Raw genomic sequence first — 226,210 nt, forward strand, 5'->3', positions numbered from 1 at the left:
AAACGCCCGGTTACATTCCGAACCCGGAAGCTAAGCCTTACAGCGCCGATGGTACTGCAGGGGGGACCCTGTGGGAGAGTAGGACGCCGCCGAACTCCCTTTAAAGCTCCGGTTCTTGGGCATCACAGCCCGAGAGCCGGAGCTTTTTTGCGTTGAGGTAAGGTCAGGGGGCATCGTTGGCTCGTTTCCCCAGGAGGCACCCGGGTGGAGGTTCAGGAGACTCGCGTCCAGACGGACCGTGTGCTCACCATCCCGAACATCCTCAGCATGGCGCGGCTCGTCGGCGTGCCCCTCTTCCTGTGGCTGATCCTGCGACCTGAGTTCGGTGGTCCCCAGAGTGACGGCTGGGCCCTCCTCGTGCTGGCCCTGAGCGGCGTCAGCGACTACCTGGACGGCAAGCTCGCGCGGCGCTGGAACCAGATCAGCAGCCTCGGCCGGCTTCTCGACCCCGCGGCCGACCGGCTCTACATTCTCTCGACATTGGTCGGCCTCACCTGGCGCGAGATTCTGCCCCTGTGGTTGACCGCCGTACTTCTGGCGCGGGAGCTGGTTCTGCTGGTGATGGTGGGCATCCTCCGCCGGCACGGCTATCCGCCGCCGCAGGTGAACTTCCTGGGCAAGGCCGCGACCTTCAACCTGATGTACGCCTTCCCCCTGCTCCTGCTCAGTGACGGAAGTGGTTGGATCTCGTCACTGGCTGCTATTTTCGGATGGGCGTTCGCCGGATGGGGTACAACCCTCTATTGGTGGGCAGGAGTCCTCTACGTGGTACAAGTCCGCCGCCTGGTCCGTGCGGACGCCATGACCGATTGAACTCGCGGATTCCCTCCGCCCAGCGCGGTGCGATGGCCCGTGGTCGAAAAGTGCGGGAGAATCCTCGCGGGGGAAGTCGGCTGGATCGCCGTCTCTTCGAGGAGGACGCCCCCGACATGAAGGCCGTCGTGATGGCCGGAGGCGAAGGCACGCGCCTTCGTCCCATGACCTCAAGCATGCCCAAGCCGCTCCTGCCCGTGGCCAACCGCCCGATCATGGAGCACGTTCTGCGGCTGCTCAAAAGGCATGGGCTCAACGAAACAGTCGTGACTGTCCAGTTCCTGGCCTCACTGGTCAAGAACTACTTCGGTGACGGCGAAGAGCTCGGAATGGAGCTCACCTATGCCAATGAGGAGAAGCCACTCGGTACCGCCGGAAGCGTCAAGAACGCGGAAGAGGCGCTGAAGGACGATGCCTTCCTCGTCATCTCCGGCGACGCGCTGACCGATTTCGACCTCACCGAGCTGATCAATTTCCACAAGGAGAAGGGCGCGCTCGTCACGGTCTGTCTGACCCGTGTGCCCAATCCCTTGGAGTTCGGCATCACCATCGTCGACGAAGAAGGCAAGGTGGAACGCTTCCTCGAGAAGCCCACCTGGGGCCAGGTCTTCTCCGACACGGTGAACACCGGCATTTACGTGATGGAGCCCGAGGTCTTCGACTACGTCGAGGCCGACGTACCCGTCGACTGGTCCGGCGACGTCTTCCCGCAGCTGATGAAGGAAGGCAAGCCCATCTACGGCTATGTGGCCGAGGGCTACTGGGAGGACGTCGGCACGCACGAGAGCTACGTGAAGGCGCAGGCCGACGTGCTCGAGGGCAAGGTCGACGTCGACATCGACGGATTCGAGATCTCGCCCGGTGTGTGGGTGGCCGAGGGTGCCGAGGTGCACCCCGACGCCGTTCTGCGCGGGCCCGTCTACATCGGTGACTACGCCAAGGTCGAGGCCGGGGCCGAAATCCGTGAGCACACCGTCGTGGGCTCCAACGTGGTCGTCAAGAGCGGTGCCTTCCTGCACAAGGCCGTCGTTCACGACAACGTGTACGTGGGTCCCCACAGCAATCTGCGCGGCTGCGTGGTCGGCAAGAACACCGACATCATGCGCGCGGCGCGGATCGAGGACGGGGCGGTCATCGGTGATGAGTGCCTGATCGGCGAAGAATCGATCGTGCAGGGCAATGTGCGGGTCTACCCGTTCAAGACGATCGAAGCCGGTGCCTTCGTCAACACATCGGTGATCTGGGAGTCCAGGGGGCAGGCGCACCTTTTCGGTGCCCGCGGTGTCTCCGGAATCCTGAACGTCGAGATCACGCCGGAACTCGCGGTGCGGCTGGCGGGCGCGTACGCCACGACGCTCAAGAAGGGCTCGACCGTCACCACGGCCCGGGACCACTCGCGTGGTGCGCGTGCGCTGAAGCGGGCGGTGATCTCCGCGTTGCAGGCCAGTGCCATCGACGTACGGGACCTGGAGAACGTGCCGTTGCCCGTGGCGCGGCAGCAGACCGCGCGGGGCAGTGCCGGCGGGATCATGATCCGGACGACGCCCGGAGTGCCGGACTCCGTCGACATCATGTTCTTCGACAGCCAGGGCGCCGACCTGTCGCAGGGCAGCCAGCGGAAGCTGGACCGGGTGTTCGCACGCCAGGAGTACCGCCGTGCCTTCCCCGGGGAGATCGGTGACCTGCACTTCCCGGCGAGCGTCTTCGACTCGTACACCGGGTCGCTGCTGCGGAACGTCGACACCACCGGGATCGCGGACTCCGGGCTCAAGGTCGTCGTCGACGCGTCCAACGGAAGCGCCGGACTCGTGCTGCCGAGCCTGCTCGGCAAGCTCGGGGTCGACTCGCTGACGATCAACCCGGGTCTCGACGAGTCCAGGCCGACCGAGACGGCCGACATGCGGCGGTCGGGCATGGTGCGGCTCGGGGAGATCGTGGCGTCCTCGGGAGCGGCGTTCGGCGTGCGGTTCGACCCGGTCGGTGAGCGGCTGTCGCTCGTCGACGAGAAGGGCCGGATCATCGAGGACGACCGGGCGCTGCTGGTGATGCTGGACCTGGTCGCCGCCGAGCGGCGCAGTGGCCGGGTCGCGCTGCCGGTCACCACGACCCGGATCGCCGAGCAGGTGGCGGCGTACCACGGGACCCAGGTCGAGTGGACCACGACGTCTCCCGACGACCTCACGCGCGTGGGCGGTGAGGAAGGGACGATCTTCGGCGGTGACGGCAAGGGCGGCTTCATCGTCCCCGAGTTCAGCAGCGTGTACGACGCCACCGCGGCCTTCGTCCGGCTCATCGGGCTGGTCGCGCGGACGCAGCTCACTCTGAGCCAGATCGACGCGCGGATCCCGCGGGCCCATGTGCTGAAGCGGGACCTGGCCACTCCGTGGGCCGTGAAGGGGCTCGTCATGCGGCGGGTCGTCGAGGCGGCCGGGGACCGCTTCGTGGACACCACGGACGGCGTGCGCGTGGTGGAGACCGACGGCCGCTGGGTGATGGTGCTGCCCGACCCGGCCGAGGCCGTCACCCACCTGTGGGCCGAGGGGCCGGACGACGCCTCCGCCCAGGCCCTGCTGGACGAGTGGTCGGCGGTCGTGGACAGCGCCGGCCGGTAGCACCGCCTGCACGCGTGCGTGCCGGACAAGTGTCCCCAACGGGGCCTGTCCGGCACGCCGGTGGGGCCGTTCGGAGGTAGTGGCCGCGACGTGCGACGATGTGCGGCATGCCGCAGCAACCCCCCATTCGGAGCACACCCACGCGGCCCCGGCGCCCGGACGCGTCCATGTCGTTGATCACCAACGTCATGGACCACAGCCTCGACGACGGCTACGCCGAGGCCGCCGCGCGGAAGAAGGCCGCGGGTGACGGCGGCATGCCGAAGACCCTCCGGGCCAAGCTGGGGCTCGCGGCCGGCCTGGTGCTCGCGGCCCTGGTGGTGACCGTGGGGGCAGCTCAGGCCCGGGTCGCCGCTCCCGTCGTCGCCAAGGAGCGCGAGGAGCTGATCGACCGCATCGACCGGGAGACCGAGGCGGCGGACAAGCTCGAGGACAAGGTCGACGAGCTGCGCGAGGACGTCGGCGCACGGCAGCGCGAGGCGCTGAAGCACAGCGGCGGAAGCGCACGGTCGGAACTCGTCGGCATCCTGTCGGGGGCCGTCGCCGTGCACGGTCCCGGTGTGAAGCTCGTGGTGAACGACGCCAAGGAAGCCGGCACGGGCGGCGGCGGTGACCCGCGCGGGAGCTCCGGCTTCTCCGACACCGGCCGGGTGCGCGACCGGGACATGCAGCGCGTGGTCAACGGGCTGTGGGAGTCGGGGGCCGAGGCGATCTCCATCAACGGGCAGCGGCTGACGGCGCTGTCCGCGATCAGGGCCGCGGGAGACGCGATACTGGTCGACAACAAACCGCTGGTGCCGCCGTACACGGTGCTCGCGGTGGGGGACGGGCAGCGGCTGAGCACGCGGTTCCAGGACAGCGCCGACGGGTTGTACCTGAACGCGCTGCAGGAGAGCTACGGCATCAGGACAGGCATCTCCGTGGAGGACGACCTCCGGCTGCCTGCCGCGCCGAGCGTGACCGTACGTACAGCACAGCCGAGCACTGAGAGCGAGAAGGGCACATCGTGATCGCCGTACTGGGCCTCGTCGTGGGAGTCGTGGCCGGCCTGTTGGTCCGGCCTGAGGTTCCGGCGGTGGTCGAGCCTTACCTGCCGATCGCCGTCGTGGCGGCTCTGGACGCAGTCTTCGGGGGTCTGCGGGCCATGCTCGACGGGATCTTCGACGACAAGGTCTTCGTGGTGTCGTTCCTGTCGAACGTGGTCGTGGCCGCGCTGATCGTGTTCCTGGGTGACAAGCTGGGCGTGGGCGCCCAGCTGTCCACCGGTGTGGTGGTCGTCCTCGGCATCCGGATCTTCTCCAACGCCGCGGCGATCCGCCGGCACGTGTTCCGGGCGTGAGGCCGATGAGCGAGCACGACGAGACGCGCCCCGAGGAGCAGGGCGACCCGCGCACGGACCGCCCCGGGGAGAGCGGTGACCCCGGGAACGGGCTGCGCAGGGAGCTGCCCCAGGAGGTGTCCGCCCCGGTGCCCGCCGCGCGGGAGACCCCGAAGGCCGGACCCCGTCCCGGACCGGAGCCCGCGTCCGCGGCTGACGAGGCGGTGCCCGGGCCGCGGCTGACCGGCAGGCAGCGCCTGGTGCAGGGGCTGTGGCCGCCGCGAGTCACGCGGGCCCAACTCATCGTGGCGCTGCTGCTGTTCGGTCTCGGGTTCGGCCTGGCCGTGCAGGTGGCGTCCAACAGTGACGGCGACAGTGCCCTGCGCGGTGCGCGGCAGGAGGATCTGGTCCGCATCCTCGATGAACTGGACGACCGGACTCAGCGTCTTGAGGACGAGAAGCAGGGTCTCGAGAAGCAGCGGGACGAGCTGGAGAACAGCTCGGACCAGGCCGAGGAGGCCCGGAAGCAGACGATCGAGAAGGAGCGGCAACTCGGCATCCTGGCGGGCACGGTGGCCGCGCAGGGGCCCGGCATCACCATGGCCATCCAGGACACGAAGGGGACGGTCGAGGCGGACATGCTGCTCGACGCGATCCAGGAGCTGCGCGCGGCGGGTGCGGAGGCGATCCAGGTGAACGGCGTCCGCGTGGTCGCCGGGACGTACCTCGCGGATTCCGGCAAGGGCGTGAGCGTCGACGGGAACAAGATCAACGCGCCCTATCGTTTCAAGGTCATCGGCAAACCGCAGGACCTCGAGCCGGCGCTCAACATCCCCGGAGGCGTGGTGCAGACTCTCGAGAAGGAACAGGCCACCGTGACCGTCGAGCGATCGACCAAGATCGTCGTGGACGCCTTGCGAGCGGCGAAGCGGCCTGACTACGCTCGGTCGTCCTCGCAGTGAACCGGGGGTGCATGGGCGACGTCCGGCGAGGGCATGAGGTTGCGGGGGGTCGGCGCACCGAATGGGTGGTGCGTGGTGGAAACTGTCTGGTGCAGACGGACGTTGTCAGGATGTCCGGGTCGGCCAGAGTGTTCAGTCAGGGTTCGTCCTGCCCCACGGGCGGGTCTGTTTCGGTCAAGGGGAATCGCCCGTGAAGTTGTTTGCGAAGTTGTTCGGCAAGAGCGCGCGAGAGGGCAGCGACAGCAGTGCCACCGCCCGTCATCGCGCACAGCCTGACGCGGAAGGCCAGCGGCCGCTCTTCCGCGACCAGGTCGCTGGTCCGGGTGGTGACATCTCCCGAGGTCAGGGCGCGCCGTCGGTTGACCCTGCGCAGCCCGGCGGCATAGGTTTCGGCCAACCGTCAGCCTCAGGTGCGGGTGGAGGGTTTTCCGACCCGTATGCGTCCCACGCTCCCGGTGAGCAGCCGCGGCAGGAGGATCCGATGTCGGCCCTGGTGTGTACGAGGTGCGGTAACCGCAACGCGGAGAACAGCCGCTTCTGCTCCAACTGCGGCGCGCCGCTGCGGGCCGGGGCGACTCCGGAGCGTCCGTCCGAGACGACCTCCACGATCTCCATCTCGGGTCTCGAGGCCTACGACAGCGAGACCACCGGCCAGACGCCGATGCCGACGCTGTCTCCCGAGGCACAGGCCGCCGTGGACGCGCTTCCCCTGGGCTCCGCGCTCCTGGTCGTGCGCCGCGGGCCGAACTCGGGCAGCCGCTTCCTGCTCGACAGCGATCTGACCACGGCCGGCCGTCACCCGCAGAGCGACATCTTCCTGGACGACGTCACGGTGTCCCGGCGGCACGTGGAGTTCCGCCGCGGCCAGGACAACTCGTTCACGGTGGCCGACGTGGGCAGCCTGAACGGCACGTACGTGAACCGCGAGCGGATCGACCAGGTCGCGCTGAACAACGGCGACGAGGTGCAGATCGGCAAGTACCGGCTGGTCTTCTACGCGAGCCAGCGGGGCTACTGACCGGACTCGTCCGGGGAGCCCCAGCGAAGGTCCGTCCGTCAGGGAAGGTCCATGCTTCGAACACCGAGCGGCGGTGCCGGCCACGGCGCCGCCGCCGCGGACAGTGGGCTGATGAGCATCGGCACGGTGCTGAACGTGCTGCGCGACGAGTTTCCCGAGGTCACGATCTCCAAGATCCGTTTTTTGGAGGCGGAGGGGCTCATCGAGCCGCAGCGAACCCCCTCGGGGTACCGCAAGTTCAGCGCCCAGGACGTCGAGCGCCTCGGCCACGTCCTGCGGATGCAGAGGGACCACTATCTGCCCCTGAAGGTGATCCGCGAGCATCTGGAGGCCATGGAGCGCGGTGAGGCCGTCCAGCTGCCCGTGGTGGGACGCCAGCGCGACGGCGACGAACCCGCGCCCGAGGCTCCCGAGGGCCCCACGGCGGCCAGGATCGGACGTGAGCAGCTGCTCGCCGCCGCCGGCATCGGCGAGCAGGAGCTCAAGGAGTGGGAGTCGTACGGGCTGCTCACTCCACTGGAGGACGGGGCCTACGACGCCGAGGCCGTCACGGTGGCCTCGCTCGTCGTCGAGCTCGGGCGGTTCGGGATCGAACCGCGGCATCTGCGGGCCATGAAGGCCGCCGCCGACCGCGAGGCGGGCCTCGTGGACCAGGTGGTGGCCCCGCTCAAGCGGCACCGGAACCCGCAGACCAGGGCTCACGCGCAGGCGCGCACGAAGGAGCTGGCGGGGCTCACGGTGCGGCTGCACTCCGCGCTGGTGCAGGCCGCGCTCGGAGTGAGGCTGCCCTGAGCAGCGGGCCGCGCGAGGGCCGGATCAGGTGCCCGATCCCGGCCCGACTACCCAAACATCCCGAGCACGGCCTAGGGTTGCTGTGTGAACGAGCTCGATGTCGTAGGTGTCCGGGTCGAAATGCCCTCCAACCAACCGATCGTGCTGCTGCGTGAAGTGGGAGGCGACCGTTACCTTCCCATCTGGATCGGACCGGGGGAGGCGACGGCGATCGCCTTCGCCCAGCAGGGCATGGCCCCCGCGCGGCCGCTGACCCACGACCTGTTCAAGGACGTGCTGGAGGCCGTCGGCCAGGAGCTCACGGAAGTGCGCATCACGGACCTGCGCGAGGGCGTCTTCTACGCGGAGCTGGTCTTCGCCAGTGGGGTCGAGGTGAGTGCCCGCCCGTCCGACGCCATAGCGCTCGCGCTGCGCACCGGGACGCCGATCTACGGCAGTGACACGGTGCTCGACGACGCCGGTATCGCGATCCCGGACGAGCAGGAGGACGAGGTGGAGAAGTTCCGCGAGTTCCTCGACCAGATCTCTCCGGAGGACTTCGGCACCAGCAGCCAGTGAGCTCCGTACGCGAGGTCCGGGCGGCAGGGAGCACGAGCGGTCGTGAGGCGAAGGGGCGGCCCGGCGGACGATGTGGTCCGCGGCAGGGTCGCCCGACGCGTTGTGAGGAGTGAATTGCCCGCATGTGCCGGTGGCGAGTGAGAGCGTCACACGGTCCGCGCCGAGCGCATTCGGCTAGCCTTTCCCCGCGGTGGGGCACGGGAAACCACTCTTAGGGTGATTATCACTCGGCGTGGCGAGTGTGGCGATCGTTGACGCACCCCTGGTGACTGCCTACCGTCGAGAAGGCAGGTCAAGGACGGAGGTCGGCGTGAGAAGCAGCGGCGACGGTACGGCTGGGGGCGGCCCCGAGCGCAGTCTCAGGGCGAGCGGTCCGTACCCTTCCCCCGGCTCACGGCTCCGCGCGAGCGGGGGGTACCACCAGCCGGGCGACGCGGCCGGTCACGCTCCGCAGCGACCGACGGCCGTGCCGAGCAGCGGAGGGACGACGTCCATGGCGTCCGAGCAGATCGGCTATCGGGGTCCGACGGCCTGTGCGGCCGCCGGCATCACCTACCGGCAGCTGGACTACTGGGCCCGTACGGGGCTCGTCGAGCCGAGCGTACGCCCCGCCTACGGATCGGGGACGCAGCGGCTGTACAGCTTCCGCGACGTCGTCGTCCTGAAGATCGTCAAGCGGTTCCTGGACACCGGGGTCTCCCTGCAGAACATCCGCACGGCCGTGCAGCACCTCAGAGAACGCGGTTTCCGCGACCTGGAGCGGATGACGCTCATGAGCGACGGGGCCACGGTCTACGAGTGCACCTCGCCGGACGAGGTCCACGCGCTGCTCCAAGGCGGCCAGGGGGTCTTCGGGATCGCCGTCGGTGTGGTGTGGCGGGATGTCGAGAGCGCCCTGTCCCAGCTGCACGGGGAGCGGATCGACACCGGCGAGACGCTGGTCGGGCCCAACCCGGCGGACGAGCTGGCGCGGCGGCGGAACCGGGCCGTCTGAGCCGTTCGGGAGACGGAGTCCCCTGTGCGCGGGAGGCGGGACGTTTCCGCGCCCGCACCGCCCGGCCGCAAGCGATTGCTCCCGCCGGCCCGGCCGCGACGCGACCGGGCGGCCTGCCGGGCCGTTGTCAGTGCCGTAGGGCAGCATCGGAGGTGTGAGAACCGCGCCCACGATCCTGCATCTCGACATGGATGCCTTCTTCGCCTCGGTGGAGCAGGCGTCCAAGCCGAGTCTGCGCGGGAAGGCCGTGGTCGTGGGCGGACTCGGGCCCCGGGGGGTGGTGGCCACGGCGTCGTACGAGGCGCGGGTCTTCGGGGTGCATTCGGCGATGCCCATGGGGCAGGCCAGGCGGCTCGCGCCCAACGCCGCCTACCTCGTGCCGCGCTTCGGGCTGTACAAGGCGATCAGTGAGCGGGTCATGGAGCTGCTGAGGGCGTTGTCGCCGCTCGTGGAGCCGCTGAGCCTGGACGAGGCGTTCGTGGACCTGGAGGCGGGTGGAGTGGCCTGGGACGAGCAGTCCGCGCGGCTGGTCGGGACGCAGCTGCGCGCGGACATCCGCGCGGTCACGGGCCTCACGGGATCGGTGGGCCTCGCCGCCTCCAAGATGCTCGCGAAGATCGCCTCCGAGCAGGCCAAGCCCGACGGGCTGGTGGTGATCGAGCCGGGCACCGAGCGGGCGCTGCTCGGGCCGATGCCGGTGCGCACCCTGCCCGGAGTGGGCCCGGCGACGGGTGACCACCTGCGGCGGGCCGGGATCACCACGGTCGAGGAGATCGTCGAGGCGGGCGAGGACGAGCTGGTCCGGCTGCTGGGCAAGGCGCACGGGCACGGGCTGTACGCGATGGCCCTGGCGCGGGACGACCGGCCCGTGGTGGCGGAGCGGGAGGCGAAGTCCGTGTCCGTGGAGGACACGTACGACGTGGACATCCACGACCGGGTGCGGGTCGGCCTCGAGGTGCAGCGGCTGGCCGGCCGGTGCGTGCGGCGGCTGCGCGGGGCCGGTCTCTCCGGACGGACGATCGTGCTGAAGGTGCGGCGGTACGACTTCTCGACGCTCACCCGGTCCGAGACGCTGCGGGGACCGACGGACGACCCGGGGGTGATCGGGGAGGCGGCGGCCAGGTTGCTGGACTCGGTGGACACCACGGGCGGGGTGCGGCTGCTCGGGGTGGGGGTCAGCGGACTCGCCGACTACACGCAGGAGGACCTGTTCGCACAGGCCGCGGGGGAGCGGACGGTCGCCGAGGGGCCGGTCGAGGAGCATGCCGTGGCGCAGGACGAGGAGCAGCCGTCGCTCGCCGAGCGGCGCTGGCCCGCCGGGCACGACGTGCGGCACACCGAGTTCGGGCACGGATGGGTGCAGGGCAGCGGGCTGGGCCGGGTCACCGTGCGCTTCGAGACGCCCGGCTCGGCGCCCGGGAGGGTGCGGACCTTCCGGGTCGACGACCCCGCGCTGGAGCTGGCGGAGCCGCTGCCGCTGGTGTTACGAAGACCCGAGGGGACCGAGGGCGGATCCGCCGGCCCGGTGGCGTCGCCGTCGGGGGCGGCTTCGGTCTGGGATCAGGCCGCCGGGGATCAGGCCGTCTGCTCGTCCGAGCCCGCCAGCCTGCCGAAATCGTGGTCCGGCAGCGGGGGAGGGGCCGCGATGTCCAGGCCGTAGTGGTGGTAGAGCTGGAGTTCCTGCTCGGGGGAGAGGTGGCGGCCCACGCCGAAGTCGGGGGCGTCCTTGATCAGGGCCCGTTCGAACGGGACGTGGAGGGCGCCGTCGATCAGTTCGCTGGGCTCCAGGGGGACGAACGCGTCCCGGCTGAACAGCCCGGTCCGTATGGCCGCCCACTCCGGCTCGCCGCTGGCGTCGTCGAGGTAGACCTCGTCGATCGTGCCGATCCTGGTTCCGTTGCGGTCGAATGCCTTGCGGCCGATCAGGTTGCGCGGATCGATGTCGGTACGCACGGGACCTCCACACAGTCGCAACTCATCCGTAGGCACTACAAAACGGCACAATCGGGGAGGCGGCCACTCGAAGGTTCGTGCGTTGACCTCGCTGGTACGCTGGCAACGGCTGCTGACCCCGTGCGGGAGAGTCCTCCGAGCACCTTCGGAGGCGCCGAAGGAGCAAATCCTCCCCGGAATCTCTCAGGCACACGTACCGCACGGACGAGGTCACTCTGGAAAGAAGAGCGGGTGTCGACGGCTTCCGCTCTCACCGACGGTGAAAGCCGGAGGCCTTCGGGCGATCCGGTGAAGCTCTCAGGTTGAGATGACAGAGGGGGAGGCCGTCCGGGTACCCGCGCCGTGGTGCCCCTCGAAGGTCGTGTCAGACCAGGAGGCCTCCGCCCATGACCGCCCATCGCATTCCGCTTTCCGAGCTCGAAGAGGCAGTCCCCTTCGAGCAGCGCCACATCGGCCCCGACCACGAGGCCCGGGCCAAGATGCTCGCGCAGGTCGGCTACGGCTCGCTGGACGAGCTCACGGCCGCCGCCGTCCCGGCCGTCATCAAGAGCGCCGAGGCCCTCGACCTGCCGGGGGCCCGCAGCGAGGCCGAGGTGCTCGCCGAGCTGCGCTCGCTCGCCGACCGCAACCAGGTCCTCGGCTCCATGATCGGGCTCGGCTACTACGGCACGTTCACCCCGCCGGTCATCCTGCGCAACGTCATGGAGAACCCGGCCTGGTACACGGCGTACACGCCCTACCAGCCGGAGATCTCGCAGGGCCGGCTGGAGGCGCTGCTGAACTTCCAGACCATGGTCGCCGACCTCACCGGGCTGCCGACCTCCGGTGCCTCCCTGCTCGACGAGGGCACCGCCGCGGCCGAGGCCATGGCGCTGTCGCGGCGGATGGGCAAGAACAAGAAGGGCCTGTTCCTGGTCGACGCGGACGCGCTGCCGCAGACCATCGCCGTGATCCGGACCCGGGCCGAGCCCACCGGCGTCGAGGTCGTCGTCGCCGACCTCACCGACGGCATCCCGGCCGAGGTCGCCGAGCGCGAGATCAACGGCGTGCTGATCCAGTACCCGGGCGCCTCCGGAGCCGTACGGGACATCAAGCCCGTCATCGACCGGGCGCACGAGCTCGGGGCGGTCGTCACCGTCGCCGCCGATCTGCTCGCCCTGACGCTGCTGAAGTCGCCCGGTGAGCTCGGTGCCGACATCGCGGTCGGCACGACCCAGCGCTTCGGTGTGCCGATGGGCTTCGGCGGGCCGCACGCCGGCTACATGGCGGTCAAGGAGAAGATGGCGCGCAGCCTGCCCGGGCGGCTCGTCGGCGTCTCCGTGGACGCCGACGGGAACAAGGCCTACCGGCTCGCCCTGCAGACGCGTGAGCAGCACATCCGCCGCGAGAAGGCCACCAGCAACATCTGCACCGCGCAGGTGCTGCTCGCCGTGATGGCCGGCATGTACGCCGTCTACCACGGCCCGGACGGGCTGAAGGGCATCGCGCGGCGCACCCACCGCTACGCCACGGTGCTCGCCGCCGGGCTCGCGAACGGCGGGGTGGAGGTCGTGCACGGCTCCTTCTTCGACACCCTGACCGTGCGCGTCGCGGGCCGGGCCGCCGAGGTCGTGGCCGCCGCGCGCGACAACGGGGTCAACCTGCGCCTCGTCGACGCCGACCACGTCTCGATCGCCTGCGACGAGACCACCACCCGCGCCCAGCTGCGGGCCGTGTGGGCCGCCTTCGGTGTCGAGGGCGTCATCGAGGCGCTGGACGCGGCCACCGAGGACGGCCTGCCGGCCGGCCTGCTGCGCACCGACGACTACCTGACGCACCCGGTCTTCCACCAGCACCGCTCCGAAACGGCGATGCTGCGCTACCTGCGCCGGCTGGCCGACCGGGACTACGCGCTCGACCGCGGCATGATCCCGCTGGGCTCCTGCACCATGAAGCTCAACGCGACCACCGAGATGGAGCCGGTGACCTGGCCCGAGTTCGGGCAGCTGCACCCCTTCGCGCCCGCCGAGCAGGCCGAGGGCTACCTCACGCTCATCCACGAGCTGGAGGACCGGCTCGCCGAGGTCACCGGGTACGACAAGGTCTCCCTCCAGCCGAACGCCGGGTCCCAGGGCGAGCTGGCCGGGCTGCTCGCCGTGCGCGGGTACCACCGGGCCAACGGCGACGAGCAGCGGACCGTCTGCCTGATCCCGTCGTCCGCGCACGGCACCAATGCCGCCAGCGCGGTGATGGCGGGCATGAAGGTCGTCGTCGTGAAGACCGCCGACGACGGCGAGATCGACGTCGAGGACCTGCGGGCGAAGATCGAGCAGCACCGTGACGAGCTCGCGGTGCTGATGATCACCTACCCGTCCACGCACGGCGTGTTCGAGGAGCACGTCGCGGACATCTGCGCGCAGGTGCACGAGGCCGGCGGCCAGGTCTACGTCGACGGCGCCAACCTCAACGCCCTGGTCGGGCTCGCCAAGCCGGGGCACTTCGGCGGTGACGTCTCGCACCTGAACCTGCACAAGACCTTCTGCATCCCGCACGGCGGCGGCGGCCCGGGCGTCGGTCCGGTGGCGGTGCGCGAGCACCTCGCGCCGTACCTGCCGAACCACCCGCTGCAGCCCGAGGCGGGCCCGGAGACGGGCGTCGGCCCCATCTCGGCGGCGCCCTGGGGCTCGGCGGGCATCCTGCCGATCTCGTGGGCGTACGTCCGGCTCATGGGCGGCGAGGGGCTGAAGCGCGCCACGCAGGTGGCGGTGCTCAGCGCCAACTACGTCGCCAAGCGGCTGGAGCCGCACTACCCGGTGCTCTACACCGGCCCCGGCGGGCTCGTCGCGCACGAGTGCATCATCGACCTGCGTCCGCTGACCAAGGCGACCGGTGTGAGCGTCGACGACGTCGCCAAGCGGCTCATCGACTACGGCTTCCACGCGCCGACCATGTCGTTCCCGGTGGCCGGGACGCTGATGATCGAGCCGACCGAGTCGGAGGACCTGACCGAGCTGGACCGGTTCTGCGACGCGATGATCGCCATCCGCGCGGAGATCGAGAAGGTCGGTTCCGGCGAGTGGCCCGCCGAGGACAACCCGCTGCGGGGCGCCCCGCACACCGCCGGTGCCCTCGCCGGGGAGTGGGAGCACGCCTACAGCCGTGAGGAGGCCGTCTTCCCGGCCGGGGTCTCGACCGCCGACAAGTACTGGCCGCCGGTGCGCCGCATCGACCAGGCGTTCGGCGACCGGAACCTGGTCTGCTCGTGCCCGCCGCTGGACGCGTACGAGGACTGATCCGCCGAGTCGGTCGGGGGAGGGGCTCCGCGCCGCGGAGCCCCTCCCGTCATGCGGTGGACGCCTGGGCGGTGCCGCGGCGCCTGGGGGACCGGTCGGCCCGGGGCGGGCTGCCGACCCGGCCCGGCGTCCTCGTGGACACGGCCGGGCTCGTGACGCGCCGCGGACGCTGAGGGAGGCGTCGGCTCAGCCCACGTGCACCCTCGGCCGCCGCGCCCGGTCCGGTTCCGCCTCGCGCAGCACCTCGCGGGTCACGGGGGCGACCTCCCCCTGGCCGAACAGGAAGAAGCGCAGCAGATTGGCGAAGGGGCCGCCTTCGGTCCACTCGAAGTAGACGTGCGGGGTGCGGCCGGTCGTGTCGCGGACGTGCAGCAGAAGCGCGGCCAGCGCGTTGGGGACGGAGGAGGACTCCAGGGTCAGGACGCGGTAGCGGTGGTGCAGGACCTCGCCCCGTACGGTCAGGCCCGCCTCGAACTCGGACGGGTCGGTCACCGTGACCTCGACGAAGACGAAGTCCTCCGGCCTGGGCACGTCGTTGTCCTGCCGGATCTGCTCGATCTTGTCGCGGTACTCGGCGGCGTCCCGCCGGTCGGGCTCGTTGGCGATGAACCGCATCCGGCGACCGGCCATGTCCCACACGAAGCGTTCCGCCACGTCGTCCAGCCTCACGCTCGTCACGCGGAGCTCGAAGGCGCGGGCCAGCCGTGACAGCAGGGAGACCAGGATGATGCCGGCGATGAAGCAGGCGCCGATCTTCACGCCGTCGGGGCGCTCGATGACGTTCGCGACGGTCGTGTAGAGGAACACCGTCGCGATCCCCGCGAAGGCGATCGTCCAGTTCCGCTGTCCGGCCTTGCGGGCGGCGATGGTCACCGCGATCGCGGCGGAGCTGATAAGGACCAGCACACCGGTGGCGTAGGCGCCGCCCTGTGCGTCGACGTCGGCGTCGAAGACCCAGGTGACCAGGAAGCCGATCAGGGTGAAGACGATGACCATCGGACGGACGGCCCTGGCCCAGTGCGGGGCCATGCCGTACCGGGGGAGGTAGCGCGGCATGAGGTTGAGCAGGCCGGCCATCGCGGAGGCGCCCGCGAACCACAGGATGGTGATCGTGGAGACGTCGTAGACGGTGCCGAAGGTGTTGCCCAGGTAGTCGTGAGCCAGGAACGCCAGGGCGCGGCCGTTGGCCTGGCCGCCCGGTTCGAACTCCTTCTCCGGGATCAGCAGGGTGGTGATGAAGCTGGTCGTGATCAGGAAGACGCTCATGATGAGAGCGGCCGTGGTGAGCAGCTTCTTGGTGTCGCGGACACGGCCCGCCGGGCGCGCCTCCGTGTCGTCCAGGTCGCCCTTGACGTGCGGCATCACGGCGACGCCGGTCTCGAACCCGGACAGGCCGAGGGCCAGCTTCGGGAAGACGAGCAGGGCCAGGCCGATCATGACGAAGACGTTGCCGTGCTGGGTGGTCAGGGCGCCGGACCAGTCGGTGACCACATGGCCCGCGGTGACGACGTGGTACAGGCCGACCACCACCACGACCGCGTTCAGCGCGAGGTAGGCGCCGACCAGGACGACCGCGACGCCGATGGCCTCCAGGAAGCCCTTGAGGAACACCGCGCCCAGCAGCGCCACCAGGAGAAGGGTGATCAGCATCTGCCGGTCGTGCAGGACGCCGGTGAGGTGCGGGTTCTCCACCAGGTGGGTGGAGGCGTCGGCCGCCGAGAGCGTGATGGTGATGAGGAAGTCGGTGGCGGCGAAGCCCAGCAGGGTCAGGACGAACAGCTTGCCCTGCCAGAAGGACAGCAGCCGCTCCAGCATCGCGATCGAGCCCTCGCCGTGCGGGCTCTCCTCGGCGACCCTCCGGTAGACCGGCAGGGCGCCCGCCAGGGTGACGACGACCAGGACGATCGTCGCGATCGGGGACAGCAGCCCGGCCGCCAGGGCGGCGATGCCGGGCTGGTAGCCGAGGGTGGAGAAGTAGTCGACGCCGGTCAGGCACATCACGCGCCACCAGGACCGGCCCTGGTGGGGGGCTTCCGGTTCGGCGTCCGGGCCGGTGCGGCCGCCCATGTCGGACAGGCCCTCCAGCATCCAGGCGCGCAGGCGGCTGGGTGGAGCGGGCTCCGTACGGCCCGGCGGCTGCTCGGTGGTGGCCATCGACGTGCTCCCGATCACGGCTCAACTGTTTCCGGCCATCGCTGGACGGCCGGATCAGCGTAAGCGGAGCGTGATGCCGTGGCCCACGCATGTGGGGGCCACGCCCGTCAAGCTTCCGTCAAGACTGCGGCCGGGGACGGGTGCCCCGGCGGAAACGCCAGTTGAGGGCCGTGCGGCGCCGCCGCTGGTTGAGAGGAGAGGGGTCGTCGGGGCTCTGCGTTCGGGCCCGCGGCCGGGCACCCTGCGTGATCACCACCTTCGTAAGGTTCGTCATATCGATCGAATGTTTCGGCGGCAGCCCACGGTTCCGGTGTCGAGGAAAGATTCACCGTGTACAAGGGGTTGCCACCGTTTACCGGCTGTCTCTAGGGTGCGGCATCAACGCAGCTTTCTGGATCTCATTCGAAACTTTCGAGGAGCGCATGATGGGCGACCCGGCACTGTCCCGCCGCGGCTTCCTGGCGGCCTCCGCCGCGGCCGGTCTGGGAATGACGGCACTGACCGCATGCGGCGGGGACTCGGACGGAGGGTCGTCCGGGACGACCACGATCGAATGGTGGAACATCTCCACCACCGAACCGACCAAGAGCGTCTGGGCCGCTCTCGCGCGCAAGTTCGAGGCGCAGAACCCCAAGGTCAAGATCAAGATCGTTCAGCTGGAGAACGACGCCTACAAGTCGAAGATGACAGCTCTGACCTCCTCCGGGAAGCTGCCCGACATCTTCCACACGTGGGGCGGCGGCGTCCTGCGGCAGCAGGTCGACGCCGGGCTCGTCGAGGACCTCACGGAGCGCACCAAGCCCTGGGGCGACGCCCTGCTGCCGGTCGCCCGCGAGCCGTACCTGATCGACGACAAGGCGTACGGCATCCCGTTCGACATCGGCATGATCGGCTTCTGGTACAACAAGGCCCACTTCGAGAAGGCCGGCATCGGCGAGCCCCCGACCACCTGGAGCGGCTTCCTGGACGCCGTGCGCAAGCTCAAGGCCGCCCGGATCACGCCCCTCGCCCTGGCCGGCAAGGAGAAGTGGCCCGGCATGTACTACTGGGCATACCTGGCGATGCGCACCGCCGGCGCCGAGGCGCTGCAGAAGGCGTACGAGGACAAGGACTTCACCGGCGCGCCGTTCGTCGAGGCGGGTGAGCACCTGCAGGAACTCGTCGGTCTCCAGCCGTTCCAGAAGGGATTCCTCGGGGCCGCCTACTCCAGCCCCACCGGCCAGGCCGCCAGCGTCGGCAACGGCAAGGCGGCCATGGAACTCATGGGCCAGTGGGCGCCCGTGGTCCAGGCCGACGCGGGCAAGGGTCTCGGCAAGGATCTCGGCTTCTTCCCGTTCCCCGCGGTCGAGGGCGGCCGGGGGGCCATCACCGAGGTGTTCGGCGGAGGCGGCGGACACGCGCTGCGCCGGGACGCCCCGCAGGCCGCCGTCGACTTCCTGAAGTTCTTCGCGTCCGAGGCCACCGACCGGGAGCTGGTGAAGAAGACCGGGGTCCTGCCCGTGGTGCCGGCGGCAGAGAGCGCCATCGCCGACCCCAACATCAAGGCCGTCCAGGCCGAGCTGAAGAAGGCCACCGGCTTCCAGCTCTACCTCGACCAGGCGTACGCGCCCGCCGTCGGCCAGGAGGTCAACGACAGCGTCGCCGCGCTCATATCGGGTTCCAAATCGCCCGGGCAGGTCGCGCAGTCGATCACGAAGACCGCGAAGGAAGAGCAGTAGCCGGCGATGACGTCCACGTACCTGCCGCGCGAGCGGACCGGCCCCGACACCGGTCCGCCGCCCCCGGCCGCCGACCGGGCCCGGGGGCGAGCCCGGCGACGCGCCCTGAACTGGCTGACCGCCACCGGCTTCCAGCTGCCCGCCCTGGTGCTGTTCATCGGGCTCGTGCTGCTGCCGATGCTGTTCGCCCTGTACGCCGCCTTCTTCCGGTGGGGCGGCTTCGGCATGCCGTCCGACTACGTCGGCGGTGAGAACTTCACCCGGCTGTTCGAGGACGAGGTGTTCCTCGGCGACCTGTGGCGCTGCCTGGTGCTGGTGGTGCTCTCGCTCGCGCTGCAGCTGCCGTTCGCACTGGCCATGGCCGTACTGCTCAACCAGCGGATGCGCGGCCGGGCGGTGTACCGGATGCTGTTCTTCGCCCCGTACGTCCTGTCCGAGGCGATCACCGGCATCCTGTTCGGCATGATCTTCGCCCCGGACGACGGCTTCGCCGACCAGGTCCTCGGGCGCATCGGGCTGGAGGGGCTGGGCGGGGAGTGGTTCGCCGATCCGTCCACGGTCATGGCGACCCTGTTCCTGGTCATGATGTGGAAGTACTTCGGCTTCCACATGATGCTCTACCTGGCCGGTCTGCAGGCCGTCCCCAGGGAGCTGACCGAGGCGGCGCTCATCGACGGGGCCGGTCCGTGGCAGCGCTTCCGCAACGTGACCCTGCCCCTGCTGGCGCCCACCCTGCGCATCAGCGTGTTCCTGTCGGTCATCGGGTCGATCCAGCTGTTCGACCTGGTGTGGGTGACCACCGCCGGTGGCCCCGACCACCACTCCGAGACCATGGCCGTGACCATGTTCCAGTACGGCTTCAAGCGCTACCAGGTCGGCTACGCCAGCGCGATCAGCGTGGTCATGTTCGCCATCAGCCTCGTCTTCGCCCTCGCCTACCAGCGGTTCGTGCTCCGGCGCGACCTCGAAGGAGCCACCACCACCATGCGGGGTGACGGAAAGTGACGGTCAGTCGCAAGGCCCGCGGGGGCGGGAAGCTGTGGAGCCTGCACCTCGTCCTGGTCGTCGTCGGCGCGGTCATGGCCGTGCCGCTGCTCTACGCCGCCCTGTCCGGCTTCAAGTCGACGGACGAGCTGTCACGCAACCCGGTCGGTCTGCCCGAGTCGTGGGTGACCTCCAACTACACCGGCATCCTCGCCTCGGGGGACTTCTGGCGGCTGATCGGGAACAGCACGCTGATCGCGGTCGGTACGACCGTGCTCGTCGTCGCGGTCTCGGCGCTGTCGGCCTTCTCCTTCGCGCGGTTCGCCTTCCGCGGCCGGGAGTTGCTGTTCACGCTGTTCACCATGGGACTGATGTTCCCGTTCGCGGTCGCGGCCCTGCCGCTGTTCCTGCTGCTGCGGTCCCTCGGACTGCTCGACAACCCGCTCGGCGTGATCCTGCCGCAGGCGGCGTTCGGGCTGCCGATGACCATCATCATCCTGCGCGGCTTCTTCCGGCAGATCCCCGGCGAGCTGGAGGAGGCGGCCACGCTCGACGGGTGCAGTCCGCTCGGCTTCTTCTGGCGGGTGCTGCTGCCCATGGCCCGGCCCGCCCTCGGCACCGTCTCGGTGCTCGCCGTCGTCACCAGCTGGAACAACTTCTTCCTGCCGCTGCTGGTCTTCACCGAGTCGCAGTGGTGGACGCTGCCGATCGGCGTCCAGCAGTTCCAGGGGCAGTACTCCGCGGACTACGCCAAGGTCTTCGCCTACCTGGTCCTGGCCATGGTCCCGGCCCTCGCCTTCTACTCGGTCGCCGAGCGCCAGCTCGTCGGCGGCCTCACCGCCGGCGCCACGAAGGGCTGACGCGCCGCGGACGTACGGCTCTGCCCACCCATCCGTCGTGAGGAGTCGCACCATGCGCAAGAACCGTCTGAGACTCGCCGGTGCCGCCGCCGCGTTCCTGGTCGCGGCCGGGCTCGGGGCCGGCTCGCCCGCCCAGGCGAGTGAACGGCCGGCGAGTGACCGGCAGCCCACCCTCGCCGAGCTGGCCCAGCGCCACGGCCGCTACTTCGGCAGCGCCACCGACAACCCCGAGCTGACCGACCAGCCGTACACGGCCCTGCTCGGCAGCGAGTTCGACCAGATCACGCCCGGCAACGGCATGAAGTGGTACGCGACCGAACCCGAACAGGGCGTGTTCGACTTCTCCCAGGGCGACGAGATCGTGGACCTCGCCCGCGCCAACCGGCAGAAGGTGCGCGGTCACACCCTCGTCTGGCACAGCCAGCTGCCCGAGTGGCTCACCGGGCGGGAGTGGACGGCCCCCGAGCTGAGGGCCGTGCTGAAGAAGCACATCCAGACGGAGGTACGGCACTACCGGGGCAAGGTCTTCGCCTGGGACGTCGTCAACGAGGCGTTCAACGAGGACGGGACCTACCGCGAGTCGGTGTTCTACAAGACACTCGGCCCGGGCTACATCGCCGACGCGCTGCGCTGGGCGCACCAGGCCGATCCACGGGTGAAGCTGTACCTCAACGACTACAACATCGAGGGCATCGGCCCGAAGAGCGACGCCTACTACCGCCTGGCCAGGGAACTGAAGGCCCAGCGCGTCCCGCTGCACGGCATCGGCTTCCAGGCGCACCTGGCCCTCCAGTACGGCTATCCCACGACCCTGGAGGACAACCTGCGCCGCTTCTCGCGCCTCGGCCTCGACACCGCGCTCACCGAGGTCGACGTCCGGATGCAGTTGCCGGCGACCGAGGAGAAGCTGGCGCAGCAGGCCGAGTGGTACCGGGACCTGACCGAGGCGTGCCTGGCCGTGCGGCGGTGCGTGGGCGTCACCCTCTGGGACTACACCGACAAGTACTCGTGGATCCCCGCGTTCTTCCCGGGCGAGGGCGCGGCCCTGCCGTGGGACGAGCAGCTGCGGCCGAAGCCGGCGTACTTCGCGCTGCGAAAGGCGCTTGGGGGGAGGTAACCAGGAGGGGGCGGGGCGACCGGCGCCGTGGGCCGGTGGCCATCGGTCCGAGCGGCACCGGTGGTGATCGGCACCGCGTTCGGCGCCGGGGAGTCCCCGGGCACGGCCCGTGCCCGGGAGGTTACCGGCCCCGGTCGTGCCGTGATCGGGCTCCGCTCCGCCCCTCCGCTGAGAATGAGGGCGCGGTGCGGTGCGTTCGAGGCGCAGCTCCGTCCGTTTCGGCCACCCCCGCGGTTCGGGCCCGGTCGCGGCGGGGGTGGGTTCGTCAGGGGCGGGGTGGTGGGGCCGTGCTCGAACGGGTCACCAGGTGGGTGCCCAGCTCCACCCGGGGGGAGTCGGGGTGGTCGCCCTGGGTGAGGCGGAGCACCGTGCGTGCGGCCAGCTTGCCCATGTCGGCCAAGGGCTGGCGGACCGTCGTCAGCGGTGGGGACGACCAGCGGACTTCCGGCAGGTCGTCGAATCCGACCACGCTCATGTCCTGCGGCACCCGCAGCCCGCGCCGGCGCAGGGCCTCGATGGCGCCGAGGGCCATCTGGTCGCTGGCCGCGAACACCGCGGTCGGCGGTTCGGGCAGGTCGAGCAGGGCGTTGCAGGCGGTGAAGCCGGACTCGGGGCGGAAGTCTCCGGGGACGACGAGGGACCCGTCGGGGGCGAGGCCGGCGCCCTCCAGGGCCGCGTGGTAGCCGTCCAGCCGGGCCCGGGAGCACAGCAGCCGCGGCGGCCCCGCGATCAGGCCGATCCGGCGGTGCCCGAGGGACAGCAGGTGCTCGGTGGCGGCCAGGCCGCCCGACCAGTTCGCGGCGCCGATGGTGGGCGCGTCCAGGGCGGGGGAGCCCGCCGGGTCGACGACCACCAGCGGCACGCCGAGGATCCGCAGTTCCTCGTGGAGCGTCGGCTCCAGCGCCGAGGTGACGAGGATGACGCCGTCGGAGGCGCGGGCCCGCAGGTTGCGCATCCACTCGCGCGCGTCCCCGGACCGGCCGTGGAGGGCCGAGACCACCGTGCCCACCCCGGCCGCGTGCGCGACCTCCTCGACGCCGCGGATGATCTCCACGGCCCAAGGGCTGTCGAGACTGTTGAAGACCAGGTCGAGCAGCGCCGCCCGGGTGCCCGGCGCCGCCGGGCGCCTGCGGTAACCGTGCCGGCGCAGCAGGTCCTCGACGCGGGCCCGGGTCTGCGGGGAGACGTCGGAACGGCCGTTGACGACCCGGGACACGGTCGGTACGGACACACCGGCCCGCCGGGCGATCTCGGTGATCGTGACCCTGCCCTCGGCGTCGGCCTCACGTGCCGGCACTGCCCCCACCTCCGTCGACGGTGACCGCGGAACGTCCAGGAGTCTTCCGGAAAGCGCGCATCCCTGTGAAGCCGCGGGCGGGGAACGGGCGTCGCCGCCGGTGACGAGGAGTGACCGGGCCCGGGCACGCGTCGGGGCCGGTGCGCAGCGTCTCCTGCGGCCGGCCCCTCATGTCTGCGGGCGGGATCCCGGTCCCGCCCCGGCGTCCGCTCAGGCCGCCGTCATCACCTGGCTGCCCGCGAGCGGACGGTGCGGGGCGATGATCCTGCCGTCGGGCAGGAGCTCACCGGTGTCCTCGAAGAGCAGCACGCCGTTGCACAGCAGGCTCCAGCCCTGCTCCGGGTGGTGCGCCACGAGGCGGGCGGAGTCCCGGTCGGGGGAGTCGGCGGACGGGCACGGTGTCTGGTGCTGGCACATGGGCGGGATCTTTCGCTGCGTCGTGGTGGACGATGTGAGGGAGTTCGATGAGTCGGTCGTCGTGTCTGTTCCGCGGCTAGAAGTGTCGTTCATGGCCGCCCCCCGTTGTGATAGGTCGTCGGAACCCAGTGTTGCCCCACGGGCGTCGTTCCGCAGGGATTTCGCCGCACCGCTTCTCATAGGTTCATGACGCATCACCCGCGCGGACGGTTCATCCCAACTGGGCTGTCACTTCGGGTGGTTCGCAATGGCCGGATGGGGCTAGTCCGCTCGGGGCCGAGGGCCCCCCGGCTCGTACGAGCCATTCGGTGCTCGCACGAGCGATCGAGGGGTGGGCAGGAGCCGACCCCGCTGCCGGAATGCGGCGACGGGGTCGGTGAGGAGTTCTCCGGCGGACGTTTCAGGCGGGTGAGCCGAGCAGTCTCGTGGGAGTCGCCCGGTGGGTCAGCACCGGGAGGAGTTCGGCGACGCGGTGCGGGCGGTGGGCCGCGATGCCAGGAGGCGCGGGTGCCAGCGGGACGAGCAGGTCGGTGGCGGCGGGGTGGCCGGCGGCGCCGTCCGCGGCGCTGTCCTCGTGCAGCCAGAGCGTCAGCATGTACAGGCTGGGCACCGACAGCAGCCGGGGCTGGTACGGCTGGGACATCGCCTCGGCCTGGCGCAGGGCGCGCTCGGTGGAGGTGATGTAGGGGCCCTCGAAGAAGTGCGAGAAGGCCCAGCCGTCGGGAGTCAGCATGGTCTCCGCCGCGGCCACGGCGCGGTCGCCGCAGCGGATCAGGAAACGCCACCCGGTCAGCCGGGTGGCGGCAACGCCCTCGGCGGTGACCCGGTCGAGGACGTGGACGGGCAGGGGGAGCTCGGGAGTGGCGGGCCCCTGGCTGCGGAGCAGGGCGGGAGTTCGGGCTTCGCGGACCGCGGTGGGAGAGGAGAGCGCAGTCAGGACGGAGCGCAGTGCGGGCGCGGGAGCCGGAGGGGCATGCAGCGGCATGGTGGGTCGCCTCTCATTCAAAGGCACGGTGGCGCGAGGGCGGGGGCGGACGGCGCTGTCAGCTCACGGGGGACAGAGAGGCAGGGACCGGGGTCGTGAACGAGAGGGGGGTGGGATCCGCCGAACGTCGCGTCGGCGGCAGGGCCCCGCGACCGTGGGCGCCAACCTTCTGCCTTGTTCGCGGAGTTTATACGACACGGGTTCGGACTGTGTTTCGCCTAGCCGTTTCCGGTGAGTAGAACAAGGGTACATTCGGTCGGCGATATGCGAGAATAATCCCGATTCCAGGCGGTGGTGTGCGGCGATGACCTCGGTGAATGTCCGCGAGCCGGTCGGCCCATTCTTGTCGGCGTTTTTCACGAGTTCGCAGTACCCGAAACCTGTCCTGTGCGCCATGCCGGGTGAATGTGCCACCGGTCACAGAGGGCCAGCGTAGCGGCCGTCGAGGCCGATCGGGACGTTATCGATCGCTTTCGCTGGGCATCCTCCACCTGACCGGGACCCCGGCAGCCGGATCCCGGCCCGCATCATCCAAGGAGGGACGCTTCGATGGGGGAGAAGGTCGTGGCAGGGCGGTTCGACCTGTCCGATCGCCAGCGCTACCGCGACAAGCTCCGTCAGTGCCTGACGGGTCTGGAGCGACTCCTGGCGGAGAAGCAGTTCGATCGCCCCAAGAACCTCATGGGGCTTGAGATCGAATTGAATCTGGCGGGTGCCGACGGCATGCCGAAAATGTTGAACGGGCAAGTCCTGGAGCGGATCGCGAGTCGCGATTTCCAAACAGAACTCGCCATGTTCAACCTGGAAGTGAACATCCCTCCACACCGTCTGGGGGGTCGCGTATTCGACCGACTGGCGGAGGAACTCCGTACGTCGCTGGCGTATGCCGACCGGAAGGCCGGTGAGGTCGACGCCGGAATCGTGATGATCGGCATCCTGCCGACGCTCGACCGGGACGACCTGGTGTCGTCGAACCTCTCCGACGTCGACCGCTACACGCTCCTCAACGACCAGATCGTGGCCGCGCGGGGCGAGGAGTTCACCCTCGACATCGACGGCGTCGAGCACCTCACGTGCACCTCGAAGTCGATCGCGCCCGAGGCCGCCTGCACCTCGGTGCAACTGCACCTCCAGGTCACCCCGGCCCGGTTCGCCGACGTGTGGAACGCGGCCCAGGCGGTCGCCGCCGCGCAGATCGCGGTCGGCGCCAACTCGCCGTTCCTGTTCGGCCGAGAGCTGTGGCGCGAGTCGCGGCCCCCGCTGTTCCAGCAGTCGACCGACACCCGCCCGCCCGAGCTGCAGGCCCAGGGCGTCCGCCCGCGCACGTGGTTCGGGGAGCGCTGGGTCGACTCGGCGTACGACCTCTTCGAGGAGAACCTGCGCTACTACCCGGCGTTGCTGCCGATCTGCGACGACGAGGACCCGTTGGAGGTGATCCACCGGGGCGGCACACCGGCGCTCTCGGAACTCGTCCTGCACAACGGCACCATCTACCGCTGGAACCGCCCCGTCTACGGCGTCGCCGACGGCGTCCCGCACCTGCGCGTGGAGAACCGCGTCCTGCCCGCCGGGCCCACCGTCGTCGACGTCGTCGCCAACGCCGCCTTCTACTACGGCGTCGTCCGCGCCCTCGCCGAGGAGGCCCGGCCGGTGTGGACCCGGCTGCCCTTCGAGGCGGCCGCGGCCAACTTCGACGCGGCGTGCAAGGACGGCATCGAGGCCCGCTTCACCTGGCCCCGGCGCGGCCGGCACGGCGGGACCGCCGAGGTCGACGCGGTGAGTCTGGTCCGCGACGAGCTGCTGCCGCTCGCCGAGGCCGGGCTGGACGCCTGGGGCGTCGAGCCGGCCGACCGCGACCTGTACCTGGGCGTGATCGAGGAGCGCTGCCGGCGCCGGACGAACGGGGCGACCTGGCAGTCCGCGACCTTCCACAAGGCCCTCGACGCCGGCCTCGGCCGGGAGGAGGCGCTGGCCGCCACGACCCGGCGCTACCGCGAGCTGATGCACAAGGGGGACCCCGTGCACAGCTGGCCGGTGGGGCTGCCGGAGCCGGTCTCGCTGGGCTGAGGCCCCCGCGGGGTGAGGATCCGCTGCCGCCATACTGATCCGACAGGTCGGTGAAGTGGAGGCAGGCGTGCAGGCGGAGGCGAGCCCGGTGGACGGTTCCATTCCCCAGCAGGGGCTCTCGCGGCGGACGCTCCGCGACGAGACCCTGCTGGTCCTCGCGCTGTCGCTGGGCGCGAGCGGCGTCTCCGCGCTGATCAGCTTCATCGGGTCGGTGACCAAGCCGGGCGGCCTGAAGGACCAGGCGGCCACGATGAACGCCTCGGCCGCCCCCGGCCGCCCCTGGCTCGACCTGGCCTGGCAGCTCTTCGGGATCACCACGGCCCTGGTGCCCGTCGCGCTCGTCGCGCACTTCCTGCTGCGCGAGCGGGCGAGCCTGCGCACGATCGGCTTCGACCGCACCCGCCCCTGGCCCGACCTCGGTCGCGGGGCGGCGATCGCGGCGGTCGTCGGCAGCACCGGTATCGCCTTCTACCTGGCCGCCCGCGGGCTCGGGTTCAACCTCACCGTGGTGCCCGAGGCGCTGCCGGACGTGTGGTGGAAGTACCCCGTGCTGATCCTCTCCGCGATCCAGAACGCCGTACTGGAGGAAGTGATCGTCGTCGGCTACCTGCTGCGCCGCATGGGCCAGCTGGGCTGGACGCCGGCGGCCGCGCTGGTGGGCAGTTCCCTCCTGCGCGGCTCCTACCACCTGTACCAGGGCATCGGCGGGTTCATCGGCAACCTGGTCATGGGCGTCGTCTTCGTCCACCTCTACCGCCGCTGGGGCCGTGTCGGTCCGCTCGTGGTGGCCCACTCGCTGCTCGACATCGGGGCGTTCGTGGGCTACGCGCTGCTGGCGGGCAAGGTGGGGTGGCTGCCGACGGCGTGAGACGCGGGTGGGACAGGGACGTACGGCGGCGTACGCCCCTTCGTCCGTCTCAGGCCAGCAGCTCGCCGTCGATGACGGTGACCGCCCGCCCGGTCAGCAGGGTGCGGTCGCCGCGCAGCTCCGTGCGGACGCGCCCCGAGCGGGGCGACGCCTGGAGACCGGTGAGGCGGGTCCGGCCGAGGCGGCCGGACCAGAACGGGGCGAGCGCGGTGTGGGCGCTGCCGGTGACGGGGTCCTCGTCGATGCCGACGTTCGGGAAGAAGCAGCGCGAGACGAAGTCGTAGCCCTCGTCCGGGTCATCGGCGCGGGCCGTGGCGATGACACCGCGCTCGGAGTGGGCGGCCAGGGCCCGGAGGTCCGGGGCGAGGGCGTGCACCGTCTTCTCGTCCGCCACCTCGACCAGCAGGTCCCCGACGTGCGGGCCGGTGTCGTGGGCGGTGAGCGGCTCGGTGCCCAGTGCCCCGGCGAGGCCGGCGGGCGGGTCGACCCGGGTGAGCGGGGCCGTCGGGAAGTCCAGCGTGAGCGAGCCGTCGTCCGCCGGTGTGGCGACGAGGACGCCGCTGCGGGTGGCGAACCGCACCGGTCCGCCGTGGACACCCGTGGTGTGCAGGACGTGGGCGGTGGCCAGGGTCGCGTGGCCGCACATCGCGACCTCCGTGGCCGGCGTGAACCAGCGCAGCGCCCAGTCCGCCTCTCCGCCCGGGGGGAGGGGGTGGGCGAAGGCCGTCTCGGCGTGGTTGACCTCCTGGGCGACGCGCTGCAGCCAGGTGTCGTCCGGGAAGGTGCCCGCGCCGTCCAGGAGCAGGACGCCGGCCGGGTTGCCGGAGAAGGGGCGATCGGTGAAGGCGTCGACGATTCGGATCCGCATGTCCCGAAGCTAGGGCCTCGGTGAAGCCGCGGGCCAAGGCCAATCGGCGAGTCCTGGACCGGTCCCGGGGGCCCCGGACCCGGAACCGGGGGGCGGACCGGGTCTTGCCGTACCCCACCTACCGATATATCGTTGAAGCATCGCGACAGATCAACGATGGAATGGAGTGGTGGCGATGCGTACCCATGGATTCGAGTACGGCCACGGTCACGGCGGACCGCGGCACGGCCGGGGCGGCTTCGAGAGCCTGCGCGCGGCCTTCGGGCCGTTCGGCCCCGGCGGCCCCGGCTGGGGAGGGCCCGGTGGTCCGGGCTTCGGTCCCGGCCCCTGGGGCGGCCGGGGGCGCGGCGGCCCCAGGGGGAGGGCGCGGCGCGGTGATGTCCGGGCCTCGATCCTGGCCCTGCTGAAGGACCGGCCGATGCACGGCTACGAGATGATCCAGGAGATCGCCGAACGCAGCGGCGGCGCGTGGAAGCCGAGCCCCGGGTCGGTGTACCCCACCCTGCAGCTGCTGGAGGACGAGGGCCTGATCATCAGTGAGTCCGAGGGCGGCAAGAAGCTGTTCTCGCTCACCGAGGCCGGCCGCGCCGCCGCCGGCGAGGGCCCCGAGGCGCCCTGGGAAGAGGCCTCGCGCGGGGTCGACTGGGAAGCCCTCGGTGAGATCCGCCAGGCCGGCTTCGGTCTGATGGAGGCCTTCGGCCAGGTCTGGAAGACCGGCAGCAAGGAGCAGCGGGAGAAGGCGCTCGGCGTCATCAACGAAGCCCGCAAGAAGCTGTATCTGATCCTCGCCGACGAGGACTGAGGGGCGGCACCCTGTCGCCCACGCCCCGCGTGCCGCAGGCGCCCCCGGAGGAACGCTCCGGGGGCGCTCGTCCGTCCCGGGCCGCCGGCCGGCCGGCCCGCGCGGCGACGCGCCGGGTCGTCGGCGTCCCGCGAGGTGAACGGCCTGATGTCCTCCGTAAGGAGGAGATCGGGTCGGCCACGTCCACTTCCCGTGGGACGCGAAGATGCTTCCCGCCGAGGATGCCCCGCGTCCGCGGGACTGGTGGGGTAGGGGATGTGCAACCCCGTATCCCCCGGCAGTCGGCCCCTGAGCACGGCGTCCACCGCGCGGACGACGATGCCGGGCTCAGTGACGAGCTGGCGTCGGTGATCGGCGGCGCCCGCCGCAGGGCGGTGAGGGACGGGGACCGGCAGGTCGACACCGCCCACCTGCTCCACTCCCTGCTGGAGTCCGATCCGGAGACCCGGGCCGTCGTCGGTGACGGGCCGCAGCTGGCGCGGCTGCTCGGTTACCTCGTCCAGCGCAGCATCGGCTACGGCCTGCGCTGGCAGAGCGGCGTCGAGGACTCCGGGGCCGTCCCCGTGGCGAGCGGGAGCGCCGGCTTCTCACCGCTGGCCTCGGCCTCGATGGAGTACGCCCGCGCCCGCGCCGCCGGGCGTGGCGGACCGGCGCGCGGCACCGACCTGCTCGCGGCGATCGTCGTGGACCCGCAGACCCGCGCGGTCGAGGTGCTCGAACGGGCCGGCATCGACCCGCGCGCGGTGTCCGCCCGCCTCGACGGCTTCTCCGGTGCCACGGAGGAGTACGGCGAAGCCACCCACTGAGCGCTCCCGGGCGGTTGCGGAACGCGCGGCCGTCCAGGCAGTGAGACAGGTGCCATAGAGGGTGACGCTCCTGTCATGGCCTGTCATCATGGGCCGGTGTCTACGTCTGACAGCAGAGCGGGCGGGCGCGGCAAGGGGATGGGCCTGAGTCTGGCGCTCCTGTCCGCCGTCGCCTTCGGCGGATCCGGTGTCGCGGCCAAACCGCTGATCGAGGCGGGCCTGGACCCGCTGCACGTGGTGTGGCTGAGGGTGGCCGGGGCGGCCCTGGTGATGCTGCCGCTCGCCGTGCGCCACCGCGGGCTGCTGCGCCGCCGCCCCGGACTGCTCGCGGGCTTCGGGCTGCTCGCCGTCGCGGGGGTGCAGGCCTGCTACTTCGCGGCGCTGTCCCGTATCCCCGTGGGCGTGGCGCTGCTCATCGAGTACCTGGCGCCCGCGCTGGTGCTGGGCTGGGTGCGGTTCGTGCAGCGGCGGCCCGTGACGCGTGCCGCCGCGGTCGGCGTCGTGCTCGCCGTCGGGGGACTCGCCTGCGTGGTCGAGGTCTGGTCGGGCCTGCGCTTCGACGCCCTGGGGCTGCTGCTCGCGCTCGGCGCGGCCTGCTGCCAGGTCGGCTACTTCGTCCTGTCCGACCAGGGCAGCGACGCCGGCGACGAGGCGCCCGACCCGCTCGGCGTCATCGCCTACGGCCTGCTCGTCGGCGCCGCCGTGCTCACCGTCGTCGCCCGGCCGTGGAGCATGGACTGGCCCGTGCTGACCGGTACCGCGCGCATGGACGGCACGCCCGTCCCCGCCCTGGCCCTGCTCGCCTGGATCGTCCTCGTCGCCACGGTCGTCGCGTACGTCACCGGCGTGATCTCCGTGCGCCGGCTCTCCCCGCAGGTCGCCGGGGTCGTGGCCTGTCTGGAAGCGGTCATCGCCACGGTCCTGGCGTGGGTGCTGCTCGGCGAGCACCTGTCGGCGCCGCAACTCACCGGTGGGGTGATCGTGCTGGTGGGCGCCTTCATCGCGCAGTCCTCCACGCCCGCCAAGTCCTCCGGGCAGCCGCTGGCGAGCGGCGGCCCGGAAAAGGAATTGTCCCGGCGCGGAACCAGCGCATAAGGTGTCGATCATGCCTTCGAACGCACGCGTTCTCCCGCCTCCGGCCGCCTGAAGGCGGGCCCTCCGGAATCCGCGCCCGGCGCTCTCGCCGCCGGGCCGAACGGTGCTGCCCGCAGACGAAGTCCGCGGACCCCGCTGATCGCGTCCGATCCGGGGCCCTTCCCGAACTTCCGCGCACCGCCGCCGCCCCAGAGGCGCCGCGCGCCGTGCGCGTCTGCGGAGAGAACACGTGTCGAACACCGCCTCCGGCCTGCCCATCGGGCGAGGCCTTCTGTATCTGATCGTCGCCGGTGCCGCCTGGGGCACCGCGGGCGCGGCCGCCTCCCTGGTCTACCGGGCCAGTGACCTGGGGCCCGTCGCCCTGTCGTTCTGGCGCTGCGCCGCCGGTCTCGTGCTCCTGCTGGCCGTACGCCTGCTGCGGCCGCGCACCGCGACCGCCGCACCCGAGCCGCTTCGCCGCAGGGCCGTGCGGGCCGCTGTCACCGGGCTCGGGCTCGCGGTGTTCCAGACGGCCTACTTCGCGGCCGTCTCCGCGACGGGCCTCGCCGTCGCCACGGTCGTGACCCTGGGCGCCGGGCCCGTGCTCATCGCGCTCGGCGCGCGGCTGACCCTGGCCGAACGCCTGGGCCGGGGCGGGGTGGCCGCCGTCGCGGGGGCCCTCGCCGGGCTCGGCGTCCTGGTCCTGGGCGGCGGTGGCGCGACCGTACGCCCCGCGGGTGTGCTGCTGGCCCTGCTGTCGGCGGCCGGATACAGCGTGATGACGCTGCTCACCCGGCGGTGGGGCCGGGACGGCGCGGCCGACGCCTCCCGGACGACCGTCGAGGCGTTCGCCGTGACCAGCCTGTGCCTGCTGCCGTTCGCGCTCGCCGAAGGGCTGGTGCCGCACACCGCCGAGCCCGGGCTGCTGCTGGCCCTGCTGGGGTACGTCGCCGCCGTGCCCACCGCGCTCGCCTACGGCCTCTACTTCGCGGGCGCGGCCGTGGTCCGGTCCGCCACCGTGTCGGTGATCATGCTGCTGGAACCGGTGAGCGCGGCGGTGCTCGCCGTCGTGCTGCTCGGTGAGCGGCTGACGCCGGCGACGGTGGCCGGAACCCTGTTGCTGCTGGGATCGGTGGCGGGACTCGCCGTGGGGGAGGCGCGCACGCCGCGGGAACGGGTGGTGCTCGTCCGGCGGCGGCCGCGGCAGGCCGCCGGCCGCTCGCGCAGTTCCCTGCGCCCCTAGGGGTCACCTGCCCCGGAGGTAGTCGGGCAGCTCCGTGCCGGCGGCCAGCGCGGGGTCGGGGAGGGGGGTGCCGTAGGTCTTCCGGACCGGGACGACCCCGGCCCAGTGCGGGAGGGCGAGGTCCTCCGGCTCGTCGTTGACGCCGCCGGTGCGGAGCTTGGCGGAGACCTCGTCGAGTTCCAGGCGGAGCACGGCCGTGGCGGCGAGCTCCTTCTTGTTGGCCGGCCGGGAGTCCGCCGAGCGGCCGGGGACGACATGGTCGACCAGGGCGTCCAGGGCGCGGCGCTTCTCCTCCGGGTCCGTCACGTCCCGGGCGACGCCGTGCACCACCACGGAGCGGTAGTTGATCGAGTGGTGGAAGGCCGAGCGGGCCAGGACCAGGCCGTCGACGTGGGTGACCGTCAGACAGACCGGCAGGCCCGGGTCGGCCTGGCCGGCCGCCCGCAGCGGGCGCGAACCCGTCGAGCCGTGCACGTAGAGCAGCTCGCCGACCCGGGCGTACAGCGTGGGCAGCACGACGGGCGCGCCGTCGCGGACGAAGCCGAGGTGGCAGACGTAGGACTCGTCGAGTATCGCGTGCACCAGTTCCCGGTCGTAGGAGGCCCGGTCGGGGGACCGGGTGGGAACGGTGCGGTCGGTCGGCGGGTAGGCGGTCGCGGGCTGCGACGGCGTCCCGGTGGTCCCCTGCATGGCGCTCCTTTTGTACTAGTGCATAATGTGTTTTGTGCTAGGAGACTATCCGGTCAGTGGGCGTCGCGCGGCGGACATCTCCGCGAGTGTGGAGCGGGCGGTGGGCGCCGGTGCGCTGCGGCCGGGGCAACTGCTGCCGCCCATGCGGGAGTTGGCGGAGCGGCTGGGGGTGAATCCCAACACGGTCGCGGCCGCCTACCGGACCCTGCGGGAGCGGGGTGTCATCGAGACCGCGGGCCGGCGCGGCAGCCGGGTGCGGCCCGCGCCGGCCACGACCGGCCGGGACCACATCCGAATCGACGTCCCCGAGGGTGTGCGGGACGTGGCGAGCGGCAACCCGGACCCCGCCCTGCTGCCGCCGCTCGCCGGCGCGTTCGCGGCCGCCGCCGCCGAGGGCGACCGCGCGCCCGTGCTCTACGGGGCCGAGCCGCTGGACCCGCGGCTGGCCCGGATCACCCGTGCCGGTTTCGACGCCGACGGCGTCCCGGACGGCCCGCTCGCCGTGGTCTCCGGTGCCCTGGACGGGGTCGAGCGGGTGCTGGCGGCCCACCTCAAGCCCGGTGACACCGTCGCCGTCGAGGACCCCGGCTGGGGCCGCACCCTGGATCTCGTGCCGGCGCTCGGACTGCGGACCGTGCCCGTCGGCGTCGACGACGAGGGGCCGCGTCCGGACGACGTGCGCCGGGCACTGGAAGCGGGGGTGCGTGCCCTGATCGTCACCGACCGGGCGCAGAACCCCACCGGCGCGGCGGTGAGCGGTCCGCGCGCGCGTGCGCTGCGGTCCCTGCTCCGCGCGCACCCGGAGGTCCTGCTCGTCGAGGACGACCACGGCCACGGCATCGTCGACGTTCCCCTCCGTCCGCTGGCCGGGGCCACCCGGCACTGGGCGTTCGTCCGCTCGGCCGCCAAGGCCTACGGCCCCGATCTGCGCCTCGCCCTGCTCACCGGGGACGCCGTCACCGTCGACCGGGTCCGCGGCCGGCAGCGGCTCGGGCCCGGCTGGGTGAGCCGGTTGATGCAACGGGCCCTGGTGCGCCTCTGGGACGACGGCGCGGTCGACACGCGGGAGGTGGCGGCGGCGTACGGGCGGCGGCGGGAGGCGCTGATCGGCGCGCTCGGCCGGCGCGGTGTCGCGGCGCACGGGCGCAGCGGCATGAACGTGTGGGTGCCGGTACCGGACGAGACGGGAGCGGTCGCGCGGCTGCTGCACGCCGGCTGGGCCGTGGCGCCCGGCGCCCGCTTCCGGATGAGCGCGCCGCCCGGCATCAGGGTCACCGTCTCGACGCTCACGGAGCGGGACGCCGAGGCCCTGGCCGAGGCGATCGCCTCGGCCCTCGGTCCGGCCCCGCAGCGCAGCTACGGCTGAGGAACCGCCCGGGGCTTCGGCCGCACCTGCGTCAGCGCCGCCCCCGCCAGGACGATCACCGCCCCGACCGGGGTCGACCAGGCGAGGGACTCGCCCAGGAGCGCCACGCCCGCGGCCGTGGCGATGACGGGGACGAAGTAGGTGACCATCTGGGCGGTCGTCGGGCCGACCTCGGCGACCAGGCCGTACTGGAGGAGCACCGCGAGGCCGGTGCCCAGGGCGCCCAGGGCGGCGACGGCCAGCAGCGGCACGGCGGGCAGGCCGGCGGGCGGGGTCGTGAACAGCGGGGTGACCACGGCCAGTTGGGCCGTCGCCACCAGCAGCTGCGCGCCGGTCATGGACAGGTGCGAGTGGGCGGTGCCGGCCAGGGTGCGGCGGACGTAGATCCAGCCGACCGGGTAGCTGAGGGAACCCAGCAGGGCCAGCGACGTGCCCGTGGCGTCCAGGCCGTCGAAGCCCTGCCAGGCGCCCAGCACGGTCAGCACACCCAGGAAGCCCAGCCCGAGCCCCGCCACCCGCACCCGGGTCGGGCGGTCCTCCGACAGGGCGACCAGCGACAGGGCCATGCCCCACAGCGGCGAGGTCGCGTTGCAGATGCCCGCCAGCGTGGACGGGATCGTCAGCTCCGCGTAGGCGAACAGGGAGAACGGCAGGGCGTTGAGCAGGAACGCGGCGACCGCCAGATGACCCCAGGTGCGGGCGCCGCGCGGCAGTCGCTCGCGCCGGACCGCCATCGCGGCGGCCAGCACGGCCGTGCCGAACACCAGCCGGCCGAGCGTCACCTGGAACGGGGCGTACCCCTCGGTGCCCACCTTGATCAGGAGGAAGCTGAAGCCCCAGATCAGGGACAGGGCGGCGAACCGCAGGCGCCAGTCGAGGCGGCGGCGCGAGGGCGTGGGCGGGACGGTGGCGGCCCGGCCGGGCGAGGTGGTGACGGTGGTCATGGACACCACGATGCGAGACCGGATCTCGTAGCACAATCGAGAATTCGCACCCGGTATTGCGTAGCATTGCTTACATGTTGTCTCTGGAGCGCCTGCGCACCCTCGACGCCCTCGCCCGGCACGGCTCGGTCAGCGGTGCGGCCGAGGGCCTGCACATCACGACCTCAGCCGTCTCCCAGCAGCTGTCCAAGCTGGAGCGTGAGGTCGGTCAGCAACTCCTCGCCAGGAACGGCAGGGGCGTGCGGCTCACCGACGCGGGCCGGCTGCTCGCCGAGCACGCGGCACGGATCCTGTCCCAGGTGGAACTGGCCCAGTCCGACCTGGAGGCGCAGCGCGGGCAGGTCGTCGGCGAGCTGCGCCTGGCGGCGTTCCCGACCGCCGCCCGCGGTCTGTTCCCGCAGGCGCTGTCCGCCCTGCGCGAGCGGCACCCGGGGCTGCGGCTGCGCTCCTGCGAGCTGGAACCGGAACAGGGCATCGCCCGAGTCGTGCGCGGCGACCTGGACCTCGCCGTGGTGCTCGACTGGTACAACAAGCCGATGGCGCTGCCCGAGGGCCTGGTCAAGGCGTCGATCCTGGACGACCCGGCCGACGTGGCGATGCCGGCGGGCCATCGGCTCGCCGGGCGCGAGGAGGTGGACCTCGGCGAGTTCGCCGACGACGAGTGGATCACCTGGGGCGACGGCGAGTTCTGCCACGAGTGGCTGATGTTCACGCTCCGCTCGAAGGGCATCGAGCCCATCGTCGGCCACCGCGCGGCCGAGGCCCACACGCAGCTCGGGCTGGTCGCCGCGGGCCTCGGGGTGTGCATCGCGCCGCTGCTGGGCCGCCACCCGGTGCCCGACGGGGTGGTGACGGTCCCGGTGACCCAGCGGGTCCGGCGCCACGTGTACGTCGTCTGGCGCGCGGACGCCGACCGCCGTCCGTCGATCCGGGCCGCGGTCGAGGCCCTGCGGGCGGCGGGCCGGAGCGTCGGCTGACGCGGCCGGGGCCTACTGCCCGGCCAGCTTGCGGAAGTCCCAGGAGACGATCTTCCGCGGGGTCAGCCGCAGCCAGGCGTGCCGGCCGTCGTGCGGCATCTCCTCCAGGCCGAAGTTCTTCCGCGCGAACAGCGTCTCGGGCACGTCGAGTTCGGCCCGCAGCTCGCCCGTGCGCGGGATCTCGCCGACGAACTCGACGGTGCCCGACAACTCGGCGCCGCGCAGCTCGTCGTACTCCTCACCGGTGTCGACCACGATCGCGACGCGCGGATCGCGCCGCAGGTCGGCCCAGCGCTTGGAACGCACGACCGAGTACAGCCACATCGAGGTGCCGTCCCAGGCGAACCACAGCGTGCTCACGTGCGGGGCGCCGTCGGCCGAGACCGTGGCCACCCGGCAGGTGCGCTGCGTGGTGAGGAAATCGTCCAGCTCGCCCGGCGTCATCATGATCTTCCGGCCCCGGCGCTGCTGCGTGACGGTCATGCTCCCCCTCTTTCCTTCTCTCACGTCGTGTCAGAGGAGATCCTCTGACATCACGCCAGAAAAGCATGGGTCGTCTTCCGTCCGCGCGCAACGGTGGCTACGCTCGCCCGACCGGTCGCCGGCGACAGGGGGAAGCCGTGCCCTCGTACCAAGCGCTCAGCGAGCTCCTCGACCCACCGACCACCGCGCTGCTCACCGTCGAGTGCCAGGAAGGCGTCGTCGGACGGCACAGCGCGCTGCCCGAACTCGCCGCCGCGGCACGCTCCGGCGGGGTGCTCGGCAACATCGCCCGGCTCGTGGCCGCCGCCCACGAAGCGGGCGTCCAGGTCGTCCACGCCGTCGCCGAGCGCCGCCCCGACGGGCGCGGCGCGAGCCGCAACGCCCGCCTCTTCCGCGCCGCCGAACGGCTGCCCGTCCAGCAGCTGTCCGGCACGCCGGCGGTGCGCGTGGCCGCCCCGATCGAGGTCACCGCGCAGGACCTCGTCGTACGGCGCCTGCACGGGCTGTCGCCGCTGCAGGGCACCGACGTCGACCCACTGCTGCGCAACCTGGGGTGCCGCACGCTGGTCGTCACCGGGGTGTCGGCCAACGTGGCGGTCCCCAACGCCGTGTTCGACGCCGTGAACCGCGGCTACACCGCCGTCGTCCCGGCCGACGCCATCGCGGGAGTGCCGTCCGACTACACCCCCGCGATGATCCGCCACACCCTCGCGCTGGTCGCCACGGTCGCGACCACGGACGAGGTGCTGGCGTGCTTCACGCGTCCATGCGACGGGCTCAGGCGAGCGTGATCGAGTCCCCGTCGACGGTGATCTTCATCTCGGGCAGCGGCTTGGTCGCCGGACCGCTCTTCACACTGCCGTCGGCGATGGAGAAGTTGCTGTTGTGACAGGGGCAGTTGATGACACCGTCGGCGATGCTCTTCACCGCGCAGCCCTGATGGGTGCAGATGGCCGAGAACGCCTTGAACTCACCCGCGGTCGGCTGCGTGACGACCACCTTCCGGTCGGCGAAGACCTTGCCGCCGCCCTCGGGGATGTCCGCCGTCGACGCGAGCGCGCCGCCGCCCGCGGCGTCGCCCCCTCCGCTCGACGGGGTGCTGCCCGCCCCCTGGTCGCCCTGGGCGGTGCCGGAGGAGTCCGCGGAACCGGACGAGCCGTCGTCCGAGCCTCCGCACGCGGTCAGCGCGACGGCGAGACCCGCCGCTCCGGCCGCCGCCACGACGGTACGGCGGGCGGGACCCGATGCGGGCTGGAGCGATGCGCTGGTCATACTGGCGTTTCCCTTCGGGAGGGTTTCGAGGAACTGCCGGGAGGTACGGCCCCGGCGGACCGCCTGTTCAGACGGTGCCGAAATCCTCACCCGGCCGGAGGCAGCTGAGCATAAAACCTCGCTGTCGGTTCGCTGTCGGTTCGCCGGCTGTCTCCCGCCCGCCGCCGCGGTGCCGGTGCGGGGGCCGGCCGATGCGTCAGTAACCTGGGGCGATGCTCAAGGAAGTGATCGCGACCCGCTTCATCACGCCGCTGCGCGAGGGCGGTTCGCTGCCGGGCCTGGTCGAGGCCGACGACCTCGGGACGTACGTCCTGAAGTTCACCGGCGCGGGGCAGGGCCGCAAGACGCTCGTCGCCGAGGTGGTCTGCGGGGAACTGGCGCGCCGGCTCGGGCTGCGGGTGCCGCGCCTGGTGACCGTCGAACTCGACGCCGAGCTGGGGCTGGGCGAACCCGACGAGCAGGTGCAGAGCCTGCTGAGGTCCAGCGGCGGCACCAACCTCGGCATGGACTTCCTCTCCGGCGCGCTCGGCTTCGACCCGCTCGCCTTCCGGGTGAGCCCCGAGGAGGCCGGCCGGATCGTCTGGTTCGACGCGCTGGTCAACAACGTCGACCGGTCCTGGCGCAACCCCAACCTGCTGATGTGGCGGGGCGAACTGTGGCTCGTCGACCACGGGGCGACCGTGATCTGGCACCACAACTGGCCCGGCGCCGAAACCTCGGCGGGCCGCCCGTACGACGCCTCCGACCACGCGCTCGCCCCCTTCGCACCGGACATCCGCGCCGCGGCGGCCGAGCTGGCGCCCCGCGTCACCGAGCAACTCCTCGCCGGCGTCACGGCCTGCGTCCCGGACGCCTGGCTCGCGGACGAGCCCGGCTTCGACGCGCCGGACGACCTGCGGCGGGCCTACGCGCGACCGCTGCTCGCCCGGGCCGCCGTCATCCACGACCGCATCCAGGGGATCAAGTGAGCGACCGGCACATCATCAAGGGCGGGCCGCGCGACCGCCAGGTCTACGAGTACGCCGTCCTGCGCGTCGTGCCGCGCGTCGAACGCGGCGAGTGCATCAACGCGGGCGTCCTCGTCTACTGCCGCGCCGAGGCCTACGTCGGCGCGCGCACCCACCTGGACGAGGCCCGGCTGCTCGCCCTCGACCCGCAGGCGGACGTGGCCGGGGTCCGGGCCGCCCTGCGCGCGGTGGAGGGCGTCTGCGCGGGCGGCACCGCGGCGGGGCAGGCGGCGGCCGACGACCCCGGCCGCCGCTTCCGCTGGCTCGTCGCCCCCCGCTCCACGATCGTCCAGCCCGGCCCCGTCCACACGGGCCTGACCACGGATCCGGCGGCGGAGACGGAGCGGTTGCTGGACCTGCTGGTGCGGTAGCCGCGCGCGGGCCGGACCCGGCGGTCAGCGCCGGCGCCGGCGCCGGAGCAGGTAACCGGCCATGAGCGAGGCACCCGCTGCGAACGTCAGGCCCAGGCCGACGTCCCAGTCGCTCGGTCCCGAGGCCACCGCGCCGCCCACGCCGCCGCGCACCCCCTGGGACGGGGTGGCGGCGGGGGAGGCGCTGGGCGTCGGGGTGGTGACGCCGGGCGTGCCCGGGGCCGCGCTGGTCGGTGTGGCGGTCACGGCCGGAGACGGCCGCACGGGGGCCGTGGGGGAGATGATGCCCTGGTCGCGGCGCGGCAGCGCCTCGCAGGCGATGCCGTCGTCGGGTCCCCGGTCCTCGTCCAGTCGGTGCGGATCCGTCGGATCCGCGTCGAACACGGCCTGCGCGTCCTCCTGGAAGGCGAAATCGCGGCAGTCCCGGTCGGGCTGGGCATGAGCGGGGGCGGACAAGGGCACGATCGCGGCGATCGCGAACAGCGTGCCGATGACACCGGTGCGACGGCGCATGGTGCGCCTCCTTTCCGGCCACGAGTGGCTCGCGCTCCGACGCTAGGGCGGCGCGGACGGCGGCTGCCCGCGCTCGTGGGCCGTTCGGGTGGTCCGCGGCCCTGCGCCGGGCAGGTCGGCGCGGGTGATGGATCACATGCCGCGCCCGGCCGTTGACACCGCGTGCCAGGGCTTCTAGCGTCACACCCACTGAAGGTACTAAGCGGTCGCTCACCCGAGGAGAACGAGTCATGTCCACCACTGAGCAGCGGGTCGCCGTCGTCACCGGTGCCGCGCGCGGCATCGGCGCCGCCACCGCCGTACGACTGGCCGCCGAGGGCCGCGCGGTCGCCGTGCTCGACCTCGACGAGGCCGCCTGCAAGGACACCGTCGAGAAGATCACCGCCGCCGGGGGCAGGGCCGTCGCGGTCGGCTGCGACGTCTCCGACGAGGCACAGGTCGAGGCGGCCGTCGCACGGATCACCGAGGAGCTCGGCGCGCCGACCATCCTGGTCAACAACGCGGGCGTGCTGCGCGACAACCTGCTGTTCAAAATGAGCGTCTCCGACTGGGACACCGTCATGAACGTGCACCTGCGCGGCGCCTTCCTGATGTCCAGGGCGTGCCAGAAGCACATGGTCGACGCGGGCTTCGGCCGGATCGTCAACCTGTCCTCCTCCTCCGCGCTCGGCAACCGCGGCCAGGTCAACTACTCCGCCGCCAAGGCCGGTCTGCAGGGCTTCACCAAGACCCTCGCCAAGGAGCTCGGCAAGTTCGGCGTCACCGCCAACGCCGTCGCCCCCGGCTTCATCGCCACGGAGATGACCAAGGCCACCGCCGAGCGCGTCGGCATGGGCTTCGAGGACTTCAAGGCCGCCGCCGCCACCCAGATCCCGGTCGCCCGGGTCGGCGAGCCGGACGACATCGCCAACGCCATCGCCTTCTTCACCGGCGAGGCCGCCGGGTTCGTCTCCGGCCAGGTGCTGTACGTGGCCGGCGGACCGCTCGACTAAGGGACGGGGAACATGACTTCCGTGGAACTCTCCGGCAAGGTCGCCCTCGTCACGGGCGCCAGCCGCGGCATCGGCTACGGCGTCGCCGAGGCGCTCGTCGCGCGCGGCGACCGCGTCGTCATCACCGGCCGCAACGAGGACGCCCTCAAGGAGGCCGTCGACAGGCTCGGCGCCGACCGCGCGGTCCACGTGGCCGGCAAGGCGCACGACGAGGCCCACCAGGCCGTCGCCGTCGAGCGGGCGATGGAGGCCTTCGGCCGCGTCGACTTCCTGGTCAACAACGCCGGCACCAACCCGGTGTTCGGGCCGATGGCCGACCTCGACCTGAACGTGGCGCGCAAGGTCTTCGAGACCAACGTCGTCTCGGCGCTGGGCTTCGCCCAGAAGACCTGGCACGCCTGGCAGAAGGACAACGGCGGCGCGATCGTCAACATCGCCTCCGTCGCGGGCCTGTCGCCCTCGCCGTTCATCGGCGCGTACGGCGTCAGCAAGGCGGCGATGATCAACCTGACGGTGCAGCTCGCGCACGAGTTCGCGCCCAGGGTGCGGGTCAACGCGATCGCCCCCGCCGTGGTGAAGACCAAGTTCGCCCAGGCCCTGTACGAGGGGCGCGAGGAGGAGGCCGCCGCGGCCTACCCGCTCGGGCGGCTCGGCGTGCCCTCCGACATCGGCGGCGCGGCCGCGTTCCTCACCTCCGAGCAGTCGGACTGGGTCACCGGCCAGACGCTCGTCGTGGACGGCGGCATCTTCCTCAACGCCGGCACCGGCTGAGGCGGGCCGCCGCACCCCGGGGGCGCCCTGTGGACGGCACAGGGCGCCCCCGCCGCCGTGAATCCCCCCGCACAGGGCGATGACAACGTCGTCAGAGGTTTATCGATCAAGAGGTCAGGTCCCGGGGAGGGTCAGGGGGCGCGGCACTGCGGTATGGTCTGCCGACCCTTGGTATGGCAGATCGAGGAGCGTGCGCGTGTTCAACCGGAACCGAGGCCTGCGGCGGGTGGCGGCCATCGCGTCCCTATCGTCCCTGGTCGCCGGATGCGGCGTGCTGTCGTCCGACACCCCGGACGACGCGGGGCCGATCGTCGTCGGCACCACCAGTGCCCCCAGCACGCTCGATCCAGCCGCCTCCTGGGACAGCTCCTGGGAACTGTTCCGCAACATCTACCAGACGTTGCTGAGCTACCCCACCGGCGAGAGCGCGCCCCAGCCGGACGCCGCCGAGAAGTGCGGGTTCAGCGACGCCTCGAACCAGGTCTACCGCTGCGAGCTGCGCGAGGGCCTGAAGTTCTCCAACGGCGAGGCGCTCGACGCCCAGGCCGTGAAGCACTCGTTCGACCGGATACGCAAGATCAACGTCAACGGCGGCCCGGCCGGTCTGCTGGGCAGCCTCGAACGGGTCCAGGCACCGAACGACCGCGAGGTGGTCTTCCACCTCAACAAGCCCGACGCCACCTTCCCGTTCGTACTCGCGACGCCCGCGATGTCCATCGTCTCCCCGAAGGACTACCCGGAGAACAGCCTCCGCAAGAGCGGCGACGTCGTCGGCTCGGGGCCGTACACCCTCGACTCGTACGACGAGGGCGAGGAGGCCGTCCTCGTCAGGAACGACGCCTACCAGGGCTTCGCCGAGCGCCGGAACGACGCGGTCACCATCCGCTACTTCCAGGACTCCGGCGCCATGGTCAAGGCGCTGCGGGACAAGCAGATCGACGTGACCTACCGCGGTCTGGCCGCCGGAGACGTCGTCGACCTGCAGAGCAAGACCTCCAAGGAGGAGGAGATCCAGCTCGTCGAAGGCACCGGCACGGACATCAACTACCTGGTGTTCAACCCGAAGGACCCCTGGGCGAACAAGAAGGCCGTGCGCCAGGCCATCGCGCAGGTCGTCGACCGCGCCGCGATCGCCCACAAGGTCTACAAGGACACCGTGGACCCGCTCTACTCCATGGTCCCCAAGGGCCTCACCGGCCACACCACCGGTTTCTTCGACGACTACGGCGACCCCGACGTCGCCAAGGCCCGCAAGATCCTCACCGAGGCCGGCATCAACCAGAAGGTCCCGCTCACCTTCTGGTACACGAGCGACCGCTACGGCTCCGAGACCGCCGCCGAGTTCAAGGAACTGGAGCGGCAGCTGGAGGACTCCGGCCTGTTCTCCATCAGCCTCAAGAGCCGCCCCTGGAAGACCTACGTCGAGGGCTACCAGAAGGGCGAGTACCCGGTCTTCGGGCGCGGCTGGTTCCCCGACTTCCCGGACGCCGAGAACTTCATCGCGCCGTTCGTCGGCGAGCAGAACGCCCTGGGCACGCCCTACCCGGCGCCCGAGATCACCGGCGACCTGCTGCCCCGCTCGCGCCGCGAGAGCGACCGCGCGAACGTGGAGAAGGAGTTCGAGGAGGCCCAGCGGATCCTGGTGGACGACGCGCGGCTGCTGCCGCTGTGGCAGGGCCGGCAGTACGTGGCGGCGAGCCGGGACGTCTCGGGCGCCGAGCGGGCCCTGGACCCCTCGACGATCATGATGATGTGGGAGCTGCACCGCAAGACCGCCTGGTAGCGGTCGGGCGGCCGGCGTTCCCCGGCGCGTTGTCAGTGGTCGCCGGTAGGTTCTGAGGCCTGCAAGTGACCGCACATCGTGAGGACGTTGACGTGACCGACATCGCCATGCTGCCCGAGTCCTGGCGCGGGGTTCTGGGCGACGAGCTGCAGCAGCCCTGGTTCAAGGAGCTGACGGAGTTCGTCGAGGAGGAGCGGGCGAAGGGTCCCGTCTACCCGCCGCGCGAGGAGGTCTTCGCGGCGCTGGACGCCACGCCGTACGACCGGGTCAAGGTGCTGATCCTCGGTCAGGACCCGTACCACGGCGAGGGCCAGGGCCACGGGCTGTGCTTCTCGGTCCGCCCCGGGGTGCGGATCCCGCCGTCCCTGCGCAACATCTACAAGGAGATGCACGAGGAGCTCGGCACCCCGATCCCGGACAACGGCTACCTGATGCCGTGGGCCCGCCAGGGGGTGCTGCTGCTCAACGCGGTGCTCACGGTCCGCGGCGGCGAGGCCAACTCGCACAAGGGCCGGGGCTGGGAGAAGTTCACCGACGCCGTGATCCGCGCCGTGGCCGAGCGCCCCGACCCGGCGGTGTTCGTCCTGTGGGGGAACTACGCGCAGAAGAAGCTCCCGCTGATCGACGAGACCCGGCACGCGGTGGTCAAGGGCGCGCACCCCTCGCCCCTGTCGGCGAAGAAGTTCTTCGGCTCACGCCCGTTCACGCAGATCAACGCGGCGGTGGCGGCGCAGGGCCACGAGCCGATCGACTGGACGATCCCGGACCTGGGCTGACGACACCGGCGGCGGACCCACCGGGCTCGGACGGGGCGGCGGACCCGCGGGGCACGGACGGGGCACCGCCCCGCCGGGTTCCGACGGGGCGGTGCCCGGAGCCGCCTGAGCCGGATCGCCTCCCCGTGCGGCTAGCGTCGGGACGAACAATCCGGCGAGTGCGCGGAGGTCGTCGTGGCGGAGCGGCAGGGTCAGGCGGCGCCGGACGCCGTGCTGACGCGGATCGGGCAGGTCGTCATGCTGCACCACGCGGGGGACCGGGAGGAGGCCCGCCGCCGTCTGCTGGACCTGTGGGCGGAGGTCGGCGAGCACGGCGACCCGCTCCACCGCTGCACCCTCGCCCACTACCTGGCCGACACCCAGGACGATCCCGCGGACGAACTGGCCTGGGACCTGCGCGCGCTGACGGCGGCGGAGGAGGCCGGGCGGCGGGCACCCGGGGTGAGCGCGTTCTACCCCTCGCTGCACCTGAACCTGGCGGACGACTACGCCGGACTCGGCCGGTTCGAGGCCGCCCGCACGCACCTGCGGTGGGCCCGGGAAGCCGCCGCAGCCCTCCCCGGCGACCGCTACGGCCAGGGCGTGCGGGCGGCCATCGGACGGCTTCAGGCCCGCCTGGGAGAGGGCGGCGGCGGGGCGTGGGCGCCACCGCGGCAGCGGCCCTGAGCCGGCGGTCAACGCCCATAGGTGTCCCGGCAGATCGTCGCCTCCGGGCTGTCCGCACGCCAGCCGCCGTACCGCCGGCCCAGCGCGCACACGTCCGTGCTGTCGCGGGCCTGACCGCGAACCTCCTGCCGCACCGACTCCGCGACGTCCGGGAGGTCGGCGCGCGGCCGCCGAGGGCTGCGGCGGGCGGGCTCGGGGCGGTCCGGGCGGACGGGCCGGGTCCGCGCCGGGGGCCGGTCGGACGGCGGCCCCTGCCGCCGTGCCGTGTCCGCCGGGGGCGCGGCCGGTCCGGTCGCGGACGGTCGGGCCGTGGACGGGCCGGTTCCGGGTGTGGCCGGCGCCGGGTGGCGGGAGCCCTCCTCGATGAGCTGCAGGGCCTCGCGGGCCGGTGCCTGCACGATCTGCGTCTGCGTCCGCCCTTCGGGCTGCGGCAGCGGCGGCCGGGAGGGTGCCGCCGGGGGCCCGGGCGCGGGGGGACGCTGGACCGTCGTACAGCCGGCCAGGGCCGAGACAGCCACGGTCACCAGGAGCGTCGCTGTGGTCGTCGTTCGATGCACCCGCGCCACTCTGGTGCGTCCGGACCGCACCCGGGAGGCGGACAGACGCAGGATGCCCCGCACGGGTGATGTCCCGCCCCGTACGGAGGGTGCCGGCCCGCCGGGGCTGACGTCAGTCGCCGGTCGCGCCGTCGATGCGCTCGCGGATCAGGTCGGCGTGGCCGTTGTGCCGGGCGTACTCCTCGATCATGTGCGTGTAGAGCCACCGCAGGTTGTACCGCTCGCCGGTGCGCCGGTGCTTGCCCTCGGTGATGTCGTCCAGGCCGAAGCGGGCCGCGTTGCGGCGGGCGGCCTCGATCTCGCGCCGCCAGGTGGCGTGGGCCTCCTCCCAGGTGTCCTCCCCGGTGAGGTGGAACTCGCCGTCCGTGTCCTCGTCGCTCCAGTACAGGGGCGGTGCGTCCTCGTCGGCCAGCACCCGGCGGAACCAGCTGCGCTCCACGTCCGCCATGTGCCGGACCAGGCCCATCAGGGACAGCTCCGAAGGGGGCGCGGAGGCGGTCCTGAGCTGCTCGTCGCTCAGACCCTCGCACTTCCACGCGAGGGTCTGCCGGTGGAAGTCCAGCCACCCCTCGAGCATGGTGCGTTCGTCGGCGGTCGTGGCGGGCATGCGGCGTTCGGTCGTCATGGGGCCATCCTTTCCCGGCGCGCCGCCCCGAACCACGGGTTTTTCAGCCCCGCAGCATCCCCTCCAGCAGTTCCCGCAGGCCGGCCCGCACCTCGTCCAGACTCGGGGGCGTCGCGCCGAACGACCCCGCCACGCAGCTGAACATCAGCCCGTCCGCCCAGGCGATCAGCGACAGGGTGTGCCGCTCCGGCGCCGTCGAGCCCAGGCCGGTGACCAGGGCGGTGAGCTGGTCGCGGAAGCGGGCGCCCGTCGCGTCGAAGAAGGCCCGCAGCTCCGGGCGGCGCGTCGCCTCCAGAGCCAGTTCGTAGCGGGCCAGCGTGAGGGCGCGGTGGCCCGTCAGGGCCCGGTGGGCCGCGCGGGCCAGGGCGTCCAGCAGCGACTCGGTCCCGGCGCGGGGGTCCGGCATCTCGTGCAGCGCGAGCACCCGGGCCTCGCGCTCGGCCAGCCGCCGCACCGCCAGCTCCAGCAGGGCCTGCCGGCTCCGCGCGACGTTCGACGTGGAGCCCTGGGGCAGCCCCGCCGCCTCGTCGACCGCCCGGTGGGTCAGGCCGCGCATCCCGCGCTCGGCGAGCAGGGCGAGGGCGGCGTCGGCGACGAGGTCGGCGCGGGAGGGGCCGGTGCTGCGTACGGACATGACGGCCACGCTACCGGTTTCACTACGGCTGTAGTAACGTCATACGCCTACTACAGGTGTAGTGACCGCGAGGAGGGGCCATGGCAACGTCGAGGAGGGCCGTCGTGATCGGCGGCGGGATCGGGGGGCTGACCGCGGCGGCGGCCCTGCACGCGCGCGGCTGGCGGGTCACCGTGCTGGAGAGGGCCCGCTCGCTGGAGCCGGTCGGCGCGGCCATCTCACTCGCTCCCAACGCCCTGCGCGCGCTGGACGTCGTCGGACTCGGCGACGAGATCCGCGCCCTCGCCGCCTGGGCGGGTGACGGCGGTCTGCGCACCCCGGGCGGACGGTGGCTCGCGCGCACCTGTGCCGAGGCCGCCGCCGCGCGCTTCGGCGGACCGCTCGTACTGCTGCACCGCGCCACCCTCATCGCCGGCCTCGCCTCCCGGCTCCCGCCGGACACCGTCCGCACGGCCGCCGCGGCGGCGCTCGCCGATCCGGGCGACCCCCACCGGCCCGCCCGTGTCACCACGCCCGACGGTGAGCTGGAGGCCGACCTCGTGGTGGGCGCGGACGGCATCCACTCCGCCGTGCGCCGCGCGCTGTTCCCCCGGCACCCGGGACCCGTCTACTCCGGCTTCACCACCTGGCGGATCGTGATCCCCGTGCCCGGAGCGCGGTTCGCCTCGCACGAGACCTGGGGCCGGGGCCGCATCTGGGGCACGCACCCGCTCAAGGACGGCCGGGTCTACGCCTACGCCGCCGCCGTGACCCCGGCCGGGCAGCACGCACCGGACGACGAGAGGGCCGAACTGCTGCGCCGCTTCGGCGACTGGCACGCGCCGATCCCGGCCGTGCTCGCCGCCGCCCGCCCCGGTGACGTGCTGCGCCACGACGTGCACCACATCGCCGACCCCCTGCCCGCCCACCACCTCGGCCGGGTCGCCCTGGTCGGCGACGCCGCGCACGCCATGCCGCCGACGCTGGGCCAGGGCGGCAACCAGGCCATCGAGGACGCGGTCGTGCTGGCGCACCACTGCGACGACCTGGCCGCCTACACCGCCGCCCGGCTGCCCCGCACGACCGCCGTCGCGCGCCGGGCGGTGCGGGTCGCCCGCCTCAACCTCATGACCGGCCGCGCCGGGACCGCCGTGCGCGACACCGCCATGGCCGCGCTGTCCAGGACCGCGCCCGCCCTGTTCCTGTGCGGCTTCGACGGCATCGCCGACTGGCGGCCGCCGCGGCGCCCGTATGCTTCGCAGCAGGCCCCGGCAGGCAACCACTAGAGGAGAGCGCCACGTGAAGGTCGGCTGCATCGGACTCGGCGACATCGCGCAGAAGGCCTACCTCCCGGTCCTCGCCTTCCAGCCCGGGGTCGAGCTGCACCTGCAGACGCGCACGCCCGCCACGCTCGACAGGGTCGCGGACGGCCTCCACCTCCCGCGCGAGCGGCGGCACACCACCCTCGACTCCCTGCTGGCGGCCGGCCTCGACGCCGCCTTCGTGCACGCGCCCACGCTCGTCCACCCGGAGATCGTGACGCGGCTGCTGGAAGCGGGCGTGCCCACCTACGTCGACAAGCCGCTCGCCTACGAACTGGCCGACTCCGCGCGGCTGGTGGCGCTCGCCGAGGAGCGCGGCGTGAGCCTCGCCGTCGGCTTCAACCGGCGCCACGCCCCCGGCTACACGCAGTGCGCCGACCACCCGCGCGAGCTGATCCTGATGCAGAAGAACCGCGTCGGGCTGCCCGAGGACCCGCGCGCGATGATCCTCGACGACTTCATCCACGTCGTCGACACCCTGCGGTTCCTCGCGCCCGGCGCGATCGACGACGTGACCGTGCGCGCCCGCGTCCGGGACGGCCTGCTGCACCACGTGGTGCTCCAGCTCGCCGGGGACGGCTTCACCGCGCTCGGCGTGATGAACCGGCTCAGCGGCTCCGCCGAGGAGGTCCTGGAGGTGTCCGGGCAGGACACCAAGCGGCAGGTGGTCAACCTGGCCGAGGTGGTCGACCACAAGGGCCAGCCGACCGTGCGGCGGCGCGGGGACTGGGTGCCGGTCGCCCGGCAGCGCGGGATCGAGCAGGCGGTGCTGGCGTTCCTGGACGCGGTCCGGGCCGGCCGGGTGCTCAGCGCCCGGGACGCGCTGGAGACCCATGAGCTGTGCGAACGGGTGGTACGCGCGGTTCAGGAGCGGACCGCCTGAGCCGCAGCGTCCGTACGCCCTCGCCGGCCGCCCACGCGGCGAGGACCAGCAGGGCGGCGTGCACGGTCCAGTCGCCGTGGCGGACGTAGGGCGTGGTGCCGTGCGCGAGGGGGATGTCGTAGGCCCGCGTGGCGGAGGCGTCCGTGCCGAGCCGTGAGCCGACCCGCTCCCCGTCCGGGCCGTAGACGGCCGAGACGCCCGTGAGGGTCGCGTGCACCATGGGGCGGCCGGTCTCGGCGGCGCGCAGGGCGGCGAGGGAGGCGTGCTGCCCGGGCGCCCAGCTCTGCTGGAACGTGGACGTCGCCGACTGGCCGACGAGCACGTCGACGCCTTCCCGCGTGAGGTGGCGGGTCATGTCGGGGAAGGCCGTCTCGAAGCAGACCATCGGCCCGGCGCGCAGACCGTCGCCCACGTCCATCACGACCGGCTGGGAGCCGCGCCGCCGGTCCTCACCGGCCGCCTTGCCGACGGAGGTGGCCCAGCCGAGCAGCGAGCGGGCGGGGACGTACTCGCCGAAGGGGACCAGGCGCATCTTGTCGTAGCGCTGCCCGGTCAGGCCGTCCGGCCCGACGAGGACCGAGCTCTTGTAGATGCCGGGCTTGTCGGAACGCCGGGCGTCCACGTTGACCAGGATGTGGGCGTCCGTCGCGCGGGAGAGGTCCGCGAGGCGCCGGGCGAGGTCGGGCCGGTCGCCGAGGTCGAAGCCGACGCTGCTCTCGCCCCACACGACCAGGTCGACGCCCTGCCCGGCGAGCCGGCGGGTGAGCTGTTCCTCGCGGTCGAACCGGCGGTCACCGCTGTCCGGCCCGCCGATCACGCCCGGCTGGACGACGGCGATCCGGACCTGGCCGTCGACGGCCGGGCGGGGCGCGAAGGCCCAGGCGGCGGAGGTGGCGGCGGCCGTGGCGACGAGCCCGGCCACGGCCGGCACCCGGGCGCGCGGGAGGGCCACCAGGACGGCGACGGCGACGTTCAGGGCCACCAGGAGGAAGCTCAGCAGCCACACCCCGCCCACCGAGGCCAGCCGCAGCGCGGGCGCGACCTGCCACTGACTGCTGCCGAGCATGCCCCAGGGGCCGCCGAGCCCCTGCCAGGAGCGGACCAGCTCGACGGCCAGCCAGGCCGAGGGCAGCACCAGGAGCGCCCCCGCGACCTGGCTCCGCGAGGGGGTCCCGCCCAGCAGGCGGCGCACCAGCCAGCCCCAGGGGGCCCAGAGGGCGCCGAGCAGGGCGGCGATGACGAACGTGAACACGTGCAGGCTCGGCAGCAGCCAGTGGTGCATGGCCAGCATGAAGCCGAAACCGCCGCACCAGCCGTCGTACACCGCCCTCTTCCCGGTCGGCGCGGTGCGCAGCAGCGACAGCCACGGGACCAGCGCGACGTAGGCCCACCACCACAGGGACGGGGCGGGGAAGGCCAGGACGGGGAGGGCGCCCGCCACCGCGGCGGCGGCCGAGCGCCGCCAGGGGGAGGCGAGCCAGTGGCCGAGCGTCTTCATAGGCGCCTCCTACCCCGTGGTTCCTCCAGTGTGCGCCCCGCGGACGATCTAGGACAGAGGAGGCCGGCTCAGTTGATCACAGGTGCCGTGCGCGGCTCGGGAAGGCGCCGCCACTTCTCCCGCACGACGACCTCGCTCAGCCGCCATCCGTCGTCCGTGCGCAGCAGCGCGAAGGCGTACCGGCCGCCGCACACGAAGTCCGGCGCCGGCCCCGCGGTGGCCATGGGGTTGACGTAGTCGGCCTGGACGCGGGCCGTGTCGCCGGTGTCCCCCTCCCAGATCCCGAACCGCACGCGCCGGTTGACGATCAGGTGCTGGCGCATCGAGAACAGCCGCAGGCTCCCGGCGAGCCACCCGGCGACCGCGCCGGCCTCGCCCTCGATGCCGCCGGCCGAGCGGTAGTCCGCCCGCCCCCGGGGCGCGAACGGTCCCCGGTAGGCCTCCCAGTCGCCGTCGTCGACCGCCACCGCGTAGTCGGTGATCAGCCCGTCGACGGCCAGCCGGTCCCGCACGGCAGCGAGCTCCACACGCTGGGTCATCGGCTCAGTGTTGGGCATGCCGGCAGACGAGCCAAGAGCCGCGCGCGATATTCGGTGGCCGTGGGCGTCCGCGGCGGCGAGCCTGTCCCTCGTGAACGACCAGAACGACAACGACCTGAACGAACCGCGCCTGCGGATACGCGCCCGCCACACCGGGTCCACGATCACCGTCTACCAGGCCTACCGACCGGAGATCGGCGGGCCCGCCGCCCGCACCGGCCGCTTCCCGCCGGCCTGGAAGCGCGACCGCATGACCTGGATCAAGCCGTCGTTCCTGTGGATGATGTACCGCTGCGGGTGGGGCACCAAGGAGGGCCAGGAGACGGTCCTGGCCGTCGAGATCCGGCGGGACGGTTTCCTCTGGGCGCTGCGCCACGCCTGCCTGTCCCACCACGTGCCGGCCCTGCACGGCGACCGGGCCGCGTGGCAGCGGCAGCTGAAGCGGGCACCGGCGCGGGTGCAGTGGGATCCGGAGCGGGATCTGCGGCTGCGGCCGCTGCCGTACCGGTCGCTCCAGCTGGGGCTCCGCGGGGAGGCCGCGGCGCGGTACGCGGACGAGTGGATCGTGGGGATCGAGGACGTCACTCCGCTCGCGGCGGAGATCCACGCACGGGTGCGGGCGGGTGAACTCGGGGCCGCCGCCGCGCTGTTGCCCGACGAGCGGCCGTATCCGGTCGAGGACGGGGTGCTGGCGCGGCTGGGCGTGTGAGGGGGGTGCCGGGCGGCCTCTGCCGGGGGTGTTGCGGGCCGGAGCGGCGTACGGCGGTTGAGGAGGCCGGGCAGCGGTTGAGGAGGTCCGGGCGGCGGGTGCCGGTCAGGCCGCCTTGACGACGGCGCCGCGGATCGCGGCCGCCCACTCGACGACGAGCAGCTCGTACTCCGCGCGCTCCTCGGCCGACAGGGTGCCGCCCGTGCGCCGCCACAGCGCACGGATCTCCTCGTTGACCTCGGCAGCGGACCGCACGGAACCAGGGGTCACGAAATCGGGGGACATGCGGACAAGCCTAGGGGCAGCCACTGACAGGCCGCTACCGGACGGCTACCGGATCGCTATGCGGTTGGTCACGAGACGGGGGTCACAGGGGCCGCGTCAGTGGGCCGGCTCCCCCGCGTGCGGACTGATGGCACCCGTGCTGACCAGGGCGATGATGACGATGCCGAGCGCGATGCGGTACCAGACGAAGGGCATGAAGCTCTTGGTCGAGATGAACTTCATGAACCAGGCGATCACCGCGTACCCGACGCCGAAGGCGATCACCGTGGCGAAGATCGTGGGCCCCCACGAGACGTGGCCGCTCTCCGTCGCGTCCTTCAGCTCGAACAGGCCGGAGGCCAGCACGGCGGGGATGGCGAGCAGGAAGGAGTAGCGGGCCGCGGCCTCGCGCCTGTACCCCATGAACAGGCCGCCGCTGATGGTGGCGCCGGAGCGGGAGACGCCCGGGATCAGCGCCATGGCCTGGCACAGGCCGTAGATGAGTCCGTCGCGGACGCCCAGGTCCTCCAGGGCCTTGCGCTGCTTGGGCGCGCGGTGCCGGCCGCCGCTCTCGTCCCGCGCCGCGAGCCGGTCGGCGACACCCAGGACGATGCCCATGCCGATCAGCATCGTCGCGGTGATCCGGAGGTCGCGGAAGGGACCCTCGATCTGGTCCTTCAGCGTCACGCCGAGCACGCCGATCGGGATGGAACCGACGATCACGAGCCAGCCCATCCGCGCGTCGGGATCGCTGCGCAGCGCCTTGTTCGTGAGCGAGCGCGTCCACGTCGAGACGATCCGCCCGATGTCCTTGCGGAAGTAGATCAGGACGGCGGCCTCGGTGCCGATCTGCGTGATCGCCGTGAAGGCCGCGCCCGGGTCCTCCCAGCCCGAGAAGGCCGCCGTCAGGCGCAGGTGCGCGCTGGAGGAGACGGGCAGGAACTCGGTCAGCCCCTGGACGAGTCCGAGGATGAGTGATTCGAACCAAGACATGAGGTAGCGGAGTCCAAGTGCCGATCGTGGGACGGACGACGGGCACACCGGGCCGCCGTTGCGACGAACGGGGGATCATGTGTGCCGAGGGGGAAGCGTAGCGTCCCCGGGAGACCGTCCGGACACAGGGGTTTGCAAGCGGCCCCGCCGCGCGGCGGATCAGGCGGCCGTCGGCCCGGTCACCGTCCAGCCGGGGGCCTGCGGACGGGCCGTGAGGTCTTCGTGGCGCACCTCGTCGCCGCAGGCCCGGCAGGTGACGACCGGGGTGAGGGCCCGGCCGCAGGAGTGCTCCACGACCATCGGGCGGTCGCCGGCCGCCCGCAGATGGCGGTCGCCCCACGCCATGAGGGTCATCAGCACCGGCTCCAGCTCCAGCCCGGCCCGGGTGGGCCGGTACTCGAAGCGCTGCGGGCGCTCGCTGTAGAGGTGCTTGGCGAGGATCCCGGCGTCCACGAGCCGGCGCAGCCGGGTGGCGAGGACGTCGCGCGGAGCGCCGGTGTTGCGCACCAGCTGGTCGAACCGGCCGTTGCCCAGGCACACCTCCCGCAGCACGAGCAGCGAGTACTTCTCGCCGACCAGCGCCAGGGTGTCGGCGATGGAGCAGGGGCGCGGATCCTTGCGAGCGGCCATGCGGCTCAGTCTACGAGAGGGTTGGATTTTCCAACCCGCCGGGATACCGTGAGTTCGGATTTCCTACTCACTGGTAGTCGTGGAGGCCCGCACATGCGTGACGCAGTGATCGTCGAAGCCGTACGCACCCCGATCGGCAAGGGCAAGCCGGACGGCGCCCTCGCGCACGTCCACCCCGTGGAGCTCCTCGCCCACACCCTGCGCACCCTCGTCGAGCGGTCCGGCGTCGACCCGGAGCTGATCGACGACGTCATCGGCGGCACCGTCGACCAGGTCGGCGAGCAGGCCATGAACACCACCCGCTACGCCGTCCTGTCCGCGGGCTTCCCGGAGTCGGTGCCCGCCACCACCGTCGACCGGCAGTGCGGCTCCTCCCAGCAGGCCGTGCACTTCGCGGCGCAGGGCGTCCTCTCGGGCGCCTACGACCTCGTCGTGGCCTGCGGCGTCGAGTCGATGAGCCGGGTGCCGATGTGGTCGAACGTGCCGCCGGGCACGGACCCGTTCGGGCCCGGGGTGGCCGAGCGCTACCCCGAGGGACTCGTCCCGCAGGGCATCAGCGCCGAGCTCATCGCGGCCAAGTGGTCGATCGGCCGCGAGCAGATGGACGCCTTCGCGGTCTCCTCGCACCGCAAGGCCGCCGCGGCCTGGGAGGCGGGGTTCTTCGACGCCGAGGTGGCGCCCCTGGAGGGCCTCACGCGCGACGAGTGCGTCCGGCCGGACAGCACCCCGGAGGTCCTCGCCGGGCTCAGGCCCGCCTACCACGACCCCGGCTTCGCCGAACGGTTCCCGCAGATCGAGTGGAACGTCACGGCGGGCAACGCCAGCCCGATCAACGACGGCGCCTCGGCGGTGCTCATCACGTCCAGCGAGACGGCCGCCCGGCTCGGGCTGCGTCCGCTCGCCCGGCTGCACGGCTTCGCCGTCACCGGCTCCGACCCGCTGCTGATGCTCACCGGCGTGATCCCGGCGACCGAGAAAGTGCTGCGCAGGGTGTCGCTCACCGTCGACGACATCGACCTGTTCGAGGTCAACGAGGCGTTCTCCAGCGTCGTCCTGGCCTGGCAGCAGGAGACCGGCGCCGCCCTCGACCGGGTCAACGTGCACGGCGGCGCCATCGCGCTCGGCCACCCGCTCGGCGCGAGCGGCACCCGGCTGACGACGACCCTGGTGCACGCGATGCGGGAGCGGGGTGCCCGCTACGCGCTCCAGACCATGTGCGAGGCGGGCGGACTCGCCAACGCCATGGTGCTGGAACGCGTCTGAGACAGCGGCCGTGACGGCCCGTCAGAGCGCGCGCAGCCGGTGCCGCTTGCGCCAGGCCACCACCACGCCCGCCAGCGCGGGCAGCGCGATGCAGGCCAGGGCGATCAGGAAGGCGGGGGACGTCGGCGTCGAGGCGCGGGCGCCGGCGACCACGTAGGCGGCGGTGTTCGGGACGGAACCGAGCGCCGTGGCCAGCAGGAACGGCAGCAGGCCCATGCGCGAGACGGAGGCGCAGTAGTTCGCGGCCCAGAACGGCACGCCGGGGAACAGCCGGACCGCCAGCATCGAGCGGAAGCCGTGCCGGCTGAGCTGACCGTCGGCGGCCTTCAGCCAGCGCCCCCGCAGCAGCGGCCGCAACGCCTCCTGGCCCAGGGCCCGGCCCAGGCAGAAGGCGATCCCTGCGCCCAGCACCGTGCCCGCCAGGGCCACGCCCAGGCCGACCTGGGAACCGAACAGGGCACCGCCCGCGAGGTTCAGCAACGGCCGCGGCACGAACGCCACGGTGCACACCCCGTACGCCGCGGCGAACACCAGCGCCGCGGCGGCTCCGCTCAGCTGGGGCGGCCAGCCCTGGGTCAGCAGCCGCTGCGGTTCGAACAGCAGCATCGCGCAGGCGGCCGCGGCGAGCAGGGCGACGAGCAGGGACAGCCGCGACCACGGGGAGAGCAGAACTCTCGTGCAGCGGGCGGCGAAACCGGTGGAGACGGCGGGCGAGGCGGTCGTTGCCGGGGAAGCGGCGACGGCGAGCTCCGCGGTGGTGGCCCGGGGAGAGGCCGTGGCGGTGCCCCCAGAGCGGGTGGTGGCATCGAGCATCCGGTGACACTAACCGACAAATGTGTGTGATCGCCGTATGGTTCGTCTCACCAGCGTCACGGGAACCCGCCGCACCCCCCGTACGCAGGCAGGACGAAAACCGTTCGACGCGCGGTAGGACGTCGGCGATGATCGACGTCATGTTCCGGCACGCCTTCGCCCTCGCAGCATCCGTGGTCACGGATGCCCCGAAGGATGCCGTCACCGTCCTCACGGCCGTCGCGGACGGCGCCCGAAGCTGACCCTCTCCGGTACGTCCGGCGGACCCCGCAAGGGGAGGGTCGGTCAGGTCCCCGGGGTCCCGCTTCTCCACTCCGCCACCCGACGCTTCGAGGTACAGCCATGTCCAAGACGGCCTACGCCCGCACGAAACCGCACCTCAACATCGGCACGATGGGCCATGTCGACCACGGCAAGAGCACCCTGACCGCCGCCATCACCAAGGTCCTCGCCGACCGCGGTACCGGCGCGTTCGTGCCCTTCGACCGGATCGACCGGGCGCCCGAGGAGGCGGCGCGCGGCATCACCATCAACATCGCGCACGTCGAGTACGAGACCGACACCCGGCACTACGCGCACGTCGACATGCCGGGCCACGCCGACTACGTCAAGAACATGGTCACCGGCGCCGCGCAGCTGGACGGGGCGATCCTGGTCGTCTCCGCCCTCGACGGGATCATGCCGCAGACCGCCGAACACGTCCTGCTCGCCCGCCAGGTGGGCGTCGACCACGTCGTGGTGGCGCTCAACAAGGCCGACGCGGGCGACGAGGAGCTCACCGACCTCGTCGAGCTGGAGGTCCGCGACCTGCTCACCGCGCACGGCTACGGCGGTGACACCGTGCCCGTCGTGCGCGTCTCCGGCCTGAAGGCACTGGAGGGGGACCCGCGGTGGACGGCGTCGGTGGAGGCGCTGCTCGACGCGGTGGACACCTACGTTCCGGTGCCCGAGCGGTACCTGGACGCGCCGTTCCTGCTGCCGGTGGAGAACGTGCTGACCATCACCGGGCGGGGGACCGTGGTGACGGGTGCGGTCGAGCGCGGCGTGGTGCGGGTCGGGGACCGGGTCGAGGTCCTCGGGGCGTCGGCCGAGACGGTGGTGACCGGGCTGGAGACCTTCGGCAAGCCGATGGAGGAGGCGCAGGCCGGGGACAACGTGGCGCTGCTGCTGCGGGGGGTGCCCCGGAACGCCGTCCGGCGCGGGCACGTGGTGGCCGCGCCGGGGAGTGTCGTGCCCGGCCGGCGCTTCACCGCGCAGGTGTACGTGCTGTCCGCGCGCGAGGGCGGGCGTACGACGGCGCTCTCCAGCGGGTACCGGCCGCAGTTCTACATCCGGACCGCGGACGTGGTGGGGGTCGTCGACCTCGGCGAGGTCGCTGTCGCGCGGCCCGGTGACACCGTCGTCATGACCGTGGAGCTGGGGCGCGACGTGCCGCTGGAGGCGGGGCTCGGGTTCGCCATCCGTGAGGGTGGCCGGACGGTAGGGGCCGGAACCGTGACCCAGGTCGGTTGAGGCGGCGGGGGGACCGCGGGCCGTCCCGGGCCGCCGGTCGTGCTGTTCCCCGCGCCCCTCGACGGCGCCGTCCCCCCGCACAATGGAGGCGTGAAGGAAGCCCTCCCCGTCGCCCGGCCCGTCGATCACGGGTTCGCCAAGCTCATGCCCGACATCGACCGGGAGCGGGCCTGGCTGCTGACCGTCGACGGGGCACCGCAGTCCTACGTCGATCTGGACGACCCGACGCACCTGGAGTTCGAGTACGCGCGGCGGCTCGGGCACGTGCTGGACGTCGTGGCCGAGCCGGGCCGGGCCCTGGACGTGGTGCATCTCGGCGGCGGGGCCCTCACGCTGCCGCGGTACGTGGCCGTGACGCGGCCGGGGTCACTTCAGGACGTCGTCGAGGCCGACCGGGGGCTGCTGGAGCTGGTGACCGGGCATCTGCCGCTGCCCGCGGGGGCCCGGGTCGCGCTGCACGCGGCGGACGCGCGGGCCTGGGTGGAGAACGCCCGCGCCGACTCGGCGGACGTGATCGTGGCCGACGTGTTCGGCGGTTCGCGGGTGCCGGCGCATCTGACGTCCGTCAGCTACGTGCGGGAGGCCGCGCGGGTGCTCCGGGAGGGCGGGGTCTATCTGGCCAACCTCCCGGACGCGGCTCCGTTCGGCTTCCTGCGGTCCCAGCTCGCCACCCTCGCAACCGTGTTCGAGGAGCTCGTGCTGATCGCCGAGCCGGGGGTGCTGCGGGGGCGCCGGTTCGGCAACGCCGTGCTCGTGGCCGGGCATCGGGCGGTCGACGTCGCCGCCCTGACCCGGCTCACGGCGGCCGACGCCTTCCCCGCGCGGGTGGAACACGGCGCCCGGCTGCGGGAGTTCACGGGCGGGGCGCGGGCGGTGCGCGACGAGGACGCCGTGCCGTCACCCGAGCCCCCCGACGGGGCGTTCGGCATCGGCTGAGGGGCGCTCGGCGACGCCCTTGGCCACCGGGGTGGTCCTGCGGCGCAGGTTGCGCACGTCCGGGACGCACAGCACGGCCGCGGTGACCAGCACGACCAGTCCGGCACAGCCCCACAGGGCCGCCGTACGGCCGAAGGCGTCCTCCGCCGGTCCGGCCGCCGCCGTGGCGAGCGGCACGAACGCCACGGAACCGAACCAGTCGTAGGCCGAGACGCGGGAGAGCTTGGCCTCCGGGATCTCCTGGTGCAGGGCGGTCATCCAGGAGACGCCGAACACCTCGACCGTCGCCCCGGCGACGAACATCACCGCGAACAGGACGCCGACGGGCACCGGGACGGCGAGGGCGGCCGAGGGGAGGGCCAGTGGAAAGACGCACAGGGTGCCGGCGAGCAGCAGCCGCCGGGGCTTCCAGCGGGTCATCAGCAGAGCGCCCGCGACGGTGCCCGCGCCGAACGCGCCCAGGGCGAGGCCCCAGGGACCCGCGCCGCCGAGGTGGTCGCGGGCGACGAGCGGGCCGTAGACGGCGTCGGCGGCGGCGACGACCGCGTTGGCGATGGAGAACTGCACGACGATGCCCCACAGCCATGGGCGGCCGGCGAACTCCCGCCAGCCCTCCCGCAGATCGGCGAGCAGACCGCCGCCCGGTGCCCGGGGCGGTATGTGGCCGACGTCGAGGAAGGCGCGCAGCGCCCCCGCGACGGCGAAGGCCGCCGCGTCCGCCGCCAGCACCCAGCCGGGGCCCATCGCGGCGACCATGGCACCGCCCAGCGCGGCACCGCCCAGACCCGCGCCCTGCATCGCCATCCGGAACACCGCGAACGCGCGGCCCGCCTGCTCGCCCTGGACCGAGGACATCAGCATCCCCTCGGCGGCCGGGCCGAAGAAGGCCTGGCCGGTGCCGCCGAGGGCGGCCAGCAGCATCATCTGCCACAGCAGGGGGTCGCCGGTCAGCACGAGAGCGGCGAAGAGGGCCTGGGAGAGGCAGTTCAGGGCGTTGGCGGCGACCATCACGTGGTGCCGGGGCAGCCGGTCGGCGACGGCGCCGCCGATCAGCAGGAACAGCACCAGCGGCAGCGTCCGCGCGGCCGCCACCAGGCCGACGTCGCCGCCGTCCCCGCCCGCCTCCAGCACGGCGAAGGCCGCGGCGACGAGCGCGCCGTTGCTGCCCAGGCTGGTGACGACGGCGGCGGCGGTCAGCAGGGAGTAGTTGCGGCCCGCCCAGGCGGGTCTGCGGGAGGTCGGTATCGGCACCCGGTGACTATCGCCGGGCCGGGGCCGACTTGCCAAACGCCGCGTGGGCGGTCCGCGCCGGTCACGAGTCGGTGGGCGGCTCCTCGGTGAGGCGCACCGTGCTCAGGATCTTCTGGACGGTCGCCTCGGGCAGCTCGTCCTTGACGCCCTTGGCGCCGTACAGGTTCCAGGTGACGAAGTCGCCCGCGCCGTTCTTGAACGCGAAGGTGATCGCCTTGCCCTCGCTGTCGCACTTGCCGTTCTGGGGCGTGTTCTCCGAGTGCGCCGTGGCGACGCTGCCCTTGAGGCCCGACTTGCTGGTGTACGGCTTGGGCTTGGTGAACTTGACGCTCTTCTTGTCCGGCTGGGTGTAACCGCCGAAGATCCACCACGGCACGCGCGTCTCGGCCGCCATGTCCGCGTTCTTCGCGCCGTTCTCGCCGCGGGTGCCGGCGGTGGCGAGGGCGGTGTCCTCCTCGCGGCCGTCCTTGTTGTCGTCGCTCGTGCACCACTTGGACTTCAGGTAGGCCGGGGCCGTGACGGTGGTGCGGTCCAGCTCGCCGTCCTTCTTCTCCCACTCGAAGCCCACGCTCGTGTCCTGGGAATCGATCTCCCAGTCGGCCGGGACGTCGAACTTGGTGCCGAAGCGCGTGTTGACGACGACCTTCCAGCCCGGGACGGTCGCCTTCTCACCCGGGCCGCCGCGCGGGTTGTCGGCGGAGGCGGAGGCGCTCGGCCCGCCCCCGGACTCCTTCGTGGCGGTCGGGGCCGGCTTCTCGCCGTCCTTCCCGCCCGCCGTGTCGTCCGAGTCGCCGCCCAGCACCAGGAAGCCGGTGACCCCGGCCGCCACGACCACCGCCGTGGCCGCGATGATGGCGACCAGTTTCGTCCGGTTGCCGCCCCCGCCGCCCTGCGGGGGCTGCGGCGCACCGGCCGGTGCGGGCGCGCCCCACTGCGGCTGCTGCCCATAGGGGTTGGGCTGCTGGAAGCCCGGCTGCTGGTACGGATTCGGCTGCTGGTACCCCGGCTGCTGGTAGGGGTTGTTCGTCTGCGGGTTCTGCTCGCCCCCGGGCGGCTGCTGTCCTGGCCACATGGGCAGCAACCCTAGCCGCGCCCAGGACACGATTCGGTCACCGGCCGTGGACGGAGCCGTAGCAACCCGGGGGCGGGGCCGCGGGGAACCAGGCGGGGCACGCGGTGCGGCGGTGGTCACACGGACCTGGTCAGCGGCGTCTACTCGTGAGTAACATTCGGTCATGAGCGCAGACCAGATGTCCATCGGCGAGATGCTCGCCGCCACGGTGCCCATGGCCCGGACCCTGAACCTCGAGTTCCTGGAGACCACGCCGGAGCGTGCGGTGGTGTCCCTGCCGGACCAGAGCGAGTACCACAACCACGTGGGCGGCCCGCACGCCGGTGCGATGTTCACGCTCGGCGAGTCCGCGAGCGGCGCGATCGTGCTGGCCGCCTTCGGGGACCAGCTCTCGCGCGCCGTACCGCTCGCCGTCAGCGCCGAGATCGCCTACCGGAAGCTGGCGATGGGAGCCGTCACCGCCACGGCCACCCTGGGCCGCCCGGCCGCCGAGGTCGTCGCGGAACTCGACGCGGGCCGGCGGCCGGAGTTCCCGGTGGCCGTCGCCATCCGGCGCGCCGACGGCGCCGTGACCGGCGAGATGACCGTCGTGTGGACCCTGCGCCCCAACGGCTGACCGGGCCGTCCCGGACACCGGAGCCCCGGCCGCGGCCGGGGCTCCGGCGTGTTCGGGGCTCCGGTGTGTCCGGGCGGTGATGTCCCCGTGCGGGGCGTCCGCGCCGTCCAGGCCCGCGGGGAACTCCCCGAGCCGGGCCGCGAACTCCGGCCCCGGAGCGGGGCGGTCGCCGGCCGGCCGGGGCGGCTGCTGCGGAGGGGGAGATTCCGTGGACCGGCCGCCTTTTCGCGCACACAACTCGAAACCCGCGACCGCGACGTTTTCGAAAACCGGTACGGATACCGTCGGTAACTTATCTGAATTTCCCGCGTTTTGAACGCAGGTCATCCGAACTCCTTGTTACCTGTCAGTCGTATGTGCGAAGGTGAGCCGCCTCGCACCGGGTCCGCAGCCGACCCGGCCCGGTATGCACCAATCACCCCCTGCTTTCCGACGGACGCGCCATCGGTCTGCCGTCCTGCGGCTGGAAGGAAATGGTTCCGTGCACTCCCCGCACCCCCCACGACCGCCGTACCCGCCGCGCCCCGGAGCGCGGCCCGCGGAGTCCGACCGCAATCTCCTCGCGCAGGTCGGTGACGCCCGCGAAGGCCCCCGCGCCGTCGCGCTGTTGCTCGCCCGGCACTGGCGGCCCGTCCACGCGTACGCGGTGATCTGCCTCGCCTCCGCGGAGGATTCGGCGTCCATGGCGGCGGCCGCCGCGTTCCGCCGCGAACTCGCCGCGCCCGGCGGCGGAGCCCTGCGCCCGCGCCTGCTCGCGGCCGTGCGGGACACGGTCGGCGAGTGGGCCGCCGACGACGGGATTTCCGGAATTCTGCCGGAACTCCGCAAAACCGTCGGTGCCCGCGGTCTGCGCGCCGCACGTTCCGCGACACCGGAAAGGCGGCGTCTCGCCGAGCGCGCATTCCGCGCCCTTCCGGCGGCCTCCCAATGCCTCCTGTGGCACACGGAAGTCGAGGCTGAACCCCTATCCGTACCGGCCGGTCTGGTGGGGGTGGATCCGGCAACGGCGTCGGCCGCCCTGGAGCAGGCGCGCGAACAATTCCGGACCGGCTGCGTACGGGCCCACCGGGAACTCGCACCGACGCCGGAATGCCGCCACTACAACCGCCTGCTGGACGTTCCGATGCGCCGGGGCACGGGCCTGCTGCCGGATCTGCGACGCCATCTGGCGGCGTGCCGCTACTGCCGCCACGCCGCCGAGCAACTCAGCCACTTCGACGACGGGCTGGGCGAACTGCTCGCCGGAACGGTGCTCGGCTGGGGCGCGCGCCGCTACCTCGACTCCCGGCCCGGCCGCGACCCGGGGCGGAGCGGTCCGCGGGCCGGCGGACGCCACCGGCTGCGTCCCGGGGCGCCGAAGCCGGCCGGCTCCTCCGCTCCGCCGAGGCGGCATACGAAGGCGCTGGCCACCGCGGTGGGGGTGACCGCTCTCGTGCTGCTCGCGACCCTGCTGGCCGCGCGTGGCTGGACGGAGGAGGGGGGAACGGCCGACCCGCAGGCCACCTGGGGCGCGGTGAGCGGCCACTCGGTCGACCCGGACGGGGCGGGGTCCGCGCCCGCGGGACCGGACCGGGCCGGATCCGGCCCGGGCGCCCGGGACCCGTCGCCGGCCGGGACCCCGTCGGCCGTCTCCACGGGCCACGTCGCCGAAGTCGCCCGGGGCAGGCTGCGCAACGTGGACAGCGAGCTGTGCCTGGACGTCCGGGGCGGCCGGATCCGCGCCGGCGCCCGGATCGTCCTGGCCGCCTGCTCCGCCGGGTCCCCGCAGTGGTCCTACCAGGACGACGGCCTGCTGCGCAGCGCCGCGGACCCCACGCTCTGCCTCGGCGCGGACACCGGCGCCGGGCCGGTCGTCGTGTCCGGGTGCCTCGTGCACGCCGGGGGCGTGCGCTACGACCTGACCGTGCGCGGTGAACTCCTGCCCCGGGGCGGCGCGGGGCGGGCCGTCGCGCCCGGGAAGGGCCGGAACGTGATCGTCACCGGCCGCGACGGGTCCGGGGCGCAGCGCTGGACGCTGGAACGCGCCCTCACCCCCGGGCCGCCCGCGGATCCGCGGGCCGGGGACACCCCGCAGAGCCCCCGGCAGCGGGACCGGCAGCCGTACGACGGCGCCCCGCCCCGGCACCGGTCCGAGTCAGCCAGTCCCGGCTCCCCGGAGGTTCCGCGGGAGCGGTACGCGCCGCGGTTCGCCCAGGTGGACTGCTGTGACGGGGCCGGTCCCGGGGCGCCCGCCCAGGGGCCCGGGGCACCTGCCGAAGCGCCCGGGGCGCCCGTCGGCACCTCCGGGCCGCCGCCCGGCGCGGACGTCCTCGGCCCCGTGACCGCCACGGTGACCGACGCCGTCACGTCACTCGGCCAGGTGGGCCCCGCCCTGCCGTAGCGGGGCCGGGGGAGAAACGACAAAAGCCGGGGCCGCCCACCCGGGCAGCCCCGGTTCACCCGTCCCGCCCGTGGTGTCCGGCGGGGCGCCGCCCTCCGCCTGGCCCATAGTGCGGTGCATGAACGACACCGCCCCCCGTCACCCCCGGCGCACCGCCCTGTGTCTGCTCGGCGGTGCGATCACCGCCGTCGCCGCGGCACCCTCCCGTGCCTCCCGCGCGCGGGAGGAGCACGAGGCTGGGACGCGGCAAGGACACGCCACCCCGGCGCGGGACGAACACGGCCCGGACGGTGACGCCCGCGTCGAAGGGCTGCTCGCCCGCCTCACCCTGGACGAGAAGATCTCCCTGCTGCACGGCGCCACCGACCCGCGGCCGCTCGGGCAGGCGGGTTACGTGCCCGGCGTCGAGCGGCTCGGCATCCCGGCCCTGCGGCTCGCCGACGGCCCGGCCGGGGTCCGGGTCACCCGGCACGCCACGGCCCTGCCCGCCCCCGTGATGCTGGCCTCCGCCTTCGACCCGGACCTGGCCCGGCGCTACGGCCGGGTCATCGGGCGGGAGGGCCGCGCCCTCGGCCAGGACGTGCTGCTCTCCCCGATGGTCAACCTCATCCGCACCCCGTACGCCGGCCGCAACTTCGAGACCTTCAGCGAGGATCCGCTGCTCACCGCCCACCTGGTCGCCGCCGAGATCGAGGGCATCCAGGGCGAGGGGCTCATCGCGACGGTCAAGCACTTCGCGCTGAACAACCAGGAACGCGACCGCATGACGGTCGACGTGCGCGTGGACGAGCAAACGCTCAACGAGACCGAACTGCGCGGCTTCGAAGCGGCCGTCGCCGCCGGGGCCGGGGCGGTGATGGGCGCCTACAACAAGGTCAACGGCACCTTCGCCTGCGAGAACGAGGCCCTGCTCACCGGCGTCCTGCGCGAACGCTGGGGCTTCGCCGGCTTCGTGATGACGGACTGGTCCGCCGCGCACAGCACCCGCGCGGCCCTCCTGGCGGGCCTCGACATGGAGATGCCCGACGGCACCCACTTCGGCGCGCCCCTCACCTCGGCCGTGCGGGACGGTGGTGTGTCCGAGACCGACGTCGACCGGGCCGTCCGCCGCGTCCTGACCGTCATGGACCGCTTCGGGCTGCTCGACGGCACCGCCCCACCCCGCCCGGACCGGGACGCCGCGGCCGGTGCGGCCGTCGCCCGTGAGGTCGCCGAGGCGGGCGCCACCCTGCTGCGCAACACGGACGGCACCCTGCCCCTGACCGGCGGCGGCAGCGTCGCCGTGATCGGGCCGACCGGCGCCCGCCCCCTGGTCAGCGGCGGCGGCAGCGCCCACGTCGTGCCCGAGCACGCCGACAGCCCCCTGGACGCCATCCGGTCGCGCGCCGCCCGGGTGACCCACGCGCTGGGCGAGGACGTCTTCGGCAAGCCCGTACCGGCGAGCGCGCTCGATCCCGCCCTCGACACCGAGGCGCGGCACGTCGAGCCCGGCCGGACGTGGCACTACGACGGCACGCTCACCGTCGACGCGACGCAGACCTGGACCCTCGTGCTCCACTACTCCGGCACGCCCCCGCTCCGCCCGCGGGTCCTCCTCGACGGCGAGGAGCTCTTCCCGCTGACGCCCGGCTGGGACGAGTACTTCACCGGCGGCCTGCTCACGCACGCGGACGACGGGCTGTCCGTACGCCGCGCGACCGTGACGCTCACCCGGGGCGGTCACCGGCTGTCCGTCACGGCGCGGGGCGGAGACGCCGGCCTGCTGTTCCGGCTGCGGCACATCACCGAGGCGACCCGCGCCGAAGACGTGGCGGAAGCCGTACGGATCGCCCGCGCCGCCCGGGACGTCGTCCTCTTCGCCTACGAGGACGCCATCGAGGGCCGGGACCGCACGACCGTCGCCCTCCCCGGCAACCAGGAGCGGCTGATCGAGGCCGTCACCGCGGCCAACCCGCGCACCACCGTCGTCCTCAACACCTCGTCCGCGACGTCCATGCCGTGGCTGGAGCGCACCGGCGCCGTGCTCCAGATGTACTACCCCGGCCAGGAAGGAGCCGCCGCCACCGCCGCCGTCCTGTTCGGCGAGCGCGACCCCGGCGGACGCCTCACCCAGACCTTCCCGGCCGACGACGACCACCACCCCGTCGCCGGGGACCCGCGCCGCTACCCCGGCGTGGACGGCACCGAGCACTACACCGAGGGCGTGCACGTCGGCCACCGCTGGTACGACGCCGAGGACGTGCGGCCGCTGTTCCCCTTCGGGCACGGTCTGTCGTACACCTCCTTCGCCTACCGGGACCCGGACGCGCGCTGGACGGGCGACGGGCTCGACGTGGCCTTCACCGTCCGCAACACCGGCCCGCGCGAGGGCGTGGACGTACCGCAGGTCTACGCCGGCCCGTCCCCGGACCTCCCGCTCGACCAGCCGGTGCGCGTGCTGGCCGGGTACCGGCGGCTCGCGCTGCGGGCCGGGCAGGAGCGGTGCGTCACCGTACGGGTCGAGCGGCGGAGCCTGTCCTGCTGGGACCCCGCGCTCCACGACTGGGTGCTCGGCACCGGCCCGCGCACCCTGTGGATCGGGGCGTCGTCCCGGGACCTGCGGCTGCGCACGCGCGTACGCGTGGGTGGCTGAGACCGACCGGAACCGCCCCCGGCGGGCGCACGGCCGAGAGGCGACCGGCATCGATCCGGACCACACTGGTACTCCTCCTGGAGCCGTCGCAGAACCCAGGGAGTCACCCATGCCCGAGGCACCGCGCCCGGAGACCACGACCGCACCGACCGACGACGAACTGCGCACCCTGGACGCCCACTGGCGGGCCGCCAACTACCTGGCGGCCGGTCAGATCTACCTGCTCACCAACCCGCTGCTCACCGAGCCGCTGCGCCCTGAGCACATCAAGCCCCGGCTGCTGGGGCACTGGGGCACCTCGCCCGGCCTGAACCTCGTCTACACCCACCTCAACCGGGTCATCGCGCAGCGCGGTCTGGACGCCCTGTGCATCTGGGGCCCCGGGCACGGCGGGCCCTCGGTCCTGGCCAACTCCTGGCTGGAGGGCAGCTACGGCGAGAAGTACCCGGACGTGTCGCGGGACGCCCGGGGCATGGAGCGGCTGATGCGGCAGTTCTCGTTCCCCGGCGGTGTGCCCAGCCACGTCGCTCCCGAGGTACCCGGCTCCCTCCACGAGGGCGGCGAACTCGGCTACTCCCTCGCGCACGCCTACGGTGCCGCCCTGGACAACCCGGACCTGCTGGTCGCCTGCGTGATCGGCGACGGCGAGGCGGAGACCGGTCCGCTGGCGGCGTCCTGGCACTCCAACAAGTTCCTCGACCCGGTGCACGACGGGGCCGTGCTGCCCATCCTGCACCTGAACGGGTACAAGATCGCCAACCCGACGGTGCTGTCCCGGCTGTCCGAGGACGAACTCGACGCGCTCCTGCGCGGCTACGGCCACGAGCCGGTCCACGTCTCCGGCGACGACCCCGCGCGGGTGCACCGGCAGATGGCCCGGGCGATGGACACCGCGCTGGACCGTATCGCCGAGGCCCAGCACGCCGCCCGCGAGCGGGGGGTGACCGAGCGCCCGCGCTGGCCCGTCATCGTGCTGCGCACCCCGAAGGGCTGGACGGGCCCGGCCGAGGTCGACGGCCAACCGGTCGAGAACACCTGGCGCGCCCACCAGGTGCCGCTGTCCGGGGTCCGGGACAACCCGGAGCACCTGCGGCAGCTGGAGGCGTGGCTGCGCTCCTACCGCCCCGAGGAACTGTTCGACGCCGAGGGCCGTCCCGTCGCGGACGTCCTGGCGCCGATCCCCGAGGGCGAACGCAGGCTCGGCGCCACGCCGCACGCCAACGGCGGACTGCTCGTCCGTGACCTGCCGATCCCGTCCCTGGACGACTTCGCCGTCCCCGTGGACAAGCCGGGCACGACGCTGCACGAGCCCACCCGGGTCCTCGGCGACCTCCTGGCCCAGGTCATGCGGGACACCGCCGACCGCCGGAACTTCCGCCTGGTCGGCCCGGACGAGACCGCCTCCAACCGGCTCCAGGCCGTGTTCGATGCCAGCGGCAAGGCCTGGCAGGCCGGGACGCTCGACGTCGACGAGCACCTCGACCCGCACGGCCGCGTCATGGAGATCCTCTCCGAACACCTCTGCCAGGGCTGGCTGGAGGGCTACCTCCTCACCGGCCGGCACGGACTGTTCTCCTGCTACGAGGCGTTCGTGCACATCGTCGACTCCATGGTCAACCAGCACATCAAGTGGCTGCGCACCTCCCGGCGCCTGCCCTGGCGCGCCCCCGTCGCCTCCCTCAACTACCTGCTGACCTCGCACGTGTGGCGCCAGGACCACAACGGCTTCTCCCACCAGGACCCCGGCTTCGTCGACCACGTCCTCAACAAGAGCCCCGAGGTGGTGCGGGTCTACCTGCCGCCGGACGCCAACACGCTGCTGTCGGTGGCCGACCACGCCCTGCGCAGCCGCGACTACGTCAACGTGATCGTGGCCGGCAAGCAGCCCTGCTTCGACTGGCTCTCCATGGACGAGGCCAAGGTCCACTGCGCCCGCGGCGCCGGCACCTGGGAATGGGCCGGCACCGAGGACGGCGGCGAGCCCGACGCCGTCCTGGCCTGCGCCGGGGACGTCCCCACCCAGGAGACCCTCGCCGCCGCGCACCTGTTGCGCCGGTACCTGCCCGAACTGTCCGTCCGCGTGGTGAACGTCGTCGACCTGGCCCGGCTGCTGCCCCAGGAGGAGCACCCGCACGGGATGAGCGACTTCGAGTACGACGGCCTGTTCACCACGGACAAGCCGGTGATCTTCGCCTACCACGGCTACCCCTGGCTGATCCACCGCCTGGCCTACCGCCGTACCGGGCACAGGAACCTGCACGTGCGCGGTTACAAGGAGGCCGGCACCACGACGACCCCGTTCGACATGGTGGTGCGCAACGACCTCGACCGCTACCGCCTGGTCATGGACGTCATCGACCGCGTCCCCGGCCTCGCGGTGCGCGCCACGGCCGTGCGCCAGCGGATAGCCGACGCCCGCACCCGCCACCACGCCTGGATCCGCGAGCACGGCACCGACCTGCCCGAGGTCGCCGAGTGGAGCTGGAACGCCTGAGTCACGAGGGACGTCCTATGAGCCGGTAGGCTTCCCGGGGCCCGCAGGGAAGCACAGGGAAAGGAACCGGCGTTGCACGTCCAGGAGTGGCTCGAAACGGTACCCGCGGTCGCCGTCTACGCACTGGTGGGCGTGGTCATCGGTCTGGAGAGCCTGGGCATCCCGCTGCCGGGCGAGATCATCCTGGTCTCGTCCGCGCTGCTCGCCTCCCAGCACGGCGACATCGACCCCGTCGTCCTCGGCGCCAGCGCCACGGCGGGAGCGATCATCGGCGACTCGATCGGCTACGCCATCGGCCGCAAGGGCGGGCGGCCCCTGCTGGCCTGGCTGGGCCGGAAGTTCCCCCGGCACTTCAGCGAGGGGCACGTCGCCACCGCCGAGCGCTCCTTCGAGAAGTGGGGCATGTGGGCCGTCTTCTTCGGCCGCTTCGTCGCCCTGCTGCGCATCTTCGCGGGCCCCCTCGCGGGTGTGCTGCGCATGCCGTACTGGAAGTTCGCCCTCGCCAACGTCCTCGGCGGCATCCTCTGGGCCGGCGGCACGACGGCGGTCATCTACTACGTCGGTGTCGTCGCGGAGTCCTGGCTCAAGCGCTTCTCCTGGCTGGGCCTGGTGGCGGCGGTCCTGGTCGGCCTCACGTCCATGCTGGTGATCAAGCGCAAGGCGAAGAAGGCGGGCCGGACCCTGGAAGCGACCGGGGCGCGAGCCGGCTGACGGCGGCGGGACGCGGAGCGTGCAGCCCCGAGGCGCCGCCCGCCGCACCCGCTAGGCGTGCACCTCCCGGTGCGCCTTGGCCAACTCGGCGTACATCGTGCCGTTGAGGGTGACGCCCTGCCGCTCCTCCTCGGACAGCTCCCGCCGCACCTTCGCGGGCACCCCGGCGACCAGCGACCCGGGCGGCACCACCATCCCCTGCGGCACCAGCGCCTGCGCGGCGACCAGGGACCCGGCGCCGATCACGGCCCCGTTCAGCACGGTCGCCCCCATGCCGATGAGGCAGTCGTCCTCGACCGTCGCCCCGTGCACCACCGCGTTGTGCCCGATGGACACCCGCTCACCGACGCGCACGGGGAAACCCGGGTCGGCGTGGAGCGTGCAGTTGTCCTGCACGTTGCTGCTCGCCCCGACGGAGATCGACTCGACGTCCCCGCGCAGCACGGCCCCGTACCAGACGCTCGCGCCGGCGCCGAGCGTCACGCCCCCGATCACCGATGCCGTCGGCGCCACGAACGCCGACCCGTCGATCTCCGGCTCCCTGCCGCCGATCCCAGTGATCATCGCCTGCTGTGCCATGCCCGCCTCCCGGAGATGTCGTGGACACCCGCACCGTACGCCACCGGGTAGGGCGAAGATCACAGGCCCTCGGCCCTTCGCGTGCGCGCTCCGCTGAGTACGGTGAGCTCGTGCCGAAGCGCAAGAACACGTTCTCATCCTGGCGGCGGGGCCTGACGCAGCGCGCCGTCCACGCGGGCTGGGCCTGGCTGCAGCGCACGGCCTCCGTGACCGCCGAGCACCCGGGGCGCTACCGCTTCGGCGCGATGGGAACAGGTACCAGGCTCGCCTTCCCGCTCGGCACGGTCTTCGGCGAGCCCTGGATCCACCTCGGCTCCCACTGCATCATCGGCGAGCAGGTCACGCTCACGGCCGGTCTGATGCCCGACCTCGACCTCGGCCCGGACCCCATCCTGCGCGTCGGCGACGGGGTCGTCCTGGGCCGCGGCAGCCATGTCATCGCGGACACCACGGTCACGATCGGCCGCGACTGCTACTTCGGCCCGTACGTGTACGTCACGTCCACGAACCACTCCTACGACGACCCGCACCAGCCGATCGGCAAGCAGTGGCCGCGGATGGAGCCGGTCGAGATCGGCACCGGCTGCTGGATCGGCACCGGGGCGGTGATCCTGCCCGGGGCCCGGATCGGGCGGAACGTGGTGGTGGCCGCGGGCGCGGTGGTGCGGGGCACGGTCCCGGACCACGCGGTGGTCGCGGGCGCGCCGGCCCGCGTCGTACGGCGCTGGACCCCCGCCGACGGCTGGCAGCCGCCGCTGCGCACCCCGGCGCCGGTGCCGATACCGGAGGGTGTCACCCCCGAGCAACTGCGGGCGCTGTCGGCACTCGACGAGGAGACGGCGGCCCGTCTGGCCGAGCTGGACGAGGAGGCGGCGGCCGGTCTGGCCGAGCTGGAGCCCGGCTCCTGACGGCCGGTCCGGTGCGGCAGCGTGAGTGCGGTGCCTGACGGCCGGTCCGGTGCGGCAGGGTGAGTCCGGTGCCTGGGCCGCCGGTGCGGCGGAGTGGTGACCGGGTCGGAACCGCGGGTCCGGTGGAGTGCGGCCCGGTTCCGGAAGCACCGGGGTGGTGCCGTTGGAGCTCCGTCCGGGAAACCATCGGTCTGGTGCGGCTGGAGCCGGGCCGCCGAGGCGGGCGGGGGGCGGAGCCCGCTCCGTGGGGCCGGGCTCAGCCCGACGCGAGCAGGACCGTGCCGACCAGTGCCAGTCCCGCGCCCGCGGCCTGGATCGCGCGCAGCCGTTCGCGGAGGAACCCGCGCGCGGCCACCGCCGTCACCACCGGGTAGAGCGAGGCGAGGACGGCCGCCACGGTGACCGGGCCCTGCTGCGCCGCGATCGAGTAGGTGCCGTTGGCGGCGACGTCCGCGAGGCCGACGAAGGCCAGGGCGGGCAGGGTGCGCCACGGGAAGCCGTCCGCCGGGAGCGCGGGCGCGCCCCGCCGTACCGAGACGTACAGCGCCAGCCCGCCGGCGGCGACGTTGGTCACCCGCTGGACGAACAGGGCGAGGAACAGCCCCGTCAGTGTCGTCGACGCCTCGGCGATCAGGGCCATCACCGCCCCGAAGCCGAACGCCGCGAGCAGGGTCAGCGCGATGGCCTGGCGCTGCACCGGAGCGCCCCGGAACTGGGGGCCGCCCGCGAGGCAGATCCCGGCGACGGCGACCAGGATGCCGACGAACTGCAGCAGGCCTGGGCGTTCGCCCAGCACCAGACCCACCCCGACCGGCACGGCCACGCCGATCGAGCCGAGCGGTGAGACCACGCCCATGGGACCCAGCGCGAGCGCCTTGTAGAAGGCCAGCATCGCCACCGGCCCGACGAGACCGGCCGCCACGGCGAACCACAACTGCGGGCCCGCCTCGCTCCAGCCGCCGGTCGCCGCGACGATCGCGCCCAGCACGGCCACCGCGATCGACTGCGAGACGACGACCACGGTGAGCGCGGGGGTGCGCCGGGTCAGCAGCCCGCCGCCGAAGTCGGCCAGACCCCACAGCACGCTGGTGGCCAGGGCGAAGAGCGCTGTCATGGGGCTCGGACCTCGCAGTACAGTTCAGTGAACGATCAGGTCAACCAGACCATAGTGCACTGCATTGCGCTGTGTCATACAAAATATTGGACGGAACGTGTCGGACCTCGACCTGCTGACCCAGTCCCTGGCGCGCAGCGTCAAGCACTGGCGCGCGGTGCGCGGCTTCACCCTGGACGTGCTCGCCGCCCGCGCGGGCGTCAGCCGCGGCATGCTCATCCAGATCGAGCAGGCCCGCACCAACCCCAGCCTCGGCACCGTCGTCAAGATCGGTGACGCGCTCGGCGTCAGCATCACCACCCTGCTGGAACACGAGCAGGGGCCGAACGTCCGCATCGTCCCCGCCGAGCAGGCCGTACGGCTGTGGCACACCGACGCGGGCAGCTACAACCGGCTGCTCGCGGGCACCGAGGCGCCCGGACCGCTGGAGCTGTGGGACTGGCGGCTCATGCCCGGCGAGAGCAGCCCCTCGGACCCTCACCCCGCCGGCACGACCGAACTGCTCCACGTCACGGCCGGCGAACTGACGCTCACGGTCGACGGCGTCGAGCACCGCGTCCCCGCGGGCGCGACGGTCCACTTCGAGGCCAACGTCCCGCACACGTACGGCAACACCGGGGACGTGCCGATGGAGATGGTCATGGCCGTCTCCGTGCCGCCCGTGCCCTGAGACGCCCGCCCCGAGGGCGGCCGGGAGTTGTTAGCGTGCGGCCATGCGCGCACCCCTCGGACACTTCGACGACGCCCGCCCGGCCCCCGACTGCCTCGACGAACTGACCGGCCCGGTCGCCGACGCCGTACGCCACTGGCGCGGCGCCGTCCCGGCAGAGCGGATCCTCTACGTGGACACCGAGCCGGAGTGGGCCGACACGGCCACCTTCGTGGAGCACTACGGCCGGGAGCTGCTGGAGCAGTCCGCGAACTGTGTGGTGGTGACCGGCAGGCGCGGTGGTGAGACGACTCTCGCCGCCTGCGTCGTGCCGTCCACCACCCGCGTCGACGTGAACAACGCCGTGCGCCGCCGACTCGGCGCGCGCAAGGCCTCGTTCGCCCCGATGGACACGGCGACCGGCGAGACCGGCATGGAGTACGGCGGCATCACCCCGCTCGGCCTGCCGGAGGGCTGGCCCGTGCTGGTGGACGCCGCCGTCGTCGACCTGCCGTACGTGCTCGTCGGCAGCGGCCGGCGGCGCGGCAAGCTCCTGGTGCCGGGCAAGGCGTTCGCGGAACTGCCGGGCGCGGTGGTCCTCGAAGGGCTCGGGGTGTCCTGACCTACGCCGCCGTGTGGTGCGCCAGCGGCAGATGGGGGTCCGTCTCGCCGGGGGCCGGTTCCGGGTCCGCGTGCACCAGGGCCGCGGTGAGACGGGGCACCGCGTGCAGCAGCGCGTGCTCGGCGTCGACGGCGATCCGGTGGGCCTCGCGCACCGTCACGCCGCCGTCGACCACCACCGCCACCTCGGCGCGCAGCCGGTGGCCGATCCAGCGCAGCCGCAGCTCGCCCACCCCGCGCACGCCGGGGACCTGGGCCAGCGCCCGCTCGGCCCGGTCGACCAGGGCCGGGTCGACGGCGTCCAGCACCCGCCGGAACACCTCCCGTGCCGCGTCCCGCAGGACCAGCGCGATGGCCGCCGTGATCGCCAGGCCGACGACCGGGTCCGCCAGGTGCAGGCCCAGGGCCGAGCCGCCGGCCCCCAGCAGTACGGCCAGGGAGGTGAAACCGTCCGTGCGGGCGTGCAGTCCGTCGGCGACCAGCGCGGCGGAACCGATCGCGCGGCCCACGCGGATGCGGTAGCGGGCCACCCACTCATTGCCCGCGAACCCCACCAGCGCGGCCACGGCGACCGCCGGGACGTGCTCCACGGGACGCGGTTCGAGCAGGCGGCCGACGGCCGTCCAGCCCGCGAAGACCGCCGACGCGGCGATCGTCAGCACGATCACCAGGCCCGCCAGGTCCTCGGCCCGGCCGTAGCCGTAGGTGAAGCGGCGGGTGGCCGCCCGCCGCCCCAGCACGAAGGCGATGCCGAGCGGCACGGCGGTCAGCGCGTCGGCGGTGTTGTGCACCGTGTCCCCGAGCAGGGCCACCGAACCGGAGGCGGCCACCACGCACGCCTGCGTCAGCGCCGTCGCGCCGAGCACCGCGAGCGAGACCCACAGGGCCCGCATCCCGCGTGCCGAGGACTCCAGGGCCGAGTCCACCTTGTCGGCCGCCGCGTGGGAGTGCGGCGTGAGGAGGTGCCCCAAGCGGCGGCGCGGGCCGTGCGGCCGGCCGTGGCCGTGCTCGCGGTCGTGCGGCCGGCCGTGGCCGTGCTCGCGGTCGTGGCGCGGGCCGTCGTCGCGGCCGTGGGGGTGGGAGTGCTCGTGCCGGTCGCTCACGGGGGTTCCCTTCCGGTGCGGGCGGGTGGACGCGCGCGCGCCCACGGCGCCATTATGTGCGTATGAGCGCACGCATGCACCTGTCACCTGCGCACCATGCGCATCCGCGCAGCCCCGGCGAGGAGCAGTTCGCCCTCGCCGCCGAACTCCTCGCGCTGCTCGGGGACCGCACCCGGCTCGCCCTGCTGCACGCGCTGACCGGGGGAGAGGCCGACGTCACGACCCTCACCGAGGCGTGCGGGGCGGCCCGGCCGGCCGTCAGCCAGCACCTGGCGCGCCTGCGGCTCGCGGGCCTGGTGAACACCCGGAAGGAAGGCCGCCGGGTCGTCTACTCACTCCGCGACGGCCATCTGCGCCGGCTCGTGGACGAGGCACTGAGCGTGACCGACCACCGGATCGGCGATCAGCCGCCGCACGACTGAGTCAGTACCGCGCGGCCGTCCCCAGGTACTGCTCGGCGAAGGCGGCCGCCGCGGCGGGCGAGGTGAACAGCCGGCGCAGCCGGGCCAGCGTGGTGCCCGCGCGGAACGGATCGCCCGCCGCCGTGCCGTGGTACACCTCGGACAGCCACTGCGAGAACTCCTGGTAGTCCCACACGCGCCGCAGACACGCCTCGGCATAGCCGGCCAGACCCCTGTCCTCACCCCGGGTCAGGTGGTCCACCAGGGCGTCACCCAGCAGGAAGGCGTCGTGCAGGGCCAGGTTCATGCCCTTGGCCGCGATGGGGGCGACCAGGTGGGCCGCGTCGCCGGCGAGGAAGAGACGGCCGTGCGCCATGGGCTCGGTCACGTAGTCGTGCATGTCCAGCACGCGCTTCTCGATCAGCCGCCCTTCGGTCAGCGGCGCCGCACCGTACGCCCCGAGCCGCTCCCGGAGCTCCGCCCAGACGCGCTCGTGCGGCCAGTTCTCCGGGTCGTCGCCCGGCGGGCACTGCAGGTAGTAGCGGGTCACCTCCGGGCTGCGCGGCATCTGCCCGGCGAACCCGCGGGCGTGACAGCCGAACAGCACGCAGTCCGCGGACGGCGGAGCCTCGGCGAGCAGCGCCAGCCAGCCGATGCCGTAGTCGTGCCGGGCGATCCGCACCCGCTCCGGCGGCAGCGACGCCCGGGACACCCCGCGCGCGCCGTCACACCCGGCGACGAACCCGGTCTCCACGACCTGCCGTTCGCCCGTCTCGGGACAGACGTACGACACCGAGGGCCGGTCGGAGCCGAGGTCGTGGAGCCGCACGTCCCGGACGCCGAAGCGGATCCGCCCGCCGCGCACGTCGGCGTACTCGCGGACCAGGTCCGTCACCAGCAGCGGCTGCGGGTAGACGAAGTGGTGGCTGCCCGTCAGCTCGCCGTAGGAGAACCGGTAGCGCTCCCCGCCGAAGCGGAACTCGCACGCGCTGTGCAGCTCCGCCCGGTCCAGCAGGTTACGGGCGAGGCCGCGCTTCTCCAGGCCGCGTACGGCCCACTCCTCGATGACGCCCGCCCGCGGCCGCCGTTCGATGAACTCCCGGGTCTCGGTCTCCAGCACCAGGCAGTCCACCGAGGCGGCCCGCAGGATGTTGCCGACGGTCAGACCGGCGGGGCCGGCGCCCACGACGACGACCGGGAAGCGTTGCGGGGCACCGGAGTTCGCGGGCGGCGGGAGACGGGTCATGCCGCTCATTATGGAGGCGGTGCCGGCGCACGGGCACCCGCACGGCGGCCGGACGGGCGCACCGTTTCCGCGCCCCGCGGCGGGGCGCCGTGGCGGTCACCGCCCGAGCCGCGGGATCTCGATCGCCGGGCAGCGGTCCATCACCATCTCCAGGCCCGCCGCGCGGGTCCGCGCGTACGCCGCCTCGTCGACGACGCCCAGCTGGAACCAGACGCCCTTGGCGCCCTTCGCCACCGCCTCGTCCGCGACGGCCCCGGCGAGCTCGCTGTTGACGAAGACGTCGACGACGTCCACGTCGAAGGGGATGTCCGCCAGGCTCGCGTACCCCTGCTCGCCGTGCACCGTCTCCGCCTTCGGGTGCACCGGCACCACGCGCTTGCCGAAGCGCTGCAGCACCGCGGCGACGCCGTACGCCGCGCGCTGCCGGTTCGACGACAGGCCCACCACGGCCCAGGTGTCGCCTAGCTCGCTGAGGATCCTGCGGACCGTTGCCTCGTCGCCGTACACCGGCGGCCTCCTCGGGACGTCGTGGTCGAAGTGCTGTCCCGGCAACGGCGCGGGACGCGCGGTGATTCCCGGGGAGCCGCCGTGATAGCTTGCCGAGGCCAGTCGAACCCATGTACGTGGGTCAGGGAATCCGGTGGGAATCCGGAACTGACGCGCAGCGGTGAGGGGGACGGGCGGGGCCTCGGCCACTGGACTCCGGCACGGACGTCCGGGAAGGCGCTCCGTTCCGGGTGAACCCGAGTCCGAAGACCTGCTGGCGGCCCCCGCGGCCGGTACGCGGCGGGGGAGCACCGTACGACCGGGCTCCGCGATCGGGCCCTCGACGACTGAGGACTGGTTCCCGTGCCCCTCGCCCCACCCGCCCGCGCCGTCCTGCTGCTCGCGGCCGGCTCCCTGCTCCTGACCGGCTGCGGCGACGCCGAGCCCGCCGCCGCGAAGGCCGCCGCCGTCCGCCTCGGCAACTGCGGCCACGAGGTGCGCGTCGCCGCGCCGCCGCGGCACGCCGTCTCCCTCAACCAGGGCACCACCGAGATCCTGCTCTCCCTCGGCCTCGCCGACCGCCTCGCCGGCACGGCGACCTGGACCGACCCCGTGATGAAGGGACTGGAGAAGGCCAACGCGACGGTGCCGCGCATCGCCGACGACAACCCCTCCTTCGAGCGGGTCCTGGACGCGGACCCGGACTTCGTGGCCGCCTCCTTCGTCTCCACCCTCGGACCGGGCGGCGTCGCCACCCGCGAACAGTTCGGGAAGCTCGGCGTCCCCACCTACGTCTCGCCGTCCGACTGCGCCGGGAAGGACAACTCGGGCGGCGGCGACGGCGCACGCGACAAGGCCCTCGGCATGGACACCGTCTACGGCGAGGTGCGCGACCTCGCGGCCGTCTTCGGGGTGAGGGAACGCGGCGACGCGCTCGTGGCCTCCCTCCGCCAGCGCATGAAGAAGGCCACCGCCGGCGTCGACGCCTCCGACGTCACCCTCCTGTACTGGTTCGCCAACTCCGAGTCGCCCTACATGGCGGGCTGTTGCGGGGCGCCCGGCATCATCACCCGCTCCCTCGGCGCGAAGAACGTCTTCGACGACACGCACGAGGAGTGGCCGCAGGTCAACTGGGAGACGGTCGCCGAACGCGACCCCGACGTCCTCGTCATCGGCGACCTGACCCGCAAGTCGCAGACCGCCGAGTCGGCCGCGAGGAAGATCGCCTTCCTGGAGTCCAACCCGGCCACGAAGAACATGGACGCCGTCCGGCACAAGCGGTACGTGCTGCTCAGCGGGCAGGCCATGAACCCGACCATCCGCACGGTCGAGGGAGTGGAACGGGTCGCCGCGGGGCTGCGCCGGTTCGGGCTGGTGAAGTGACCGCCCCGGACCTGCCGGAGGCCGGGGCCCGGCCCCGGCGCGGGGCCGGGCTCGCCCTGGGCGCCGCCGGGGCCGCCGCGCTCGTCGCCTCCCTCGCCGTGGCCATCACCATCGGCCCCGCCGACATCCGCGTCACCGACGTGTGGTCCGTCGTGGCCGCCCATCTCGGCCTGGGCAGCTCGGACCTGACACCGCTCCGGGACGGCATCGTCTGGCAGTTGCGGCTGCCGCGCACCCTGCTCGCGGCCGTGTGCGGAGCCGGACTCGCCGTGTGCGGAGCGGTGATGCAGTCGCTGTTGCGCAACCCGCTGGCCGATCCGTTCGTGCTCGGGGTCTCCTCGGGCGCCTCCACCGGTGCGGTCGTCGTGGTCGTGCTGGGCGTGGGCGGCGGAGCGGTCTCCGTCTCCGCCGGCGCCTTCCTCGGGGCCCTGGTCTCCTTCGCGCTGGTGCTGCTGCTCAGCCACACCCTGGGCGGCACCACCGACCGGGTGGTCCTGGCCGGCGTCGCCGCCATGCAGCTGTTCTCGGCGCTCACCTCCTTCGTGGTGATGACCTCCGCCGACGCCGAGACGACCCGGGGCGTGCTGTTCTGGCTCCTCGGCTCGCTCGGCGGCGTCGGCTGGACGGACGTGTGGCTGTGCCTGGCCGTGCTGGCGGTCGCACTGGTGGTGTGCCTGGCGTACGCCCGCACCCTCGACGCCTTCGCCTTCGGGCAGGACGCGGCCGCCGCGCTCGGGGTGTCCGTGGCCCGCACCCGTCTGGTACTGCTGTGTGTCACGGCCCTGCTCACGGCGGCGCTGGTCAGCTCGGCCGGGGCGATCGGCTTCGTGGGCCTCGTCCTGCCGCACGCGGCCCGGGCACTGACCGGGCCCGGGCACGCCCGGCTGCTGCCGGTCACGGCGCTGGCCGGTGCGGTCTTCCTGGTGTGGGTGGACACGCTCGCCCGGACGGTGCTGGATCCACGGGAGGTGCCGGTGGGCGTCGTCACCTCGCTGATCGGGGTGCCGGCGTTCGTGGCCGTGCTGTACAAGACGCGGAGGGCACGGTGAGCGGGACGGGAACACCGGCGGACAGCGGGGGCCCGCGCTCCGGGCGGACCGGCCGCGGTTGCGGTGGGGTGACGGCTGGGGGGCGCGACCACGGTTCCGGTGGGGTGGAGACCGTGGGCTGCGGCTGCGGCTGCGGCTGCGGTTGCAGTGGGGTGGAGACCGTGACGGACGGCGGGGGTGCCGGTGGGGTGGAGGCCGCGGGGGGCGGCTGCGATTCCGGTCGGGCGGAGACTGCGGAGGGTGTCCGCGGTGCCGACGGGGCGCGTGCCGGGTGCGGTGTCCGCGAGGCCGGTGAGCCGCGGGCCGAGGGCGGTGTCAGCGGCGCCGACAGGCTGCGGGCCGTGGGGGTCGCCCGGGGTGCCGCTGGGCCGCGGGCCGTGGGGGACGTCCAGGGTGCCGCTGGGCCGCGGGCCGTAGTGGGCGCCCGGGGTGCCGGTGGGCTGCGGGCCGAGCGGGTCGGGCGCCGGACCGACGGGCGGCTGATCCTCGACGGCGTCGTCCTCGCGCCGGAGCCCGGCTCCACCCTCGGCGTGCTCGGCCCCAACGGCTCCGGCAAGTCCACGCTGCTGCGGCTGATGGCCGGGCTGCTCACCCCGACGGCGGGGGTCGTCACCCTCGACGGCACGCCGCTGGGCGACCTGCCCCGCCGCACGGTCGCCCGCCGGCTCGCCGTCGTCGAGCAGCAGTCGGACACCCAGGTCGAGCTGACGGTCGAGGACGTCGTACGGCTCGGCCGCATCCCGCACCGGCGGGCCTGGTCACCCGCCTCGGCGGACGACGAGCGCGCCGTGCGGGCCGCCCTGGAGCGCACCGGCCTCGCCGACCGGGCCGGCCGGCCCTGGCACACCCTCTCGGGCGGTGAGCGCCAGCGCGTGCAGATCGCCCGTGCGCTCGCCCAGGAGCCCCGCGAACTCCTCCTGGACGAGCCCACCAACCACCTCGACATCCACCACCAGCTCGACCTGCTCGCCCTGGTCGCGCGGCTGCCGGTCACCACCGTCGTCGCCCTGCACGACCTCAACCTCGCGGCGATGTACTGCGACCGGGTGGTCGTCCTGCGCGCGGGCCGGGTCGTAGCGGGCGGGACACCGGGTGACGTCCTCACGGAGGAGCTCATCGCCGAGGTGTACGGGGTGCGGGCCGCCGTCCGCGCGGACGGCCCCGGCGGACGCCCCCACGTGCGGTTCCTGGGCACGCTGGACTGAACGGGACGGCCCGCCCCAACCCGGGACGGCCCGCCCCCGGCCCGGGGTGGGCCGTCCCGGGGCAGGTCGGGTGCGCCACGGTGACCGGAAAACGGCGCGCATGACTGCGCGTCCGGGCCCGCCCGCCTACGCTCGCCTCGTGCTGCGCATCATCGACGCCCGTACCGGCGAGCCGGCCGACGCCGCCCCGGCCCGCCGGGGCCTGACGCGCGTCGAGGCGCACGCGCCCGGCTCCGACACGACGCACCTGCGGGTGCTGCTCGTCGCCGACCTCCTCGTCCGGGCCCTGGAGATCGGCGGCACACCCGTGTGGGCCCTGCTGACCGGCGGCCACCGCCGGGCCGAGCTGCGGGCCCGCGCCGCGGCCCTGGGCATCCGTCCCTTCGAGGAGAGCCCCGACATCGGCGCGGGCCTGGGCGAGGCCCAGGTCCTGCACGTCGCGGCCGAGGGCGGGACGGCACCGGACGGACTGCGGATCTCCGTCGCGCCGGTGCGGCCGGGCCCGCCGGACACCGCCGGTCCGGAACACGCCGGGCCCGCCCCACCCGGGCCCCCCGACCCCACCGACCCCGCCGTCCTGCGCCTCGCCCTGCTCACCCGGCACCACAGCGCCGCCGTCCGGCTGGACGAGGCCGCCCTGGACGAGGCCCGCGCCACCCTCGCGCGCTGGCGCACCGCCGTCGCCCGGTGGGCCCGGCGTCCCTCGCGGCCCGTCCCCGACGACGTGCGGCGGCGGTTGCGCGCCGCCTGGGAGGACGACCTGGACGTGCCCGGGGTACTGGACGTACTGCGCCGGGTGGAGAGCGACCCGGAACTGCCGGACGGCGCCCGCTTCGAGACCTACGCCCACGCCGACCGCCTCCTCGGCCTCGACCTCACCCGCGACCTGGGAACCTCCTCATGATCGAACGTGCCGGAACCGGCCCGCTGCGCCGCCTGGTCGTGCTGCGGCACGCCAAGTCCGCCTGGCCCGTGGACGTCGCCGACCACGAACGCCCGCTGGCCCTCCGCGGCCGCCGCGACGCCCCCGCCGCCGGACGGGCCCTGGCCGAGGCCGACTGCCTGCCCGACCTCGCCCTGTGCTCCACCGCGGTGCGCGCCCGCCGCACCTGGGAGCTGGCCGCCGGCGAGTGGGGCACGCCCCCGCCGGTCCGCCACGACCGGCGCCTGTACGCCGCCGGACCCGCGGGCCTGCTGACCGTGGTGCGCGAGGTGCCCGCCGAGGTGGAGACGCTGCTGCTGGTCGGCCACAACCCGGGCCTCGAGGAACTGATCCTGGCCCTGGCGGGCGACGGCCTCGACGACACCCTGGAACGGGTCCGCACCAAGTTCCCCACCGCGGCGATCGCTGTCCTGTCCTGGCGCGGCACGACCTGGCGGGACCTCGGCCCCGGCGCGGCGCTGCTGACGTCCGTGACCGTGCCCCGGGGCGCGAAGAAGTAGCCCCGGGCCCGCGCATAGGCTGGCCCGATGCAGGACGAATACCGCACGGTCGCCCGCGCGGGAGTGCACGAGACCGAGGTCAACCGCTCCCGCTTCCGGTGCGCCCTCGCCCCGGCGGCCACCGAGCAGGAGGCCCAGGAGTTCATCGCCGCGGTCCGCAGGGAGCACGCGGACGCCAACCACAACTGCTGGGCGTACGTCATCGGCGCCGACGCCTCCGTGCAGAAGGCGAGCGACGACGGCGAGCCCGGCGGCACCGCGGGCGTCCCCATGCTCCAGATGCTGCTGCGCCGCGACATGCGGTACGTCGTCGCCGTCGTCACCCGCTACTTCGGCGGGGTCAAGCTCGGCGCGGGCGGCCTCATCCGGGCCTACGGCGGAGCGGTCGGCGAGGCCCTGGACGCCGTCGGCACGCGCACCCGCCGCAGGTTCCGCCTCGGCACCGTGACCGTCGACCACCAGCGGGCCGGGAAGCTGGAGAACGAGCTGCGCGCGACCGGACGCGAGGTACGGGACGTGCGCTACGGCGAGGAGGTCACCCTCGACATCGCCCTCCCGGACGCGGACGTCGAGCCTTTCCGCGCCTGGCTGGCCGACGTGACGTCCGGCACGGCCCGCTTCACACCGGGCGGGGAGGCGTACGGGGACGCCTGACGTTCCGGGCCGAAGCGGTCATAACGCCCTGTTTCGTGGCGGGAGATGACGGTCGATACGGGAGTTACCACCCGTGCTGTCGGGCCCGGCGGCTAGTCTCGGGGGATCATGAGACTGCTGCACACCTCCGACTGGCACCTCGGCCGGGCGTTCCACCGGGTCAACATGCTCGGGGCCCAGGCCGAGTTCATCGCCCACCTCGTCACGACCGTGCGGGAGCGGGCCGTGGACGCGGTGCTGGTGTCGGGAGACGTGTACGACCGGGCGGTGCCGCCGCTCGCCGCGGTCGAGCTGTTCGACGACGCGCTGCACCGCCTCGCGGACCTCGGTGTGCCGACCGTGATGATCTCCGGCAACCACGACTCGGCCCGCCGGCTGGGCGTCGGGGCGGGCCTGATCGGACGGGCCGGCATCCACCTGCGGACCGAGCCGTCGGCGGCCGGCACCCCGGTGGTGCTGTCCGATCCCCACGGGGACGTCGCCTTCTACGGCCTGCCCTATCTCGAACCGGCCCTGGTGAAGGACGAGTTCGGCGTGGAGAAGGCCGGCCACGAGGCCGTGCTCGCGGCCGCCATGGACCGGGTCCGCGCCGACCTCGCCGCCCGTACACCCGGCACGCGCTCCGTCGTCCTCGCGCACGCCTTCGTCACCGGCGGCGAACCCAGCGACAGCGAGCGGGACATCACCGTGGGCGGCGTCGCCGCGGTCCCCGCCGGCGTGTTCGACGGCGTCGACTACGTGGCGCTCGGGCACCTGCACGGCTGCCAGGCCCTCACCGACCGCGTCCGCTACTCCGGCTCCCCGCTGCCCTACTCCTTCTCGGAGGCGGCGCACCGCAAGAGCATGTGGCTCGTCGACCTCGCCGCCGACGGCTCCGTCGCCGCCGAGCGCGTCGACTGCCCGGTGCCGCGCCCCCTGGCCCGGATCCGGGGCACCCTGGAGGACCTGCTCGCCGATCCGCAGCTGGCCCGGCACGAGGAGGCGTGGGTCGAGGCGACGCTCACCGACCCGGTCCGCCCGGCGGACCCGATGGCCCGGCTCGCCGCGCGGTTCCCGCACACGCTCAGCCTCGTCTTCGACCCCGACCGGACGGAGGACGAGTCTCAGGTGTCGTACGCCCGCCGCCTGGCCGGGCGCAGCGACCAGCAGATCGCCGAGGACTTCGTTGCCCATGTGCGCGGTGCCGGACCCGACCCGCACGAACAGGGCGTGCTGCGCGACGCCTTCGACGCGGTCCGCTCCGACGAGGCCGTGCGGGAGGTGGCCCGGTGAGGCTCCACCGGCTCGCGGTCACCGCCTTCGGGCCCTTCGGCGGCACCCAGAGCGTCGACTTCGACGAACTGTCGGCGGCCGGGCTGTTCCTGCTGCACGGGCCGACCGGCGCGGGCAAGACGTCCGTCCTGGACGCCGTGTGCTACGCCCTCTACGGCTCGGTCCCCGGGGCCCGGCAGGGCGGCGGGCAGGGCGCCACCCTGCGCAGCGACCACGCCGCCTCCGGCACCCGCACCGAGGTCACCCTCGACCTCACCGTCGCCGGACGCCGCCTGGAGATCACCCGCCAGCCACCCTGGGAGCGCCCCAAGAAGCGCGGCACGGGCACCACCGTGGACAAGGCCCAGACCTGGCTGCGCGAGTACGACGCCACGGCCGGGACCTGGAAGGACCTCAGCCGCTCGCACCAGGAGATCGGCGAGGAGATCACCCAGCTGCTCGGCATGAGCCGGGAGCAGTTCTGCCAGGTCGTGCTGTTGCCGCAGGGCGACTTCGCGCGGTTCCTGCGCGCCGACGCCGAGGCCCGCGGCAAGCTGCTGGGCCGCCTCTTCGACACCCGCCGCTTCGCCGACGTGGAGAAGCGCCTCGCCGAACGCCGCCGGACCACCGAGGCCCGGGTCCGGGAGGGCGACGCCGCCCTGCTCGCCGACGCCCACCGCATGCAGCAGGCCGCGGGCGACGCCATGGAGCTGCCGGAGCTGGCCCTCGGCGAACCCGGGCTCGCCGAGGCCGTGCTGAGCGCCGCCGCCGTCGCCCGCAGCGCCGCCCGCGAGCAACTCACCGTCGCGGCATGCCGGCTCGCCGCCGCCGAATCCGCGCAGACCGCCACCGGCCGCGCCCTGGACGAGGTGCGCGAACTCGCCCGGTTGCAGCGCCGGTTCGCCGACGCGCGGGAGAAGGCGGCCCAGCTGGAGCAGGGCGCGGAGGCCTACCGTCAGGCGCAGGCGCTCATGGAGCGGGCCCGCAAGGCCGAGGCCGTCGCGCCCGCCCTGGAGCTGCGGGAGGCCGCCGAGGCCGAACACCGCCGGGCGGCCGAGGCCGAGGCACGCGCGCGTGCTCTGCTGCCCGAGCGTTTCGCCGCCGAGGGCGCGGCCGGACTCGCCGCCGCCGCACGGCGCGCCGCCGAGGAACTGGGCGGACTCGACTCCGCCCGCCGCGCCGAGCGGCGCCTGGCCGAACTCCTCGACGAACGCGCCGGACTGGACCGCCAGGATCGAGCCGACGCCGACCTCCTCCAGGAGGCCGAGGCCTGGCTCGACGGCTGGGAGGAGACCCGTACGGCCCTCCAGGGCCGGATCGACTCCGCGCAACGGGCCGCCTCCCTCGCCGAACAGCTCGCCGTCCGGCGCGAACCGGCCCGGCAGCGCCTGAAGGCCGCCCGGCTGCGCGACCAGCTCGCCGAGGACACCGAGCGCGCCGTCGAGCAGGTCCGCTCCGCGCGGCAGGAGGCGCTGCGCGCCCAGCAGCACTGGCTGGAACTCAAGGAACAGCGCCTGACCGGCATCGCCGCCGAGCTGGCCGCGCAGCTCACCGACGGCGAGCCCTGTGCCGTCTGCGGCGCGACCGAGCACCCCGCCCCCGCCCGCAAGGTCGCCGGGCACGTCGACCGCGAGGCGGAGGAGCAGGCGCTCGCCGCCTACCGGCGCGCCGACGCGGAGCGCGCCGAGCACGAGCAGCGCCTCGGTGTGGTGCGCGAGGCGCTGGCCGCCGCCACCGCCGAGGCCGGGGACACCCCGACCGGGCAGCTCGCCCGGGAGGCCGGGGAACTGGAGGAGCAGTACGCGCACGCCCGCGGTGCCGCCGCCGAGCTGCACTCCGCGCAGGAGCGGCTGCGGCAGGCCGGGCAGGAGCACGAGCGCCGTCTCGCCGTCCGGCAGGAGGCCGCCGTGCGCAGCGCCGCCCGGGTCGGTCACCGGGAGCGGCTCGACCGTGAACGCGCCGCCCTCCAGGAGGAACTGGACCGGGCCCGGGGCGACCTGGACAGCGTCGCCGCGCGGGCCGCGCAACTGGAGCGGCGGGCCACACTGCTCACGGACGCGGCCGACACCGCCCGGGCCGCCGAGGACGCCGCGCAGCGGCTCAAGGACGCCGACGCCCGGCTCGCGGACGCCGCCTTCCGCGCCGGCTTCGTGACCCCGCAGGCCGCGGCCGACGCGCTGCTCGACCCCGCGGCCCACCGGGAGCTGCAGCACCGGCTCGACGCCTGGCAGCACGAGGAGGCCGCCGTGCGGGCCGTCCTCGCGGAGGCCGACACGGCCGCGGCGGCCCGAGCGCCGCGGGCCGACGTCGAGTCGGCGGAGCGGGCCGCCGACCTGGCCACCCGGCGGGTGCGCGAGGCCGCCTCCGCCCACGACGCCGCCGTGCGGCGCTGCGCCGAGCTCGACCGGCTCTCCGCCCGGGCGGCCGCCGCCGTGCGCCGGCTGGCCCCGCTGCGCGAGGAGCACGACCGGGTCGCCCGCATGGCCGGGCTCACCGCCGGCACCTCGGCCGACAACGAACGCCGGATGCGTCTGGAGTCGTACGTCCTCGCGGCCCGGCTGGAACAGGTGGCCGCCGCGGCGACCGTGCGGCTGCGGCGCATGTCGTCCGGCCGCTACACCCTCGTCCACTCCGACGACCGCACCGGACGCGGCCGCAGCGGGCTCGGGCTGCACGTCGTCGACGCCTGGACGGGCCGCGAGCGCGACACGGCGACGCTGTCGGGCGGCGAGACGTTCTTCGCCTCCCTCGCCCTCGCCCTCGGTCTCGCGGACGTCGTCACGGACGAGGCGGGCGGCGTGCGGCTGGACACCCTGTTCATCGACGAGGGCTTCGGCAGCCTCGACGACCAGACCCTCGACGAGGTCCTCGACGTCCTCGACTCGCTGCGCGAACGCGACCGCAGCGTCGGCATCGTCAGCCACGTGCCCGACCTGCGACGGCGCGTCCACGCCCAGCTGGAGGTCGTCAAGGGCCGCTCGGGATCGGTGCTGCGGCAGCGCGGCACCGGCTGAGTCAGCGGCCCAGGGGGCGCCGGGGCAGGGGCGAGGAGTACACGACGTTCGTCGTCACCGAGCCCAGCGTCCCGATCTTCCCGGACACCTCCTCCAGGTGGCGCATCGAGCGGGCCGTCACCTTGATGACGAAGCAGTCGTCGCCCGTGACGTGGTGCGCCTCAAGGATCTCCGGCGTGGCCGCGACGAGGTCGTGGAAGGGCTTGTAGTTGCCGTTCGGGTACCGCAGCCGCACGAACGCCAGAATGGGCAGCCCGAGCCGTTCCGGGTCGACCACCGCCGCGTAGCCCTGGATGACCCCGGCCTCCTCCATCCGCCGCACCCGCTCGGTGACCGCGCTCGCGGACATGGAGACGGCACGGGCCAGCTCGGCGAAACTCGCCCGCCCGTCCCGCTGGAGGACGTCGAGGATGCGCCAGTCGGTGGCGTCCGGGGAATACGCGGTCATGGGCGAGAGATAGCAGGGGATTCCCCGGCGGATCAAGCGGAAGGCAGCGGATCGTCACTTCAGACGGCGGACCGGCGGCCGTAGCTTCGTGGCCATGAACCCCACCGTGAGCACGACCGCCCCCGTGAACTCCGTCCTGCGTGTCGCCCCCGCCACCCCGGCCGAGGCCGCCGCCCACTTCCGCGCCTCCCTCGCCTTCCACACCGACGTGTCGGACGTCGCCGCCGCGCTCGCCTCCGGCGACGACCCCGGGTTCGTCCTCGTCGACTCCCGCTCCACCGCGGCCTGGGAGCAGGGCCACGTCCCCGGCGCCCTGCACCTGCCGACCGCGCTCATGGCCGAGCGGGCCGGGCGGCTGCTCGACCGGGCGGTGCCGGTGGTGACGTACTGCTGGGGCCCGGGCTGCGACGGTGCCGCGCGGGCGGCGCTCGCCCTCGCCGAACTCGGGTACCGGGTCAAGGAGATGCTCGGCGGGTTCGAGTACTGGGTGCGCGAGGGCTTCGCGTTCGAGACCCGGCGGGGCCGCGAGCGCCGGGACCCGGACCCGCTGGCCGCTCCCTCTGACGCCGGGGACTGCGGCTGCTGAACCCCTGTGATTTCGCCGCCAGTTGACCCTGTAGGTTCTTGCGCCATGGTGCGATACGCGGAACCGGGCGTCGTGGAGTGGGTGGAGTCCGGCGGCGGGCCGCTGATAGCGGTGCCCGAGACCGTCCTGCCGTTCTGGGCCGGCGCCGACGGCGAGGAGACGGCGTCGGACTACGACCGGGCCTGCGAGGTGGACGGGAGCGTCGGCCTGCTGCCGGTCGGCGACTCCACCGCCCTCGTCCTGGGCGACGAGCCCGCCTCCACCGCGTACCTGCCCGACCGGGGCACCTTCGTCCGGTGGCGGGCGGGCAACTCCGAGGCGGAGCTGCTGGCCGGTGTGCCCTCGGCGCTCGCGACCGCCGAGTGGGAGCCGGAGGTGCACTGGGAGGTCCCCGGCCCGGTGCTGCTGTTCGACGCGGCCTGGCCCGGCACGGCCCCGACGGGCATCGACCAGGTCCGGGTCCGCCTGGAGCCGGGCCGCTACGCGGTCCGCGCGGCACAGGTCCAGCCGGGCCCCGAGACCTGGCTGGACCTGGTCGAGCTCCGTCTGCTGGCGCCGCGCCGGCCGGCGCCCCACTAGGTTGGTGTCCGCGCGGCCCCGCCGGCCCCGCGACGCCCGGCGCACTCCCCACCTCACGGGTGCGCGGGGCAGGGAGAGGCCCACTCGCCGCACCGGGCGCACTCCCCGGTACCGCCGGCACCCCGGGAGCACCTACCGGACGCAGGGCCCGGCCTCCGGGCGGGCGTTGCGGCTCTGCCCCCCCGAGGCCGCGAAGTGACCGCGCGACCGGCCACGAGACCCCGCAACCGCACGACGTCAAGGAGGCGTCCATGCCCCGGCTTCCCCACCCCACCGCGGCGGAACTGCGCCGCGACCCCCTGCCGCTGCGCGGCCGCACCGCCCTGGTCACCGGTGCCAGCCGCCGGGGCGGCATCGGTCACGCCGTGGCCCGCCGGCTCGCCGCCTACGGAGCCAGCGTCTACCTGCACCACCACACGCCGCACGACGCGGCCCAGCCCTGGGGCGCCGACCGCCCCGAGGCCGTCCTCGCGTCCGTGCGCGAAGCGCTCGGCGACCCACGGGCGCGGGTGGCCGCGGGCCCGGGCGACCTGGCCGACCCGTCGGCGCCCGCCGAACTCGTCGCCACGGCCGCCGAAGCGCTCGGCGGACGGCTGGACATCCTCGTCGCCAACCACGCGCAGAGCGGCTTCGACGGCACCCTGGACACGATCGACGTCGCCATGCTCGACCGGCACTGGGCGGTCGACACGCGGTCGGTCCTGCTGCTGGTCCAGGCCCACGCACGGCTGCGGCCTCCGGGGCCCGGGGGCCGCGTCGTGATGATGACCTCCGGGCAGGACATCGCGGGCGGCATGCCCGGCGAGATCGCCTACGCCCTCCAGAAGGGCGCCCTCGCCTCGGTCACCCGCTCCCTGTCGGCCACCCTCGCCGAGCGGGGGATCACCGTGAACACCGTCAACCCCGGCCCCGTGGACACGGACTACCTCAGCGGCGCGGACTACGAGGCCGTGGCCGCCCGCTTCCCCTCCGGACGGTGGGGGATGCCCGACGACCCGGCCCGCCTCATCGCCTGGCTCGCCACCGACGAGGCGGGCTGGATCACCGGCGAGGTCATCAACTCCGAGGGCGGCTTCCGGCGCTGATCACAGCGCGGACAGCTCGTCCACCAGGTCGTCAAGCCCCAGCGAGCCCTGCGACAGCGCCGCCATGTGCCAGGCCTTCGGGTCGAAGGCGTCCCCGTGGCGCTTGCGGGCGTTCTCGCGGCCCAGCAGCCAGGCCCGCTCGCCGAGCTTGTAGCCGATGGCCTGGCCCGGCATCGACAGGTAGCGGGTCAGCTCGCTCTCCACGAAGTCCGCGGGCCGGCTGCTGTGCGCGCCGAAGAACTCCTGCGCCAGCGCGGGCGTCCAGCGCTCGCCGGGGTGGAAGGGCGAGTCGTCCGGGATGGTCAGCTCCAGGTGCATGCCGATGTCGATGATCACGCGCACGGCCCGCATCATCTGGGCGTCCAGGTAGCCGAGCCGGCGCTCGGCGTCGGTCAGGAAGCCCAGCTCGTCCATCAGCCGCTCCGCGTACAGGGCCCAGCCCTCGGCGTTGGCGCTCACCATGCCGACGCTCGCCTGGTAGCGGGAGAGGTCCCGCGCCACGTGCTTCCACTGGGCCAGCTGCAGGTGGTGGCCGGGCACGCCCTCGTGGTACCAGGTGGACACCAGGTCGTAGACCGGGAAGCGGTCCTTGCCCATGGTGGGCAGCCAGGTGCAGCCCGGGCGGGAGAAGTCGTCCGACGGCGGCGTGTAGTACGGGGCCGCCGCGCTGCCCGGAGGCGCGATGCGCGACTCGACCCGGCGCACCCGTTCGGCCAGGTCGAAGTGCGTGCCGTCCAGCGCGTCCATCGCCTCGTCCATCAGGTCCTGCAGCCACGCGCGCACCTCGTCGACGCCCTCGATGTGCGTCCCGTGCTCGTCGAGGTGGGCCAGCGCCACCCACGGCGTGGCCGCGCCCGGCAGGATCTTCTCGGCCTCGGTCCTCATCTCGCCCAGGAGGCGGTGGTATTCGGACCAGCCGTAGGCGTAGGCCTCGTCCAGGTCGAGGTCCGTGCCGTTGAAGTGGCGGACCCAGCGGGCGTACCGCTCCCGGCCCACCACGTCCGGCGCGCCCTCGATCGCCGGCGCGTACACGTCCCGCATCCAGTCGCGCAGCCGCACCACGGCCTCGGTGGCCGCGCGGGCCGCCGGGTCCAGCTCCGTGCGCAGCGACTCGGGCCCGGCGGCCGCGTACTGCTCGAACCAGCCCCGGCCCCGGCCGTCCGCGTCGGCCCACTCGCCGAGCTGCTCCACGAACGTGGCCGTGGCGCGGGGCCCGGCGTACAGCTTCCGCTCCAGGCCGAGCGCCAGGGACTGCCGGTAGCCCTCCAGGGCGGCCGGGACCGCGCGCAGCCGCTCGGCGATCGCCGCCCAGTCCTGCTCCGACTGCGCCGGCGTCACGGTGAACACCTGGCGCACCGCGTGCGCGACCGAGCTCAGGTTGCTGACCGAGCGCAGGCTCTCGTCGGCCTCGTGCACGGCCAGTTCGGCGGTGAGCCGCTCGCGCAGCAGCCGGGCGCAGCGCCGCTCGATGCCGCTGTCCGCGCCGGGCCGCCGCTCCGCCTCGTCCAGCCGGGCCAGCGTCCGGCGCGCCAGCTCCGCGAGCGCCTCCTGGCCTGCCGGGGAGGTGTCGGGCAGCCTGCTGGAACTCTCGGAGACACCGAGGAACGTGCCGGTGATCGGGTCGAGGGCGATGAGCTCGTCGACGTAGGCGTCGGCGACCTCGCGGGGCAGCGGGCTCTTGATCTCAGACATGCGGCCATCCTCGTACGACGGGCCGCACGCGTCACGCGGATTGAGCCGTGGGCGAAGGAGGCAGCAGCGGTCCGCACTCCCACTGCTGGAAGATCAGCCGCGTCTCCACCCGGGCCACTTCCCGCCGCACCGTGAACTCGTCCAGCACGAGCCGCTGCAGATCCGCCATGTCGGCGACCGCGACATGGACCAGATAGTCGTCCGGCCCGGTCAGGTGGAAGACCGTCCGCGACTCCGGCAGCGCCCGGATCCGCTCCACGAACGGCCCGACCAGCTCCCGCCGGTGCGGCCTGACCTGCACCGACAGCAGCGCCTCCAGACCGCGCCCCAGCTTGGCCGGATCCAGCTCCAGCCGGTGCCCGAGGATCACCCCCGAGCGGCGCAGCCGGGCCACCCGGTCCAGGCACGTCGACGGCGCCACCCCGACCTGCGCGGCGAGATCCCGGTAGGTCGCCCGGGCGTCGTTCTGCAGCAGCCGCAGCAGGTGGAGGTCCACCGGGTCCAGTACGACGGATTCGGCCATCGGCCGAACGTAGCACGGGATCCGGCGCCGGGGACCCGCTCGCTGTTCACCCTTCGGTCATGGACACAGCGAGCTTGGGCGCCCACGACGACGTACCCACCGCTCCGCGGGCACTGGCCACCGAGGCCGTGCACGCCGGGCGGGACGACCTGGCCCGGCAGGGGCTGCACGCCCCGCCGATCGACCTGTCCACCACCTACCCGTCCTACGACAGCCGCGGCGAGGCGGCCCGGATCGACGCGTTCGCCGCCACCGGGGCCGAGCCGGACGGCCCGCCCGTGTACGGGCGGCTGGGCAATCCGACCGTCGCCCGCTTCGAGACCGCGCTGGCCCGGCTGGAGGGCACGGAGGCGGCGGTCGCCTTCGCCAGCGGCATGGCCGCGCTGAGCGCCGTCCTCCTCGTACGCGGCTCGACGGGCCTGCGCCACGTGGTCGCCGTACGCCCCCTGTACGGCTGCAGCGACCACCTGCTGACCGCCGGGCTGCTGGGCTCGGAGGTGACCTGGACCGACCCGGCCGGGGTCGCCGACGCGCTGCGCCCGGACACCGGTCTGGTCATGGTCGAGTCCCCGGCCAACCCCACCCTCGCCGAGGTCGACCTGCGGGCCGTGGCGCACGCCTGCGGTTCGGTGCCGCTGCTGGTGGACAACACCTTCGCCACCCCGGTCCTCCAGCGCCCGGCCGAGCAGGGGGCGCGGCTGGTGCTGCACAGCGCCACCAAGTACCTCGGCGGGCACGGGGACGTGCTGGCCGGTGTGGTCGCCTGCGACGAGGAGCTCGCGGGCCGGCTGCGCCAGGTGCGCTTCGCGACGGGCGGCGTCCTGCACCCGCTGGCCGGCTACCTGCTGCTGCGGGGCCTGTCCACGCTGCCGGTCCGGGTGCGGGCGGCGTCCGCCACGGCGGCCGAACTGGTCCGCCGCCTCGCCGCCGACCCGCGCGTGGCCCGCGTGCACTACCCGCGCATCGGGGGCGCCATGGTCGCCTTCGAGGTGCACGGCGACCCCCACGAGGTCATCGCCGGGGTCCGTCTCATCACCCCGGCGGTGAGTCTCGGCAGCGTCGACACGCTCATCCAGCACCCGGCGTCCATCAGCCACCGCATCGTGGACGCGGAGGACCGCAGGGGAGCGGGGGTCGGCGACCGTCTGCTGCGGCTGTCGGTGGGACTGGAAGACGTGGAGGACCTCTGGTCGGACCTCGACCAGGCCCTGAAGCGTCCCGGAAGGGGCGCGGGGAACGGCGCGACCAGCCACCGCGCACCCGCGCCCGCCCACTGAGGCCCGCCCCTACGGTGCGGAGGCGCTCCCCAGTTCCTCCGCACCGGTGGTCACCACGGATTCGTCCAGCCGCGCCGTGATGACCAGCGTCCCCTCCTCGACCTGGTAGTCGAGCGGCAGCCCGAGCCCTCGCATCGCGGCGACCATCCCCGTGTTGGACGCCTGCGTCACGGCGTACACACTGGCACACCCCGCCTCGACGGCCATGGCCACCAGCCGTGCCAGCAACTGCGCACCCACACCACGCCGTTGCCACGCGTCCTCCACCAGCAGCGCGACTTCCGTCTCGTCGCCGTCCCACAGGAGGTGACCGAGCCCGACGATCCGCCCGGAGGCGGTCTGCACGGCGAGCGTGCGGCCGAAGCGCGGGCTCAGCAGGTGGTTGAGGTAGCGGTCCGCGTCCCCGACCGGCCCGTGGTAGCGCAGCCTCAGCGTCCGCGGCGAGCACCGCTCGTGCATCGCCCGGGCCGCCGCCAGATCCCTCGTGTCGGCCCGCCGGACGGTGATGTCGCTGCCCTCGGCGAGGGTCAGCACGTCCCGGCCGCGCGGGACGCGCGGCCCGAGCCGGGCGTCCAGCTCGACCAGGGCCCGGGCCCGGGCGAACTCGGTCGGCGTGAACGGCAGGTACGGCCGCTCCACGCTGATCACTCCGCCCTCCGGGGCGCGCAGCCGCATCACCGTGCCGTCGAGGGCGCCCTCCACCGTAGGGCCGCCCGGCACGCGCGCGCCGCCGGCCGGTGCGGGCTGCGAGCGGATGGTGCACCGGCCGAGCAACTGACGCAGGGCCAGGGGCAGTTCGGCCGTGTCCAGGGCGGTGCGCGCGGCGAGGGAGAGGATTCGGGTCGGCGCGTCCACCAGGTCGTGCGCGTCGGCCCGCTCGATCCAGGTGTCGCTGCCGCCGGCCGACGAGACGGCCGTGGTGATCGCGGATGCCGGCAGCTCGCCCGGCGCCCGCAGCAGGAACTCGTCCACCGTGCCCTCGGCCAGCGGGTGCGTCTGCAGGCTGAGGATGTCGACCCGGTGTCCGGCCAGGGCCGCGCACAGGGCGGCCAGCGAGCCCGGTTCGTCCCTCACCGTGGTCCGCATCCGCCACAGGGTGTTCGCCCCCGGCACCGGCTGCGGTGCCGGGGACTCGGTATCACTCGTCGGCGGCGCGTGTTCGTGGCGTCGTGTGCGCCGCGTCCGGAACACCTCCGCGAGCCGCTGCCACGCGGTGGCAGGACGGCAGTCGTCGTTCCGGTGCGGCACTCGGGTCACGTCTCGCGTCATGCACCCACTGTGACGGAGTGGTGTTGCGTGACCGAGAACGCTTTGTGACCAGAGGGTAAAGGGCCCAGTTTCCCCCCTTTGTCAATGCTTCAAACGTTGCGTTCCGTGCCTACTGGCCGACCCGGCCCGGCTGGAGGACCTTCGTGTAGAGCACGGTGCCGTCCTGCTCCCGCAGACGCACCGTCAGCTCGCCGCTGCCGCCGTCGATGTCGACCTCGCCGAAGAACTGGTAGCCCCCGGCGGGCGAGACGTTGGCGGTGGCCGGGGCCTTCACGAACACGCGCTCGGGGCCGAAGGTGGCGTCCAGCGCGCTCGCCGGGAAGGCGCCGGCGTTCAGGGGACCGGAGACGAACTCCCAGAACGGCTCGAAGTCGGTGAAGGCGGCCTTCGAGGGCTGGTAGTGCTGGGCCGAGGTGTGGTGCACGTCGGCGGTCAGCCACACCGTGCCGGTGATCCGCCGGTGCTTGATGTGCCGCAGCAGTTCGGCGATCTGCAGCTCACGGCCCAGCGGCTTGCCGGGATCGCCCTGGGCGACGGCCTCGACGTCCGTGCCGTCCGGCACGACGAGGCCGAGCGGCATGTCGGAGGCGATCACCTTCCACACCGCCCGGGAGCGGGACAGCTCCCGCTTGAGCCACTCCAGCTGCTCGCGCCCCAGGATGCCCTGCGCGTCGGCGGGCTGGGTGCCGGGGGAGTTGGCGTTGCGGTAGGTACGCATGTCCAGGACGAAGACGTCCAGCAGCGGGCCGTGGTGCTGGACCCGGTAGACCCGGCCGTCGGGGCGGCGCAGCGTGGAGATCGGGAAGTACTCCGAGAACGCCCTGCGGGCCCGGGCGGCGAGCACGTCGACGCGCTTCTCGGTGTAGCGGGCGTCGCTGAGGATCTCACCCGGGTACCAGTTGTTGGTGACCTCGTGGTCGTCCCACTGGATGATCGACGGCACCCGGGCGTTGAAGGCGCGCAGGTTCTCGTCGAGCAGGTTGTAGCGGAAGTTGCCGCGGAACTCCCCGAGCGTCTCGGCGACCTTCGCCTTCTCCTCGGTGGTGATGTTCCGCCAGGTGCGGCCGTCGGGCAGGGCCACGGTCTCGCCGATCGGGCCGTCGGCGTAGACGTTGTCGCCGCTGCACAGGAAGAAGTCGGGGTCCAGGGCGGCCATCGCCCTGTAGATCGTGTAGCCGCCGAACTCCGGGTTGATGCCCCAGCCCTGACCGGCCAGGTCGCCGGACCAGACGAACCGCACGCCGTCACGGCGCCTGGCGGACGCCGTGCGGAAGGTGCCGGTGACCGGCTCGCCCGTGCGGCGCGGGTCGTCCGGGTCGGCGAGGAGCACGCGGTAGTGGATCTGCTCGCCCGGCGGCAGGCCGCGCAGCCGGGTCGTGCCGGTGAAGTCCGTGCCGGACCCCAGCAGGGGGCCGTGCCACCTGCGCGGGTTGCGGAACGACTCGGTGGCCGACGTCTCGACGACCATCCGGGCCGGCCGGTCGGAGCGCACCCACACGAGCCCGGAGCCGCTGGTGACGTCGCCCGCCTGCACGCCCCACGCCGCGTTCGGACGCCCCGAGCGGGCGAAGGCGGGCGCCGCGCCGAGGGCGGTGGGCAGGGACAGGGCCGCCGACGCGGCGAGGGAGCCGCGCAGGACGCTACGGCGCCCGGGGAAGGGACGGTGGGACATGGATACGCCTCCAGGGACGGGATCCGGCCAGTGTGCAGAGCCACACCTACTGGCACGCCGCAGCGCACACGCGAACCCCAAGTGAACAACCGGCCGCGGGGCGGGGGAACCCGGCAGGGCGTCCGCGTCAGCCGGCGGCGGCCCGCGCCATCAGCCGTACGCCCTCGGCGATCCGGGCGGGCGGCACGTGCGCGTAGCCCAGGACGAGCCGGGTCTCCTTCGCCCCGGCGTCCTCGGCGGGCGCGTGGGCGTAGGCCGACAGGGGGCGCACCGCCACCCCGGCCGCCGTCACGCGTGCCAGGAAGCGCTCCTCGGGGCCGTACCGCTCCGGCAGCGTGGCGATGACGTGCAGTCCCGCGGCGATCCCGGACACCCGGGAGCCCGGGAAGTGCGCGTCGAGGGCCGCGACCAGGGCGTCGCGCCGCTCGCGGTAGGCACGCTGGCAGCGGCGCAGCTGGCGGTCGTAGTCGCCGCGTTCCAGGAAGCGGGCGAACAGGGCCTGGTCGAGGGCCGGGTGGCCGAGGTCCATGGTGCGTTTGCGTTCCACGACGTCGTCCGTCCACGACTCCGGCACCAGCAGCCACCCCAGCCGCAGGCCCGGGGCGAGGGACTTGCTGACCGAGCCCGTGTAGGCGACGTGGTCGGGGTCGAGACCCTGGAGGGCGCCGACGGGGGCGCGGTCGTAGCGGAAGTCGCCGTCGTAGTCGTCCTCCAGGACGATGCCGTCCACGGACCGCGCCCAGTCCAGCAGATCGGCGCGGCGGCGGGCCGAGTAGGCGATGCCGGTGGGGAACTGGTGGGCCGGCGTCGCCACCACGGCCCGCACGCCCGACGCCCGCAGCGGCTCCAGGGCGACTCCCTCGCCGTCCACGGGGACGGGAACGGCGGTGACCCCGGCCGCGGCGTACAGGGCGTCGTGCTGGGGGCTGCCGGGGTCCTCCACCCCGACCGTGGGCACCCCGCGCGCGTGCAGCGCGAGACCGAGCAGGGTCGTCGCCTGGGCGACCCCGGAGACCACCACGATCCGCTCCGGGTCGGCGACCACGCCCCGCCGCCGGGCCAGCAGTTCGGCCAGGGCCGTGCGCAGCCGGGGCAGCCCGCGCGGATCGGGATAGCCCAGCTCCCGGTGCGGCAGCTCCGCCAGTACACCGCGCTGCGCGGCCGCCCACGCCGAGCGCGGGAACAGCGCCAGGTCCGGCGTTCCGGGCACGAAGTCCGCACGGGCGCCCAGGGAGCGCGGCGCCAGGTCGTGGGCGCGCGGCGGCGCGGCCCGTACGGCCGCGCCCACCCAGGTCCCGGCGCCCCGGCCGCTGCGCAGGTAGCCCTCCGCCGTCAGCTGCTCGTAGGCCTCCGTGACGAGCCCTCGCGACACCCCGAGGTCCGCCGCGAGGTCCCGGCTCGACGGCAGCCGGGTGCCCGGCGCCAGCCGGCCCGAGCGGACCGCCTCGCGCAGCGCCGCCTGGAGGGAGCGGCCACGGGTGCGTGCCGGTGCCGAGGCGGCCGGGAGCAGCAGCTCCCAGGCGGCGGACGCGGCGTCTGCGCCCGGTTCGCGCTGCGTTGGTCCCATGCGGGAAGACCTTAAGGGCTCGCCGCGCGGGGCGGTGGCGGCCCGCGGGGTCAGCGGCTGCCGTCGAGGACCACCCGCGCCACGAGGGCCGGGTCGTCGTTCATCGGGACGTGGCCGCAGCCGGGCAGCCGCACCAGCCGGGCCCCGGGGATGACGGTCTTGGCGCGCACCCCCTGGCGGGGGATGAGCAGCCGGTCCCGGTTGCCCCAGGCCACGGTGACCGGCGTGCCCACGATGTCGTCGGTGAACTGCACGGTCCGGCCCGAGCGCAAAGTCTGCGAGAAGCCCTGGGCGCGCGCCAGCGCCAGCGTCTCGGCGACCACGGCCTCGGGCGAACGGCGGCCCGGGCGGGCGTAGATGGTGCTGGTCAGCAGGGTGCGGCCGAGCGCGGGGCGGGCCAGCCGCTCCACCACGGGCGGGGGCATCCGCCGGGCGATCTGCCGCATGGCCGTGAGCACCGTGAAGGCGTAGCGCCGTTCGGCCTCGTTCCAGAACCCGGCGGGGGACAGGGCCGTGACGGAACGGACCAGTCGCGCGCGGGCCAGGTCCAGGGCCAGCAGGCCGCCCAGCGAGTTGCCCGCCACGTGCGGCCGCTCGATCTCCAGCGCCGCGCAGAGGGCCACCAGGACGGCGTTCATCGTCGGCAGGTCGTGCGCCATGCCGTCCGGGAGCGCCGGTGATTCACCGCAGCCCGGCAGGTCCACGGCGATGACGTCGCGCTCGGCGGCCAGTGCCGGGAGCACCGGGTCCCAGACCTGGCGGTGGTGGCCGATGCCGTGCAGCAGCAACAGCGGTTCGCCGCTGCCCCGGCGCGTGTACGCGAGGGTCACGTGCTGCTCTCCGTGGGCGGTGGGGACTTCGAAGGAGACGGTGGTGGACATGCGGTGCTCCTCGGCTGGACTCGCTGGCGGACGCTGTAGACAGCTTGTCAGCAATTGCTACCGGCGGGTAGCCCCCCGCGGTCCCCGAGGCGCCGTCACCTCGGCGGCCCGGGCGCTCGACCCGCCCGGGACGGGGGGATTCCGCCTGGACACGGCCGCGGTCGTGGGCTGGGATGGGGGCCGTGACCACCGAGACCGCGACCGACGTCTTCGAAGCGCACCGCCCCGTCCTGCTGGGGGTCGCCTACCGCATGCTGGGCCGTGTGGCCGACGCGGAGGACGTCGTCCAGGACGCCTGGCTGCGCTGGTCCGGCGCCGACCGCGCGGACGTGCGCGAACCGCGCGGCTACCTCGTCCGGATCACCACCCGCCTCGCCCTCGACCGGCTGCGCCGGATCAAGGCCCGCGGCGAGACCTACGTCGGTCCCTGGCTGCCGGAGCCGTACGTCACCGACTTCGGCGACACCGTGCCGGACACCGCCGAGCGGGCCGTGCTCGCCGACTCCGTCTCGCTCGCCGTCCTCGTCGTGCTGGAGTCGCTGTCCCCGCTGGAACGCGCGGTGTTCGTGCTGCGTGAGGCCTTCGGCTTCCCCTACGCCGACATCGCCGCCATGCTCGACCGCGGCGAGCCGGCCGTCCGCCAGCTCGCCGGGCGGGCCCGCAGGCACGTTGAGGAGGGCAGGCCCCGCTACGAGGTCGACCCCGCCCAGCGCCGCGACCTCACCGAGCGGTTCCTCGCCGCCGCGGCCGAGGGCGACCTCGAAGGGCTGATGGAACTGCTCGCCCCCGACGTCCGGCTGATCGGCGACAGCGGCGGCAAGGCGCGGGCGCCGCTGCGGGTGCTGGAGACCGCCGACAAGGTCGGCCGCTTCCTCGTGGGCGCCGCCCGCAAGGGCGTCCAGGACCTCTCCGTACGGTTCCTGGAACTCAACGGCGGCCCGGCCGTACTGGTCCTGTCCGGTGGCAGGCCCGACTCGGTCTTCCAACTGGACGTCGCCCAGGGGCGCGTCCAGGCCGTCTACGTGGTCCGCAACCCCGACAAGCTGCGGTCGCTGACCGCCTGACGGAGGGCGCCGCACCGTCCGCGAAGACCGCATTGCGGTGCCGTGAACGTTCCCGGCATTGGTCTTGACCAAGCATCAGGGCCGCCCTATGGTCGCAGAGAAGTGCAACAACCTTTAATAAACAAGGGCGCTAAAACGCCGCCGACCACGGCTCTTGCGGAGGACAGGGTGGGGACCACGCAGCTGGAATCGGTGCCGGAACCGAAGTACTGGCATCTCAGGACCGTGCTCAGCCAAGCGCTCGACTCGGAGTTCTCGGTGGGCGAGATCCTGCCCAACGAGCGCGACCTCGCGGCCCGCTTCGGCGTCGCCCGCGCCACGCTCCGCCAGGCCCTGGAACAACTCGAACTGGAAGGGCGGCTGCAGCGCCGCCGCGGTGTCGGCACGACCGTCGCCCCGCCCCGCATGGGCGTCTCCCTCGCCACCGGCCCGCACACCTGGCCGGGCGGCCCCGGGGACGCCTGGCAGCCGGTCGACTGCACGGCGGCCGTGCCGCCCGCCGCCGTCGCCGACACGCTGGGAACGGGCCAGGACGAGCCCGTGCACATCGTGCGCCGCTCCCGCGTCTCGCACGGCCGGCCGGTGGCTGCCGAACTGCTGTACGTCCCGGACGTCTCGGTGCCCGAGCTCTCCGGCATCGACGCGCCGTCCGGCGCCGCACGCGCGCGTGCGGTGCTGCGCGCGTTGCAGCGGCTGGACCTGGAGCGCCAGGAGAACGCCGTGGAGCTCGGCTCCGTCGGGGCGGACGACGCCAAGGAGCTGGACCGGCTGCCCGGGGCGCCCGTCCTCGTGGTCACGACCCGGTTCGTCGCGGCCGGGCGCACCGCCGCGCTGTCGGTGGCCACGTACCGGGCCGACACGTGCCGGCTGACGTTCGGGGACGCGGGGGACGTGGAGATCCACGCCGGGCCGGAGCGGAAGGCGTCCTGAGCCGTCGGCGCTCCCCGGCGGCGCGCGACGGGCCGCGGGCGCGTCCCGGCCCCTCGCGTCCGCGCCGCTAGAAGGGCGTCGCCCGGCCCTCCACCGTGAAGAGCTGTTCCTCCACGTGGTCCAGGGCGAGCCGCAGGGCCCCGGTCGCCACCGCCGCGTCGCCGAGACGGGAGAGGGTCACCCGCGGGGGGCGCAGGCAGTACCGGGCGAGTTCCTGGCGCAGGGGGTCCAGGACGCCGTCCAGGCCCGCCGCCCAGCCGCCGATGACGACGAGCTCCGGGTCCAGGGCGAGGGCGAGGGCCGCCACGTCGTGGACGAGGCGCTGGATGAAGCGCTCGACGGCGGCCCGGGCCCGCTGGTCGCCCTGGCGGGCCTGCGCGAAGACCTCGGCGACCGCCTGCTCGTCGAGGGGGTGCAGGGGCTCGTCCGTGGTCGACAGCAGCGTCTCGGGCGTCACCTCGCGGCCCAGCAGGTGCAGGGCCCCGATCTCGCCGGCCGCGCCGCCGTAGCCCCGGTGCAGCCGCCCGCCGATCAGCGCGCCGGCGCCCGGGCTGAGCCCCGCCAGGACGTACACCACGTCGTCGGACTCGGTGGCCGCGCCCTTCCAGTGCTCGGCGACGGCCGCCGCGTTGGCGTCGTTCTCCACCAGCACCGGGCACTTGAACGACCGGCTCAGCCGCTCGCCCAGCCGCAGCCCCGTCCACCCCGGCAGGGCGGTCCCGAGCCGCACCGTGCCGTCGGCCTCGACGATCCCGGGCGTCGCCACGCCCACGGCCCGCAGCGAGCCCCGGGCCACCCCGGCCCGCCGCAGCAGTTCGGCGACGGCCCCGCGCAGCCGCTCCAGCCGCTCGTCCGCCTCCGCCGTCTCCGCCACGTCCCTGGCCTGGGAGCCGATCACCCGGCCGTCCAGGTCGGCGAGCAGTACCGCGACCCGGCGGGCGCCGACCTCCACACCGAGCAGGTGCCCGGCCTCCGCCCGGAACCGGAAGCGCCGCGCGGGACGGCCCTGGCGCCGGGCGGCCCCTTCCTCGGCCGCCTTCTCAACCACCAGGCCGGCCTCGATGAGCCCTTCCACGACACCCTCGACCGTCGGCCTCGACAGGCCCGTCACCCGGGTGATCTCGGTCAGCGTCGCGCAGTCCGTGGCACGCAGCGCGTGCAGCACCACCGCGGAGTTGATCCTTCGCAGCAGCGAGGGATCCCCGCCGGTCAGCCGCCCCACCGTCCGTCCTCCCAGGTCGTGCGCGTGTTGGCCGGATCGTACTTCGCCGCGGCGCGCCCCGGCGAGGGGCGGGCACCGCGCCCCGCCGATCAGCCCGGCGCCACGAACCCCGACTCGTAGGCCGAGATCACCGCCTGCGTACGGTCCCGCGCCCCCAGCTTCGCCAGCACGGAGCTGACGTGGGACTTCACGGTCTCCGTCCCGACGGTCAGCCGGTCCGCGATCTCCGCGTTGGACAGGCCCCGCGCCATCAGCCGCAGCACCTCCGCCTCGCGCCCGGTCAGCCGGGCCCGCTCCATCGCGGCCCGCGCCGCGCGGTTCCCGCCGCTCTCGCCGTACTCGGCGGCGAGCTGCCGCACCGAGGCGGGGAACAGCAGCGACTCGCCCTCGGCGATCAGGCGCACCGCGTGCACGATCTCGGCGGGCCGGGCCCGCTTCAGCAGGAACCCGTCGGCGCCCGCGCGCAGCGCCTCGTAGACGTACTCGTCGTTGTCGAAGGTCGTCACCACGAGGATCCGCGGCGGCTCCCCGACCGTCCGCAGCAGCGCCCGGGTGGCCTCGATGCCGTCCAGCAGCGGCATGCGGACGTCCATGGCGACGACGTCCGGCCGCAGCCGCCGCACCAGCGGGATGACCGCCGCCCCGTCGGCCGCCTCCCCGACGACCTCGATGTCGGGCTGCGCCTCCAGCACGGCCCGCAGACCCGCGCGCACGAGGGGCTCGTCGTCGACGAGGAGCACGGTGACCGGCATCAAACCAGCGTAGATCACTTCAACGGCAGCTCTGCATGGACCTGCCAGTCGTCCCCGTGGGGTCCGGTCCGGGCCCGTCCGCCGAGCAGGGCCGCGCGCTCGCGTATGCCGCGCAGGCCGCTGCCGCGGCCCGGGCCGGGGAGCGCGGCGGGCAGCGGATTGCGCACCGCCAGGACGAGGGTGTCGCCGGAAACGCGCACCCGGACGCGGACCGGGACCGCCCCCGCGTGCCGCAGCACGTTCGTGAGTGCCTCCTGCAGGATCCGGTAGCCCTCCCGGGACACCGGCCCGGGCACCGCGTCCACCGGGCCGGTCACCTCGGCGTCGACCTCCGCCCCCGAGGAACGCGCGGACTCCAGCAGCCGGCCGGCGTCCGCGAGGGTCGGTCTGCCGCCGGCCGGTCCGCCCGACTCGCGCAGGACACCGAGGACCCGCTCCAGGTCCTCCAGCGCCGCCCTGCCGGTCTCCTCGATGGCGCTCAGCGCCCGGTCGGTGAAGGCGGGGTCCCCGGCCGCCCGCGCGGCCCCCGCCTGTACGACGGCCACCGTGAGCGCGTGGCCGATCGAGTCGTGCAACTCGCGGGCGATCCGGGTGCGTTCCAGCAGCTGTTCGGTGCGCTCCTCCAGGGCGGCCACCCGCTCGGCGGGGGAGGGGCCCAGCAGGCGCACGGCCAGCGCGGTGATGAGGTGGCCCGACCAGACGACGACCACGGCCAGCAGCACCAGGGGCACGGGCGCGAGCAGGCCGTACCACCCGTGCCGGCCCGGAAGGGGCAGCAGCGCACCACCCCCCGGCTCCTCGCCCAGGGCCGTCGTCGTCAGGTCGAGGGACAGGAGCGGCAACTGCATGGAGAGCACGGCCACGAGGTAGCCGATGACGAGCCGGGCCTCCAGCCACACCACCGTCCGGCCACGGTCGGCCCAGGTGACCGACGGGGCCGCCACGACCTCCGCGCTCACGCTGTCGTGCCGGTGACCGGTCAGCAGCAGCCGGGCCTGCAGTCCCTCCACGAGCCGCGTCGCGGGCACCAGACCGGCGAGCCCGAGCAGCACGGCCGCCGTGGCCTGTGTCCACCACGACTCCTCGATGAACAGCCACAGGGACGGCCACACGACGGCCATGGCGAGATGCAGCCATCGTGTGTACGTCACGGCCCGCGTCAACGGGCGCAGCATGCCCACCATGGCGTCATCGTGCCAGGCACCACCGACAGCGGGCCTCCCCCGCACAGGGGAGACGGCCCCCACCACCCAGGGACGCGCGCCCGGACCCGGCACCGGCGGGCCTGCCGCCACGACCGGCACCGACGCCTGACCGCGGCCGGTCTGATGCCCCGCCAAGTGTCAGTGGGGGCGGGTTTACTGGAGCCATGAACATCGCACAGCACATCGCCCTCATCGACGAGCTGTGCTACCGCCCCTTTCCGGCGGAGCACGGCCCGTCGGACGTCGGCGTCTCGGGGCCCGGCCGGCACGCCGCGGTGTTAGACGCCGCGGCGGACGGCGACCCGGCGCGGTGGGCGGTGGCGGTGGACCAGTTGGAGAAGGAGCGGGACGCCGTCTGCGAGCTGCTGGCCTCGCGGTGGGGCGACACCCCGCCGTACAGCCTGCAGACCCTCCTCCTGCGCACCGGGCACGAGGAGATACCCGGGCCGTGGGCCGAGTTGAGCGTGCGTGCGAGCCTCGCGTACGTGTGGGAAGTGGAGGGCACCGGCCGCTGGGTCGCCGTGGCGGTCACCGACCGGGACGCGACCCGGGAGCTCCAACTGCTCGCCGTGGTGACGGAGACCGCCCCGCCGTGAGCGGCCGGCGGTGACGGGCGGCGCCGTCGCCCGAGCTCAGTCCTCGGCCGCTTCCCGCAGCCGGGCGAACTCCTCGGCCATCGTCTCGGCCGTCCAGTGCGCGTTCAGCCCGCTCGGGTTCGGCAGCACCCACACGCGTGTGTCGCCGATCGTCCGCGCCTGCGGACCCACCCGGGCCTTGCGGTCGTCGAACGCGGCGCGGTACGCGGTCACCCCCACCACCGCCAGCCAGCGCGGGCGCAGCCGCCCCACCTTCAGCGCGAGCAGCCGGCCGCCCTCCCGGTACTCCTCGGCGCTCAGCTCGTCGGCCCGGGCGGTGGGCCGCGCCACGACGTTGGTGATGCCCAGACCGTACGACAGCAGCTCCCGCTGCTCGGCCGGCTTCAGCAGCCGGGGCGTGAACCCGGACCGGTGCAGCACCGGCCAGAAGCGGTTGCCCGGGCGGGCGAAGTGATGGCCCGTCGCGGCCGTCATCAGCCCGGGGTTGATACCGCAGAACAGCACGCGCAGACCCTCCGCGACCACGTCGGGCACGACGCGGTCACGGGCGGCCTGGAGCTCCTCGGGGGTGAAACGGGGCATCACGCGCGGCGTGTCAGAGGATCGCGCCGGGCGTGTAGCCCGCGGCCCGGGGGTGCTGCTTGACGATCTCCTCGACCCGGGCGACGACCGTGGCGACCTGATCGCCCGCGGCGCCCGTGAAGGACAGCTTGTCGGCCATCAGCGCGTCCAGCTGGGCACGGTCCAGCGGGATGCGCGTGTCGGCGGCCAGCTTGTCGAGCAGTTCGTTGCGCTCGGCGCCCTGCTCGCGCATGGCGAGCGCGGAGGCGACGGCGTTCTCCTTGATGGCCTCGTGCGCGAGCTCCCGGCCGACGCCCGCGCGCACGGCGCCCATCAGCACCTTGGTCGTGGCGAGGAACGGCAGGTAGCGGTCCAGCTCCCGGGCGACGACCGCCGGGAACGCGCCGAACTCGTCGAGCACCGTCAGGAACGTCTCCAGCAGGCCGTCCAGCGCGAAGAACGCGTCCGGCAGGGCGACCCGGCGCACCACCGAGCAGGACACGTCGCCCTCGTTCCACTGGTCGCCCGCCAGCTCGCCGGTCATCGAGGCGTAGCCGCGCAGGATCACCATCAGGCCGTTGACGCGCTCGCAGGAGCGGGTGTTCATCTTGTGCGGCATCGCCGAGGAACCGACCTGGCCCGGCTTGAAGCCCTCGGTGACCAGCTCGTGCCCGGCCATCAGCCGGATCGTCCTCGCCAGCGAGGAGGGCGCCGCCGCCAGCTGCACCAGCGCGGTGACGACCTCGTAGTCCAGCGAGCGCGGGTAGACCTGGCCGACGGAGGTGAACGCCTGGGAGAAGCCCAGGTGGGCGGCGATGCGCTGCTCCAGCTCGGCGAGCTTCGCGGCGTCCCCGCCCAGCAGGTCCAGCATGTCCTGCGCGGTGCCGACCGGGCCCTTGATGCCGCGCAGCGGGTAACGGCCCAGCAGCTCCTCGACGCGGCCGTAGGCGACCAGCAGCTCGTCGGCGGCGGTCGCGAAGCGCTTGCCGAGGGTGGTGGCCTGCGCGGCCACGTTGTGGGAGCGGCCGGCCATGACCAGCTCGCCGTACTCGCCGGCCAGCCTGCCCAGGCGTGCCAGGACCGCCACCGTGCGGTCGCGCATCAGCTCCAGCGAGAGCCGGATCTGCAACTGCTCGACGTTCTCCGTGAGGTCGCGGGAGGTCATGCCCTTGTGCACGTGCTCGTGCCCGGCGAGGTCGTTGAACTCCTCGATCCGCGCCTTCACGTCGTGCCGGGTGACCTTCTCGCGCTCGGCGATGGAGGCCAGGTCGACGGTGTCGAGGACCCGCTCGTAGTCGGCGAGCGCCGCGTCCGGCACCTCGATCCCGAGGTCCTTCTGGGCGCGCAGCACGGCGAGCCAGAGCTGCCGCTCCAGCCTCACCTTCTGCTCGGGCGACCAGAGTGCGGCGAGCTCGGCGGAGGCGTAGCGTCCGGCGAGGACGTTCGGGATGCGGGGCTTGGCGGGAGCGGAAGTCACGTGGACGGATTCTACTGGCGGTTCGTGCAGGCCGGCGCCCCGGGTGCCTTCGGCGGAACCTACGAGACCGGCGCCACAGCGCGCGGGTGCGCGGGGCCCGCCGCGCGCGGCCGCGCAGGCGGCAGGCTACGTCAGGTCCTCGAACGGCAGCAGGTCCGGCCGCTTCGGGGGCAGGCCGTCGCCCGAGGAGCGGCCCGTGAGGCGGCGGCCGATCCAGGGGAGCAGGTGCTGCCGCGCGAAGCGCACGTCCGCCGCCCGGCGCATGACCCAGCGCGGCGGCAGCGCGGTCGGCAGCGGCGTGCGCCACTCCGGGTCCTCGGGCTCGTAGCCGAGCGCCTGCCACACCGCCTCCGCGACCCGGCGGTGGCCCTCGGCCGTCAGGTGCAGCCGGTCCACGTCCCACAGGCGCGGGTCGGCGAGCGAGGGGGCGCCGTACAGGTCGACGACGATCGCGCCGTGCCGCGCGGCCAGCTCGTCGACGCAGGTGAACAGCTCCTCCATGCGCGGCCGGAACCGCTCCAGGACCGGTCCCCGGCGGCCCGGGCTGCGCATCAGCACGAGCTGCCGGCAGGCGGGGGCCAGCTTCTCCACGGCCTCCTCCAGGAGGGCGCGCACCCGGCCCATGTCGCACTTGGGTCGCAGGGTGTCGTTGAGGCCGCCGACCAGGGTGATGACGTCGGCGCCCAGGGCCGCGGCCACGTCCACCTGCTCGTCGACGATCTGCCGGATCAGCTTCCCGCGCACCGCGAGGTTGGCGTACCGGAAACCGGGCGTACGGGCGGCCATCCGCGCGGCGAGCAGGTCGGCCCAGCCCCGGTAGGTGCCGTCGGGCAGCAGGTCCGACATGCCCTCGGTGAAGGAGTCGCCGAGCGCGACCAGGCTGCTGTAGGTGGGGTTCGTGTCCATGGCGGCGGAAATGATATCCCGTGCACATACCCAGCAGTCGGTCAGCCCGCGCGGAGCACCGGCGGCCGGCGTCTCACGCCCGCTGCCCGAACAGCTCCCGCAGCACGTCCTCCATGGTCACCAGCCCGGCCAGCCGCCCGTCCGTCCCGAGGACGGCCGCGAGGTGGGTGCGGCTGCCCCGCATCGCCGTGAGGACGTCGTCCAGCGGCGTGTGCTCCCGCACGCGCGCGATGGGCCGCATGTCACGCAGCCGGAACGGCACGTCGCGCCCGACGGCGTCCAGGGCGTCCTTCACGTGCAGGTAGCCGACGATCCGCCGCCCCTGGTCCACCACCGGGAACCGGGAGAACCCGGACTCCGCCGACAGCCGCTCCAGCTGCGCCGGGGTGATGCCCACGCGTGCGTACACCACGCGTTCCAGCGGCAGGACCACGTCGCGCACCGGGCGGCGGCCCAGCTCCAGCGCGTCGTGCAGCCGCTCCTGGGCGCGGTCGTCGATCAGCCCGGCCTCGCTGGAGTCCTTCACGATCTGGGCTATCTCGGCGTCCGAGTAGGAGGCGGCGACCTCCTCCCGGGCCTCCACGCGCAGCAACCTCAGCAGCGCGTTGGCGAACGCGTTCACCGTGAAGATCACCGGGCGCAGCGCCCGGGACAGCGCCACCAGGGGCGGGCCGAGGGCCAGCGCGCTGCGCACCGGTTCGGCGAGCGCGATGTTCTTCGGCACCATCTCGCCGAGCAGCATGTGCAGGTACGTCGCCAGGGACAGCGCGATCACGAAGGACACCGCGTGCCCGGCGCCCTCCGGCACGCCCACGGCGTGGAACGCCGGCTCCAGCAGGTGCGCGATCGCCGGCTCGGCGACCACGCCCAGCACCAGCGTGCACAGCGTGATGCCGAGCTGGGCGGCGGCCATCAGCGTGGACACGTGCTCCAGTCCCCACAGCACGCTCTTGGCGCGCCGGTCGCCCTGGTCGGCGTGGGGCTCGATCTGGCTGCGGCGCACCGAGATCAGCGCGAACTCCGCACCCACGAAGAAGGCGTTGACGACGAGCGTCGCCAGGCCGATCAGCAGCTGGACGGCGGTCACAGCCCCACCTCCTTCTCGTCGCGCCGCGCGGCGGGCTGCTCGTCGTCGAGGGGGGCGCGCAGCAGGACCCGGGCGGCCCGGCGGCCGGTGGCGTCCAGGACCTCCATCCGCCAGCCCGCGACCTGGAGGGTGTCGCCGGCGGCCGGTATCCGGCCCAGCTCCGTCGCCACCAGTCCGGCGAGCGTCTCGTAGGGCCCCTCCGGCGCCCGCAGGCCGACGCGCTCCAGGTGGTCCACGCGCGCCGAGCCGTCGGCCGAGTACAGGGCGTGCCCGCTCTCGTCCGTGCCGGCCGGCGCGAGGTCCGGCAGCTCGTGCGGGTCGTGCTCGTCGCGCACCTCGCCCACGACCTCCTCGACGATGTCCTCCAGGGTGGCCACGCCCGCGGTGCCGCCGTACTCGTCGATCACGACGGCCATGGTGCGCTTGCCGGAGAGCCGGTCCAGGAGCCGGTCGACGGTGAGCGTCTCGGGGACCAGCAGCGGCTCGCGCATCAGCTCGGAGACGTGGACCCGGGCCCGGCGCTCGGCGGGCACCGCCAGCACGTCCTTGACGTGCGCGGTGCCGACCACCGAGTCGAGCGTGCCGCGGTAGACGGGGAACCGGGACAGGCCGGTCGCCCGGGTCGCGTTCGCCACGTCCTCCAGGGTCGCCTGCACCTCCAGGGCGACCACCTGCACGCGGGGCGTCATCACGTTCTCCGCGGTCAGGTCGGCGAGGTTCAGCGTCCGCACGAACAGCTCGGCGGTGTCGGCCGCCAGCACGCCCTCCTTGGCCGAGTGCCGGGCGAGCGCCGCCAGCTCCTGCGGCCCGCGCGCCGAGGCCAGTTCCTCGGCGGGCTCGACACCGATCCGGCGCACCACCCGGTTCGCCGTGTTGTTCAGGTGGGTGATGAACGGCCGGAACACGGCGCTGAACCAGCGCTGTACGTTGCCCACCGTCTTGGCGATGGCCAGCGGCGAGGAGATCGCCCAGTTCTTGGGCACCAGCTCGCCCACGACCATCAGGAACACCGTCGACAGCGCCGTGCCGATGACCAGGGCCAGACTGTGCGACGCCGAGCGCGAGACGCCGGCGTCCTCGAGCGGCCCGGCGATCAGCGCGGCGATGGAGGGCTCGGCCAGCATGCCGACGACCAGGTTCGTGACGGTGATGCCGAGCTGCGCGCCGGAGAGCTGGAACGTCAGGTTCCGCACGGCCTTCAGGGCGCCCTGGGCACCGCGCTCCCCGCGCTCCACCGCCCGCTCGAGCTCCGCGCGCTCGACCGTGGTCAGGGAGAACTCGGCCGCCACGAAGACGCCGCAGGCCAGCGAGAGCAGGATCGCCGCCAGAAGGAGGAGCACTTCGGTCATCGGTTCACCCCCGTTCCATGGTTCTCCAGGACCGGGCGGGGCGCGCGGCGTCGCGCGCGGGGAGGCTCGCCCATGGGCGGACGCTCACAACCTTTCATGAAGACCGAGTGGCCATCCAAGAGTAAAGGATGGGCAAAGCCCTTCGGCCGGCGTCGCCGACGGCGCCGAGCACGGGGTCCAGCGGACGGCAGGGCCCCGCCCCCAGCCGGCACCTGCCGCCGCACCGGGTCCTAGTCGGTCAGCGGCTTCACCCAGCGGCGCCACTGCTCCTCCGCCGCGTAACCGGCGGCGCCCCACGCGCGGTGGGCGGTCTCGTTGCGGGTGAGGACCATCGCGTCGGCGCGGCGCCCGCCGAGCCGTGCGAACCGCTCCTCGGCGGCGGCGAGCAGCGCGGAGGCGATCCCCCGGCGGCGGTGGTCCGGGTGCACGGCCAGCCGGTACAGATGGCAGCGCCAGCCGTCGAACCCGGCGATGACCGTGCCGGCCAGCTCGCCGCCCCGCTCGGCCAGCAGGAGCGCCTCGGGGTCGCGCGCCACCAGCCGCTCCACTCCACCCCGGTCGTCGCTGATGCTCGTGCCCTCGGCGGCCACCTTCCAGAAGGCCAGCACGGCGTCGAGGTCGCCGGGCGTCGCGGCCCGGATGCGCAGTTCACTCATGCGGTGATCACACCACCGGGCGCCCGGGTGAGCAGGGCATTCCAGGATGCGGACAGCGCGCGGGCCACCGCCCGCCGGGTGAGTCCGTCGAGCGGGCCCGCCTCCGGGCGGACGGGCAGCCGACGCGTGCCCGTCCGTGGTCCGGTCACTCGTGTGCGATGGCCGCCAGCACGTTCATGCGCGAGGCGCGCAGCGCGGGCAGCAGCGCCGCCACGACGCCCACCACCGCCGAACCCACCACCACGGCGACGATCGTGAACCAGGGGATCGCCAGGGCCGTCATCCCCTGCAGCGCCAGCACCTGCTGCATGCACACCCCCCACACCAGGCCCAGGACGAGCCCGAGGACCGCGCCGAACACCGCGATCACCACCGACTCCAGCCGGATCATCCGCCGCAGCTGACGCCGGGCCAGCCCGATGGCCCGCAGCAGCCCGATCTCCCGTGTGCGCTCGACGACCGACAGGGCGAGGGTGTTGACCACGCCGAGCACCGCGATGATGATCGCCAGCCCGAGGAGCGCGTACACGAGGTACAGCAGCACCGCGATCTGGTCGCGGACCAGCTGCTTGTAGTCGGCCAGGTCCCGCACCTGCACCTGCGGGTACCGGTCCAGGGTCTCCTCCAGACGGGCGCGCAGGGTGTCCTCGCCCGTGCCCGGGGCGGCGTTGACGTAGAGGGCGGAGTCCTGCCCGCCCGGCGCGTACCGCTCCAGGGTGGCCAGCCCGAAGTAGAGCCCGCCCTGGGTCCCGAAGCCCTCGGCGGAGTCCTGGTCGGTGAGCGCGCCCACCCTCAGCTCGGCCTCGCGCCCGTCCGGGAAGGTCACCGGGAGCGCGCTGCCCGGCCGCACCCCGTGGTCGCGGGCGAAGTCCCGGTCCATGGCCAGTCGCCCCCGCGCGAGGGCGGCCGCGGTGTCCCCGTGCGTGTAGGTGATGTTGGCGACCTCGTCGAGCCGCGGATCGTAGCCCGCGGCGGTCGTCTCCACGCGGCCGCCGTCCGGCAGGCGCAGCGCCACCGGCGTGAACCGCCCGCGCACGATCAGCCCCACCCCCTCGGTGCCGCGCACCGCGTCGGTGACCTCCCGCGGGAACGGCAGGAAGTTGGTGTTCTGCACGACGAAGTCGGCCCCCAGCGTCCGGTCGATCTGCCGGTCGAACGACCTGGTGATCGACTCGCTCGCCACCGACAGCCCGCCGACCAGCGCGATCCCCACCATCAGCGCGGCGGCCGTGGCCCCGGTACGGCGCGGGTTGCGCAGGGCGTTGCGCTGGCTCATCCGGCCGATCGGGCCGAACAGGGCGGGGAACGCCGCGCCCAGGACCCGGATCACCGGACGCACCAGCAGCGGACCGGCGACCACGGCCGCGATCAGGGTCAGCACCACCCCGAGACCCAGCAGGGACGCCGCCGGCGCCGTCCGTCCGGACGCCGCGCACCCCGCGAGCGCCGCGGCCCCGGCCGCCCCGACGACCGCGCCCGCCACCGCGCGCGCCCGCAGCGGACGGCCCACCCCGGCGACCCCGGCGACCTCGGCGTCCGCGAGCGCCGCCATCGGCGAGACGCCCGCGGCCCGCCGCGCCGGGAGGTATGCGGCGACGAAGGTGACGCCGAGGCCGACGGCGTACGCCGCCAGGGGAGTCATCCGGCCGATGACCATCTCGTCGGCGTCGATGTTCGTGCCGAGCAGGCCCATCAGCGCGATGAGCCCGGCCGCCAGACCGATGCCGGCGGCGAGCCCCAGTGTGGAGCCGATCAGGCCGAGCAGGAGGGCCTCGGTGAGGACCGAGCGGCGGACCTGGCGCCGGTCCGCGCCGAGCGCGCGCAGCAGGCCCAGCTCACGGGTGCGCTGGGCGATGAGCATGGCGAAGGTGTTGACGATCAGGAAGACGCCGACCAGGACGGCGACCCCGGCGAAGCCGAGCATCACGTACTTGATGACGTCGAGGAACCCGCCGAGCTGTTCGACGTCCGACTCGGCCTGCTCGCCGGCCGTCCGGACGTCGTAGGCGTGCGGGTCGAGCGCGGCGGTCACGCGTTGCTTGAGCCGCCGGTCACCGACGCCGTGAGCCGCGTCGACCGCGATGGCGGTGGCGGCGTCCGGGGCGCCGAGCAGCTTCGTGCGGGCGGTGGGGGTGTCGAAGTAGATCCGGGCGGCGCCGGGGTTGGTGGTGGTGAAGGTGACCAGGCCGACGACCCGGACGCGGAACGAGCCGGGCGGCGCGATCACCGTGAGCGGGTCGCCGACGCTCACGCCCTTGCGGCCGGCGGTCTCCGAGTCGAGCAGGGCCTCGGCGGGTCCGCGCGGGGCGCGGCCCGAGGTCAGCTCCACGGGGCTGCGCCCGGTCGGCATCCAGGCGCTGCCGAGCGTGGGCGCGCCCGTGGTGGGGCTGACGGGCTCGTTGTCCTCGTCGGTGACCGTGAGGCCCGCCACCTCCACCTCGGCACGGGCCGCCGCGACCCCGTCGACGCGGCGCACCCGCTCGGCGAGCGCCGCCGGCAGGGTCGCGGTCCGGCCGGAGGGCACGGCCTCGTCGAGGTCCTCCTTCGGGCTGACCGTGACGTCGGCCGCGGTCGAGGCGAACAGCCGGTCGAAGGTACGGCCGACCGTGTCGGAGAAGATCAGGCTCCCCGTGACGAACGCGACCGAGAGCACGACGGCCAGCGCCGAGAGCAGCAGCCGCCCCCTGTGCGCCAGGAAGCTCCGCAGGGTCGCCCTGAGCACCGGGTCAGTTCTCCTCGGCCGGGGCGTGCCCGGAGTGGGTGCGGATCACGTCGAAACGCTTCATGCGTTCCAGTACGGCCTCCGCGGTCGGCCGCCGCATCTCGTCGACGATCCGGCCGTCCCCGAGGAACAGCACCAGGTCCGAGTGGGCGGCGGCTCCCGGGTCGTGGGTGACCATGACGACGGTCTGCCCCAGCCGGTCCACCGCCTCGCGCAGGAAGCCGAGCACCTCGAGCCCGGCCCGCGAGTCGAGGTTGCCCGTCGGCTCGTCCGCGAAGATCAGCTCGGGCCGGGAGGCCAGGGCCCGCGCGCAGGCCACGCGCTGCTGCTGGCCGCCGGAGAGCTGCGAGGGCCGGTGCCGGAGCCGGTCGCGCAGGCCGAGGGTGTCGACGACCCGGTCCAGCCACTGCGCGTCGGGCTTCCGGCCCGCGATGTCCATCGGCAGGGTGATGTTCTCCAGCGCGTTCAGGGTGGGGATCAGGTTGAACGACTGGAACATGAAGCCGATCCGGTCCCGGCGCAGCCGCGTCAGCTCGCGCTCCCTCAGCCCCGTGATCTCGATGTCGCCGAGCCAGACCCGTCCGGCCGAGACCGTGTCGAGCCCGGCCAGGCAGTGCATCAGCGTGGACTTGCCGGAGCCCGACGGCCCCATCACGGCGGTGAACCGGCCGCGGACCACGTCCACGTCCACCGCGTCGAGGGCCAGCACGGTCGTCTCACCCGACCCGTAGGCCTTGGTCAGACCGCGGGCGCGGGCGGCGATCCCGTCGGCCGGCGCGAGGCCCGGGGCGTGCTCCGCGGCAGGTGTGGACAAGGCCGCCTCCTTCGAGGGTCGGTGTCGGGAGTTCCCGGCACTGCCCGAGGGTAGTGTGACCCGGCCCACATCGGGCGTCCTCCGCGGGTCGGACTCCGGCGCCGGGACATGGCCAAGACCCAGACGTTCGTGGACGCCGCCGCCGGCTTCCTGAAGCAGTACGAGTCCGTCTTCGCCGAGGAGTCCGGCCCCGACCGCGAAGGCACGCCCGAAGGTCGTCCCTGAACCGTTGGACGACCTGGAGAACGCCCTCGCCTGGCTGCTGATGCTCGCCGAGCGGAAGACCCCGGGGACCGCCAGGTCACCGACTGGGGAGCCAGCCCTGTTCGCCTGGCCGTCGCCTACGCCTCCCTCGACCTCGGCCGAGCAGGTCCGCGACCCGGCCCGGCTGGTCAGGAGCGGCGAGGCGTCCGTCCGGGACATCGAGCGGGAACTGCTGCGGTGGAGCCGGTGACCGCCGGCGTCAGGCACCGGCCCCCGGCCGCCACGCCGTGCCCAGCACGCAGTACGACGTGGGCAGCACCGGGCCCTGCTCCGGCATCAGCACCCGCCGGCAGGGACCGAGTTCGAACCCGGCCTCCCGCAGCGCCCGCACCGGCTCGCGGGACAGATGACAGCCGCCGTTCAGCAGCGGCCACACCGTCCGGTCCAGCGCGTGCTGCGCGGCGCCCATCGCCCGGCCGCCGCCCCGGCCGTGCTCGAAGAACCGCACCTCACCGCCCGGCCGCAGCACCCGCATCAGCTCCCCGAGCGCCCGGGGCACGTCCCGCACGCTGCACAGCACCAGCGACACCACCGCCGCGTCGAAGCCCTCGCTCTTGACCGGCAGCGCCTCGGCCGCGCCCGGCACCACGTCCACCGGCACCTCGGCGCGCAGCGCGGCCTCCACGGCCAGCCGCCGCAGCCGCCGTTCGGGTTCGATCGCCACGACCTCCGAGACGGTGCCCGGGTAGTGCGCGAAGTTCAGACCGTTGCCCGCACCGATCTCGATCACCCGGCCCGACAGGCCGCCGAGCAGTCTCCCGCGCACCCGGCCCATGCCCATCCGGGTCTCGGCCGTGACGCTGACCCGGGCGTAGTAGCGGGCGAACAGCGGATGGCGCACGGCATCCCGCGGCACCGTGCCGGAGCGGAGCGGCATGGGGACCTCCCTCGACAGGACCGGCCTCACCGCGATTGTCCCCCGGACGGGCCCCGCCCACCCCTGCCCGCTACGGCACACGGACGCGCCCCACCACCGGCCTGTGGTCGCTCCCCGTCGCCCCCAGCGCCGACACCCGTGTCACCTCGACGCCCCGCCCCAGCACCTGGTCGATCCGTGCCGCCGGCAGCGCGGACGGCCAGCTGAACGCGAACCCCGAGGCTGGCGCGTCCAGTTGCGAGGTGAGCGGTCCGAGACCCCGGTCCTGCACCGTGCCGTTGAGATCGCCCAAGACCAGCAGCCGGGCGGCCGGGTCGCGCGCGATCCGGGCCCCGAGCAGGGCCGCGCTCTCGTCGCGTGCCGCCGACGCCAGCCCCGTCGCCCCCAGACGGACGGAGGGCAGATGGACCACGTACACCGCGATCGGCCCGCCCGGTGCGGACACGGTGGCCCGCAGGCCGCGCCGCCAGCCTGCCGGGAAACCCGCGGGCCGGATGTCCACGGGCCGCACGTCCGACAGCGGCCAGACCGACCAGAGCCCGACGCTGCCGTGGACCGTCCGGTGCGGGTGAGTGGCCCCGAGGACGTCCTCGTACCGGGGCCGCGCAGCCGCCGTCAGTTCCTGGACGGCGACCAGCCCGGCGCCCGGGGCGAGCAGCGCGCGGGCCGTGCCGCGAGGGTCGGTGTTGTCGTCGGCGACGTTGTGCTGGACCACGGTCAGGTCGTGCGGCCCCGGGGACGGGACGCACCACGACCCGCCGAACATCCAGCACCAGACCAGCGCGGGCACCGGACAGGCGAGCATCCCCGCCTTCGACCCCGCGAACAGGGCCGCGGCGCCGAGGACCGGCACGGCCGCACCCAGCCAGGGCAGGAACGTCTCCAAAAGGCTTCCTACCCGACCGGCCCCGTTGGGCACGGCGGAGTGCAGGGCCAGCAGACCCGCGACGCCGGCCGCGCCGGCGACGAGCCAGGCGTCCCACGACGTCCTGCCCACGGCGGCCACGCTAGGCGAGTTCCGCGGCGAGCAGCGCGGCGGTCCTGGCCACCAGCGGATTGTCGGCCGGGGCGTCCTCCTCCGGCTGGGTCGTCAGCACCGACATCACGATCGGCGCACCGTCCGGCGGCCAGGTGACGCCCACGTCGTGGTTGCCGCCGTACCGCCCGCCGCCGGTCTTGTCGGCGACCAGCCAGTCGGCGGGCAGGGCCTTGCGGAACTTCTCGGTACTGGTGGTGTTGCGCAGCAGCCAGTCCGTGAGCCGGGCCCGGTCCCGGGGCGCCAGCGCGTCGCCCAGCACGAGCCGGGCGTAGGTCAGGCCGATGGCGCGCGGGGTGGTCGTGTCGGTGAGGCGCCACGGTTCCGCGCTGTTGAGTTCGGGCTCCCAGCGGTCCAGCCGGGTGACCCCGTCACCGACCGAGCGGGCGAAGCGCGTGATCGCGGTCGGCCCGCCCAGCTCCTTCAGCAGCAGGTTGCCCGCGGTGTTGTCGCTGAAGCGGATGGTGGCGTCGCACAGTTCACCGACGGTCATGCCGGTCGCCACGTGCTGCTGGGTGACCGGGGAGTACCCGGACCTGGTCACGTACTCCTGGGTGTAGTGGACGCGCCGGGCCAGGAACGCGCCGTCGCGGTCGAGGTCGCGCAGCACGGCCGCCGCGGCGAGCGTCTTGAACACCGAGGCCATCGGGAAGCGCTCGTCGGACCGGTACGCCACCGTCCGGCCCGTGCGCATGTTGCGGGCGTAGACGCCCAGCCGGGCGGTGTGCTCCCGTTCCAGCGTCCGCAGCCGGGCGGTGACGCCGCCGGTGCCCGGTGCCGCGTGGGCGGTGCCGCCGCCCAGCGCGAGAGCGGCGGCCGCACCCAGCACGAGTGCCGTCCGGCGGGAGGGGCGTGGCTGTTCGCTGTGCACGGTGTTCCCTTCGACGATGATCGCGTACGAAGGTCAACACGCCGCGAGCGTCCGGCCGGTTTCACCCCGTGCCCACCGGGACTCAGAACGCTCGGGGCGCCTCCCGCCTCCCGAAGGCCTCCGCGTCCCACGTACCGTCCAGCCGGGGCGCCAGCCAGTGCGGGGCCGAGTCCCGGAACACCGCGGGGGAGAGGGACGCCGACCCGGCGGGCACGGACCCCAGCAGCGGCGCCCCGGTCACGTTGGGCAGGTCGGCGAGATTGCAGCGGGCGGCCAGGTCCGGCTCGGCGGGCCAGCTGCCGATCACGATCCCGGCCAGGTCCAGGCCCCGGGAACGCAGTTCACGGGCTGTCAGTTCCGTCGTGTTCAGGGTCCCCAGACCCGCGGCGGTCACCACCAGCACGGGCGCGGACAGCAGCGCGGCCGCGTCCGCCAGGGTGCCGCCGGCCGCGTCGAACCGTACGAGCAGTCCCCCCGCTCCCTCCACCAGCACCAGGTCGTGCTCGGTGGCCAGCTTCGCGGCGGCCTCCGCGACCTCGTGCGGATGCACCGGGGCGCGGCCGGCCCGGCGCGCGGCCGTGGCCGGCGCCAACGGCTCCGGATAGCGGGCCAGTTCGGCCGTCGTCACCGGTCCCGCGAGGCGCGCGACCTCCGCCGCGTCCCCGGGTTCGCCCGGGAGTACGCCCGTCTGCGCGGCCTTGAGCACGGCCACCGACCGGCCCGCCGCCAAGGCCGTCGCGGCGACGGCCGCGGTCACGACCGTCTTGCCGACCTCCGTGCCCGTGCCCGTGATCACCAGTACCGGCATGTCATCCCTCCCGTGCCGCCGCGCACACCGCCCGCGCGATCCGCGCCAGGTCCGCGTCGCCCGTGACGTACGGCGGCATGGTGTAGATCAGATCGCGGAACGGCCGCAGCCACACGCCCTCGCGCACGGCCGCCGCCGTCGCCGCCTCCATGTCCACGGCGTGGTCCAGCTGTACGACCCCGATGGCGCCGAGGACCCGTACGTCCGTCACGCCCGGCAGCCGTGAGGCCGGCGCGAGTCCCTCGCGCAGGCCCGTCTCGATTCGCTTGACCTCCGCGAGCCAGTCCTGCCCGAGCAGCAGCTCGATCGAGGCGCAGGCCACGGCCGCCGCCAGCGGGTTGCCCATGAACGTCGGACCGTGCGCGAGCACCGGCACCTCGCCCCGCGAGATGCCGTCGGCCACCCGCGCGGTGCACAGCGTCGCCGCCATCGTGAGGTAGCCGCCGGTCAGCGCCTTGCCGACGCACATCACGTCCGGGGTCACCGCCGCGTGTTCCGCCGCGAACAGCGCGCCCGTGCGCCCGAAGCCGGTGGCGATCTCGTCGAACACCAGCAGCACGCCGTGCGCGTCGCACGCCTCGCGCAGCACCCGCAGGTAGGCGGGGGAGTGGAACCGCATCCCGCCCGCGCCCTGCACGACCGGCTCGACGATCACCGCGGCCAGCTCGTCGGCGTGCCGCCCGATCAGCGACCGCAGGTGCCCGGCGTAGGTCTCGTCGTACTCCGCCGGGGGCGGGCCGGCGAACACCTGGCGCTGGAGCACCCCGGTCCACAGCTCGTGCATCCCGCCCTCGGGGTCGCACACCGACATGGGCTGCCAGGTGTCGCCGTGGTAGCCGCCGCGCCAGGTCAGCAGCAGCCGCTTGCCGGGGCGGCCCAGGGAACGCCAGTACTGCAGGCACATCTTGACCGCGACCTCGACCGACACCGACCCGGAGTCGGCGAGGAAGACATGCTCCAGCCCGTCCGGCGACATGTCGACAAGGAGCTTCGCCAGGCGCACGGCGGGCTCGTGGGTGAGCCCGCCGAACATCACGTGGCTCATCCGCCCGAGCTGCTCGCGCGCGGCCTCGTTCAGCACCGGGTGGTTGTAGCCGTGGATCGCCGACCACCACGACGACATGCCGTCGACCAGTTCGCCCGAGCCGTCCGCGAGCCGCAGCCGGACCCCGCTCGCCGACTCCACGACGAGCGGTGCCTGCCGTCCGGGCATCGGGCCGTACGGGTGCCACACGTGCCGCCGGTCGAGTTCCAGCAGCTCGGCGACGGCCGGCTCAGGCATTGGGCGCGAGGTCCGTCCCGGCGCCCCGGCGGCGCACGGCGACCAGGTCGGTCCGGGGTTCGGCGACCTGCGCGGCCGGCGCGGAGCCGCAGACGCTTCCGCTCTCGGAGCCGCAGCCGCCCTCGCTGGCGCAGCCGGCCGCCGCCCGGTGCCCGGGCAGCGTCACCTGGCCGGTGCCCTCCACCTCGAAGCCCGCGTCCGCGATCATCTCCAGGTCGGCCTTGCCCGCCTGGCCCTCGCTGGTCAGGTAGTCGCCCAGGAAGATCGAGTTGGCCAGGTGCAGGGCGAGCGGCTGCATCGTGCGCAGATGGACCTCGCGCCCGCCCGCGATGCGGACCTCCACGTCCGGGCAGACGAACCGGGTCATCGCCAGGATCCGCAGGCACCGCTGCGGGGTCAGGTTCCACTCCTTGCCGAGCGGGGTGCCCTCGAACGGGATGAGGAAGTTGACCGGAACCGAGTCCGGGTCCAGCTCGCGCAGCGAGAACACGACGTCGACCAGGTCCTCGTCCGTCTCGCCCATGCCGGCGATCAGGCCGGAGCAGGCGGACAGACCGGCCGCGTGCGCCTTGTTCACCGTGTCGACGCGGTCGGCGTACGTGTGCGTGGTGGTGATCTCGCCGTACGTCGCCTCGGACGTGTTGAGGTTGTGGTTGTAGGCGTCGGCGCCCGCCTCGCGCAGCCGCTCCGCCTGGCCGTCGGAGAGCAGGCCGAGGCAGGCGCACACCTCGACGCCCTCGTTGTTCTCCTTGATCGCCTTGATGGTCTCGGAGACCCGGTCCACGTCACGGTCGGTGGGACCGCGCCCGCTGGCCACCAGGCACACCCGCTTGGCGCCCCCGGCCACCCCGGCCGCCGCGGCGTCGGACGCCTGCTCCGGCTTGAGCCAGGTGTACTTCAGGATCCCGGCCTCGGAGCCCAGCCGCTGCGAACAGTACGAGCAGTCCTCCGGGCACAGGCCCGACTTCAGGTTGACCAGATAGTTGAGTTTCACCCGCCGGCCGAACCAGTGCCGGCGCACCTTCCCGGCCGCGGCCACCACATCGAGCAGGTCGTCGTCGGACGTCGCGAGGACGGCCAGTGCCTCGTCGCGGGTCGGCAGCTCGCGCCGAAGCCCCTTGTCCACCAGCGTGTTCAGCAGGTCCATGAGAGCCGATCCTGTCCTACGGAGGCGGTCCGGGCCAAGGAGAGTTCGCACAACAGACGCGCTTCGAGGTGTGGGTATTGCCACACACTGACCTGCTGGTCGTCCCGCTAGTGTCTGTGCACTGCCTACAAATTCCGCGGAGGACCACCCATGGCGTTCGGCTGGATCGACGAGCAGGCGCGGCTGCGCCGCCGCGCCGGACTCGTCCGGACCCTGCGTCCCCGTCCGCCGCGTTCCCCGCTCCTCGACCTGGCGGGCAACGACTACCTGGGGCTGGCCCACCACCCGGAGGTCACCGAGGGCGCGGCGCGTGCGGCGAGGACGTGGGGCGGCGGCTCGACCGGCTCCCGGCTCGTCACCGGCACCACGGAACTGCACGCCGAGCTGGAACGCGAACTGGCCGGATTCTGCGGGTTCGAGGCGGCTCTCGTCTTCTCCTCCGGCTACGCCGCCAACCTCGCGGCGGTCACCGCGCTGGCGCCGCACGGCTCCCTGATCGTCTCCGACGCGGGCAACCACGCCTCGCTCATCGACGGCTGCCGGCTGGCCCGCGGCACGACGCAGGTCGTGGCGCACGCCGAGCCGGAGGCCGTGCGCAAGGCGCTGGCGGGCCACGAGGGCGCGGCGATCGCCGTGTCCGACACGGTCTTCTCCGTCGACGGCGACGCGGCCCCGCTCACCGCGCTCGCCGCGGCCTGCCGGGAGCACGGCGCCGGTCTGGTCCTGGACGACGCCCACGGCCTGGGCGTCCTCGGCGACGGCGGCCGCGGCGCCCCGCACGCGGCGGGACTCTCGGGTGCCGACGACGTCGTCACCACGGTCACGCTGTCCAAGTCGCTCGGCAGCCAGGGCGGAGCCGTCCTCGGCCCCGCCCGGGTCGTCGACCACCTGGTCAACGCGGCACGGACGTTCATCTTCGACACGGGTCTCGCCCCGGCCGCTGCGGGTGCCGCCCTCGCGGCCCTGCGGCTGCTGCGCCGCGAGCCGGAACGGGCGGAGCGGGCCCGCGCGGTGGCGGACGAGTTGTACGCACGCCTGACCACCGCGGGTCTGGAAGCGGTGCGTCCGGACGCCGCGGTGGTCTCGGTGCGGGCGCCCTCGGCCGAGGACGCCGTGCGCTGGGCGGCCGGGTGCCGCGCGGCGGGCCTGGCCGTGGGCTGCTTCCGCCCGCCGTCCGTGCCGGACGGCGTCTCACGGCTCAGGCTGACCGCCCGCGCGGACCTGACCGGTCAGCAGATCGAACGCGCTGTCCGGCTGATCGGCGAGACGCGGCCATGAGTCGGCGTGGCACGGCCGTGCGTCGCACGATGGCGGACTGACCGGAAGACGCTCACAGGCGGTCGACCCCGGCCGTGAACGCGGCCCAGCTCCGCGCGGAGAAGAGCAGCGCGGGCCCGTCCGGGGACTTGGAGTCGCGCACGGCGAGCAGTCCGGCCCAGGGCGGGGTGTGCGGACACGCGGTCTCGACGCAGTTGTTCGCGCCGGTGCTGTAGCTGCTGCGCAACCACCGCAGACCGTGCAGTTCGCTGCTTGAGGGGACATGACGAGGCAGTGCACGCATGGTGCCTCCTTACGCGCCGGCGGCTGTCCCGGCGATGAAATCCAACGAGTCCTCGGGCGAAAGGGCGTGGATCTGAAGGGCGTTGAAGGCCTCCGTGTACGCCTGGAGGTCTTCTTTCCGTTCCAGGTAGAGGCTACTCGTCAAGTGGTCGAGAACAACCACATCCAGATCAGAAGTGCTCGAAAATGAGAAAATAACGAAAGGCCCGGTGACGCCGATGTGCGCTCCGGCGGCGAACGGCAGCACCTGGAGCCGCACTTGGGGCAGGCGCGCCGCCTCCACCAGCCGGTCCAGCTGGCGGGCCATGACCCCGGGCCCGCCCACCTCCCGCCGCAGCACCGCCTCGTCCAGGACGGCGCTCAGTTCCAGCGGCGGGTCCGCGCGCAGCACGTCCTGCCGGGCCAGCCGCACCTCGACCAGGGTGTCGAGCCGGTCCTCCGGCAGTCCCTCCACGGCGGCCTTCGTCACCGCACGCGCGTACTCCGGCGTCTGCAGCAGGCCCGGGACGACCGTGGTCTCCAGTGTGCGCATCGCGCTGGCCTGCGACTCCAGGCTGATGAAGTCCCGGTAGGTCGGCGGCAGCACCCCGCGGTAGGCGTGCCACCAGTGGTGCCGGCCGCCGCTGTCCTGGGACCCCGCCAACACTATGAGCAACTCGCGCAGTTGGGTGTCCGCCACCCGGTAGGCGTCGAGCAGTAACCGCACATCGGCCGGTTTCACCCCGCTCGTGCCCGTCTCGATCCGGCTGACCTTGGACTGGTGCCAGCCCACCAGCCGGGCCGCCTCACCGCTGGTGAGCCCCGCCGCGGCGCGCAGCGCGCGTAGTTCGGCGCCCAGTTTCCGGCGGCGCACCGCGGGACCGTGCTGCATGGGCTTCTCCTTACTCCTTCCGTGCCACCCACATACGGTCTCGCGTCGCAGAGTTCACCGCATCGAGCGACAGATATATGCATATCTTGGTGGATCGCCGTCCTTCGTGGGTGATTCGGTGGCAGTCTGGCGGACGAAGCACCAGTCCGGGACCGTACTCGAACCATCCGCTCCGTGTCGGACTGCGGTCCCGTGGGAAAGGGACGACGTCGCCATGGCAGACCATCTGGAAGCATCCGTCACTCTGCCGAGCGATCCGGCCTCGGTCTCCGCAGCGCGTGCCTACGTGGTGGGCACGCTGGCGGAGTGGGGGCTGCCGGCGGGCACGGAGGTGTCCGACACCATCCGGCTCATCATCTCCGAACTCGCCACCAACGCCGTCCAGCACACCCTCGGGCAGTCGCCCACCTTCACCGTGGACGTGGCGCTCGACCGGGAGGAGCGGCTGCGCATCGGTGTCACGGACAGCCATCCGCGCCTTCCCCGGCGGCTGCCCGCAGCCGTCCAGCAGGACAACGGCCGCGGCCTGGTCATCATCCGGTGGCTGACCGCCGAATGCGGCGGCAGACTCAGGATCCGCCCCACGCGTGAGGGCGGCAAGACCGTCTCGATCGAGCTGCCGTGGACGATCCCGGCCCAGCCCGTGCCGATGGCGCTACGGCAGGAGCCGTAGCGGCCGTCACCGGTGGCGGGCCGAGGCCTCTCGGCGTGGTGCCGTCGCGGACAGCGCGGCCGGCCGCCCGACGGTGTGCCGCAGGGGCGCCGGGACCTGCGTACCGTCCTGGGACGGCGTCCCGGGGATGCTTGCCGCGGCGGTCGCGTTCCCGTCCTCGCGCAGCCCCGCCCGTCGCACCAGCCGGGGGAGCAGCCCCCACAGTCCGACGCAGACCAGAAAGGTTCCTGCACTGGCGGCGATGCCGCCGGCCCGGCCCGTGGTCACATCGACCACCAGCAGCACCGAACCGCTGAACGCGAAGACCAGCACCACCAGGCCGGCGGTGGCCAGACGCGAGGAGACCTGCACGATGCGCGGCTTGGCGCCCTGCTGGAAGAGGGAGCGGTGCAGCGCGGCCGGCGCGGTGAACAGCGCCGCGGCCAGGACCGCCAGCAGCAGCGTGAAGACGTAGGTGACGCGCTGGACCGGGTCGAGGTCCTCGAAGCGCGAGGTGAAGGCGAGCGACAGCAGGAAGGCGAAGAGGATCTGTACGCCCGTCTGGGTGACGCGGAGTTCCTGGAGCAGCTCGACGAAGTTGCGGTCGGCGCGTTGCAGCGGAGTCTCGTTGCGAGCGGTGCAGGGGCGGTGCTCGGCCATGGGGAACGGGTGCCCAGGGGAGCCCGTGTCACGCTCCGGCGTGCGGCGGCGCGTCAGGGACGCCGCCGCACGCCGGAGGGATTACTTCACGCGCCCGTACCAGACACTCTTGGTCCAGATCTTCTGCAGCCGCACCACGTCCCCGCTCTTCGGGGAGTGCCAGAGCTTGTTCTTACCCGCGTAGATACCCACGTGGTACACGTTGCTGCCCGAGTGGAAGAACACCAGGTCTCCCGCCTTGCGGTTCTTGGCGGAGATGTGGTGTGTCTTGTTGTACTGCTGGGCGGCCGTGCGCGGGAGCTTCTTGCCCGCCTTCTTGAACGCGTAGAGCGTCAGCCCGGAGCAGTCGAACCGGTGCGGTCCGGTGGCGCCGTACTTGTAGGGCGAACCCTTCTTGGAAGCCGCGATCTGGAGTGCCTTGGTCGCCGGCGTGGCCGCCGCCGCTTCGGACGAGAAGCCGGGCGCCACGATCGAGCCGCCCACGGCGGCGATGGTGAGGGCCGAGGCCGTACCGGCCCGGACCATCAGCGACGGGACACGATTGAGCGCAGTCATGCGCAACCCTTCGTCAGCCGCCTGTGAAGGATGACCTGTCGGATTCGGGCTGGCGAAGTTGCCCGGCCGCTGACGCGGCTTCACCCCAAGGGCTGCTCGGACCCGGTCATGGCGTGACCGTCCCGGCGACCCGTCGTGCTTGGGTCCTCCACTCCTGCCGATCCACTCCTGTCGACCGGTCATCCGGGCGGCGGCAGGACTCGGCGTCCGCCCGGATCGCCCCGCCGCTGTGGCGGGGGCTTGTCGTCAGACAGGGATCTTGACTCATGGTTGTCCTGAAATCCCAACGGAACCGGGGATTTGTGTTGTTACTCACCACTCACCCGTTCGGGTGGACACGTCTGCGTTCGGGCGACCGTCCACCCCTGCGCGGACATCCGGACCAGCGATGGAACGCCTCATTCCGCCCCATGGATACGCGCGTTGCGCAACCGGGACGGGCCGAAAAAAGGATCCCCGTCTACTCCGAACAGGGGTACGTCGTCTGGTCGGTTTCGACTCAGGCCCGGACGCCCCGGGCGCCCGGCCCGTCGGAACCGCGTCAACTCACGGACTCGGGCGGCAGCGTGCCCCGTGCCGTGCACCGCTCGCCGTGCAGCACCCGCAGGGTGTCCGGGCCGGCGTGCCGGTGTGCATTTCCCTCTCGCCCCACTGGTGCCTCACGGCCAGCGCGGTCGCCGTACCGGCCAGGCCTCGGCGGCGCGCAGTCCGCGGCAGGTGGCGCCGCGCGGCGCGGGGCCGATCCGGCCGAGCAGGTCGACGTCCAGGTAACGGCCGATCACCTCCGCCTCGACGCGCGTCAGGGCCGGCAGCGGTGGCGGTCCGGGAGGCAGCACGGGCGGGTCACCGCCCTGTCGGCGCGGCCGGGCGGCGGGGCGGGCCGTGCGGTCGGGCATGGTGCGGTCCACCAGGCGTACTCCACCGCCTCCTGGGCCGTGAGGATCCTGTTCGGCGCGATAGTCCGCGCTCACCTGCGCCCGGCTGCGGCCGGTGTGCCGGGCGAGCAGCTCCTCCATCCGGCTCCGCACGCGCGCCAACTCGTCGGCCTGGACGGCCAGGTCGCTCGCCCGGCCCCGGACGGGCTCGGGCGGTACCGGCTGACGGAGCACCATGCGGGCGCCCCGCAGCGCGCCTCGCCTGCCCGGTGTGCCCGCCGCCAGCAGCACCGAGGCGACCGGGCCCGCCTGGCGGGCACCGGACAGACGGAAGACCGTGCACCCCCGTCCGTTACAGCGAGGGTGCACGGTCGTTCACTCGCGCGGGCCGCGTCGGCGCCGCGCGGGTGTGGGGGTTCCGGCTAACCGACGGCCGTCAGTTCGCGCGTGCCGGGCGCGGGTGTGCCGGTCCGCTTCCGTGTCCGGAGGGTGGTGCCGAGCAGGACGGCGCCCAGTCCCAGCGCCGCCCACCACGTCAGGGTCAGGGCGGGCCCGGTGGCCGCCGCGCCGTCGAAGTACGACACCGAGCGCAGCAGGGTCGTCCCCGCGCCGGGCGGCAGCCACTGGCCGATCGCGCCGGCCGGCTCGGGCAGCATCTGCGGTGCCGACGGGGCGCCGGAGAAGGGGTTGCCGAGCAGCATCACCACACCACCGGCAATCCCGATGCCGCCGTGGCCCATGAGCGCGGCGAGTCCGGTGACGGTGCCGCTGACGGCCAGGGACGACAGCCCGAGCACGGCGGCCTCCGCCCACCAGTCGCCGGTGAGGACCCCGAGCCAGCTGTGCGCGATCGCCGCCGCGCTCACGCCGACCAGGGCGGAGGCGCCGAGCAGGGCGGCCACCGCCCGCGGGCCGCGCAGCCCCAGCAGGGTGACCACCGTGCCCGCCGCGATGCCGGCCAGCGCGAGCGGCAGCGCGGACGCGCTCAGTGCCGCACCCCGCGGGTCGCTCTCCGGGGCGGGCACGACGTCGACCGTCCTGAGCTGCGCGCCCTGTGCGGCGGCCTGCTGGGTCACGGCCTGCTGGAGCAGCTGGGCCACGACCGGACCGGCCGCGGACGCCGTGAGCAGCTCCGGCCCGTCCGGGGTGACCACGACCGCGCCGTACACGGCGCGGTCCTTTACGGCGTCGCGCGCGGCGGCCCCGTCGGCGTAGCGGTGGATCTCGAAGGCTCCCTCGTGCCGCTGCAGTTGCCGCTCCACCTGGGCGGCCGCGGCGGGCGGTCCGGCGACGCCGAGCGGCAGGTCGCGCGGCGCGGTGCGGGCGGCCGGCCAGGCGAAGGCCCACAGGGCGAGGGCGGCCAGCACGGGGACGAGGACGACGACCGCGATCAGGCGGCGGTTCGGGGTGCGGGACATGAGGATCTCCTGCCGGCGGTGGACCGGACCCGGTGGGACGGGCCGTAAAAAGAAGGATCGTTCGTTTTTGCTCTGCCCCCACCGTGCTCCGCCGGCCGCGCCTTGTCAAGAATGAATATTCGTTTTACTTTGTGACCATGGCCCGCGTGTCCCAGGAACACCTCGACGCCCGCCGCCGCCAGATCCTCGACGGCGCCGCGGTCTGCTTCGCCCGCAACGGCTTCCACGCCACGTCCATGCAGGACGTGCTGCAGGAGGTCGGTCTGTCCGCCGGGGCGGTCTACCGCTACTTCAGCGGCAAGGAGGAACTGATCGGCGCCATCGTCGGCGAGGTGCTCGGCTCGGTCCGCGAGGCCTTCGAGGAGGCCTCGCGCCAGAGTCCGCCCCCGCCGCCGGACGAGCTCGTCGCGACCGTCCTCGGCACCGTGCTCGCCGCCCGCGAGTCCCTGGTCGTCGACGGAAGGCCCGCGTTCCCGCGCCTTGTCATCCAGGTGTGGCCGGAGACCCTGCGCAACGAGGAGCTCGCGGCCGTCCTGCGGGAGGGCTACGGCTCCGTCCGCGCGGCCTGGGCGAAGATCGTCGAGGGGTACCAGCGGGCCGGGATGATGCGCTCCGACGCCGAGCCGGACCACGTGGCCCGCACGATGATCGCCGTTGTGCTCGGCTTCATCGCCCAGCAGTCCCTCTTCGGCCCCGCCCCGGTCGACGTCCTCCGGGACGGTCTGCGCGCCCTGACGAGCATGGGCGGCGACCACGCCCCGGCCGACGGACCACAGCTCGGTTAACGTGCCCGAAACGCGGTCCAACTAGCCTGCCGTCCCACGCCACCTGGCACTTTGCCCCGTGGCCGCGGCACCCGGGCCCCGCACGGCCCGGAGCGAGGACTGTGAGGTGGGACGTGCAGCTGACCCCGCACGAGCAAGAGCGACTGCTGATCCACGTGGCGGCCGACGTGGCCGCCAGGCGCCGGGCGCGCGGGCTGCGGCTCAACCACCCCGAGGCCGTCGCCCTCATCACGTCGCACATCCTGGAGGGCGCCCGGGACGGCCGCACCGTCGCCGAACTCATGTCCTCCGGACGCACGCTGCTGACCCGGGACGACGTCATGGAGGGCGTTCCGGAGATGGTCCACGACGTCCAGGTCGAGGCCACCTTCCCGGACGGCACCAAGCTCGTGACTGTCCACGAGCCGATCGTCTGAGAGGGCGCCCGTGATCCCCGGAGAGATCCTCTTCGCCGACGAGCCGATCGCCTGCAACGAAGGCCGCGACGTCACCCGGCTCACCGTCCTCAACGCCGCCGACCGGCCCGTCCAGGTCGGCTCCCACTACCACTTCGCCGAGGCCAACCCCGGCCTCGAGTTCGACCGGGCCGCGGCGCGCGGCAGGCGGCTGAACGTCCCCGCCGGCACGGCCGTGCGCTTCGAGCCCGGGATCCCCGTCGACGTCGAACTCGTTCCGCTCGCCGGTGCCCGGGTCGTGCCCGGTCTGCGCGGGGAGACCGGAGGTGCCCTCGATGCCTGAGATCTCGCGTGCCGCGTACGCCGACCTGTTCGGCCCGACGACCGGCGACCGGATCCGGCTCGCCGACACCGATCTGCTGGTGGAGATCGAGGAGGACCGTTCCGGCGGTCCCGGACGCGCCGGTGACGAGGCCGTGTTCGGCGGCGGCAAGGTCATCCGCGAGTCCATGGGCCAGTCCCGCGCCACGCGCGCGGAGGGCACCCCCGACACCGTGATCACCGGCGCGGTGATCATCGATCACTGGGGGATCGTCAAGGCCGACGTCGGCATCCGCGACGGGCGCATCACCGGCATCGGCAAGGCCGGCAACCCCGACACGATGGACGGCGTCCACCCGGACCTGGTCATCGGCCCGGAGACCGAGATCATCGCCGGCAACGGGCGGATCCTCACGGCCGGCGCGATCGACGCGCACGTCCACTTCATCTGCCCCCAGATCGCGGACGAGGCCCTGGCCTCGGGCGTCACCACCCTGGTCGGCGGCGGCACCGGCCCGGCGGAGGGCTCCAAGGCGACGACCGTGACCCCCGGCCCCTGGCACCTCGCCCGGATGCTGGAGGCCATGGAGGCCTACCCGCTCAACATCGGCTTCCTCGGCAAGGGCAACACCGTCTCCCACGAGGCGATGCTGTCGCAGATCCGGGGCGGCGCGCTCGGCCTGAAGCTGCACGAGGACTGGGGCTCCACCCCGGCCGTCATCGATGCCGCGCTGACCGTCGCCGAGCGGACGGGCATCCAGGTCGCCATCCACACCGACACGCTGAACGAGGCCGGGTTCGTCGGCGACACGCTCGCCGCCATCGCCGGACGGGGCATCCACGCCTACCACACCGAGGGCGCGGGCGGCGGGCACGCCCCGGACATCATGACGGTGGTCTCCGAGCCGCACGTGCTGCCCAGCTCCACCAACCCGACCCGGCCCTTCACCGTCAACACCGCCGAGGAACACCTCGACATGCTGATGGTGTGCCACCACCTCAACCCGGCCGTGCCGGAGGACCTGGCGTTCGCCGAGTCCCGCATCCGGCCCTCCACCATCGGCGCGGAGGACGTGCTGCACGACCTCGGCGCGATCTCCATCATCTCCTCCGACTCGCAGGCGATGGGACGCGTCGGCGAGGTCGTCCTGCGGACCTGGCAGACCGCCCACGTCATGAAACGGCGCCGCGGTGCCCTGCCCGGCGACGGCCGGGCCGACAACCACCGGGTGCGCCGCTACGTCGCCAAATACACGATCAACCCCGCGCTCGCACAGGGCCTCGCCCGCGAGATCGGGTCGGTGGAGAGCGGCAAGCTGGCCGACCTGGTGCTGTGGGAGCCCGCGTTCTTCGGCGTCAAGCCGCACATGGTCGTCAAGGGCGGGCAGATCGCGTACGCGCAGATGGGCGACGCGAACGCCTCCATCCCGACCCCGCAGCCGATCCTGCCGCGCCCGATGTACGGCGCGATCGGCCGGGCGCCCGCCGCCAGCTCCGTCAACTTCGTCGCGCCCCTGGCCGTCGAGGACGGACTGCCGGAACGCCTCGGGCTCGGCAAGCGGTTCGTGGCCATCGAGTCGACCCGCGCGGTCACCAAGGCCGACATGCGCGAGAACGACGCGCGGCCCGACGTGCGCATCGACCCCGACAGCTTCGCCGTGCACATCGACGGGGAGCTCGTCGAGGCGACACCCGCGGCCGAGCTGCCCATGGCGCAGCGCTACTTCCTCTTCTGAAGGCGGGGTGACGATGTCACGGGCGGCACTGCTCGTCCTGGCCGACGGCCGGTTCCCCGCCGGAGGGCACGCGCACTCCGGCGGGGCCGAGGAGGCCGTCGGGGCCGGGCGGATCAGCGGGGCGGCGAGCCTGGCGGACTTCTGCCGGGGACGGCTGCACACGGCCGGGCTGGTGTCGGCGGCCCTCGCGGCGGCCGCGGCGCTCGGCATCGATCCCGTCGCGCTGGACGGCGCCGCGGACGCCCGCACGCCCTCGCCCGCGTTGCGGGCCGCCGCGCGCAAGCTCGGACGGCAGCTGACGCGGGCCGCGCGGACCACCTGGCCGTCCGCCGAACTGGACGCCCTCGGGCGGGAGTTCCCCAGGGGAGCGCATCAGCCGGTGGTCCTCGGCCTGGCGGCGCGGGCGGCCGGCCTGGGGCCGGTGGACGCCGCGTACTGCGCGGCGTACGAGAGCGTGAGCGGGCCGGCCACGGCGACGGTGCGGCTGCTGAGCCTGGACCCCTTCGACGCCACGGGCGTGCTCGCCCGGCTGGCGCCCGAGACGGACCGGGTCGCGGACCGGGCGGTGGAGGCGGCGCGCCGGGTCGTCGACGAGGGCGTCGACGCGCTGCCCGCCGCTTCCGCGCCGCTGCTGGAGATCGGGGCGGAGGCGCACGCGGTGTGGCCGGTACGGCTGTTCGCCTCGTAGCCGCCCGCCGACCATCAGGGGCGCGGGGAACGGCGCGACCGGCCCCCACCCACCCGCACCCGGCAGCAAGCCCCGCCCCCCGTACCCGATCGCCCGCAGTCCCGGGCCCGCACCATCAGGAGCCGCACATGCACCTCGATCATCACCACGACGGCCCCTCCGCTGTGAGCGCCGACGCCCGCCGCCCCGACGGCGGCCGCCGTGCCCTGCGGATCGGCCTCGGCGGCCCCGTGGGCTCCGGGAAGACCGCCACCGTCGCCGCGCTCTGCCGGGCGCTGCGCGACGAGTTGTCGCTGGCCGTCGTCACCAACGACATCTACACCCGGGAGGACGCCGAGTTCCTGCTGCGGGAGGCCGTGCTGCCGCCCGAGCGGATCACCGCCGTCGAGACGGGGGCCTGTCCGCACACCGCGATCCGGGACGACATCTCCGCGAACCTGGAGGCGGTGGAGGATCTGGAGGACGCCGTCGGGCCGCTGGACCTGGTGCTCGTGGAGTCCGGCGGGGACAACCTCACCGCGACCTTCTCCAGAGGGCTCGTCGACGCCCAGATCTTCGTGATCGACGTGGCCGGGGGCGACGACATCCCCCGCAAGGGCGGACCGGGCGTGACCACCGCCGACCTGCTCGTCGTCAACAAGACCGACCTCGCTCCGCACGTCGGCTCCGACCTGGCGCGCATGGCCGCCGACGCCAAGGCGCAGCGCGCCCGGCTGCCGGTCGTCTTCCAGTCGCTGCGGAGCGAGGCCGGGGTGGCCGACGTCGCCGCGTGGGTGCGCGCGCGGCTGGCCGCCTGGGCGGCACGGGCGTGAGCGGCTCCGCCGGGGTGCGGTCCGTCGCGAGGATCCTGGCCCGCGACGACGGCCGGGGCGGGACCTGCCTGCCCGTGCTGGAGAGCGACGGGCCCCTGGCGCTGCGGCGCACCCGGTCCGGCGGCGGCCAGGCGCGGGTCATGCTGGTCGGTGCGATGAGCGGACCGCTCGGCGGTGACCACTTCACCGTGGAGGCCCGCGCGGAGGAGGGAGCGCGGCTGTCCGTCGGATCGGCCGCCGCCACCCTCGCGCTGCCCGGCCAGACCGAGGAAGGGGCCCGCTACGACGTCCGGCTCGGCGTCGCCGACCACGCCGAACTGCACTGGCTGCCCGAGCAGTTGATCTCCGTCCGGGGCAGCGACCTGTGCGTCACGACCCGGGCCGAGCTCGCCGCCACGGCCCGGCTCGTGCTGCGCGAGGAGCAGGTGCTGGGGCGGGCCGGTGAGCAGCCCGGACGCCTGACGAGCCGTCTGACCGTGCGGGTGGCCGGGCGGTCGGTCCTCGACCAGGAACTGGCGTGCGGACCCGGCGCGCCGGGCGGCTGGGACGGTCCCGCCGTGCTCGCCGGCCACCGGGCGGTGGGACAACTGGTGCTCGTGCGGCCCGAGTTCGCAGCCGAGCCGGTGACGGCCCGGTCCCTCGGGGAGGGGGCCTGCCTCGTGCCGCTCGCCGGGCCCGCCGCACTGGTGACGGCCGTGGCCCCGGACGCCCTCCGGCTGCGGCGGCTGCTCGACGAGGCCCTGGCCTCCCTCGCGTAGCCGTCCGTACAGCAGACGCGGTTCTCCGTTTATCGGATTGGCAAAGAAGGGCGCCCGCCCCTGTTGCCGGGGACCTCACAGCCGCGAGGATCCCCCGTACTGATCGCAACGATGTACGGGGAGGTCCCACTTGAGGGGTACGAGAGCGAAGAGGCGGGTGACGGCGCTCGGTTCGGCCGGCGCGCTCGTCACGGCCACGCTGATAGCCGGCGCCGTCGCGGCGCCCACGGCGAACGCGAGCGCGGGCAGCGGCCCCGGCCGGGACCGGGAGGCCCGGGGCGCCGCCATCGCCGCCGACCGGGCCGCGAAGGCCGGCATCGACTGGCAGGACTGCCCCGCCGACTGGAACCTGCCCAAGCCGATCCAGTGCGGGTACGTCACCGTGCCGCTCGACTACGCCAAGCCGTACGGCAAGCAGATCCGACTCGCCGTCGACCGCATCGGCAACACCGGCACGCCGGCCGAGCGGCAGGGCGCGCTGGTCTACAACCCCGGCGGCCCCGGCGGCTCCGGACTGCGCTTCCCGGCCCGGGTCACCGGCAAGAACCCCATCTGGGCCAACGCCGCCAAGGCCTACGACTTCGTGGGCTTCGACCCGCGCGGCGTCGGCAGGTCCACGCCCATCTCCTGCGTCGACCCGCAGGAGTTCGTCAAGGCACCCAAGGCCGACCCGGTGCCCGACTCCGAGGCGGACAAGCTCGCCCAGCGCAAGCTGGCCCGCGAGTACGCCGAGGGCTGCCAGGAGCGCAGCGGCTGGATGCTGCCGCACATGACCACGCCGAACACCGCGCGCGACCTCGACGTCATCCGCGCCGCCCTCGGCGAGAGGAAGCTCAACTTCCTCGGCGTCTCCTACGGCACCTACCTCGGCGCCGTCTACGGCACGCTCTTCCCGGGCCACGTGCGCCGCATGGTCCTCGACAGCGTCGTCAACCCGTCCCGCGAGAAGATCTGGTACCAGGCCAACCTGGACCAGGACGTCGCCTTCGAGGGCCGCTGGAAGGACTGGCAGGACTGGGTCGCGAAGAACGACGCGACCTACCACCTCGGCGACACCCGCGCCGAGGTCCAGCAGCAGTGGCTGCAGCTGCGTGCCACCGCCAAGAAGAGCCCGATCGGCGGGGTCGTCGGCCCGGCCGAGCTGATCTCCTTCTTCCAGGGCGCCCCGTACTACGACTCCCAGTGGGCCCCGGTCGCCTCCGTCTTCAGCAAGTACGCCGCCGGGGACACCCAGGCCCTCGTGGACGCCGCCGCCCCGGACCTGTCGGACACCGCGGGCAACGCCGCCGCCGAGAACGGCAACGCCGTCTACACGGCGGTGGAGTGCACCGACGCCAAGTGGCCCACCAGCTGGCAGCGGTGGGACCGTGACAACACGCGGCTGCACCGGGATCACCCGTTCATGACCTGGGCCAACGCCTGGATGAACCTCCCGTGCGCCACCTGGCCGGCCAAGCAGCAGACGCCGCTGGACGTGCGGACCGGCAAGGGCCTGCCGCCGGTGCTGATCGTGCAGTCCGAGCGCGACGCGGCCACCCCGTACGAGGGCGCCGTCGAACTGCACCAGCGGTTCAAGGGCTCGCGCCTGATCACCGAGAAGGACGCGGGCTCGCACGGCGTCACCGGTCTGACCAACCCGTGCGTCAACACCAGGGTGGACAGCTACCTGCTGACCGGCGAGCTCGACGGCGCGGACGTGACCTGCGCGCCGCACGCCACGCCGAAGCCGTAGCCGACGGCCGCCGCACGGCGGTGAGGGGCGGCCGGAGGTCCGGCCGCCCCTCACTCATGCCGCACCGGTGAACCAGGCGTCCTCCGCCGCGTAGTCGAAGAGGTCCGGGTAGACACGCGCGAGTGCGGGGAACGCCTCCCGCCAGTCCCGCCCGGCCAGCCGGCCGGTGAGCCCGGCGACCGTCTCCGGGAGGCTGCCGGCGTAGGACACGACCGGCCGGTAGCCCAGCTCCCGTGCGGCGGCGGACATGTCGCACACCACGGGCCGCTCCACCGACCAGGGCGAACTGCCCACGGACGGCGACGGCGCCGGTCCGTCCAGCAGGACCGTCTCGGTCCGCACGCCCATCACCGCGTCGATGGCCGCGCCGATCTCCGCCACGCTCGGCGGCTCGGGGTCACAGGCGTTGAGCGCCCGCGAACCGGGCCGGGCCGCCGCCAGCCGGATCAGCTCGGCGATGTTCCGGGCGGCGGCGGTGTGGAACAGGCTCTCGCCGCGGAAGGCGAGGACCCGGCGGCGCCGCCCGTCCAGGTTCCGTTTCACGAAGTACAGCTCGCGGGGGAGCGGGCTGTGCGGGCCGTGCACCGCACCCGCGCGCAGCAGCGTCGTCGGCAGGCGGTCGCCGGCCGCCAGGAGTCCGCGCTCCAGTGCGGCCTTGCCGGTGCTGTACGTGGCGTCGCCCGGCGCGACCGTGGGCTGGTCCTCGCCGATCGGCACGGGGTAGTGCGGGAGACCGCCCGGCTCGCCCATCGTGTCGAAGCCGCGGCCCTTGCCGTCCTCGTACACCGACACCGTGGACACCACCACCGCCGAGCCGATGCGGTCGGCCAGGTCCGTCAACTGCCGAGCGTGCCGGGCTCCGTAGGCGACGAGGTCGACCACCAGGTCGCAGCCGTCGCCGATCAACGCGCCCAGGGCCGCGTCGTCCTCGCGGTCCAGCCGCTCCGCCTGCACCTGCCCGGGCCAGTCCCCGTCCCGGGCGCCGCCGCGCGAGACGGCCGTCACCGCCCAGCCGTCCCGGGCCAGCGCCGCCACCGCCGGCCGGCCGATCTGCCCGCCCGCCCCGATCACCACCGCACGTCTCATACCGCGACCGTAGAGCGCCCCGCCCGGCCCCGGGAACGGCTTCTGCCGACAGCAGAGGTCAGCTCCGGGGCGTGCGCCGGAACTTCCGCTGCCTGGGGGCGGCGGCCTCCTCGGCCTTGACCACGGCCGCGTACTGGTCGACGTACTCCTGCTCGGACAGCGAGAGGATCGCGTACATGATCTCGTCGGTGACGGCGCGCAGGACGGCCTTCTCGCTCTCCATGCCCGCGTAGCGGGAGAAGTCGAGCGGCTCACCGAAGCGGATCACGACCGGGTGGATGTTGGGGATGACCTTGCCGGGCGGCTGGGCCTCGAACGTGCCGATCATCGCGCAGGGCACCACCGGGACGCCGGCCTTGAGGGCCATCACCGCGACACCGACCTTGCCCTTGTAGAGCCGGCCGTCGTGCGACCGGGTGCCCTCGGGGTAGATGCCGAGCAGCTCGCCCTTGCTCAGCACGCCGAGGCCCTCGCGGATCGCCGCCTGGCCCGCGTCCTTGCCGGAGCGGTCGACCGGGATCTGCCCCGCGCTGCGGAAGAAGAAGGCCGTCAGACGGCCCTTGACGCCCGGACCCGTGAAGTACTCGGCCTTCGCCAGGAAGGTGATGCGCCGCTTGAGGATCGCGGGCATGAGGAAGTGGTCCGAGAACGACAGGTGATTGCCGGCGATGATCGCGGCGCCCTCCGCCGGCACGTGCTCCAGGCCCTCGATGCGAGGCCGGAAGACCAGTCTCAGCAGCGGGCCGAGCAGCACGTATTTCAGCAGGTAGTAGAACAAAGCGGGCGCTCCTCGCCTCTCGCGGTGGACTCAACCGCCGCGTTCCAGCAGGTCAACCGGCATGTCGTGGGGTGCCAGTGTAGGTGCACGGGTTGCCGCCGGGCACCTCGTGCGGCAGGACCGTGCCGATCCTTCACCTTTTGACTGACGGTCAGTCAGGGCGGCTGTGTCCGGTGGTGCCGGTGTGGTCGGCGAGCATCGCGGGAGCGGCGCGCTCCGCGGCCCGGCGAGTAGTCTGCGCAGCATGCGGATCTCAGTTTCCTCGGACATGGACGAGCCCGTCGCCCGCTCCCTCGTGGCCGCGCTGCGCGACCGGGGTCACGAGGTGCGCCCGCACGGCGCCCTGCTGCCCGGCGACGACCCGCAGTGGGCGGTGTGCTCCGAGGCCGCGGCCCGCGAGGTCGCCGACGGGACGGCCGACCAGGCCGTGGTGTGCTGCTGGACCGGCACGGGCGCCTCGATCGCGGCCAACAAGGTGCCCGGAGTCCGGGCGGCCCTGTGCACGGACGCCTACACCGCCGACGGGGCCCGCCGCTGGAACGACGCCAACGTGCTCGCGCTCAGCCTGCGGCTGACGTCCGAGCCGCTGCTGAAGGAGATCCTCGACGCCTGGTTCGGGGCGGCGCCCAGCACGGACGCCGAGGACCGGGAGAACGTGGACCGGGTGCGCCTGCTCGACCACGGCAGGACCCGGATCTGAGGGTCACAGCCGGACGATGATCAGCGCGGTGTCGTCCGTGGCGCCGCCGGAGGGCAGCAGTTCCAGCAGGACGGTGTCGGCGAGGGTCTCGGGGTCCTGGTCGCGGTGGCGGCGCAGGGCCCCGGCGAGCCGGGCCAGACCCGCGTCGATGTCCTCCCGCCGCCGTTCGATCAGGCCGTCGGTGTACAGCACCAGCGTGGCGCCCGGCATGAAGCCCGTCTCGGCCTGGGGCCGGGGGATCGGGTCGGGCCGGGCGTCGAGCGGTGTGTCCGTGGCCTGGTCGAGGAACCGCGTGCGGCCGTCGGGATGCATCAGTACGGGCGGGGGGTGACCCGCGCTGCTGTAGGCGATGGTGTGCCGGTCGAAGTCGATGAAGGTCGTCACCGCCGTCGCCGACTCGGCACCGTCGACCACGTGCGCGTAGCGCCCCAGCACGTCCAGCGCCTGGGCCGGGCCCGCGGCGACCCGGGAGGCCGCGCTCAGCGCGCTGCGCAACTGCCCCATGACGCCGGCCGCCTCCAGTCCGTGCCCGACCACGTCGCCCACGGACACGCCGATCCGGTGGCCGCCGACCAGGTCGACCAGGTCGTACCAGTCCCCGCAGACGTTGAGCGCGCCCACGGCCGGGCGGTAGCGGACGGCGGCCCGGTGGTGGCGGCTGACCTGGCGCCGGGCGGGCAGCATCGCCTCCTGCAGTGCCAGCGCCACCTCCCGTTCCCGGGAGTGCGCCCGCCGCAGCCGTTCGTTGAGCTCCTGGAGGTCGCGGGCGCGGGTGTACAGCTCCGCTTCCAGCACCCGCGCGCGGCCGTCGCGGTCCCCGGCGCGGCCCCGGGCCCGGATCAGCTCCGTGACCTCCTCCACGCGGTGCACGACCAGCACGACCTTCCCGTCGGGGCCGAGCACCGGCGCGTTCACGGGGCTCCAGTAGCGCTCCTGCCACTCCCCGGGGCGTCCCGCGTCCTCGACGTCGTAGCGCTGCAGCGCCATGGTGTCGCGCTCGCCGGTGGCCAGGACGCGGTAGAGCGAGGCCTCCAGATTGCGCGCGCCCGTCGCGGCCGGGTCGTTGGGGTTGTCCGGGAAGACGTCGAACAGGTAGCGGCCGATCAGCTGCTCGCGGGAGCGGCCGGAGCCCCGCACGAACTCCTCGTTGACGTCCGCGTACACCAGCTCCGGTGTCAGGAGCGCCACCATGCCGGGCAGGGACTGGAACACCGCCGCGTAGTCGATCGCCGCATCCGTCATGGCCGCCGCCTCACCGCTGCCGGGATCACACCAGTTTCGCACGGTATGGGGCGGCATCACCCCGGAAAATCACTCCGGGGCCGCGGTCAGGGGCTGCTCGGCCCAGATGATCTTCCCGTCGGGGATGAACCGCGTGCCCCACCGCTGGGTGAGCTGGGAAACCAGCAGCAGGCCGCGTCCGCCCTCGTCCGTCGTGCGGGGATGGCGCAGGTGGGGCGCGGTGGCGCCGCCGTCGAAGACCTCGCACACCAGGGCGCGCTCCCGGATCAGCCGGAGGCGGATGGGCCCGGTGGTGTACCGGATGGCGTTGGTGACCAGCTCGCTCACCACCAGCTCCGTGGTGAAGACCAGTTCGTCCAGGCCCCAGCGCGCCAGCTGCCGGGTGACCGTGCGGCGGGCCTCGGCGACGACGGCCGGGTCGGGGGGCAGCTCCCAGGCCGCCACCTGCCCGGCGCCGAGACGTTTCGTCCGGGCCATCAGCAGGGCCACGTCGTCGTACGGACGGGCCGGCACCAGCGCGTCGACGACCCTCCGGCAGTACGTCTCCAGCGGGCCCGCCTGTGCCAGGGCCCGGCGCAGCCGCTCCCGGCCGGCGTCGACGGCCCAGGTCTCGCCCCGGGCCAGCAGTCCGTCGGTGTGCAGGGCCAGCGTGCTGCCCTCCGCGAGGGTCAGCTCCACCGCCTCGAAGGGCGGACCGCCCACCCCCAGCGGCGGGCCCTGCGGAAGATCGGCGAACGTGACCGAGCCGTCGGGCCGCACGACCGCCGGCGCCGGCTGGCCCGCCGCGGCCATCGCGCACCCGCCGTCGACCGGGTCGTAGACGGCGTACAGGCATCCGGCACCCACCGACCGTCCGCCGCCGGCGCCCGCCGCACCCGGTTCGGCCCCCTCCTCCCGCGCCGACCGCGCCACCAGGTCGTCCAGGTGCGCCAGGACCTCCTCGGGCGGCAGATCCAGCGCGGCCAGGGTCCGCACGGCGGTGCGCAGCTGCCCCATGGCCGCCGCGGCGTCGATGCCGTGCCCCGGCACCTCGCCCACGACGAGCGCGACCCGCGCCCCGGACAGCGGGATGAGGTCGAACCAGTCGCCGCCGAGGCCGGTCAGTTCGTCCGCCGGCCGGTAGCACGCGGCCACCTCGACGGCGTCCTGCTCGGGCAGCCGCCGGGGGAGCAGACTGCGCTGCAGGACGAGCGCGGCGTCGCGCTCGCGGGTGTAGCGGTGGGCGTTGTCCAGGCAGACGGCAGCGCGGGCGACGAGGTCCTCGGCGAGGCGCAGGTCCTCCGCGTCGAAGGGTTCGCGGTGGGCGCGCCGGTAGAAGCTGGTGAGGCCGAGGGTGGTGCCCCGCGACCGGATCGGCACGGTCATGACGCTGTGCAGCCCCAGCTCCCGGAAGGTGGCCCGCCGGCCACCCGGGGCGTCGGTCGTCCAGTCCCGGGCCGACGGGTCGAGCCGTTCCGCGCGCCAGGACCGGCCCGAGGTCAGGCAGCGGACCGGGGGCGAGCCCACCGGATAGGTCGCCACGTCCCCGACGGGGACGACCACGGCCGGCAGGTCCTCGTCCACGCACCGGTGGCCCGCGCGGCGCAGCGCCACCGGCTCCGCCGTGTCCGGGAGCGGTCCGGGCGCCAGCTCACCGCCGCGCAGCACCGGCTCCAGCAGGTCCACGCAGGCGAAGTCGGCCAGTCCCGGCACCGCCACGTCGGCCAGTTCCTGCGCGGTGCGCACGAGGTCCAGGCTCCGGCCGATCGTCTCACCGGCCCGGTCGAGCAGCGCCAGCCGCTGCCGCGCACGGTGCCGCTCGGTCATGTCCACGACCGTGTAGTAGACGCCGATCGGGTGGCCCCGCTCGTCCTCCAGGCGGGTGAAGGACAGCATGTGCGCCGTCTCGCGCAGCGGCGCCGAGCGCACGTGCCCCACGTGCTCGTACCCGATGACCGGCTCGCCCGTCTCCAGCACGTGCCGCATCTGCGCCTCGACCGCCTGCGCGTCCAGACCCGGCTGGACGTCCGCGAACCGCAGACCGAGCCGGCTCGGGGCCGGTCCGCCGCCGAACTGCTCCAGAGCGGCGTTCGACCACACGAACCGCAGGTCCGTGTCCACGATCGCGATCCCCACCGGGGCGTCGGACACCATCCGCTCCAGCACCGCCCGGCTCATGTCCCAGCCGGGTGCACCGGCCAGCTCCGACAGCAGCACCAGCCAGCGCGAGCCGCCGTGCGCCTCCTCGGCCGGATCGATCCGGGCCGCGACCCGCACCGGCCGGCCGTCCTTGCGGCGGACCGTCAGCAGCCCCCGCCAGCCGCCGTCCCTGCGGCACCGCTCGACCAGGTCCGGCACCCGCTGAGCGTCCTCGGCGACCAGCAGGTCGGCGAGCTTGCGGCCCACCGCCTCGGCGGCCGGGTACGCCAGCAGGCGCCGGGCGTCCTCGGTCCAGCCCGTCACCACGCCCTGCGGATCGAGCAACAGGGGCGCCGCGTCGGCCGCGTCGAAGCGCTGCCGGGCAGTGCCGTACTCCTCGTTCGCGCCCACGGCCGACCTCTCTGTCGCTGAGAGTGGTCTACCACCTCTTGCCCCCATCTTCACCCTTCCGGGGAAAGGGGGCGGCTTGTGCGGGGCCGCTCGGGGAGGCGGGGGGCCGGGCGCCCGCCCGCCCGGCCCCCCGCCTCCGCCGCGCTACCCGAGGACCTTCTCCAGGGCCCCGAGCGCTCCCCGCAGCTCCTCGCCGGTGATGGTCAGCGGCGGTGCCAGGCGGATCGTCGAGCCGTGCGTGTCCTTCACCAGGATCCCCTCGCCCATGAGGCGCTCGCTGATCTCGCGGCCGGTGCCGAGCGCGGGGTCGATGTCGACGCCCGCCCACAGCCCGCGCGCGCGGAAGCCGACCACGCCCTTGCCGACCAGGCCGGCCAGACCCTCGCGCAGGACCACGCCCAGTTCGGCCGCCCGGCGCTGGAACTCGCCCGTCTCCAGCAGCTCGACGACCGCCGTGCCGACCGCGGCCGCCAGCGGGTTGCCGCCGAAGGTCGAGCCGTGCTCGCCCGGGTGCAGCACCCCGAGCACCTCACGGCGCCCGACCACCGCCGACACCGGCACGATGCCGCCGCCCAGCGCCTTGCCCAGCAGCACCACGTCCGGCACCACCGACTCGTGCTCGACCGCCAGCGTGCTGCCCGTGCGGCCGAGCCCGGACTGGATCTCGTCCGCGACGAACAGACAGCCCTCGCGCCGGGTCAGTTCGCGCACGCCGGCCAGGTAGCCGTCGTCCGGGATGATCACCCCGGCCTCGCCCTGGATCGGCTCGATCAGCACCGCCGCCGTCGTCTCGTCGACCGCCGCCTCCAGCGCGGCCAGGTCGTTGTACGGCACGATCCGGAACCCCGGCGTGAAGGGTCCGAAGCCGCTGCGCGCGGTCTCGTCCGTGGAGAAGCTGACGATCGTCGTCGTGCGGCCGTGGAAGTTGTCCGCCGCCACGACGATCGTGGCCCGGTCCGCCGGAACGCCCTTGACGTCGTAGGCCCACTTGCGGGCCACCTTCACCCCGCTCTCCACCGCCTCCGCACCGGTGTTCATGGGCAGCACCATGTCCTGCCCCGTGAGCGCGGCGAGCCGCTCGGCGAACTCCGCGAGCCGGTCGTTGTGGAAGGCCCGCGAGGTCAGTGTCAGCCGGTCGAGCTGGCGGTGGGCCGCCTCGATCAGCGCCGGGTGCCGGTGGCCGAAGTTGAGGGCCGAGTAGCCGGCCAGCATGTCGAGGTAGCGCCGGCCCTCCACATCCTCCACCCAGGTGCCCTCCGCCCGGGAGACGACCACGGGCAGCGGGTGGTAGTTGTGCGCGAGGACCGGCTCCTCCGCCCGGATGAGCTCCTCGGAGCCGCGGCCGCCCCGCGGGCCGGGGTTCTCCTGCGGGTCGCGGGTGGTGACGGGTGCGGTCATGAGCGGTTCTCCCGGATCTCCTGGGTGCAGCACTTGATGCCGCCCCCGGCCTTGTGGAACTCGGACAGGTCGACGGGGACGGGGACGTAGCCGCGGTCGGCCAGTTGCGCGGCCAGGCCCGTCGCCCCGGGCGGGATGAAGACGTGGCGCCCGTCGGAGACGGAGTTGAGCCCGAACGCCATCGCGTCCTCGCGGGTGGCGAGCACCGCGTCCGGGTACAGCCGGGCGAGCACCTCACGGCTGCCCGGCGAGAACGCCTCGGGGTAGTAGGCGATGTTCTCCTCGTCCAGCACGAACAGCGCCGTGTCCAGGTGGTAGAAGTACGGGTCCACCAGGGTCAGGCCGATCACCGGCACGCCGAAGTACTCCTGCGCCTCGGCGTGGGCCTCCCGGGTCGTGCGGAAGCCCGTCCCGGCGAGGATCCAGCGCCCGGCCGGCACCAGGTCGCCCTCGCCCTCGCAGACCGACTCGGGGTGGTAGACCTCGTAGCCCTCCGTCTTGAACCACGCCTCGTAGGGCACGGACTCGGGACGGCGCTCGGGCGCGTGGAAGAGGGAGCCGAAGACGCGCCCGTCGACCACGACCGCCGCGTTCGCGGCGAAGACCATGTCGGGCAGGCCGGGAACGGGCTTCACACTGTCCACGGTATGGCCATGGGCACGATAGGTGTCGACCAGTGCCTGCCACTGGTCCAGGGCCCGGATCACGTCGACGGGTTCGTCGGGGTGCATCCAGGGGTTGATCGCGTACTGCACGGCGAAGTGTCTGGGTTCGCAGACGAGGTAGCGCCGCCGGCGCGGCACACGGGAGTCGGGCACGAAGGGGTCCCTCCGCTTCCTCACGGTGTGTGACTGGGGGTTGACACAACGGTAGGAACTGACGCCAGGCGCCGACAAGGAACAAAGCTTGCGCGTCCACGCACGAACGCTGCGTCTTCCGGCCGGTCAGCGCACGCCTGCTGCGCCACCGGGGAACTCCTCGGGCGCCGGATGGCTGGCGCCCGCCTCCGGGCTCTCCGGCAGCAGATGGGACAGCACCATCACGCTGATCGTCTTCCGGATGAACGGCTCCTGCCGGATCCGCTCCAGCACCTCCTCGAAGTGCTCCACGTCCCGCGCCCGCACGTGGAGCAGCGCGTCCGCGCCGCCGGTCACCGTCATCGCCGCGGCGATCTCCGGGTAGTCGCGCACCACCTCGGCCAGCCGCCGCGGCGGGGCGGCGCCCTCGCAGTACACCTCGACGTAGGCCTCCGTGCGCCAGCCCAGCGCCGACGGCTTCACGGTCGCCGTGAACCCGGTGATCACGCCCGTCTCCCGCAACCGGTCCACCCGGCGCTTGACCGCGGTGGCCGACAGTCCGATCGCCGTGCCGATCTCCGCGAACGACGTCCGGGCGTTCGCCATCAACGCGGTGACGATCTTCCGGTCGAGTTCGTCGAACGCCGTGGACCTGCTGTTCATGCGGGCACTGTATCCACCGGCCCTCCGGCCGGCGCCCGCACCGGCACGGCCACCGCGAACGTTCCCCCGGCACGTGTCCAGACGTACGGATCGCCCTTACACTCCACGTTCATGCTGCGCGCCCTGGCTGTCGACGACGAACGCCCCTCGCTCGAGGAACTGCTCTACCTGCTGCAGGCCGACCCCCGCGTCGGCAGCGCGGAGGGCGCCGGTGACGCGACCGAGGCACTGCGCCGCATCAACCGCGCCCTGGAGTCCGGCCCGGGCGGGCCCGAGGAGATCGACGTCGTCTTCCTCGACATCCAGATGCCGGGGCTGGACGGCCTCGACCTGGCCCGGCTGCTCACCGGCTTCGCCCGGCCCCCGCTCGTCGTGTTCGTCACCGCGCACGAGGACTTCGCCGTGCAGGCCTTCGACCTCAAGGCCGTCGACTACGTCCTCAAGCCCGTCCGCAAGGAACGCCTCGCCGAGGCCGTCCGCCGGGCCGCCGAACTGCGCGGCGCCGCCCCGCGCATACCCGTGAGCGAACCCGACCCGGACCACATACCCGTCGAGCTCGGCGGCGTGACCCGCTTCGTCGCCGTCGACGACATCACCCACGTCGAGGCCCAGGGCGACTACGCCCGCCTGCACACCGACAAGGGCAGCCACCTGGTCCGCATCCCGCTGTCCACCCTGGAGGAACGCTGGCGCTCCCGCGGCTTCGTCCGCATCCACCGCCGCCACCTCGTCGCCCTGCGCCACATCGGCGAACTCCGCCTCGACGCCGGCACCGTCAGCGTCCTCGTCGGCTCCGAGGAGCTCCAGGTCAGCCGGCGTCACACGCGTGAACTGCGCGACCTGCTGATGAGGAGGACGTGACGGTGCCCCAGGACCACACCGAACGCCGCGTCCTCGTCACCGGCCCGCCCCGGCGGATCCGCAAGGGCTCCGGCTACTACCGCCCGCGCACCGAGATCGACGAGCAGACCACCCTCGGCCACACCTACGTCCGCTCCCTGATGCGCACCCAGCTGCGCGCCGCCCTCACCGTCTTCGCGGTCCTCGGCCTGCTCATCGGCCCCCTCCCGCTGCTCTTCGCCGCGCTGCCCGGCGCCCGCCGCCTGGAATGGGCCGTCCTCGGCTTCGGCCTGTACCTCCCGCTGGTCCTGCTCGCCCGCTGGTACGTCCGCCGCGCCGAGCGCAACGAGCGCGACTTCGTCCGCCTCGTCGAGGACCGCTGACCCCGCACGCCCATGAACTCCAGCTACGCCGTCCCCGCCGTCGCCCTGGTCGTCGTCGCCACGGTCCTGGTCGGCGCCTTCGGCCTGCGCATCTCCCGCACCACCTCCGACTTCTACGTCGCCTCCCGCACCGTCGGCCCCCGCCTGAACGCCGCCGCCATCAGCGGCGAGTACCTCTCCGCCGCCTCCTTCCTCGGCATAGCGGGCCTGGTCCTGGTCCAGGGCCCCGACATGCTCTGGTACCCGGTGGGCTACACCGCCGGCTACCTCGTGCTGCTGCTGTTCGTCGCCGCCCCGCTGCGCCGCTCCGGCGCCTACACGCTGCCCGACTTCGCCGAGGCCCGCCTCGCCTCGCAGGCCGTGCGGCGGCTCGCCGGGGCCTTCGTGGTCGGCGTGGGCTGGCTGTACCTGCTGCCCCAGCTCCAGGGCGCCGGACTCACCCTGACCGTGCTGACCGGGGCGCCCGACTGGCTGGGCGGTGTGATCGTCGCCGTCGTCGTCACCGCCACCGTCGCCGCGGGCGGCATGCGCAGCATCACCTTCGTCCAGGCCTTCCAGTACTGGCTCAAGCTCACCGCCCTGCTCGTCCCCGCCCTGTTCCTGGTCCTCGCCTGGCAGAGCGACGGCGCCCCGCGCCACGCCTTCGACGAACCGGCCACCTTCCGCGAACAGCGGTCCGTCCGCGTCGACGCCGACGTCGACCTGAAACTGGAGCGCCCCCTGACCGTCACGGTCACCGGCACCGTCGACGGGCGCACCCACACCGGCGCCCTCCTGGACCTCCCCGCCGGCACCCACCGCGTCGAAGGCGGCACCCGCCTCCTGTTCGCCGCCGGCGCCCCCGTCCCCGAGGCCGGGCGGGAAGGCGCCGGCGACCTCTCCCCGTCCCAGGCCGAGAGCCGCGCCGAACGCCCCCTGTACGCCACCTACGGGCTGATCCTCGCCACGTTCCTCGGCACCATGGGCCTGCCCCACGTCGTGGTCCGCTTCTACACCAGCCCGCACGGCGTCGCCGCCCGCCGCACCACCGTCGCGGTCCTCGGCCTGGTCGGCGCCTTCTACCTCCTGCCCCCCGTCTACGGCGCCCTGGGCCGCCTCTACGCCCCCGAACTGACCCTCACCGGGGACCCGGACGCGGCCGTCCTGCTGCTGCCCGACCGGATGATCGGGGGAGTGGGCGGCGACCTCCTGGGCGCCCTGGTCGCGGGCGGCGCCTTCGCCGCGTTCCTGTCCACGGCCTCGGGCCTGACCATGGCGGTCGCGGGCGTCCTCACCCAGGACGTGCTGCCCTCCCGGGGCGTGCGGCACTTCCGGCTCGGGACCGTCCTGGCCATGGCGGTGCCCCTCGCGGCGAGCGTCCTGGTCGGCGGGCTCCCGGTCGCCGACGCGGTGGGGCTCGCCTTCGCGGTGTCGGCGTCCTCGTTCTGCCCGCTGCTCGTGCTGGGCATCTGGTGGCGGCGGCTGACCCCGCCAGGCGCCGCCGCCGGGATGCTGGTGGGAGGCGGCTCCGCCCTGCTCGCGGTCGCCGCGACCATGGCGGGCTACCCGGGCCGCGGCGCCGCCCTGCACGCCCTGCTCGCCTGGCCCGCCCTGTGGTCGGTGCCGCTGGGCTTCCTCACCATGATCCTCGTGTCCCTCGCCACCCCCGGCCGGGTCCCACCGGGCACGGCCGCCGTCCTGGCCCGCTTCCATCTCCCCGAGGAACTGCGCACGGAGGCGACGGCATGAGCGACTTCCTCGCGGGCCTGTGCGTCGCCGTGCTCCCGGTCCTGGCCCTCGGCGTCTGGCTGGGCCGGCGCACCGCCCGCGCCAAGAGCCTCGCCGGTCTCGGCACCCCCGTCGAGCACGCCACCTTCGAGACCCTGCACACCGCCTCCCTCGCCGCACCCCCGCTCAGGGCCGGCCTGACCGAGGAGACCGCCCGCAAGTCCGCCCGCAAACTGCGCTCGCTGCTCGGCACCGACGCCCTCTGCCTCACCGACCGCGAACAGGTGCTGGTCTGGGACGGCGACGGCGCCCACCACCGCGGCGAGATCATGGAACGCCTCGCGGGGCCCCTGGACACCGGCCGCGGCGAGGCCTTCCGGCTGACCTGCGACAGCCTGGACTGCTCGGTGCGCTGGGCGGTCGTCGCCCCCCTCACCGTCGACGACCGGGTGCACGGCGCCCTGGTCGCCTGCGCGCCCCGCGAGTCCGCCGTCCTGGTCCGGGCCGCCGGCGAGGTCGCCCGCTGGGTGTCGGTGCAGCTGGAACTGGCGGACCTGGACCGCTCGCGCACCCGCCTCATCGAGGCCGAGATCAAGGCACTGCGCGCCCAGATCTCCCCGCACTTCATCTTCAACTCGCTCGCGGTGATCGCCAGCTTCGTCCGCACCGACCCCGAGCGCGCCCGCGAGCTGCTCCTGGAGTTCGCCGACTTCACCCGCTACTCGTTCCGCCGGCACGGCGACTTCACCACCCTCGCCGACGAACTGCACGCCATCGACCACTACCTGGCGCTGGTGCGCGCACGCTTCGGCGACCGCCTCTCCGTCACCCTCCAGATAGCGCCGGAGGTGCTGCCCGTCGCCCTGCCCTTCCTGTGCCTGCAGCCGCTCGTGGAGAACGCCGTCAAGCACGGCCTGGAGGGCAAGGCCGTCGCCTCGGGCAAGTGCCACATCCAGATCACCGCCCAGGACGCGGGCGCCGAGGCCCTGGTCGTCATCGAGGACGACGGCGCGGGCATGGACCCCGAGCTGCTGCGCCGGATCCTCGCCCGTGAGGCCAGCCCCTCGGGCGGCATCGGCCTCTCCAACGTCGACGACCGGCTCCGCCAGGTCTACGGCGACGACCACGGCCTCGTCATCGAGACCGCCGTCGGCGCCGGAATGAAGATCACCGTGCGGCTGCCGAAGTACCAGCCGGGTGTGCACTCGGCGGGCCGGCTGACCCGGGAGTGACCCGTCAGGTGCTGCGCGTGGTGACCACCATCCCCAGGGTGATCAGGCCCAGGACGACCCAGCCGAACCACAGCCAGCCGTTGCTGCCGAGCGCCACCGTGTAGGCCGTCACCACGACGAGGCCGCCCACGGTGAGCACCCCCATGGTCTTCGTCCCGCTGGAACCGTTCGTGGAACCGGGCATCGCGCCACCCTCCTCGTGGTCCGGTGACTCCATGGTGCCTGGCGGGTGCCCGGCGCGCACGGCCCGTACACGAGCCGGTTTCAGCGCCCCTGCGCGTTCAGCGAGGCCAGATAGGCGTTGTACGCCTCCAGCTCCTTGTCGCCGTCCCGGTCGGCGGCGCGGTCGGTGCGCCTGGCCTGCCGCTGCTCGGAGGCGTACCACTGGAACAGCAGCGCGATCAGGACCAGCACGGAGGGGATCTCGCTGAACGCCCAGGCGATGCCGCCCGCCGCGTTCTGGTCGGACAGCGCCTCGATGCCGAGGGAGGCGGGCGGGTTCTCGAACGTCGACACCATCGGCTGGCTCGCCATCATCAGCGCGATCCCGAAGAACGCGTGGAACGGCATGCCCGCGAACAGCTCCAGCATCCGCATCAGGTACCCCGGCCGGTGCGGGCCCGGGTCCACACCCATGATCGGCCAGAAGAACACCAGGCCGACGGCGAGGAAGTGCACCATCATCGCGATGTGCCCCACCTTGGAGCCCATCAGCGTGTCGAAGATCGGGGTGAAGTACAGCCCGTACAGGCTGGCGATGAACAGCGGGATGGTGAAGGCCGGGTGCGTGATGATCCGCATGTACCGGCTGTGCAGGAACATCAGCAGCAGTTCACGCGGCCCCTTGCGGCCCCGGCCCGCCGTCGGCAGGGCCCGCAGCGCCAGGGTGATCGGCGCCCCGAGCAGGATCAGGATGGGGGAGACCATGCTGATCACCATGTGCTGCACCATGTGCACGCTGAACATGACCATGCCGTAGTCGTTCAGCCGGGTGCACATCATGAGCATGATCGTCAGCACGCCCAGGACGAAGGCGACGGTCCGCCCCACGGGCCACTTGTCCCCGCGCCGCACCAGCCGCACGACGCCCCAGCCGTACAGCGCCAGCCCCACCAGGCAGGCGACGAGGAAGAACGGGTCCGTGGACCACGCGAGACCCCGCCCCAGCGTGAACGGCGGCAGATCCATGGTCATGCCGTGCCCGCTGTGATCCATCCGCCGGCTCCTGTTTCGTGGGGGTGTGCAGCAAGTTGTCCGCCCACAAGAGTAGAACCGCCCCCGACCACACACGTGACCGGGGGCGAGGTTCCAGGGACGCGGGGAAGACGCACCCGCCGGCTGCGGCAGCCTCAGAGAACGGTCTCCGCCTCCTCGTACCGCTCGTCCGGCACGGTCTTCAGCGTCTCCACGGCCTCAGCGAGCGGCACCATCACGATGTCGGTCCCGCGCAGCGCCGTCATCTGCCCGAACTCGCCCCGGTGCACCGCCTCCACCGCGTGCCACCCGAACCGCGTGGCCAGCACCCGGTCGTAGGCGGTGGGCGTCCCGCCCCGCTGCACGTGCCCGAGGATCACCGGCCGCGCCTCCTTGCCCAGCCGTCCCTCCAGCTCGACGGAGAGCTGCCGCGCGATGCCCGCGAAACGCTCGTGCCCGTAGATGTCCTTGCCGCCCTCGTCGAACTCCATGGTCCCGGGGCGGGGCTTGGCGCCCTCCGCCGCCACCACGATCGCGAAGCGCTTGCCCGCCTCGAACCGCTCGCCGACCCGCCGGGTCAGCTCCTCTATGTCGAAGGGCCGCTCGGGCACGACGATGGCGTGCGCGCCGGCCGCCATGCCGGAGTGCAGCGCGATCCAGCCGGTGTGCCGGCCCATGACCTCGACCACGAGGACCCGCTGGTGGGACTCGGCCGTGGTCTTCAGGCGGTCCAGCGCCTCGGTCGCCACCCCGACGGCCGTGTCGAAGCCGAAGGTGACGTCCGTGACCGCGATGTCGTTGTCGATGGTCTTCGGCACGCCCACCACGGGCAGACCGCTGTCCGACATCAGCCGGGCGGCCTTGAGGGTGCCCTCGCCGCCGATGGGGATGATCGCGTCGAGGCCGAGCTCCTCGACATGGCCCCTGGCCCGCTCCACACCGTCCCGCAGATGGGAGGGCTGGACCCGGGAGGAGCCGAGAATCGTGCCGCCGCGGGCGAGGATGCCACCCACCGCGTCGAGGTCGAGCTTGAGGTAGTCGCACTCCAGGAGGCCCTTCCAGCCGTCACGGAAGCCGATGACCTCGTCGCCGTGGTCGACGACGGCGCGGTGCACGACGGACCGGATGACGGCGTTCAGGCCGGGGCAGTCGCCGCCGGACGTGAGGACACCAATGCGCATAGCCCGAGAAACCTTATCGACGTGGGCCGGGACCGGACCGCGTTGTCCGGCTGGAATCCCCGCCACCCTAGCGGCTTCCCGGGGCCGGACCGAAGCACGCGTCCGCCTGTTGGACGACCCCGCTCACCTGTGCGGATGGGCCGTCATACGGGCTGTTGACCAGCAGGTTGACGCGCGCCCCGGGCACGCTGCGGCGCTGTGCCTACGCGGGCTGCTGAGCAGCGGCGATGCGCTCGTTGCGCAGGGCCTCGTACCAGCGGTCGTCGGTCGGCGGCAGCGCGTTGACGTCGAGGGCCAGCTTCAGCAGCAGGTCGGCGATCAGCGGGTTGCGCGCGAGCACCGGACCGTGCATGTACGTGCCGAACACGGTGTCGTTGTACGCGCCCTCCGTGCCGTCGCCCGTGCCGTTGCCGTTGCCGAACCGCACCCGGGCGAGCGGGCGGGCGGTGGGGCCGAGGTGGGTGACGCCCTGGTGGTTCTCGAAGCCGGTCAGCGGCGGCAGCCCGAGGCGCTCGTCGACGTCGCCCAGCACGTCACCGACGCACCGCGCGCCCTCGCCGCGCACCGACACCACGTCCAGCAGCCCGAGCCCGGGCTCGCGCTGGCCGAGGTCGTTGATGAACTCGTGGCCGAGGATCTGGTAGCCGGCGCACACGGAGAACACGATGGCGCCGTTCTCCACGGCCCGGGTCAGTCCGCCGTCCCGGCGCAGCCGCTCGGCGGCGAGCCGCTGCGGCCGGTCCTCGCCGCCGCCGATCAGGTAGATGTCCCCGGAGGTCGGGATCGGCTGGTCGCTGCGCACGTCCAGCCGGGCCACGTCCAGGCGGCGCTGCCGCGCCCGGCGCTCCACGACGAGGACGTTGCCCTGGTCGCCGTAGGTGCTGAGCAGGTCGGGATAGATCCAGACGATGCGCAGTTGGTTGTCGCTCACAAAAGTCCCCTGACGTCTCGTGCTCAGTTGCCGACGCGGCGGCGCAGGTCCTGGAACGCCGTGTAGTTGGCGATGACCTCGATCCGGCCCGGCGGGCACGCGGCCACGGCCTGGTCGAGGTTGTCGTAGACCTGGAAGTGCTGGTCGGCGACCTCCAGGCGCACCGCCAGGTCCAGCCGGCGGTCCCCCACCACGCAGATCGGGTGGCCGGTCAGGCGCGTGTAGTCGACGTCCCACAGCCAGGAGGTGTCGGTGCCGTCGGCGGAGCGCGCGTTCACGGACAGGATGACCGGGGCGGGCGGCTGGTCGATCAGGGAGAAGGTCTCCAGCCAGCCGGCCGGGTTCTTCGCGAGCAGCAGGCGCAGGTCGCGGCCCTGGAACTGGACGACGTCGTACCGTCCGGCCACCGCCTGCACCTGGTACATGCGCTCCAGCGCGACCTGCGGCGGCACGCCGAAGACGGCGGCGACGGCGGCCGAGGAGGCGGCGTTGGCCTTGTTGGCGCGGCCGGGCAGCTGGAGGTGGATCGGCCAGGCGGAGCCGTGCGGGTCGAGGACGTGGTCGCCGGACAGCGCCCAGCTGGGCGTCGGACGGCGGAAGCCGCACTCACCGCAGAACCAGTCGTCGCCCGGGCGCTGCATCACGCCGCCGCAGGACGGGCAGGACCAGGCGTCGTCCTTCCACATCTGCCCGGCGGCGACCCAGATGACGTTGGGGGAGGAGGACGCCGCCCACACCACCAGGGGGTCGTCGCAGTTGGCCACGACCACGGCCTTGGAACCGGCGAGCCCTTCGCGCCAGTTCTCGGCGAGCATGCGGGTCTCCGCCGCGCGGTCGAGCTGGTCACGGGAGAGGTTCAGCAGCGCGATGCACTTCGGGTCGGTGTCCCGGGCGACGCCCGCCAGGTACTTCTCGTCGACCTCGATGACGCCGTACCGGGCGTCCGAGCCGCCGGCGAGCGCCGAGGTGATGCCGGCCGGCATGTTGGCGCCGAGCGCGTTGGACACGACCGGTCCCGCCGCGCGCAGGGCCTCGGCGATGAGCCGGGTGGTCGTGGTCTTGCCGTTGGTCGCCGAGACCAGGATCACGTCCAGGTTCTGCGCCAGCCGGGCGAGGAGGTCGGGGTCGAGCTTGAGCGCCACCCGGCCGCCGATGACCGATCCGCTGCCGCGCCCCGCCGCGCGGGACGCCGCTGCGACCGCCTTGCCCGCGGTCACGGCCAGCTTGGCCCGCGGCGAGAGCGGGTCCGAGTTGCCTGCCATCAGTTCTCGATCCTCCTTGCGTACGCGCCGCGCCTGAAGCCTGACGGCCACGTGGTGTGGACCTCAGCCTATCGAGATCCCTTCGCACTCCCGAACCGCGGCACTGTGGCGAACTCGTGTGGGAGGCGCGCACCGACAGGACCTTACTCTTGCCGCCATGCGACACAGCCCCATCCCCGGCGCCCGCGGCCGGGTGAGACCCCTCACCCTGCACGGCGACCCCGTCCTGCACGCGCCCTGCGCGGAGGTCACCGGCTTCGGTCCCGAACTGGAGCGGCTGGTCGAGGACTTGTTCGCCACGATGTACGCCGCCCAGGGCGTCGGCCTGGCCGCCAACCAGATCGGCGAGCCGCTGCGGGTCTTCGTCTACGACTGCCCCGACGACGAGGACGTCCGCCACCTCGGCCACGTGGTCAACCCCCGCCTGGTCGAGGCCGACGGGGTGGTGATCCGCGGCCCGGAGGGCTGCCTGTCCCTGCCGGGCCTGGAAGCGGGCACGGAGCGCTACGACCACGCGGTGGTGGAGGGCTTCACGGTGACCGGCGACCCGGTCACGATCCACGGCACGGGCTTCTTCGCACGCTGCCTCCAGCACGAGTGCGACCACCTGGAGGGCCGCGTCTACGCGGACCGCCTGACGGGCTGGCGCCACCGCAGGCTGATGCGCCGGGTGGCCGGGGCCTCATGGCGCCGGGATGTGTAGGTCAGGGGCGCGGGGAACTGCGCGACCAGCCCCCACCGGCCCGGGCACGGCACACGACGGTCAGAACCCCGGGCCTCCCACCCGGTCCCCGGCAGCCGCGAGCCGGCCCCACAACAGGTCGGCGAGACTCCGCACCAACTCGGCACGGGAACAAGGCCGTTCCCCCAGCCACCAGTCCCCGGCGGCATGCATCATGCCGACGATCCCGTGCCCCCACACCCGCGCCAGCTGCTGCCCGCCCGGTCCCAGGTCCAGCCGCTCCTCGATGACCTGCGCCAGCTCCTCGCCCATCCGCCGCAGCAGCGGCGCGCTGTGCTTGCCGACGTCGAACCCCGGGTCCCCCGGCTGGCTCCCCTCCGCCGGGTGCATCAGGAAGCGGTACACCTGGGGCCGCGCCTCGATCGCCGCCAGGTACGTCTCCAGTGTCGCCTCGACCCGCTCGCGCCGGTCCGCCGGCGCGTCCAGCGCCGCCCGCAGCGAGTCCAGCAGCGCGTCGGTGTGCCGTTTGGCAAGGGCCGCGTACAGTCCGCCCTTGTCACCGAAGTGCCGGTAGAGGATGGGCTTGGTGATGCCGGCCTCCGCCGCGATCGCGTTCATCGAGGCCTGCGGGCCGTCGCGCAGCACCACCCGGTCGGCGGCCTCCAGCAGTTCACGCCGTCGGCGGTCGGCGGACCGTTGCTGGTCGGTCCGCTGCGTGGTGTCCATGTGCTCTCCCCACCCGTGCTGTTTCGATGACGCTTGCGCAAACTAACACTGAAGCATGTTCCGGACGCCGAAAGGGTGCCGGCCGTTCGGTAGGAGTTGACGCGGACTACCCACCGGTAACAGACTGCTGTTACCGCAAGTAACATGCACGTGTGCCGCTGGAGGGGACCGACATGGCCGAGTTCACCATGGAGCTCAACGACGAACAGAAGGAGGTCCGCGACTGGCTCCATGGCTTCGCCGCCGACGTGATCCGCCCCGCGGCCGCCGAGTGGGACGAGCGCGAGGAGACCCCCTGGCCGGTCATCCAGGAAGCCGCCAAGGTCGGCATCTACTCCCTGGACTTCTACGCCCAGCAGTACTTCGACCCCACCGGCCTCGGCATCCCCATGGCGATGGAGGAGCTGTTCTGGGGCGACGCGGGCATCGCCCTGTCCATCGTCGGCACCGGCCTCGCCGCCGTCGGCGTCCTCGCCAACGGCACCGAGGAGCAGATCGGCACCTGGATCCCGCAGATGTACGGCGACGCCAACGACGTCAAGGTCGCCGCCTTCTGCTCCTCCGAACCCGACGCCGGCTCCGACGTCGCCTCCATGCGCACCCGGGCCGTCTACGACGAGGCCAAGGACGAGTGGGTCATCAACGGCACCAAGACCTGGGCGACCAACGGCGGCATCGCCAACGTGCACGTCGTGGTCGCGGTCGTCGACCCCGAGCTCGGCTCCAAGGGCCACGCCTCCTTCATCGTCCCGCCGGGCACCGAGGGCCTGTCCCAGGGCCAGAAGTTCAAGAAGCACGGCATCCGGGCCTCGCACACCGCCGAGGTCATCCTCGACAACGTGCGCGTCCCCGGCTCCTGCCTGCTCGGCGGCAAGGAGAAGCTCGACGAGCGGCTCGCCCGGGCCCGCGAGAAGGCGAAGCAGGGCGGGGAGCGCGTGAAGAACGCGGCCATGGCCACCTTCGAGGCCTCGCGCCCGGCCGTCGGCGCCATGGCGGTCGGCACCGCCCGCGCCGCCTACGAGGTCGCCCTCGACTACGCCACCACCCGCGAGCAGTTCGGCCGGCCGATCGTCGACAACCAGGGCGTGGCCTTCCAGCTCGCGGACATGCGCACCTCCATCGACGCGGCCCGCCTGCTGGTCTGGCGCGCCTCCTGGATGGCCATCAACGGCAGGCCCTTCACGGCGGCCGAGGGATCGATGTCGAAGCTGTTCGCCAGCGAGACGGCCAAGAAGGTCACCGCGCAGGCCATACAGATCCTGGGCGGCAACGGCTACACCCGGGAGTACCCGGTCGAGCGCATGCACCGCGACGCGGCCATCTACACCATCTTCGAGGGCACGAGCGAGATCCAGCGCCTGGTCATCGCCCGCACCCTCGCCGGGGTGCCCATCCGCTAACGGTGCCGGAGCGGCGTCAGCTGCTCGATGTCGTACCGCGCCCGGAGCTCCTCGATGGCCGCGTGGTCCGGCGGGCCACCGCCGTCGAGGATCTCCAGCAGCTCCTCGAAGTACCGCTCGTGGTCCGGCGGCGGGCTCGCCTGGAAGAACATCTTCGCGGGCTCGTCCGTCGGATTGGCGAACGCGTGCGGGCACCCCGGGGGCACGACGATCACCGTGCCCGGCGTGGCCCGCACCACCCGGTTGCCGGAAGTGGACTCCCACTTCTGCCAGTTGTCGGGCGTGCGCACCCGCGGCTCGAAGGCGAGCACGTCCAGCTCGCCTTCGAGGACGTAGAACAACTCCTCGCTGCGGGTGTGCACATGGGCCCCCACGTCGAAGCCCGGGGGCACCACCACCTCGAAGGTGGAGGCCATGCGGGAGTGGGTGCCGGTCACCTTGAAGGTCACGTGCTGGGCGGGGGCCTGCACGACCCGGCCGTGACCGGGCGGGACGAGCAGGCCTTCCGTCGCCGTCATCGCCGTCTCACCACGTCACGGGCAGGGCCTCGGGCCCGCGGATCAGCGCGCCCTTCTTGAAGGGCACGTCCTCGGCCGGCACGGCCAGCCGCAGACCGGGCACGCCGTCGAGGAGCGCGTCGACCAGGAGCTCCGACTCCAGCCGGGCCAGCATGCCGCCCGGGCAGTAGTGCGGTCCGAAGCCGAACGAGACGTGCGGGTTCGGGCTGCGGGAGAAGTCGATGCTCTCCGGGTCGGGGAAGACGTCCGGGTCGCGGTTGGCCGCCAGGTACGACACGTAGATCGCGTCGCCCTGCCGGATCCGCACGCCCTTGATCTCCACGTCCTCCAGGGCGATCCGCGACAGTCCGACCGCGTTGCGGTGCGGGATCCAGCGCAGCAGTTCGTCGATGGCCCGGGGGCGGATATCCGGCTCGGCGCGCAGCCGCTCGGCGAGTTCCGGGCGGGTCAGCAGCACGTAGAACATCTGGCCGCTGTTGTTGGTGACCGCCTCGCCGCCGATCTGCAGGAGCACGGCGAGTCCGACCGCCTCCTCCAGGGTGACCTCGCTCCGCCCGACCGCGGCACCGAGCAGCGAGGTCACGTCCTCGCCGGTGCTGCCCTCGCGCAGGCCGATCAGGTCGGCGAAGTAGGCGCCCATCTCCTGCTTGGCCTTCTCGCTGACCTCGGCGCCGTGCGCGGAGGACAGGATCAGCTGCGTCCAGGTGTGCATGTCGTGCCGGTCGGCGGCGGGGACGCCCATCAGCTCGCAGATCACAGCGATGGGGAACGGGCTGAGCACGGCCTCGGTGAGGTCCGCGGGCGGGCCGTCCCGGAGCATCCCGTCGACCAGCTCCGCCAGCATCCCGCGGGACCGCTCGCGCACCCGCTCCACCCCGCGTGCCGTGAACGCGGCGGCGACGCTGCGCCGCAGCCGGGTGTGGTCCGGCGGGTCGAGGAAGCCGACCGCGCCCCGGGACGGGATGAAGTGCGGGGCCAGCCGCGTGACCTGCCGGTCCATGACGGCCTCGCGGCCGAAGCGCGGGTCGTTGGTCACCATCCGCACGTCGTCGTAGCGGGTGACCAGCCAGGCCCAGCCCTCGCCGTTGGGCAGTCTGATGCGGGTGACCGGACCCTCGTCCATCAGCTCGCGCAGGACCGGGTCGAAGTCCGCGCCGGACAGGTCCAGCGCGGGCCAGTCCCGGACCGGGGGCGGTGTCTCGGTGATCGTCTCTTCGCTCATCTCACTTCGCTTCGTCCGCGCGGCGCCAGCGGCCCAGGGCCATCTCGGCGGTGATGCCGGGCCCGAACCCGGCCAGCAGCCCGCGCGCCCGGTGCTCGGGCCCGCCCTCGTCGAACAGCCGGCGCAGCGCGTCCAGGACGACGGCGCTGGCGATGTTGCCGTACTCGGTGAGCGTGGCCCGGCTGAAGCGGAAGGCGTGCGGGTCGACGTGCAGGAAGGTGCTGAGGTCGTCGAGGATGCGGGGCCCACCCGCGTGGACTATGTAGAAGTCCAGGTCGGACGCGTCCCAGCCGTGGTTCCCGGCCAGGTCCTTCAGCGCCGGGGCGAGCGGCTCCATGGTGGCCGGGACCCGCTTGTCCAGCAGGAAGTGGAAGCCGGTGGCCTTCACGTCGTACATGATCCACTCTTCGGTCTTGGGGATCAGGTACGAGCCGTTGCGCTCCAGGACGACGCCCTCGCCGCCCCGCCCGCGGACCGCGGCCGCGGCGATGCCGTCGCCGAACAGGCCGTTGGACAGCAGCGAACCCACGCCGATGTCGGTGGGCTGGTAGCACAGCGAGCAGAACTCGCACGCCACGATCAACGCGTTGGCCTCGGGGTAGGCCGTGCAGAAGTCGTGGGCCCGGTTGATCGCCGCGCCGCCGGCCGCGCAGCCCAGCTGGGCTATCGGCAGCTGCCGCGTGGTCGGGTCGAAGCCCATCTCGTTGATCAGCCAGGCCGTGAGCGAGGGCATCATGAAGCCCGTGCACGACACGTAGATGATCAGATCCACGTCGGTGGGGAGCAGCTCCGCGTCGTCGAGCGCCCGCTGGATGACCGCGGGCACCCGCGCCTTGGCCTCGGCCTCGTAGAGTTTGTTGCGGTCCTCGAACCCCGGATGCTTCAGGGTCTCCTCGATGGGCTGCACGATGCGCCGCGTGCGCACACCGGTGTTCTCGATCAGCCGGAGGGCCAGCGGCAGTTGGGGGTGGTCGGCGTGGCGCTCACGCGCCAGCTGAAGCGTCTCCTCCATCGTGATCACGTGCTCTGGAACGGACACCGAGGGTCTGCACAAAGTCGCCATGAACCGTGCCTGCTTTCGCCTCCCGGAAGGCCCTTCGCCCCCCGGTCAGAAGGTGGTTCACCTCTAGGGGTGGTCCACCCACGATCACCCGTCGGCAGGCGGAGTTCGCGCGGGACTACTCCGTACCGGGGACGCCGTGCCAGGCTCGACCCGACACCCTCACGACGGAGGACGCGATGACGCACCCGGCCCGGGACCTTCTGCGCACCATCACGGCGGCCCTCGCCCCGGACCCGGACGCCAACCCCCTGGTCCCCCGGATCGCCGCCGGTACGGCGCCCCGCTCCGCCCTCGCCGCGCTCGCCCTGGAACAGTCCTGGGTGATCCCCGCGGACCGCCGCGCGTTCGAGCACCTGGCGGAGCGCTCCGAGCCGGCCGACCCCGAGGCGGCGGCCTTCTTCACGGCCCTCGCGCGGGGCGAGGCGCTGGCGGGCGAGCGGCTGGCCGCCTTCGCACGGGCGTGCGGCGCCGAGGAGGCCTCGTACGAGCCGCTGCCCGGCGCCCAGGCGTACCCCGCGTACGTGGCCTGGCTGGCCCTCAACGCCGCACCGGCGGACGCGCTCCTGGCCCTCACCGCCAATTTCTCCGCCTGGGGCGGCTATTGCGCGACCATCACCACCGCGCTGCGCGAGCACTACGGCTTCACCGACGAGGCCCGCGCCTTCTTCGACTTCTTCGCCGAGCCGTCACCCGACCTGGACCGGCTGGCGGAGCGGGCGGTGGCGGCGGCCCTGGACGCGGGGCGCCTCGACGAGCGGCGAGCCCGCACCTACGGCCATCTCCTGCAGCGTTACGAGGCGAGCTTCTGGTCGGCGCTGAACGGGGCGGCGTCCTAGGGGGACGGGGGGGGGCTACGTGGCGGTCCCACTGCTGTGGGCGATACAGGCCACGTCGATGCGGTCGGCCAGTTTCGCCAGCTCGATGGTCAGAGCCGCCACCGTGTCCTCGTCCAGCCCCGACTCCCCGCCCTCCACCAGCCGCACCCACCGGCCCCCCACGGTCCGCAACAGCTTGCTGACATCCGCGGCAGCCACCTGCAAGGTCCCGCGGTCGTCGACGATCAGAGGCAGAGTCACTTCGCGGTTCACAGACGGGATCGTAGCCCCGCAACACTCACGCACCATGCCAAACGGTGGTGATGTTGCAGAACTCGCGGATTCCGTGCCCGGACAGCTCACGCCCGTACCCGGACCGCTTCACCCCGCCGAACGGGAACGCCGGATGGGAGGCCGTCATGCCGTTGAAGAACACGCCCCCGGCCTCCAGGTCCCGCGTGAAGCGGTCCACCTCGGCCTCGTCCCGGGTCCACACGTTGGAACTCAGCCCGAAGGGCGAGTCGTTCGCGAGCAGCACGGCCTCGTCCAGGTCGGCCACCCGGTACAGCGTGGCGACCGGCCCGAACGCCTCCTCCCGGTGGATCCGCATCTCGCGCGTGATGCCGGCCAGGACCGTCGGCGCGTAGTACCAGCCGGGCCCCTCCGGCCGTTCGCCACCGCACAGCACCTCGGCGCCGCCGCGCACCGCGTCGTCGACCAGTTCCTCCAGGTCGCGCAGCCCCTGCTCGCTGGAGAGGGGCCCGACCTCCGTCTCGTCGGACAGGGGGTCGCCGACCTTCAGCGCCCGCATGCCCTCGGCGAACCGCTCGGCGAAGGCGTCGTAGACGTCCGTGTGCACGATGAAGCGCTTGGCCGCGATGCAGGACTGCCCGGTGTTCTGCACCCGTGCGGTCACCGCGACCTTCGCGGCCCGGTCGAGGTCGGCCGAGGGCATCACGACGAACGGGTCGCTGCCGCCCAGCTCCAGCACCGTCTTTTTGATCATCTCGCCAGCGGTGGAGGCGACCGCGCGGCCCGCCGGCTCGCTGCCGGTGAGCGTGGCGGCCTTGACCCGCTCGTCGCGCAGGATGTCGTCCACCGCGGCGGAGCCGATCAGCAGGGTCTGGAAGCAGCCCTCGGTGAAGCCCGCCCGGTGGAAGAGGTCCTCCAGGTACAGGGCGGTCTGCGGGACGTTGGAGGCGTGCTTGAGCAGGCCGACGTTGCCCGCCATCAGCGCGGGTGCCGCGAAGCGCACCACCTGCCACAGCGGGAAGTTCCACGGCATGACCGCCAGCACCGGGCCGAGCGGGCGGTAGCGGACCCGGACGCGCGAGGCGCCGGAGTCCTTGACGTCGGTCTCGGCGGGTTCCTCGTCGGCGAGCAGCTCCTCGGCGTGGTCGGCGTACCAGCGCATCGCCTTGGCGCACTTCGCCGCCTCGGCCCGGGCCTGCTGGATCGGCTTGCCCATCTCGGTGGTCATCACGCGGGCGATGTCCTGCTGGTCCTCGTCGAGGAGGTCGGCGGCCCGGTGCAGCAGCCGGGCCCGCTCGTCGAAGGTCGTCGTCCGGTACGTGCGGAACGTGGCCTCCGCGAGCCGGAGCCGGCGCTCGATCTCCTCCTCGCCCATGGCCTCGTACGTCTTGAGCGTCTCGCCGTTCGCCGGGTTGACCGTCGCGATGGGCATGGCTGACCTCCCTGGAAGCGGGCTGTGTCTCGACCTTCCCGCGCGGCGGAGGGGACCGCAACGCGGGAGCGTCTCCTTCAGGGCGAGTGCTCCGCCAGGCGGTCGAGAAACGCCGCCTGGGCCTTGACGATCACCTCGCGGGCCCGGTCGAGCCCGAACCAGGCCACCCGGTCCAGCTCGGGGAACTCCTCCAGCCGCCCCGAGCGCGGCGGCCACTCCACGCGGAAGGTGCCGGGCACGATCGTCGCCGGGTCGAGGTCCGCCTCGATCGCCCAGGCCGTCACGATCTTGCCGTTGGTCTGCCGGACCTCGCCGAGGTCGATGGCCTCCCCGTCGGGCGGGGGCAGACCCAGCTCCTCCCGGAACTCGCGGCGGGCGGCGTCCCAGGCGGACTCGTCCGGCTCGTACTCGCCCTTCGGGACGGTCCACGCCCCGGCGTCGCGCCGGGCGAAGAACGGGCCGCCCATGTGGCCGAGGAGGACTTCCCGGCCGCGGTCCGAGGGGCGGTGGAGCAGCAGGCCCGCGCTGCGCCTCACGGCGCCACCTCCGGATGGGCGGCCAGCAGCGTCTCCACGGTGTCGGCGTCCTCCGGGCGCTTGTCCTCGCGGTAGCGGATCACGCGGGCGAAGCGGAGGGTGACGCCGGCCGGGTAGCGGGTGGAGCGCTGCAGTCCGTCGTAGGCGATCTCGACGACGAGTTCCGGGCGGACCGTGACGACGTGGCCGTTGTCGTCGACGGCCAGTTCCCGCAGCCGTTCGGTCTGCCAGGTCAGCATCGCGTCGGTCATGCCCTTGAACGTCTTGCCGAGCATGGTGAGGCCGCCGTCGGCGGTGCGGGCGGCGAGGTGGAGGTTGGAGAGCTTGCCGGTGCGGCGCCCGTGGCCCCACTCGGCGGCCAGGACGACCAGGTCGAGGGTGTGGACGGGTTTCACCTTCAGCCAGGACGCCCCGCGCCGCCCCGCGCTGTAGGGGGCGTCGAGGGACTTGGCGACCACGCCCTCGTGGCCGCGTTCGAGCGTGCGGGCGAGGAACTCCTCCGCCGCGGCCGTCTCGTCCGGCCTGGACACCAGGGTGCGCCGCACCCGCATCGGCTCGGGCACCAGCCGGGCCAGCTCGGCGTGCCGCTCGGCGAACGGAAGGTCGAGCAGGTCGTGGCCGTCGACGGACAGCGCGTCGAAGAAGACGGGGGAGACGGGCACCGCGCGGGCGGCCGTGGCCACGTCCGTGCGGGAGCCGACGCGCCCGGCGGTCTCCTGGAACGAGCGGGGGCGCCCGTCCTCGTCGAAGGAGATCACCTCGCCGTCCAGGATGAAGCGCTCCCCGCGCAACTCCTGGGCGGCCGACGTCACTTCGGGCAGCCGGTCGGTGATGTCGTCGAGGGTGCGGGTGTAGACGCGTACGGTGTCGCCGTCGCGGTGCACCTGCACGCGGATGCCGTCCAGCTTCTCCTCCACCGCGCAGGCGCCCAGCTTGTCCACCGCCTCCGCCACCGAGGAGGCGGTGTGCGCCAGCATCGGCAGCACCGGGCGGCCCACGGTGAGCCGGAACCGTTCGAGGGAGGCCGGGCCGTCGGCGAGCAGGGCCTCGGCGACCGCCTGCAGGGAACCGGCGAGCATCACGGCCCGCCGCACGTCCGCGCTCGGTGCCCCGGTCGCCTGGGCCAGGCCCTCGACCGCGACCGCGTCCAGCGCGCCCTGCCGGACCTCACCGGTGAGCAGCCCGAGCAGGAACCGCTGCTCCTCCTCGGTGGCCGCGCCCATCAACTCCCCGACCAGCCGGGTGCGTTCCGCCTGGGAGCCCGGGCCGGAGACCTTGGCGATCTCCGACAGCCGGGCGTCGACGTCCCGCACGGTCAGGCCGGGCTCCGCGGCCGGGGAGACCGGGCGGCCCAGCACCTTCCAGCCCACACCGATCCGGCCCTGCGGCAGCCGCCCGGCCAGGTACGGGATGACGATCGGCACGTCCTCCGCCTCGGCGTCCCGGAAGAGCTCCGCGAGCAGAGCCGTCTTCCGGGACCGCGCCGAGGTGGCGGCGACCTCCTGGGACACGCGGGCCAGCCGGTGCAGCAGCATGCAGCCATGGTGCACCGGAGGCGATGCCTCTACACCCGGGCGGCCGCGTCCAAGTCCGTCATCAGCAGATCCCCGACGATCGCCGACGCGGCCCGGTAGCCGCCGCTCGCGGCGTGCACGACCTGCTCGGCGAAGCCGATCGCGTTGCCCGCGGCCCACACGCCCGGCACGCTCGTCAGGCCGGTCGCGTCCACCACCGGGTAGGCGCCGAACGGCGTCTCGTGCAGCTCGGCGCCCAGCCGCTCCAGCAGGCCGGTCTGCGGCACGGGCCGCGGGGCGGTGAACAGCACCGAACGGGCGTGCGTCGAACCGTCCGCGAGCCGGACCCCGGTGAGCCGGTCGTCCTCGACCACCAGTTCCGCCACCTCCCCGGGCACCACGTCCACCCGGGCCGCGGCGAGCCGGCGCAGGTCCTCGTCGGACAGCTCCGCCTCGGCGACCGTGTGCAGGAAGAGCCGCACGTCCTTCGACCACTGCGACACCATCAGCGCCTGGTGCACGCTCGCCGGGCTGGTGGCGAGCACGCCGAACGGCTGGTCGCGCACCTCCCAGCCGTGGCAGAACGGGCAGTGCAGCACGTCCCGCCCGAACCGCTCGGCGACCCCGGGGACCGCGGGCAGCTCGTCCTTCAGCCCGGTCGCCACGACCAGCCGCCGCGCCCGCACGGTCCGGCCGCCGGCCAGCGCCACGACGAAGTCCTCGCCCCGCTCGACGTCCACCACGCGGTCCCGCACGAGCTCGACACCGTAGCGGGCGATCTCCTCACGGCCGATCGCCAGGAACTCGGCGGGCGGCATACCGTCCCGCGACAGGTAGCCCTGCATGTGCGCGGCGGGCGCGTTGCGCGGCTCGCCCGCGTCGACGACCAGGGTCGCGTGCCGGGCCCGCCCCAGCACCAGCGCCGCGGACAGACCCGCCGCGCCCCCGCCGACGACCACCACTGCGTACTTCTCGGTCATGTGACCACCTCCACCGCCGAGCGTCGCTCCGGCGGTACCGGATTGACAAACACGTTTGCCGAACCTGCAATACGACCATGACCATGGACGAGGTACTCGCGGGTGTCGGTCCCCGGCTGCGGCAGATGCGCAAGGACCGGGAGGTGACCCTGGCGGCGCTCTCCGAGTCCACCGGCATCTCGGTCAGCACCCTCTCGCGCCTGGAGTCGGGCCTGCGCAAACCCAGTCTGGAACTGCTCCTGCCGATCGCACGCGCCCACCAGGTGGCGCTGGACGAACTCGTGGGGGCCCCGCCCCCCGGCGATCCGCGCGTGCGCTCCAAGCCGATCACGATGTTCGGCCGCACCCACTGGCCCCTCAGCCGCCAGCCCGGCGGACTGCAGGCCTACAAGGTGCACGAACCCCAGCGCAGGCTGGAGCCCGAACCGCGCACGCACGAGGGCTACGAGTGGCTCTACGTGCTCTCCGGGAAGCTGCGGCTGGTGCTGGGCGAGCACGACCTGGTCCTCACGGCCGGGGAGGCCGCCGAGTTCGACACCCGGGTGCCCCACTGGTTCGGGTCGACGGGGGAGGGGCCCGTGGAGTTCCTCAGTCTCTTCGGGCCGCAGGGGGAGCGGATGCACGTGCGGGCGCGGCCGAAGCGGTCGTGACGCACGCGATACCGGACGGCCCGGACTCTTCCCGGTGAGACGGTTCCCTGATCGGCAAGCGACCGCTTAGTATGCGGTCGACCCCGGTCAGACGACGCAGTCCCCCCGTGGAGGCACCGCATGCAGGCATGGCACGTGCACGAGAACGGCGAGCCGAGCGAGGTGATGCGGCTCGAGGAGGCGGAGCCGCCCACGCCCGGTGAGGGCCAGGTCCTGCTGAAGGTGCGCGCCGCGAACGTCAACTTCCCGGACGCCCTGCTGTGCCGCGGCCAGTACCAGGTCAGGCCGCCGCTGCCGTTCACGCCGGGCGTGGAGATCTGCGGCGAGACCGAGGACGGCCGCCGGGTGATCGCCAACCCGGCGCTGCCCCACGGCGGCTTCGCCGAGTACGCCGTCGCCGACTCCGCCGCCCTGCTGCCCGCCCCGGAGGCCCTGGACGACGCGGAGGCCGCCGCCCTGCACATCGGCTACCAGACCGGCTGGTTCGGCCTGCACCGCCGGGCCGCCCTGCGGGCCGGGGAGACCCTGCTCGTCCACGCTGCCGCTGGAGGGGTCGGCAGCGCGGCCGTGCAGCTCGGCAAGGCCGCCGGCGCCACCGTCATCGGTGTCGTCGGCGGCTCCGGGAAGGCGGCCGTCGCCAAGGAGCTCGGCTGCGACGTCGTGATCGACCGCCGCTGCGAGGACGTCGTGGCCGCCGTCAAGGAGGCCACCGGCGGCCGGGGCGCCGACGTGATCTACGACCCGGTCGGCGGCGAGGCCTACACCCAGTCCGCCAAGACGGTCGCCTTCGAGGGCCGGATCGTCGTCGTCGGCTTCGCCAGCGGCACCATCCCCAGCCCCGGCCTGAACCACGCCCTGGTGAAGAACTACTCGATCCTGGGGCTGCACTGGGGCCTGTACAACACCAAGGACCCGAAGCTGGTCCGGCGCTGCCACGAGGAACTCACCGCACTGGCCGCCCGGGGCGCGATCAGGCCGCTGGTCAGCGAGCGCGTGCCGCTCGGCGAGGCGGCCGCCGCCGTGCAGAAGGTGGCGGACGGCCTGACCACCGGCCGGGTCGCCGTCGTGATGGAGGAGGCAGCATGACCGCCCCCGAGGAACTGCGCGACAGGACCCGGAAGCTGCTGGCCGCCCACCCGCCGGCCTCCACCGACCGCCTGGACTTCCTGCGGGCCCGCTTCGACGCCGGACTCGCCTGGGTGCACTTCCCCCCGGGCCTCGGCGGACTCGGCCTCTCCCGCTCCCTCCAGGCCGTCGTCGACGCCGAACTGACCGCGGCCGGAGCGCCCGACAACGACCCGCGCCGCATCGGCATCGGCCTCGGCATGGCCGCGCCGACCATCCTGCAGTACGGCACCGAGGAGCAGAAGCGGCGCTACCTGCGGCCACTGTGGACCGGGGAGGAGGTCTGGTGCCAGCTGTTCAGCGAACCCGGCGCCGGATCCGACCTCGCCGCCCTCGGTACCCGCGCCGTGCGTGAGGGCGACGAGTGGGTCGTCGACGGGCAGAAGGTCTGGACGTCCAGCGCCCACGTGGCCCGCTGGGCCATCCTGATCGCCCGCACCGACCCGGACGTGCCCAAGCACCGCGGCATCACCTACTTCGTGTGCGACATGACCGACCCGGGCGTCGAGGTGCGGCCGTTGCGGCAGATCACCGGCGAGGCCGAGTTCAACGAGGTGTTCCTCACCGGCGTGCGCATCCCCGACACGCGGCGCCTCGGCGAGGTCGGCGACGGCTGGAAGGTCGCGCAGACCACCCTGAACAACGAGCGCGTGGCCATCGGCGGCATGCGGCTGCCCCGCGAGGGCGGCATGATCGGCCCCGTCTCGAAGACCTGGCGTGAGCGCCCCGAACTGCGCACCCACGACCTGCACCAGCGGCTGCTGAAACTGTGGGTGGAGGCCGAGGTCTCCCGCCTCACCGCCGAGCGGCTGCGCCAGCAGCTCGTCGCGGGCCAGCCCGGCCCCGAGGGCGCCGGCATGAAGCTGGCCTTCGCCCGCCTCAACCAGGAGATCAGCGGCCTGGAGGTGGAACTCCTCGGCGAAGAGGGCCTGTTGTACGACGACTGGACCATGCGCCGCCCGGAGCTGGTCGACTTCACCGGCCGTGAGGCCGGCTACCGCTACCTGCGCTCCAAGGGCAACAGCATCGAGGGCGGGACCAGCGAGGTCCTGCTGAACATCGTCGCCGAGCGCGTCCTCGGCCTGCCCCCCGAGCCGCGCACCGACAAGGACGTCGCCTGGAAGGACCTGGCCCGATGAGCGATCTGCTGTACTCCGAGGAGGAAGAGGCGCTCCGCGCGGCCGTCCGCGCCCTGCTCACCGACCACTGCGACGCGCCCGGCGTCATCGCCCGCACGGAGTCGGACGCCCCGCACCACCTGGCCGCGTGGAAGGCCCTCACCGACGGCATGGGCCTGGCCGGACTGCTGGTGCCCGAGGAACTCGACGGTCAGGGCGCCACCCACCGGGAAGCCGCCGTCGTGCTGGAGGAACTGGGCCGCGCGGTCGCGCCCGTGCCGTATCTGACGAGCGCGGTCGTCGCCACCGAGGCACTGCTGGACTGCGGCGCGGACGACCTGCTCCGCGAACTCGCGGCCGGGACCGCGATCGCCGCCCTCGCGGTCGCTTTCAACGTCGCGCCGGGCGCCGCCCACCGCACCGTCCGGCAGGAGAACGGCCTGCTGCACGGCGAACTGACCGGAATCGCCGACGCCGCCGTCGCGGACGTCCTGCTCGTGCCCGCCGACGACGGCGGCCTCTACGCGGTCGACGCCGCCGCCGCGACCGTCATGCCGCAGACCTCCCTGGACCTGACCCGGCCCCTCGCCACCGTCACCCTCGACGGGGCGCGCGGCAGGCTCCTGGGCGACACCGAACCCGCCGTCCGCCGCGCCCTGCGCGCCGGAGCCGGACTGCTCGCCTCGGAACAGCTCGGCCTCGCCGACTGGACCCTGACGGAGACCGTCCGCTACCTCAAGGAACGCAAGCAGTTCAACCGGCCCGTCGGCGGATTCCAGGCGCTCAAGCACCGCCTCGCGCAGCTCTGGCTGGAGGTCGTCAACCTCCGCGCCGCCGCCCGCAACGCCGCCGACGCCCTGACGACCGGTGAGGACACCGACGTGGCGGTCGGCGTCGCCCAGGCCTACGCGGCGCCCGTCGCGGTCCACGCGGCCGAGGAGGCCCTGCAACTGCACGGCGGCATCGGCATGACCTGGGAGCACCCCGTCCACCTGTACCTGAAGCGCGCGAAGGCCGACTCGATCGCCTACGGCACCGCGGGCGCCCACCGCGAGGCACTCGCCCGCCTGGTGGACCTCCAGGCTCCCTGACACCCACCTGACCGGCGTCCGGGAACGCCCGGCCCGACCCGCGCGTCGAGCCCGCCCCACCCGGGGCGGGCTTTTCGGCGCGTCGTGCCCCGTGGAAGTGAACGCACGGCGGCGGTCCGGCCAACTCCGCTCCCGGCCCTGCCTCTTGCAGCTGCCGCGACCCCATACTCGCAGGGTTCCCGTAGGCACCTCCAGGGAGGCAGAGCATGGCCCTCACCACCCGTCGCAGAGCCCTCACCACCCTCGGCGCGGCCCTCGCGGGCTCGATCGCCCTTCCCGCCGCCCCCGCGCTGGCCGGTGAACGCGGCCACCGCCCACGCCCGTTGTGGCGCGCCCACGCCCACAACGACTACGAGCACCCGCGCCCGCTGTTCGACGCCCTCGACCACCGCTTCGGCAGCGTCGAGGCCGACATCCACCTCGTGGGCGACCAGCTCCTGGTCGCCCACGACCCGGAGGACCTCGACCCGTCCCGCACGCTGGAGTCCCTCTACCTCGACCCGCTCACCGCCCGCGTCCGGGCCAACCACGGCTCGGTGTACCGGGGTCACCGCGGATCGCTGCAACTGCTGATCGACATCAAGACCGAGGGCTCGTCGACGTACCTGGAACTCGACCGCCATCTGCGGCGCTACCGTCACCTGTTCACCACGTACGTCCACGGCCGCGTCCACCGCGGCCCGGTCACCGCCGTGATCTCCGGCGACCGCGCCGCCCGCGCCCCCATGGAGGCCCAGCGCGTCCGGCGTGCCTTCTACGACGGTCGCCTCGCCGACCTCGGCAGCCAGACCCCGGCCTCCTTCAACCCGCTGATCAGCGACAACTGGACGCTGAACTTCACCTGGCGGGGCGTGGGCGCGTTCCCCGACGCCGAGCGGCAGAAGCTGCGCGGCATCGTCACGGCCGCCCACCGGCGGGGCCAGAGGGTGCGCTTCTGGGCGACCCCGGACCTGCCCGGGCCCGCCCGTGACGCACTGTGGGGCGAACTGCTGGCCGCCGGCGTCGACCACCTCAACACCGACGACCTCGCCGGACTGGAGGCGTTCCTGGGCGCCCGCCGGGCGGCGTAGGGAACGGGCCGGACACCACACGTTCGGCGGACAGGTCAGCCGCCCGGACCAACCCTCCGCTACGCCACACTTGCGGCCGAACGCCGTGAACCGGACAAGGCGGCGTGGCGGAGGAGTCGACGATGGCCATTTCCATCTCTGTGGTGCTGCTGCTGGTGATCCTGGCGGTGATCTTCCTGCGCAACGGCGGACTGAAGGTCTCCCATGCGCTGGTCTGCCTGCTGCTCGGCTTCTACCTGGCGAGCACCAGCATCGCCCCCACCATCCACAGCGGCCTCACGGCGACGGCGGACATCGTCAGCAGCCTGCGGCCCTGAAAGGCGCCGCCGACCTCACGGCGTCGAGAACACACCGATGCCGTTCGGGACGACCCGTTCGGCACCGCCACTGGGGTGGTTGCGCACCGTGACCGCGCTCGCCCCCGGCTTGCGGGCGACCAGCGTCGACGAGCCGCCGCCGTCCAGGCTGAACGCGTCGTCGGCGCCCAGCTTGCGCATGGTGGCGGCCACTTCGGCGATCGTCAGGCCGCTGCGGTAGGCGGCGGCCCCGTCCAGCGCGAGGAGCAGCACCCGCCGCCCGCCCTCGGCGATGCCCACGGCGGTGCGGACGGCCGACGTCGTGTCGTCCAGCCCCGCCAGCGGCTGTCCGCCCGTGAGGACCGGGTAGCCGCCGAGCGCGAGGCGGTACGCGGCGCCGTCCGTGGCCGCCACGAGACGGTGCTCGACCTCCACCGCCGCCCCGGTGGAGAGCTTGCGCAGCTGCTGCGCGCCCGCCTCACGGCCGACCAGCACCGTGGTCCCCGCGGCGATGGCACCCCTGCCCGGGGTGTCGGCCGCCGAGACGACCTTGCCGTCACGGACCGTCACCTCGTACGTGTCCGTGCTGCAGGGCGCGGCCCGGTTCGTGTCCGTGCCGCAGGTGGCGCGCACCCGGGAGACGCTGCCCCACTCGGACGTGAACGCCCCGACCGAACCGACCGGCAGTGCGTACTGGTTGAGCCCGCGCAGCGGCAGCTGCCCCTCGGCCGTGCGGACCGAGCCGTCCAGGGCCAGCCGGTCCAGCCGGGCCACGCCGTCGGTGCCGACGCCGAACACGTCCTCGGTGGTCGTGCCCGGCGGAAGCGCCGGCCCGAAGCGCTGCCCCTTCGGCACGGCCGCCTTGAGCGTCCGCCCGGCCGCGATCGCCGGACCCACGCTCGCGCCCGTCACCTCGACGCCCGGGTGCTGTGTCTCGCTGATGTTGAAGAAGTCGCCGTTGACGCCGGCGACCGCTCCCTGGGCATCGGCCATCCGCGAGACCTGTGCGCGGGCGGCCACTGCCCCCGGATACAGCAGGTCCACCTTCACCTGCGGGTTGCCCAGGTCGGCCCGCACCACGTGCGCGTGCGTCACCCCCTTCGCCGCCTTGATGTCGAACTGCTCGTACGTGACGCCCGGCGCGATCCGCACGGCCTTCTGGACGGCGCCGGCCGGTGCCGCGCCCGCCAGGCCCGCACCGGCCAGCGCGCCGAACGCCGTGAGCAGCGCCAGAACCGCTCTTCCCGCTCCGCGTCTGTGACGACCTGTCACCGTGCCCCCTGATGTCTCGTCAGATGTCCCGACACTCAGGGGCAGTGCACCAGACCGCGCGGGCCGTCAGGGCCGCTGAACGCCGACAACGCGGGAACGGCTGAAAAAACGCACCCCTCCGGGTGCCTCAGCGGTCGCCCGTTCCGGTGCCGTACGGCGTGAAACGCGCCGGCGCGTGGTCGACCGGCAGATCAGGGCGCCAGGCGGTGAGGGCCTGGGCGCTGCACACGAAGAGCTGCTCCGGCAGCCGGTCCGGGGCGAACCAGCGCCAGCGGCCCACGCTCTCCCCGGGCTGGTCCGCGGGCTCGCCCCGCCAGGCGGTGACCCGGGCGGCCACCGTCACCCGGACGACACCGCCCGCGTCGTCCAGCAGCGTCCCGAGCAGCCGGACGTCCTCCGGGCGCGCGGCGAGACCGGTCTCCTCGCCGAGCTCGCGCACGACCGCCTCCTGCAACGACTCCCCGGGCTCCACCGTCCCGCCGGGCAGCTCCCACGTCCCGTGCCGGTGCCGCCCGAGCAGCAGCCCGCGCGGCCCGTGCAGGATGGCGCCCACCCCCAGCGCCGCGTGCGCCACCGGCGGCCCGGCGGTGCGCGGCCGGGAGGAGACCCGGACCGGCCGCGTCACCCGGAAGAGCCGGTAGGACGCCCGGTTGCCCGGCTCCGGAGCGTCCAGCACGTCGACGTGCTCCACGCGCAGGCCGTGCTCGGTGAGCAAGGCCGTCCACACCTCGGTGGTGAGCACCCACATGTGCACCGTGACGTCCCCGCCACCGGCCAGCCGCAGGATCTCCGGCCGGGCCGCCACCCGGTCCGACGGCCCGTCGCCCCGCGAGTTGGTGTGCAGCACCGTGAAGCAGAACCGGCCGCCCGGCCGGAGCGCCCCGGCGAGGGCGGGCAGCAGCCGGTGCGGGTCGAGGTAGGGGGCGGCGTTGACGGAGTAGACGACGTCGTACGGCTCCGCCGCGCGCAGGTGCTCCACCGCGTCGGCCAGGACCAGCCGCAGCCCCGGCAGGGAGCCGTACCGGGCGCGGGCCCGCTCGTACTGGCCGGCCGAGGCGTCGACCGCGTCCACCAGCGCGCCGTGGGCCCGGACCAGGTGGGCGGCGTGCCGGGCCGGACCGCACCCGAGGTCCAGCACCCGCCGCCCGGCGAGCTCCCCGAGCACCTCGGCCCCCGGCCCCGCGCCCGCGAAGCCCCAGTCGACGCGGGCCGCTTCGGGCAGCACCGTGCCACGCTTCAGGTGGTGGGTGCCGTACGTGTGCCAGGCCGCGGCGTTGGCGTCCTCCGGTCGTGGAGTCGCCAAGGCTCAGCCACCCGCCACGGCGTCGCGCGGCAGCACCGTGACCCGGTGGAAGTTGCACCCGGACGGCCCGGGCTGGTCGGCGGCCGGCCGGGTCTGGTGGGCCTTGAGCGCGCTGCTGGTCAGGGTCAGCAGCAGGTCGATGTCCGCCTCGCAGTCGAGATGGACCGTCAGCCAGCACGATCCCGGAACCAGGTGGATCGCGCTCGACCCGGACAGGTCGTAGTGGAAGCGCTGGATGGCCCGGCGGGTGAGGTGGAGGTCCACGTCCCGGTCCGAGTGGAAGTGGACGATCTCGTCGCGGACGGAACGGAGCGCCCGTCCGGTGCCGCAACTCGCCGGGCCCGCCGTCAGGTCGGGCCAGGCCTGCAGACGCTCCAGGGCGCGCTGGGCCAGAGTCATGCTCCCATCGTCGCCTGCTCACCGCGCCGCAACCAGTGGTTGAGCGATTCGTAACCGGGACGTGAGCCGACGGCCAGGGGACACCGCCCGTTCTCTCAGGCCGACTTGACCAGTCTGAGGTAGCGCTTCCAGTCCCAGTGCCGGCCCGGATCCGTGTGATCGCTGCCCGGCACCTCGTGGTGGCCGATGATGTGCGCGCGGTTGCGGGGGATGCCGTAGCGCGCGCAGATCGCCGCCGTGAGCCGGGCCGACCGCTCGTACATGGCGTCGGTGAAGTACCGGGGCCGGTCCACCCAGCCCTCGTGCTCGATGCCGATGCTGCGGGTGTTGTAGTCCCAGTTCCCCGCGTGCCAGGCGATGTCGGCCTCGCGCACGCACTGCGCCACCCGCCCGTCGGAACGCACCACGTAGTGCGCGGACACCTTCTCCCGGGGGTCGCGGAAGACGGACAGGGTGCCGGAGTACGTCGTCTGCGCGACGTGGACGACCACGTAGTGCAGCGGGTGGGCCCGTGGGCGGTTGGACGGCGTGTAGTTGGCGCGGCTCGCCGGGTGCCACGCGGCTCCGGGGTGATCGACGGCCCGGGGCCGGGCCGCGGCTCCCGTGCCGGGGAGCAGGGTGAAGGGGACGGCGGTGAGAGCGGCTCCTGCGAGGAGGCGACGCCTGCTGGGGGAGGAGGTGGTCCGGTCCATCGATGTGCCTTCCTGGTCCGCGGGCGGAGGTCACGCGCTCGGCTGCGCAACGGCGGCCGGGTGTCTCCCGGCCCGCCGGTCGTGGCCCGCGTGGATCAACGTACGACGCGTGCCGGAAGGTCCGAAGGACGCGATGCGTTTCGGTGGACGGACAAGGACTTGTGGACAACTCGCTCACCCGACGGGGTGATTGCGCATTCCTGACGTGAGCCTGCGGGCTGTCGGGCCGGCGGGCACCGGACGCCGGGTCAGGCCCGCTCGGCGACGGCCGCTGGATCGTCCAGCACCGCTCGCACGACCGAGTGCGCCGCTCCCAGCAGCGGTCCCTCCGGGCCCAGCCGCGACACGGACACGGGACAGGCCGGGCCCGCGGTGCGCCGGGCCAGCTCGTCCCGGAGCGCGGGCAGCAGCCAGGGCGCCAGCCCGGACAGTTCCCCGCCCAGCACCACGCTCTCGGGATCGAGGAGGTTGACCGCGCCGGTCAGGGCGATGCCGAGCGCGGTGCCCGCCTCGCGCAGGGCCCGGCGGACGTCCGCGTCACCTTGTGCCGCACGTCCCGCGAGCAGTCCCACCCGGTCCTCGTCCGGTTCCAGACCGGCCGCGCGCAGCACCGCCTCCTCACCGGCGTACTGCTCCAGGCACCCGCGCCCGCCGCACGCGCACTCCGGGCCGTCGGGCCGGACCGGCACGTGTCCCAGCTCGCCCGCGAAACCGCGCGTTCCGCGCAGCAGCCCGCCGTCCACGACCACCGCCGCGCCGATGCCGATCTCCGCCGACACGTGCAGGAAGTCGGGCGGGGTGTCCTCCCCGAGCCAGAGTTCCGCCAGGGCGCCGAAGTTGGCCTCGTTGTCCACGGTCAGCGGGAGGTCCGCCGGCAGCAGCGCACCGAGGTCCGTGTCGTGCCAGTCGAGGTTCGGGGCGCGGACCACGGTCCGGGCGTCGCGTGCCACCAGGCCCGGTACGGCCACCGCGAGCCCGGCGGGCCACAGGCCCTCGTCCTCCGCCTCGGCGACGACCCGGCGGATCAGTTCGGTCAGCTCGGCGAGCACCGGCCCGGGGGAGCGGCCGCGGTTGGCGCCCTGCCGTATCGCCCGCGCCCGGGTCGTGCCGCGCAGATCGACGGCGCAGACCGCGAGGTGGTCGACGCCGACCTCCGCACCGATCCCGGCCGGACCGCGTCCGCTGACCGCGAGCGCCGAGCCGGGGCGGCCGACCCGCCCGGGACGCTCCGGCCCGAGCTCCTCCAGCAGTCCCGAGCGGATCAGTTCGTCGACGAGGGTGGACACCGCCGCCCGGGTCAGGCCGATCCGCGAGGCGACGGCGGCCCGGGAGAGCGGCCCCTCGGCGCGCACGGCGTGCAGCACACGGGCGAGGTTGCGGCGGCGCATGCCCTGCTGGGTGTCGGGCAGCGCGCGTCCCCCTCCGGCGGAGAGGGGCTCGTGCGGCGAGCGTCCCGGCCCGGCCGGACGGGTCTCGTGCAGCGGTGCGGTCATGCCTGACGCCAGTCCTCAGTGGGTGTCGGTGGGCCGCTCCAGCAGCGGAGCCGCGTCGGAGAGTACCCCGGCGATCCTGTTCAGCGTCTCCTCGTCCCGCTCCACGGCGTCGAGCACGGGCCCGGCCGCCGTGTCCCACCGGCGTGCGACCGCCGCCGGGTCCTCCCCGGTCAGCAGCCCCGCCGCCTGCGCGGCGGCCCCCAGCGCCACCAGTTCCTTCGCCTCGGGCACCTGCACGGGACGCCCCGACAGCCGCCGTACGGTCTCCTGCCAGGCCGTGCCCCGGGCGCCGCCGCCGATCAGCAGCAGGGGCGCCGAAGGGTCGGCGTCCTCGTCGAGGACCAGGTCGAGCGCGCCCAGCAGGGAGTGGACGGCGCCGTCGTAGGCGGCCTGGAGGAGCTGGCCGGCCGTGGTGTCGTGACGCAGGCCGTGCAGCAGGCCGGAGGCGTTGGGCAGGTTGGGCGTGCGTTCGCCGTCCAGGAAGGGCAGCAGGGTGACGGCCGTGCCGGGCTCGACGGCCTCGCGGTCCAGGCCCAGCAGTGTCGCGACGCGGTCGACGGCGAGGGTGCAGTTCAACGTGCACGCCAGCGGCAGCCAGTCGCCGCGGGCGTCGGCGAAGCCCGCCACCGTGCCGCTCGGGTCGGTGGGCCTGCGCCGCGACACGGCGTACACCGTGCCCGAGGTGCCGAGGCTCATCACGGGCGTTCCCGGGCGTACGCCCAGACCCAGGGCCGCCGCGGCGTTGTCACCGGTGCCCGGAGCGACCAGCGTCCCCTTGGAGAACGGCAGGTCGTGGCTGTCGCGTACCGTGCCCGCCACCTCACCCGGCCGCACCACCCGGGGGAGCAGGGCCGGGGCGAGTCCCACGTGCGCCAGGATCTCCTCGTCGTACGCCTCCGTCCCGGAAGCCCACCAGCCCGTCCCGGAGGCGTCGCCGCGGTCGGTCGTGCCCTGACCCGTGAGCCGTTCGGTCAGGTAGTCGTGCGGCAGGCGCACGGCCTTCGTGGCGCGGACCGCCTCCGGTTCGTGCTCGGCCAGCCAGGCCCACTTGGTGACCGTGAAGGAGGCGGCCGGGACGCTTCCGGTCCGCTCCGCCCAGAACTTGGCCCCGCCCAGCTCTTCCGTGAGCCGGCGCGCCTGCGGCGCCGAGCGCACGTCGTTCCACAGCAGGGCCGGGCGCACCGGCTCGCCCCGGTCGTCCAGGGTGACCAGGCCGTGCTGCTGGCCGCCCACCGACACCGCGGCCGCCTCGTGCGCCGCGTCACCGCACTGGCGCAGGGCCTCGCACAGCGCGTCCCACCACTGGCGCGGGTCGCTCTCCCGACCGGCCCCTGATGAGACGGTGTGCGGTGCCTGGCCGCTCGCGACGACCCGGCCGGTGGCCGTGTCGACGACCAGCGCCTTGGTGGACTGGGTGGACGAGTCCACGCCGACGACGAGCGGACCCTCGGCTGCTGACATCGGGCTTCTCCCTACTGCGCGCGGCACGTGTCTCCGTCCGGAGGCACCTTGTCTCTTCCCAGAGAGCTGCTCGCATACTAATTTGTAAATCGGCATGACGAAATACCCCAGCGAGCAAGGAGCCGCGGCATGAGCTACCAGCCCACCCCCGAGGACAGGTTCACCTTCGGCCTGTGGACCGTCGGCTGGCAGGGACGGGATCCCTTCGGCGACGCGACGCGGCGTGCCCTGGACCCGGTCGAGACGGTGCAGCGCCTGGCCGAGCTCGGCGCCCACGGCGTCACCTTCCACGACGACGACCTGATTCCGTTCGGCTCGAGCGACACCGAGCGCGAGGCCCACGTCAAGCGCTTCAGGCAGGCGCTCGACGCCACGGGCATGAAGGTCCCGATGGCCACCACCAACCTCTTCACGCACCCCGTCTTCAAGGACGGCGCGTTCACCGCCAACGACCGCGACGTGCGCCGCTACGCGCTGCGCAAGACCATCCGCAACATCGACCTCGCCGTCGAGCTCGGCGCCCAGGTGTACGTCGCCTGGGGCGGCCGGGAGGGTGCCGAGTCGGGCGCCGCGAAGGACGTCCGTGCGGCCCTGGACCGGATGAAGGAGGCCTTCGACCTGCTCGGCGAGTACGTCACCTCCCAGGGCTACGACCTGCGCTTCGCGATCGAGCCCAAGCCGAACGAGCCGCGCGGCGACATCCTGCTGCCGACGGTCGGGCACGCCCTGGCGTTCATCGAGCGCCTGGAGCGTCCGGAGCTGTACGGCGTGAATCCCGAGGTCGGGCACGAGCAGATGGCCGGACTGAACTTCCCGCACGGCATCGCGCAGGCGCTGTGGGCGGGCAAGCTGTTCCACATCGACCTCAACGGCCAGTCCGGCATCAAGTACGACCAGGACCTGCGTTTCGGCGCCGGGGACCTGCGGGCCGCGTTCTGGCTGGTCGACCTGCTGGAGTCGGCCGGTTACACCGGCCCGCGCCACTTCGACTTCAAGCCGCCGCGGACCGAGGACCTGGACGGCGTGTGGGCCTCGGCGGCGGGCTGCATGCGCAACTACCTCATCCTCAAGGAGCGCGCGGCGGCGTTCCGCGCCGACCCGGAGGTCCAGGAGGCCCTGCGGGCGGCCCGTCTGGACGAGCTCGCCCAGCCCACCGCCGCGGACGGCCTGCAGGCCCTGCTCGCCGACCGCTCGGCGTTCGAGGCGTTCGACGTGGAGGCGGCCGCGGCCCGCGGAATGGCCTTCGAGCGTCTGGACCAGCTGGCCATGGACCACCTGCTGGGGGCGCGCGGCTGACGCCGTGCGCGCGGGCGTGTGGTCCCGGTCGGCCCGGACGCGAGCGTGGTGGTCGACCGGCACGCGGCGCGCGTGGTGACCGACCGGCCACGCCGTGCGCGTGGTATCCGACCGGCCGGTCACGCCGGCCGGTCTCGCCGACCGGTCGAGGCGGCCGGTCACGCTGGCCGGTCACGCCGGCCGGTCGGCGGGTCCGGCGGGCTCCGGGTCCCGGGGGCAGGCCCGCCCACATCTGAGAGGGGCCGGGGGGGGGCTCGTCATGCCAGGGGTGCGGGGCTCGTCATGCTCGGCACGGTGGGCTCGTCATGGCCCGGAACCATCCGGTCCGTGGCATGAGTTCGTATCAGCTCCCGTGCGCCGCTCCCACGCCGGGCGGTCCGCGGCGACCCTGGTCGGTATGACCATGCCGCCCGTACCACCTCACCCGCCCCGGCCTCCCCGGCGCCGGAATCCACTGCTCCTGCTGCTGGCCCTCCTCGTGGCCGTCGCGGCCGTGTCCGTCGTGGTGCTGATGGCCTCGGGCCGGGACGACTCGCCGGGCGACCAACAGCCCGGGGACGGGGCGGGCAGTACGCCCGCGCCGTCCCTGGGCATTCCCACGGGGTTGCCGAGCGATCTGCCGAGCGGGTTGCCCAGTGACCTGCCGAGCGATCTGCCGAGCGGGTTGCCCAGTGGCCTGCCGAGCGGGCTGGAATCGTTGCTTCCGTGAAGCGCTCCGCGCGTCCCCGGGCCTCGGTGTGTGCGTCACTGCCCTGAACCCGGCCCTGCTGCGTCAGTGGCGACTTCCGCACCGGTGAGTTCCGCACCGGTGAGTTCCGCACCGCCGGATTCCGCTGATCCGAGCGCCGATACCAGTGCCGTCGCGGGATCCGGGGCGGCTGCTCCCGCGGGCGCCCAGTGGCCGCGTTCCTTGCGGTAGGGCCACCACTGGCCGTCCCGGCCGAGGCGCAGCTGGACCGGCGCGCCGACGAGCGTCCACCGGTTGGCCCGGGCTCGCAGTCGGGGCCGCTCGTCCGCGTCCCAGGCCGATTCCAGGGCGGCACGCGCGCGTGCGAGCGCTTCGCCCTCCACCCGCCACTCCTCGTCGAGGACGGCCAGTGCCCTCGCACCGCCGTGGCGCCAGGCGCGCACGGCCACCGCCAGACCTTCCCGGCCGCGTCCCGAGCCGTCGGCGAGACGGTCCGCCACGCCCCGGACGGGAGCGGCTTCCTGCGGGGCGGCCGTCCTGGGCCCGGCCGTCTCCGGCCCGGCTTCGCCCGCGGCCAGCCGCACGGCGTCCTGCGCGGGTGTCAGCACCTCCCCGAAGGTTCCCCGCAGTGCCTCCCCGAGCAGATGGTGGGCCCGTCCCGCCGTCCGCGCGGCCAGGAACTCCAGCGCTGCAGGGTCGACGCCGGGCGCGGGCGCCGTCTCGGCGTCCAGGGAGGGCGGCACACCGGGCTCGTCGGGCGGAGCGGGCAGTCGCGGCAGCGACGGCAGGATGTCACCGGCGGCGTAGGCCTCGGCGGCGTCCACGCCCTGCGGCCCGGCGGACCGCGCGGGGGACGCGCCACTGCGGTTCTGCAGGTCGCCCAGCAGGCCGTCCTCCGCCCGCCCCCGCATCAGCAGCAGGACGAACGGGTCCTGGTCCAGCAGTCGTGCCACCTGGTAGCAGAGCGCCGCCGTGTGCCCGCAGTGGTCCCAGGCTCCGCAGTCGCACTGGGGTTCCAGGTCGCCCAGGCCGGGCAGCAGCTCCACGCCCGCCGCCGCCGCGTCCTCGACCAGGTGCGGCGGCATCTCCCGGTCCAGCAGCGCCGCCACGTGCCCGGCCCGCTCCACCGCCATGTCCAAAAGGCGGTCCCACTGCCCGGGAGACAGCCTCTCCAGCAGGACGTCGGCCCGGTGCGCCGTGCGGTCGCGGTCCTGGACGACTGCCGTGAGCCGGCCCGGGCGCACGGACACGGCGCCGACCGCTCCCGCGCGGGCGAGCCGGCGCCCCGCCTTGAGCTGCGCGGAGTCCAGCGCCGTGTCCTCCAGCGCCTTCAGCCACGCCTGTCCCCACCAGGTCTGTGCGAAGCCCCGCCCGTGCGCGGGCGGCAGCGCCGCGAACGTGCGCTCCGGCTCACCGTTCGAGTCACCGTCGTACCGAGTCATCGCGATCCCCCTCGCAGTGCGACCAGGTCGGCCAGTTCCGCGTCGGTCAGTTCCGTGAGCGCCGCCTCGCCGGAGCCGAGGACCGCGTCCGCCAGTTCCCGCTTGCGGACCAGCAGTTGCGCGATGCGGTCTTCGATGGTTCCCTCCGCGATGATCCGGTGCACCTGCACGGGCCGGGTCTGCCCGATCCGGTAGGCGCGGTCGGTCGCCTGCGCCTCGACGGCCGGGTTCCACCAGCGGTCGTAGTGCACGACGTGCTCGGCCCGGGTGAGGTTCAGGCCGGTGCCGGCCGCCTTCAAGGACAGCAGGAACACGGGCACTTCACCGTCCTGGAAGCGCTGGACCATGGCCTCGCGCTCGGCGACGGACGTCCCGCCGTGCAGGAACTGCGACGGCGTGCCGCGGGCTGCGAGGTGCCGTTCCAGGAGGCGGGCCATCCGCACGTACTGCGTGAAGACCAGTACGCCCGCGCGCTCGGCGAGGATCGTGTCGAGCAACTCGTCCAGCAGTTCCAGCTTTCCGGAGCGCCCGGAGATCACCGGCCGCTCCTCCTTGAGGTACTGCGCCGGGTGGTTGCAGATCTGCTTCAGGCCGGTGAGCAGCTTCACGATCAGGCCCCGCCGCGCCATGCTGTCGGCGCCGGAGATGTCCGCGAGCGCTTCGCGCACCACCGCCTCGTACAGGGCCGTCTGTTCGGCGGTGAGCGACACGGCGTGGTCGGTCTCCGTCTTCGGCGGCAGCTCCGGCGCGATCCCCGGGTCCGACTTGCGGCGGCGCAGCAGGAACGGCCGTACGAGCCGGGCCAGGCGGTCCGCGGCGGCCGGGTCGCGACCGCCCTCGACGGCCTCCGCGTACCGCCTGCGGAAGGTGGCGAGCCGGCCCAGCAGTCCCGGGGTCGCCCAGTCCAGGATCGCCCACAGCTCCGACAGGTTGTTCTCCACCGGGGTGCCGGTGAGCGCCACGCGCGCGCGTGCCCCGATGGAACGCAGCTGCCGCGCGGTGGAGGAGTACGGGTTCTTCACGTGCTGGGCCTCGTCCGCCACGAGCATGCCCCAGTCCACCTCCGCCAGCCGGACCGCGTCCAGCCGCATGGTGCCGTACGTGGTCAGCACGAACTCCCCGTCGGCGAGGCCCGCCAGGTCACGGCGTGGGCCGTGGAAGCGCCGCACCGGCGTGCCGGGCGCGAAGCGCTCGATCTCCCGCTGCCAGTTGCCCATCAGGGAAGTCGGACAGACCACCAGCGTGGGACCGGCGGACCGCGTGTCGGTCTGCCGGTGCAGGTGCAGCGCGATCAGCGTGATCGTCTTGCCGAGACCCATGTCGTCGGCGAGACAGCAGCCCAGGCCGAGCGACGTCATGCTCGCGAGCCAGTTCAGGCCCCGCCGCTGGTAGTCCCGCAAGGTCGCCGCGAGGGCGGCCGGCTGCGCCACGGGCCGCTGTGCCTCCGGGTCCGCCAGCCGCTCCCGCAGCGCCGCGAGCCAGCCGGTGGGCCGGACCTCGACCCGGCGGCCGTCCACCTCGGTCCAGCCGGTCAGGGCAGTGCCCAGGGCCTCCACCGGAGTGACCTTGCGGTCCTGCCGGGAGCGGGCGAGCGCCACTTCCCGAGGGTCGATGAGCACCCATTGGTCACGCAGCCGCACCACCGGGCGCTTGGCCTCGGCGAGCCGGTCCAGCTCCGCGCGGGTCAGTTCCCGGTCGCCCACTGCGAAGGACCAGTCGAAGGCGAGCAGCGCGTCGGCGGACAGGAACGACGGCACGGCTACCGTGGAGCGGCCGGTGTCCCGCTCGTCGCCGGAAGGTCCCACCTCCGCGCGCGTGGTGAGCTCGCGGGTCAGTTCCCTGGGCCAGTGCACCTCCACGCCGGCCGCCGCGAGGGCGCGGGCGCCCGTGCCGAGGAGTTCGGTGACCTCGTCGTCGGCGAGTTCCACCGCGTCCGGCACGGCCGCCGACAGCAGGGGCGCGAGCGGTGCCCAGGCCCGGGCGGCCCGGCGCAGGGCGAGCAGGGAGTCCATCCGCGCGCGGGGGCCGAGGGCCTCGTCCGCGGTACCGGCCCAGACGTCCGCGGCGTCCGCGACGAGCGCGGGGTCGCTCACGCCGTGCACCTGGAGCACGGCCCGGAACGTCACGGCGGCGCCGGCGGCCTCGAGGTCCGCGGTCTCGAGGTCCGCGGCCTCGGAGTCTGCGGTCTCGGGGTCTTGGGTCTCGGGGTCTTGGGTCTTGGGGTCTTCGGTCTTGGGGTGCGCGGTCGTGGGGTGCGCGGCCTCGGCGTCGGTGGTGCGGGCGTCGGTGGTTTCGGTGGGGCCGCTTCCGGCCGTACCGGTCAGTCCGTGTGCCTCTACGCGCAGCGACAGCCGCACGCCCGCGTCGAGACCGGCGGCGACATCGGCGGCCCAGGGGCGCAGTGCCGGCAGGTGTACCGGTTCCTTCGAGGCGTAGGCGGGAGCGCCCGTCACCAAGTGCGCCGCGGGGGTACGGGGCAGGCTGTCGGCCACGGCGTCGAGGAAGGCGCGCAGGAGCTGCTCCGGTTCGGGCAGCCGCAGGGGTCCGTCGCCCGGCAGCGGCACGGCGTGTGCCTCGGGCGGCATCGCGGCGGCGAGGCGGCGCAGGGCCTCGATGTCCTGGGCGCCCAGCGGGCCCGCCCGCCAGGCGTCGTGGTCGCCCGGCGACAGCCCCGGCAGCAGCAGGCCCCGCGCCACGAGGTGCAGGGCCTGGAAGGCGGCCGCGCCCCAGAAGACGGTGGCACGGTGGCCCTGTCCGGTCAGTCGTGCGTGGGTGAGGAGCGGCAGGGCCGCGCTCACCGGCATCAGCACGGCGGACACGCTCACCGCCTCGACCCCGTCGCGGCCCGGCACGGCGACGGTCAGATCCGTGACGGACGCCGATGTGACCGCTGACGTGACGGACGCCGACGTGACGGACGCCGCCGACGTGACGGACGTCGATGAGACGGCCGCAGCGGGTGCGCCGTCCGATCGCCAGAAAGCGACAGCGCCGGTGCGGGCCGGGTCACCGGGCAGGAACACCGTGTGGCAGTGAGTCAGTTCGGAGACGTCGGAGGAGGGTGCCGGGGAAGTCGACTGCGCGGCTATGGCTGATTCCTCAAATTTGACTAGTGGAGTCGGAGTCGCCGAGAGTACAACACTTTCGGGCTGCAGAGGTGGGGTGGGGATGTGAGATGGGCCACCATGGATGCGCGAGCGTGCGCCGCGGTGTTCTGCCGCAGCAGTGCCTCTTCTCAGGGTCGCCTAGGGGCCGCGACTCAGGGATGTGTCAGGGGCGGCGTCGGAACCGCTGGATGCGCGGGCCCGTTCTCAGATCAGAGAGCGGCAGTGGCCGCGAAGGAGGCGACAGTCATGTCGAAGAACGCCAAGCCGCCGCGGGCGGTGTGGCGGCCGGGCTCATCCTGCTGATCTGGCTGCCCTGGTGGGCCGCGCTTCTGATCATCCTCGGAGTCCCGGCCGCCGCCTACCTCACGCTGGATCCGGCACAGCGGCGCAGGCTGCGCCGCGTCACCCGCAAGGAGTTGGGCCGCTGATCGTCCGGTCGCCGTGCGCGGTATCGCCGACCGCTTGATTGCCAGTCACCCGGCGAGCCAATCGCTCGGGCGACCCAATTACTCGGGCGGGCCAATCACTCGGGAGAGCCAATCGCCCGGCGAGGGCCGCCCGGCGAACCGACTGGCCGGAGCGCCGACCCGCCGGATAGCTGATCGTCCGGGCCGATCAGTTCGGCCGTACGGCCATCTTGTCCAGCGCCGCGAGGAGGCCCGGCAGTTCCGGGCCCCGGCCCACCGGCAGGACCTCGCCGGGCTCCTCGTCCAGCAGCACGAAGGCGATGTCGTCGGTCCTGGCCACCAGCGACCAGCCGGGACCGTCGGCCCGCAGGGTCCGCGCGTCACCCGGTGCGAAGGAGGAGCGGACCCGGCCCAGGGGCGGTGGCGAGTCGATGTAGGTGCGGGCCTCCGCCAGGACGCGCCGGATGCCGCTGTGGCCCGGCCGCCCGCCCTCCCCTCCGTGGCCGGGGCCATCGGCGGCCCCGCCCGTGCCACCCGTCGCCGCCGTCGGCCCCGGCTGCGCGAAGGCCGTGTCGTCGACCTGTTCCCGCCACGTCGTCCACTGCAGCGCGATCTCGTCCGCGCCCAGGCGCCGCTGAGCCGGACCCCACACACTGGTGTCCGGCGGAGCCAGCGGCGGCCGGTCGTCGGCCTCCGGGCCGGGATCGTGCGGCGCGGGCACACCGGGCGCCGCGACCGCGACAGCGAGGGGCCAGCCCGGCAGGGCCGCGACCACCGTGCGCTCGTCGGGTGACAGCTCGTACTCCATGCCGCAGTCCCACGACGCGATCGCGACCGCCACCAGGGAGACATCGTCGATGACCACGGTCCACCGGGCGCCCTCGCCGTCCTGGCCGAGCACCAGGCCGTAGCCGTCGGCCAGCGGTGCGAGGCCGAGCGCCGCGCACGCCTCCGGATAGTCGTCGCCCAGCACACTCGGGAACTTCGCCGGCGTCAGCAGCACCGCCGTGAGCACATAGAGCGCATCGTCCGCGGCGGCGACGGCGTCCTCGTCCGTCCCGGCCATCCCAGCCTCCCCATCCATTCGTCCACCGGCGCGCACCCTAGTGCGCGCGGAAGCCGCTTGTCACGACCTCGCAACCGCACCCGGAGCTGCAGTTTTCCGGCGGACAGGGGCGAATCGGCCGTCCGGCGCCCGATCCGTCACGCCGCCGGCAGCCCCAGCAGCTCACGAGCCACGGCCCCGGGGGACTCGCCCCGCTCACGCGCCAGCGCGACCACGGCCCGACAGGCCAGTTCGTTCACCCCGAACGACAGCGCCTCCGGCGACACCCAGCCGGCCGCCTCGTCGGCCCGCTCCCGGTCGTCCTGCGCGTTCGCCGCGACGTAGACGGCCGCGGCCTCGAAGAGATTGTGCGGTCGCTCACCGCCGCCCGCCTTGGGTTCCGGCCGCAGCGCACCAGCGACTCTTCCACCGGCCTTACGGACCCTGTCCCACATGCTGACCACCTTCCCCCTGCGCGCCGCGCCGTCCCGCTCACCGTCCATCTCCCGGTCACCAACGTAGGGTTGGAGGTCCGGAGGCAGAAGGGGGACGGCACGGTGAAGCGGTACGAACGGCTCGAACGAATCCGCGCGATGGACCCGTACCGCGAGGCCACGGAGATCTACCGGCTCAGTGTGGCCTACGAGTTCCCCTGGGACTTCGCCCGCTCCCTGGAGTTCGCCCTGTACCGCACCTACGCCGTTCCGAGCATCGGCCGGCTGCTCGCCCGCACCGCGGAGCTCACGGACCGCGCGCAGAAGCGCTACGACGACACCTCACTGCTCCTGGACGCCATCGTCGAACACGGCTTCGGCAGCGAGCAGGGCCGGACCGCGATCCGACGGATCAACCAGATGCACCGCAGTTACGACATCAGCGACGAGGACATGCGCTACGTGCTCTGCACGTTCGTCGTGATGCCGAAACGATGGATCGACGCCTACGGCTGGCGCCGGATGTCCCGCCACGAGACCGTCGCCAGCGTCGTCCACTACCGCACCCTCGGCCGTCACATGGGCATCAAGGACGTCCCGGAGACGTACGAGGAGTTCGAGACCTGCCTCGACGACTACGAGGCGGCCCACTTCGCCTGGGACCCGGACGCCCGCCGCGTCTCGGACGCCACGCTCGCCCTGATGGCCTCCTGGTACCCGCGACCGCTGGCGCCGCTGCTGCGGACCACGACCCTCTCGCTGCTCGACGACTCGCTGCTGGAGGCGTTCCGTTACAGCCCGCCCGGCGCCGGCACGCGCGCGTGGGTGCGTCGCGCGGTATGGCTGAGGTGACGTGCCGTCCGGCTGCTGCCGCCCCGGCGCGCCCCGCACTTCGCCCGCCAGAACCGGGAGATCAAGGGATACCCGAACGGGTACGAACTCGCCGAGCTGGGGACACGACCGGTACCGGGCGTACGGGGCTGCCCGGTGCGGCACGCGGGGGCGCCGGGCGTCGAGGCGGGCTGAGGGAACACTCAGTCCTCGCGGACGGCCAGGGCCAGGAAACGGGAGTCTTCGTCGACGTACGACGTCAGACGCCACCCCGACCGGGCCAGCAGCGGACGAAGGTTGGGCTCGGCGCGCAGGTCCTCCGGGGTGAGCGGGCGGCCGTGGCGGGCTGCGAGAGCGGCCCTGCCGATCGGATGGAAGAGCGCCAGCACGCCACCGGGGCGCACCACACGGGCCAGTTCCCGGAGGTTCTCGGCGGGGCTGGCCAGGTGCGAGATGAGCCCCGCCCCGAACACGGCGTCCAGGGACCGCGTGCGCAAGGGCAGCGCGGCGACGTCCGTGAGCAGCAGCGTCCCGTCACGGTCGCGTCCGGCTCGCACGGCCTCCCGCAGCATGGCCGGGGTCAGATCCGCCCCGAGCACGACGCCCGAGGGCCCCACGGCGGCCCGCAGGGGCGGCAGGGCGCGTCCGGTGCCGCATCCGGCGTCGAGCACACGGTCTCCCGCGCGCAGCCCGAGCTCCGCGACGGCGGCGGCGTAGGCCGGGCCGTCGTCGGGGAACCGGGAGTCCCAGTCGGCGGCGCGGGCGGTGAAGAACTCCTGGACACGCGTCTGGTCGTCGCTCATGCACCGCATGATCCCTCACCGGCAGGGATGACGCCTCAGCGCGCACGTTCGAGCGTGACCCGATCGTTCCGGTGCACCGCCGCGTCATATTCCAACGACTTCCGGAATGCGCCCCCTTCGCGCGCCTGCTCCGGGTCTAGTGGCCCAGGGCCATGGAACACCTGGACCACGCCGTCCTGGGGTGGCTGCCCTCCGCGCTGTCGTGCGCGCCGGCCGGGTCGAGCGCGTCGGCGAGCACCTCGGCACGGCGCCCCGCGTCGGTGCGCCGCCGGATGAGACGGGAGGGGCGGTCCGCGCAGACGACCGAGGACGTGACGGGCACCCGCAAGGCGCAGGGCACCCGCAAGGCGCAGGGCAGCCGGGGGCGTGTACGACAACGAGGTGGTCCCGCCCGTCCGTCCCTACGCCATGACGGCGGACGTACCAGGCCGGCCCGGAGACACAGCCGCTTGCACCCGCGTCCTGCCCGCAGGCACGTCACCCCTTGCCGTACTCCCGAGAGAAGTGATCAATGGTCTCCGAGCAAACCGACGCCGTGGACGGCGAGAGCGCCGCACTGGCGTTGAAGGTACTGGTCGCCGGGGGATTCGGGGTGGGGAAGACCACCCTGGTCGGCGCCGTCAGCGAGTTCCGGCCGCTGCGCACCGAGGAACAGCTCAGCGAGGCGGGCCGGTCGGTGGACGACACCGACGGCGTGGATCACAAGACGACCACGACCGTCGCCATGGACTTCGGGCGCATCACCATCCGCTCCGACCTGTCCCTGTACCTGTTCGGCACACCCGGCCAGGACCGGTTCTGGTTCCTGTGGGACGAGTTGTCGCAGGGGGCGCTCGGCGCGGTCGTCCTCGCGGACACCCGGCGCCTCGAGGACTGCTTCCCCGCCGTCGACTACTTCGAGCACCGGCGCATCCCGTTCGTGGTGGCCGTCAACTGCTTCGCGGGCGCCCGGCGGCACGGCGCACCGGACGTCTCCCGTGCCCTCGACCTCGACCGGGGCGCACCCGTCGTGCTGTGCGACGCGCGGGACCGCGACTCGGGTAAGGAGGTGCTGATCCGGCTCGTCGAGTACGCCGGGCGGATGCACACCGCCCGGCTCCTCGACTCGGTGGGCTGACCCGGTGGGTCGACCCGGTGGGCTGACCGCGGTGGCCGCGTGGTCAGTCCGCGACGTTCCGCTCCGCCAGGACCCGGTCGATGCTGACGCGTACGAGGAGTTCGCCCGGGACGCCGTTGCGGGCGCCGAACTCCTCGGCGCGCTCCTCACCCATGTACCGGGCGCCGATCCGGGTGGCCCAGTGCCGCACCTCGTCGAGGTCCTCAGAGACCCGGGCACGCCCCGTCAGCACGACGAACGAGTACGGCGGCCGGTCGTCGTCCACGCACAGCGCTACCCGGCCGTCCCGGGCGATGTTGCGCGCCTTGACACTGCTCTTGCCGGTGTTGAACACCAGTTCCTCCCCGTCCAGCACGAACCAGACCGGAGCCACATGCGGACTGCCGTCGGACCGGACCGTGGAGAGCTTTCCGGTCCGAGTGCCGTAGGAGACGAACTCCCGCCATTGCGCGTCGGTCATCTTCTCTGCCATGGCTCCCATCCTCCTTGCCCCGACCGCGGTCCTGGGGAAGGCTGGCGTGGAGATCCTCCGGCCAGGAGGAGATTCGTACGGGGAGAAAACGGGGAGATCGGGACATGGCGCAGAACCAGGGACTCGACTGGCTGCTGGACGACCTGACCGAACGCGTCCACGAGGTCCGGCACGCACTGGTCCTGTCCAACGACGGCCTGGTGACGGGCGCGAGTACCGGACTGCGCCGCGAGGACGCCGAGCACCTCGCGGCCGTGTCGTCCGGTCTGCACAGCCTGGCCAAGGGCTCGGGACGGCACTTCGGGGCGGGCGGCGTCCGCCAGACGATGATCGAGTTCGACGACGCGGTGCTCTTCGTGACCGCGGCCGGCGCGGGCAGCTGTCTGTGCGTCCTCAGCGGTGCGGAGGCCGACATCGGCCAGATCGCGTACGAGATGACGCTTCTGGTCAACCGGGTGGGCGAGCACCTCGACGTGGATGCCCGCCAGCCCGAACGGAAGCCGGACACAGGCGTCTGACCTGCGCGTTTTTCTTCCCCGTGGAGTTATCCACAGGCTCGGCGCGTGGCGGTCGGAACCGGCTACGGTCTTTTCACGAAACCGCACACGGCGACCGCACACGGCGACCGCACAGAGCGGCAGCACACGGCTACCGCCGCATGGCCATGACGCCTGCTGGCGACACACACATCGTGACCATGCACGTTCCGGAGCCGCTGACTCCACGGGGGAGACCACCATGTCAGGCACGATCGCGAAGACCGACGATCCCACTCTCGGCCCGAGCCGGGCCGCACGCGAACTAGGCCTCAAGCCGGGCGAGTTCGACCTCGCGGTGAGCCTGGGGCTCGTGAGGACCGTCCCGGACGAGGGCGGCGGGGGCCGACGCCTCGCACGCGCTGAACTTGACCGGTTGCGTGCTGCCGCCGACTTCCCCGACGGACTCCGGGAGCGCGTCCGGACCACCGGCACCAACGAGGGCGCCGCACTCCTGGAGATCGCGCCCACCAGGTTCACGAACCTGGCCCGCTACGGCCTGCTCGTTCCGGTCAGGTTTTACGTGAACCGGTACAGGACCGTCGTCTGGCTGTATCTGGCCGAAGAACTCCGGCAGTTCGCGGCCGAGGCGAGCAACGCCCGGTTGCTGTCCGGGCGGTTGCCCGCGGAGATCCGGGGCGGGCTGAAGGCGGGGCTGGACCGTCGCCCCCGCAACTGGCGGGGACGCCACAGCGGGTTCCTGCTGCGGCAGGCGGGCGACGATCCGTGGGCACGCGCGGCAGCCGTGGCCGGCCTCCTCGCGCCCGCGGATGTGGCGGAAGTCGTCGAGGATCCTCGTGAGCGGGCCCACCTGGAGCGTTTCCGTCCCCGCCTGTCCGCCCACGGCGCACCCGGCTCACCTGCCGCCGAGCTGGCCGAGCGGCTCATGACGGCGAGCGATCCGGACGAGGTCGCCTGGTTCCGCGCGGACCTGGCCCACACGATGGAGACGGCCCGCGGGCAAGGCCCGTCCCTACGCCCGGCGCCGGAGCCGACCCTGGACCCGAGCCCGGCCGTAGGACCGGAACCATCTGCGACGGAGCCGACGCCCTCCGCCGTACCGCAGCCGACACCACGCCCGGGGGAGCCGACGCCCCGCACCGTCCCGAAGCCGACGCCCCTCGCTGTCCGGAAGCCGACCGGTCTGATCGGACGACTGCGGCGCAGAAGCCGTCGATCTGCCGGGAGCACGTCAGTCCCCACCGCCCCTCCCAGGGCCCACAGCCGACGCGGCACTCCGAGAGACGAACCGGACGTACTACAGCGGCGCCCGGCCAGCCAGGTCTACCCGGCCGGCCCGGCCAGTCGGCATCAAGGAACACGGAAGGGAAGCCACACGTGAACCCGGCACGAAGCAACCCGCCGCGCCGGCACCCGCCGAGCTGGCATCCACCGCACCGGCACCCACCGCACCGGCACCCGCCCCGCCGACACCCGCACGGCGTTGATCCAGCGGTCCGCCACTCACGGCGCGTCCACCGTCCGGCGCTCCTCGTCCGGCGCCACCAGGGACTGGGTGAGTGGGATCCGCGCCAGGACGAGGACCCCGGCGGCGATCAGTGCGACACCGAACAGCTGCGGCAGCAGCCACCACCCGGAGCGGACCGTCTCCTCGTACAGCAGGATGCCGAGGGCGAGGCTCACCAGGGCGTCGCCGAGGGTGAGCGCGGGCTGGGAGGCGACCAGGGGGCCGGCCTGCATGGCGTGTTCCAGAAGGAACAGCGCGCACACCCCGGTCGCGGCGAACGCGTACGTCTGCCACGTGGTGAGGAAACCGACGAGCCCCTGTTCGTCGAGGATGTGGGTCGCCGCCTTCATCAGCGCCGCGGTCACCGCGTAGCTGATGGCCGTCGCGGCACCTAGGCAGGCCGCCCGGGCCCGGCCCTCCGGACGCTTGAGGGCCGCCAGGGCCAGACCGGCGACCGCGCCCGCGCACACGGCGAGCGCGGGGATCCAGCGGTCCAGCTCCACATGGGTGCGGTCGCCGGAGGGGGAGGCGGCGGCGAGCGCGACCGCAAGCCCCGCCACCACGACCGTCACGGCCAGCCAGCCCGAGCCCGGCAGCCGCCGGCGCGTCAGCAGCGAGGCGACGACCAGCGTGAGCGGCAGTTCCAGCACGAACAGCGGTTGCACGATCGTCAGCGGGCCGGTCGCCAGTGCCACCGCCTGGAAGACGGCGGCGCCGATCACCGCGAGGATGCCGGCCAGCCAGACGGGCCGACGCAGCAGATCGAGCATCAGCCCGGCCCGCAGGCCCTCGGAGCGGGGCACGGACAGCGCCGCCTTGCGCTGCAACACCGTCGCGACGGCGTTGCTGAGGGCCGCGCAGACCGCGAACAGCACGGGAAGCACGGTGTGCAGCGTGGTCACCTCCCGGATCGGCGGGCGCGTGACGCCGGCTGGGCCGCCTCCTGCCATGGTCGCCGGATCACGGCGCGGGCGCGATCGGAACCGTCCGGCCGGGCCGGCGCCCGGGCGTCAGCCCAGCTTCCGGAAGAGCCCTTCCTGCACGACCGACACCACCAGCCGGCCGTCGCGGTCGTAGATCCGGCCGCGGGCCAGACCGCGGCCGCCGACGGCGATGGGGGACTCCTGGTCGTACAGCAGCCAGTCGTCCGCGCGGAACGGGCGATGGAACCACATCGCGTGGTCCAACGAAGCCATGTCGAAGCCCCGCGGCCCCCACAACGGCTCGACGGGGATGCGGACGGCGTCCAGCAGGGTCATGTCGCTGGCGTAGGTCAGGGCACAGGTGTGCACGAGCGGGTCGTCGCCGAGCGGTCCGACGGCACGCATCCACACGGCGCTGCGCGGTTCGGCGCCCTGGACCTCCTCGGCGGTCCAGCGCAGCCGGTCCACGTAGCGGATGTCGAAGGGCTGGCGGCGGGCCATCCGCTCCAGCTGCTCGGGGAGCGCGCCCAAGTGCTGGCGGATCTCGTCCGTGACCGTGGGCAGGGACTCGGGGTCGGGGACCGTGCGGGCCGGAGGCAGCTGGTGTTCGAAGCTGCCGTCCTCCGGCTTGTGGAAGGAGGCGGTGAGGTTGAAGATCGTGCGGCCCTGCTGCACGGCCGTGACCCGCCGGGTGGTGAAGGAGCGCCCGTCGCGCACGTGCTCCACCTGGTAGACGATCGGCACACCCGGGCGGCCGGGGCGCAGGAAGTAGGCGTGCAGCGAGTGCACGGGGCGGTCGCCCTCCGTGGTGCGGCCGGCGGCGACCAGGGCCTGGCCCGCCACCTGTCCGCCGAAGACCCGCTGCAGGGACTCGTCCGGGCTGCGGCCACGGAAGATGTCGACCTCGATCTGCTCCAGGTCGAGCAGGTCGACGAGTCTGTCGGCCGGGTTCGTCGTCATGGGTGGGATGCTCCTGTGCTCGCTGCTGTCCGGCCGGTCACAGCTGGCCGACGTCGGTGACGCGCACGACCGCGCGGCCCTCCGCGTCCGAGGCGGCGAGGTCGATCTCCGCGCTGATGCCCCAGTCGTGGTCGCCGTTCGGGTCGTGGAAGATCTGCCGGACCCGCCACAGCCCGTTCTGCGGCTCCTCCTCGATGAGCAGCAGCTTGGGGCCGCGGGCGTCGGGGCCGGTGCCGAGGTCGTCGTACTCGTCCCAGTACTTGTCCATCGCCTCGCCCCAGGCGTCGGCGTCCCAGCCGGACTCCGCGTCCATCTCGCCCAGTTCCTCGACCTGGTCGAGGGCGGCCAGCTCGACGCGGCGGAACATGGCGTTGCGGACCAGGACGCGGAAGGCGCGCGCGTTGGCGGTGACCGGCTTGACCTCGTCGGCCTTCTCCTGGGCCTCCTCGGCGGTCATCTCCTCCGGGTTGGCGAGCTGCTCCCACTCGTCCAGCAGGCTGGAGTCGACCTGGCGCACCATCTCGCCCAGCCACTCGATCAGGTCCTGCAGGTCCTCGGACTTCAGGTCGTCGGGGACGGTGTGGTCGAGGGCCTTGTAGGCGCTGGCCAGATAGCGCAGCACGATGCCCTCGGTGCGGGCCAGCTCGTAGTGGGACACCAACTCCGTGAAGGACAGCGCCCGTTCGTACATGTCCCGGATGACTGACTTCGGCGACAGCGGATGGTCGCCGACCCAGGGGTGGCTCTTGCGGTACGTGTTGTACGCGTGGAAGAGCAGCTCCTCCAGCGGCTTGGGATAGGTGATGTCCTGGAGGCGCTCCATGCGCTCCTCGTACTCGACGCCGTCCGCCTTCATCTGGGCCACGGCCTCGCCGCGCGCCTTGTTCTGCTGGGCGGCGAGGATCTGGCGCGGGTCGTCGAGGGTCGACTCCACGACGGACACCATGTCGAGCGCGTACGACGGCGACTCGGGGTCGAGCAGCTCGAACGCGGCGAGCGCGAACGTGGCCAGCGGCTGGTTGAGGGCGAAGTCCTGCTGGAGGTCGACGGTGAGCCGGACGATCCGGCCGGTGGGGTCCGGCTCGTCGAGCTTCTCGACGATTCCGCCGTCCAGCAGGGAGCGGTAGATGGCGATGGCGCGGCGGATGTGCCGCAGCTGCTGCTTGCGCGGCTCGTGGTTGTCCTCCAGCAGCCGGCGCATCGCCTCGAAGGCGTTGCCGGGGCGGGCGATCACCGACAGCAGCATCGTGTGGGTCACCCGGAACCGCGAGGTCAGCGGCTCCGGTTCGGAGGCGATGAGCTTGTCGAAGGTCTGCTCCGACCAGGCGACGAAACCCTCGGGAGCCTTCTTGCGGACGACCTTGCGGCGCTTCTTGGGATCGTCACCGGCCTTGGCGAGGGCCTTCTCGTTCTCTACGACGTGCTCGGGGGCCTGGGCGACGACGAATCCCTCCGTGTCGTACCCGGCCCGCCCGGCACGGCCCGCGATCTGGTGGAACTCCCGGGCCCGCAGGGTGCGCACGCGGGTGCCGTCGTACTTGGTGAGGGCCGTGAAGAGCACCGTGCGGATGGGCACGTTCACGCCGACGCCGAGGGTGTCCGTGCCGCAGATGACCTTCAGCAGGCCGGCCTGCGCGAGCTTCTCCACCAGGCGGCGGTACTTGGGCAGCATGCCGGCGTGGTGGACGCCGATGCCGTGCCGGACATAGCGGGAGAGGTTGCGGCCGAACTTGGTGGTGAAGCGGAAGTTGCCGATCAGCTCGGCGATCTGCTCCTTCTCCTCCTTCGAGCACATGTTGATGCTCATCAGCGCCTGCGCCCGCTCGACGGCCTGCGCCTGCGTGAAGTGCACGATGTAGACGGGCGCCTGCCGGGCCTGGAGCAGGTCGGTGAGCGTCTCGGTGAGCGGGGTGTAGCGGTACTCGTAGGACAGCGGCACCGGGCGGGTCGCCGAGCGGACCACCGCCGTCGGACGGCCGGTGCGGCGGGTGAGGTCCTTCTCGAAGAAGGAGACGTCGCCGAGCGTCGCCGACATCAGCACGAACTGCGCCTGCGGCAGCTCGAGGATCGGGATCTGCCAGGCCCAGCCGCGGTCGCCCTCCGCGTAGAAGTGGAACTCGTCCATCACGACCTGGCCGACGTCCGCGTCCTTGCCGTCGCGCAGCGCGATCGAGGCGAGGACCTCGGCGGTGCAGCAGATGACCGGGGCGTCGGAGTTGACCGAGGCGTCGCCGGTGAGCATGCCGACGTTCTCCGTGCCGAAGATCTTGCACAGCTCGAAGAACTTCTCCGACACCAGCGCCTTGATCGGCGCCGTGTAGAAGGTGACCTCGTCCCGCGCCAGGGCCGCGAAGTGCGCGCCCGCCGCGATCATGCTCTTGCCGGACCCGGTGGGCGTCGACACGATCACGTTCGCGCCGGAGACCACCTCGATCAGCGCCTCCTCCTGGTGGGGGTAGAGCGTGAGACCCCGCTCGCCGGCCCACGACTCGAAGGCTTCGTACAAGGCGTCGGGGTCGGCGGTCGGCGGCAGCTGATCGATGAGGGTCACGCCCCCATCTTGCCTGGCCCGGTGCCCGATGCGGGAATCGGCTGCGGCCCGGAAGATCACGAACGCTACGCTGGGGCGCCGACGACGCGTCAGCGCACCCGGTCAACTGGACAGCGGCACACGAGGAATGGGGCGGGCCACGGCCATGATGGGACCAGCACACTCACTGTCGGGCGCCGCCGCCTGGCTCGGCGTCGGCGCGGCCGCGGCCGCCGCCGGGCAGCCGATGCCCTGGCCGGTCCTCCTCGTCGGCGCCCTGGTCTGCGCCGGAGCCGCCCTCGCCCCGGACCTGGACCACAAGGCGGCCACCATCTCCCGGGCCTTCGGGCCGCTGTCGCGCTGGCTGTGCGAGATCGTCGACAAGCTGTCGTACGCCGTCTACAAGGCCACGAAGAAGCAGGGCGACCCGCGCCGCTCCGGCGGGCACCGCACGCTCACGCACACCTGGCTGTGGGCGGTCCTGATCGGCGTGGGCACCTCGGCCGTGGCGATCACCAGTGACCGCTGGGGCGTGCTCGCGATCCTCTTCGTGCACCTGGTCCTGGCCATCGAGGGCCTGCTGTGGCGGGCGACCCGCGGCTCCAGCGCCGACGTCCTGGTGTGGCTGCTGGCCGCGACCACGGCGTGGATCCTCGCGGGCACGCTGGACCAGCCGGGCAACGGCGCGGACTGGCTGTTCACGGCGCCTGGCCAGGAGTACCTGTGGCTGGGGCTGCCGGTGGTGCTGGGTGCGATCGTGCACGACATCGGGGACGCGCTGACCGTCTCCGGCTGCCCGATCCTGTGGCCCATCCCGGTGGGGCGCAAGCGCTGGTACCCGGTGGGCCCGCCGAAGTTCATGCGGTTCCGGGCGGGCAGCTGGGTCGAGCTCAGGGTGCTGATGCCGGCGTTCATGCTGCTGGGCGGGGTGGGCTGCGCGGCGGCGCTCAACGTGATCTGAGCGCCGGCCGCAAGCCGGGGACGCAACAGGGCCGGGGGCGTGGCGCTCAGCCGCTGCCGTACCGCCGCTCGAAGGCCGCGACCCGGCCCTCCGAGTCCACCGTGCGGGCCTTGCCCGTGTAGAAGGGGTGGCTCTCCGAGGAGATCTCCACGTCCACGACCGGGTAGGTCTCGCCGTCGTCCCACTCGATGGTCTGGTCGCTGGTGGCCGTGGACCGGGTGAGGAAGGCGTAGCCGGCGGCACGGTCGCGGAAGACGACGGGGTGGTAGTCGGGGTGCTTGTCCTGCTGCATGGATGCTCCTCGGGCGGCTCGGGTCGGTTCTGCGGTCACCCGGTGCGGTCAACCGGGCAGGATGTCCTCGTCGACGATGTGGACGGCTGCCTCCTCGGCCGACGCCGCGGCACCGTCGATGCCCACGTCCGTGGCGACCAGCGCGGCCTCCTCGTCCTCGTGGGCACCCTCGTCGGGGGCGACGAGCCGGCCGGAGCGGGCGGCGCCGACCTCGTTGTCCAGGAGTTCCCCGTCGCTGCCCGCGCAGTCCCCGAGACCGTCGCCGTCCGGGGCGACGGTGTCCGGCAGTTCCTCGGCGAGCCGCTGGTCCAGCGTCTCGCCCCGCTGCCGCTCGGCCGCCGTCACCCCGAGGTGCTCGACGGCCCACGGCCGCTCCGGCGGGGACCAGCCCCGGTCCAGGGGATCGTCGACGCCGTCGTACTCCAGGGTGTCCTCGGCGTCGAGCAGCCCCGTGTCCTCCCTCTGCTCGTCCTGATCCGGCTGGTAGACGTCGTCCCCCCAGCCGCCGGAGCTGTTCACGGGTACCTCCAGGGGGTGGGGACGGGCCCGTCTCACCGGGGCCCGCGCCGGGCCGCCGCCGCACGGCACTGGCGCTGCCCGGGACCAGTGGCCTCGGGCGTTCCCCGAGCCGGTGCCTGCTTCCAGCCTTCCACCGAGCCTCGGGACCCCGCAACGCCACGGTTTCTCGCGGGCCCGCCCTCGTCCCACGGCGTGCCTGGGAGGCCGCCCGGATCCGCCGCGGCCCGTTATGGAGACGGGCCCGTCCTCCTCCCTCGGCGTGCCTGGGAAGCCGCCCGGATCCGCCGCGGCCCGTTATGGAGACGGGCCCGTCCTCCTCCCTCCGCGCACCTGGGAGGCCGTCCGAATCCGTCCCGGCCCGTTATGGAGACGGGACCGAATCCGTCCCCGGCCCATCCGGGGGACGGCCTCGTCCTCGTTCCTCGGCGCGCCTGGGACGCCGCCCAGATCCCTCCCAGGTTTCTCCCAGTCCCGTCCGGTAGACGGCCCGGACCCAGACCCGGACCCGTCCCCGACCCGTCCGGAAGGCCGCCCGGACCCCGGCCCCGTCCCGGCCAGCTCAGCCGTGCCAGGACCTCCACAGCGCCGCGTACGCCCCGTCCGCCGCGACCAGCTCCTCGTGGCTGCCCAGCTCGCTGATCCGTCCGTTCTCCACGACCGCGATGACGTCGGCGTCGTGCGCGGTGTGCAGCCGGTGCGCGATGGCGATCACGGTGCGGCCGTCCAGGACCCGGGCCAGGGAGCGCTCCAGGTGGCGGGCCGCACGCGGGTCGAGCAGGGACGTCGCCTCGTCCAGCACCAGCGTGTGCGGGTCGGCCAGTACCAGGCGGGCCAGGGCGATCTGCTGGGCCTGTGCCGGGGTGAGCGCCAGACCGCCCGAGCCGACCTCGGTGTCCAGGCCGTCGTCGAGGGCCCGGGCCCAGCCGTCCGCGTCGACCGCGCCGAGGGCCGCCCACAGCTCGGCGTCGACCGCGCCGGTCCGGGCGAGCCGCAGGTTGTCGCGCAGGGAGCCGACGAAGACGTGGTGTTCCTGGTTGACGAGGGCCACGTGCGCGCGGACCCGCTCGGCGGGCATCCGGGACAGCTCGGCGTCGCCCAGCGTGATCCGGCCGTCCCGTGGCGCGTAGATCCCGGCGAGCAGCCGGCCCAGCGTGGACTTGCCCGCGCCGGAGGGGCCGACCAGGGCCAGCCGGGTGCCGGGCGCGACCTCCAGGGAGACCTTGCGCAGGACGTCCACGCCCTCCAGGTAGCCGAAGTGCACCCGGTCGGCGCGCACGTGGCGTCCCTCGGGCACCACCGCGGCGTCCCCGGCCTCCGGCTCGATGTCCCGGACCCCGACGAGCCGGGCCAGCGACACCTGCGCCACCTGCAGCTCGTCGTACCAGCGCAGGATCATGCCGACCGGGTCGACGAGCATCTGCGCGATGAGCGCGCCGGTGGTGAGCTGGCCGACGTCGATCCAGCCGTGCAGGGCGAACACGCCGCCGATCAGCAGGACCGAGGCCAGCACGGTCACGTGGGTGACGTTGACGACCGGGAAGAGCACCGACCGCAGCCAGAGCGTGTAGCGCTCCCAGGCCGTCCACTCCCGGATCCGCCGCTCCGACAGGGCGACGCGGCGCTCGCCGAGGCGGTGGGCCTCCACGGTCCGGCCCGCGTCCACGGTCTCGGCGAGCGCGGCGGCCACCGCGGCGTACCCGGCGGCCTCCGAGCGGTAGGCGGCCGGTGCCCGCCGGAAGTACCAGCGGCAGCCGGCGATCAGCAGCGGCAGCGCGAGCAGCACGGCGAGCGCCAGCGGCGGTGCCGTGACGACCAGTCCGCCCATCAGCAGGACCACCCACACCACGCCGATCGACAGCTGCGGCACGGCCTCGCGCATCGCGTTGGCCAGCCGGTCGATGTCCGTGGTGATGCGGGACAGCAGGTCGCCGGTCCCGGCGCGTTCCAGCACGCCCGGCGGCAGCCCGACCGACCGCACGAGGAAGTCCTCGCGCAGGTCGGCCAGCATCCGCTCGCCCAGCACCGCGCCGCGCAGCCGCACCTGACGGACGAACACGGCCTGCAGGACGAGCGCCGCCACGAAGAGCCCGGCGGTGAGTTCCAGCCGCAGCTCCCGGACCCCGCCGGAGACCCGTTCCACGAGCCCGCCCAGGAGCCACGGACCGGCCATGGAGGCGAGCACGGCCGCCGTGTTGACGGCGATCAGCAGCAGGAACGCCCGGCGGTGCCGCCGCAGCAGTTCGGCCACGTACGCGCGGACGGTCGCCGGGGCGCCGACGGGCAGGGTGCTCGCCGTCGTCGGGGCGGCCGGGTCGTACGCCGGGGGCGCGACGCCGATCATGCCTTCTCCTCGATTTCTTCCAGTTCGTGCAGGACGTCCTTCAGGGCGACGGAACCGACCGGCGCGGCCTCGCCGTCCGTCTCGCGGGTGACCACGGCCCGGTAGCGGGGCTCGGTGTGCACCAGCTCGCGGTGGGCGCCCACCGCCACGACCTCGCCCTCGTGCAGGAACGCCACCCGGTCGGCGCGGTCCAGCAGCAGCGGGGAGGAGGCGAACACCACGGTCGTGCGCCCGGCACGCAGCTCCCGTACGCCCTGGGCGATCCGTGCCTCGGTGTGCGAGTCGACGGCCGAGGTCGGCTCGTCCAGGACGAGCACCTCCGGGTCGGTGACGAGCGACCGGGCGAGCGCGAGCCGCTGCCGCTGACCGCCGGACAGGGACCGGCCGCGTTCGGTGATCCGGGCGTCCATGGGGTCGGCCGCGTCCACCGAGCCCTGCACCAGCGCCGCCAGCACGTCGTCGCACTGCGCGGCCGTCAGCGCCGCCTCGGGCGGGACGCCGCCCGAGGCGGGGACGTCCAGCAACTCGCGCAGCGTGCCCGACAGCAGGACCGGGTCCTTGTCCTGGACGAGGACGGCCGTGCGGGCGCTGTCCAGCGGGAGGTCGTCCAGCGGCACTCCGCCGAGCAGCACCGACACGTCCTCCTGCGAGGGGTGCCCGCCCAGCCGCTCGGCCAGCAGGCCCGCCGCGTCCGGGTCGCCGCACACCACGGCCGTCAGCAGGCCGGCGGGCGCGAGCAGCCCGGTGCGGGGGTCGTACAGATCGCCCGAGGGGACCTCGGCGGCGCGCGATCCGGCCGTGTCCGTGGCCCGCTCCAGCGACAGCACGCCCGCCGCCCGCGTGGCGGAGGGCCGGGAGAAGGAGTACGCCATGGCGATCTCCTCGAAGTGCCGCAGGGGATAGGTGAGGACCATCACCGAGCTGTAGACGGTCACCAGTTCGCCGACGGTGATGCGGCCCTCGCGGGCCAGCCCCACGCCGTGCCAGACGACGGCGATGAGCAGCAGCCCGGGGAGCAGGACCTGGATCGCGGAGATCAGGGACCACATCCGGGCGCTGCGCACGGCCGCGTGCCGGACCTCCTGGGAGGCGCGGCGGTAGCGGTCGAGGAACAGTTCCTCCCCGCCGATGCCGCGCAGCACGCGCAGGCCGGCGACGGTGTCGGAGGCGAGTTCGGTGGCGCGTCCGGCCTTCTCGCGCTGGACGTCGGCGCGCCGGGTGGCGCGGGGCAGCAGCGGCAGCACGGCGAGCGCCAGCGCGGGCAGGCCCACGGCGACGACCACGCCGAGGGCCGGCTGGTAGACGAGCAGGCCGGCGCAGACCAGCACGATGGTGACGAGGGCCGCGGTGAACCGGGACAGGGCCTCGACGAACCAGCCGATCTTCTCGACGTCACCCGTGGACACCGCGACCACCTCACCGGCCGCGACGCGCCGGGTCAGCGCCGAGCCCAGCCGGGCCGCCTTGCGGGCGAGGAGCTGCTGGACGCGGGCGGCCGCGGTGATCCAGTTGGTGATGGCGGTGCGGTGCAGGAAGGTGTCGCCGACCGCGTTGCCGACGCAGGCCAGCGCCAACAGGCCGCCCGCCAGGGCCAGTCGGGAGCCGGAGCGGTCCACGACGGCCTGGACGGCGACGCCGACGCAGAACGGCAGCGCGGCGACGGAGGCGAAGTGCAGCAGGCCCCAGGCCAGTGACTTGAGCTGACCGCCCAGCTGACTGCGGAAGAGCCACCACAGGAGTCGGGGCCCCGAACGCGCGTCGGGCACGCCCGGGTCGGGGTATGGAAGGTCTTGAATCTGCATGACGTCCCAGTGGCTCGTGTCAGGGGGATGGGGGGAGGGCTGAAGGCAGCAAACCGTGACAGGTTCGCGTCGCCACGTGGTCGGCGGCAACAGGTTTTCCGCTCACCGAACGGAACCGGCCGACACGGCCGGGGACAGGGCCGCCCCGGCGGGCCGGTGCGCGTTGCGCGGGCGGCTCACCCCCCGTAGAACACCGCCATGAAGAGTCGGATCGTCATGTCCATGCTTGCCGGAGCGGCGCTCCTGGCGAGCACCCTCCTCGGGGCCGGTCCCGCCCACGCGGCCGGCGTCCCCGCCGAGTTCGGCACCGACTGGCACGACCCCGTCACGGCCGCCCCGCCCGTCGACCGGCCGCCGGGGAAGTCCTGCGAGGTCACCGTCGCGCAGGCGCGGTTCCGCGACTTCACCCCGTACCGCGGCAGGTACACCCCGCCCGAGGGCTGCGGCGACCGCTGGAGCAAGGTGGTGCTGCGGCTCGACGGCAGGGTGAAGGGGCGTCAGTACGACCGGCTCGGCTACCTCCACGTCGGCCGGGTCGAGATCTTCCGCACCTCGACGCCACAGCCCTCGCCCGACGGCATCGAATGGTCCGTGGAGAAGGACGTCACGCGCTACGGTGACACCTTCCGCCGGAGCCGGGACGTCGAGATGCTCATCGGGAACGTCGTGGACGACACCTACACCGGCGTGCTCGACGTCGAGGTCACGCTGACCTTCCACCCGGGCCGCCCCGACCCCGCGAACCCCGACCGGGTCCTCACCCTCGACGGCGGCGCCGCCCTCACCACCCCGCGCAACAGCGAACGCGTCGTCGCCGAGGTGTACGCGACCGGCTCCGGCGGTGGCTGCGAGGAGTACTGGTACCTGACCGTGCCCGAGCCGGCGCCGTACTCCTGCAAGGCCGGCCGCGGGCCCTACCGCGAGGTGCAGATCCGCGTCGACGGCCGGCTCGCGGGCATCGCCACGCCGTTCCCGACCGTGTGGACCGGCGGCTGGTCCAACCCCTTCCTCTGGTACGTGCTCCCCGGCCCGCGCGCCTTCGACATCAAGCCGGTCACCTACGACCTGACCCCGTTCGCCGGGATCCTCAACGACGGCCGCCCGCACCGCGTCGAAGTCTCGGTCGTCGGCGTACCCGAGGGGCGGACCGGCTGGAGCACCCCCGTGAACGTCCTCGTCTGGCAGGACGAGCGGAGCGCGCGGGTCACCGGGCGGCTCACCGCGCACCGGGAGGGCGACCCGGCCGGTTCCTCCGCCTACACGCCCGGCGGGGAGCACCGGGTGGACACCGAGGGCGGCCACCGCCTGACCGTCGCCGGTTACGTGGACACCTCGCACGGCCGGGTGCGCACCACCGTCGCCCGCTCCCTCGCCCACACCTCCGCGCACCGCTGGACCGACGGCGAGACGCGCGACGCCCTCGACGCCACCTGGACCGACGCCGAGTGGGTGACGGTGGACGGCCGCACCACGCGCACGCACCGCACCTACACGATGGACGGTACGACCACCCTCGGCGCGGGCGACCGGCTGCGCACCGTCCTGGCCCTCGGCGACCGTGCCACGACCGTCGAGACGCACGGGGCCCGGCGCACCGCCTGGTCGCGGCTCGACGACACCTACACCGGAGACGCGACCTACACGGCGAACGTGCCCCGGGACCAGCGGCACGCGGTCGGGACCACCAGCGAGCGCTACCGGTCGTACGGCCCGCAGGGCTGCCACGACCGCACGCTGACCGCCGTGCAGGGGGTGCTGACGGAGGACCGCAACCGCTGCTGACGGGGCGTGAGTCGTGCCGCGGCCGCGGAAGTCCCCTCCGGCCTCTGTGCTCGCGTCCCCCCAGGAAGCGGCCGACCTCTCGCACACCGGGCGCGGCCACCGCTGGAGCACCGCGAAGCGGTGGCCGCTGCCGTTCCGTCGTCCGGGGCCGTCAGCAGGACTTCACAGGAGCGCCGTCGATCAGCGTGTCCAGCAGCCCCCCGAGCGCCTCCCGCTGATCCTCCGTCAGCGGCGCGAGGATCTCCTCCGCCGCCGACCTGCGCGCCGCCCGCAGCTCGCGCAGCGCGGCCCGCCCGTCGTCCGTGAGCTCGATGCGGATCACCCGCCGGTTCGCCGGGTCTGGGACCCGCCGCACCTTGCCGCTCGCCTCCAGCCCGTCGACCAGTGTCGTCACCGCCCGCGGCACCACCTCCAGGCGCTCGGCCAGGTCGGCCATGCGGGGCGGCGATCCCCAGTGCGCGAGGGTGCGCAGCAGCCGGGACTGGGCCGGGGTGATGCCGAGGTCGCGCTGCTCCAGATGACGCTTCTGGATGCGGTGCACCCGGCGGGTGAGCCGCAGCAACTGCTCGGCGAGCAGGCCGTCCGAATCGGGCGTGGTCATACGGGAACAATATCAGGATGACGTTCATTGTGAGTATAGGTAACAATGAGCTACGATCCGACCCGGCCGGACGTCCGGGCCGTGCCCGCCGCGGTCCCTCCCGGCCCGACCGCCCTCGAAGGAGCCCATGCATCCCGATCACGAAGCCCCCTGGACCCCACCCGCCGGAGCGAAGGGACAGCCCCGGCAGGTCCGCCGCATCCTCCGGCTCTTCCGTCCCTACCGGGGCCGGCTCGCGATCGTCGGCCTGCTGGTCGGCGCCGCGTCCCTGGTCTCGGTCGCCACACCCTTCCTGCTGAAGGAGATCCTCGACGTCGCCATCCCCGAGGGACGCACGGGCCTGCTCAGCCTGCTGGCCCTCGGCATGATCCTCAGCGCCGTCCTCACCAGCGTCTTCGGCGTGCTCCAGACCCTGATCTCCACGACGGTCGGCCAGCGCGTCATGCACGACCTGCGCACCGCGGTCTACGGCCGCCTGCAGCGCATGTCCCTGGCGTTCTTCACGCGCACCCGCACCGGTGAGGTGCAGTCCCGCATCGCCAACGACATCGGCGGCATGCAGGCCACCGTCACCTCCACCGCGACGTCCCTGGTCTCGAACCTCACCAGCGTCGTCGCCACGATCGTCGCGATGGTCGTCCTCGACTGGCGCCTGACCGTCGTCTCGCTGCTGCTGCTCCCGGTGTTCGTGTGGATCAGCCGTCGCGTGGGCGACGAACGCCGGAGAATCACCACCCAGCGCCAGAAGCAGATGGCCGCCATGGCCGCCACCGTCACCGAGTCGCTCTCCGTCAGCGGCATCCTGCTCGGCCGCACGATGGGCCGCTCCGACTCGCTGACGAAGTCCTTCGCCGACGAGTCCGAGGAACTCGTGGACCTGGAGGTGCGGTCCAACATGGCCGGCCGGTGGCGCATGGCCGTCATCACGATCGTCATGGCCGCCCTGCCCGCCGTCATCTACTGGACCGCCGGCATGGCCCTCCAGCTGGGCGGCCCCGAGGTCTCCATCGGCACGATCGTCGCCTTCGTCTCGCTCCAGCAGGGCCTGTTCCGCCCCGCCGTCAGCCTGCTGTCGACCGGTGTGCAGATCCAGGCCTCGCTCGCCCTCTTCCAGCGCATCTTCGAATACCTCGACCTGCCGATCGACATCACCGAACGCCCGGACCCGGTCCACCTCGACCGGATCAGGGGCGAGGTCCGCTTCGAGCGCGTCTCCTTCGGCTACGACGACCAGGGCGCCCCGGTCCTCGACGGCATCGACCTCACCGTCCCGGCGGGCGGCAGCCTCGCCCTCGTCGGCCCGACCGGCGCCGGCAAGTCCACCCTCGGCTACCTGGTGCCGCGGCTCTACGACGTCACCGGCGGCCGGGTCACGCTCGACGGGATCGACGTCCGCGACCTCGACTTCGACACCCTGGCCCGCGCGGTCGGCGTCGTCTCGCAGGAGACGTACCTCTTCCACGCCTCGGTCGCCGACAACCTGCGCTTCGCCAAGCCCGACGCCACCGACGAGGAGCTGTACCGGGCGGCCGAGGCCGCACAGATCCACGACCACATCGCGTCCCTGCCCGACGGGTACGACACCGTCGTCGGCGAGCGCGGGCACCGCTTCTCCGGCGGTGAGAAGCAGCGCCTGGCCATCGCCCGCACCATCCTGCGCGACCCGCCGGTCCTGATCCTCGACGAGGCCACCAGCGCGCTGGACACCCGCACCGAGGCCGCCGTCCAGGACGCCATCGACGCCCTGTCGGCGAACCGCACCACGATCACCATCGCCCACCGGCTCTCCACCGTCCGGGGCGCCGACCAGATCGTCGTCCTCGACGGAGGCCGGGCCGTCGAGCGCGGTACGCACGAGGAACTCCTGCGGCGGGAGGGCCGGTACGCGGCGCTCGTACGCCGGGACGCCCAACTGGAACCGACAAGATGAAAATATGCCGGGTTTGTGGCGATATGCGGGTTACCGTGCCCGCATGCAGAAGAACACTCCGCCACGGAGCACGATTCGACTGACGCGCCGGGGCCGTATCGCCCTCGTCGTGACCGGGGCCGTCGTGGTCGGTACCGCCGTGGCGGTGCCGCTGCTGACGCTGGCGCCCGAGGAGGACAGCCGCCCCACCACCCTGGTCATCCCCGAGGGCTGGCGCGCGAGCCAGGTCTACGCCGCCGTCGACAAGGCCCTCGCCCTGCCCGCCGGCAGCACGAGGAAGTCCCTCGCCAAGGCGATGCTGAAACTGCCCAACGACGCCGAGGGCAACCCGGAGGGGTACCTCTTCCCGGCGACCTACCCGCTCCCGGAGAAGGCGAAGCCGGAGGAGCTGCTGAAGCTCATGGTCGACACCGCCAACGAGAAGTTCAACGGCGCACCCATCGCCGCCGGGGCGCAGCGCAACGCCATGAACGTCTACCAGGCCGTCACCATCGCCAGCATCGTCCAGGCGGAGGCCGCCACCCGCACCGACATGGGCAAGGTCGCCCGGGTGATCTTCAACCGCCTGGAGCGCGGCATGCCGCTGCAGATGGACTCCACCCTCAACTACGCCCTGAACCGCTCCACCCTGCGGACCACGGCCAGCGACACCCGGATCAACAGCCCCTACAACTCCTACCAGCGCATGGGCCTGCCGCCGACCCCCATCGACAACCCCGGCGAGGACGCCGTGCGCGCCGCCGTGAACCCGCCCCCGGGCGACTGGCTCTACTTCGTCACGGTCCGCCCGGGCGACACCCGCTTCACCGCCGACTACCGCGAACACACCCGCAACGTCGCGGAGTTCAACGCCCACCGGGCCAAGAGCGCGGGGGAGCGCCCGTGACGAGACCGACACAGGGAACCGCGCGAACGGCCGGGCGACGGCACGCCGCCGGAGCCGGCTACGCCGCGGCCGGTTCCCGCTCCAGCAGCCGCCTGATGTCACGCACCGCCGCCCGGCCCGCGCGGTTCGCGCCGATCGTGCTGGCCGAGGGGCCGTAGCCGACGAGGTGAACGCGGGGGTCGGCCGCCGCGCGCGTCCCCTCCATGCGGATGCCGCCACCGGGGCCGCGCAGCCGCAGCGGGGCGAGGTGGTCGATGGCGGCGCGGAAGCCGGTGGCCCACAGGATGACGTCGGCGCCGACGCGCCGGCCGTCGCTCCACTCGACCCCTTCCGGGGTGATCCGGTCGAACATCGGCTGCCGGTCCAGCACCCCGTCCTCGATGCCCTGCCGGATCGCGTCGTTCAGCGGCAGCCCGGTGACGGAGACCACGCTGCGGGGCGGCAGCCCCTGCCGCACCCGCTCCTCGACGAGCGCGACGGCCGCCCGGCCCGCGTCCTCGTCGAACGGGCCCTCGCGGAAGACGGGCGGCCGCCGGGTCACCCACGTGGTGGCCGCGGCGTACGGCGCGATCTCCAGCAGGTGCTGCGTGCCCGAGGCGCCACCGCCCACGACGACGACCCGCAGCCCGGCGAACTCCCGCGGCCCGGGATACTGCGCCGTGTGCACCTGCCGGCCGCGGAAGGTCTCCTGGCCCGGGTAACGCGGCCAGAACGGCCGGTCCCAGGTGCCGGTCGCGTTGATCAGCGCCCGGGCCGACCAGGTCCCGTCCGAGGTCTCCACCAGCAGCCGCCCGCCCGTGCCCTCGCGTACCGCCCGGACGTCGACCGGCCGCCGCACCCGCAGGTCGAAGGCCCGCTCGTACCGGTCGAAGTACGCGCTGATCACCTCGGCCGACGGCCGCTGCGGGTCCGCGCCCGTGAGCTCCATGCCCGGCAGCGCGTGCATCCCGTGCACCTTGCCGTACGTCAGCGACGGCCAGCGGAACTGCCAGGCGCCGCCCGGCCCGGGGGAGTGGTCCAGCACCACGAAGTCGCGCTCCGGCTCGAAACCGGACCGCCGCAGGTGATAGGCGCCGGCCAGACCGGCCTGACCCGCGCCCGTGACGACTACCTCGACCTCGCGTGTGCTGTTCACGTCTCCACCAACCACGCGACGGGCGTGGATCTTCCCGCTAGGAGGCCTCGGAGGGCCGGGCCGCCGAGGTCGACGGCGGCAGGTCGCCGTTGAACCGGGTGTCGGTGAACGCGGCGAAGTCGACCTTGCGCGGGATGAGCTTCAGCGCCGTGAACGTGTCGGCGATCTCCTGCTCCGAGGCGATCAGCGGCTCGTCGACCGCCACCGCGATCCTGGTCGTGTACGTCCGCTTCACCGCCGCCAGCGCCACGTCCTCGGGCAGCCCGGTGTCCTTCGCCCAGACCTTCGCCCACTCCTCCTCGTGGTCGTGGACCCAGGTGTAGGCGCGCCGCAGCCGCTCCAGGTAGTCCTTGACGGCGGCCGCCTTCTTCCCGTCCCTCAGCGCGGCGCGTGCGGCGACCTGGAAGGTGTGCCCGTTGGTCACCCCGTCGCCGTCGGTCAGCACCCGGCCCTGCCCGCCCTCGAGGACCTGCGAGGTGTACGGGTCCCAGACCGCCCACGCGTCCACCTTGCCGGCGGTGAACGCGGCCAGCGCGTCGGCCGGCTGGAGGTACTTGACCCGGACGTCGCTCGGCTTCAGCCCGGCCTTCTTCAGGGACGCCACCAGCTGGAAGTGCGCGGAGGAGCCCTGCGCGACGGCGACCGAGCGGCCCGCGAGCTGCTCGGGCCGCTTCAGGGGGGAGTCCTCCGGGACGAGGATGGTGTCGCCCTTGGAGGTGCCGTGCCAGGCCGCCACCACCTTGATCCGCGAGCCGGCCCCGGCGGCGAAGACCGGAGGGGTGTTGCCCACGCCGCCGATGTCGACGGCCCCCGCGTTGACGGCCTCCAGCAGGGGCGGGCCGGAGGTGAACGTCGACCACTTGATCCGGTAGCCGAGGCCCTCCAGTTCTCCCGCGGCCCGCAGGATGGCCTCCGAGCCGCCCTTCTGATCGCCGACGTTGATCGTCACCGGTCCCTGGCCGTCGGCGCCGCCGTCCGGCGTGCCGGCGGCCGACTTCCCGCCGCAGGCGGTGAGCAGCACGACCAGGGGGAGGAGCAGGGCGGCGGGAGCGAGACGTCGTCGCATGGCGGTTCCGTTCGTGTGGGTCGTACGGCAGGGGCGTACGAGAGGGGGCCTTGGGTCGTGCGCGGGGTGGTTCAGGCGGCGTCGGCGGCCGTCGCCCCGACGCCGAGGCGTTCCAGGAGGCCGGCGCGCAGCGCGGCGAACCGCGGGTCGGTGATGTCGCGGGGCCGGTCGAGGCCGATGCGCTGCTCGTGCGCGATGACGCCGCCGTCCATCACCAGGACCCGGTCGGCCAGCAGCACGGCCTCCTCGACGTCATGGGTGACGAGCAGCACCGCGCAGCCCCGGCGCTGCCACAACTCGCCCACCAGCCGCTGGGCCTTGACGCGGGTGAGCGCGTCGAGGGCGCCGAACGGCTCGTCGAGCAGCAGCAGATCGGGCTCGCGCACCAACGCCCGCGCGAGGGACGCGCGTTGGGCCTCACCGCCGGACAGGGTCTTCGGCCAGGCGTCCGAGCGGTGGCCCAGGCCCACCTCCTCCAGGGCCCGCTCGGCCACGGCACGCTCGGGCCTGCCGGGCAGGCCGAGCAGGACGTTGCGCCACACTTTCTTCCACGGCATCAGCCGCGGCGACTGGAAGGCGACGGCCTTGCGGCGCGGCACCAGCACGGTGCCCTCGATGTCACGGTCGAGCCCGGCGAGAATGCGCAGCAGCGTCGACTTGCCGCAGCCGCTGCGGCCGAGCAGGGCCACGAACTCGCCCGGCCGGACGTCCAGTCGCAGGTCGTCGATGACGGCGCGCCCGTCGAAGGAGCGGCTGAGCCCCGCGACGTGGACGGCCTGCGGGGTCACCGGCCGGTGAACGTCGGTCGCCATTGCAGCAGCAGCCTTTCGAGGGAGCGGACGATGAAGTCGGCGAGCAGACCGAGGAAGGCGTAGACGACGAGGCAGACCACGATCACGTCGGTGCGCAGGAAGTCCCGCGCCTGCACCATGAGGAACCCGATGCCGGAGTCGGCGTTGACCTGCTCGGCGAAGACCAGCGCGAGCCAGGCGATGCCGAGCGAGTAGCGCAGGCCGGTCATCGCGCCGGGCAGCGCGCCCGGCAGGACGACGTGCCGCACGAGTCCCCGGCGCGTCAGCCCCAGCGACTCGCCGGCCTCGATCAACTGGGCGTCCACGCCCCGGATCCCGGCGTAGACGTTGAGGTAGAGCGGGAAGGTCACGCCGAGCGTGATGATGGCGACCTTGGGGGCCTCGCCGATGCCGAACCAGATGATGAACAGCGGGATGAGACCCACGAACGGCACGGTCCGCAGCATCTGCACCGGCGCGTCCACCAGGTCCTCGCCGATCCGGAACAGCCCCGACAGGAGGGCGAGACCCGTACCGACGACGAGGCCGAGCAGCAGCCCGGCGGCGACCCGGCGCAGCGAGGTGCCCATGGCCGCGGGCAGCGAACCGTCGGCCACCATGTCCCCGGCGACGCGGGCGATCCGGCCCGGCGAGGCGAGGACGCCGGCGGGCAGTACGCCGGTGCTGCTGAGGAGTTGCCAGAGCGCCAGCAGCAGGACCGGACCGCTGGTGCGCCGCAGCCGGCGGGGGACACGAGCCCGGCGGGAGGAGGCCGGGACCAGGGGCTGAAGATCGGGGTCGGAACCCGCTACGGGCGACATGTCGGGTTTTGAAGGGGTGGGTGGGGCATCGCTGATGCTCATGAGGGCTCCACGGGACGGAAGCGGGGGGCCGGGGTGCGGGCACGCCTCGCACGCGCCTCACGCCGACGGCAGCGTGGTCAGTGCCGGTCGGCGGGCAGGCGCGAGGAAGGCCGGGAGGGGAAGGCGCAGGGGGAGGAGGGCGTCAGCGGCCGCGGCGACACGCGGCGGAGGCCACCCGCAGCAGGTCGATGTGACCGCGCGTGGTGAGCAGGGCTGAACGCAACATGCCGCAGAACCTAGCCAGATGGCATGCGCACGGTCAACGGGCGTCTCGTCCAGTGGACTCCGCTCCCGGGACACGGTCGGGCGGGTCCGGGCGGAACCCGCCGGGTGCGTCAGGATGGAGGCATGTCAGATGCCTTCACCACCCGAGTTCTGCACGTCACCACCGGTTCCACGGAGAGGGTCGTCGACATCACCGGCGACTGCGAGTCCTTCCTGCGTGAGGCGGCCGCGGGCCGCGACGGCCTGCTCAACGTCTTCGTCCCGCACGCGACGGCCGGCATCGCCGTGCTGGAGACCGGCGCCGGCAGCGACGACGACCTCCTGGCCGCGCTGCACACGCTGCTGCCCGCCGACGACCGCTGGCAGCACCGGCACGGCAGCCCCGGCCACGGCCGCGACCACGTCCTGCCGGCCCTCGTCCCGCCGCACGCGACCCTGCCGGTCCTCGGCGGGCGGCTGGAGCTCGGCACCTGGCAGTCGGTGTGCCTGGTCGACACCAACCGGGACAACCCGGACCGCAAGGTGCGGCTCAGCTTCTTGGGGTGAGGGCCGTCCGGCCCGCCCGGCCGGGGCTCCCCGCGCCCGGGCCGCTCCGCCGCACCCGTGACGCCTGCCCGTAATGCCCGTATCCTCATCAATGCGATGTCCTTGTCCGAGAAGGTGCTGTGCGGAGCGGCGGACAGGCGCGGGCGTGAGTGAGGCGGAGCGTGGTTCGGTCCGGCGAGGAACCCCAGCCGGCGGGTCGTGCGACTGAGGGCACGGGGCCCGCCCTTCTGCGCGAGCGGTTCCTGCAGGGCGAGCCGGTCGCGTCGGGGGTCCGGACGCCCATCCTGAACTCGTGGCAGCGCTGCCGGTCGCTGGGCCTGTCGCCGGACCAGGCGGACCTGCCCTACACCGAGGACTTCGACCCGGGCGGGCGGATCGTCCGCGCGGCCCTGCCGGTGCTCGACCGGCTGCAGGCGGCGTTCTCCGGCAGCCAGGTCAACATCTCGGTGGCCGACGCCCACGGGGCGGTCCTGCTGCGGCGCTTCGGGGACCCGGAGATGGCACGGACCCTCCCGCCGATCCAGGTCGTCCCGGGGTTCGTCTTCGCCGAGCAGGTCGCCGGCACCAACGGCATCGGTCTGGCCCTGGCGGAGCGGCAGCTCATCCACGTCTACGGTGCCGAGCACTTCGCCGAGCGCTCCCAGCAGAGCGCCTGCGTCGCACTGCCCGTCCGCGACCCGCTCAGCGGCCGCATCGAGGGCGTCCTGTGCTTCGGCTACCCGCGCGGCTTCGAACGCCCCGGGCTGGGCGTCGCCATCCGCCGGGCGGCCGAGGTCGTCGAACGCAGACTGCTCGGGCAGAGCTCCGCGCACGAACGGGCCCTGCTGCGCGCGTACCGGGCCGCCGGGGCGGGGGCCGCCGGGCCCGCGGGTCTGGCGCTGGACGCGCTCGCCGACGTCCTGCCCCCTCGTGACCAGGCCCTCCTGCGGGAGAAGGCCGCCGAACTCATCTCCGGCGCGCAGCGGGCCGCGGTGGAGGTGCCCCTGTCCGGCGGGCGGCGCGTGACGCTCGTGAGCCGACCGATGACCAGCGCCTCCGGGGTGCGGGGCTTCGCCGTGGAGGCCGTACTGACGGGGCTGTCGGCGGAGCGGCACCTCGTCCTGACGCACCAGACGGACACGCCCCCGGACCGCCTCTCGGCCATGATCGCCCCGCCGTCCGCCCGCACGTCGCTCGCACCCCCGTCGGGCGTCCTGTCCGCGGGACCCGCCGGGGTGACGGCGAGCGGCGGGGGCGGGGGCCGGGGAGCGGCGGACGGCACGGCTGGCACCACCGGCAGGACGGGCACCAGCAGCACCACCGGCACGACGGGCAACGCCGGATCCCTCAGCACCGGAGCGGGGGTCGCCACGACGAGCATGGGAGGCGCCGCCGGCACGGGAGGCACGGCGGGCGCGGGTGGCGCTACCGGCACGGGTGGCGCGGCCGGTGTGGGGGGTGCCACGAGCATGGGAGGCACGGCGGGCGCGGGTGGTGCCACCGGCGCGGGTGGCGCGGCCAGCACGGGTGGCGCGGGAGGCGCCTCCGGCATGGGGGGCGCCACCGCCACGGATGGCGCCACCGCCACGGATGGCACCACCGGCACGGCCGGCATCAGCAGCCCACCCGCCATCAGCAGCCCACCTGCCACGAGCGGCTCCGGCTTCCCGGCCCGTGGTCTGCTCATGGTCGGTGAACCGCACGTCGGCGCGTACGCCCTGGCCGCGCGCCGGCGCCTGGAGTTGCTGTCCGAGGCCAGCGCCCGCATCGGCACCACCCTGGACGTCCGCCGCACCGCCGAGGAACTGGCCGAGACGGCCGTGCCCCGGCTGGCCGACTTCGTCACCATCGACCTGCCCGACGCCGTCCTGCGCGGCGAGGAGTCGGCCGATCCCCTGGCCGACCTGCGTCGCACGGTCGTCCACGGAGTCCGGGAGGGACTGCCCTTCACCCCGCCCGGCAAGCGCATCGACTACGGCCCGACCGCCCCGCAGCTGCGCTGCCTGGCCACCGGCGAGGCCGTGCTGGAGCCCGACCTGGAGGCCGCGGCGGGCTGGCTCGCCCAGGACCCCGAGCACACCGCGCGCCTGCTCGCCCACGTCCGCTCCCTCATCGCGGTGCCCCTGCTCGCCCGCGGCGTCGTCCTGGGCATCGTCGGCTTCTACCGCGCCGGGGGCTCCTTCGGGGACGACGACCGCTCGCTCGCCCGGGAACTCGCCACCCGCGCCGCCCTGTCCATCGACAACGCCCGCCGCTACACCCACGAACGCGCCATGGTCCTGGCCCTCCAGCGCAGGCTCCTGCCGCACGGCCTGCCCGACCAGGACACCGTCGAGGTCGCCCACCGCTACCTGCCCGCCGAGTCCGACGTGGGCGGCGACTGGTACGACGTCATCCCGCTCTCCGGGGCCCGGGTCGGGCTCCTCGTCGGGGACGTCGTCGGCCACGGCATGCTGTCCGCCGCGACCATGGGCCGGCTGCGCACCGCCGCCCGCAGCTACGCCGAGCTCGACTTCCCGCCGGACGAGGTCCTCACCCACCTCGACAACCTCGTGGGCCGCCTCGACCGCGAGGACCCCGACGGCAAGGGCGCCGGCGTGATCGGCGCGACCTGCCTGTACGCCGTGTACGACCCCGCCGCCCAGACGTGTCTGATGGCCCGGGCCGGCCACCCCCCGCCCGCACTCGTCCGCCCCGACGGCACCGTGACCTACCCCGACCTGCCCGCCGGGCCCCCGCTCGGCCTCGGCGGCCTGCCCTTCGACGCGGTGGAGATCGGCCTTCCCGAGGGCAGCCAGCTCGTGCTGTACACGGACGGGCTCATCGAGGACCGGCACCGCGACGTCGACGTGGTCCTGGACCGGTTGCGCGAGGCGCTGGCCCACCCGGACCGCGCCCCCGAGGACACCTGCCGGGCGGTCCTGGACACCGTGGCGCCGGCCCATCCGCACGACGACATCGCCCTGCTCGTGGCCCGCGTCCACGGGATGGACCCGGACCGGATCGCCACCTGGGAACTGTCCGCCGACCCGGCGCTCGTCGGCGAGGTCCGGGCCTCCGCCCTGCGGCGCCTGACCGACTGGGGCCTCGACGAGACCGCGTTCGCCGCCGAGCTGATCCTCAGCGAGCTGATCACCAACGCCATGCGGCACGGCACCGGGCCGATCCGGGTACGGCTGCTGTACGGACGCACCCTGATCTGCGAGGTCTCCGACGCCAGCAACACCGCCCCGCACCTGCGCCGGGCGGCCAGTACCGACGAGGGCGGACGCGGGCTGTTCCTCGTCGCCCAGCTCTCGCAGACCTGGGGCACGCGCTACCTCCCCGAGGGCAAGGTCATCTGGGCCGAGTGCGGGCTCGACGCGGCCTGAAGCGGCCCGGCCCGTCGGCGTCCCGAACCCCTGAAAATCGCCCCAAATGCTGTAATTTGTTCGAGTGCGCGACGCTCCCGACACTTCGACGAAGGCGCCCTCGCCCTTCGGCCCGGAGCCCCTGGTCCGGATCCGCGGGCTGGGCAAACGGTACGGCGGGACCGTCGCGCTGGCCGGGGTCGACCTCGACGTCCACACGGGCAGCGTGCTCGCCCTGCTCGGACCCAACGGCGCCGGCAAGACCACCCTCATCAAGATCCTCGCCGGTGTCGAACACGCCGACACGGGCCGGATCACCGTCGCCGGTGAGCCCCTCGGCAGCCACGCCGCGGCCCGGAGCATGTCCTTCATCCACCAGGACCTCGGGCTCGTGGACGAGATGACGGTCGCCGAGAACATCGCCCTGACCACGGGTTACGCCCGCCGGTCCGGGCTGATCTCCTGGCGGCGCACCCGAGCGGCCTGCGTCGGCGCCCTGGGGACCGTCGCCGGGCACCTCGACCCCGACGCGCGGACCGGCGACCTCGCCCCGGCCGACCGCTCGCTGGTCGCGATCGCCCGGGCCCTGGCGGCCCGCGCGCGGCTCATCGTCCTCGACGAGCCCACCGCCCGCCTGCCGGCCGCGGACAGCGCCCGGCTCTTCCGGGTGCTGCACGGCCTGCGCGACCGGGGACACGCCCTGCTCTACGTCAGCCACCGCCTGGACGAGGTGTGCGAGGTGGCCGACGCCTACGCCGTCCTGCGCGACGGCCGCCTCGTCAGCCAGGGCCGGCTGACCGGCCACAGCCCCGCCCGCCTGGTGCGCGACATCGTCGGCGCGGAGGCCCGGCCGGCCGCGCCCCGACCCGCCGGGCCCCCGCCCGGCGCACCCCCCGTGCTGACCCTCGACGGCGTCCGGACCGCGCGGACGGGCCCGGTCGGCCTGAGTCTCGCGGCGGGGGAGGCCCTCGGCCTGGTCGGTCTCTCGGACGCCGGTCACACGGACCTGGGCCGGGCCCTCGCCGGCGTCCGCCCCCTGCTGGAAGGACGGGCCGTGCTCCAGGGGCGGCCGTACCGCCCGCGCGACGTCGCGGAGGCGGTCCGCCGCGGCGTCGGCCTCGTCCCGGGCGACCGGCTGCGGGAGGGCTGCCTCGCCGGGCTGACCGTGCGGGAGAACCTCCTGGCCAACCCCCGCGCGGCAGGAGGCCGCGCCCCGCGCTGGATCGGCCCCCGGGCCGAACGCGCCCGGGCCGCCGCCCTCGTGGACCGGTTCTCGGTCCACCCCCGCGACACCGAGGCGCCCGTGGCGACCCTCTCCGGCGGAAACCAGCAGAAGGTGGTGATCGGCCGCTGGCTGCGGGCGGATCCGCGGCTGCTGATCCTGGAGGAGCCGACCGCGGGCGTGGACGTCGGCGCCAAGGCCACGATCCACCGCCTGCTCGCCGAGGCACTGGAGGCGGGACTGGCGGTCCTGCTGCTGTCCACCGACTTCGAGGAGGTCGCGGGCGTGTGCCGGCGCGTCCTGGTCTTCGTCCGCGGGACCGTGACGGCCGAACTGAGCGGCCCCGACCTCACCGTCGCCGGACTCACCCGGGCGGCCTCGGCCCTGCCCCCGTCCACCGCCGCGCCCGCATGACGACGCCACCCGAGCCCCGGCACCGTCCGGGCGGGCACCACGTCGGCGCCTACGGTCTGCTCGCCCTCACCGCCCTGCTCTGCCTGGTCTTCTCCCTGGCCCTGCCGGACACCTTCCCCACCCCGGACACCCTGGACGCGATCCTGTCCAGCCAGGCCATCCCCGCCGTCCTGGCGCTCGCCGCGACCGTGCCCATCGTCACCGGCGCGTTCGACCTCTCCCTCGGCTACGGACTCGGCCTCGCCCACGTGATGGTGATGCAGCTCGTCGTCACCCTCGGCTGGCCCTGGCCGCTCGCCTGCCTCACCGTGATCGTCGGGGGACTGGCCGTGGGCGTGCTCAACGGCGTGATCGTCGAGTTCGGACGGATCGACTCCTTCATCGCCACCCTCGGCACCGGCAGCATGATGTACGCGGTGACCGGCTGGATCACCGACGGAGGCCGGATCGTGCCGGGCCCCCAGGGCCTGCCGCCGGCCTTCACCGACCTCTACGACTCCTCGTTCCTCGGCCTGCCGGTCCCCGCCTTCTACGTGCTCGCCCTCACCGTCGCCCTCTGGGTGCTGCTGGAACGGCTGCCGCTCGGCCGCTACCTCCACGTCGTCGGGTCCAACCCGCGCGCCGCCGACCTCCTCGGTGTCCCGAGGCGCAGGTACACCGTCTACGCCTTCGCCGTCTCGGGGCTCCTCGTCGGCTTCGCCGGGGTGCTGCTCGCGGCGCAGCAGCAGATCGGCAACCCGAGCGTCGGCCTGGACTACCTGCTCCCGGCGTTCGTGGGCGCCCTCCTCGGCTCCACGGCGATCAAGCCGGGCCGGCCCAACGCCCCCGGCACGGTCGTCGCCGTGGCCGTCCTCGCCGTCGGCCTCACCGGCATCGCCCAGCTGGGCGCCGAGTTCTGGACGGTCCCGCTGTTCCACGGCGGCACACTGCTCCTCGCCGTGGGCCTCGCCGGATACGCCGCCCGCCGCCGGCTGCGCGGCGGTGCCGCGGCCCCCGGTCCCCCCGCCGCTCCGCCCACGCCCCCGGAAGCCGGCCCGCCGCGGCCCTGACCGTTCTCCTCGATCCCCTGACAGGAGCTCCCGTGCACCGCACCCGTAAGGCCCCCCGCGCGCTCGCTGCCGCGCGGCTCGCCTCGTGCGCCCTGCTGACGGCGGTCGCCGCCCTCACCGGATGCGAACGCGGCTCCTCCGAGGGCGCGGACGAGACCACGACCGGTTCGAGCGGCTGCCCCGCCGTCCACGCCCGGGCCCGGGAGGCCGTCGCCCGGGCCGAGCGCACCGACATCCCCTGGGGCGGACCGGCCGGCGGCCCCCGGGCGGTGCCCGGCAGGAGCCTGGTCTACGTCGCCCAGACCATGACCAACCCCGGTGTCGCGGGCGCCGCGAACGGCGTACGGCAGGCCGCCCGGGTCATCGGCTGGGACGTCCGGGTGATCGACGGCGGCGGCACCCCGGCCGGCATCCAGGCGGCCATGAGCGAGGCCGTGGCCCTGCGGCCCTCGGGCATCGTCATCGGCGGCTTCGACCCCGGCTCGACGGCGCAGCAGGTCGCCCGGGCCCAGGCCCGGCGCATCCCGCTCGTCGGCTGGCACGCGGTGGCCTCTCCCGGCCCCAGCCGGCGGCCCGCCCTCTTCACCAACGTCACCACCCGGGTCGAGGACGTCGCCCGCATCAGCGCGCAGTGGGTCATCGCCGACTCCGGGGGCCGGGCCGGCGTCGTCCTCATCACCGACGCCTCGATCCCGTTCGCCAGGAACAAGTCCGACCTGATCCGGCGGGAGCTGACGCGCTGCCGGGGCGTGCGGCTGCTGTCGGTGGCGAACATCCCGATCCCGGACGCCGCGAGCCGCACCCCGCGGGAGGTCTCCTCGCTGCTGTCCCGCTTCCAGGACCGCTGGACCCACTCGGTCGCCATCAACGACCTGTACTTCGCCGACGCCGCCCCCGCCTTCCGCGCGGCCGGCGAGAAGGGCTCGGGCCCGCCCTTCAACATCGGCGCGGGCGACGGCGACCCGTCCGCCTTCCAGCGCGTCAACAGCCGGCAGTACCAAGCAGCCACGGTGCCCGAACCGCTGTCCCTGCAGGGCTGGCAGATCGTCGACGAGTTCAACCGCGCCTTCTCCGGCCGCCCGGCCAGCGGGTACGTGGCCCCGGTGCACATCGCCACGGCCCGCAACAGTGAGGGTGCCACGACCTGGGACCCGTCCGGCTACCGGGAGGCCTACCGGAGGATCTGGGGGAGGTGAGCGCCGGTGTGCGTGCCGATCCCTTCACGGAACATGCACCGGACCCCAGGCTCCCTTTAAGTTTCAAGCGCTAGGCTCGCCGTCAGTCGAGTGGCCGCCGGGGCCGAACCGAGCGGGGCCCGTCCACGGCGGCACTCGCACCCTCCACCGGGCACAGGAGACTGGGCGTGTACGACGGCGACGTAGTGGTGATCGGCGGTGGTTACGCCGGTGTCCGGCTGGCGAAGCGCCTGGACGGCACGGCCCGGGTCACGCTGGTGGACCGCAAGGAGGTCTTCTTCCACCGTGTCGCCTCCCTGCGCGCCGGTGTGCGGCCCGAGTGGACGCACACGCCCTTCATCCCGTACGACCGGCTGCTGCACCACGGCCGCGTGGTCTCCGGCAAGGCCGTCCGCGTCGACACCGCCGAGCGGCAGGTCGCCCTCGCCACCGGCGAACGGCTGCCCTACGACGTCGTCGTGATCGCCACCGGCGCCGACTACCCCGAACCGGCCCGCTTCACCGGCACCACCACCGAGGAGGCGGCCAAGTCCTTCGCCGAGCACCAGCGCACCATCGCCGCGGCCCGGCACGTCCTGGTCGTCGGCGGTGGCCCCGGCGGCGTCGAGCTCGGTGCCGAGATCCGCCTCGCCCACCCCGACGCCCGGGTCACCCTCGCCCACTCCGGCCCGGCCCTGCTCCACTCCACCGGCGGCGAGCGGCCCGGACGCAAGGCCCTGGCCTGGCTGGAGTCCCACGACGTGCGGGTGCGGCTGGACTCCTTCATGTCGCCGGGCAGCGACTTCGGCACCTACCGCGACGCCCGGGGCGCCGTCGTCGAGGCCGACCTCTCCTTCTGGGCGACCGGCACCACGCCCAACACCCTCTGGCTCCGCCTGGCCGGGCACGGGGACTGGCTCAACGGGTCCGGGCACGTGAAGGTCGACCGCACCCTCCGTGTCGAGGGCAGGGTGGACGTCTTCGCCGTCGGCGACGTGAACGACGTCTCCGAACTCAAGATCACCCCCGCCGCGCTCGCCCAGGCCGACCTCGCCGCCCACAACATCCGCGCCTACCTGCAGAGTCCGGGCAAGCACCGCAAGGAGCCCCGCCACTACCGGCCGGTCCACCGCACGCCGCTCGTCGTGCCGTTCGGCCCGGCCGACGGCCTGACCGTGCTGCCCGTGCCGGGCGGCGAGTCCGCCGTCCTCGGCAGCCGCACCACCACCCTCGCCAAGGCGAAGACCCTGATGACGCCCTACATGCGCCGCCAACTCGGTTACACCGCCGCCTGATCCGCCCCCGGCCCCGTCCCCACCCACCCCCCGTCGTTACCCGCGAGTCGCACCTGGGGTAGGGTCCCCTACCGTTTCCGGTCACCGACTGATGGTGTGCCGGTACAGGGCGTGTCGGAGGGTGGCAAGACGATGGACTCCCAGTGGGACGACGGCGGATCCGTGGACCTGGACGACACGCGGCTGGAGACGCTGAGTCCCGAACCGCTGCTGACCCGGGACTACGAGACGCGTCCCTCCCTCGTGTACGAGCGGCTGCGGCAGCGGCACGGCCCGGTCGCGCCCGTCGACCTGCTGGGCGTGCCCGCCTGGCTCGTCCTCGGCTACCGCGAGGCGCTCCAGGTGCTCCAGGACGACGACGGCTGGCCCAAGGGGCTGGAGAACTGGCGCGCCCGTTCCGAGGGCCGGGTGCCCTCCGACTGGCCGCTCGGCCCGTCCCTGGAGGTCAACCACATCCTGATCCAGGGCGGCCCCGGCTACCGGCCGCTGCGCACCGCCTGGGACGTCGCGCTCAAGCCCTTCCAGGACCCGCGCCACCCGCAGGCCAAGCGCCTGAAGTCCGCCGTCACCGCCTACGCCGACGAGCTGATCACCCTGATCGGACAGGGCGGCAGGACCGGTGTGGCCGACCTGTCCGCCCAGTTCTCCCGGCCCCTGCCGCTGATGGTGGCCAGCCATCTGCTCGGCTTCCCCGGCTCCCAGGGCGACGACGCGCTGATGGACATGTGGCGGGTGCTGGACGCGGGCCCGGACGCCGAGGCCGCGCTGGAGCGGCTGCTGGCGACCCTCGCGGAACTGGCCGCGCAGAAGCTGCGGCAGCCCGGCGACGACTTCCCCTCCTACCTGCTGGCCGCCCACCCCGACCTGTCGCTCGACCATCTGGCCCGCGAACTGTTCATGCTCCTCGGCATGACCTCCGACCACGTCGGCATCCTCATCTCCAACACCGTCGTGGAGGTCATCTCGGGGGAGAGCAGCGTGCGCGCCAGCCTGTCCGCCGGGATGGTCAGGGAGACCATGAACCGGGTCGTCATGCGCAAGCCGCCGCTGGTGAACTTCGTCCCGCGCTTCGCGGCCCGGGACACCCCGCTCGGCAACTACACCATCCGGGCCGGCGACCCGGTGTGGGTCTCCTCGGCCGCCGCGCACGCCGATCCGCTCTTCGCCGACCACGTCGCCTCCGGCACCACCATCAGCACCCGGGCGCACCTGTCCTGGGGAGCGGGGCCGCGCCAGTGCCCGGCCCGCGAACTCGCCTCGACGGTCGCGGCGGTCGGGGCGGGACGCGTCTTCGAGCGGTTCGACCACCTCGACCTGGCCCTGCCCGCCGACCAACTGCCCTGGCGTTCCTCCCCGTTCATGCGCGGCCTGCGCTCGCTGCCCGTGCGCTACGAGCTCGCCCCGACGCCCGTGCGCCGGGCGGGGACGGTGGACGACCCGGCCCCGGGGGTGGCGCAGGAGGTCCTGCCCGACCCGTCCGCCCGGCAGCGCTCCTCGCTGTGGCGCTACCTGACCGGCCTGATCCGCGGCGGCCGCTGACCGGGAGGGACCGGGCCGAACACCCATCCGGCCCCGTCGTTCCTCCCGGGTTCCCGGGTACGGTCTCCCGCCGTACGGGTGACGAACGGCGCTGTTCGGCGGCCCGGAGCCTCTGAGATGCTCGTACCGGATCCCGGAACAGGGCGTGAGGGCCCGCGGAGGCCGGGCAGGTACCCCTCGATGACCTGCCCGGCCGTCCTCTGCCCCGGGCCGGGGGCTGGGGAGGGGGCTCACACCCAGCCGGAGTCGGTGGCGATCCTGATCGCGTCGATGCGGTTGCGTCCGCCGGTCTTGCGGGTGATCGCCGACAGGTGGTTGCGCACCGTCGCCACGGACAGGCACAACCGCTCGGCGATCTCCCGCGTGGGCGTCCCGTCGGCGGTCAGCCGCAGCACCTCCACCTCGCGCGGCGTCAGGGGATTGGCTGCCGCGTCCAGCGCGGCCAGCGCGAACTCGGGGTCGACGAACCGCTGCCCGCGCACCAGCTTGCGCACCCCGTGGACCAGCCGGTCCGGCGGCGCGTTGGTGCTGATGACCCCGGCCGCGTGCAGATCGAGCATGCGGCGCAGCCGCTCGGGAGTCGTGGAGGCCATCATCAGCAGCAACCGGCACTCCGGCAGCCGCTTGCGCAGCTCGCCCCGTACGGCGACCTCCTCGCCCGCCCGGGAGTCCACGTCGATCACGGCCACGTCGGGCCGCAGCGCCAGGGCACGCCCCACCACGTCACCCTCGCCGTCGGCCTCGGCGACGACCTCGATGTCGTCCTCGCGGGACAGCAGCGCGGCGAACGCTCCCCGCACGAGACGGGTGTGCTGGACGAGCAGAACGCGGATCACGATCGGATTATCACCGCCCGCCCGGTGAATGTCAGTCCGGGCCGCCGGCGCGAGTGGCCCGCCGGACGGCACGAGTGGTGAGGTCCGGGGGGCGGGCGTACCGTCGAACGGTGGACACCGCAGGCAGCAGCCCGCAGCCGGCCGCACCACGGACGACCGCCACAAGGGAACCCGGTGGCGGAGGGAGCGCGATGGCGCTGTTCGTCATCGCCTCGTGCCAGTTGATGGTGGTCCTCGACATCACCATCGTGAACATCGCGCTCCCGCACATCCAGAACTCGCTGGACTTCTCCACCACGAGCCTGTCCTGGGTGGTGAACGCCTACACGCTCACCTTCGGCGGACTGCTGCTGCTCGGCGGCCGGGCCGGTGACATCCTGGGCCGGCGGCGGGTGTTCGTCTTCGGCGTGCTGCTCTTCGTGCTGGCCTCGCTGCTCGGCGGGTTCGCCCAGAACTCCGGCCAACTCCTCGGCGCCCGGGCCCTGCAGGGCGTCGGCGGCGCGATCGCCTCCCCGACGTCCCTCGCCCTGATCAGCACGACCTTCCGCGAAGGGCCGGAACGCAACCGGGCCTTCGGGGTGTTCGCCGCGGTCTCGGCGGGCGGCGGCGCGATCGGCCTGCTCGCGGGCGGGATGCTGGTGGAGTGGCTGAACTGGCGGTGGGTGCTGTTCGTCAACGTGCCCATCGGCCTGCTCATCGTGCTCGCCACGCCCAAGTGGATCCGGGAGTCCGAACGCCACCCCGGGCGCTTCGACATCACCGGCGCGCTCACCTCCACCGCGGGCATGGTGCTGCTCGTCTACGGGTTCATCAGGGCCGCGGACGACGGCTGGCGGGACCCGCTCACGCTGGCCACGTTCGCCGGGGCGATCGTGCTGCTCGCGGCGTTCATCCTGATCGAGCGGCGCTCCAGACAGCCCATCACACCCCTGCACATGTTCGCCGACCGCAACCGCGCGGGCACCTACGGCGTCATGCTGTGCCTCGCCGCCGCGATGTTCGGCATGTTCTTCTTCCTCACGCTCTTCGTGCAGAACGTGCTGGAGTTCAGCCCTCTGGAAGCGGGCCTCGCCTTCCTTCCGGTCAGCGCGGTCATCGCCATCGGCGCCGGAGTGGCCTCCCGCTTCCTGCCCGTGTACGGGCCCAAGCCCTTCATGGTGATCGGCGCGATCCTGGCGGCGGCCGGACTGGCCTGGCTGACCCTGACCGACGTGCACTCCACCTACGCCGGCAGCGTCCTCGGGCCCATGCTCGTCTTCAGCATGGGCATGGGCATGGAGTTCGTGTCGCTGACCCTCATGGCGCTCTCCAACGTGCCCACCCCGGAGACCGGCGCGGCCTCCGGCCTCCTCAACGCCACCCAGCAGGTCGGCGGCTCACTCGGCCTGTCCATCCTGGTGACGATGTTCGGCACGGCCAGCGCCGACGAGGCCGGCAAGCAGGTCCCCGACTACCTCCGGCAGGCCACCCCGGCCGAACGCCTGCGGTTCGACCGCACCGGGCAACTGCCCAAACCCTGGTCGGACGAGGTCCTCACCGCCGGTGTCTCGGCCGCCTTCGTCATGGCGGCGATCTTCACCGCCGTCGCCGCGCTGATCGCCCTGGTCGTCATCCAGGTCCGCCCCTCCGACCTGGAGCGCCTCAAGGGCGGGACGGGCCCCGGCCCGATGTGAGGCCCGCCCCGGGCCGTCCGGTCGCGTCAGCGGCCCGTCCGGGGGCAGGCGGCCAGGGCGTCGGGGAGGCCCGTCGCGTCCGTGCCCAGTTTGCGGAAGACCGAGGACAGCTGCTGGCGCACGCCCTGCTCGGTGATCCGCAGGTCCTTCGCGATCACCGAGGCCGGGTGGCCCTGGACCGTCAGCTCGGCCGCCCTGCGCTCCTGGGCCGTGAGCATGTCCGTGTGGGCGTAGCGCAGGGGGAGCGGGCGGAGCCCGGCGGCGGACAGTTCCCGTCTGGCCCGGGCGGCCAGCCCCTCGGCACCGCAGTGCACCGCACCCTCCAGGCCCTGGTACAGCCGGTCGGCGGCGTCGTGCAGACGGCCGTCGCGGGCCAGCGCGGCGCCGTGCCCCACCTGGGCACGGGCCAGCTCGTACGCGGCGGGGGAGCGCTGCAGGTGCTCGACGGCCTGCGCGTGCAGATCGAGCGCCGCCGCACCGCCCGTCACCTCCGCCTGGGCGTGCAGCGCCTGGCCGATCGCCGAGGCCGCGCCGAAGTCCCGGGCCCGCTTCACGGCCTCCCGGGCGTGATGCACGGCCCGGTCGGGAGCACGACGGGCCAGGGCCCTGGCCAGACCCAGCTGCCACGGGCACCAGGCGGGGTTGCGCCAGTCCCGGCCCTCCATCCACTCGCCCACCTCGGACAGCAGGGCGGCGGCCTCCTCGGGCCGGTCCTCCGCCAGGAGCAGCTCGGCGTAGACGGTGCGCGGGTCGGGGTAGATGACGGCGTTCGGGATGACGTCCCCGTAGTGGTACCGGTCGGCGAGGCGCCGCGCCGCCACCACCCGGCCACGGGCCAGCAGCGTCTGGATCAGGATGCCGACGGCGAACCACTGGGCGGGTACGGCCCCTTCCACCCGGTCGGCGATGTCCAGCCCCTCCCGGACCAGGTTCTCGGCCTCGGCCAGGCTGCCCCGCCGGTAGCGGATGTACGCGGACAGGGTCTGACCGAGGGCCAGGTGGGAGCCGCGCCAGCCCTTGGACTCGCATTCGGCCATGCCCTTCGCGAACAACTCCTCCGCCCGTCGCGGCTGGTCGCAGTACATGAACACCAGGGCGACCGAGACCGGCACCTCGAAGCCGCGGTTCTCATGGGTCCAGCTCAGCCCGCCCCGCAGGGCCTTCTCGGCGTACGCCAGGACCTTCTGCCGGGGCTCGCCGCTCATCATGGCGTCCCAGGCCCGCAGCCCGATGATGTAGCGCTCCTCCAGGCCGCGGCCGGGCAGCCGGTCGGCCAGCCGGGCGAGCGCCCGCGAACGGGCGGCCGAGTCCTGCTCGTCGGTGCGGAACGCGCTCCACACGAAGTGGTCCGCCTGCATCCGCAGCCGGATGCGGGGATGGGCGACCGCCCGCTGTGCCTCGTCGGCGGCCACCGTGGCGGCCTCCGCCATCCGGTCCGTGTGGGCCAGCGCCTGGGTCAGCCGGTACACCATCGAGGCCCGCAGCTCGGGATCGATGTCGCCCTCCGCCAGCGCCTCCCGCAGATGCGTGACGGTGGCCGTGGGCTTGATGAGAAAGGTGGCGCAGGCGAGTTCGTGCAGCAGGGCGGCGCGCTCCTCGGGCAGGGGCGGCTCCTGCAGCGCGCGGTTCAGCAGCCGCCGGGCCGCCTCCGGGGCGCCGGAGTGCAGGTACTCCCGCGCGGCCTGCCGCAGACAGGCGACCGCCTCGCTGTTGCCCTCGCAGGGAACCTCCAGCAGGTGCCGGGCCGCCGCCGTGGGACCGAGTCCGGCCGCGCGGACGGCCTCCGCCGCCGAGTTGTGCATGCCCTCCCGCAGGCTGGTGCCGATGGCCCGGTAGATGGTGGTGGCGATCGTCGGGTGGACGAACTCCAGGGCGTCCCCGGGACCGTCGCCGTCGGTCAGGATGCGGGCGGCGCGCAGCCGGTCCGTCGCCTCGGCCGCCGCCGTGCTGCCGATCGCCGCGATGCGGGCGGCCAGCTCCTGGGAGATGGCCTGGCCCAGCACGGCGGCCGCGTAGGCGAACCGGACGGTCGTGGTGCCGAATCCCTGGAGGCGTTCGATCAGCCCCGGCCCCGTCACCGCGGCGGCCAGATCGCGCATGACGGGCAGGTCCTCGCCGGTGCCCCGCAGCCGGCGCTCGCGCAGCCTGATGGCGAGCTCGACCACCTCGAAGGGACTTCCGCCGGTGACCTCCCAGCACTCCCCGCAGAACCCGTCCTCGGCCTGCTCGCCCACCTCGTCCCGGACGATCCGCGCCACGGCCGCGGCACTGAGCGGTTCCAGCGCGAAGGGGCGGTTGCCCGTCCCGGCGGTGCCGAACGCGTCGCCCTCCGGGGGCAGTTCGTCGGGCCGGTAGGCGACGACCATCAGCAGAGGCAGGTCCACGGCCCGGGGAGCGAAGGAGGACAGCCAGGTGAGCGACTCGATGTCGGCCCAGTGCAGGTCGTCCAGGAGGAGGACCAGGGGCGCCTTCTTGACGGCGAGACGCGTCATCACCCAGTCGAGGCCGTCCCGGACCCCGGTGGGGTCCGGCGCGTGGCCGCTCGGCGCCGCCACCAGGCCGAGCGCGGCGGCGACGATGTCGTACCAGCTGCCCAGGAAGGAGCGGAGCTCCGTCTCGTCCATGGCCGCCAGCGCGGGCTGGACGAGCTGGCGCACCACGTGGAACGCCAGCTCGTGTTCCTTCTCACCGCCCCGGCCCGACAGCACGGTGTAGCGCTGGTCCCGGGCCCGGGTGCGGGCCTCGGTCAGCAGGGCGGTCTTGCCCATACCGGCCGGGCCGGTGAAGGCGAGCAGTCCGCCGCGAGGCGCCTGGGGCACCCCGTCGACGCTGTCCCGCAGGGCCGCCAGCCCTGAGTCGAGAGCCCGCAGTTCCCTGCGGCGCTCGAGCAACGGCCGGGACTCGGGCGGGGGTTGCCGCAACTGAATCGCCATGTGCCGTACCGCTTCCTGTCGTCGGCCATCGTGAGGCAGCGCAGAGCGTACGCCTCTCGACAGGGCGCCTGACCGGATTATGGGACGAGCACGACGAAGAAGGGTGAATGACCCGCTGAGGTGGAGTGGAACGCGGAACGCGTGGGTAGCGTGGCTCGAATGGGCGCCTCGGGGCAGGCCGTCGGCGCCCCTCCTCACCCCGGACCCGCCGCCCCCGCGTCCGCGTACCTCGGCACCGTGCGCGACCAGTAGTAGCACCCGCGGATCCAGCCGGCCATGCCCTCCACGTAGCCGACACCCGAAGGGCTCAACTCCGGTTGCAGCTCCTCGTACAGCCTCTCGAACTCCCTGATGGTCCGGTTGATCCGCCGGATGGCCAGGGTGACGGCCACCGGCAGGGGGCACTGGTGCGCCCGCTGGTAGGCGAGGGCCAGGTTGATCAGCTCGCCCGCCCGCTGTTCCTTGACGGCGGAGAAAAGGTCGGGGATCCACACCGCGGCGTCGGCCGACAGCCGGCTCAGGTGCCGCATGAGCGGGTGGTGCAGTTCCCGGTCGGTCAGCTCGCACGGCTGCGCCGCCTCACACAGCGGGTAGAACGGCTCGACGCCCGCCGTGAGGGACCGTATGGAGGTGCAGATCCCGGACCGCACGGGCGAGGGGTGCGTCTGGGCCACCGCCTCGTAGAGCAGACCGTGCACGTACTCGCGGCTCTTGTCCGCCCAGCGTGCGGCCTGGGCGGGAGTGCACCGTTCGCGCACCTGCCGGTGGAGGTCGGCCAGGGCCGCTCCCAGCGGGGTGCTCGGCGCCGCGGAGTCCCGCAGGATCGCGATGCTCTCGCAGAGCATGGGCAGCAGCTCGCCCGGCCGGTGCCGCCCGACCTCCTCGGCGCGGTCGTCGAAGACGAACTGGTAGGCGATCTGCCGGGCGACGAGATGGAGGATCCCCTCGTCGACGTCCGGGCTGTTGTAGGAGGCCAGTTGGGCGGGGCGGGTGAGCGAGATCATCGCCGGGACCCCGGGTTCGTCGCTCAGACCGGTCACGCGCAGCCAGTGGTCGACCCCGGCGGCGGCAGCGGACTCGTGCGGATTCCGCCGGAACGGGAAGGGCATGTGCAGGTGGGTGTCGATCAACTCCACCAGGGTGGAGGCGGGTGTGCCGCTCGGTGCGAGGGTCGCGGTGTCCTCATGCGCGGTGGACATCCTGGTCACCGTCCCTCCGGGCCTCTCCCGCGCCCGGGGCCGCAGCCGGGGCTCCGGGTGCCAGGGCGGCGGGCCGCGGCGCCGTGCCCTCCGGCGCGTCCGCCCGCGGTTCGCAGATCATCGTCAGGGACCGCGGCCCCAGCGTCGCCCCAGGGCGCGGGGGAGCGACGGGCCCGGGTGGATGGCGCAGCCGCCAGCGGCCGGCGAGGGTGGCGAGGGCCACCGTCATCTCGGCCATGGAGAACAGGTCGCCGATGCACTTGCGGCTGCCCGCGGCGAACGGGATCAGAGCCCCCTGCGGACCGGCCACCGCCTCGCCCGGGAGCCAGCGTTCGGGCCGGAACCGCTCGGGCTCGGGGAACGAGGCCGCGTCATGATGCAGCAGGTAGGGGCTGTACAGGACGGTGGTCCCGCGCGGCAGGCGGCGTCCGGCGAGTTCCGTCTCGCGGGTCGTGACCCGGGTGAACAGCCAGCCGGGCGGTGAGTGGCGGAGCGTCTCGGTGAGGACGGCCCGGGTGTAGACCAGGCGCGGCAGGTCGTCGGCCCCCGGTAACCGCCCGGCGAGGACGGAGTCCACCTCCGCGTGCAGCCGCCGCTCCGCCTCCGGGTGCCGGGCCAGCAGGCTGAAGGTGGAGGCGAGGCACATCGAGGGGCTCTCGGACCCGGTCAGCAGCAGGGACACCACCTGGTCGTGGACCTCCTGGTCGGTGACCGGCGTCTCCTCGCCGTCCCGGTCGGCGGCCGCGAGCAGCAGCCCCAGCAGATCGTCGCGGGGAGCACCACGCCGGCGCTCCGCTATCGCCGCTTCGATGAGCTCGTGGGTCCGCCGCACCGCGCGCCGGTAACGCCGGTTGGCGGGCGTGGGCAGACGGAACAGCAGGTCGACGGGTACGACCGTGCGGACGAACAGGCCGCGGACGATGACGGCGAGACAGCGCCGCACCTCGCCGGCGGCGGCCGGAGCGAGCGAGTCGGACAGCAGCACCCGGCTGATGAGCCGCGTCGTCAGGCCCAGCAGCGCCGCGCTGACGTCGACCCGTTGCCCGCCCCGCCAGTCACGGCACAGCGACGCCGCCTCCTCGGCCATCAGATCCGTGTACCCGGCGACCGCGGACGGGCGGAAGGCGGGTTGCAGCAGCCGGCGCTGCCTGCGGTGCTCCGCGTGCGGGCAGGTGACGAGGCCGCCGCCCATCACGGCCCGCAGCCTCTCGTACTGCGGCCCTCCCTTGTCGAACGTGCGGGTGTCCCGGAGCATCCGGTGGGCCAGCTCCGGGTGACACACCATCCACGCGCGCTGGGGACCGAGGCGTATCTCGACCAGATCGCCCTGCGCGGGAAGAGATTTCAAAAACTCCAGCGGCCGGCGGAACAAAGCGATACCGTGGCCGATGGATGGGAATATGCCTGGAGCAGTACCAACCGTCCATGCCTGTTGCTGGTTCGGAACGCAGCCGTTCATCGCATACCACCTGCTTCGGTCGGCCAGGAATACGGTGCCGTTACGCCTGCTGGGCACTTGCACCATGTCCTGCCCAGTTCACGCTGGCCGCCGACTTGATGAACCCTTTCTCCAGGGGGGCGCACGGGTGCACGGGGAAGCGCTGGGTGAATCACTTCCGCAGCACGTCACGCGTCAGCCGATTCCCTGCCGTCACTCGGGAAACTGCCGTCGTGCCGGTGCTTTTCCGTAGTGCGGTTCAGCCGGCGATCGGGACGACCGGGGCCCTCGCGCCGAACCACTGCTCGGCGCCGTATTCCTCGAACCGCTCCACCTCGGTGAATCCCAGTTTCGCCGCGAGGCGCATCGAGGGTGTGTTGGCGCTCTGGGTGCACAGCACCACGGGCTCGCCGGGGAGCGCGTCGGCACACCAGCCCAGTGCCGCCGCGCACGCCTCGGCGGCGTACCCGCGTCCCCACGCCCGCGGCAGGAACATGTAGCCGAGCTCGGCCTCACCGGCCTCCGGCCGCAGGTGGCCCGGGCGTTCCGCGTCGCGCCGCTCGACCGAGACGGTGCCGATCATCGCTCCGCCGAGGTCGACCACGAAGACGCCGGGGCGCCGGCCGGGCACCTCGGGCACCACGCGTTCGGGCTCGGCACGCGGCCGGGGC

210 protein-coding genes, 1 rRNA gene, 5 pseudogenes and 2 riboswitches (1 of these 218 cut by a window edge) are annotated in these 226,210 nt (G+C 73.5%); of the genes and pseudogenes, 107 read left to right on the top strand and 109 right to left on the bottom strand.

The features are described from left to right. The 11 genes from rrf to AC07DA_RS23045 form a co-directional block, all read left to right on the top strand. Positions 1–95 (top strand): 5S ribosomal RNA (gene rrf, locus AC07DA_RS22995); the annotation flags it as partial. A 109-nt stretch (positions 96–204) separates the two neighbouring features. Continuing rightward, a complete protein-coding gene (gene clsA / locus AC07DA_RS23000; RefSeq protein WP_479130039.1) occupies positions 205–813 on the top strand; it encodes a cardiolipin synthase ClsA in 609 nt (202 codons plus the stop codon). 116 nt (positions 814–929) lie between these two features. Then, a complete protein-coding gene (locus AC07DA_RS23005; RefSeq protein ID WP_479130040.1) occupies positions 930–3,425 on the top strand; it encodes a sugar phosphate nucleotidyltransferase in 2,496 nt (831 codons plus the stop codon). A 98-nt stretch (positions 3,426–3,523) separates the two neighbouring features. Continuing rightward, the gene (locus AC07DA_RS23010; RefSeq protein WP_479130041.1) at positions 3,524–4,435 is read left to right on the top strand and encodes a DUF881 domain-containing protein; all 912 of its coding nucleotides are present in this window, start codon (positions 3,524–3,526) and stop codon (positions 4,433–4,435) included. Further along, on the top strand, positions 4,432–4,764 hold the full coding sequence (locus AC07DA_RS23015; RefSeq protein ID WP_003988855.1) for a small basic family protein: 333 nt from the start codon (positions 4,432–4,434) through the stop codon (positions 4,762–4,764). Before AC07DA_RS23010 ends, AC07DA_RS23015 begins: the two co-directional genes overlap by 4 nt. A 5-nt stretch (positions 4,765–4,769) precedes the next feature. Continuing rightward, positions 4,770–5,705 (top strand): DUF881 domain-containing protein, encoded by a 936-nt coding sequence (locus AC07DA_RS23020; RefSeq protein ID WP_479130042.1) that lies wholly within the window; start codon positions 4,770–4,772, stop codon positions 5,703–5,705. A gap of 61 nt (positions 5,706–5,766) precedes the next feature. Further along, on the top strand, positions 5,767–6,723 hold the full coding sequence (locus AC07DA_RS23025; RefSeq protein ID WP_479130043.1) for an FHA domain-containing protein: 957 nt from the start codon (positions 5,767–5,769) through the stop codon (positions 6,721–6,723). A gap of 51 nt (positions 6,724–6,774) precedes the next feature. Beyond that, entirely contained in the window at positions 6,775–7,515 is a 741-nt protein-coding gene (gene ftsR / locus AC07DA_RS23030) for a transcriptional regulator FtsR (protein WP_479130044.1), read from the top strand. Between the two features lie 84 nt (positions 7,516–7,599). After that, on the top strand, positions 7,600–8,073 hold the full coding sequence (locus tag AC07DA_RS23035; protein ID WP_026253112.1) for a bifunctional nuclease family protein: 474 nt from the start codon (positions 7,600–7,602) through the stop codon (positions 8,071–8,073). Positions 8,074–8,383: 310 nt separating this feature from the next. Continuing rightward, a complete protein-coding gene (locus tag AC07DA_RS23040; RefSeq protein ID WP_479130045.1) occupies positions 8,384–9,067 on the top strand; it encodes a MerR family transcriptional regulator in 684 nt (227 codons plus the stop codon). Between the two features lie 154 nt (positions 9,068–9,221). Then, complete coding sequence (locus tag AC07DA_RS23045; RefSeq protein WP_479130046.1) at positions 9,222–10,727, top strand: DNA polymerase IV; 1,506 nt, start codon at positions 9,222–9,224, stop codon at positions 10,725–10,727. On the opposite strand, the gene AC07DA_RS23050 is transcribed toward AC07DA_RS23045, so the two are convergent. Next, positions 10,643–11,020: a PRC-barrel domain-containing protein gene (locus tag AC07DA_RS23050; RefSeq protein ID WP_479130047.1), complete on the bottom strand. Its 378-nt coding sequence runs from the start codon at positions 11,018–11,020 to the stop codon at positions 10,643–10,645. The two genes, AC07DA_RS23045 and AC07DA_RS23050, sit on opposite strands and share 85 nt — an antisense overlap. Before the next feature lie 113 nt (positions 11,021–11,133). Further along, positions 11,134–11,229, top strand: a riboswitch (glycine riboswitch). A gap of 177 nt (positions 11,230–11,406) precedes the next feature. Here AC07DA_RS23050 and gcvP point away from each other — a divergent pair. Continuing rightward, positions 11,407–14,292 carry an aminomethyl-transferring glycine dehydrogenase gene (gene gcvP / locus AC07DA_RS23055; RefSeq protein ID WP_479130048.1) on the top strand — a complete coding sequence of 962 codons (2,886 nt, stop codon included), beginning with the start codon at positions 11,407–11,409 and terminating at the stop codon, positions 14,290–14,292. Between the two features lie 186 nt (positions 14,293–14,478). On the opposite strand, the gene AC07DA_RS23060 is transcribed toward gcvP, so the two are convergent. Further along, positions 14,479–16,446 (bottom strand): APC family permease, encoded by a 1,968-nt coding sequence (locus tag AC07DA_RS23060; protein WP_479130265.1) that lies wholly within the window; start codon positions 16,444–16,446, stop codon positions 14,479–14,481. 425 nt (positions 16,447–16,871) lie between these two features. On the opposite strand from AC07DA_RS23060, the gene AC07DA_RS23065 reads away from it, so the two are divergent. The 4 genes from AC07DA_RS23065 (at position 16,872) to AC07DA_RS23080 (ending at position 21,125) form a co-directional block, all read left to right on the top strand. Beyond that, positions 16,872–18,164 (top strand): extracellular solute-binding protein, encoded by a 1,293-nt coding sequence (locus tag AC07DA_RS23065; protein WP_479130049.1) that lies wholly within the window; start codon positions 16,872–16,874, stop codon positions 18,162–18,164. Between the two features lie 6 nt (positions 18,165–18,170). Beyond that, positions 18,171–19,169, top strand: coding sequence for a carbohydrate ABC transporter permease (locus tag AC07DA_RS23070; protein WP_479130050.1), 999 nt, complete (start codon positions 18,171–18,173; stop codon positions 19,167–19,169). Between the two features lie 74 nt (positions 19,170–19,243). Beyond that, entirely contained in the window at positions 19,244–20,008 is a 765-nt protein-coding gene (locus AC07DA_RS23075; protein WP_479130266.1) for a carbohydrate ABC transporter permease, read from the top strand. Positions 20,009–20,060: 52 nt separating this feature from the next. Further along, positions 20,061–21,125 carry an endo-1,4-beta-xylanase gene (locus tag AC07DA_RS23080; RefSeq protein ID WP_479130051.1) on the top strand — a complete coding sequence of 355 codons (1,065 nt, stop codon included), beginning with the start codon at positions 20,061–20,063 and terminating at the stop codon, positions 21,123–21,125. 265 nt (positions 21,126–21,390) lie between these two features. Here the strand turns inward: AC07DA_RS23080 and AC07DA_RS23085 are convergent, their stop codons facing one another. The 3 genes from AC07DA_RS23085 to AC07DA_RS23095 form a co-directional block, all read right to left on the bottom strand. Continuing rightward, entirely contained in the window at positions 21,391–22,422 is a 1,032-nt protein-coding gene (locus AC07DA_RS23085) for a LacI family DNA-binding transcriptional regulator (protein WP_479130052.1), read from the bottom strand. Positions 22,423–22,632: 210 nt separating this feature from the next. Next, positions 22,633–22,839, bottom strand: coding sequence for a DUF5999 family protein (locus AC07DA_RS23090; protein WP_479130053.1), 207 nt, complete (start codon positions 22,837–22,839; stop codon positions 22,633–22,635). 400 nt (positions 22,840–23,239) lie between these two features. Then, complete coding sequence (locus AC07DA_RS23095) at positions 23,240–23,824, bottom strand: hypothetical protein (protein ID WP_479130054.1); 585 nt, start codon at positions 23,822–23,824, stop codon at positions 23,240–23,242. A 549-nt stretch (positions 23,825–24,373) separates the two neighbouring features. On the opposite strand from AC07DA_RS23095, the gene AC07DA_RS23100 reads away from it, so the two are divergent. Next, positions 24,374–25,891 carry a glutamate-cysteine ligase family protein gene (locus AC07DA_RS23100; RefSeq protein ID WP_479130055.1) on the top strand — a complete coding sequence of 506 codons (1,518 nt, stop codon included), beginning with the start codon at positions 24,374–24,376 and terminating at the stop codon, positions 25,889–25,891. Between the two features lie 67 nt (positions 25,892–25,958). Continuing rightward, positions 25,959–26,759, top strand: coding sequence for a CPBP family intramembrane glutamic endopeptidase (locus AC07DA_RS23105; RefSeq protein ID WP_479130056.1), 801 nt, complete (start codon positions 25,959–25,961; stop codon positions 26,757–26,759). Positions 26,760–26,808: 49 nt separating this feature from the next. Here the strand turns inward: AC07DA_RS23105 and AC07DA_RS23110 are convergent, their stop codons facing one another. Then, positions 26,809–27,627: a PhzF family phenazine biosynthesis protein gene (locus AC07DA_RS23110; protein ID WP_479130057.1), complete on the bottom strand. Its 819-nt coding sequence runs from the start codon at positions 27,625–27,627 to the stop codon at positions 26,809–26,811. Between the two features lie 175 nt (positions 27,628–27,802). On the opposite strand from AC07DA_RS23110, the gene AC07DA_RS23115 reads away from it, so the two are divergent. The 4 genes from AC07DA_RS23115 to AC07DA_RS23130 all read left to right on the top strand — a co-directional run bounded on the left by AC07DA_RS23115 (position 27,803) and on the right by AC07DA_RS23130 (position 31,552). Then, on the top strand, positions 27,803–28,429 hold the full coding sequence (locus tag AC07DA_RS23115; protein ID WP_479130058.1) for a PadR family transcriptional regulator: 627 nt from the start codon (positions 27,803–27,805) through the stop codon (positions 28,427–28,429). A gap of 257 nt (positions 28,430–28,686) precedes the next feature. Next, entirely contained in the window at positions 28,687–29,235 is a 549-nt protein-coding gene (locus tag AC07DA_RS23120; RefSeq protein ID WP_479130059.1) for a Clp protease N-terminal domain-containing protein, read from the top strand. 75 nt (positions 29,236–29,310) lie between these two features. Continuing rightward, complete coding sequence (locus AC07DA_RS23125; RefSeq protein WP_479130060.1) at positions 29,311–30,330, top strand: EamA family transporter; 1,020 nt, start codon at positions 29,311–29,313, stop codon at positions 30,328–30,330. 229 nt (positions 30,331–30,559) lie between these two features. Further along, positions 30,560–31,552 carry a DMT family transporter gene (locus tag AC07DA_RS23130; RefSeq protein ID WP_479130061.1) on the top strand — a complete coding sequence of 331 codons (993 nt, stop codon included), beginning with the start codon at positions 30,560–30,562 and terminating at the stop codon, positions 31,550–31,552. A 3-nt stretch (positions 31,553–31,555) separates the two neighbouring features. Here AC07DA_RS23130 and AC07DA_RS23135 read toward each other — a convergent pair whose 3' ends face one another. After that, positions 31,556–32,242, bottom strand: a complete 687-nt coding sequence (locus tag AC07DA_RS23135; protein WP_479130063.1) for a pyridoxamine 5'-phosphate oxidase family protein — start codon at positions 32,240–32,242, stop codon at positions 31,556–31,558. Between the two features lie 34 nt (positions 32,243–32,276). Here AC07DA_RS23135 and AC07DA_RS23140 point away from each other — a divergent pair, with 34 nt between their 5' ends. Further along, positions 32,277–33,608: an aminotransferase class I/II-fold pyridoxal phosphate-dependent enzyme gene (locus AC07DA_RS23140; protein WP_479130065.1), complete on the top strand. Its 1,332-nt coding sequence runs from the start codon at positions 32,277–32,279 to the stop codon at positions 33,606–33,608. Here AC07DA_RS23140 and AC07DA_RS23145 read toward each other — a convergent pair. Continuing rightward, the gene (locus AC07DA_RS23145; protein ID WP_479130067.1) at positions 33,599–34,552 is read right to left on the bottom strand and encodes a DMT family transporter; all 954 of its coding nucleotides are present in this window, start codon (positions 34,550–34,552) and stop codon (positions 33,599–33,601) included. The two genes, AC07DA_RS23140 and AC07DA_RS23145, sit on opposite strands and share 10 nt — an antisense overlap. A 74-nt stretch (positions 34,553–34,626) precedes the next feature. Here AC07DA_RS23145 and AC07DA_RS23150 point away from each other — a divergent pair, with 74 nt between their 5' ends. Then, the gene (locus AC07DA_RS23150) at positions 34,627–35,529 is read left to right on the top strand and encodes a LysR family transcriptional regulator (RefSeq protein WP_479130068.1); all 903 of its coding nucleotides are present in this window, start codon (positions 34,627–34,629) and stop codon (positions 35,527–35,529) included. A gap of 12 nt (positions 35,530–35,541) precedes the next feature. Here AC07DA_RS23150 and AC07DA_RS23155 read toward each other — a convergent pair whose 3' ends face one another. Further along, positions 35,542–36,012: a pyridoxamine 5'-phosphate oxidase family protein gene (locus AC07DA_RS23155; RefSeq protein WP_479130070.1), complete on the bottom strand. Its 471-nt coding sequence runs from the start codon at positions 36,010–36,012 to the stop codon at positions 35,542–35,544. 137 nt (positions 36,013–36,149) lie between these two features. Here AC07DA_RS23155 and AC07DA_RS23160 point away from each other — a divergent pair, with 137 nt between their 5' ends. Continuing rightward, positions 36,150–36,803 (top strand): cysteine hydrolase family protein, encoded by a 654-nt coding sequence (locus AC07DA_RS23160; protein ID WP_479130072.1) that lies wholly within the window; start codon positions 36,150–36,152, stop codon positions 36,801–36,803. On the opposite strand, the gene AC07DA_RS23165 is transcribed toward AC07DA_RS23160, so the two are convergent. Continuing rightward, positions 36,790–37,284, bottom strand: coding sequence for a Rieske (2Fe-2S) protein (locus AC07DA_RS23165; RefSeq protein WP_479130073.1), 495 nt, complete (start codon positions 37,282–37,284; stop codon positions 36,790–36,792). The two genes, AC07DA_RS23160 and AC07DA_RS23165, sit on opposite strands and share 14 nt — an antisense overlap. A gap of 212 nt (positions 37,285–37,496) precedes the next feature. Between AC07DA_RS23165 and AC07DA_RS23170 the strand changes: the two genes are divergently transcribed. Continuing rightward, positions 37,497–38,252: a HipA family kinase gene (locus AC07DA_RS23170; protein WP_479130074.1), complete on the top strand. Its 756-nt coding sequence runs from the start codon at positions 37,497–37,499 to the stop codon at positions 38,250–38,252. After that, on the top strand, positions 38,249–38,662 hold the full coding sequence (locus AC07DA_RS23175) for a DUF3037 domain-containing protein (protein WP_479130075.1): 414 nt from the start codon (positions 38,249–38,251) through the stop codon (positions 38,660–38,662). Before AC07DA_RS23170 ends, AC07DA_RS23175 begins: the two co-directional genes overlap by 4 nt. Positions 38,663–38,686: 24 nt before the next feature. On the opposite strand, the gene AC07DA_RS23180 is transcribed toward AC07DA_RS23175, so the two are convergent. Further along, the gene (locus AC07DA_RS23180; protein ID WP_479130076.1) at positions 38,687–39,175 is read right to left on the bottom strand and encodes an excalibur calcium-binding protein; all 489 of its coding nucleotides are present in this window, start codon (positions 39,173–39,175) and stop codon (positions 38,687–38,689) included. A gap of 230 nt (positions 39,176–39,405) precedes the next feature. Between AC07DA_RS23180 and fabG the strand changes: the two genes are divergently transcribed. From fabG to AC07DA_RS23205, 5 genes are all read left to right on the top strand, one after another. Next, entirely contained in the window at positions 39,406–40,167 is a 762-nt protein-coding gene (gene fabG, locus AC07DA_RS23185; protein WP_479130077.1) for a 3-oxoacyl-ACP reductase FabG, read from the top strand. A gap of 12 nt (positions 40,168–40,179) precedes the next feature. Then, positions 40,180–40,938: an SDR family oxidoreductase gene (locus AC07DA_RS23190; protein WP_479130078.1), complete on the top strand. Its 759-nt coding sequence runs from the start codon at positions 40,180–40,182 to the stop codon at positions 40,936–40,938. Between the two features lie 196 nt (positions 40,939–41,134). Beyond that, positions 41,135–42,721: an ABC transporter substrate-binding protein gene (locus AC07DA_RS23195; protein ID WP_479130079.1), complete on the top strand. Its 1,587-nt coding sequence runs from the start codon at positions 41,135–41,137 to the stop codon at positions 42,719–42,721. 92 nt (positions 42,722–42,813) lie between these two features. After that, on the top strand, positions 42,814–43,497 hold the full coding sequence (gene ung / locus AC07DA_RS23200; RefSeq protein WP_479130080.1) for a uracil-DNA glycosylase: 684 nt from the start codon (positions 42,814–42,816) through the stop codon (positions 43,495–43,497). A gap of 174 nt (positions 43,498–43,671) precedes the next feature. Continuing rightward, positions 43,672–44,163 (top strand): hypothetical protein, encoded by a 492-nt coding sequence (locus AC07DA_RS23205; RefSeq protein ID WP_479130081.1) that lies wholly within the window; start codon positions 43,672–43,674, stop codon positions 44,161–44,163. 8 nt (positions 44,164–44,171) lie between these two features. On the opposite strand, the gene AC07DA_RS23210 is transcribed toward AC07DA_RS23205, so the two are convergent. The 3 genes from AC07DA_RS23210 to AC07DA_RS23220 all read right to left on the bottom strand — a co-directional run bounded on the left by AC07DA_RS23210 (position 44,172) and on the right by AC07DA_RS23220 (position 45,979). Then, the gene (locus AC07DA_RS23210; protein ID WP_479130082.1) at positions 44,172–44,720 is read right to left on the bottom strand and encodes a hypothetical protein; all 549 of its coding nucleotides are present in this window, start codon (positions 44,718–44,720) and stop codon (positions 44,172–44,174) included. A 112-nt stretch (positions 44,721–44,832) separates the two neighbouring features. Further along, positions 44,833–45,345 (bottom strand): DinB family protein, encoded by a 513-nt coding sequence (locus AC07DA_RS23215; protein ID WP_479130083.1) that lies wholly within the window; start codon positions 45,343–45,345, stop codon positions 44,833–44,835. Between the two features lie 43 nt (positions 45,346–45,388). After that, positions 45,389–45,979: a TetR/AcrR family transcriptional regulator gene (locus tag AC07DA_RS23220; RefSeq protein ID WP_479130084.1), complete on the bottom strand. Its 591-nt coding sequence runs from the start codon at positions 45,977–45,979 to the stop codon at positions 45,389–45,391. 80 nt (positions 45,980–46,059) lie between these two features. On the opposite strand from AC07DA_RS23220, the gene AC07DA_RS23225 reads away from it, so the two are divergent. Both AC07DA_RS23225 and AC07DA_RS23230 read left to right on the top strand, forming a co-directional pair. Next, on the top strand, positions 46,060–47,244 hold the full coding sequence (locus tag AC07DA_RS23225; protein WP_479130085.1) for an FAD-dependent monooxygenase: 1,185 nt from the start codon (positions 46,060–46,062) through the stop codon (positions 47,242–47,244). A gap of 13 nt (positions 47,245–47,257) precedes the next feature. Continuing rightward, positions 47,258–48,163, top strand: a complete 906-nt coding sequence (locus tag AC07DA_RS23230) for a Gfo/Idh/MocA family protein (RefSeq protein ID WP_479130086.1) — start codon at positions 47,258–47,260, stop codon at positions 48,161–48,163. Here AC07DA_RS23230 and lnt read toward each other — a convergent pair. Next, entirely contained in the window at positions 48,087–49,661 is a 1,575-nt protein-coding gene (lnt, locus tag AC07DA_RS23235; RefSeq protein WP_479130087.1) for an apolipoprotein N-acyltransferase, read from the bottom strand. The two genes, AC07DA_RS23230 and lnt, sit on opposite strands and share 77 nt — an antisense overlap. Positions 49,662–49,729: 68 nt before the next feature. Beyond that, positions 49,730–50,200, bottom strand: a complete 471-nt coding sequence (locus AC07DA_RS23240) for a nuclear transport factor 2 family protein (protein ID WP_479130088.1) — start codon at positions 50,198–50,200, stop codon at positions 49,730–49,732. A 91-nt stretch (positions 50,201–50,291) separates the two neighbouring features. Here AC07DA_RS23240 and AC07DA_RS23245 point away from each other — a divergent pair, with 91 nt between their 5' ends. Further along, complete coding sequence (locus AC07DA_RS23245) at positions 50,292–50,909, top strand: DUF4291 domain-containing protein (RefSeq protein ID WP_479130090.1); 618 nt, start codon at positions 50,292–50,294, stop codon at positions 50,907–50,909. A gap of 105 nt (positions 50,910–51,014) precedes the next feature. Here AC07DA_RS23245 and AC07DA_RS23250 read toward each other — a convergent pair whose 3' ends face one another. The 3 genes from AC07DA_RS23250 to AC07DA_RS23260 all read right to left on the bottom strand — a co-directional run bounded on the left by AC07DA_RS23250 (position 51,015) and on the right by AC07DA_RS23260 (position 52,796). Then, a complete protein-coding gene (locus tag AC07DA_RS23250) occupies positions 51,015–51,194 on the bottom strand; it encodes a hypothetical protein (protein ID WP_086562056.1) in 180 nt (59 codons plus the stop codon). A gap of 96 nt (positions 51,195–51,290) precedes the next feature. Further along, positions 51,291–52,166, bottom strand: a complete 876-nt coding sequence (locus tag AC07DA_RS23255) for an undecaprenyl-diphosphate phosphatase (protein ID WP_479130091.1) — start codon at positions 52,164–52,166, stop codon at positions 51,291–51,293. Between the two features lie 159 nt (positions 52,167–52,325). Continuing rightward, positions 52,326–52,796 (bottom strand): winged helix-turn-helix transcriptional regulator, encoded by a 471-nt coding sequence (locus AC07DA_RS23260; protein WP_479130092.1) that lies wholly within the window; start codon positions 52,794–52,796, stop codon positions 52,326–52,328. A gap of 93 nt (positions 52,797–52,889) precedes the next feature. Here AC07DA_RS23260 and AC07DA_RS23265 point away from each other — a divergent pair, with 93 nt between their 5' ends. Then, complete coding sequence (locus tag AC07DA_RS23265) at positions 52,890–54,059, top strand: thiolase family protein (protein ID WP_479130094.1); 1,170 nt, start codon at positions 52,890–52,892, stop codon at positions 54,057–54,059. A 21-nt stretch (positions 54,060–54,080) separates the two neighbouring features. Here AC07DA_RS23265 and AC07DA_RS23270 read toward each other — a convergent pair whose 3' ends face one another. Continuing rightward, positions 54,081–54,872 carry a TVP38/TMEM64 family protein gene (locus AC07DA_RS23270; protein ID WP_479130095.1) on the bottom strand — a complete coding sequence of 264 codons (792 nt, stop codon included), beginning with the start codon at positions 54,870–54,872 and terminating at the stop codon, positions 54,081–54,083. 342 nt (positions 54,873–55,214) lie between these two features. On the opposite strand from AC07DA_RS23270, the gene tuf reads away from it, so the two are divergent. Then, entirely contained in the window at positions 55,215–56,384 is a 1,170-nt protein-coding gene (gene tuf, locus AC07DA_RS23275; protein ID WP_479130096.1) for an elongation factor Tu, read from the top strand. Between the two features lie 90 nt (positions 56,385–56,474). Further along, positions 56,475–57,320 carry a spermidine synthase gene (locus AC07DA_RS23280; RefSeq protein ID WP_479130097.1) on the top strand — a complete coding sequence of 282 codons (846 nt, stop codon included), beginning with the start codon at positions 56,475–56,477 and terminating at the stop codon, positions 57,318–57,320. Here the strand turns inward: AC07DA_RS23280 and AC07DA_RS23285 are convergent. Both AC07DA_RS23285 and AC07DA_RS23290 read right to left on the bottom strand, forming a co-directional pair. Further along, on the bottom strand, positions 57,282–58,607 hold the full coding sequence (locus AC07DA_RS23285; RefSeq protein ID WP_479130098.1) for an MFS transporter: 1,326 nt from the start codon (positions 58,605–58,607) through the stop codon (positions 57,282–57,284). The two genes, AC07DA_RS23280 and AC07DA_RS23285, sit on opposite strands and share 39 nt — an antisense overlap. A 25-nt stretch (positions 58,608–58,632) precedes the next feature. Then, positions 58,633–59,643: a DUF8017 domain-containing protein gene (locus AC07DA_RS23290; RefSeq protein WP_479130099.1), complete on the bottom strand. Its 1,011-nt coding sequence runs from the start codon at positions 59,641–59,643 to the stop codon at positions 58,633–58,635. 163 nt (positions 59,644–59,806) lie between these two features. Here AC07DA_RS23290 and AC07DA_RS23295 point away from each other — a divergent pair, with 163 nt between their 5' ends. The 5 genes from AC07DA_RS23295 (at position 59,807) to AC07DA_RS23315 (ending at position 68,476) form a co-directional block, all read left to right on the top strand. Further along, entirely contained in the window at positions 59,807–60,259 is a 453-nt protein-coding gene (locus AC07DA_RS23295) for a DUF4442 domain-containing protein (protein WP_479130100.1), read from the top strand. A gap of 481 nt (positions 60,260–60,740) precedes the next feature. Next, entirely contained in the window at positions 60,741–62,639 is a 1,899-nt protein-coding gene (locus AC07DA_RS23300; protein WP_479130101.1) for an RICIN domain-containing protein, read from the top strand. Between the two features lie 118 nt (positions 62,640–62,757). Continuing rightward, a complete protein-coding gene (locus tag AC07DA_RS23305; protein WP_479130102.1) occupies positions 62,758–65,271 on the top strand; it encodes a beta-glucosidase in 2,514 nt (837 codons plus the stop codon). A 109-nt stretch (positions 65,272–65,380) separates the two neighbouring features. Continuing rightward, the gene (locus tag AC07DA_RS23310; RefSeq protein WP_479130103.1) at positions 65,381–67,765 is read left to right on the top strand and encodes a phosphoketolase family protein; all 2,385 of its coding nucleotides are present in this window, start codon (positions 65,381–65,383) and stop codon (positions 67,763–67,765) included. A gap of 72 nt (positions 67,766–67,837) precedes the next feature. Then, entirely contained in the window at positions 67,838–68,476 is a 639-nt protein-coding gene (locus AC07DA_RS23315) for a DedA family protein (RefSeq protein ID WP_479130105.1), read from the top strand. Positions 68,477–68,527: 51 nt separating this feature from the next. Here the strand turns inward: AC07DA_RS23315 and AC07DA_RS23320 are convergent, their stop codons facing one another. Beyond that, a complete protein-coding gene (locus tag AC07DA_RS23320; RefSeq protein WP_479130106.1) occupies positions 68,528–69,055 on the bottom strand; it encodes a gamma carbonic anhydrase family protein in 528 nt (175 codons plus the stop codon). Between the two features lie 110 nt (positions 69,056–69,165). Here AC07DA_RS23320 and AC07DA_RS23325 point away from each other — a divergent pair, with 110 nt between their 5' ends. Then, a complete protein-coding gene (locus tag AC07DA_RS23325; RefSeq protein ID WP_479130107.1) occupies positions 69,166–69,963 on the top strand; it encodes an acyltransferase in 798 nt (265 codons plus the stop codon). A 256-nt stretch (positions 69,964–70,219) separates the two neighbouring features. Here the strand turns inward: AC07DA_RS23325 and AC07DA_RS23330 are convergent, their stop codons facing one another. Then, complete coding sequence (locus AC07DA_RS23330) at positions 70,220–71,077, bottom strand: EamA family transporter (RefSeq protein WP_479130108.1); 858 nt, start codon at positions 71,075–71,077, stop codon at positions 70,220–70,222. Positions 71,078–71,174: 97 nt separating this feature from the next. Between AC07DA_RS23330 and AC07DA_RS23335 the strand changes: the two genes are divergently transcribed. Both AC07DA_RS23335 and AC07DA_RS23340 read left to right on the top strand, forming a co-directional pair. Continuing rightward, positions 71,175–71,747, top strand: coding sequence for an XRE family transcriptional regulator (locus tag AC07DA_RS23335; protein WP_479130109.1), 573 nt, complete (start codon positions 71,175–71,177; stop codon positions 71,745–71,747). A 43-nt stretch (positions 71,748–71,790) separates the two neighbouring features. Continuing rightward, entirely contained in the window at positions 71,791–72,348 is a 558-nt protein-coding gene (locus AC07DA_RS23340; protein WP_479130110.1) for a YbaK/EbsC family protein, read from the top strand. Position 72,349: 1 nt separating this feature from the next. On the opposite strand, the gene AC07DA_RS23345 is transcribed toward AC07DA_RS23340, so the two are convergent. After that, positions 72,350–73,450 (bottom strand): cation diffusion facilitator family transporter, encoded by a 1,101-nt coding sequence (locus AC07DA_RS23345; protein WP_479130111.1) that lies wholly within the window; start codon positions 73,448–73,450, stop codon positions 72,350–72,352. Between the two features lie 62 nt (positions 73,451–73,512). Between AC07DA_RS23345 and AC07DA_RS23350 the strand changes: the two genes are divergently transcribed. Beyond that, entirely contained in the window at positions 73,513–73,872 is a 360-nt protein-coding gene (locus AC07DA_RS23350; protein ID WP_479130112.1) for an ArsR/SmtB family transcription factor, read from the top strand. A 1-nt stretch (position 73,873) separates the two neighbouring features. Here the strand turns inward: AC07DA_RS23350 and AC07DA_RS23355 are convergent, their stop codons facing one another. After that, on the bottom strand, positions 73,874–75,097 hold the full coding sequence (locus AC07DA_RS23355) for a 4-hydroxybenzoate 3-monooxygenase (RefSeq protein WP_479130113.1): 1,224 nt from the start codon (positions 75,095–75,097) through the stop codon (positions 73,874–73,876). Between the two features lie 96 nt (positions 75,098–75,193). Then, positions 75,194–75,604 carry a CoA-binding protein gene (locus tag AC07DA_RS23360; RefSeq protein ID WP_479130114.1) on the bottom strand — a complete coding sequence of 137 codons (411 nt, stop codon included), beginning with the start codon at positions 75,602–75,604 and terminating at the stop codon, positions 75,194–75,196. A gap of 97 nt (positions 75,605–75,701) precedes the next feature. Then, positions 75,702–75,862: riboswitch (cobalamin riboswitch) on the top strand. Positions 75,863–75,946: 84 nt separating this feature from the next. Here AC07DA_RS23360 and AC07DA_RS23365 point away from each other — a divergent pair. From AC07DA_RS23365 to AC07DA_RS23400, 8 genes are all read left to right on the top strand, one after another. Next, positions 75,947–76,966 (top strand): ABC transporter substrate-binding protein, encoded by a 1,020-nt coding sequence (locus tag AC07DA_RS23365; RefSeq protein WP_479130115.1) that lies wholly within the window; start codon positions 75,947–75,949, stop codon positions 76,964–76,966. Beyond that, the gene (locus AC07DA_RS23370; RefSeq protein ID WP_479130116.1) at positions 76,963–78,015 is read left to right on the top strand and encodes a FecCD family ABC transporter permease; all 1,053 of its coding nucleotides are present in this window, start codon (positions 76,963–76,965) and stop codon (positions 78,013–78,015) included. The genes AC07DA_RS23365 and AC07DA_RS23370 overlap by 4 nt, the downstream gene beginning before the upstream one ends. 416 nt (positions 78,016–78,431) lie before the next feature. Continuing rightward, positions 78,432–79,220 carry an ABC transporter ATP-binding protein gene (locus tag AC07DA_RS23375; protein ID WP_479130267.1) on the top strand — a complete coding sequence of 263 codons (789 nt, stop codon included), beginning with the start codon at positions 78,432–78,434 and terminating at the stop codon, positions 79,218–79,220. 100 nt (positions 79,221–79,320) lie between these two features. Next, positions 79,321–80,124 carry a hypothetical protein gene (locus AC07DA_RS23380; protein WP_479130117.1) on the top strand — a complete coding sequence of 268 codons (804 nt, stop codon included), beginning with the start codon at positions 79,321–79,323 and terminating at the stop codon, positions 80,122–80,124. Next, on the top strand, positions 80,121–80,663 hold the full coding sequence (locus AC07DA_RS23385) for a SixA phosphatase family protein (RefSeq protein ID WP_479130118.1): 543 nt from the start codon (positions 80,121–80,123) through the stop codon (positions 80,661–80,663). The genes AC07DA_RS23380 and AC07DA_RS23385 overlap by 4 nt, the downstream gene beginning before the upstream one ends. A 27-nt stretch (positions 80,664–80,690) precedes the next feature. Beyond that, on the top strand, positions 80,691–81,317 hold the full coding sequence (locus tag AC07DA_RS23390) for a YigZ family protein (RefSeq protein WP_383332886.1): 627 nt from the start codon (positions 80,691–80,693) through the stop codon (positions 81,315–81,317). A gap of 108 nt (positions 81,318–81,425) precedes the next feature. Next, complete coding sequence (locus AC07DA_RS23395) at positions 81,426–82,589, top strand: exonuclease SbcCD subunit D (RefSeq protein ID WP_479130119.1); 1,164 nt, start codon at positions 81,426–81,428, stop codon at positions 82,587–82,589. Next, positions 82,586–85,582 (top strand): AAA family ATPase, encoded by a 2,997-nt coding sequence (locus AC07DA_RS23400; RefSeq protein WP_479130121.1) that lies wholly within the window; start codon positions 82,586–82,588, stop codon positions 85,580–85,582. Before AC07DA_RS23395 ends, AC07DA_RS23400 begins: the two co-directional genes overlap by 4 nt. Position 85,583: 1 nt before the next feature. Here the strand turns inward: AC07DA_RS23400 and AC07DA_RS23405 are convergent, their stop codons facing one another. Further along, positions 85,584–86,030, bottom strand: a complete 447-nt coding sequence (locus tag AC07DA_RS23405) for an Lrp/AsnC family transcriptional regulator (protein WP_479130122.1) — start codon at positions 86,028–86,030, stop codon at positions 85,584–85,586. A gap of 94 nt (positions 86,031–86,124) precedes the next feature. On the opposite strand from AC07DA_RS23405, the gene AC07DA_RS23410 reads away from it, so the two are divergent. From AC07DA_RS23410 to AC07DA_RS23420, 3 genes are all read left to right on the top strand, one after another. After that, complete coding sequence (locus AC07DA_RS23410; RefSeq protein WP_479130123.1) at positions 86,125–86,616, top strand: rhodanese-like domain-containing protein; 492 nt, start codon at positions 86,125–86,127, stop codon at positions 86,614–86,616. A 45-nt stretch (positions 86,617–86,661) separates the two neighbouring features. Then, on the top strand, positions 86,662–87,195 hold the full coding sequence (locus AC07DA_RS23415) for an immunity 21 family protein (protein ID WP_479130124.1): 534 nt from the start codon (positions 86,662–86,664) through the stop codon (positions 87,193–87,195). 251 nt (positions 87,196–87,446) lie between these two features. Continuing rightward, positions 87,447–88,280: an SDR family oxidoreductase gene (locus AC07DA_RS23420; RefSeq protein ID WP_479130125.1), complete on the top strand. Its 834-nt coding sequence runs from the start codon at positions 87,447–87,449 to the stop codon at positions 88,278–88,280. On the opposite strand, the gene AC07DA_RS23425 is transcribed toward AC07DA_RS23420, so the two are convergent. Together AC07DA_RS23425 and AC07DA_RS23430 are read right to left on the bottom strand one after the other, a co-directional pair. Further along, on the bottom strand, positions 88,281–89,972 hold the full coding sequence (locus AC07DA_RS23425; protein ID WP_479130126.1) for a DUF885 domain-containing protein: 1,692 nt from the start codon (positions 89,970–89,972) through the stop codon (positions 88,281–88,283). Between the two features lie 31 nt (positions 89,973–90,003). Further along, a complete protein-coding gene (locus tag AC07DA_RS23430) occupies positions 90,004–90,495 on the bottom strand; it encodes an Lrp/AsnC family transcriptional regulator (protein ID WP_479130127.1) in 492 nt (163 codons plus the stop codon). A gap of 59 nt (positions 90,496–90,554) precedes the next feature. Here AC07DA_RS23430 and AC07DA_RS23435 point away from each other — a divergent pair, with 59 nt between their 5' ends. Beyond that, entirely contained in the window at positions 90,555–91,772 is a 1,218-nt protein-coding gene (locus AC07DA_RS23435) for a trans-sulfuration enzyme family protein (RefSeq protein WP_479130128.1), read from the top strand. Positions 91,773–91,781: 9 nt separating this feature from the next. On the opposite strand, the gene AC07DA_RS23440 is transcribed toward AC07DA_RS23435, so the two are convergent. From AC07DA_RS23440 to AC07DA_RS23455, 4 genes are all read right to left on the bottom strand, one after another. After that, positions 91,782–93,041: an N-acetyltransferase family protein gene (locus AC07DA_RS23440; protein WP_479130129.1), complete on the bottom strand. Its 1,260-nt coding sequence runs from the start codon at positions 93,039–93,041 to the stop codon at positions 91,782–91,784. A 109-nt stretch (positions 93,042–93,150) separates the two neighbouring features. Then, positions 93,151–94,713, bottom strand: a complete 1,563-nt coding sequence (locus AC07DA_RS23445; RefSeq protein ID WP_479130130.1) for an alkaline phosphatase D family protein — start codon at positions 94,711–94,713, stop codon at positions 93,151–93,153. A gap of 127 nt (positions 94,714–94,840) precedes the next feature. Further along, the gene (gene pdxR, locus AC07DA_RS23450; RefSeq protein ID WP_479130131.1) at positions 94,841–96,280 is read right to left on the bottom strand and encodes a MocR-like pyridoxine biosynthesis transcription factor PdxR; all 1,440 of its coding nucleotides are present in this window, start codon (positions 96,278–96,280) and stop codon (positions 94,841–94,843) included. A gap of 50 nt (positions 96,281–96,330) precedes the next feature. Next, positions 96,331–97,161: an alpha/beta fold hydrolase gene (locus AC07DA_RS23455; protein ID WP_479130132.1), complete on the bottom strand. Its 831-nt coding sequence runs from the start codon at positions 97,159–97,161 to the stop codon at positions 96,331–96,333. Between the two features lie 182 nt (positions 97,162–97,343). Between AC07DA_RS23455 and AC07DA_RS23460 the strand changes: the two genes are divergently transcribed. Together AC07DA_RS23460 and AC07DA_RS23465 are read left to right on the top strand one after the other, a co-directional pair. Then, positions 97,344–98,225, top strand: a complete 882-nt coding sequence (locus AC07DA_RS23460) for an RNA polymerase sigma-70 factor (RefSeq protein ID WP_479130133.1) — start codon at positions 97,344–97,346, stop codon at positions 98,223–98,225. 168 nt (positions 98,226–98,393) lie between these two features. After that, positions 98,394–99,155, top strand: a complete 762-nt coding sequence (locus AC07DA_RS23465) for a GntR family transcriptional regulator (RefSeq protein ID WP_479130134.1) — start codon at positions 98,394–98,396, stop codon at positions 99,153–99,155. Positions 99,156–99,222: 67 nt separating this feature from the next. Here the strand turns inward: AC07DA_RS23465 and AC07DA_RS23470 are convergent, their stop codons facing one another. The 3 genes from AC07DA_RS23470 to AC07DA_RS23480 form a co-directional block, all read right to left on the bottom strand. Further along, a complete protein-coding gene (locus tag AC07DA_RS23470; RefSeq protein WP_479130135.1) occupies positions 99,223–100,377 on the bottom strand; it encodes an ROK family transcriptional regulator in 1,155 nt (384 codons plus the stop codon). An 89-nt stretch (positions 100,378–100,466) separates the two neighbouring features. Next, entirely contained in the window at positions 100,467–101,129 is a 663-nt protein-coding gene (locus AC07DA_RS23475) for a response regulator transcription factor (protein ID WP_479130136.1), read from the bottom strand. 14 nt (positions 101,130–101,143) lie between these two features. Continuing rightward, complete coding sequence (locus tag AC07DA_RS23480) at positions 101,144–102,313, bottom strand: sensor histidine kinase (protein WP_479130137.1); 1,170 nt, start codon at positions 102,311–102,313, stop codon at positions 101,144–101,146. A 185-nt stretch (positions 102,314–102,498) separates the two neighbouring features. Between AC07DA_RS23480 and AC07DA_RS23485 the strand changes: the two genes are divergently transcribed. After that, complete coding sequence (locus AC07DA_RS23485; protein WP_479130138.1) at positions 102,499–102,930, top strand: hypothetical protein; 432 nt, start codon at positions 102,499–102,501, stop codon at positions 102,928–102,930. Positions 102,931–102,966: 36 nt separating this feature from the next. Here the strand turns inward: AC07DA_RS23485 and mug are convergent, their stop codons facing one another. The 8 genes from mug to AC07DA_RS23525 form a co-directional block, all read right to left on the bottom strand. Then, positions 102,967–103,512 carry a G/U mismatch-specific DNA glycosylase gene (gene mug, locus AC07DA_RS23490; protein ID WP_479130139.1) on the bottom strand — a complete coding sequence of 182 codons (546 nt, stop codon included), beginning with the start codon at positions 103,510–103,512 and terminating at the stop codon, positions 102,967–102,969. Between the two features lie 13 nt (positions 103,513–103,525). Then, a complete protein-coding gene (purB, locus tag AC07DA_RS23495; RefSeq protein WP_479130140.1) occupies positions 103,526–104,968 on the bottom strand; it encodes an adenylosuccinate lyase in 1,443 nt (480 codons plus the stop codon). A 126-nt stretch (positions 104,969–105,094) separates the two neighbouring features. Further along, positions 105,095–105,874, bottom strand: coding sequence for an SGNH/GDSL hydrolase family protein (locus tag AC07DA_RS23500; protein WP_479130141.1), 780 nt, complete (start codon positions 105,872–105,874; stop codon positions 105,095–105,097). Positions 105,875–105,947: 73 nt separating this feature from the next. Further along, positions 105,948–106,961 carry a hemolysin family protein gene (locus AC07DA_RS23505; RefSeq protein ID WP_479130142.1) on the bottom strand — a complete coding sequence of 338 codons (1,014 nt, stop codon included), beginning with the start codon at positions 106,959–106,961 and terminating at the stop codon, positions 105,948–105,950. Beyond that, positions 106,958–108,310, bottom strand: coding sequence for a hemolysin family protein (locus tag AC07DA_RS23510; RefSeq protein WP_479130143.1), 1,353 nt, complete (start codon positions 108,308–108,310; stop codon positions 106,958–106,960). Before AC07DA_RS23510 ends, AC07DA_RS23505 begins: the two co-directional genes overlap by 4 nt. A gap of 230 nt (positions 108,311–108,540) precedes the next feature. Beyond that, positions 108,541–108,966, bottom strand: a complete 426-nt coding sequence (locus AC07DA_RS23515) for a GNAT family N-acetyltransferase (RefSeq protein WP_479130144.1) — start codon at positions 108,964–108,966, stop codon at positions 108,541–108,543. A 145-nt stretch (positions 108,967–109,111) separates the two neighbouring features. Next, positions 109,112–111,688 carry an ABC transporter permease gene (locus AC07DA_RS23520; RefSeq protein ID WP_479130146.1) on the bottom strand — a complete coding sequence of 859 codons (2,577 nt, stop codon included), beginning with the start codon at positions 111,686–111,688 and terminating at the stop codon, positions 109,112–109,114. A gap of 4 nt (positions 111,689–111,692) precedes the next feature. Continuing rightward, positions 111,693–112,502: an ABC transporter ATP-binding protein gene (locus AC07DA_RS23525; RefSeq protein ID WP_479130147.1), complete on the bottom strand. Its 810-nt coding sequence runs from the start codon at positions 112,500–112,502 to the stop codon at positions 111,693–111,695. Positions 112,503–112,622: 120 nt separating this feature from the next. On the opposite strand from AC07DA_RS23525, the pseudogene AC07DA_RS23530 reads away from it, so the two are divergent. Both AC07DA_RS23530 and AC07DA_RS23535 read left to right on the top strand, forming a co-directional pair. Then, a pseudogene (locus AC07DA_RS23530) lies at positions 112,623–112,727 on the top strand (toxin-antitoxin system HicB family antitoxin); the annotation flags it as partial. A gap of 4 nt (positions 112,728–112,731) precedes the next feature. Continuing rightward, positions 112,732–112,956: pseudogene (locus AC07DA_RS23535) on the top strand (hypothetical protein). A 9-nt stretch (positions 112,957–112,965) separates the two neighbouring features. Here the strand turns inward: AC07DA_RS23535 and AC07DA_RS23540 are convergent. From AC07DA_RS23540 to bioB, 6 genes are all read right to left on the bottom strand, one after another. After that, the gene (locus tag AC07DA_RS23540; protein WP_479130149.1) at positions 112,966–113,643 is read right to left on the bottom strand and encodes a class I SAM-dependent methyltransferase; all 678 of its coding nucleotides are present in this window, start codon (positions 113,641–113,643) and stop codon (positions 112,966–112,968) included. A 70-nt stretch (positions 113,644–113,713) separates the two neighbouring features. Then, positions 113,714–114,640: an endonuclease/exonuclease/phosphatase family protein gene (locus AC07DA_RS23545; protein WP_479130151.1), complete on the bottom strand. Its 927-nt coding sequence runs from the start codon at positions 114,638–114,640 to the stop codon at positions 113,714–113,716. Between the two features lie 10 nt (positions 114,641–114,650). Further along, the gene (bla, locus tag AC07DA_RS23550; RefSeq protein WP_479130152.1) at positions 114,651–115,550 is read right to left on the bottom strand and encodes a class A beta-lactamase; all 900 of its coding nucleotides are present in this window, start codon (positions 115,548–115,550) and stop codon (positions 114,651–114,653) included. A gap of 82 nt (positions 115,551–115,632) precedes the next feature. After that, positions 115,633–116,358 (bottom strand): dethiobiotin synthase, encoded by a 726-nt coding sequence (bioD, locus tag AC07DA_RS23555; protein ID WP_479130153.1) that lies wholly within the window; start codon positions 116,356–116,358, stop codon positions 115,633–115,635. Position 116,359: 1 nt separating this feature from the next. Continuing rightward, positions 116,360–117,640 (bottom strand): adenosylmethionine--8-amino-7-oxononanoate transaminase, encoded by a 1,281-nt coding sequence (locus tag AC07DA_RS23560; protein ID WP_479130154.1) that lies wholly within the window; start codon positions 117,638–117,640, stop codon positions 116,360–116,362. Then, complete coding sequence (gene bioB, locus AC07DA_RS23565) at positions 117,633–118,787, bottom strand: biotin synthase BioB (RefSeq protein ID WP_479130155.1); 1,155 nt, start codon at positions 118,785–118,787, stop codon at positions 117,633–117,635. The genes AC07DA_RS23560 and bioB overlap by 8 nt, the downstream gene beginning before the upstream one ends. 150 nt (positions 118,788–118,937) lie before the next feature. Here bioB and AC07DA_RS23570 point away from each other — a divergent pair, with 150 nt between their 5' ends. After that, positions 118,938–120,065 (top strand): 8-amino-7-oxononanoate synthase, encoded by a 1,128-nt coding sequence (locus AC07DA_RS23570; RefSeq protein WP_479130156.1) that lies wholly within the window; start codon positions 118,938–118,940, stop codon positions 120,063–120,065. A gap of 52 nt (positions 120,066–120,117) precedes the next feature. On the opposite strand, the gene AC07DA_RS23575 is transcribed toward AC07DA_RS23570, so the two are convergent. Both AC07DA_RS23575 and AC07DA_RS23580 read right to left on the bottom strand, forming a co-directional pair. Continuing rightward, complete coding sequence (locus tag AC07DA_RS23575) at positions 120,118–120,348, bottom strand: DUF397 domain-containing protein (protein ID WP_479130157.1); 231 nt, start codon at positions 120,346–120,348, stop codon at positions 120,118–120,120. Between the two features lie 9 nt (positions 120,349–120,357). Further along, a complete protein-coding gene (locus tag AC07DA_RS23580; protein ID WP_479130158.1) occupies positions 120,358–121,218 on the bottom strand; it encodes a helix-turn-helix domain-containing protein in 861 nt (286 codons plus the stop codon). 214 nt (positions 121,219–121,432) lie between these two features. On the opposite strand from AC07DA_RS23580, the gene AC07DA_RS23585 reads away from it, so the two are divergent. Further along, entirely contained in the window at positions 121,433–121,891 is a 459-nt protein-coding gene (locus AC07DA_RS23585; protein ID WP_479130159.1) for an ATP-binding protein, read from the top strand. A gap of 6 nt (positions 121,892–121,897) precedes the next feature. Here the strand turns inward: AC07DA_RS23585 and AC07DA_RS23590 are convergent, their stop codons facing one another. The 4 genes from AC07DA_RS23590 to AC07DA_RS23605 all read right to left on the bottom strand — a co-directional run bounded on the left by AC07DA_RS23590 (position 121,898) and on the right by AC07DA_RS23605 (position 125,378). Beyond that, on the bottom strand, positions 121,898–122,530 hold the full coding sequence (locus tag AC07DA_RS23590; protein ID WP_479130160.1) for a DUF6328 family protein: 633 nt from the start codon (positions 122,528–122,530) through the stop codon (positions 121,898–121,900). Between the two features lie 81 nt (positions 122,531–122,611). After that, entirely contained in the window at positions 122,612–123,085 is a 474-nt protein-coding gene (locus tag AC07DA_RS23595; protein WP_479130161.1) for a C40 family peptidase, read from the bottom strand. A 659-nt stretch (positions 123,086–123,744) separates the two neighbouring features. Beyond that, positions 123,745–124,329 (bottom strand): ATP-dependent Clp protease proteolytic subunit, encoded by a 585-nt coding sequence (locus AC07DA_RS23600; protein WP_479130162.1) that lies wholly within the window; start codon positions 124,327–124,329, stop codon positions 123,745–123,747. Between the two features lie 53 nt (positions 124,330–124,382). After that, positions 124,383–125,378: an ABC transporter permease gene (locus AC07DA_RS23605; protein ID WP_479130163.1), complete on the bottom strand. Its 996-nt coding sequence runs from the start codon at positions 125,376–125,378 to the stop codon at positions 124,383–124,385. A 137-nt stretch (positions 125,379–125,515) separates the two neighbouring features. On the opposite strand from AC07DA_RS23605, the gene AC07DA_RS23610 reads away from it, so the two are divergent. From AC07DA_RS23610 to AC07DA_RS23645, 8 genes are all read left to right on the top strand, one after another. After that, the gene (locus AC07DA_RS23610; RefSeq protein ID WP_479130165.1) at positions 125,516–126,163 is read left to right on the top strand and encodes a TetR/AcrR family transcriptional regulator; all 648 of its coding nucleotides are present in this window, start codon (positions 125,516–125,518) and stop codon (positions 126,161–126,163) included. Positions 126,164–126,276: 113 nt separating this feature from the next. Beyond that, on the top strand, positions 126,277–126,579 hold the full coding sequence (locus tag AC07DA_RS23615) for an urease subunit gamma (RefSeq protein WP_479130166.1): 303 nt from the start codon (positions 126,277–126,279) through the stop codon (positions 126,577–126,579). 10 nt (positions 126,580–126,589) lie between these two features. Continuing rightward, complete coding sequence (locus AC07DA_RS23620) at positions 126,590–126,901, top strand: urease subunit beta (RefSeq protein WP_479130167.1); 312 nt, start codon at positions 126,590–126,592, stop codon at positions 126,899–126,901. Then, on the top strand, positions 126,894–128,615 hold the full coding sequence (locus AC07DA_RS23625) for an urease subunit alpha (protein ID WP_479130169.1): 1,722 nt from the start codon (positions 126,894–126,896) through the stop codon (positions 128,613–128,615). The genes AC07DA_RS23620 and AC07DA_RS23625 overlap by 8 nt, the downstream gene beginning before the upstream one ends. Before the next feature lie 13 nt (positions 128,616–128,628). Beyond that, entirely contained in the window at positions 128,629–129,303 is a 675-nt protein-coding gene (locus tag AC07DA_RS23630; protein ID WP_479130171.1) for an urease accessory protein UreF, read from the top strand. A 128-nt stretch (positions 129,304–129,431) separates the two neighbouring features. After that, the gene (gene ureG / locus AC07DA_RS23635) at positions 129,432–130,115 is read left to right on the top strand and encodes an urease accessory protein UreG (RefSeq protein WP_479130173.1); all 684 of its coding nucleotides are present in this window, start codon (positions 129,432–129,434) and stop codon (positions 130,113–130,115) included. Next, on the top strand, positions 130,112–130,873 hold the full coding sequence (locus AC07DA_RS23640) for an urease accessory protein UreD (protein WP_479130174.1): 762 nt from the start codon (positions 130,112–130,114) through the stop codon (positions 130,871–130,873). The genes ureG and AC07DA_RS23640 overlap by 4 nt, the downstream gene beginning before the upstream one ends. Positions 130,874–131,003: 130 nt before the next feature. Continuing rightward, entirely contained in the window at positions 131,004–132,605 is a 1,602-nt protein-coding gene (locus AC07DA_RS23645) for an alpha/beta hydrolase (protein ID WP_479130175.1), read from the top strand. Between the two features lie 54 nt (positions 132,606–132,659). On the opposite strand, the gene AC07DA_RS23650 is transcribed toward AC07DA_RS23645, so the two are convergent. Further along, positions 132,660–133,691 carry an NAD-dependent epimerase/dehydratase family protein gene (locus tag AC07DA_RS23650; protein WP_479130176.1) on the bottom strand — a complete coding sequence of 344 codons (1,032 nt, stop codon included), beginning with the start codon at positions 133,689–133,691 and terminating at the stop codon, positions 132,660–132,662. Between the two features lie 58 nt (positions 133,692–133,749). Continuing rightward, positions 133,750–134,469 carry a lysophospholipid acyltransferase family protein gene (locus AC07DA_RS23655; RefSeq protein WP_479130178.1) on the bottom strand — a complete coding sequence of 240 codons (720 nt, stop codon included), beginning with the start codon at positions 134,467–134,469 and terminating at the stop codon, positions 133,750–133,752. Positions 134,470–134,713: 244 nt separating this feature from the next. Between AC07DA_RS23655 and AC07DA_RS23660 the strand changes: the two genes are divergently transcribed. Further along, positions 134,714–135,169 carry an RpiB/LacA/LacB family sugar-phosphate isomerase gene (locus tag AC07DA_RS23660; RefSeq protein WP_479130179.1) on the top strand — a complete coding sequence of 152 codons (456 nt, stop codon included), beginning with the start codon at positions 134,714–134,716 and terminating at the stop codon, positions 135,167–135,169. 3 nt (positions 135,170–135,172) lie between these two features. Here the strand turns inward: AC07DA_RS23660 and AC07DA_RS23665 are convergent, their stop codons facing one another. From AC07DA_RS23665 to AC07DA_RS23685, 5 genes are all read right to left on the bottom strand, one after another. Continuing rightward, entirely contained in the window at positions 135,173–136,411 is a 1,239-nt protein-coding gene (locus tag AC07DA_RS23665; RefSeq protein ID WP_479130180.1) for a PP2C family protein-serine/threonine phosphatase, read from the bottom strand. A 69-nt stretch (positions 136,412–136,480) separates the two neighbouring features. Then, on the bottom strand, positions 136,481–138,940 hold the full coding sequence (locus AC07DA_RS23670) for a SpoIIE family protein phosphatase (RefSeq protein ID WP_479130181.1): 2,460 nt from the start codon (positions 138,938–138,940) through the stop codon (positions 136,481–136,483). Between the two features lie 144 nt (positions 138,941–139,084). After that, positions 139,085–140,338: an ornithine--oxo-acid transaminase gene (gene rocD / locus AC07DA_RS23675; protein WP_479130182.1), complete on the bottom strand. Its 1,254-nt coding sequence runs from the start codon at positions 140,336–140,338 to the stop codon at positions 139,085–139,087. Continuing rightward, positions 140,335–141,156 carry a dimethylargininase gene (ddaH, locus tag AC07DA_RS23680; RefSeq protein ID WP_479130183.1) on the bottom strand — a complete coding sequence of 274 codons (822 nt, stop codon included), beginning with the start codon at positions 141,154–141,156 and terminating at the stop codon, positions 140,335–140,337. Before ddaH ends, rocD begins: the two co-directional genes overlap by 4 nt. A 126-nt stretch (positions 141,157–141,282) precedes the next feature. Continuing rightward, positions 141,283–141,798 (bottom strand): Lrp/AsnC family transcriptional regulator, encoded by a 516-nt coding sequence (locus AC07DA_RS23685; protein WP_479130184.1) that lies wholly within the window; start codon positions 141,796–141,798, stop codon positions 141,283–141,285. A gap of 111 nt (positions 141,799–141,909) precedes the next feature. Between AC07DA_RS23685 and AC07DA_RS23690 the strand changes: the two genes are divergently transcribed. From AC07DA_RS23690 to AC07DA_RS23705, 4 genes are read left to right on the top strand one after another with little or no spacing between them, the layout of a single operon-like run. After that, on the top strand, positions 141,910–142,659 hold the full coding sequence (locus AC07DA_RS23690) for a LytR/AlgR family response regulator transcription factor (protein WP_479130185.1): 750 nt from the start codon (positions 141,910–141,912) through the stop codon (positions 142,657–142,659). A gap of 2 nt (positions 142,660–142,661) precedes the next feature. Continuing rightward, a complete protein-coding gene (locus AC07DA_RS23695) occupies positions 142,662–143,021 on the top strand; it encodes a hypothetical protein (RefSeq protein WP_479130268.1) in 360 nt (119 codons plus the stop codon). Between the two features lie 12 nt (positions 143,022–143,033). Next, a complete protein-coding gene (locus tag AC07DA_RS23700; protein WP_479130186.1) occupies positions 143,034–144,749 on the top strand; it encodes a sodium/solute symporter in 1,716 nt (571 codons plus the stop codon). Further along, positions 144,746–145,960, top strand: a complete 1,215-nt coding sequence (locus tag AC07DA_RS23705; protein WP_479130187.1) for a sensor histidine kinase — start codon at positions 144,746–144,748, stop codon at positions 145,958–145,960. The genes AC07DA_RS23700 and AC07DA_RS23705 overlap by 4 nt, the downstream gene beginning before the upstream one ends. 4 nt (positions 145,961–145,964) lie before the next feature. On the opposite strand, the gene AC07DA_RS23710 is transcribed toward AC07DA_RS23705, so the two are convergent. The 5 genes from AC07DA_RS23710 to AC07DA_RS23730 form a co-directional block, all read right to left on the bottom strand. Further along, entirely contained in the window at positions 145,965–146,144 is a 180-nt protein-coding gene (locus tag AC07DA_RS23710; RefSeq protein WP_479130188.1) for a hypothetical protein, read from the bottom strand. Between the two features lie 80 nt (positions 146,145–146,224). After that, entirely contained in the window at positions 146,225–147,175 is a 951-nt protein-coding gene (locus tag AC07DA_RS23715) for a cytochrome c oxidase assembly protein (protein ID WP_479130189.1), read from the bottom strand. A gap of 134 nt (positions 147,176–147,309) precedes the next feature. Beyond that, the gene (locus AC07DA_RS23720) at positions 147,310–148,335 is read right to left on the bottom strand and encodes a 6-phosphofructokinase (protein ID WP_359755830.1); all 1,026 of its coding nucleotides are present in this window, start codon (positions 148,333–148,335) and stop codon (positions 147,310–147,312) included. 202 nt (positions 148,336–148,537) lie between these two features. After that, complete coding sequence (locus AC07DA_RS23725) at positions 148,538–149,266, bottom strand: type 1 glutamine amidotransferase (RefSeq protein ID WP_479130190.1); 729 nt, start codon at positions 149,264–149,266, stop codon at positions 148,538–148,540. A gap of 23 nt (positions 149,267–149,289) precedes the next feature. Next, the gene (locus AC07DA_RS23730; protein ID WP_479130191.1) at positions 149,290–150,528 is read right to left on the bottom strand and encodes a DUF1727 domain-containing protein; all 1,239 of its coding nucleotides are present in this window, start codon (positions 150,526–150,528) and stop codon (positions 149,290–149,292) included. A 157-nt stretch (positions 150,529–150,685) separates the two neighbouring features. Here AC07DA_RS23730 and def point away from each other — a divergent pair, with 157 nt between their 5' ends. After that, on the top strand, positions 150,686–151,231 hold the full coding sequence (gene def, locus AC07DA_RS23735) for a peptide deformylase (RefSeq protein WP_479130192.1): 546 nt from the start codon (positions 150,686–150,688) through the stop codon (positions 151,229–151,231). 60 nt (positions 151,232–151,291) lie between these two features. On the opposite strand, the gene AC07DA_RS23740 is transcribed toward def, so the two are convergent. After that, positions 151,292–151,936: a TetR/AcrR family transcriptional regulator gene (locus AC07DA_RS23740; RefSeq protein WP_479130193.1), complete on the bottom strand. Its 645-nt coding sequence runs from the start codon at positions 151,934–151,936 to the stop codon at positions 151,292–151,294. A 173-nt stretch (positions 151,937–152,109) separates the two neighbouring features. On the opposite strand from AC07DA_RS23740, the gene AC07DA_RS23745 reads away from it, so the two are divergent. Then, positions 152,110–153,336: an acyl-CoA dehydrogenase family protein gene (locus AC07DA_RS23745; protein ID WP_479130269.1), complete on the top strand. Its 1,227-nt coding sequence runs from the start codon at positions 152,110–152,112 to the stop codon at positions 153,334–153,336. On the opposite strand, the gene AC07DA_RS23750 is transcribed toward AC07DA_RS23745, so the two are convergent. The 3 genes and pseudogenes from AC07DA_RS23750 to AC07DA_RS23760 form a co-directional block, all read right to left on the bottom strand. Then, complete coding sequence (locus AC07DA_RS23750) at positions 153,333–153,854, bottom strand: cupin domain-containing protein (protein ID WP_479130194.1); 522 nt, start codon at positions 153,852–153,854, stop codon at positions 153,333–153,335. The two genes, AC07DA_RS23745 and AC07DA_RS23750, sit on opposite strands and share 4 nt — an antisense overlap. 7 nt (positions 153,855–153,861) lie before the next feature. Next, complete coding sequence (locus AC07DA_RS23755; protein ID WP_479130195.1) at positions 153,862–155,076, bottom strand: cytochrome P450; 1,215 nt, start codon at positions 155,074–155,076, stop codon at positions 153,862–153,864. Between the two features lies 1 nt (position 155,077). Further along, positions 155,078–156,145: pseudogene (locus AC07DA_RS23760) on the bottom strand (type III polyketide synthase); the annotation flags it as partial. 170 nt (positions 156,146–156,315) lie between these two features. Between AC07DA_RS23760 and AC07DA_RS23765 the strand changes: the two are divergent. Continuing rightward, positions 156,316–156,975, top strand: a complete 660-nt coding sequence (locus AC07DA_RS23765; RefSeq protein WP_479130196.1) for a transcriptional regulator — start codon at positions 156,316–156,318, stop codon at positions 156,973–156,975. A 15-nt stretch (positions 156,976–156,990) separates the two neighbouring features. Here the strand turns inward: AC07DA_RS23765 and AC07DA_RS23770 are convergent, their stop codons facing one another. The 5 genes from AC07DA_RS23770 to AC07DA_RS23790 all read right to left on the bottom strand — a co-directional run bounded on the left by AC07DA_RS23770 (position 156,991) and on the right by AC07DA_RS23790 (position 161,668). Next, positions 156,991–157,227: a DUF6213 family protein gene (locus tag AC07DA_RS23770; RefSeq protein WP_383332740.1), complete on the bottom strand. Its 237-nt coding sequence runs from the start codon at positions 157,225–157,227 to the stop codon at positions 156,991–156,993. 25 nt (positions 157,228–157,252) lie between these two features. Then, positions 157,253–158,638, bottom strand: coding sequence for an NADP-dependent succinic semialdehyde dehydrogenase (locus tag AC07DA_RS23775; RefSeq protein ID WP_479130197.1), 1,386 nt, complete (start codon positions 158,636–158,638; stop codon positions 157,253–157,255). 77 nt (positions 158,639–158,715) lie between these two features. Next, positions 158,716–159,174 carry an NUDIX hydrolase gene (locus tag AC07DA_RS23780; RefSeq protein WP_479130198.1) on the bottom strand — a complete coding sequence of 153 codons (459 nt, stop codon included), beginning with the start codon at positions 159,172–159,174 and terminating at the stop codon, positions 158,716–158,718. Further along, on the bottom strand, positions 159,171–160,709 hold the full coding sequence (locus tag AC07DA_RS23785; protein ID WP_479130199.1) for an ATP-dependent DNA ligase: 1,539 nt from the start codon (positions 160,707–160,709) through the stop codon (positions 159,171–159,173). The genes AC07DA_RS23780 and AC07DA_RS23785 overlap by 4 nt, the downstream gene beginning before the upstream one ends. A gap of 29 nt (positions 160,710–160,738) precedes the next feature. Continuing rightward, positions 160,739–161,668 carry an NAD(P)/FAD-dependent oxidoreductase gene (locus AC07DA_RS23790; protein ID WP_479130201.1) on the bottom strand — a complete coding sequence of 310 codons (930 nt, stop codon included), beginning with the start codon at positions 161,666–161,668 and terminating at the stop codon, positions 160,739–160,741. 77 nt (positions 161,669–161,745) lie between these two features. On the opposite strand from AC07DA_RS23790, the gene AC07DA_RS23795 reads away from it, so the two are divergent. The 6 genes from AC07DA_RS23795 to AC07DA_RS23820 all read left to right on the top strand — a co-directional run bounded on the left by AC07DA_RS23795 (position 161,746) and on the right by AC07DA_RS23820 (position 167,039). Next, complete coding sequence (locus tag AC07DA_RS23795; protein ID WP_479130202.1) at positions 161,746–162,318, top strand: helix-turn-helix domain-containing protein; 573 nt, start codon at positions 161,746–161,748, stop codon at positions 162,316–162,318. Positions 162,319–162,438: 120 nt separating this feature from the next. Beyond that, complete coding sequence (locus AC07DA_RS23800; RefSeq protein WP_479130203.1) at positions 162,439–163,404, top strand: NADPH:quinone oxidoreductase family protein; 966 nt, start codon at positions 162,439–162,441, stop codon at positions 163,402–163,404. After that, positions 163,401–164,582 (top strand): acyl-CoA dehydrogenase family protein, encoded by a 1,182-nt coding sequence (locus tag AC07DA_RS23805; RefSeq protein ID WP_479130205.1) that lies wholly within the window; start codon positions 163,401–163,403, stop codon positions 164,580–164,582. Before AC07DA_RS23800 ends, AC07DA_RS23805 begins: the two co-directional genes overlap by 4 nt. Beyond that, complete coding sequence (locus AC07DA_RS23810; protein ID WP_479130206.1) at positions 164,579–165,652, top strand: acyl-CoA dehydrogenase family protein; 1,074 nt, start codon at positions 164,579–164,581, stop codon at positions 165,650–165,652. Before AC07DA_RS23805 ends, AC07DA_RS23810 begins: the two co-directional genes overlap by 4 nt. A gap of 206 nt (positions 165,653–165,858) precedes the next feature. Next, positions 165,859–166,722 (top strand): phosphatidylinositol-specific phospholipase C/glycerophosphodiester phosphodiesterase family protein, encoded by an 864-nt coding sequence (locus AC07DA_RS23815; RefSeq protein WP_479130207.1) that lies wholly within the window; start codon positions 165,859–165,861, stop codon positions 166,720–166,722. Between the two features lie 122 nt (positions 166,723–166,844). Further along, positions 166,845–167,039, top strand: coding sequence for a hypothetical protein (locus AC07DA_RS23820; protein WP_031114944.1), 195 nt, complete (start codon positions 166,845–166,847; stop codon positions 167,037–167,039). Positions 167,040–167,054: 15 nt separating this feature from the next. Here the strand turns inward: AC07DA_RS23820 and AC07DA_RS23825 are convergent, their stop codons facing one another. From AC07DA_RS23825 to xylB, 6 genes are all read right to left on the bottom strand, one after another. Then, positions 167,055–168,290 (bottom strand): phosphodiester glycosidase family protein, encoded by a 1,236-nt coding sequence (locus tag AC07DA_RS23825; protein ID WP_479130208.1) that lies wholly within the window; start codon positions 168,288–168,290, stop codon positions 167,055–167,057. Positions 168,291–168,417: 127 nt separating this feature from the next. Next, complete coding sequence (locus AC07DA_RS23830; protein ID WP_479130209.1) at positions 168,418–169,593, bottom strand: bifunctional class I SAM-dependent methyltransferase/NUDIX hydrolase; 1,176 nt, start codon at positions 169,591–169,593, stop codon at positions 168,418–168,420. A 3-nt stretch (positions 169,594–169,596) separates the two neighbouring features. After that, positions 169,597–169,992 carry a luciferase domain-containing protein gene (locus AC07DA_RS23835; RefSeq protein ID WP_479130210.1) on the bottom strand — a complete coding sequence of 132 codons (396 nt, stop codon included), beginning with the start codon at positions 169,990–169,992 and terminating at the stop codon, positions 169,597–169,599. A 95-nt stretch (positions 169,993–170,087) separates the two neighbouring features. Next, on the bottom strand, positions 170,088–170,684 hold the full coding sequence (locus AC07DA_RS23840; RefSeq protein ID WP_479130211.1) for an N-acetylmuramoyl-L-alanine amidase: 597 nt from the start codon (positions 170,682–170,684) through the stop codon (positions 170,088–170,090). Between the two features lie 248 nt (positions 170,685–170,932). Beyond that, entirely contained in the window at positions 170,933–172,177 is a 1,245-nt protein-coding gene (locus AC07DA_RS23845) for an ROK family protein (RefSeq protein ID WP_479130213.1), read from the bottom strand. A 15-nt stretch (positions 172,178–172,192) separates the two neighbouring features. Then, entirely contained in the window at positions 172,193–173,638 is a 1,446-nt protein-coding gene (gene xylB / locus AC07DA_RS23850; RefSeq protein WP_479130214.1) for a xylulokinase, read from the bottom strand. A gap of 129 nt (positions 173,639–173,767) precedes the next feature. Between xylB and xylA the strand changes: the two genes are divergently transcribed. Further along, the gene (gene xylA / locus AC07DA_RS23855) at positions 173,768–174,934 is read left to right on the top strand and encodes a xylose isomerase (protein WP_479130215.1); all 1,167 of its coding nucleotides are present in this window, start codon (positions 173,768–173,770) and stop codon (positions 174,932–174,934) included. A 397-nt stretch (positions 174,935–175,331) separates the two neighbouring features. Further along, positions 175,332–175,643, top strand: a complete 312-nt coding sequence (locus tag AC07DA_RS23860) for a hypothetical protein (protein ID WP_479130216.1) — start codon at positions 175,332–175,334, stop codon at positions 175,641–175,643. A gap of 35 nt (positions 175,644–175,678) precedes the next feature. On the opposite strand, the gene AC07DA_RS23865 is transcribed toward AC07DA_RS23860, so the two are convergent. Both AC07DA_RS23865 and AC07DA_RS23870 read right to left on the bottom strand, forming a co-directional pair. Then, entirely contained in the window at positions 175,679–177,064 is a 1,386-nt protein-coding gene (locus AC07DA_RS23865) for an SWIM zinc finger family protein (RefSeq protein WP_479130217.1), read from the bottom strand. Further along, positions 177,061–180,153, bottom strand: coding sequence for a DEAD/DEAH box helicase (locus AC07DA_RS23870; protein WP_479130270.1), 3,093 nt, complete (start codon positions 180,151–180,153; stop codon positions 177,061–177,063). The genes AC07DA_RS23865 and AC07DA_RS23870 overlap by 4 nt, the downstream gene beginning before the upstream one ends. Positions 180,154–180,417: 264 nt before the next feature. Here AC07DA_RS23870 and AC07DA_RS23875 point away from each other — a divergent pair. Then, positions 180,418–180,599 (top strand): annotated as a pseudogene (locus tag AC07DA_RS23875) (hypothetical protein). A gap of 187 nt (positions 180,600–180,786) precedes the next feature. On the opposite strand, the gene AC07DA_RS23880 reads toward AC07DA_RS23875, so the two are convergent. Next, on the bottom strand, positions 180,787–181,644 hold the full coding sequence (locus AC07DA_RS23880) for a hypothetical protein (RefSeq protein WP_479130218.1): 858 nt from the start codon (positions 181,642–181,644) through the stop codon (positions 180,787–180,789). Between the two features lie 137 nt (positions 181,645–181,781). After that, entirely contained in the window at positions 181,782–182,078 is a 297-nt protein-coding gene (locus AC07DA_RS23885; RefSeq protein ID WP_479130219.1) for a hypothetical protein, read from the bottom strand. A 102-nt stretch (positions 182,079–182,180) separates the two neighbouring features. Here AC07DA_RS23885 and AC07DA_RS23890 point away from each other — a divergent pair. Further along, positions 182,181–183,083 (top strand): annotated as a pseudogene (locus AC07DA_RS23890) (oxygenase MpaB family protein). Positions 183,084–183,091: 8 nt separating this feature from the next. Here the strand turns inward: AC07DA_RS23890 and AC07DA_RS23895 are convergent. Next, entirely contained in the window at positions 183,092–183,691 is a 600-nt protein-coding gene (locus tag AC07DA_RS23895; RefSeq protein WP_479130220.1) for a class I SAM-dependent methyltransferase, read from the bottom strand. Between the two features lie 136 nt (positions 183,692–183,827). Further along, on the bottom strand, positions 183,828–184,019 hold the full coding sequence (locus AC07DA_RS23900) for a hypothetical protein (protein ID WP_479130221.1): 192 nt from the start codon (positions 184,017–184,019) through the stop codon (positions 183,828–183,830). Between the two features lie 183 nt (positions 184,020–184,202). Between AC07DA_RS23900 and AC07DA_RS23905 the strand changes: the two genes are divergently transcribed. Next, positions 184,203–184,808, top strand: coding sequence for a GTP-binding protein (locus tag AC07DA_RS23905; RefSeq protein WP_479130222.1), 606 nt, complete (start codon positions 184,203–184,205; stop codon positions 184,806–184,808). A gap of 43 nt (positions 184,809–184,851) precedes the next feature. On the opposite strand, the gene AC07DA_RS23910 is transcribed toward AC07DA_RS23905, so the two are convergent. Then, positions 184,852–185,280 carry a PPOX class F420-dependent oxidoreductase gene (locus AC07DA_RS23910; RefSeq protein ID WP_479130223.1) on the bottom strand — a complete coding sequence of 143 codons (429 nt, stop codon included), beginning with the start codon at positions 185,278–185,280 and terminating at the stop codon, positions 184,852–184,854. Positions 185,281–185,384: 104 nt separating this feature from the next. On the opposite strand from AC07DA_RS23910, the gene AC07DA_RS23915 reads away from it, so the two are divergent. After that, a complete protein-coding gene (locus AC07DA_RS23915) occupies positions 185,385–185,798 on the top strand; it encodes a roadblock/LC7 domain-containing protein (RefSeq protein WP_479130224.1) in 414 nt (137 codons plus the stop codon). A 220-nt stretch (positions 185,799–186,018) separates the two neighbouring features. Then, positions 186,019–187,158, top strand: coding sequence for a DUF6397 family protein (locus AC07DA_RS23920; protein ID WP_479130225.1), 1,140 nt, complete (start codon positions 186,019–186,021; stop codon positions 187,156–187,158). Positions 187,159–187,280: 122 nt separating this feature from the next. On the opposite strand, the gene AC07DA_RS23925 is transcribed toward AC07DA_RS23920, so the two are convergent. From AC07DA_RS23925 to AC07DA_RS23935, 3 genes are all read right to left on the bottom strand, one after another. After that, positions 187,281–188,177, bottom strand: a complete 897-nt coding sequence (locus AC07DA_RS23925) for a DMT family transporter (RefSeq protein WP_479130271.1) — start codon at positions 188,175–188,177, stop codon at positions 187,281–187,283. A gap of 117 nt (positions 188,178–188,294) precedes the next feature. Continuing rightward, positions 188,295–189,167: an acyl-CoA thioesterase gene (locus tag AC07DA_RS23930; RefSeq protein WP_479130226.1), complete on the bottom strand. Its 873-nt coding sequence runs from the start codon at positions 189,165–189,167 to the stop codon at positions 188,295–188,297. Between the two features lie 37 nt (positions 189,168–189,204). Next, positions 189,205–191,718: a DEAD/DEAH box helicase gene (locus AC07DA_RS23935; protein WP_479130227.1), complete on the bottom strand. Its 2,514-nt coding sequence runs from the start codon at positions 191,716–191,718 to the stop codon at positions 189,205–189,207. 145 nt (positions 191,719–191,863) lie between these two features. Between AC07DA_RS23935 and AC07DA_RS23940 the strand changes: the two genes are divergently transcribed. Next, positions 191,864–192,658, top strand: coding sequence for a metal-dependent hydrolase (locus AC07DA_RS23940; RefSeq protein WP_479130228.1), 795 nt, complete (start codon positions 191,864–191,866; stop codon positions 192,656–192,658). A gap of 46 nt (positions 192,659–192,704) precedes the next feature. Here AC07DA_RS23940 and AC07DA_RS23945 read toward each other — a convergent pair whose 3' ends face one another. From AC07DA_RS23945 to AC07DA_RS23960, 4 genes are all read right to left on the bottom strand, one after another. Continuing rightward, entirely contained in the window at positions 192,705–192,950 is a 246-nt protein-coding gene (locus tag AC07DA_RS23945) for a type B 50S ribosomal protein L31 (RefSeq protein ID WP_031114907.1), read from the bottom strand. A gap of 48 nt (positions 192,951–192,998) precedes the next feature. Continuing rightward, positions 192,999–193,469 (bottom strand): DUF5709 domain-containing protein, encoded by a 471-nt coding sequence (locus AC07DA_RS23950; RefSeq protein ID WP_479130229.1) that lies wholly within the window; start codon positions 193,467–193,469, stop codon positions 192,999–193,001. Positions 193,470–194,028: 559 nt separating this feature from the next. Then, on the bottom strand, positions 194,029–195,810 hold the full coding sequence (locus AC07DA_RS23955) for an ABC transporter ATP-binding protein (protein ID WP_479130230.1): 1,782 nt from the start codon (positions 195,808–195,810) through the stop codon (positions 194,029–194,031). After that, positions 195,807–197,612, bottom strand: a complete 1,806-nt coding sequence (locus AC07DA_RS23960) for an ABC transporter ATP-binding protein (RefSeq protein WP_479130231.1) — start codon at positions 197,610–197,612, stop codon at positions 195,807–195,809. Before AC07DA_RS23960 ends, AC07DA_RS23955 begins: the two co-directional genes overlap by 4 nt. Before the next feature lie 198 nt (positions 197,613–197,810). Here AC07DA_RS23960 and AC07DA_RS23965 point away from each other — a divergent pair, with 198 nt between their 5' ends. Continuing rightward, on the top strand, positions 197,811–199,394 hold the full coding sequence (locus tag AC07DA_RS23965) for a peptide-N4-asparagine amidase (RefSeq protein ID WP_479130232.1): 1,584 nt from the start codon (positions 197,811–197,813) through the stop codon (positions 199,392–199,394). A 151-nt stretch (positions 199,395–199,545) separates the two neighbouring features. Here AC07DA_RS23965 and AC07DA_RS23970 read toward each other — a convergent pair whose 3' ends face one another. Beyond that, the gene (locus tag AC07DA_RS23970) at positions 199,546–199,995 is read right to left on the bottom strand and encodes a MarR family winged helix-turn-helix transcriptional regulator (protein WP_479130233.1); all 450 of its coding nucleotides are present in this window, start codon (positions 199,993–199,995) and stop codon (positions 199,546–199,548) included. A 127-nt stretch (positions 199,996–200,122) separates the two neighbouring features. Here AC07DA_RS23970 and AC07DA_RS23975 point away from each other — a divergent pair, with 127 nt between their 5' ends. Both AC07DA_RS23975 and mltG read left to right on the top strand, forming a co-directional pair. Then, complete coding sequence (locus AC07DA_RS23975; protein WP_479130234.1) at positions 200,123–201,925, top strand: ABC transporter ATP-binding protein; 1,803 nt, start codon at positions 200,123–200,125, stop codon at positions 201,923–201,925. Between the two features lie 43 nt (positions 201,926–201,968). Next, positions 201,969–202,811, top strand: a complete 843-nt coding sequence (gene mltG / locus AC07DA_RS23980; protein ID WP_479130235.1) for an endolytic transglycosylase MltG — start codon at positions 201,969–201,971, stop codon at positions 202,809–202,811. 58 nt (positions 202,812–202,869) lie between these two features. Here the strand turns inward: mltG and AC07DA_RS23985 are convergent, their stop codons facing one another. The 5 genes from AC07DA_RS23985 to AC07DA_RS24005 all read right to left on the bottom strand — a co-directional run bounded on the left by AC07DA_RS23985 (position 202,870) and on the right by AC07DA_RS24005 (position 206,892). After that, positions 202,870–203,946: an NAD(P)-binding domain-containing protein gene (locus tag AC07DA_RS23985; protein WP_479130236.1), complete on the bottom strand. Its 1,077-nt coding sequence runs from the start codon at positions 203,944–203,946 to the stop codon at positions 202,870–202,872. 37 nt (positions 203,947–203,983) lie between these two features. Continuing rightward, positions 203,984–205,012 carry an ABC transporter substrate-binding protein gene (locus AC07DA_RS23990; RefSeq protein ID WP_479130238.1) on the bottom strand — a complete coding sequence of 343 codons (1,029 nt, stop codon included), beginning with the start codon at positions 205,010–205,012 and terminating at the stop codon, positions 203,984–203,986. A gap of 71 nt (positions 205,013–205,083) precedes the next feature. Beyond that, on the bottom strand, positions 205,084–205,824 hold the full coding sequence (locus AC07DA_RS23995; protein WP_479130239.1) for an ABC transporter ATP-binding protein: 741 nt from the start codon (positions 205,822–205,824) through the stop codon (positions 205,084–205,086). After that, positions 205,797–206,666, bottom strand: a complete 870-nt coding sequence (locus AC07DA_RS24000) for an ABC transporter permease (protein WP_479130240.1) — start codon at positions 206,664–206,666, stop codon at positions 205,797–205,799. Before AC07DA_RS24000 ends, AC07DA_RS23995 begins: the two co-directional genes overlap by 28 nt. Before the next feature lie 142 nt (positions 206,667–206,808). Next, positions 206,809–206,892, bottom strand: coding sequence for a putative leader peptide (locus AC07DA_RS24005; RefSeq protein WP_313884353.1), 84 nt, complete (start codon positions 206,890–206,892; stop codon positions 206,809–206,811). Positions 206,893–207,014: 122 nt separating this feature from the next. On the opposite strand from AC07DA_RS24005, the gene AC07DA_RS24010 reads away from it, so the two are divergent. From AC07DA_RS24010 to AC07DA_RS24040, 7 genes are all read left to right on the top strand, one after another. After that, positions 207,015–207,437, top strand: a complete 423-nt coding sequence (locus tag AC07DA_RS24010) for a secondary thiamine-phosphate synthase enzyme YjbQ (protein ID WP_479130241.1) — start codon at positions 207,015–207,017, stop codon at positions 207,435–207,437. 161 nt (positions 207,438–207,598) lie between these two features. Next, entirely contained in the window at positions 207,599–210,787 is a 3,189-nt protein-coding gene (locus tag AC07DA_RS24015) for a SpoIIE family protein phosphatase (protein WP_479130242.1), read from the top strand. Positions 210,788–210,851: 64 nt separating this feature from the next. Then, a complete protein-coding gene (locus AC07DA_RS24020) occupies positions 210,852–212,402 on the top strand; it encodes a sugar ABC transporter ATP-binding protein (RefSeq protein WP_479130243.1) in 1,551 nt (516 codons plus the stop codon). Continuing rightward, the gene (locus AC07DA_RS24025) at positions 212,399–213,451 is read left to right on the top strand and encodes an ABC transporter permease (RefSeq protein WP_479130245.1); all 1,053 of its coding nucleotides are present in this window, start codon (positions 212,399–212,401) and stop codon (positions 213,449–213,451) included. The genes AC07DA_RS24020 and AC07DA_RS24025 overlap by 4 nt, the downstream gene beginning before the upstream one ends. 32 nt (positions 213,452–213,483) lie before the next feature. Beyond that, positions 213,484–214,647 (top strand): substrate-binding domain-containing protein, encoded by a 1,164-nt coding sequence (locus AC07DA_RS24030; RefSeq protein WP_479130246.1) that lies wholly within the window; start codon positions 213,484–213,486, stop codon positions 214,645–214,647. A 167-nt stretch (positions 214,648–214,814) separates the two neighbouring features. Continuing rightward, on the top strand, positions 214,815–215,921 hold the full coding sequence (locus AC07DA_RS24035) for an FAD-dependent oxidoreductase (RefSeq protein WP_479130247.1): 1,107 nt from the start codon (positions 214,815–214,817) through the stop codon (positions 215,919–215,921). 132 nt (positions 215,922–216,053) lie between these two features. After that, entirely contained in the window at positions 216,054–217,460 is a 1,407-nt protein-coding gene (locus AC07DA_RS24040) for a cytochrome P450 (RefSeq protein WP_479130249.1), read from the top strand. Positions 217,461–217,690: 230 nt separating this feature from the next. Here AC07DA_RS24040 and AC07DA_RS24045 read toward each other — a convergent pair whose 3' ends face one another. Next, on the bottom strand, positions 217,691–218,296 hold the full coding sequence (locus AC07DA_RS24045) for a response regulator transcription factor (protein WP_479130250.1): 606 nt from the start codon (positions 218,294–218,296) through the stop codon (positions 217,691–217,693). Between the two features lie 191 nt (positions 218,297–218,487). Here AC07DA_RS24045 and AC07DA_RS24050 point away from each other — a divergent pair, with 191 nt between their 5' ends. Next, positions 218,488–219,969, top strand: a complete 1,482-nt coding sequence (locus AC07DA_RS24050) for an MFS transporter (RefSeq protein ID WP_479130251.1) — start codon at positions 218,488–218,490, stop codon at positions 219,967–219,969. Between the two features lie 26 nt (positions 219,970–219,995). On the opposite strand, the gene AC07DA_RS24055 is transcribed toward AC07DA_RS24050, so the two are convergent. From AC07DA_RS24055 to AC07DA_RS24070, 4 genes are all read right to left on the bottom strand, one after another. Further along, a complete protein-coding gene (locus tag AC07DA_RS24055) occupies positions 219,996–222,902 on the bottom strand; it encodes a helix-turn-helix transcriptional regulator (RefSeq protein ID WP_479130252.1) in 2,907 nt (968 codons plus the stop codon). Between the two features lie 194 nt (positions 222,903–223,096). Further along, positions 223,097–224,101 carry a (-)-alpha-amorphene synthase gene (locus AC07DA_RS24060; protein WP_479130254.1) on the bottom strand — a complete coding sequence of 335 codons (1,005 nt, stop codon included), beginning with the start codon at positions 224,099–224,101 and terminating at the stop codon, positions 223,097–223,099. Then, on the bottom strand, positions 224,085–225,473 hold the full coding sequence (locus AC07DA_RS24065) for a cytochrome P450 (RefSeq protein ID WP_479130255.1): 1,389 nt from the start codon (positions 225,471–225,473) through the stop codon (positions 224,085–224,087). The genes AC07DA_RS24060 and AC07DA_RS24065 overlap by 17 nt, the downstream gene beginning before the upstream one ends. 325 nt (positions 225,474–225,798) lie before the next feature. Further along, a protein-coding gene (locus AC07DA_RS24070) for a GNAT family N-acetyltransferase (protein ID WP_479130272.1) crosses the window boundary here: on the bottom strand, positions 225,799–226,210 show its 3' portion. 140 nt of this gene lie beyond the right edge of the window; only the last 412 of its 552 coding nucleotides appear in the window; its start codon lies beyond the right edge, outside the window; its stop codon occupies positions 225,799–225,801.

Source organism: Streptomyces sp. NPDC044921, assembly GCF_056432865.1.

Coding starts and splice junctions, on each gene's coding strand:
- AC07DA_RS23475 (WP_479130136.1), bottom strand. CDS start 101,129: ATGCCGGTCACCGTGCTCCTCGTCGACGACGAGCCCCTCGTGCGCGCG.
- AC07DA_RS23895 (WP_479130220.1), bottom strand. CDS start 183,691: ATGAGCGACGACCAGACGCGTGTCCAGGAGTTCTTCACCGCCCGCGCC.
- AC07DA_RS24055 (WP_479130252.1), bottom strand. CDS start 222,902: ATGGCGATTCAGTTGCGGCAACCCCCGCCCGAGTCCCGGCCGTTGCTC.
- AC07DA_RS23295 (WP_479130100.1), top strand. CDS start 59,807: ATGAGCGCAGACCAGATGTCCATCGGCGAGATGCTCGCCGCCACGGTG.
- AC07DA_RS23430 (WP_479130127.1), bottom strand. CDS start 90,495: ATGGCCGAATCCGTCGTACTGGACCCGGTGGACCTCCACCTGCTGCGG.
- AC07DA_RS23075 (WP_479130266.1), top strand. CDS start 19,244: ATGGCCGTGCCGCTGCTCTACGCCGCCCTGTCCGGCTTCAAGTCGACG.
- AC07DA_RS23975 (WP_479130234.1), top strand. CDS start 200,123: ATGCATCCCGATCACGAAGCCCCCTGGACCCCACCCGCCGGAGCGAAG.
- ftsR (WP_479130044.1), top strand. CDS start 6,775: ATGCTTCGAACACCGAGCGGCGGTGCCGGCCACGGCGCCGCCGCCGCG.
- AC07DA_RS23435 (WP_479130128.1), top strand. CDS start 90,555: ATGGACACAGCGAGCTTGGGCGCCCACGACGACGTACCCACCGCTCCG.
- AC07DA_RS23955 (WP_479130230.1), bottom strand. CDS start 195,810: ATGATCGGCGTCGCGCCCCCGGCGTACGACCCGGCCGCCCCGACGACG.
- AC07DA_RS23820 (WP_031114944.1), top strand. CDS start 166,845: ATGGCCATTTCCATCTCTGTGGTGCTGCTGCTGGTGATCCTGGCGGTG.
- AC07DA_RS23155 (WP_479130070.1), bottom strand. CDS start 36,012: ATGACCGTCACGCAGCAGCGCCGGGGCCGGAAGATCATGATGACGCCG.
- AC07DA_RS23660 (WP_479130179.1), top strand. CDS start 134,714: ATGCGGATCTCAGTTTCCTCGGACATGGACGAGCCCGTCGCCCGCTCC.
- tuf (WP_479130096.1), top strand. CDS start 55,215: ATGTCCAAGACGGCCTACGCCCGCACGAAACCGCACCTCAACATCGGC.
- AC07DA_RS23540 (WP_479130149.1), bottom strand. CDS start 113,643: ATGCCGCTCCGCTCCGGCACGGTGCCGCGGGATGCCGTGCGCCATCCG.
- AC07DA_RS23990 (WP_479130238.1), bottom strand. CDS start 205,012: ATGCGACGACGTCTCGCTCCCGCCGCCCTGCTCCTCCCCCTGGTCGTG.
- AC07DA_RS23070 (WP_479130050.1), top strand. CDS start 18,171: ATGACGTCCACGTACCTGCCGCGCGAGCGGACCGGCCCCGACACCGGT.
- AC07DA_RS23250 (WP_086562056.1), bottom strand. CDS start 51,194: ATGTCCCCCGATTTCGTGACCCCTGGTTCCGTGCGGTCCGCTGCCGAG.
- AC07DA_RS23305 (WP_479130102.1), top strand. CDS start 62,758: ATGAACGACACCGCCCCCCGTCACCCCCGGCGCACCGCCCTGTGTCTG.
- AC07DA_RS23970 (WP_479130233.1), bottom strand. CDS start 199,995: ATGACCACGCCCGATTCGGACGGCCTGCTCGCCGAGCAGTTGCTGCGG.
- AC07DA_RS23290 (WP_479130099.1), bottom strand. CDS start 59,643: ATGTGGCCAGGACAGCAGCCGCCCGGGGGCGAGCAGAACCCGCAGACG.
- AC07DA_RS23995 (WP_479130239.1), bottom strand. CDS start 205,824: ATGGCGACCGACGTTCACCGGCCGGTGACCCCGCAGGCCGTCCACGTC.
- AC07DA_RS23485 (WP_479130138.1), top strand. CDS start 102,499: ATGAACATCGCACAGCACATCGCCCTCATCGACGAGCTGTGCTACCGC.
- AC07DA_RS23405 (WP_479130122.1), bottom strand. CDS start 86,030: ATGACCGCGTATTCCCCGGACGCCACCGACTGGCGCATCCTCGACGTC.
- AC07DA_RS23745 (WP_479130269.1), top strand. CDS start 152,110: ATGGCCGAGTTCACCATGGAGCTCAACGACGAACAGAAGGAGGTCCGC.
- AC07DA_RS23005 (WP_479130040.1), top strand. CDS start 930: ATGAAGGCCGTCGTGATGGCCGGAGGCGAAGGCACGCGCCTTCGTCCC.
- AC07DA_RS23700 (WP_479130186.1), top strand. CDS start 143,034: ATGAACTCCAGCTACGCCGTCCCCGCCGTCGCCCTGGTCGTCGTCGCC.
- AC07DA_RS23785 (WP_479130199.1), bottom strand. CDS start 160,709: ATGCTGCTGCACCGGCTGGCCCGCGTGTCCCAGGAGGTCGCCGCCACC.
- AC07DA_RS23020 (WP_479130042.1), top strand. CDS start 4,770: ATGAGCGAGCACGACGAGACGCGCCCCGAGGAGCAGGGCGACCCGCGC.
- AC07DA_RS23240 (WP_479130088.1), bottom strand. CDS start 50,200: ATGACCCAGCGTGTGGAGCTCGCTGCCGTGCGGGACCGGCTGGCCGTC.
- AC07DA_RS23395 (WP_479130119.1), top strand. CDS start 81,426: ATGAGACTGCTGCACACCTCCGACTGGCACCTCGGCCGGGCGTTCCAC.
- lnt (WP_479130087.1), bottom strand. CDS start 49,661: ATGAAGACGCTCGGCCACTGGCTCGCCTCCCCCTGGCGGCGCTCGGCC.
- fabG (WP_479130077.1), top strand. CDS start 39,406: ATGTCCACCACTGAGCAGCGGGTCGCCGTCGTCACCGGTGCCGCGCGC.
- AC07DA_RS23350 (WP_479130112.1), top strand. CDS start 73,513: ATGAGCGCACGCATGCACCTGTCACCTGCGCACCATGCGCATCCGCGC.
- AC07DA_RS23630 (WP_479130171.1), top strand. CDS start 128,629: ATGTCACGGGCGGCACTGCTCGTCCTGGCCGACGGCCGGTTCCCCGCC.
- xylA (WP_479130215.1), top strand. CDS start 173,768: ATGAGCTACCAGCCCACCCCCGAGGACAGGTTCACCTTCGGCCTGTGG.
- AC07DA_RS23810 (WP_479130206.1), top strand. CDS start 164,579: ATGAGCGATCTGCTGTACTCCGAGGAGGAAGAGGCGCTCCGCGCGGCC.
- AC07DA_RS23750 (WP_479130194.1), bottom strand. CDS start 153,854: ATGACGGCGACGGAAGGCCTGCTCGTCCCGCCCGGTCACGGCCGGGTC.
- AC07DA_RS23575 (WP_479130157.1), bottom strand. CDS start 120,348: ATGCGTGCACTGCCTCGTCATGTCCCCTCAAGCAGCGAACTGCACGGT.
- AC07DA_RS23865 (WP_479130217.1), bottom strand. CDS start 177,064: ATGACTCGGTACGACGGTGACTCGAACGGTGAGCCGGAGCGCACGTTC.
- AC07DA_RS23060 (WP_479130265.1), bottom strand. CDS start 16,446: ATGGCCACCACCGAGCAGCCGCCGGGCCGTACGGAGCCCGCTCCACCC.
- AC07DA_RS23705 (WP_479130187.1), top strand. CDS start 144,746: ATGAGCGACTTCCTCGCGGGCCTGTGCGTCGCCGTGCTCCCGGTCCTG.
- AC07DA_RS23585 (WP_479130159.1), top strand. CDS start 121,433: ATGGCAGACCATCTGGAAGCATCCGTCACTCTGCCGAGCGATCCGGCC.
- AC07DA_RS23795 (WP_479130202.1), top strand. CDS start 161,746: ATGACCATGGACGAGGTACTCGCGGGTGTCGGTCCCCGGCTGCGGCAG.
- AC07DA_RS23510 (WP_479130143.1), bottom strand. CDS start 108,310: ATGACCGAAGTGCTCCTCCTTCTGGCGGCGATCCTGCTCTCGCTGGCC.
- AC07DA_RS23590 (WP_479130160.1), bottom strand. CDS start 122,530: ATGGCCGAGCACCGCCCCTGCACCGCTCGCAACGAGACTCCGCTGCAA.
- AC07DA_RS23065 (WP_479130049.1), top strand. CDS start 16,872: ATGGGCGACCCGGCACTGTCCCGCCGCGGCTTCCTGGCGGCCTCCGCC.
- mug (WP_479130139.1), bottom strand. CDS start 103,512: ATGCCCCGTTTCACCCCCGAGGAGCTCCAGGCCGCCCGTGACCGCGTC.
- AC07DA_RS23910 (WP_479130223.1), bottom strand. CDS start 185,280: ATGGCAGAGAAGATGACCGACGCGCAATGGCGGGAGTTCGTCTCCTAC.
- AC07DA_RS23515 (WP_479130144.1), bottom strand. CDS start 108,966: ATGAGTGAACTGCGCATCCGGGCCGCGACGCCCGGCGACCTCGACGCC.
- AC07DA_RS23080 (WP_479130051.1), top strand. CDS start 20,061: ATGCGCAAGAACCGTCTGAGACTCGCCGGTGCCGCCGCCGCGTTCCTG.
- AC07DA_RS24010 (WP_479130241.1), top strand. CDS start 207,015: ATGTCAGATGCCTTCACCACCCGAGTTCTGCACGTCACCACCGGTTCC.
- AC07DA_RS23570 (WP_479130156.1), top strand. CDS start 118,938: ATGGCGTTCGGCTGGATCGACGAGCAGGCGCGGCTGCGCCGCCGCGCC.
- bioD (WP_479130153.1), bottom strand. CDS start 116,358: ATGCCGGTACTGGTGATCACGGGCACGGGCACGGAGGTCGGCAAGACG.
- AC07DA_RS23355 (WP_479130113.1), bottom strand. CDS start 75,097: ATGACCCGTCTCCCGCCGCCCGCGAACTCCGGTGCCCCGCAACGCTTC.
- AC07DA_RS23960 (WP_479130231.1), bottom strand. CDS start 197,612: ATGCAGATTCAAGACCTTCCATACCCCGACCCGGGCGTGCCCGACGCG.
- AC07DA_RS23685 (WP_479130184.1), bottom strand. CDS start 141,798: ATGAACAGCAGGTCCACGGCGTTCGACGAACTCGACCGGAAGATCGTC.
- AC07DA_RS23690 (WP_479130185.1), top strand. CDS start 141,910: ATGCTGCGCGCCCTGGCTGTCGACGACGAACGCCCCTCGCTCGAGGAA.
- AC07DA_RS23715 (WP_479130189.1), bottom strand. CDS start 147,175: ATGGATCACAGCGGGCACGGCATGACCATGGATCTGCCGCCGTTCACG.
- AC07DA_RS23815 (WP_479130207.1), top strand. CDS start 165,859: ATGGCCCTCACCACCCGTCGCAGAGCCCTCACCACCCTCGGCGCGGCC.
- AC07DA_RS23560 (WP_479130154.1), bottom strand. CDS start 117,640: ATGCCTGAGCCGGCCGTCGCCGAGCTGCTGGAACTCGACCGGCGGCAC.
- AC07DA_RS23260 (WP_479130092.1), bottom strand. CDS start 52,796: ATGGCCGCTCGCAAGGATCCGCGCCCCTGCTCCATCGCCGACACCCTG.
- AC07DA_RS23930 (WP_479130226.1), bottom strand. CDS start 189,167: ATGACGACGAACCCGGCCGACAGACTCGTCGACCTGCTCGACCTGGAG.
- AC07DA_RS23625 (WP_479130169.1), top strand. CDS start 126,894: ATGCCTGAGATCTCGCGTGCCGCGTACGCCGACCTGTTCGGCCCGACG.
- AC07DA_RS23320 (WP_479130106.1), bottom strand. CDS start 69,055: ATGGCACAGCAGGCGATGATCACTGGGATCGGCGGCAGGGAGCCGGAG.
- AC07DA_RS23920 (WP_479130225.1), top strand. CDS start 186,019: ATGTCAGGCACGATCGCGAAGACCGACGATCCCACTCTCGGCCCGAGC.
- AC07DA_RS23595 (WP_479130161.1), bottom strand. CDS start 123,085: ATGACTGCGCTCAATCGTGTCCCGTCGCTGATGGTCCGGGCCGGTACG.
- AC07DA_RS23730 (WP_479130191.1), bottom strand. CDS start 150,528: ATGGCAGGCAACTCGGACCCGCTCTCGCCGCGGGCCAAGCTGGCCGTG.
- AC07DA_RS23425 (WP_479130126.1), bottom strand. CDS start 89,972: ATGTCTGAGATCAAGAGCCCGCTGCCCCGCGAGGTCGCCGACGCCTAC.
- AC07DA_RS24060 (WP_479130254.1), bottom strand. CDS start 224,101: ATGTCCACCGCGCATGAGGACACCGCGACCCTCGCACCGAGCGGCACA.
- AC07DA_RS24050 (WP_479130251.1), top strand. CDS start 218,488: ATGGCGCTGTTCGTCATCGCCTCGTGCCAGTTGATGGTGGTCCTCGAC.
- AC07DA_RS23410 (WP_479130123.1), top strand. CDS start 86,125: ATGAACCCCACCGTGAGCACGACCGCCCCCGTGAACTCCGTCCTGCGT.
- AC07DA_RS23115 (WP_479130058.1), top strand. CDS start 27,803: ATGCGTACCCATGGATTCGAGTACGGCCACGGTCACGGCGGACCGCGG.
- AC07DA_RS23765 (WP_479130196.1), top strand. CDS start 156,316: ATGACGCACCCGGCCCGGGACCTTCTGCGCACCATCACGGCGGCCCTC.
- AC07DA_RS23775 (WP_479130197.1), bottom strand. CDS start 158,638: ATGCCCATCGCGACGGTCAACCCGGCGAACGGCGAGACGCTCAAGACG.
- AC07DA_RS23455 (WP_479130132.1), bottom strand. CDS start 97,161: ATGTCCACCACCGTCTCCTTCGAAGTCCCCACCGCCCACGGAGAGCAG.
- AC07DA_RS23805 (WP_479130205.1), top strand. CDS start 163,401: ATGACCGCCCCCGAGGAACTGCGCGACAGGACCCGGAAGCTGCTGGCC.
- AC07DA_RS23145 (WP_479130067.1), bottom strand. CDS start 34,552: ATGACCACCGTCACCACCTCGCCCGGCCGGGCCGCCACCGTCCCGCCC.
- AC07DA_RS23440 (WP_479130129.1), bottom strand. CDS start 93,041: ATGACGCGAGACGTGACCCGAGTGCCGCACCGGAACGACGACTGCCGT.
- AC07DA_RS23605 (WP_479130163.1), bottom strand. CDS start 125,378: ATGTCCCGCACCCCGAACCGCCGCCTGATCGCGGTCGTCGTCCTCGTC.
- rocD (WP_479130182.1), bottom strand. CDS start 140,338: ATGACCGCACCCGTCACCACCCGCGACCCGCAGGAGAACCCCGGCCCG.
- pdxR (WP_479130131.1), bottom strand. CDS start 96,280: ATGGGACCAACGCAGCGCGAACCGGGCGCAGACGCCGCGTCCGCCGCC.
- AC07DA_RS23310 (WP_479130103.1), top strand. CDS start 65,381: ATGCCCGAGGCACCGCGCCCGGAGACCACGACCGCACCGACCGACGAC.
- AC07DA_RS23905 (WP_479130222.1), top strand. CDS start 184,203: ATGGTCTCCGAGCAAACCGACGCCGTGGACGGCGAGAGCGCCGCACTG.
- AC07DA_RS23150 (WP_479130068.1), top strand. CDS start 34,627: ATGTTGTCTCTGGAGCGCCTGCGCACCCTCGACGCCCTCGCCCGGCAC.
- AC07DA_RS23190 (WP_479130078.1), top strand. CDS start 40,180: ATGACTTCCGTGGAACTCTCCGGCAAGGTCGCCCTCGTCACGGGCGCC.
- AC07DA_RS23215 (WP_479130083.1), bottom strand. CDS start 45,345: ATGACGACCGAACGCCGCATGCCCGCCACGACCGCCGACGAACGCACC.
- AC07DA_RS23180 (WP_479130076.1), bottom strand. CDS start 39,175: ATGCGCCGTCGCACCGGTGTCATCGGCACGCTGTTCGCGATCGCCGCG.
- AC07DA_RS23790 (WP_479130201.1), bottom strand. CDS start 161,668: ATGACCGAGAAGTACGCAGTGGTGGTCGTCGGCGGGGGCGCGGCGGGT.
- AC07DA_RS23835 (WP_479130210.1), bottom strand. CDS start 169,992: ATGACTCTGGCCCAGCGCGCCCTGGAGCGTCTGCAGGCCTGGCCCGAC.
- AC07DA_RS23135 (WP_479130063.1), bottom strand. CDS start 32,242: ATGCAGGGGACCACCGGGACGCCGTCGCAGCCCGCGACCGCCTACCCG.
- AC07DA_RS23885 (WP_479130219.1), bottom strand. CDS start 182,078: ATGTGGGACAGGGTCCGTAAGGCCGGTGGAAGAGTCGCTGGTGCGCTG.
- AC07DA_RS23800 (WP_479130203.1), top strand. CDS start 162,439: ATGCAGGCATGGCACGTGCACGAGAACGGCGAGCCGAGCGAGGTGATG.
- AC07DA_RS23880 (WP_479130218.1), bottom strand. CDS start 181,644: ATGGCCGGGACGGACGAGGACGCCGTCGCCGCCGCGGACGATGCGCTC.
- AC07DA_RS23380 (WP_479130117.1), top strand. CDS start 79,321: ATGACTGCGCGTCCGGGCCCGCCCGCCTACGCTCGCCTCGTGCTGCGC.
- def (WP_479130192.1), top strand. CDS start 150,686: ATGCGACACAGCCCCATCCCCGGCGCCCGCGGCCGGGTGAGACCCCTC.
- AC07DA_RS23225 (WP_479130085.1), top strand. CDS start 46,060: ATGGCAACGTCGAGGAGGGCCGTCGTGATCGGCGGCGGGATCGGGGGG.
- AC07DA_RS23255 (WP_479130091.1), bottom strand. CDS start 52,166: ATGTCTTGGTTCGAATCACTCATCCTCGGACTCGTCCAGGGGCTGACC.
- AC07DA_RS23340 (WP_479130110.1), top strand. CDS start 71,791: ATGCGCGCACCCCTCGGACACTTCGACGACGCCCGCCCGGCCCCCGAC.
- AC07DA_RS24040 (WP_479130249.1), top strand. CDS start 216,054: ATGGACTCCCAGTGGGACGACGGCGGATCCGTGGACCTGGACGACACG.
- AC07DA_RS23580 (WP_479130158.1), bottom strand. CDS start 121,218: ATGCAGCACGGTCCCGCGGTGCGCCGCCGGAAACTGGGCGCCGAACTA.
- AC07DA_RS23650 (WP_479130176.1), bottom strand. CDS start 133,691: ATGAGACGTGCGGTGGTGATCGGGGCGGGCGGGCAGATCGGCCGGCCG.
- AC07DA_RS23220 (WP_479130084.1), bottom strand. CDS start 45,979: ATGTCCGTACGCAGCACCGGCCCCTCCCGCGCCGACCTCGTCGCCGAC.
- AC07DA_RS24025 (WP_479130245.1), top strand. CDS start 212,399: ATGACGACGCCACCCGAGCCCCGGCACCGTCCGGGCGGGCACCACGTC.
- AC07DA_RS23665 (WP_479130180.1), bottom strand. CDS start 136,411: ATGACGGATGCGGCGATCGACTACGCGGCGGTGTTCCAGTCCCTGCCC.
- AC07DA_RS23110 (WP_479130057.1), bottom strand. CDS start 27,627: ATGCGGATCCGAATCGTCGACGCCTTCACCGATCGCCCCTTCTCCGGC.
- AC07DA_RS23720 (WP_359755830.1), bottom strand. CDS start 148,335: ATGCGCATTGGTGTCCTCACGTCCGGCGGCGACTGCCCCGGCCTGAAC.
- AC07DA_RS23265 (WP_479130094.1), top strand. CDS start 52,890: ATGCGTGACGCAGTGATCGTCGAAGCCGTACGCACCCCGATCGGCAAG.
- AC07DA_RS23390 (WP_383332886.1), top strand. CDS start 80,691: ATGCAGGACGAATACCGCACGGTCGCCCGCGCGGGAGTGCACGAGACC.
- xylB (WP_479130214.1), bottom strand. CDS start 173,638: ATGTCAGCAGCCGAGGGTCCGCTCGTCGTCGGCGTGGACTCGTCCACC.
- AC07DA_RS23090 (WP_479130053.1), bottom strand. CDS start 22,839: ATGTGCCAGCACCAGACACCGTGCCCGTCCGCCGACTCCCCCGACCGG.
- AC07DA_RS23945 (WP_031114907.1), bottom strand. CDS start 192,950: ATGCAGCAGGACAAGCACCCCGACTACCACCCCGTCGTCTTCCGCGAC.
- AC07DA_RS23610 (WP_479130165.1), top strand. CDS start 125,516: ATGGCCCGCGTGTCCCAGGAACACCTCGACGCCCGCCGCCGCCAGATC.
- AC07DA_RS23095 (WP_479130054.1), bottom strand. CDS start 23,824: ATGCCGCTGCATGCCCCTCCGGCTCCCGCGCCCGCACTGCGCTCCGTC.
- AC07DA_RS23270 (WP_479130095.1), bottom strand. CDS start 54,872: ATGCTCGATGCCACCACCCGCTCTGGGGGCACCGCCACGGCCTCTCCC.
- AC07DA_RS23740 (WP_479130193.1), bottom strand. CDS start 151,936: ATGGACACCACGCAGCGGACCGACCAGCAACGGTCCGCCGACCGCCGA.
- AC07DA_RS23755 (WP_479130195.1), bottom strand. CDS start 155,076: ATGAGCGAAGAGACGATCACCGAGACACCGCCCCCGGTCCGGGACTGG.
- AC07DA_RS23170 (WP_479130074.1), top strand. CDS start 37,497: ATGCTCAAGGAAGTGATCGCGACCCGCTTCATCACGCCGCTGCGCGAG.
- mltG (WP_479130235.1), top strand. CDS start 201,969: ATGCAGAAGAACACTCCGCCACGGAGCACGATTCGACTGACGCGCCGG.
- gcvP (WP_479130048.1), top strand. CDS start 11,407: ATGACCGCCCATCGCATTCCGCTTTCCGAGCTCGAAGAGGCAGTCCCC.
- AC07DA_RS23445 (WP_479130130.1), bottom strand. CDS start 94,713: ATGTCCCACCGTCCCTTCCCCGGGCGCCGTAGCGTCCTGCGCGGCTCC.
- AC07DA_RS23710 (WP_479130188.1), bottom strand. CDS start 146,144: ATGCCCGGTTCCACGAACGGTTCCAGCGGGACGAAGACCATGGGGGTG.
- AC07DA_RS23845 (WP_479130213.1), bottom strand. CDS start 172,177: ATGACCGCACCGCTGCACGAGACCCGTCCGGCCGGGCCGGGACGCTCG.
- AC07DA_RS23125 (WP_479130060.1), top strand. CDS start 29,311: ATGGCCTGTCATCATGGGCCGGTGTCTACGTCTGACAGCAGAGCGGGC.
- AC07DA_RS23965 (WP_479130232.1), top strand. CDS start 197,811: ATGAAGAGTCGGATCGTCATGTCCATGCTTGCCGGAGCGGCGCTCCTG.
- AC07DA_RS23165 (WP_479130073.1), bottom strand. CDS start 37,284: ATGACCAGCGCATCGCTCCAGCCCGCATCGGGTCCCGCCCGCCGTACC.
- AC07DA_RS23385 (WP_479130118.1), top strand. CDS start 80,121: ATGATCGAACGTGCCGGAACCGGCCCGCTGCGCCGCCTGGTCGTGCTG.
- bioB (WP_479130155.1), bottom strand. CDS start 118,787: ATGGACCTGCTGAACACGCTGGTGGACAAGGGGCTTCGGCGCGAGCTG.
- AC07DA_RS23330 (WP_479130108.1), bottom strand. CDS start 71,077: ATGACAGCGCTCTTCGCCCTGGCCACCAGCGTGCTGTGGGGTCTGGCC.
- AC07DA_RS23915 (WP_479130224.1), top strand. CDS start 185,385: ATGGCGCAGAACCAGGGACTCGACTGGCTGCTGGACGACCTGACCGAA.
- AC07DA_RS23010 (WP_479130041.1), top strand. CDS start 3,524: ATGTGCGGCATGCCGCAGCAACCCCCCATTCGGAGCACACCCACGCGG.
- AC07DA_RS23480 (WP_479130137.1), bottom strand. CDS start 102,313: ATGGTGGGCATGCTGCGCCCGTTGACGCGGGCCGTGACGTACACACGA.
- AC07DA_RS23420 (WP_479130125.1), top strand. CDS start 87,447: ATGCCCCGGCTTCCCCACCCCACCGCGGCGGAACTGCGCCGCGACCCC.
- AC07DA_RS23025 (WP_479130043.1), top strand. CDS start 5,767: ATGGGTGGTGCGTGGTGGAAACTGTCTGGTGCAGACGGACGTTGTCAG.
- AC07DA_RS23940 (WP_479130228.1), top strand. CDS start 191,864: ATGATGGGACCAGCACACTCACTGTCGGGCGCCGCCGCCTGGCTCGGC.
- AC07DA_RS24005 (WP_313884353.1), bottom strand. CDS start 206,892: ATGTTGCGTTCAGCCCTGCTCACCACGCGCGGTCACATCGACCTGCTG.
- AC07DA_RS23840 (WP_479130211.1), bottom strand. CDS start 170,684: ATGGACCGGACCACCTCCTCCCCCAGCAGGCGTCGCCTCCTCGCAGGA.
- ureG (WP_479130173.1), top strand. CDS start 129,432: ATGCACCTCGATCATCACCACGACGGCCCCTCCGCTGTGAGCGCCGAC.
- AC07DA_RS23415 (WP_479130124.1), top strand. CDS start 86,662: ATGGTGCGATACGCGGAACCGGGCGTCGTGGAGTGGGTGGAGTCCGGC.
- AC07DA_RS23100 (WP_479130055.1), top strand. CDS start 24,374: ATGGGGGAGAAGGTCGTGGCAGGGCGGTTCGACCTGTCCGATCGCCAG.
- AC07DA_RS24000 (WP_479130240.1), bottom strand. CDS start 206,666: ATGAGCATCAGCGATGCCCCACCCACCCCTTCAAAACCCGACATGTCG.
- AC07DA_RS23860 (WP_479130216.1), top strand. CDS start 175,332: ATGACCATGCCGCCCGTACCACCTCACCCGCCCCGGCCTCCCCGGCGC.
- AC07DA_RS23500 (WP_479130141.1), bottom strand. CDS start 105,874: ATGGACACGAACCCCACCTACAGCAGCCTGGTCGCGCTCGGCGACTCC.